Raw genomic sequence first — 193221 nt, 5'->3', positions numbered from 1 at the left:
TCATGGTTCCCTGCTCTCGCGGCAACCGTCCCTCCCTTGCGGAGTGGTGCAAAGATAGGGAGTTTACTAACAAACTTCCAAGCCTTTTGTTCTTATTTATTTCATTTTCCCCTTAACTGCCTGTAACGGTGCGAGATTCTTTTTGTAAAACAGGTGATCGGAAGGCTGGGAAGGCCGGTTCCGGGACAGAATGGGGACGGGAACCGGGACTCGATACAGGCTCCGCAGCGGAAACATGGATGAACATTGTATTGCTCGATCTGCTTAAGCTCGGGATCTCTTTGGTAGCCCGCTCGGCTCAACGCCCAATCGAAGACGATGCGCATAGGCGCAGCCTATAAACTGGTGAATATTGATAAGACCGGAAAATTGTGCCGTCGGAAAGAAACAGCAACGCAGGATATAACAGGGGACGGACGGATATCGGTAGGGCCAGAACAATGGCAGAACACAGGCTACCGGAATACCTTCTTCTGTAGCTATACTTTTCTACCTGTTTACTTAGGTTTAGTTTAGGGTTTGGTTAGGTTTAGTTTAGGTATAGTATAGGTTGTAGCTAAGCAAAAGCTAACTTTATACTAGGTAAAATCTAGAGTAAACAAAAGCGAAATAAACACGACAGCTATACAATGAGCAATATATTGCAGCTCGTCATGCAACCTAGCGTCAAAGTTGAATTACCCTTACAGATCGGTCACTAACAGCAACTTGCAGGATTAGCGCAACTATAGGCTGTTAAAAAGCTCTTTTAACCTAAACCAACAGCTCGACTAACATCCTATCAAAACAAATCTTGGTAACATAAGAGCACGAGAAATCGAAAGAAACAGAAAAAGAAATGGAACTGAAAACAGCTAAAGCTGATTCGTAAAAAATAAGGAAATTACGATTTCTCTTCAGCTTTAAAAACCCAAAAACGCTGAAGCGTATAGTTGAAACCCAAAGAAACAAGCAACTCAACAACTAGTTTCGAAAACAAAAAGTTTACATGATATACATCGACCAGAAAATGAATTCCTGTAGACTTCAATGTAATACTACCACAGACGACGATCACAAATTTCCATAACTGACTACCCACGGACTTTTGCGTACTACCGAAGGACCAGTATCGATTGATCAAAAAATTAACAACAGCACCAAGGCTACCACTAATTGCATTGGAAAAAGGAGCACTGATATGAAGTAGCTTATAGCAAGCAGAGTATACTCCAAAATCAAACAATCCGCCTAAAAAGGCGGAGAGTTGAGCTTTTAAAAAAGTAATAACTTTTGAAGACATCGCTAAATAGCCTCCTCCTGTTGTTTTTTCAGTTTATCCGCTTTATCTTTTTCATCGCCTAATTTAAGAAGTAGGCGTGTATCATTTGTATTAATTATAAAAAGTGCGATACAAATTAACAGTACACACCAATTAATAGACCCAGGCATTAAAACTTCAAATAACATAACCAATGAAATAATCACCCGAATTTCAGTAGGCCCCAAAATTCCGGCGTCTATCGTATACTTATCGGTAATTCTATACCTGAGCTGAGAAATAATCATTGCCCAGCCATACAATGCGACCAATGTAAATCCCAGATACTTAAAATCACCCACGGTATACAGCACATACCCCAATCCTATAAAAACCGTACTAATCCAATCCATTACAATATCCAACGCGAAACCGTACCAGCGACGGGATTTATTACGGTAGAATGCGATACGACCATCTAATGAATCACCAAACCACTGCACAAAGAAACCAGGGATCCCTAGAAGCAAATAGCGAATATCAACATATTCAGCCAAGATAAAACTCCCCAATATCATTAAGGAGCCTAAAAATCCAATTGCCGTAAGTCCATCCGAGGTAATCCAATTTGGAATTCGAGGTACGAGGTACGAAATAAGTTTTTGTTCGGGTTCACTTAAGATATTTGTTCTCTTTCTATCCTGAAAAAGTTTTTTATTTATTTTTAACTCACTCATTATCTGCGATTATAGCCATTTATTTTCTTTATACCAAGCCAATGCCTCCATTAAGCCTTTCTTCAAATCATATTTAGGTTGGTATTGTAGCTGACGTTGAGCCGCCGAGATATCACAGCCCCAGTTTTCAGCTGTAAGTTCATTCAGTCGCTCCGGATATAGCACAGGTATTGCTTTAGATTTTTTATACAATCGTTCAAAAATAACCGCGATAGTCTTCACGACACCAAAAGGAATATGCATACGAATCATTTTCTTTTGGCTAAACTCTTTGAAAAATCTAGCCAACTCATAACGGCCATACACCTGCCCATCACTGAGGTTATACACCTGCTTTCCTCCTTGATCAAAACGACAGGCATGAATGATCGCCTGCACCAGGTCAGCAACATAAATAAAGCTAAGCTTTTGAGGAGAGCGGCCAACATAGGCATCCAGGCCGCCATTCATTGTTTTAAAAACAATAAAAATATCTTTTTCACGAGGGCCGTATACTGCAGTGGGGCGCAAAATCGTTAGTGGCTGATCTCTAAAATCATCCAAGGCGAGCTCCGCTTTCCGTTTACTACGACCATAGGCCGTAACAGGGCGATAGGGATTGCTCTCATCGATAAGGTTAGCATCGTAGCTAACAGGACCGATTGCCGCAAGACTACTAACGAAAACAAATCTTTTGATGGGAGTTTTTAAATAAAAACAAGCAGATGCCAAGTTTTTTGTATAACCAACGTTGACCTTTTCGAGATCTTCTTCGTGCTTGGCACGAGTCATTGCCGCAGCATGAACAACATAGGTATAGTTTTCCGCTTCCAGTAATTCGCTGATAGACTCTTCATCAGAGAAATCCGGATAAACAAATTTATCTACAACGGAGCGAATTTCTGAAACATCACTTGACTTCCTCACCGCGGCATGAACTTCCATCCCCGCCTCTTTCGCTGCTCTTGTCAAATGATAGCCTACAAAACCACTCGCTCCGGTGATTAATACTTTTTCTATCATAATGATTTTTGATACAAACGATAACGTTTGTACAATTCTCCATTCATTTGTTCTATAGCGTGGTTCATCATGTAATTATGCTCCAACATCCACGAACATTCGGCCCCTTTGATATTAGAATCTTTTGATTCTTTTATAATTCGGCCATACAGACATGCTTCAATACCAAGTTTACGGTAGTCTTCCAATACCCCTAACATGAGTACACGAAGCAAGTTGATTTTTTTCTTTCCAAATAACAATTTAAAAATACCCGTAGGAAGTAGACGTCCTCGCTTCACTTTGATAAGGATTTGATTGATATCAGGTATCCCTAGACCAAAGCCAACAAGCTCACCATCTTTCTCCGCAACGATAGCAAAACGTGGATCGAGAATCATTTTTAGATCTTTGGCCGTATAATTAAATTCGTCCTCTGTCATCGGAACAAAACCCGAATTTTTATCCCATGCTCTATTATAAATGTCACGAACTTTTGCTGCTTCGTTTTTAAAATCCTTCACATTAAATTGACGCAATGTAATGCCAGATCTTTTCAAACGCTCTTCCAACCTATCTAAAAGCAATACAGAACGTTTATCCGCAGACTTTTCCATGACCAAATAAGCTCTCAAATCCACTTTATGTCCATAACCTGAATTGGTAATCAAGTCAATGTAATAAGGTGAATTGTAGGGCATCATGGCTACTGGGGGCTTATCAAAACCGTCAACCAACAAACCAACGGTATCATTGGTTGATAAATTGATCGGCCCAACGATCGTATCCCCTCCTTTAGCTTTAACCCATTTTTCTGCAGTCTCAAATAACGCGTTTGCGACTTCTTGATCATCTATACAATCGAAAAAACCCCACTGCCCTTCATTCACATGATTGAAAGCATTATGGTTATTGTTCCAGATGGCACATATACGACCGACAATCTTATCGTTACGATAAGCTAGAAAAGGTTGTGCTTGGGAATGTTTATAAAAGGGATGCTTGTCAGGGGAAAGCAAATCGTTTTGTTCAAGAAATAAGGCAGGTACATAATTAGGATTTCCCTCATAGAGACTATGAGGGAAATCTATAAACAGCCGTCTTTGTTTCTTTGTTTCAACGGGTATAATCTGAATCATACGATTAGATTTTATATTAATGTTTCAACTTCAGCTTGTTTGAATACTTTAACCATCTTCTCAATAGCCTCGTCGATTTGGTCATAAGTATGTGTCGCCATCAATGAAAAACGAATCAAAGACTCTTCCGCAGGAACTGCTGGAGAAACAACTGGATTAACAAATACCCCATCATCTTGGAGCATTTTAGTTACCCAGAACGTTTTTTCATTGCTACGAATAAAGATTGGCAAAATAGGACTTTCCGTAGCACCTAGATCAAACCCATGATCCAGTAATTGTGCTTTGGCATAATCTGTGTTTTTCCATAATTTTTCAATATGCTCAGGCTCATTTTGAATAATTTCCAAAGCTTTCAATGTTGAAGCAACCGAAGCTGGAGTCATTGAAGCACTGAACATCACAGAGCGGGCATTATGTTTTAAGAAATCGATCACATCTGCATCACCTGCGACAAATCCACCTAAAGATGCTAACGATTTACTAAATGTACCCATAATCAAGTCTACATCATCATTAAGCCCAAAATGAGAAGCTGTACCAGCTCCTTTGTGCCCAATAACACCTAAACTGTGTGCATCGTCGACCATTACTGCAGCATCAAACTCATTGGCAATCGACGTAAGTTCAGGCAAATTAACAATATCCCCCTCCATACTAAAGATACCATCCGTACAAATTAACTTCGCACTATCCTCAGGTAGGCGTGATAACTTAGCACGTAAGTCCTCCATATTATTGTGTCCGTATTTGATTACTTTGGAAAAAGACAAACGGCTACCATCAATAATTGATGCGTGGTCACGCTCATCCAACAAAATATAATCATTACGTCCCATTAGACATGACAAAGGCCCTAGATTTGATTGGAATCCTGTACTAAACAGAATAGCGGCTTCTTTACCTACATAAGCAGATAATTTTTCTTCCAGTTCCACGTGAATATCCAACGTACCGTTTAAGAAACGAGATCCAGCACATCCAGTACCATACTTTTCCAAAGCATCTTGCGCTGCTTTTATAATACGTGTATCAGTCGTTAACCCTAAATAAGAGTTAGAACCAAACATCAACACACGTCTACCATCGATTTTTACTTCGGTATCTTGTTTTGATTGAATAGGTCTAAAATAGGCATATAAGCCCTTAGCTTTCAACTCCTCAACAATCTTAAATTGCGATATTTTCTCGCCTAACTTTCCTTTACTCATGCGATAAAAAGGTATTTCTAAAACTATTTCTAACTTTTAGATGTTATTGTAACAAACAAAATTATCGAATTGGACTTTTATATAAAAAACTCGGTCTCCGACTAAAAATCTGCTATATCCACAATGTAAGTTGAAATGCTACGTTGTATATATTCACAATAATTCCAAAAAACGTTGCAAACATACGAAAACATAATCTGACTTTCACTTAAATTTAGTCATATTTTTAACACATCGCCCAAAACAGTTAATTTTATTTTAATACTCCGCTAACATCCGCCCCACACAATTCTACTTTAAAATAAGACAATTTTAATAATTATATTTGCGAACTTTAAATTATCCTATAATTAGTTACATTTAGGTTCATTGCAATAGCAATGGTATAGACTTACTAATATACAACAATATATGGCTTTATCTTCAGATATCAATATAAAAAATAAAAAAGCTTCTTTTGAATACCACTTACTGGACAAGTACATTGCAGGAATTCGATTATTGGGTACAGAAATAAAATCCATACGCGAAGGAAAGGCAAATATTAACGATAGTTTCTGTAGTTTTTTTGAGGACGGATTATACATCCGTAACATGCACATTGCCGAATATTCCATGGGATCTTTCTATAACCATGAAGCAAAACGCGACCGTCAACTGCTATTGACAAAAAGAGAATTAAAAAAACTGAAAGAGAAAGGGGAAGAACGTGGTTTTACCATAGTACCCCTACGCATCTTTATCAGTGCCCGGGGGTTTGCCAAAGTTGAAATTGCCTTGGCACAGGGTAAAAAAGATTTTGACAAACGAGAAAACATCAAAGAAAGAGATGTTAAACGTGAGCTTGATCGCGTGATGAAATTTTAGGTTAACGCGCCAGGACAAATGCGCCTGGCGTCATGCCTACCCTGCTTTTAAAAAGCCGAACAAAGTAGTTGACATCATTAAATCCTGCCCCATAGCACGACTCCTTTACATTACGGGTGAGTAAAAGCATCTTTTTTGCCTTCTCGATACGCTGTTGGATCACATACTCCATTGGACTAAGTCCAAGTTCACGGTTAAACATCCGCGTAAGGCTCGCTTTGCTCATGTGAGCAGTCCGCTCCAATAGACCAATTGAAATTTTCTCGGTAATATGTTTCTGAATAAATTCCTGCACGTGTAACAGTACTTTGTTGGGCGACTTCCCAATTTTTAATGCCATCATCGACTGTGACTGAAGTAGCCGAATCGTAAGCTCTTTAAAGGTCAGATCTGCAAGCACATCTTTCAACGGATTTTCACTAATAATGATCTGAAACAACTTGTTCACCAGATCGGCAAGCTCAGTCGAATTGTACAGGTGAAAAAACTCCGGATCAAGCCGCCATTGATTGACATGTTCTTTTGGATAAAACTCATTTAGATAATCTAAGACTGCTGCTATCTTCTCTCTATGAATTGTTAAAGCGGTACACTGCGTGGGCTGGTCGAGGGTCGCTTCTGGAAAATCAATATGCATAGCCACCGATGCAGGTAACACCATCATCTGACCGGGCAGATAGTCAAAAGCCTTTACATTCTCCAAATGCATGATTTTTTTACCCTGGATCATATTAATCATAACCAAATCATCAAAACATAAAGGTACATGCTGCGATATCCGATATGTTTCGTAGATATTAAGCTCCAAGCTATCTAACGTAAATGCGCGTCTGTTCTCCACTAATGTGCTGAGCTCCCCCTTCCGCGAAAATGGCAATGTATGAATCAGCGTCCTATTTTCCATAGTGCAACAATTAAATATAATTGGCAGTCAATCAAATATAATAAATAAATAAACTATGAGCGAAAGTTATGTGCCACAATTGTGCTATGTTTTGGATCAATTCTGCTACACCATTGAATAATTGCTGGCTAACTTTGATAAGAAGGGATTAAAAATAATTAATAAATAAACCATATGAGCGCAATCAAAAGACCATCGTTCAAAGAACGATATGACAACTACATTGGTGGTAAATTTGTCGCACCAATTCAAGGAAAATACTTCGATAATATTTCGCCGGTAGATGGAAAAGTGTTTACTCAAGTTGCCCATTCAACAAAAGAAGATCTGGATCTCGCTGTCGACACCGCCGCTAAAGCTTTTGAAACTTGGGGACAAACCTCGGCTACAGAACGAAGTATTATCCTCAATAAAATTGCTGACCGCATTGAAGCTAATTTAGAATATATCGCCGCCGTTGAAACGATAGACAACGGAAAAGCGGTACGTGAAACATTAAATGCCGATATCCCATTGGCAATCGACCATTTCAGGTATTTTGCTGGTGTAATCCGCGCTGAAGAGGGGTCCATAAGCGAATTGGACAGCAATACAGTGTCACTGATTGTACACGAACCAATCGGAGTTGTTGCACAGATTATTCCATGGAATTTCCCGATTCTAATGGCCGTATGGAAACTAGCTCCGGCCCTTGCCGCAGGGAACACCGTCGTATTAAAACCTGCTGAAAGTACACCCACATCCATTCTTGTCCTTATGGAGATTATCGGTGATCTGATTCCTGCCGGAGTAGTCAATATCGTTAACGGTTTCGGCGCAGAACTTGGTCGTTCTTTGGTCACAAACCCAAAGGTTTCCAAAGCAGCATTCACTGGTTCCACAGCAACTGGACGTTTGGTTATGCAATATGCGACTGAAAATATCATTCCGGTAACCCTAGAATTGGGTGGGAAATCGCCCAATATTTTCTTTAGTTCGGTTATGGATGCAGACGATGCATTTTTGGACAAAGCAGTGGAAGGAGCCGTATTATTCGCACTCAATCAGGGCGAAATTTGTACCTGTCCTTCTCGTTTACTGATCCAGGAGGACATTTATGAAAAATTTATCGCTAAAGTAGTCGATCGGGTTAATCAGATCAAAGTGGGCGATCCATTAGACCCAACAACAATGATGGGTGCTCAGGCATCGAAGATCCAAAAGGACAAAATTATGTCCTATATTAAACTTGGCAAAGAAGAAGGGGCCGAAGTATTGACCGGCGGTGATGAAAACAATGTCGGTGCTGGTTTTGAAGAAGGCTACTACATCAAACCTACCCTATTCAAAGGCGATAATAGCATGCGTATTTTCCAGGAAGAAATCTTCGGTCCCGTGCTTGCAGTCACCACGTTCAAGGATGAACAAGAAGCAATTGCTATCGCCAACGACACCATGTATGGTCTCGGAGCAGGTGTATGGACCCGAGATGCACATCAGCTTTATCAGATCCCACGTGCCATACAAGCAGGACGTGTTTGGGTAAATCAGTATCACTCCTACCCAGCGGGTGCCCCATTTGGCGGATACAAACAATCAGGAATTGGACGGGAAAACCATAAAATGATGCTTGCCCATTACAGACAGGCTAAAAATATGTTGATTTCCTACAGTAAAGAAAAACTTGGTTTCTTTTAACTGAAGCGTACCGGGTATTCTTTTCGAACAGCTAGATACCCGAGTTTAGGGGGAGCAAATGCTGCCCCTTCAGCTGAATTTCCTATTCGTCAATGCTAAAACACATAAACGAATTTCACCATGATCAATAGACTAGACATCACTGAAAAAGCCAGGGAGCTCATTCATGAACTTGAAGCGAAGCATGGTAAATTAATGTTTTATCAGGCCGGAGGTTGCTGCGAGGGTACACAGCCACAGTGTTTTGAGGAAGGAGGTTATTTTCCTAGGACAAATGACGCCATGATCGGATTAGCCGAAGGATATGAGTTTTGGATGGATCGGGATCTCTTTGAATATTGGAAACATGCGCATTTCACACTCGATGTGCTGGATGGATTTGGTCCGGGGGGATTCTCATTGGAAACCCCACTGGGTAAAACTTTCAAAGTTCATTATCGTTTATTTACAGCCGAAGAACTTAACGACCTCAGCCCAATCAAGAGAAACGAATGACAAAAAGGGTCGCATTGCAATCTGCGACCCTTTTCCATGTTATAATTTTAAAAAAATCTCTCTCGAGTTTCCGCATTCGGAAGCTAAAATTTTATTCAATATCCAAGCCTTCAAGGACTGGAATTGGCTGTCTGTTTTCATCAAGGGCAACAAATGTAAAAACACCCTCAATGGCCAATTCTCTTCCTTCCTTGTACATATGTTCCAAAAATATGTCGACCTTCACCTTCAAGCTGGTCCGGCCTACATTTTGAACCCGCGCGACCGCTTCAATAATACTTCCGGAAGGAATTGCCTTATTGAAGTCAATACGGTCTGTCGATACAGTCACCAACGTTTTGCGGCAAAATCGTGTCGCAGCCATAAACGATACTTCGTCCATAATGGACATTGCCTTGCCGCCGAATAAAGTATCGTGATGATTTGTCAAAAACGGAAACACGGTCGTGCAAACATGTGTTTCTGATAAATCAATACGTTCTTGTAAAGTCATTTATTGTTTTATTTAGTGGATTTAAGAGGAGACAAATGTAAACCAATCTAGCTCCAGTTCCGTCATTTTTATTCCATATTTTCGTCAATATCCACGCCTATACCTTTCAATAAGAGCGACGCATTGAATATCTTACATTCCCCTATCTTCAGCTTATAATCAAACAGCATCTGCCCCGCATCAACACGAATGTCAAAATGATAATTTTTGATATCTCCCGGGAATTCCTCTTGTAAACTGGACAGTTGTAAGTCGTGTGTAGCCACCATACCCTTACCGTCCAATCGAACCAGTTTCTTTATGATTGCACGGGAGCCAAGATATTTGTCGACCGAATTTGTTCCACGAAGCATCTCATCGATTAGAAAAAAGCTATCGCTATGTACTGAAACTGTATCCAATATAAATTTCATCCGATTCAGTTCTGCTTTAAATGTCGACGTACTTTCATTCAGGTTATCCTTGATGCGCATATAGGATATTAGTTTGTAAATCGGGAGCTGAAAAGAAGTCGCTGCAACCGCAGCTCCGGCATAAGCCAAAATTGCATTAATACCTACTGTCCGCAGAAATGTACTCTTTCCAGCCATGTTTGAACCTGTTACCAAAGCAACACGATGATCTATACTACTGTAATCATTGGCGACGACCTGACTGCTTGGGATCAGTGGATGATATAACCCTTGCGCGTCAATCTTATTTTCCAGCGGATTATCCAAAATTACTGGATAACTATAAGACGAATGGTTTCTCTTCCAAATAGCAAGACTAGTGACAGCCTCCACCTTAGCCAAGGTATCGAATGAATTCAGAATCTCGTTTTCGTATTTATTCTTCCAATCAACAATAGCCAATACTTGTCTAAAGTCCCAAAGGAGAAATAGGTTTAGAAATAGCCCAACAAAGACATTATTCCGTGCGTCCAAGTTGTTAATAAGACCAGCGAGTTTTTTAAAGGCAAAGGAAATGGATGCTGTTCCCCGGTTTTGTTTTAGCTCTCCGGCGATCTCCTGCATAGCAATAGACTTCCATGCGTGGTCTTCGACCGATTGAATCGCATCTGCATATGATCCCAGCACGCCACCAATTTTGTCTATTCGCGACGAGAACATACTCACACTTCCTGCTTTGGCCAATGCCCAAAGAATATGAAATAGTCCTATCAAGGTTGCCACTCCAGCCAATTTTGGCACGAAAAAGCTGCCCGCTAAAACGACCAAAAATAAAACAGGGCCTGCTTTGATATAAAATCGCATAAAAGCATTTCCGAATTGAAAATTTCGGTCTTGAAAGTAATTTGTCAAAAATGCCTTGATATCCAATTTATGGTTCAGATTGGCCAAGAGCTTTGCCTGAAAATCCCATATCCATTCGGATTCATTTTCGAGTTCCTGGGATGCTTCTTGATTGCGTTGAATTTGATTGCTTTGGAGAGGCGCATCAAGCCAAGAAGCCAAAAGATCAATCCCCTGTTTGGTCGTTGCCCGATTTATCTGCGCGAATAAGGAGTATGTGCCAAAGATATCCATATCGGAGCTATAAGGATGAGCTCCGTTTTCGAAATGCTCACCATGGTCATACATGTTTAGTTTCCCTTCTGCTAGGGCCTGTTCATTTGCCAAAACTTTCAAATAAGCTTCAAAATAGTTCTTCTGAAGCTCTAACTGGCTCTGCTTCCGCACCAGATAGGCAAATAGGAACAATAGTCCAAAAAAGCAGAAAAAAACCAGCGGAAGGCTTTCCAGTTGAAAGGTATAAAATAACAACGCTCCGCCACCGAGTATCACAAATAGCCGCGACAAGCTGAGCGTGTTGACTTGTTTATTTAATTTGACCACAGTTGAAGCGGTTTCGCGATGCTTTTGGTCATATTGTATTGCAGTTGGCGTCATAAGGTGAATATTTATTCTTTCACGTTCATTTCAATTTAATCATGGCTATTTTGCATCTGCTCAAGAAACAAGGGCTCGATTGTCACTCGCAGACCTTGGGGGAGGCCATCGGAACTGGTTGAATGGATCTCCTACCAAGCTTGATCACCCACCAAAGGCACAAAACGAAACGTATCCAATTCGATACGGTCAAAATCATTTTCACCTACCCGAATGATCGTCATCATCTTTTGCGATTTTTCGTCTCCTACAGGGATCACAAAAATTCCGCCCATTTTCAACTGCTTCAACATAACCTCTGGCACGAAAGGCGCACCTGCAGTGACAATAATCTTGTCATAAGGGGCGTGCTCTTCGATTCCCTTGGAGCCATCACCTAAAAAGAAATTTGGTTTATAGCCCATGTAGGGCAACACTTGAATGGTTCGTTGATATAGGTTTTCCTGACGTTCGATAGTATACACCTCTGCGCCAAGTTCCAACAAGATACAGGTTTGGTACCCCGATCCCGTACCAATTTCCAGTACTTTATCTCCTTTTTTCACGTGGAGCAGTTCAGATTGATAGGCGACGGTATACGGCTGCGAAATTGTTTGTCCGTCACCTATTGGAAAAGCAATATCCCGATAGGCCTGATTCCAGAATGTTTCATCAAAAAAATAGTGACGTGGTACCTTGCCAATGGCATCTAATACTTTCTGGTCCGCAATGCCCCGGCTTTTTAGATGTTCAACCAATTTCTTACGAGCACCTTTCTCCCGATAATTATCAATAAACTTGTACGCCATGATGTTTCAAATTTACCTTTTAAAAGGCACATTAAACAGAATTAATCACAAATAATTCAATACCAACACTGTACGTATTTTCAAGTTAATTTGCTTTATTTTCCGAATCATCTTTCCCTTAGGCTCAACCTCCGTTGACCTCTTGAATTTGGCCGCGAAGAAAACGATAAGCGCATGTGATTTAAGTTTACCAAGAACGCTCGTTTTTACAAGTTAATGCGGGCAATAGCTGTCACTAATAAGGATCTACATCGACCTGAACGCGCACACCAGCATTGGTTTTATCGATTTCAAAATCGAGGAGCACCGAACGGATCAATTCCTTGACCTTTGCAATACTAATATTTGTTCGCTCAATCTTCAAGGTAATGGTCTGGATAAAATTATTCCGCACACGAGAAACTAAAGGCGGCTCCGGTCCCAATACCCTTGCACCCAACTGTTGCCGCAGCGCCGAGGCAAAACGATTGGCCGAATCATAGCATTTCTGAAAATCCGTATGTTTAATATCAATCCGAATGAGACGGTAGAAAGGAGGATAAAGATAGTTTTTACGTTCTGTAATTTCAGTCATAAACATCCCTTCATAATCGTTATTGACCACCTGTTCCAAAACCCGATGATTCGTGGTGTAGCTCTGGATGATAACTTTTCCGCCGGCTTCACGTCGACCTGCGCGTCCTGCTACCTGGGAAAATAACGAAAATGATCGTTCATACGAACGGAAATCCGGAAAGTTAATGATCGTATCTGCATTGACAACACCAATAAGGCTTACTCTTCCGAAATCGAGCCCCTTAGCGACCATTTGTGTCCCTATAAGAACATCAAATTCATGCTCATCAAAAGCCGTGATAATTTTGTCGAAACCATATTTGCCTTTTGTGGAATCCAGATCCAAGCGACCGATGCGGATTTCGGGCATCAGGATTTCAAGTTCTTCCTCTACCCGTTCTGTACCGAAGCCTTTACTTTCGATATGGGGCATTCCACAGGCTGGACAAACACGAAGTGGAGGCTCCACATGACCACAGTAATGGCAATGCATCATATTAGAGCTCTTGTGATAGGTTAAGCTGACATCACAATTGACACATTTTGCAACAAATCCACAGGTATTACACTGGATCATTGTCGTGTGCCCACGTCTATTTTGAAATAATATAACCTGCTCTTTATTTTTTACAGCTTCTTCAATTGCCTTTAACAAGGTACCCGAAAAATAGGAAAACATATTTTCCTTTCTTCCTTCTTCGGGAATATTCACCAACTCAATACTTGGCAATTGGGCGTTGCCATAACGCTCAAGCAGCTGCACAAAGCCATACTTCTTAGCTTTGGCATTGTAATAACTTTCCAAAGAAGGCGTCGCGGATCCCAATAGTACTTTGGTCTGATGTAGAAATCCGAGGTAAATGGCCGTATCGCGGGCATGGTAACGTGGGGCTGGATCAAACTGCTTATAGGAGCTTTCGTGCTCTTCATCAACGATGATGATCCCTAAATCCTGAAATGGCAGAAAGACGGAAGAACGAGCTCCAATCACAACCTGAAATTCATTCTTCATGACTTTATGCCACACCTCGGCACGTTCATTATCATTAAACTTAGAGTGGTACACCCCCAGTTTATCGCCGAAATGCAACTTTAAGCGAGCTGTAATCTGCGCTGTCAGCGCAATCTCAGGCAGTAGATAGAGAGCTGATTTTCCCGCAGCGATTGCTTGTTCAATAAGCCGTATATAAATTTGTGTTTTTCCCGAAGCAGTCACACCATGCAACAGTGTAACGTCCTTCTCTTCAAACGACGCTTGTATTTCGGTATAAGCCCTTTGCTGATTTTCATTAAATTGAAAATTGGCATCCAATTCGATATCCTCCCCCTGAAATCGGGATACAACCTTTTCCTTTATTTCAAAAACACCTTTATCAATCAAAGCGGTAATTGCGCCGTTACCACAGCCCGAGGCCTCCGCCAGCATGGGCCGCGTAATCTCCTCCGTTTTTTTGACCAGCTGCATAAATGCCAATACCGCATCTTGTTGTTTTGGCGCACGGTTTAAGCTATCCAACAATTCTCTTTTTGCATCTTCATTTCGAAAGTCGGGCGCAAAACGCAAAAATGCTTTGGTCTTGGGTTTATATCGTTCTGTAATCTCTTCAGAAATCAAAACAATTCCTTTGTCAAATAATTGTTTTAATATAGGGAAGACTGTTTTTTGTCCCAGCAATTTCACAATATCATTGACTTTTAGTTCTCCCGCCACCTCCAAAGCTTCGATGATGAGATACTCCTTATCTGATAGTGTGGAACGGTCAAATTCTTCCCCAATCGATGAAACGACTTTGGTCTCACTGGCCAGCTTCAATGCCGAGGGCAGCGCTGCCTGCATGACTTCGCCCAAACTACACATATAATAATCGGCTAGCCAGTCCCACAGTTTAAACTGAGCTAAATTGACAATGGGTTTTTCATCAATGATGTCCAAAATATACTTTGCTTCATAGTGCTTTGGTGCTTCCTGGCTAATGGACTTGACAACCGCAGAATAGATCTTATTCCGTCCAAATTGCACGATGACACGTACACCGACCTGCACACGATCGTTCCAGTCAACCGGAATACGATATGTATATGTTCTTGCCAATGCTAGTGGTAGGACCACATCAACAAACAGCGTATCTCTTTCACTAAAAATCGTATATTGTGGATTGGACATAAATTCAAATTATGGTATAAAAGTACAAAAAAACCTTCAGGAATAGCGGTCAAACGACTCCGGCAATGCATAAAACCGTCTACAATCATACGGCGCCAAAGCGACATCGGAGTGTGAAAGCCAAGCGATCACTGGTCAATCCATTGTAACCTAAAAAAGCCTTCCTGAATTTATTCAAGAAGGCTCTGTTATGATTAAATACGAATATGATTTCGTATCGACATAGGCAATTAAATAGGATTACGATTTATTTTTTAGCGCTGCTATAAATAGCGCAACCCAGCCAACGATCAAAGACAATCCTCCCAAAGGCGTGATAGGTCCTAAAATAGACGGATTGCCAAAGCCGGTTATTTCTCGCACACTTAAGACATACAACGATCCTGAGAAAAAAAGTATACCAATGAGGAAAGCAATAAATGATACTTTAATCGAGTACGTCTTTGCTCGCGAAAAAGTAGATAAAAATAACAGGGCGAAGGTATGATAGAAATGATACTGGTTTGCAGTTTTCCAAGTTTCAATATGATATGTACTTACCTTTCCTTCTAGACCATGAGCGCCAAAGGCACCTAATATTACAGCTAATGCTCCCAACAACGAAGCGGCTAAAATGATTTTCTTATTCATTATGTTAAAGTGAATGCTGAAAATGAGTTTCTAGCGATAAATGTATTAAAAACAGAGCAAAATAAGGAATTTTTTGTTAAATTTCTATTACAAAGGCGCATTATAGCAACGATTTTCTATCTCTTCCCATATATTTTTATTAGGTTTGTTTTACGTATGAATCATCATGAGCATCGTGCAGCTCACCAAGATCTTGAACGAGGTTCAAGATTTGTATATCCTTGATAAACATCTGCCGCATGATAACTTCATCACCATTTAAAAAAACAAGTTTAGTGTACTTATCTGCTGAAAAGAAAATGAGTACCTCATAAATAGTTGTTCTGCTAAAAACTGCATTTTTAATCGTATCGACCAGCGGGTTAGTGACGATTTATTCGAGTTCTTATCAGGCATTGAAAAAAATAAAAAGGATGAAAAAAACAATCATCATCACTGTTATATTATTCATCGCGGTCATCGTTGCCACGATCTATCTTTTTGGAGACTTCAATAAAAACAATAAACAAGATTCTAAAGCTTTACAATATCTTCCTGAAAATACATTAGCCATTGCCTCCTTTGCCAATGATCAGACTGTAGATACGATCTTTAACGACTATGAGCTCTTTAAAGCCATTATTGGCCAACGCAATTTCAGTAATTTGGAACGTCTTAAAGACGAATTATTACGTAGCGAACAGGTAGCACCTCTTGTAGCGGGGCAGCAAATATTACTGTCCTTTCACCAGGAAAAAGATCAAATTACTCCGCTATATAGCGTCCAGGTTGGTCAAAGCATTGATAATAACGCGCTGGCAACATTGCTTGGAAACGTCGGTAAAAACTACAAGATACAACCCTTTGACACCTTAGGCCAACGATTTTATGGGCTTAATCAAGGTACTAAGGATAGTACACTTTATTGTGCCTATTCACACGAAATCATTTTCGCCAGCTACTCTAAGCAGGTGCTTTCCCAGATCTTTGATAAACAGGTTAAGAAAATAAGTACCAAACAAATAGAGTTCTTCGTAAACCATAATAATAAAAACACACCACTTAGTCTCTATTTTTTCAATGAGCAACTGTCGCAAATTGCTCGAATATTAATGAAATCCAAATTTGGTACCTATCTCAACCTGATCGATTCGCTGAAGGGCCAAACGTCCTGGAACATGAATTTCAAAAAGGATGCTTTTATCTTTAAGGGTGAAACAGATCTCACGGCGAGCAAAAATAGCTACTTACAGTTATTTGCCACGCAGACGGCTCAAGTGCAAGCTCTGGGGAACTATCTCCCTAAAAATGCAGCATCTTATATAGACTTTAGTATCTCTGATCCCCGTAGTTTCCGCAGCGGATTAAAAGCCTTGTTAGTACAACAAAAAGAAGACGCTCGATTGACGAAAAGTATAAAAAACTTTGAAGAGGACAGCAAAGTATCATTTGACAGTATTATTGCGCCAATTTTCAACGATGAATTTGCACTCGCGGAACTGGACAATCAGGATGCGATTGGTTTGATTAGCATTTCGGATTCCACACAATTTGCCGATAATCTTAAGAAATTCAGTACTGCTGTAGGGGATTCGATCTATCAATTTAAATATTCGAATCTTTTACATGCATTATTTGGAGAACCTTTCAAGAGCTTTACCCGACCCTATTTCACCATTGTAGACAATATCATGGTTGTTGCTAGCCGAACAGGTATCTTGCGAGATTATCGTGAATCTTTCCGGGAAAAGCAATTTCTTTCGGGTACTGCAATTTTCAAAAATCATGCAGCATTGCAGAATAGCCGCAGTAACGTAACGTTCTATTTAGAACCTAAGGCTGGTAAAAGCAATATTCTGGATAACTTAAAAGCTGATTTCGCAAAGAACTTTAAAGATGAGGATGAATATGGTTTTCAAAATTTCTATTCATGGTCCTATCAGCTAAGTGGCAACCAAGGCACATTTTCGTCCAGTTTATATGCACTCTTTAAGAGTGATACGAGACTGGGGGGAAAACCAGAATGGACAGCTCAACTGGAGAACCGAATTATCAATAAACCTTGGATTTTAGATCAAGATGGGAAGACCAAATTTATCCTGATTCAAGAACAAGATCACACGGTACATGCATTTTCGCCGGATGGAAAAGAGCTTTGGCAGAACCTCTTCCAAGGTGAAATTTTGGGCGAGCCAGTTCAGTTACAGGATCTCAGTATTGTCGCTGTTACAAAAAACCGCTTATATCGTTTTATGCCAGATGGTAAAAACCGAACCGGTTTTTCAGTTGAATTACCATACTCGGCAACTTATGGGGCTACAATTGCCACCTTCAATAAAGAGCAACGTATTTACATTCCCGCAACAGACCGCATTCTTGCCTATACACTCGACGGCAAAAAAGTGGAGGGCTTTGAAAATAATAGCGTGGACGGGCGAATTTTATTCGATTTAAAAACAACCAGTTTAGGGCAGACCAATTATATTATTGCCGGTACAAGCACTGCTTCCGTCTATTTCTTTGATCAAAATGGTAAGGTCATCCATAAAAAAACATTGGATACCGATGGGGAAAGTGTTAAAAATCCAATTGGTTTAGTTGCAGCGTCGGATGAAAAGAACTCCTTCATCTACTTGGCAAACAATAAAGGTAGTGTCTTCAAAATTCCTTTCGAGGGCGAAACCAAAAAAATAAAACTGGGTGACTGGGGCAAAGATGCGTTCTTTAATTTTGAAGATATTAGCGGTGGTGCTGACAGAGACTTTGTTATTCTAGCCAACAACAAACTGAATGCCTACAGTGCAAGAGACTCTTCTTCCTACTTTGAATATAAATTCATCGAAGAGGCCAGTAACAGACCGTTGTTTTTTAAACGAATAGGTAAATCTGATATCATTGGCGTAGGAACCGACAATCGCATGATCTATGTCTTCGGATCTGATGGCCTGGTTCAGGAAGGATTCCCTGTAGAAGGTTTTTCAAAATTCTATTATGGACCGATTAACTATGGCGACAATGCCAATTATCTAATCTGCATGAAGCGGGATTTCAAGATCTATGTATATAAGTTTTAAAAACCTGAAAATCAATTTTTTAAAATCAACACCAAATGCTATAAGATGCTAAAAGATCTTTATAAAAAATTTGTCTAATCTAATTTTTTTATAGTAGGTTTGCAGACTTAATATGACTATGCTGAAATCGGAAGAATTAAAAGAGTTATTGGCTGAACCAAAACGTATTGTAATTACAACGCACTACAAACCAGATGGGGACGCTTTGGGTTCATCTTTAGGATTGTATTTTTGGTTGACCTCGAAAGGACACCAGGTAAATCTCATTGTACCATCAGACTTTCCTGCTTTTTTGGATTGGCTACCTGGCTTGGAAAATGTACAAATTTATACACAGGATATTGACCTGCACAATCAACAGATTGACGCAGCTGAATTAATTTTCTGCTTGGATTTCAATGGTCTTGCCCGTATTCACGAAATGGGTGAACCTATTCGTCAAGCGAAGGGAATCAAATGTATGATTGATCACCATTTGGATCCGGAAGGATTTGAAGACTACGCTTTTTGGGATTCATCTGCAGCGGCGACCGCACAATTGATCTATCGCTTCTTGGTCCATGAGATGCAAGATCCAGACCATATCAGTGCAGACATGGCGACATGCCTATATACCGGTATTATGACCGATACGGGCTCTTTCCGCTTCCGTTCGACTACTGCTGAAATTCACCGCATCATTGCATCACTCATTGATTTCGGCGCACAAAACTGGGCTATTCACGAAGAGATTTATAATAGTTCGTCTGAAAGCCGCCTGAAATTCTTAGGATTCTGTCTACTGAATCGTCTAGAGGTTATCCACGAATATAACACCGCCATTATCCATGTAACCAAAGCGGATCTCACGCAGTTTGAAGTTATCACCGGCGATACCGAAGGACTGGTCAATTATGCACTTTCAATTAAAGGAATTCGATTGGCTGCTTTAATTATTGACAGAAATGAACAAATTAAACTATCTTTGCGTTCGATTGGAGAAGTTCCTTGCAATGAGATCTGTAAATTATATTTCAATGGGGGTGGGCATCTTAACGCTTCAGGCGGTAATTCGAAAGAAAGCCTCGAAGCAGTGATTGCTAAATTCAAATCGGTTTTACCAAATTATAAAGAAATATTAACAAAATAAGATATCGTAACATACATTAGAAAATGAAGAAAGCAATTCTATTTTTCGCGGCTGCCGGTCTTTTGATGACGTCATGCCAAAAATTCAAAAAGGCTGAAGGTGGTCTTGAGTATAAAATCGTAGATGATAATGCAAAAGAAAAAGCAGTATCAGGCGATTTATTAGCACTTGACATGGTTGTGAAAACGGACAGAGATTCTACAATGCAAAGTACATATGACATGGGAGTCCCTCAAATCGTTCAATTATACCCAGATAGTATCATCGCAAAAAATCCAGGTGACCCTACTGGTTTATTCAAATACGTAGGTGAAGGCGATAGCTTGGTATTCAAAATCAACTTGGATTCTATGGCTGCTAAAACACACCAACCAAAACCAGAGTTTGCAGATAAATTCATTGTTTATTCGATCAAAGTCAAAAAACACTTCAAAAAAGGAAAATTGACAGACCAACAATTGGGCGAACAAGTTCAGAAATATTTTGAAGAAGAATTAAACAAACACAAAGCTGCTGAACCAGCTAAACTTGAAAAATATATCAAGGATAAAAACTTGAAAACAACAAAAACAGCTTCAGGTCTTCAATACGTAATCACGAAACCTGGAACAGGAACAAATGCAAAAGTAGGTGATTCTATTCATGTGAACTATGTAGGTTCATTAACTACAGGAAAAGTATTTGATACAAATCTTCCAGATGTAGCTAAAAAAGAGAAAGTTTTCAACCCTCAACGTCCTTATGAGGCATTAAAGTTCCAATTAGGTGTTGATGGTGTGATCCCAGGATGGACTGAAGCTTTCCAATTGTTTAACAAAGGTACAAAAGCAACTTTAGTCATTCCTTCATCTTTGGCTTATGGCGATCGCCCTTCAGGTGTTATCCCTCCATATGCTCCTTTAGTATTTGAAGTAGAAGTATTGGATATTAAACCTGGAAAAGTTCCTGCTCCTACAGCAACAACTCCAGGCATGGTAGCGCCTACTGGAACTACTGCTCCAGCGGCAACAGCTCCTGCAACGAAAGCTCCAGCAGCAAAAAAATAATTTGACTGTAAATTTCAGTTAACAAAAAAGCGGTTTCACCAAAATGAAACCGCTTTTTTGTTATTCCTGTTTTTATTGGTTATGCGTTAACCTTCTTATCTTCTTTTTTGATCTTCCGTATTTTTAGCCACAGTATTACTACGGCCAATATAAAACTGATGATCATAATGATGGTTAACGCGATCAGGGCCTTATCGGTATGGTAATTTTCAGCATGCTGAATAAACATTAACCTAAAAATTCGTAGATAATGGGTTGATGGGATTACATTTGCTATTGCCTGTACCCATCCTGGCATTAGACTCGACGGCCAGGTAAAGCCACTCAAGATAAATGCTGGCGTTGCAATTACCATAAGGACTTCTGTCGATTTCAATTGCGAAGGTAGGACAATGCTGACGAGTACACCGATAAAACATACGGCGAGCAGAAAGACGAAAGTACACAGGACAAAGCGCCCAAACTCGGCCTGTAAAGGCATACGGTAATACTGACCAAAACCCCAATATAAAACCAGAATACCAATAGACATCAAAACATAAGGTAATATCTTAACAAGAATAAGCCCAATTGGATTACCGATTTTACGTACAAGCTCTGGAAATGTATTGCCTTCAAACTCCGAGGAAAAAGACAAAGCCAAGCCTAAGAGCAAGACCTGCTGCAGCACGGTAATAAGCACTCCCGGCAGCATAAAATACAGGTAATTTCCACTTCGGATATTTTGCTTAACAAAAGTTGTCTTAAAAGGTTCGTACTGCTGTGCAGCAATCATTGCGGGAACACCACGTTTCATTTGAGCCTGAATCTGTATGCCCGCTTTCAACGTCGAGGCACAAACATTAACAGCCATCATGGCTGTATTGGAGGTCAACGTATTGGCACCATCTACGAAAACAGTCATTTCGGGCAAACGTCCCTGTTGTACTCCAGATGCAAAACCCTTAGGAATATGCACAATCGTTGTTGCCTCATATTGCATGGCAATATCTTTTGAATCAAATAAGGACGGTAATACACGGGCAACGTCAATACTCTCATTATCGGAAAGCATATCAATAAATGAACTGCTTAAGGGGCTATTATCCTCATCAACCACAATGATCGGCATCTGCGTTACCTTACCTTGTTGATAGACGTGCCCCACCAAAACACCGTACAATACAGGTGCCCCCAGAAAAAGCATCAATAGCACTTTATTATTGAAGAAGAGCTTAAACTCTCGTTGGATCAATTCTAAAAATTTTTTCACAGTCAAGCTCTTTAATTCGCATGGAGAACCACAAGCGTTTTTGTTAACAAATCTTTGCTACCGGCAGCATCTTCAGGGATAACCTTCAATTCAAATACAGCCTGTTGCGGATCGAAATCAGGATAAGCTGAGGCGATGCTTGCATACGAATTTAAGGCTTTAATACTAATCACCTTCGCTTTAACCTTTTTGTGATTCAAATAAGGAATTTCTACCTCCACGACCTCTCCTTTTTGAAGTTTCCCCATTTTATTTTCGGGCAATGTGAATCTAAAATAGGTCGATCGATCGAGGAAACCATTTATAATGGGATAACCAGCCATCGCCAATTCACCGACTTTCAGATTAATCGTCTCCACACTCATGTCCTGTGGAGCAATGACATATTTCTCCTGCGCAGCAACATTGACTTCAGAGATCGCTCCAAGTGCACGTTCTTTTTGCCCCAAGGCCATAATCTGCTGTTCCTGTCTAGCCCCACCCCTTGCTTCAGCTAATTCAGCCTGTGCTGCAAGATATTGATTTTTGGCTCCCTGATATTTGGCGTAGGTCTCGTCGTACTTTTGTTGTGGAATAAGACTGTCCTGCAGAAGGGCATCCAACCGACCTATAGATTTTTTCGCAAATTCATATTGTTCCTTAAGTCCATCTACCTTCGCTTGCAATTGCACGAGTTGTCCTTTCGTAGCGCCCCGGACTGCCATGTTATATTGTGCATCAGCAGACTGTAGTGCCCCTTTTGCCTGTTCTTCTTTAGCATCCACTTCGGGAATACTCAAAATAGCCAAGGTATCACCCGCATGCACAAAGTCCCCTTCTTCAACCAGAAGCTTCGCAATTTTTCCCGGGACCTTTGTCACAACCGTCACCTGCTCACGCTCCACCTTACCTTCAATAGGCTTCTCCTTCACTTGATTTGTACAAGAAACAAAAATAAACAGCGATAATATCCCATATAAATTCTTCATGTTACTCATGTATAGTTTGTAATAATTTTCCTGATGTATGTAGTAATTCGACCGCAGCAGTACGTTGCTGCAATACATTGTTAAAATAACCCAAATTAACTTTGTACCAATCGTTTTCAGCAGCCAACAACTCCGTAACATCTATTAAGCCGGCTTGATACTGTTTAACAGCCATAGAAAGGTTATTTTCGGCAACTTTCAACTGCTGTTCTCCCACTTTCAACTTTTGGTTGCCAGTCGTATAGGTGACTGTATTCTTGCTCAATAATAGATTTAACTTTTCCTGCGTATCTTCCCGCTTGGTCGTATTGATATGTTGATCGAGTTTGACTTGCTTAATCTTATTGTGATGTTCCCCGCCGGTATAGAGATCCCATTTAACCCCTACGCCGACCATGACATTGGGACTTCCCTTGATGGAATTAAGTGGCAAATTGACTGTACCAAACAGGGGTTGGTCTTTCACCGTGAGTTTAGAATTGAAAACATTCAGATAGTTTGCAGATCCAAAGGCAAAGACAGCAGGAAGAGCTCCCCCCTTTTCTTTTTTATACAGATATTCATACGCTTTTGAAGAAGCATCTAGCGCTTTCAATTCGGATCTTTGTTCGACATCACGTGGTAGCTCTGACAAAAATATAGGTTTAAGTCCATAATGAATTCCACCAACCTCCTGAAAAGACACGCCAGTTTCTTGTTCGATCTTTTGGCACAACAAATCCCGATTGCCAGAAAGTTCTACCTTTTTCTCTTCCAATTCCAGTAATGCCAATTTCAATTTATCTCTATCATAAGGTATTGCAAGTCCATTTTGAATCGCTTTATTCACTTTTTCCTGTTCTTTTTTTAATCGCTTTTCAGAATCTACAATTAATTTATCCACCTCATCCAACAACATTAATTGATCAAATGATGCTATAATATCCTTAGAGAGTGTCTCTCGACTGGCCGATTCTAAATATTGTTGTGCCGCAGCTTTCTCCTGCAATGCTTTTATTCCATTCGGAATCTGTAATCCGGAAAAGATAATCTGCTTTACAGACACTCCCGCATAAGCAGCTTGCCCATGCATACTAAATCCTGTTGCTCCTTCAAACAGGCCTAGGTTCAACAAAGGAATATTAACTGTAGGAATATCAATACTCCCATTGCTATGTACATAACCGTATAGCCCGAGTGCGGAGACGTGCGGCAACCGATTTGCTTTAACACCATCAGCTTCCAGATGTGCTTTATCGACTTCGTAAGCCTTCAATTTCAATTCTTTATTTGTCTGAAAGGCTTTTTGAATAATGTCTTTTACCGATGGGTCAATCAATGATTGCGCATGTAGTTTGTTTATAAACATAACCGACGCCAAAGTCAACAAACCCAGGCATAACCTCTTATTCATCATATGATTCATTTATTCTTATAAAAATAGGACAACAACCGCCTCTTTTATCTGTTTAACAGTAAATCTTACGGTATGTTTGACTTCTGACTCTTTTTATTACGACCTATCTTTCCAAGGGGCAATAATAATCGTTACTACTGTCCTCATGGCATGAAGGGGCGGTCCTCCTCCTAATGGCGTTTTCCAAGATACGAAAAAGGAATTCATCTCAATCGAAGGAATCCTGTATTAATTTTCATTTTTGCTAATTAATAAGTTATCTTTGGAGATCGAATTGAAATTTTGGTAATTAAGTCTACCACTTTATTCGATAATAATAAAAACAAGTTTTTACCCTAACCCACTGCTTCCACGCAGAAAACTATGTTGCTTACAGATACACACACACACATTTATTACCATGCAGGAACCGAAAAACTGCAAGAACATCTACAACGTTGCTTTGATAATGGCATACAACGCCTTTTTTTGCCGAATGTGAATAGCGCTTCCATAAAACCTGTATTTGATACCGTAGCAGCTTATCCAGAACATTGTTTTCCCATGCTTGGATTACATCCCTGCGACGTAAAGGAAAACTATGTGGAAGAGTTAGAAACCATCCGAAAGAGCTTGGAAACAAACAAAGTCCATGCCATAGGTGAGATTGGGCTGGATCTTTATTGGGATAAAAGCACGCTTGAAATTCAAAAAGATGCCTTTCGAACTCAGGTTCAATGGGCTAAAGAATTAAATTTACCAATCGATATCCATTGTCGGGAAGCCTTTACTGAATTGTTCGAATTATTGGAAGAACTCCACGACGACAGACTGTTTGGCGTTCTGCACTGCTTTACGGGCAGCCTGGAGCAGGCCCATCATTCGATCGATTTAGGGTTCGCCCTTGGTATTGGCGGGGTCGTTACCTTTAAAAAAGCGGGCTTAGATCAAGTCGTTAAAGAAATCGACTTGAAGCATATCGTTCTTGAGACCGATGCACCCTATCTGGCACCTGTCCCTTTCCGCGGTAAAGAAAATGAGAGCAGCTATTTGGTTTACGTCGCTCAAAAAGTAGCTGATCTGCATCAGATTTCCGTCGAGAAGGTCGCCGAAATCACAACAGAAAATTCAAAACGTATATTTGGTATATAATTTCAAAACTCAATGCATAATATCTTTATTATCTACACAGGTGGGACCATTGGAATGGTTAAAGATGAAACAGGAACATTCGTTCCTTTCGACTTTGAATTGATCAAACGTAATCTCCCTGATTTAAGTCGCTTAGACTATAAGCTGACCGTGCACTCTTTCGAACCTATTATCGATTCATCCAACATGAAGCCTGAAATATGGATTGAAATGGCACAAATTATTAAGGATAACTATGCGAATTACGACGGTTTTGTTATTCTACACGGTTCCGATACAATGGCTTTTACGGCCTCCGTACTGAGCTTTATGTTGGAAGGACTCCAAAAACCGGTCATTTTATCCGGCTCTCAGCTACCTATCGGTGAGATCCGAACGGACGCCAGGGAGAATATGATGACAGCGTTGGAAATCGCTTCGGCGAAGCAGGATGGCATCTCCATTATCCAAGAGGTATGTATTCTTTTCGACAATAAATTATTCCGCGGCAATCGCTCATTTAAATATAATTCGGCCAAATTTGAGGCCTTTAGATCGCCAAATTATCCTGTATTGGTCGAAGCTGGTATTCACCTCAAATACAATACAGATGCTTTATTAAATAATATTGATAAAGAATTTATCCTACATACCAAACTGGACAACAGGGTAGCTGTATTAAAATTATTTCCGGGAATCTCTGCACAAACTATCAAAGCAGTCCTGGATTCCGATGTCCGCTCCATTGTTATGGAAACATTTGGATCGGGCAATACAACCACCGACACCTGGTTTCTGGATTTATTGAAGGAAGCCATTGAACAAGGTAAAAATATCCTCAACATTTCACAATGTAAAGTAGGGTCTGTTGAATTAGGTCGTTATGAGACTTCACAAGGACTTAAATCTATCGGCGTGCTCAATGGCTACGACCTTACATTTGAAGCGGCAGTAACTAAATTGATGTATCTTCAAGGTGAGTTAGAAGATCAAAAAGAAGTCGCCTATTGGATTGAAAAGGATATTCGTGGTGAATTGACAATCAATGACTAATGACCAACGGTACAAAAGTATAAAAAGGGAGCTGCACGTCATGCAGCTCCCTTTTTATGATCAATTTCTATGAATTCCTCCCGCAGATTTATTTGCGAGAAAAGGTGATATTCCTAGTCGTGCGTCAAACTAGCCAGCACTTCCGCAACAACAAAATTGCTTCCGCCAACAAAAATTAGGTTACCTTGCTGATACGCCTCTTTTGCTGCATCAAACGCGGCTTCCACGGATGGATAATCGAGTCCAACTAGACCAAATTCCAAAGCTTCTTTTCGCAACACATCCGCTGGCATTGCACGCGGCATATCCGGAGCGGAGAAATAATAGATTGCATCCTTCGGCAGATAAGGCAACATATGGGATAAATCCTTATCACGCATTGCCCCTATCACAAAGTGCAATTTATCATAAACCGTTGTCGCCAAATTTTTGAGCACTTCATGAATTCCGTCCTCGTTATGCCCTGTATCGCAGATGATAAATGGATCCTTAGACAATTGTTGCCACCGCCCTTGAATTCCTGTACTTGTTTGCACGTTTTTCAGCGCGCGATGAATATGTTGATCACTGATCTCAAAGCCCAGTTGACGTAACTCATCCACAGCTAATAACACGCCGGCAAGATTTTTCACCTGATAAGAGCCTTTAAGATCGAGCTGATATGTTGCTTGATGACCGTTAGGATCAATAGCCTGCACTGTTAAATAATCTTGGTCGACTGCCAGCATCTTGGTCTCATACTTGTCAGAAGCGAATTGTATCGGCGCATGCTCCATCGCTGCTTTATCCACAAACACAGCAGCCGTTTCTTCGGCATATTCCGAAATAACGACAGGTGTATCTCTTTTGATAATTCCCGCCTTCTCCGCAGCAATTTCTGCCAGTGTATTACCGAGAAGATTCATGTGATCAAAACCGATATTGGTAATTACGGACAGCAAAGGCTGAATAATATTGGTGCTATCCAAACGCCCGCCAAGGCCGACTTCAATGACAGCGATATCAACCTTTTTCTTCTCGAAATAATCAAAAGCCATGGCTACAGTAATTTCGAAAAAGGATGGACTGACTTCTTCTATAAGCTCGCGATGGGTATTGACAAAATCGACAACAAATTCTTGCTCACATAACTTTCCATTGACACGAATACGTTCTCTGAAATCCAGTAAATGTGGTGAAGTATAGAGACCGGTCTTATAGCCTGCTTCGGCCAAAATAGCGGCCAACATATGGGAGGTAGATCCCTTTCCGTTTGTGCCAGCAATATGTAAAGTTTTGAATTTTCGCTGTGGGTCGTCCAACGCAGCGCAAAGTTTGATGGTATTGTCAAGGTCTTTTTTGAAGGCAGAGGCGCCATCCCTTGTAAACATAGGCAATCGAGTATACAGATACTCAATTGCCTCATTATAAGCATTCATGTGAATGATTTTTATCTTAATCTAAAATTGAACACAATCCGTCCCGTCTGTGAGTCGGGAGCATTCGGCAATTGGTTTAGCCTAGCGCCACGTACAGCACGCTCACATTTCTCCAATAACGATGGATCGGTGATCGTCGTTCCTTTTACACCAGCACGCGCATAGGTGATAACCCCTTGCTTATTGACTCTAAACTCCACAGCAACCTTTCCTGCTTGCTGTCCATTGTCGTCGATACTTGGCCGTTGCGTAAAGCTTCGGTTTTCAATAGACAACATCATGTTACCGTTTCCAGATCCTCCTTCGCCATAATTACTTGCTAAAGGATCACCTAGTTTGGAACCTTGATTTCCAGGTGTTGTTCCTGTACCATCACCAGCTCCTTTACCATTATTTTTATTCCCTTTAAAAAGTGCTTTAGCGTTTGCCTGCGGAGCCACTTCCTTCACTTCTTTGGTGGTTTCAGGCGCCTTTGATACTACCTTTTTTTCGGTTTTTGTTACCGCAGGAGCATCTTCCAGATCTTGCGTAGCGACTGCCTTCTCCGCAACTTGTTGCGTTGGAGTTGGGGTAGGTGTTTCGACAGGATCGATACGGTCTGGGCGCTCATTATTCGCATTGGGATCTACAGAAGGTTCCTCAACGCTCATATAGTCATCCCCCATACCTTCGGGTGATGTCCCATAATTAACGATCATTCCCCCCATTCCATATTCATCCGGAGCCTGTGCCTTAAAAACAACAAAAAAACCAATCAAGAGCAACGATGCCATGACTAGAGTCGATATCCCCAGCGCTTTGGGGAAATTATTTTCTTCATGTTGAAGATGATATCTCATCGCATTAATCTCCTATATTAACATATGAACAATAAACTCTCAAAAAGTTTAATTATTCTTACTTATCTTTTTTGGGTTCTGTTGCCAATACCACTTTAATCTTCAATCGATTAGCTACATCCATAACAGAAATAACATTTTGAATAGGAACCGTATTATCGACATAGAGCATAATTGTCACTTCCTCGCCTGCAGCCATTTGGGATTGAATTGCAGCCTCCAATCCTTCAATTGGAACGGGTGTTTTATCAATAAAATAGCCCAAATCTTTTGTAATCGATACCGTGACGGTCTTTTTAGCAACAGATTGTTCTCCCGCACTTGACTTTGGCAACAATAGCTTCACCACTTGCGGATTAGAAACTGCAGAAGCCAACAGGAAGAATAACATCAGGAAAAACATGATATCATTCAGCGCTGAAGTATGTACTTCCGCAGATGGTTTATTTTTTCTACTTCGTAAGTTCATTATCTTCCGGGCTCATCCAATAAATCAATAAATTCTACTGCATCCGTTTCCATCCGTAAAATCAATCGTTCCACCATCATATTCAGGATATGGTAGCCTAAATAAGCTAAGATACCCACCGCAAGACCTGATGCAGACGATACCATTTTTACATATAGTCCCCCAGATACAGAAGCAATATCAATACCACCTGCTAATTCCACGTCGTGGAAAATCTTAATTACTCCAAAGATTGTACCTACGAAACCAAGCATAGGGGCAATACCAGCAATAATACCCAAAATATTGATGTTCTTTTCTAACTTGGCAACTTCCAATTTACCCACGTTTTCGATCGCTCCTTCAATATCTTTGATCGGTCTGCCGACACGCAATAAGCCTTTTTGCAACATGCGTCCCAAAGCTGAGTTACTTGAACGAACTACAGCTAACGCTGAATCCAAGTTCCCCGACAACACATTTGCCTTTACTTGCGACATTAAGCTGTTATCATATTTTGCAGCACGACGAATCGTCAAATAACGCTCAAAAAAGATAACCAATCCAATAAAGAACAACAGTAAGATTGGAACCATAATCCATCCCCCTTTGATCATCATATCGATCAAACTCATGTTTTCTGTAGGCGCAGCAGCAGGTAATGGTTGTTGTGCAGCTTGATTAAACGAATCCACAGCAACCCGTGCTGTATCTTGTACTAATGACATAATTATTAATAGTTTTATATAGTTTTAACTTTTATAAGATCTTTTCTACCCAAGCATCCTTAATTTTATTGAGTACCGACTTCTTCGCAAGCTGTGCTTCCTCATTTGTCATGTAGGTATTTAAGATAATTTTCTTTCTATCTTTTTTATTTTTCCCTTCAACTGCCCGTGCTGTTTTATAGCCCATCGCACGAAGACGTTGTGCCTCCTGCTCGGCGCTTGCCATAGTTTTTGCTGATCCAATGACCACCTGGTATCGCGGTTGAGCAACAGGAATGGACTCCTTAATCACAGGATTTGCTTCCAGAACCGGAGGTTTTGCTGCAGCATTGGTCGCTGGTACAGCAGCTGTCTTTTTAACAGAATCGGCTACATTACGCTTAACCAATGAATCGACTTGCTTTAAACTATCGGCTTGCGTATTGGACAAGGTATCAGCAGGTATGATCGGCTTTTGTTGAACAAGGGTATCTGCCGTCTTTACGACAGGTTTGGTCGACCCGAATAACGAATCCTTTAATGCAGGATTGGTGTAAACGACCGCAACAGCAACCATTGCCAGCACAATAATTCCAGTCATCCAATACCAGATCGCATTTGAATTACGCGGCTCTTCCTCATAGATATTTGGTGCATATGCCGAATTGGCGTTAGCCGACGCAATAGCACCGATTTCTTTTTTTGAAGTGATTTCTTCCTCTGGAGTAACCGATTGATTACTACCAGCTATCAAAGCTGCCTCCACAGGTTCAAGCTCCTCCGTTTCCTCTTTTGTTAATGGAGATTCTTCGGTTTCATCATCATTAAGATCATTTGCCAATTCAGTTTCCTGTACAGTCTCATTCAATACAGGATCCTTTACAACGGCCGGCTCGTGTGCTGTTTCAGTTTCCTCTTCAACCTCGATCGTTTCGTCTTGATCATCTGCCGTATCCGAAATAGACTCCCCGACAGGCTCTATGTTATGATCAGCTTCCACTACAGGATCTTCTTCAACAACAGGGTCATCTTCAACAGCTAAGTTCGTAAGTTCTTCTTCTTTCGCTTCTTCCAAAGAAGAAACGACTGTTTCAATCTCTGATGCAACAAGATTTGTAACGGGCTGGAAATCGAATCCAGATAGATCCAAGGGTTTGAAGACTAAACTTGCGCCATAACTAATCAATAAGCCAAGATCATCCAATTTGACCTGTCCAAATTGCCCCAAATCAGCCCGCAGGTTCTCAACAGTTTCCGACAAGATCTGTTGTGCCTGATTTAGGCCCAAGTTTTCCTGCTGTTGGATATAATGAACAATATTAAACCCATGTTGAGCAGAGTAGTCCAGCTCAACATAAGAAATTGGTGGCAAAAACACATTATTTTGTTTATCGAACTGAGCCGGAGAATGAATTCGTTTGAACACACCTATTCCGGGCACGTATACTTCCGCATAACGTTTTAATAAACTATTGATGTTTTTGCCTAGATTCATCGCGCACTATGTTTAAGATGCAAATTTATAATCTTAATTCGTTAAAACGAATAATTAAGACCACCAATTACATTAAAGCCCAATCTTGGGTAATACATATAACGTTCGTATTCTTTTCCAAAAATGTTATTTGCTTTGACGAAAATACCAAATTGTTTTTTGATTCGGTATTCTGCGCCCGCATTAAGATCAGCAAATGAACCTATTGTTGCCTTATGCCCACTGTTGGCAATACGACTGCCATCTGTGTTATAATCATAAATATATGCATAGGTATTGCCTTGTGTAGAAAGTTCAGCATCTACGAAAAATTTATCGGAAATATTGAAGCGTGCATTAGCTTGCATGCGGAATTTGGGCAAGCCCCATGCTTCTTCCTCATCACTCAATTTATAATCGTCTATATACACTTTTCCGCCTAGATTAACCAGCTGTGAAAGACGTACATTGATTTCTCCTTCCAATCCCATATGTTTAGCCTTATTGATCACGCCATCATAAACGACATCAAAAGCCCAAGGCACATAACCATTTTGACTATCGCCAAATGCACTATTTTTAAATAAAGGCAGTCCTTCAATCTGCTTGTAGAATACCTTTACTTTATAACCAAATGTTGCACCGGCATTTCCTTTTAAACCTGCATAAACATTCATTTTCTCAATCGAGTTGATCATTTTAGCGTTAGGAGCCAAATACGGATTTTCTTTAGCGAAACTACGGAAAGAAGCTTGTTTTACGCCACCATTAATCCCGGCAAACAAAGAGATGTATTCAGGTGCCAATGCAAAATCAGCCTCCACCGATGGGAAAATATTGAATCTTGAGCTATCGCCAAATTCAGAAGTTAAATTCGCACCCAAGGTTACGTTATAGTTGTCGCCCTTAAAACGAATATATGGATTGATAACCGCCAAATGATTTTTTACCTCAGCGCTATCTTTCACGTTATTCATTGTCACGCTTAAATTTGCCCCAACATTGAATGCACTTAAACGCTTATTCAAATAACCGGATAATGCGATCGAATTTTCTTTGGCTTTGTAGGCATCTTTAAACAAATAGCCATCAACTTTTGCGGAATAGCTTAATGCCTGCTCATTCTTCGGATCCACATTACTTGAGAGCTCTCCATTCAAATAGATATCTGTAAAGGTCTGTTTATCCGGAGTTGTATTCAACAAAGTTGTTCCCGATTGGTCAAAAGTCTGACCATAGAAATTCGTTCCATAACGATTGTATCCGATGGTACCTTTAACGGTTACGGCATCCAATACACGGCGACCAAAGATACCGATATCCTGTGTACTGAACTTCTGTCCATCAATATTACCCTTTTGGCTCAAATGCTTTGCAAATAAGCCAAATCGTGTGTTTTCAAACTGCTCAGAAGCTAAATAAGCCTCTCCCAATATACTGTTATAGTTACCGATACCAAATTTGACATAGTTGCTACTATGCTCAAAAGGTTGCGCAAAAGGAATCTCCTGTACATTCAATTGTTTCAACCCCGTATTGATATCCAATTTCTTGTCCAAAATATTGTTGTAGGACAATTTGGGTTGGTATTCCCGTTTGTTGGTCATATCCGGACTGCGGCGGATTTTTACAGCATCCGCAAGAATTGGTTTATAATCACGAACAACATCAAAAGAATCGATAGTGACCGGTTTTTCAGGATCATTCTTCTTGCCTGTTTCCTGTGCAAAAGAATTCAATCCCACGCCCATCAAAAGCGCTGCTAAAGTATATTTCTTCACGTTTCTATTTTGCAACTTCTTCATTGTATCCTATTTCTTTTTGTTGTTCAATTTATTTAGACGTTCTTTTGCTGCTGGCAAAATATCATCTTTCGCATCATAGTTATCCACAATCGATTCAAGTGTAGCTTTTGCTTGGAAAGTATCCCCCTTACCTGCATAAGCATCTGCCATAGTGATAAAACTTTTCGCTACCCAATATTCGTACGAAGAGAAATTATCAGATAGATCCATAGCTGTCTTAATACAAGCATCGTATTGTTTATTTTCCAATTGAAGCACTGCAACATTGTATTTTGCTTCTGCACCGAAGACGGTACGGCTCTTCAATGCTGCTAAACTGAATTCTTTCATGGCTTCAGTTTTCTTATTCTGCTTCACATAACATTTGCCGGCATACAAGAAGGCATTTGCGATCTCCTCTTCCGAAGACTTCTCGTAATTCTTGACAGCATTGGTATAATTTAAGGCTTCTTTATAATCCCCAATCTGAAAATAAGAGACCATTAAGTTATTGATTGCGAAACCATAGTTAGCCTTATACTCAGAAGTAAGCTCCAGTTTTTTCAACAACTGTGTCGCTTCGTTATATTTCTTTTGTTTCAAATATAAATTGGAAACCGAAATCAACGTGCGTTCTGTATAAGGAGACGTCCAGTCATTCAAGATAATATTGTAATCATGTAATGCATCTTCTGTATTACCCAGAGCTGCGTTACTTTCAGCACGAACAAAACGTGCATATTTCTCTTGATTTGGTTTCGGGAATTTGTCGAAATATGCATTTACAGCTTCCACCGCCCCTTGATAATTACCTCTGGAGAATAAAGTCGTCGCAGTCGAGAATGAGCGTGAATCTTGTTCAGATTTCGAAACGTCACCTAAATTTGTTCCCGTTGCATATTTGATATATCCTGTTGCATCGCCTTTGTCCAAATAGATGTTCTCAATGGAACGCATGGCCTGTCTTGCTTCATCTGTTGATGCATATTGGTCAACTACACGTTGGAAAGTTGCCAATGCAGCATCATTGTTATCTTGATTATATTGAACCAGACCAATCGTCACCAAAGCACGTGGCACATAACTACTGCGCGGATATTTTTCAACCATTGTTTGAAGGCCTGCAATTGCCTGATCACTTTCTCCCATCAAGAAACGTGTATAAGGAATCTCAAAAGCAATATCGTCGGCATAATTCGAACTCGGGAATTGCGCAATAACAGCATTCAATGTTGAAATTTTACCATTGTTATCCCCTTGTAATCCTTGAATAATACCACGTTGGAATAAAGCGTAATCCTGACTAGGAGCTTTAGAAGAGATTAACTTATTGTATTCTGTTAATGCTCTACCGTAGTTTTTCGAAGAGAAATAAGAATCACCTAAGCGTGCAATTGCATCATTACGTGTATTCATTTCAATTCCTTTCGAACCACCAGACGCTAAGAAACGCTCGAAGTAATTTGCCGCCGTGCTGTAGTTACCATTACGGAAAGCCGCATAGGCTAACGCATAATTGGCATAGCCATACACATCCGTTTTGCTAGCTCCCGGCAAGCGTAAGAATTTATTGAAATTTGTAACCGCTTCACCATATTTACGAACTTCGTACATGGCTTCCGCTTTCCAATAGGTGGCTAAAGCGTAAATTTCCTCGTCATAACGGAACTCTTCGGAGCGCATGAATAGGGAAATTGCATTTTCAAAAGCACGCTCGTTATAATATTCCAAACCTCTGTAGTAGGTTACCTTTTGATAAGCTGCGTTTGCTTCTTTTCCACGTTTAGGGATAGATTCCAAAATATCAACTGCTTCGCGGTAGTTTTTTGTACTCAACAATACTTCAGCAAGTAAAGTTTTCGCTTCCTCCAAACGTTTCGATTTTGGATACGTTTTCAAGTATTCTTGTGTAGAAGCCAAAGCCACTTGGTGGAATTCCAACTCATACGAAAGCTTAGCATAGTTGAATAAGCCCTCTTCTTGCATTGCCGGATCAAAATCCAATTTCGAAGCCCGGAAAAATGCATTACGCGCAGATTGCTTATTGCCTTTCTTCAAGAAAGCATCACCTAGGGTAATCATCGCAGACTGATAATAAGCGTCAGGCTCGGTCATTTTTTCCAATTCCGTGATCGCTTTATCGTAATCCTTCAATTTGTAAGCGATGTAACCGATTTGGTAGCTATCCTGATTATTCTGCGTCTTACCTTGATCTTGTGCCTGGAATTTATCGTAATACTCTTTTGATGTTTTTAAATCACCTTTGATAAAGTATGTTGCCGCTATAATACGGAACATCTCTGTTTCATTTTCTTGTTTTGTCCGCGACAAAATTGGCAATGCATAATCCAATACATCGTCGTAGCGTTTATCCAAGAAATACAAAGCAGTGATATAATAGGGGTAACTATTTTCGAATTGTTTGGATCCATTCAAACGCTCAAATTCATTCAAGGCCGTTTTATACTCGGCGTCTAAGTAAGAAAGATACGCGTAATAATAGATGGAAGCTTCCTGAAATTCAGTTTTTTGATCTTTCAATCCTTCAAATAATGGTTTCGCCGTTTTATAGTCTTTAGTCATAAAGGAAGCGTATCCATATTTAAAGCGATATTCTACATTTTCTTTACCTGCTAAATTTTTGCTATCGATCTTATTAAACCACTCTAAGGCCTTAACATAATCTTTTTTAGCATAATAGGATTTACCGATTTGAAAATAAGCTGCTTTAGCATTTGCACTGACAGGGAAATCCTTAATGTATTTCAGAAAACGGTTTTCGGCATCAGATTCGCCCAATTCCAGTGCGCAAACTGCTTGATAATACCGTACGTTCTCTTTCAACAAAGAAAGTTCCTCTGTTTCGTCCAATTGCAAGTTGGATTTTGTCCGCAAAGCTTCAACACGGTCAAATTGGGCTGAAGCAGAACTAAATTTTCCGCGTTCATACAATTCCATTCCTGTTTTGTACGCCTTGTTGATTTGTTGCCATTCTGTCTGTTGCGCTAATGCTGGCGTCGCCATAACGGTTAATGCAACTCCCACCTGGTAAATCTTCTTATACATAATATGTGAAACCTTAATATGTTATTTATCTGCAAATGTAAATGAATCTCCCTCCAACCCGCGATAAATTTGCTTTAACCGGCGAATTTATCAAAAGCTTCTCAGCCATGAAAGGCTTTAAGATAGCCCCAAATTTATTGAAAATCAATTCAAATCTCCACTTCTTAGGGAGATAGTTTTATTCATATTACTAAATTATACTTTAATTGAGCTATTTTACACAAAAGTTATTAACATCTGTGAATAATCCTGTATTATAACGGAAATTTTGCACAAAAAATATGCCCGACAAAAAATAAAGTCAGGCATACTATTGTAGCATTAGAAAACAGTGTTATTTAGTCTCCCACGTGCATTAACGCAGGGCGAAACCAATTTCAACTATCCGCGTTGCCCTGCTAGTAGATACAAGACAGCCATGCGCACAGCAACACCATTTTCAACCTGATCCAAAATAATTGAATGTTCGCTGTCCGCGACATCCGATGTGATTTCGACCCCTCGATTGATTGGTCCGGGGTGCATAATTGTAATTGGCTTCTCTAAAGAATCCAAAATCTCTTTATTCAATCCATATAGCATGGAATATTCTCTTAAGGAAGGGAAATAGGCAATATCCTGACGCTCCAATTGAATCCGTAACATATTTGCAACATCGCACCAGTTCAGCGCTTTTCTCAAATCATGCTCTACCTTTACACCCAATGAGGTAATATGTTTAGGAATTAATGTGGTCGGACCACAAACCATCACTTCAGCACCTTGCTTTTGAAGACATAAGATATTCGACAAGGCAACGCGTGAATGTGTGATATCCCCAACAATAGCTACTTTACGACCAGCTACATCGCCATAGCGTTCACGAATTGAAAATGAATCAAGCAAAGCTTGTGTAGGGTGTTCATGTGCTCCGTCACCTGCATTGACAATCTGTGCATCAACATGTTTACTTAGAAATACCCCAGCCCCAGCATAGGGATGTCGCATTACAATCATATCAACCTTCATGGCCAGAATATTGTTCACCGTATCGATGAGTGTCTCCCCCTTACTTACGGAAGAGGAGGATGCTGCAAAATTCACGATATCCGCAGAAAGCCTCTTTTCAGCTAGTTCAAAAGACAAGCGTGTACGTGTAGAATTTTCAAAAAACACGTTGGCAATCGTAATATCCCGTAATGACGGAACCTTTTTAATTGGCCTATTTAATACCTCTTTGAAATTACTTGCTGTATCCAGGATCAATTGGATATCGTTCTCATTTAGATCTTTGATCCCCAATAAATGGCGGGTACTTAATTGTTCTGCTACAGATGACATTTTATAGTATATTCAAATATTTACTAATCATTTTTTTTCTGAAAGTGTCTGATCTTATTGGCCAGAAAGAACCTTCAGTTTGCTTTCATTGCTGTTGGCGTCTGCGAAGTCATGAAGGTTTTATTGAAAGTGCCTGTTTCCAAAGGTCAACAATAACCTTCAGTATCGTCATGACACCGCTATTAATCCCTAGCTGACGCCTTCTTTTCTGTAATCAAGATAATACTATCCTGATCCTCTGATTCTTTCCAGTTAACAATTACTTTTTGTGAATCAATAGAATCTACCTGTATTCCGATATAATCGGGCTGAATAGGGATCTGTCTAGAAAACCGGCGATCGACCAAAACAAGCAATTCTATTCTTCTTGCACGGCCAAATGCCTGCACAGCATCCATTGCCGCACGAATAGTACGTCCTGTCCATAAGACATCATCTATAAAGATCACCTCTTTACCTTCTACAATAAAATTGATATTTGTGCTATTTGCTAAGATTGGACCAGTATTCCCTTTCGTACGGAAGTCATCGCGATAAAAGGTAATATCCAAATCGCCAACTAAAATCTCTTTTCCGATCATTTGTTCAAGCTCTTTGACGATGCGTCTCGCTAAGAAAGTTCCTCGGGGTTGAATACCTATGACGACAGCATTTGAAAAATCACCGTGATTCTCAATCAATTGACGACATAGTCTTTGAATTGTGATTTGAAATTTTGGTCCGTCTAATAAAATCGACTGTTTCATTATGGGAATGTTTGAGCAAAGCTACACTTTTTTTAACAAAAACGAAGCCATGAAGGGCAATTAATTTCAATATTTGCATCCAACTGGCACAATAACAAAAAGTGATTTAAACAAAGATTATCTTCCTTTCCGGGAAATTTACAAAGCCATTATTCCAGCACATTACCAGATTTTGAAGTTATATACAATACGCATTGCCAACCATTTACAGCAAATTCCATAACATCGAAATGCTATAGGTAGCGACTATTCATCTAGCTCGGCACGTTTATTATTCCGTGCAAAAAAATACACTGGTACACCGATTAATACAAGTATAAAGCCTGGCCAGGTATATTGTGGCTTATAGATAATTAATAATACACAAAATACGGTACCTATCAACAGGTACAAGATTGGTGTAATCGGAAAGAGGAAGGTTTTGTAGGAACGTTCCAAATCCGGTCTCCGGATACGTTGAATAATAACGCCCAGCACTGTAATCATATAGAATATAACAATAACAAAAGATATCATATCCAGTAAATTGCCATATTGTCCGCTCAGGCAAAGTAAGGAAGCCCAGATTCCCTGAAGCCATAACGATCGTGCGGGCACATCATATTTGTTATTGGGAATCGCCTGCTTCAGAAACAATCCATCTTTTGCCATGGTCTGAAAAACACGCGCTCCGGACAGCGCAAGTCCATTAACACAGCCAAAGGTCGAGATCATAACCAGAATCGCCATCGCTATCGTGCCCGTATGTCCTAATATTTTTTCAGCCGCCGCTATGGCAACACGATCATTTGCCGCAAAAGCAATTTCCTCTCTATTTAATGCCGCTAGGTAAATGTAATTACAGCTTATATAGAGCAACATCACCAAGCTCGTCCCGATAACCAATGCCCGAACAACATTACGCTGCGGATTGACAATCTCTCCGGAAACAAACGTTACATTTTCCCAGGCCACACTACTAAATACCGAACCTACCATTGCAGCAGCTAATGCCCCCATCAGTACGCCCCCCGAGATCTGCGACCAGCCAGCACCTTTCAAATTTTGAAAAGAATCCCAGCCATAAGCCATATTTTCTGAAAAATGATTTTCCTTAATCAAGAACAGACCGCCTAAAATCAGTAAAACCAGCGCAATGATTTTTGCTGAAGTAAAGAAAGATTGAACAGCTTTTCCACTCTTGATCCCTCTTGTATTGATAAAGGTCAGGAGAATAATAACACCCATAGCGACAATCTGTATCCAGGTAATCTTAAACTCTCCACGCTGAAATAGCGGCGCTGCATCATTTAACTTCGGAATAAGGTAGGCTGTAAACTTACCAAAGGCTACAGCTACAGCTGCTATCGTTCCCGTTTGAATAACTGTAAATAAACTCCAGCCATATAAAAAGCCAATTGGCTTCCCAAATATTTCTGTCAGATAGGTATATTGTCCCCCAGCCTTCGGATACATAGACGACAATTCGCCATAGCAGATTGCCGCCGCAACAGTTGCTAATGCGGTCAATAACCAAACTATCGCCAACCAATATCCGGATCCCAGCTGCCGCATCATATCACTCGATACAATAAAAATACCGCTTCCGATCATCGACCCCATGACCAGCATAACTGCATCCCACAATTTTAATTGACGTTTCATCATAACTTAAGGTTGGTTTTATATGGTGTTAAGCTAAGAAAAAATAATCAAAAAAAAGCCGCCCTTTCCTACATCGCATCAAAAAGTGTTTTTCCTTTCGAATACCTGTAGTAAAGGGCAGCTCCTTCGGTTAAAATGATGTCTCTAATTGTTACTCAACACCATACTGTTGTTTATACGATTTTTCTAAATCGGTCACTTGCTGTAGCAATTGTTTTTCCGAGGTAGAGGCCAAGATACTCTTATAGGCACCCAAAGCACGTAATGCTGTACCTATATTTGAATATTCCAGCTCAGGCTTCGTTTGTGCAATATCCTGATACCAACGCATGTTTTGGGTCATAAACTTCAGATTACGGTTTACGATTTCATTTGCACGCTTCGTTTCACCAGTTTCATACAACACATTGACAATTGGAATATAGCCTAAAATATCACGCATCAAATAAACACGTTTTGGCATTTTCTCAAAGGTTTCAACAGCGACTTTACGCGCCTCATCCTTATGACCTTCCATCATCAACTGTGTCGCTGTACCGCCCATTACCGTATTTGTAATCATGGTAATCATGCGGTAAGATTCAGGATCCAGGTAAGAAGCATGTGCCATATTACCCCATTGGTATTTCGTAGTAATGTCTTTATAAGCAGACTGTGTATCAACCAATGTACCTTCCGCCCCGGCAGGAGTTGCAATCGGCATTAAACGCAGTGCAAAGCCCTCTTGGACCAGATATTTATCTAAACCAAGGTAGTTATCATTTGGAACTGTTGCCGCAAAATAAATTGGACGTTTCCAATCGTTATTCAACAATACGTTTAAGATTGATAATTCTGCCCTAGAGATATAATTTCTATTGTAGGTCCAGCTCATGGTATCGACAATAGATTCTTGCCAAGCTTTAGGAACGACATTATTTTTCAGAACAGATTCTTTATTCACCGGAAGGCTAAAGTTTTTGGTTGGCAAGAAGTTTTCAAACTTACCACCTCTCAATTCCAATTTGTTCTTCTGGTCGTCAGACAATAAAATCTGCATGATCAAATCCAGATCCACATGTCCGGGAACCTTCATATCCTGATAATAAAGCACTTCTCGAACGCCTTTTTTGAATTTTTCGTCATCGATATTGATCGGTAAACCTTCGGCCTGATTCACTTTTTGCTTCATCTGGCGCATATACCAGTCCGAACTCAATAAACTTAAGTTCACCACGCGTACATCTGGACGATAATTTTCAACTTCCTGTACATACCACAAAGGATAGGTATCATTATCGCCGTAAGTAAATAAAATCGCATTCGGTGCACAAGATGCTAAATAGTTTTTCGCTAAATCACGTGCAGTTGTTTTCTCCGAACGATCGTGATCATCCCAGTTTTGGAAGCCCAGCAATACCGGAGCACCCAATAAACAAGCAACTGTAGCAGCACCGGCCGCTACTTTACCATCCACTTTTTTGCTTAAATAATCCGCGATAGCGAAAACCCCAAGCCCGATCCAGATGGCAAAGGCATAAAAAGAACCTGCATACGCATAGTCACGTTCCCGCGGTTGAAGCGGACTTTGATTTAAATATAAAACAATTGCTAATCCTGTAAAGAAAAACAACAACCCCACAATTCCCGCATCACGTTGTCTCTTTCCAAAATGCCAAAAGGCACCGATTAGACCGATGATCAAAGGCAAGAAATAATATTTGTTATTCGAAGGATCAGTCTTCAATGAATCTGGAATGGCATTTTGTCCACCGACATGCATTTGGTCTACAGGTTTAGCACCTGAAATCCAATTACCTTCTGTGAATGATCCTTGACCTTGTTGGTCATTCTGACGGCCTGCAAAATTCCATAAGAAATAACGTCCGTACATGTGTCCAATCTGATAACTGAAAAAGAATTTCAGGTTATCGCCAAAAGTCGGCGACTGTCCTTCCGGGATTTTTAAGTAATCACGATAATATTCAATATGTCCCTGATCTCGTGAACTGTAGACACGCGGAAAAAACATGGTTTTATCGTATTTATAATCCATGCCGTTCTCCACTTTTGTATACTTGTCCTTGTCTTTTCTGTACGTATACGTCGGCTCGGCATCAACTACCTGCGCATCAAATGTAGGTCCGTTTAAAAGAGGCTCACTTGCATATTGCTCACGACCAAGATAACTTACAAAAGAAAATGCATTATCTGGATCACTGTTATTTAACGTCGGATTTGCTTTTGCACGTACCATAATCATGGCAAAAGAGCTATAACCAAAAATGATAAATGCTGCACTGATCAAGATCAGATTTAGCATCGGTTTGACCTTTTTGATTGAATACCAGATACCATATACGAAAAGAGCCACCGCTAAAATCATGAATAAGTTAAATCCAGTACCGAAGCCCATTCCCAGACTATTCACAAAGAACAGGTCAAAATAGGCTGCCGCTTTAACGGTGTATTGAATGATACCCCATAAAATGAGCGCCAAAACAACGACACCGATCAAGAAAGCTTTGATGGCTCCTGATGACGTGACTGTTTTCGAACGTTTAAAATAGATCACCAAAGCTATTGCCGGGATCACCAAAAGGTTCAATAAGTGAACACCTATAGAAAGCCCCATCACGTAAGCGATAAAGATCAACCAACGATCTGAACCAGCTTCATCGGCGTGGTTTTCCCATTTTAGAATTCCCCAAAATACAACCGCCGTACATAAAGAAGACATGGCATATACTTCGGACTCTACCGCTGAGAACCAAAAGGTATCCGTAAATGCATAAGCCAATGCACCAACAGCGCCCGAGCCGAATATTTTGATTAAATCGGTTGATGTATATGATCCATCAACACCCTTTACAACGATTTTCTTTGCTAAAGCTGTAATTGTCCAAAATAAAAACAAAATGGTCAGACCACTACATACCGCCGATCCTACATTCATCCAGAACGCAATTCGTGTAACATCTCCACCGGCAAGGTTTGAGAATATATTTTGAATCATTAAGAATAAAGGTGCTCCTGGCTGGTGCACAATTTGAAGTTTAAAGGCTGAAGCGATAAACTCGCCACAGTCCCACCAGCTCGTCGATCGTTCGGCAGTCATGACATACGCTAATGTTGCTATTAGCGCACATATCCATCCTAAAAGATTGTTGATTTTAGTATAGTTCATAAAATGATAACTGTAAAAAGTATTATAATACGGCTCGAAAATAAGGATAAGTTAATAAGAAATGAACTTTATTCTGATTTTTTAACACATATTAATTGAAAAAATTTCATTACGCGATCTAATATTGGCGACAAAGAAAGCACGTCCAAGTATACTTGTACACTTTACAACGTGTTGATGGGATCTCCTTACCGAAAAAAAAGGTTAGCACACTGAATTTTCAGGAGCAAACAAAAATTATTTCTTTGAAAATCAGCCCTAATACACTTTTGAGTTCATTTTTATTTGCAGAAATAAGAATAGTCCGTATATTTGCATCATCAAATGTGAACGACATCATCACGATAGCAATCACTTTTGAATTGTTTGTCCGATAGTATAAGGGTAGTACAACAGTTTTTGGTTCTGTTTGTCTTGGTTCGAATCCAGGTCGGACAACAAACAATAGAAAAGGCTTGCAAATGCAAGCCTTTTCTGCGTTATATGCAAGGCTTATTATTTATAAAAGGGTTTAGATTTTTTTAAATTTACATTTTGATTTTTAAAACAAATCTCTATCTTTGCGTCGTCAAAAAGAGAAAAGCGGAAACGTTGACTTTTTAGAGACATTGTCCGATAGTATAAGGGTAGTACGACAGTTTTTGGTTCTGTTTGTCTTGGTTCGAATCCAGGTCGGACAACTTTTAAAGTTAAGGTATATGGATTGTGAAAACAATCCATTTTTTTTAATGTTTAACTTTAAAAAACAGTAAGGGAATAAAAATATTGAATAAACGACAATACAATAACCCAACATAAATATACAAAACCATGCCTTTGCAATTCAACACGGTTAAACTATTTGCAGGTTCTGGCACTACAGAACTAGCCGAAAAAATCGCACAATCTTACGGGAAACCACTAGGAGACAAAACATTATCGCGTTTTAGCGACGGTGAGATTCAACCATTCTACAATGAATCAGTTCGCGGAAGTGATGTATTCATCATCCAATCTACCAACCAACCTACCGACAATCTTTTTGAATTATTATTGATGACAGATGCAGCGAAGAGAGCTTCAGCGCATTATATCACAGCGGTAGTCCCTTACTTTGGTTTCGCAAGACAAGATCGAAAAGACAAACCAAGAGTTGCTATTGGCGCAAAAATGATCGCCAATCTGTTGACTGCAGCTGGTATCCACCGTATCATGACAATGGACCTACACGCAGCACAAATCCAAGGTTTTTTCGATATCCCTGTTGACCATTTGGATGGTTCTATCATTTTTGTCCCTTACATCAAATCGTTAAAACTTCCGAACCTAACGATTGCTTCCCCAGATATGGGTGGCTCATACAGAGCGCGTACCTTTGCTAAATTTTTCAATGCAGAAGTTATTATCTGTGACAAACGTCGTAAACGTGCAAACGAAATCGAATCGATGTCTATCATCGGTGACGTAACAGGTCAGGACGTTGTTTTGATCGATGACATCTGTGATACTGCTGGTACACTTTCAAAAGCAGCAGCACTTATCATGGAAAATGGTGCAAAATCCGTAAGAGCCGTTTGTACACATGCAGTGTTATCCGGAAAGGCATATGAAACAATTGAAAACTCGGTATTGTCAGAAATGATCGTAACAGATACCATTCAATTGGATCCAGAAAAAGCAAAACAATCGACTAAAATTAAAGTATTATCAACGGCTGATTTATTTGCAAAAGCAATCACCAGTGTAAATCAACACTCTTCAATCTCTGATTTATTTGAAGTAGAATAATCTTTGCGTTTTAGATCCTAGATATTGGACCTTGGTACAGAAAGCATTCAGCTCAGTGGCCAAGGTCTTTTTTTTTATAGCTTTTTTATCTCGTACACAAGTTAACAATTGATTTATCTCAATTCCTATATTAGCAGGGGATTTAAAGGGGGATTACAAGGGGATAACAGGGAAATAACAGGGGGTNNACCCCCTGTTATTTCCCTGTTAAACGAGCTCTATACCGGTTTTAATATAAGGGTTGATATTAATTTGATCATATATTAGGCTAAACCAAGTAGCGTTGAATAGGTCTGTTCATAGACATGGAAAGATTAAGGACCTTGAATAAGTGCCTGTTCTCGAACCAATAACAATCGTATTTTTTTGATAATATCAGAAATTAGATTATCTTTGCACCTCAAATTTATAAAAAATTAAAAGATGAAATCAATTGCTATTAGCGGTTCTGTAAGACAGAACGTAGGGAAAAGAGATGCAAAAGAATTGCGTTACCAAGGTTTAGTACCAGCAGTACTTTACGGTGGTACAGAGCAAACAGCTCTTTCTGTATCCGCAGCTGATTTGAAACCAGTTCTTTACACTGCAGACGTAATCATTGTTGAATTAAACATTGACGGTCAAACTAAAAGAGCTATCGTTCAAGACGCACAATTCCACCCATTAACTGATTTAGTTACACACGTTGACTTTTTAGAATTATTTGATGATAAAGAAGTATCATTGAATATCCCTATCAAATTAACAGGAACTTCTCCAGGTGTTAAAATGGGGGGTAAATTAGTTCAAAAATTACGTAATTTACGCGTAAAAGCATTACCAGCAAACTTGCCACAAGAAATTGCCGTACCAATGGAATCTTTAGAAGTTGGTAAATCAGTTCGTGTAGGTCAAATTCAATTGGAAAACGCAAAAGTATTGAACAATGCTGATGATACAATCGTATCAGTAATCATGTCTCGTGCATTGCGTCAAGCTGAACAAGAAGCTGCTAAAGCATCTAAAGGTGGTAAAAAATAATCTGAGCAAGATTTTAAAATACTACAGAAAGCACCGAAATTCGGTGCTTTTTTTGTTTATTAAATTTCTATTTTTGCAGCATGAATTATCTTATCGTTGGATTAGGCAACATTGGCAGTGAATATGCCGATACACGACATAATATTGGTTTTATGGTTGCCGACGAGCTGGTTAAACAGGCTGGCGCCAGTTTCTCCTTGCTCAAGTTGGCCTACTATAGCGAATTTAAGCAACGGGGGCACAATGTTACTGTGATTAAACCTACAACTTACATGAACCTAAGTGGCAAGGCCGTCAACTACTACATGCAACAATGCAAAGTTCCAATTCAGAATGTATTGGTGATTGTAGATGATCTGGCCATTCCATTTGGCTCGCTACGCATGAAACCCAAAGGAAGCAGCGCCGGTCATAACGGACTTAAATCCATAGAACAGCTTTGTGGCGGACAGGTTTATCCGCGCTTACGTTTCGGTATTGGCGATAATTACCCAAAAGGTAGACAAGTCGATTATGTACTAGGTCCTTTTGACAAAGAGGAACAAGCTGAACTACCGGCTTTAATTGACCATTCTGTTAAAATGATCCAGAGTTTTATCAATATCGGCATCGAGCTGACGATGACAAATCTGAATACAAAATAAGTCAGAAAAAGCCGAATATATCGGCTTTTTCCTGTGTAACTCTTGTGCTTTTATTGTATCGACCTTGTCTATTTCTTAATCGCTTCACCTTGTTCCTTCCCCAACTCAGTCTTAATTACTTTTCTCACTTTTCCCGATAGACGGTCCTTTACATCAGAAGATATTTCAGGGTGTTCCTTTACATAAGACTTGGTGTTCACAATGATGACGCCATTATCCGCCTGATCACCATATAGTGCAGTAGCATTTTGATCTTTTAAGATCGTAATGTTATCAATTGTATTCGGATCCAAATCTTTGATTTTTTTGTCTGCGGCAATTTCTCCGTCGACAACAAATAGTGGATTGCCCTTAGCTCCATGAACTCTGCGAAATTTAATATTACGGGCAGCGACTTTTCCAGATCCATCATCTGTCAATCGGATGATATTTCCAGGGATTCCCTGCGCTCGGCCCTTGAGCTCGGGTTCGTTCGCATCTTCTTTTTTATAACCCATTACAACAACTTCCGAGAGGTTTCCATTCACCTTCATCTTGTCAACGTTACCTGCATCTTCTTTTTTATCATAAGTAAAAGTAAGGGTCTGATTTGTGATCTTTGGTGAACCATTTTTCTTCAACTTAACAAGAATAACTCCGTTCTTCCCTTTTTCACCATATATTGATGCAGCATTATTTTTAATCACATCAATCGATTGGATTTCCGTCCCCGGAATGGCAGACATAATGGTTGAATTAACTTCCTTTCCTTCCACAATATAAAGCGGTTCACTTCTAGGGTCTGCATTGGCACGAACCTCTATCCCAATAGTATTTCCTTTCAATCTAGTCGCGTCTTTACCAATATGAGCTCCTTCTTTCAATTCCACTTCAAGGATGCCATCTTTCCCAACATCTTCACCATACTTATCAATAGCAGCCTTACCCTGTAATACCGAGACTGACGCTATAGCATTTGGATCGATATCATCTACAGTAAACGTTTTTTCCTGCACAATACCATTCATAACACAGCGCAATTTCTTTTGCGCTATATCCGAATGTTGTTGCATCTCGACAGTATTGGCCAAAACTGCTCCGCCAGCAATATCAATTGAAGACTTCGTCCGATACTTGATCAGATCACTATCATTCGAAAACCAGTACTTTGCCAGTTTTCCTTCAGGAATAGCCAAAAACTCTGCTTTAGAGACCAATTTATTATCCACAAAATACTTTTGATCTTTAGAGAAATCAATAGCGGATCTCTTGATTTCCGTAAAATCTTTTGTCTCCACTTGATGTGCTTTAGCCAAAGTATCCGTTAACGAAGTAGCCTTCATATTTGATTGATCTGTCTGAGATCTTAAATCAACTGTTGGCAACGGAATAGGTAATACAGTTTCATTTGCCTTCTCAACGACCCCCTCAATACTACCCTCCGCTTTACTTACTGTAAATGCTGCTCCCGTCAACAAAAATATGGGTAAAAGAAAGGCGTATTTACTAAGCTCTATTTTCGATGATCGCTTCTTGTTCATCATCATAATACGACGTTTTAAAAGTTTAAAATTAAATTGATTGCTCAATCCTACTGAAGTGCCCTTTTTGGACACATTCAATAGGCTGTATTGGTACGTCTGCTTGTCAATTCCTTTATCGAGAACCTGTTGATCAGTCAAGAACTCCAAATTTTGGCGAATGGCCCTGCGCATGAGCCAGACGAAAGGATTGTACCAACAACACACCAATATCATTTCAAACAATAAAATATCCAAACTGTGAAGGCCTTTCACATGAATATCCTCATGCTTAAAAATATCTTTTAGCTCAGCATCCAGATGCTGGTCTTTGTTGACATAGATTTTATTCAAAAACGAAAACGGAACAATAGGAATCAGTACATTCCGAAATAGATACGTCCGCCATTGATCGGACCTCGAATTCAGATGAATTCGCAATAAACTCAATAATTGAAATACAAATTTTAATAACAATAAAACAGCACCGGCCATAAATACGATTTCCACCAACCTCCCTAATGTCAGCTGCTGTTGAACCTCCGGTTCCATCATATAAAGCGAAATTTGCTCGCCTACGACCCCCATATTCAATCCGCGCTGTACAAACAAAGACTTTAAATCCAAAAATGGATACAGGAAAGCAAATAGCCCCCCTACTAAGAAGTAGGCTCTATTTAAAAAATAGAACGTCAAGCCTTTCAACAGTCCAATATATCCCAGATAGATAATACCCAACAACAGATTGACTTGTATAATATAGGTTAGTAGACTTTCCATGCGATTAAGATTTATTATGCTTAATCATGTCCATAATCTCCTTTAACTCATCGGCGGTCAGTTTTTCTTCCTGTACAAAAAAGGAAACCATTTCCTTATAGGAATTTTTGAAATAATCGCCCACAAAGGAATTCATAAACTTAGCCTTATAATCTTCCTCACTCACCATCGGCTCATAGCGTTTGGCATTGGCGTAGCGTACTGCCTTCACAAAAGCCTTGCGCTCCAGATTCTTTACTGTCGAAGCCAAAGTCGTATAAGGCATCTTCTCACCTTTTACATTATCCAAGATCTCTTTTATAAAACCTCCATTGAGGCTCCAAATCGATTGCATTGCCTGCTCTTCCTGTGCTGTTAATTTTTCCATATCTTTATCTTCCTTTTTCTAATCTACTACTAATCTACGAATAATTCGTAAATACAAAAAATATTTTTTATTGCCTTTGTGATCTTCACGCAAATAGGACTTTGTAACCCCTTAAAAAAAAGAAATAGCTCATTTCCTGCGCATTTAAACTCAAATCCGACGAATATAAGTTAGCTGGCAAAAAATTTGTTATACGTTTATTTTAATTCTAAATTCATTCATAAGTCGCTTCATCAATGGAAAGAACAGGATATTCACTGTGTAAAATTGATAGCAATCAGTCGCACCGTTCACTCCAAAAGGAGATGGTTTAACACAAATACAAGAAAGATAAATGGCTAAAAATATCAAAGCGATCAAATGTCCGCATTGTGGCAGTATAAAAATTACCACATTACGCCCCGATTATTACAAATGCGACAGCTGTGGAACTGAATTTTTTCTGGATAGTGATGATATCAATATCAATTACAACTATAACTACCCACGCAACAACCAAGATCAATATAAAGCCATACGGATTGTATTATTTGCTGTTGTGGGCTTTATTGCGCTGATGTTTGTCATTGGAGCCCTAAGTGCTCTATTTTCCAAAAAGCCAGCGCCTAATTATTCAACTTACAGCACTTCCAATACAGCAGAGAAAAAAGAAGAAGCCCAACCGCTGGAATGGAATTACGCAAGCAACACGCTATTTTTGGATAAAGATAATACGCCACATATCGTCGTCGTCGGTAATGTCGGAACCTTCAGGGGTCGAATGAACGAAGGCAAGGACAATAAGGTTTATATTGGGCTCTTCGACCCAAAAACTGGTAAGAAAGAATGGGTTAAGACTTTGATGGAAACTCCCGTCGAACTGTCGAGCAGCGACGTCAAACTTCAGGTATTTGAAGATCAGCATCTTTATATCATCGTCAAATCCAAATATATTTATCAGCTGGACAGAAATACACTCACTTATAAAAGTGTCCTAGAGAACTATGTAAAAGATGCTCCATCTTTAAGCACAGGCATCGCTAAAGTTGAATTTAAATACGAAGACTATGGCTCTGCCTATCAGATTGTCAACAATGAAGGACAAAACCTAGCTTATTACCCCTTAATTAACAAATCTATTCCCGATAAACAACTGTACGATGAAAGAAGGAAAAAGCTGCCCAACCCAACAACAAAAACGGAATTCACCTTTTCAAGTAAATCAAGTTATTACCCAGAAGAAAAAATTCAGTTAATCCAGTACAGCTACCAATATCAATATGGATTTCCCAAAGATAGCCCACGCTTTTCCTGGGATAAGGATTACGGCGGATCAGGTATTTTTACCGACCGCGATCCATACAAAAAGGTCTTGATAAATCCATGGCAATTTAAAGGAGCCCGTCTGATCAGTTTCAAAGACTTTACACCGGGCAGACTTTACTTCCAGCCCGTAGTGGTTGCTCAAAATGACAAAATACTTCTCATTGCGTATAAACCGACACCTGCTGAGGACGACCCCTTACAGATCCAGTTGCTGGATATAACAACGGAGGCCATACAAAAAACGATCAGCACAGACCTAAAGTCCATTTATGGAAATGGATGCCTGTTAAAGGATGGTTTTATTGTAAAAGACGGTAGCAACTATTATTATTTTGATAATAATGGCAAACAAATCAACAAGTTTGAAGGGTATAACCCCAAATTCGACACACTAAATTAAACACTATGGGACTATTTAATCTTTTTAACAACCAGCTTTCTGAGGTCATTGAGTGGAAAAACCAGGATCCCCGAATATTATGGTATAAATTTCCATCTGAAAGGAATGAGATCAAAAATTCCAGTAAGCTGATCCTTGCTCCAGGGCAGGGCTGCATCCTCGTCTACGAAGGAAAAGGTGAAAACTTGCTGACCGAGGCAGGCACATACAATCTGAAAACGGACAACCATCCATTCTTTACTACTTTAGCACGTTTGCGGCAAAACTTTGAATCAGAACATAAGCTCTACATTTACTTTTTCCGTACAGCCGCTATCGTCAATCAATCTTGGGGAACGGGAACACCTATTAAATATATCGACCCCCATTACAATTTACCGATAGAAATTGGCTTGAATGGTACATTCTCTTACCTCATCAAGGAACCGGTACATTTCTATAAAAACATTGTGGCGAATCAAAATACGGTTAGCACAGCTGATATTCAAGACATCATCAATAATCGGATCCCCCAACAAATTATTGCGCAGATTGCACAAAAGAAACTGGGTTACAATGAGATTGACAGTCAACTGGGATTACTTTCCAACGACATCAAGACCGCGGTTACACAAGACTTTAATGATCTTGGCCTCGACATTACGGATTTCAAAATCCTAGGAACTCAATTTGATGCCAATACACAACGAAGAATTGGAGAAATCGCCGATTTAAGCACACAAAATCAAGCAGCGCTACAGGCAGGTCTGAGCTATGTTGAATTAGAAAAATTACGGGCACTACGCGACGCAGCTAAAAATGAAGGCGGAATTGCAGGTGTAGGTGCACAACTGGGAGTCGGTATGGAACTCGGAAAGCAATTCGACCTTCAAAAAGAGGAGATCAAAGATCATATTCAGCAAGAGGGTGACTTTGTCGAGAAACTCCAAAAGCTGCAGCTGCTGCTTCGTGAGAATATCATTACCCAAGAAGAATTCGACACATTAAAAAAACAGATTCTCAATAAAATCTAGTGTATTACGGGAGATTCAACCTTAAAAGTGATAGCTATCCCATGAGACCTTTTAAAATGTAAATCGGTACGATTCAGCTCAATATACTGAGGTCAATCCATTCACAACCCATAAATTAATTCAGCTATGAAATATATATTCGGCATATTATTCACACTGGTGATCCTTTTCGTTGCCACCTATTTCCTTTTGGGACTTTGGGGCATTAAGCTATTGGAGGCGGAAAACTTCAGCAAAATATTGTGGACTACAGGAATTTTGACACTAACGTCCATTATTCTGGTTTGTTTTGTCATACTACCTTTTTTCGGATCGGGCAAACACGGCAACTACCAAGACAAAGGAAAGGTTGCGCAACGAAAAATAGATTGATATTTTTGCAGAATAAGATAATGTTAAATTTGAATAAATTATTTGCTTATTTAAGTAAATAATTCGTGAATATTATCCAAAATGACGCAGTCATGTCATTTTAATTCCAAAAGAACTTTCAATTTTAAATATCAAATAGTTAAATTTGTGAGATTAGCATAACAAATCAGATATAAGATATATATAAACATGTCAGATAAAGCATCTATAAATTTAGACGGCACTTCGTATGACCTTCCGGTCATTGTCGGTACTGAAAATGAAAAAGCAGTTGATATTTCGAAATTAAGAGAACTAAGCGGATTTATTACGTTAGACCCAGGATACAAAAATACAGGTGCAACGAAAAGTGCGATTACTTTCCTTGACGGTGAAAAAGGCATATTGAGATATAGAGGATATCCAATTGAACAATTGGCAGAGAAATCGACTTTCTTGGAAGTTGCTTATTTGTTGATTTATGGAGAACTTCCCAAAAAAGAGGTATTGGAAAAATTCAGAGCTGACATCAAAAAGCAAATGATGATTCACGAAGACATGAAAAACTTCTTCGCTGGATTCCCATCCAAATCTCACCCAATGGGCCAACTTTCGTGTTTAGTAGGCGCATTATCGGCATTTTACCCAGAATCTTTAAATCCTAACTTAACTGACGAAGAAGAGGATCAAACGATCATCAATCTTTTGGCAAAAATGCCAACGATCGTTTCCTGGATTCAAAAGAAATCATTGGGTCATCCTGTCGTTTATCCAAAAAACAACCTTGGTTACATTGACAACTTCCTAAACATGCTGTTTGGAGAAGTGAATGATGAAAAAACATTCGATCCTGTGGTGATTGACGCCATGCACAAATTGTTGATTTTACATGCTGATCATGAGCAAAACTGTTCAACATCTACTGTTCGCATCGTTGGTTCATCCAATGCAAACCTTTATGCATCTGTTGCATCGGGTATCAATGCATTATGGGGACCATTACATGGTGGTGCAAACCAAGCTGTAATCGAGATGTTGGAGGCCATTAAAAATGATGGTGGTGACGCTGAAAAATATCTTGCTAAAGCAAAAGACAAAAACGACCCTTTCCGTCTGATGGGATTCGGTCACCGTGTTTACAAAAACTTCGACCCTCGTGCTAAGATCATCAAAAAAGCATGTGATGACATCTTGGAAAAATTAGGCGTTCAAGATCCGGTATTGGATATCGCTAAAAGACTCGAAGAAGCAGCATTGAATGACCAATACTTCATCGACAGAAAACTTTATCCGAATGTTGACTTCTATTCAGGTATCATCTACCGCGCATTAGGTTTCAAAGCAGATATGTTTACCGTATTATTTGCTTTAGGCCGTCTACCAGGATGGATTGCACAATGGAAAGAAATGCGTGAAAACAAAGAGCCTATCGGTCGTCCTAGACAAGTATACGTTGGCCACACAGAACGCGACTACGTTGAATTTTCAAATCGCTAATCCGATTTCGATTTATATCCTTAAAAAGCATCCCTCGGGGATGCTTTTTTTATTTCTACCCCAACCAACATGGAGAACTTTACAGCTGTCCGAAACCACCCACTCGAACACTATAGGATGCACCGTCGTTACGTTATTGTCACGATAATCTACTTGTTAAGTATATTTTAATTTTTCCTTATCTAAATTCCCTGTTTTTCGTTAAGTTTGCGTATTCATTGGTCTCTTATTAAAAATCATTATAAATAAGACTTGTTAGAAACAATACTACATATCTTGGTTCCCATTGCTATTTTCACTTTTATAGCAGCCTTTACCTTATTTGCAGTATATGCCGAGCGTAAGATCGCGGGATTTGTACAAGATCGTCTAGGACCGATGGAAACAGGAAAGTATGGCAGTCTCCAAACGATTGCCGACATTCTCAAATTATTACAAAAAGAATTAATCACCCCCTCATCGGCCGATAAAATACTCTTTAGAGTTGCTCCTATCGTTATTTTCGTTGCTGTATTTACAGGTTTTGCCGTTATTCCCTGGGCCAAAGATTTTATCCCTGCGGATACACATACAGGCTTGTTCTTTATTATGGCCATCATCTCCATTGATGCTTTGGGCATTTTAATGGCAGGTTGGGGATCTAACAACAAATATTCTTTATTGGGTTCCATGCGTGCCATTGCACAGATGGTATCCTATGAAATACCGGTAGGCCTTTCGCTGATTGCTGTAGTGATGCTAACCCAGACCCTAAATTTGAATGAAATTGCTATTGGACAAGGAATTCTAACTCATGGAAGCATTAAATTCTTTGGTTTTTGGGAAGTCAATGAGATCGGAGGCCTTTTCGCCTGGAACATCTTTCAGGCCCCACATTTGATTATTACCTACATCATATTCTTTATTGCTACCCTTGCCGAGTGTAATCGTGCACCCTTTGATATCCCGGAAGCCGAATCTGAATTAGTTGGTGGTTTCCATACAGAATATGGGGGCATACAATTTGCCTTTATCTTTTTGGCAGAGTATGCCATGATGTTTTTGGTATCGATGTTGGGAGTTGTTCTCTTCTTAGGCGCTTGGAATACACCATTACCAAACATAGGTGCAATACGCTTGGCCGATTGGACCACAGGTTTAGTGTGGGGAATATTTTGGACATTAGCCAAATCATTATTTATTGTTGGTATCCAAATGTGGATTCGATGGACATTACCACGGTTACGTGCAGACCAGCTGATGAGTTTATGTTGGAAAGTATTGACACCGCTGGCTTTTCTTTCTATGGCCATCTCTGCAATTTGGCGAATTTTAGTTATAGCATAGGATATGATATTTAAAACAGCTTCGCATGCATTTCGTACGGCAATCAAGGGTTTATCTTTGACTGTTAAGCACTTGTTTGGTGCCCGACGTTCGCGAACAGAATTGAATATCAAGAAAGACAATTACTTTGATCAACAAGAAGGTATTGTCACCGTACAATACCCGTGTGAAAAAATGCCAATCCCCGAAGTTGCCCGCTATCAATTGCAAGTCGATATCGAGGACTGTATTGTATGTGATCTATGCGCAAAGGCTTGTCCTGTCGACTGCATCGAAATCGAAGCTATCAAATCACCGGAAGCGATTGGAAAAACTTCCGATGGCAGCGTTAAAAGACTATATCCGGCCAAATTCAATATTGATATGGCCAAATGTATGTACTGTGGCCTTTGTACTGTGGTATGTCCGACGGAATGTATTACCATGACCAATGAATATGACCGCAGTTCTCAAAAACTGACCGATCTTATCTATGGTTTTTCAGATATGACCGATAGTGAGGTCGCACAGCGCAAAGTAGAGTGGACCAAGTTTCAAGCTGAAAAGGAGGCAGCAAAGCAAAAATAAAAGATGGAAAGTATTTTATTCTACGCCTTTGCTACCCTAGCAATCGGTTCAGCACTTTTACTGGTCAATCTTAAAAATATCGCGCGTGCATTGTTCCTGTTTTTTATTGTGTTATTTGCTATGGCAGTTCTCTACTTATTTGCTTTAGCCGATTTTGTAGCTATCACGCAAATTATGGTGTATGTCGGAGGCGTGCTCATATTGATGTTATTTGCCTTTATGCTCTCCAACAAAGAACTCCTGAAAGACCTTCAGGATAGCAGCGGTTCATTCTTAACCATGCCTAAGTGGCAGACGGTTCCCATCGTACTTGGCTTTCTATTGCTTATGCTATACGGCATTGTTGAATGGCAACAAGCACCATCTGCGTGGATTTTACAAGCTAGGGAAAATAACACCGAGATTGTCGCAACAGATAATAACATTCATCAGATTGGTTTACGTTTTATGACCTTTTACGTTTTACAATTTGAAATTATATCCGTGTTTTTGATGATGGCCTTGATCGGAGCCTCACATCTATCGAGAAAGGAGCGTACAATATGATTACGCTGACGCATTTTTTAGTTGTCAGTGCCTGCATCTTTTGCATTGGCCTCTATACCGTTCTTTCCAAGAAAAATGCGATCATGATTCTGGTGGGTATTGAATTGATGATCAATGCCGCCATCCTGAACTTTGTTGCTTTTGGAAAATACGACAAGGTCAGTTATGGTGGGCAAATTTTCGCATTATTTGCCATTGTTCTCGCAGCGGCTGCAGTCGCTGTTGGATTGGCTATTGTATTAAATGTCTATCGGCATTACAAAACCATTAATCCGGATGAGATAAACCAATTAAAAGACAAATAAGCATTGGATCAATTTGTTCACATATCGCCCCTTCTGACCGCACTGTTTACCTTGGCAGCGCCATTTGTGGCATTCCTATATCAAGCAATAGCAGGCAAACGCGATCAGTCGGGCCTAGTTTCTCTCACGGCTATTATCCTCAGTTTTATCGCTGGTGGATTGACCTGGTTCTCTATATGGAATAATCCGGCAGTATCAATGCAAGTAAGCTGGTTCACTATTGGTGAAACAGCATTTAAAGTTGGTATCCTGCTGAACAATTTGAGCACGTTGATGCTTTTTTTGGTACCGACCATTGCCCTACCCGTACATATATACTCCAGAGCCTATATGCATGGCGATTCAGGTATTCACCGCTATTGGATGTATCTCAGCTTATTCTGTTTTGCGATGTTGGGATTGGTTATTATGGACAGCCTCCTATTGATGTATGTTTTTTGGGAATTAGTCGGTTTTGCATCGTATCTCCTCATCGGCTTCTGGTTCACACGTGAAACAGCTGTACAAGCCAATAAAAAAGCATTTTTGGTCAATCGCATCGGCGACCTCGGTTTTCTAATTGGGCTTGCGATCCTATTTACACAGTTCAAAACCCTCAATTTAATCGATCTCTTTGGAGACAATGGCTTAATTTATCAATCCACAATCGCCCAAGGATTATGGATATCTCCAGTCAATAGCTTACCTCAGATTTGGCTTACCATTGCAGGATTAGCCTTTTTCTTGGCAGCGATGGCTAAATCTGCACAATTTCCATTACATGTATGGCTTCCTGACGCCATGGAAGGTCCTACATCCGTATCCTCATTGATTCACGCCGCGACCATGGTTGCTGCAGGTGTATTCCTTTTGGCTACTGTATTTCCATTATTTAATGAATCTGCCTTATTATTTATTGCCATCATCGGTACAATAACCGCTGCTTTGGCCGCATACTTCGCGCTTGGCCAATACGACATCAAACGTATTCTTGCTTTTTCGACCATATCGCAGCTTGGTTTTATGATGGTTGGCATTGGCATTGGAACATGGGATGCTGCTTTATTTCATCTGACTACGCATGCCTTCTTTAAGTGCCTGTTGTTTCTTTCTGCAGGAGCTGTCATTCATGAAATGGCCCATCTCAAAGCACATAGCCAATTGGACTTTGATCCGCAGGATTTACGGAATATGGGCGGGCTACGTCAATATTTGCCAAAAACCTTCGTGCTGATGTGTATAGCTTCGCTAGCACTTGCAGGATTCCCTTTGACTTCAGGTTATCTATCCAAAGACAGTATCGTCATCTCTTCCTTTGAATGGGCTCTTTCAAAAGGTAACTTATACCTTATCATCCCCGCGATTTTAATTCTAGTAAGTATTTTAACGGCTTTCTACATCGGTCGTCTGCTCTTTAAAGCCTTTTTTGGAGAGTTCAGACTGTTGAAACAGCTTCAGGGCAAACTACTGGATCATCCACTACATGAAGCCCCAAAGACCATGTTGATCCCCATGTTTGTTTTGGGACTATTCTGCTTATTTCCACTGTTTTCTTTCAATCCGTTTTCGTATCACGATTCCTGGTTGATGGACGGCCTTTTATTGGATGAATATGCTTTTGCACCAAGCCATAGTGCACACCTTATTATCCCTGCAATACTGCTCCTTGGTTCGGTTATTGGCTGGATCATCGGCTGGAAATGGTATGTACAAAATAAATACCCTTTGAACTCAGCTAGCCAGGCATTAAAAGCCGCTTTCAACCAGGGGTATATCAATGAATTTTACCAAGCAGTCTTTGTGAATGGCACATTAAAATTAGCGCAGTTCTGTTATTGGTTTGATCGTCACATCGTTGACGCTTTCGTTTCTTTGATTCAGTTTATCGTCTTATCCCTCTCACAGCTAAGTGTGTGGATAGATAAATATATTGTAGATGGTTTTGTTAATACGGTTGCTACTGTAGCCTATTGGACAGGCAATCAAGTTCGCCTGGTCCAAAACGGAAAGATACAGACAGCATTGTATTCCGTCTTTTTATTAGTTTTACTTGGTTTAATTTATCTTATATTCTTTTAGGAAATGCCTATTCTATCCTTATTGATATTTTTACCGCTATTGGCTACGGCGCTCATTCTCGCCTTACCAACACGCTATAAATCGAGTTACAAATATATTGCTTTAGCATTCACAGCAATACAGTTTGTACTGGCCGGAATATGTTATGCACAATTTGATGCAAGCAAAACAGGAGTCCAAGATCTGGCGGGCTATCAATTTGTTGAACAGCTTTCCTGGATCCGATTAGATTTAGGATCAATAGGGAAATTAGAGATTGATTATCTTATTGGTATTGACGGAATCTCCATGCCCTTGTTATTGCTGAGTGCATTCGTTATGCTGATGGCTATAGGTGCCTCCTGGAATATTCAGAAAAGTCCAAAGGGATACTTTGCCTTGCTCATGGTGCTTAATATGGCTGTTATGGGGATTTTCTGCGCATTGGATTTCTTCCTATTCTATTTGTTTTATGAAGTCATGTTACTGCCACTCTACTTCTTGATCGGTATCTGGGGTGGCGCAAGACGCGAATATGCAGCTATAAAATTCTTTTTATATACCCTATTCGGGTCTGTATTTATGTTGTTGATTATCGTCGGATTGTATTTTTCAGTAATCAACCCCTTGACTGGAGCACATACCTTCAACATGATCTATATGATGAATCCACAGAATTATCTTGAGGGTTCTATTTTCGGCTGGGAAGGTTATCAGGAGATTTTGGGCATTTCCGCTCGTCTGGTCGGTTTCATTGTGCTCTTTTTTGCCTTTGCTATTAAAGTACCCATTGTTCCGCTACATACTTGGCTACCGGATGCGCACGTTGAAGCGCCAACACCAGTATCTATTATTCTTGCCGGTATTCTCCTGAAAATTGGTGGTTACGGTATCATCCGTATCTGTTACAGCATCTTTCCCGATATGGCAGCCTTATCCAATTGGTGGCTTGGGTTAATCGGTGTTGTTTCCATTATTTATGGTGCTTTGAATGCCCTATCGCAAAAAGACTTGAAACGAATGATTGCTTATTCATCGGTTTCACATATGGGTTTTGTGCTGCTTGGTGTTGCATCGCTGACTGCAGAAAGTATTTCTGGCGCCATGTTTCAGATGATTTCGCATGGATTTTTATCCGCGGCACTCTTTTTCCTTGTTGGTGTGGTCTATGACCGTGTACACGACAGAAATATCTATAGTTTCCGTGGCTTAGCTCAGATTATGCCCAAATACACAGGTTATGTCGCTGTCGCATTTTTTGCTTCCCTAGGCCTTCCCGGCTTTTCAGCCTTTATTGGCGAAGCCTTTGTCATTATCGGTTCCTTCAATGCCGCGAGTATAGGAACTGGATTACCGCGCTGGATGGCACTGGCGGGATCCATAGGTATCCTATTAAGTGCAGCCTATTTACTTTGGACACTGCAACGCATGTTCTTTGGACAAATTCGCTTAAAAGGCGGAGACTCCTGGAGTAATGCTCTGACAGACTTAAATATACGCGAACAAGTGATCTTATTTCCTACCCTAGCGCTCGCGCTATTACTTGGAATTATGCCGGCATTGGTATTTAACAACCTAAACGCCAGTGTTCTGAATCTCGTGAGTTTTATCCAACAATTTATCTAATTCAGCATGCTCGCATTCAGTCCATATATCAGTTCTTTCATCGATCAGATTATCGTAAGCGTTCCTTATTTTAAGCCCGAACTGACATTGATCGTCACTTTTATTGGTACTATCCTCGCTAGTCTTTTTATTGACAGACACTGGAAGAATACCTCTTTTGTCATCACCCTCGTTGGCTTATTGCTCAGTGGTTGTTACCTTGTGGGCCAGGGACTCAGTAAGGTCGAGGCAACAGGCTTCTTTGATATGATCCATATTGATGCATTTGCTGTAGCTGCACGTTTGATTATGCTGTTGTCGACAATGCTCATCTGTATCTTCATCCAACAACGCCAGCAAGACCGTCCCTTAGGCGACCTATACGCCGTGCTATTGACCGCAACCCTTGGCCTGAACCTGCTGACGATGACGAGTAACTGGCTGATGATCTTTATCGCTGTGGAGACTGTTTCGATCAGCTCCTATATTATGGTTGGCTATTTTTCTTCCACAAAGGTTCAATCGGAAGCTGCTTTAAAATATGTCCTGTTTGGATCCATTTGTGCCGCCGTTATGCTCTATGGCTTGTCTTTACTATACGGTTTCACGGGAAACCTGAATTTTGACGCACCAAGCCACATTGCCGGCTTGATGGAAGCACCTCAGATCATGATCAGCATTGCTTTATTATTTTTGCTGACAGGTATTGGTTTCAAATTAAGTTTTTTTCCCTTTCATGTCTGGAGCCCGGATGTTTATCAAGGTGCGCCAACAGTGATTACCACCTATCTTGCAACTGTACCCAAAATTGCGGTCGTTGTTCTTTTGTCCAAGATATTCTCCGCATGGCTCAATGTCTCCTTTTATTTCAGCGATTTTCTGACTTATGTGATTATTGCGATCGCCATCGCAACCATGCTGATTGGTAATTTAGCCGCTTTGCGTCAACAGGATGCCAAAAGGATGATGGCCTACTCTTCCATTGGGCATACGGGTATACTCCTTATGGCTGTATTGGTTTATCAAAATAAGGAATCAAATGTCCTATTATTTTACCTTTCCATATACGCCCTGATGAATATTGCTGTATTTATCTTTATTGATGCCTTGGAAGCTAGTTTAGGAAATACCACGATTGAATCTTATCGTGGCTTAGGAAAGCAATTTCCCTTATTGTTTACTTCCTTTTCGATTGTTTTAATCGCTTTGGTCGGTCTACCTCCTACTGCGGGTTTTGTTGGGAAACTTTTGGTCTTTTCCAAAGTATTCGAGCAATACCAAAACTTCCAATCCTTTAGTTTGCTGGCATTACTCCTAGTGGGTGCATTGACATCTGTCATCTCCCTATTTTATTATTTTAAGATACCACTGAATGCGTTTCTAAGGGAAAATACGGTATCTCCGGCGGTTAAATTCAATGTGCTACTCTTGTGTATTGGAATCTTATGTACCGTGGCCGTGTTGATCTTAGGTATCTTTCCCGATTTATTACTTTCGGCATTCTAGAAAACAGGAAACTTCTTTCATTTTAATAAGTTTATCGTCCAATTCATTCCCTTAATGTCTGCGTTGAATAGTAAGAATAACTCCATAATATATTTTATATTTGTAACATGATTAGTGCAATAGCAAATCCAATTTTTCAGCGTGCTATCCAGGATTACCACGTATACGATCAGATTGATCATCCAATCCAAAATCCGTATGACAAACAATCTCTGGAACATCTCCTCTATTTAAAATGCTGGATTGACACCGTGCAATGGCATATGGAAGATGTTGTGCGTAATCCCGCTATTGAACCTCAAGAAGGCTTATATTGGAAAAGACGTATCGATGAATCCAATCAGTACCGCACAGATACCGTCGAGTACATTGATAGTTATTTTCTGCAAAAATTTCAAGGTATACAGGCGAGTCCTACAGCAACGATCAATACTGAAAGTCCGGCATGGGCTATTGATAGACTTTCCATTCTGGCTTTAAAAATCTACCACATGGAACAGGAAACATTACGCAAAGATGCTTCCGAAACACACATCATTTCCTGCCAAGAAAAACTAAACGTTTTATTGGAACAACGAAAAGATTTATCCCAAAGTATTGATGAATTGATGACCGCCATCGCATCAGGTGATAAATACATGAAAGTCTATAAACAGATGAAAATGTATAACGATCCGGCATTGAACCCTGTCCTATATTCATCAGGAAAATAAAACATGTCCTTACCGCAACGGATCATAGTAACCCGATTTTCAGCTATGGGCGATGTTGCCATGGTCGCCTCAGTATTGAAAGAATTCTGCATTCAATACCCTGATGTAGAAATCATTATGGTCAGCCGGAAATTCTTTGCCCCATTTTTTGATGGAATAAAAGGTGTACGGTTTCACGCGATTGAACCCAAAACAATTCATAAAGGTTTTTTTGGATTAGTCAAGCTAAAAAAAGAACTGGCTCAATACGGCGCAGATGCTGTAGCGGACTTACATTTCAATTTACGCTCCCGCGTAGTCGATCTTTTATTTTCCTTATCGGGTGTAAAAGTAAAACAACTTGACAAAGGCAGGGCTGAAAAAAAAGCTTTAACCCGCGAAAACAACAAAATTAAAGTTCCTTTAAAGCTGACAGTGGAGCGCTATGCAGATGTATTTCGCGCATTGGGTTTCAAATTCGAACTCAGCAATAAATTGGTTCTTAATTTGCAGGATGTACCCAAAGCTGCATTTAGTATGTTTGCAAACTTCGATCGAAAGAAAATTGGCATTGTCCCATTTGCGCAACATCGTTATAAGATTTTTCCGCAAACCAAAATGGAAAATGTGATAGACATATTGACGCACAATGGCTATGATGTTTTGTTGTTTGGCGGTGGTGAACAGGAATTCCAGATTGCGCAAAACTGGACGGAGCGATTTCCCAACACCTATAATACCATAGGCAAGCTTTCGCTGCGGGAAGAACTGGATTTAATTTCAAATCTAGATCTCATGATCAGTATGGACTCTTCGGGACTTCATATGGCATCGTTGATGGGCGTAAGGTGTCTTTCTTTGTGGGGAGCAACGCATCCTTATGCTGGATTCACCGGTTACGGGCAGCAGCTAACAGATTGCATCCAAGTTGAACACCCCAACAGACCGAGTTCAGTGTACGGCAACAAGCCCTGTGATTGTGATGGGATAGAAGCAATTGATTTAATTACACCGGAAATGGTGATTGAAAAAATAAGAGCAATAGGATGAAGATAGGGTTAATAACCATTCGATACGGATTGGATATCACCGGTGGGGCCGAATTCCATTGTAGAATGCTAGCTGAACGATTATCAGCAAAGCATGACGTGACTGTATTAACCACCACTATCAAGTTTTTAAATAAACCAGCGGAAGATTTCACTCCGGGCCTAGAAATTATACAGGGAATACCTGTGACAAGGTTCGTGACCGATAAAAATTTGCGTTCCGAAAAGAAAAGTAAAATCGCCCGGAAGATACGCCGATTGATCTATCGCTGGAGGTTAGCAAAGCCTATTTTCTCCTTATTTCCTGTTTGGAAATTCAAAGTTGATGATGAATCAACCTATTTGGAAGGACATCCATTTTATTCGTCTTCATTACTTAACTATATTAGGGAATTCCAACACGATTTCGACAAATTCATTTTCTTTACTTACGAAAACCCACTAACCATATTGGGATCACTCCTTGTACCAGAGAAGTCTATTCTGATTCCCACTGCACATATGGAGAGCATGTTATTTAGAAGTATCAACACACTTTTATTTTCAAAAGTCAATCATATTGCCTTTAATACAGAAAGTGAAAAAGAAATGTGTTTAGAAATTTTCAGAAATTCGCTGGCAAAAAATACAATTGTTGGCATAGGCGTCAATCAAATAGATGACCTAGCAGCTGCAGCAGCCATCAGTTCCAAATATCAGATCAAATCACCATACTTACTTTATTGTGGTCGCATTACACCAGTGAAAATCAACAATTTTATGGCCTATTTTCTGAAATTAAAATCGGAAAAACAGATCGACTTGCAGCTTGTACTTACAGGAGAAAATACCATGGATGTTCAGCAAGATCCTGATATCATCTATACTGGTTTTGTAAGCGAGGAAGAAAAAAAAGCGCTAATGCTACAAAGCTTTGCCATTATTAATCCCTCACTCGCCGAGAGTTTATCACTATTGACATTAGAAGCGCTCCATTTAGGGAAACCAGTCATTGGTAACAAAAAGTGCGATGTCATGGTCGAACATGAACGCAAAAGTGGAGCTGTATTCTGTTATGATTCCTTCAACTCCCTAAGTTCCATTATCACATATTTGCAAGATACAAATACCGATAAGAACATCATTGCGGCAAAAGCTAAAGAATATGTTTCTAAATATTATAATTGGGATTTGGTATTAAGTAAATTCGAACACATTTTTAAAGAAAGCTAAACCGGGTCAAGCATGATAACAATTGGATTTGACGCTAAACGATATTTTCTCAATCGAACAGGCTTAGGCAATTATAGTCGGGACCTTGTCCGTATACTGGAACAATATTATCCGGATAATACTTATTTGAAATATACACCAAGATTGGACGATAATGATCTTTCGAAGAAGGCGCTTATCGAAGAAAAAATTCGTCTCCCCAAAAGCACATTTAACCGCGCTTTTCCCGCACTTTGGCGAAGCTTTGGAATAGCATCTGACCTGCTTAATGACGGTGTAGAACTCTTTCACGGGCTTACAGGAGAAATACCAAGGGGCTTAAAAGCCCGTGGAATTAAATCTGTTGTCACGATACATGATTTAATCTTCTTACGCTATCCCGAACTCTATAAACCCATCGATCGTTGGATATACAACAAGAAATTCCAATTAGCGGTTAATCACGCGGATAAAATTATTGCAATTAGTGAACAGACTAAATCAGATATCATCGATTACTATGCAATTCCCGAACATAAGATCGAGGTTATCTATCAGGGTTGCCATCCGGCTTTCAAGGTTCCAAAAAGTGACGACGAGCAGGACAAATTAAGGTTAAAATATAATTTACCCAAAGACTTTCTGTTAAATGTGGGTTCAATTGAAAAACGAAAAAATGTTTTACAAATTGTAAAAGCTATTCAGGATATCGATATCCCATTATTAATAATTGGTAAGAAAACGACCTATCTTGAGGAGATTAACAGATATATCGTAGCCAACAAATTGGAAAGCAAAGTCATTATAAAACAAGGGTTTACTATTGAAGAACTATCAACTATTTATGCGATGGCATCAATTTTTATATACCCTTCTATCTTTGAAGGCTTTGGTATCCCTATCATCGAAGCCTTATATGCTGGTACTCCTGTCATTACAACCAATTCGGGCGTATTTCCAGAAGCTGGTGGACCATCGTCTTGTTATGTCGACCCTTCAAATGTAGACGAAATAAATCTAGCGATCAAACGTATTCTGAGCGACTCCCAAACCAGTGCAAGGATGATTTCACAAGGACGTCACTATGTGCAAAAATTTAATGATGAAAAAATTGCATCAGAACTCATAAACTGTTATCAGTCCTTATTGTAATTTAGGCTGAACGGTATGCGTAAAATATTTATCCAAGACTTTTAATGCGATTATATCCTCTATTTTTTTATTTTTAAACTGAGCAATATATTCGTGTGCATATTTTACGATCCTCCTAGCCGCATGATCATCTGCCATAAAATACCGTAATTTTTCCTCCAAATCAGAATAATCATCTTTAATACAAATAAAATGAACATCTGGAATTAGGCGTCCTTCCATAAACCAAGTCTCATATTTCGGCATAGGCATGACCGCAATAGAATTAGAGGACATAATCCACTTCAAATTTGTCGCAACATCGTTTCCCTCAAGCGCCAAAATAAATTTATAATCAAGGTGCCCTGCGATGGATAAATAATCCTTATCGGAAGATCGATTAGCCTTTTTGATATTGCACAATGGATGATCATAATACAATTGGTAGAATCGACTTCGATGAATCTGTCCAAAACCGCTCCTTCCGACCAACATATCTATTTTTTTATCAAAAGACACGTCGTCCTGAAGAAAATTAAAATGTCTTGCTTTATCCAAATTTAAGACTATTGCATTGCTATTATTACCATGAATAGGTCGGCTCTTGAGTAAAGTCGGATGTGAGGGAATATGAATGATATCACCGGGCAAAATACTGAACCGCAATTTGGGGTTAAAAAACCTTAAATATTCCTTACTGTCGAAATAATAAACGCGTATGCGTTCTGGTACGCGATATTTGCCTATTTCCATGGCGTCCTGATCTAAAGGCTCAAGCCGTTCCAACTTATTGTAATAATTTACCCTATCATCAATATATTTGGCATTTTTGCGATAATAAGTGCTATCTAAACGCTTTGTCAGTTGGGCTTGAAAAAGACTATCAGGAACTAGCTCCCTAAGAATTGCTTTAATATAATAGTAAATCTTATTATTTTTATTTCGCAAAAAGATTCTTTTGAAATTCATCGATGTGCAATGCTTTTTCCTCAAAAATAAGTAAAAATAACTCTCCCTTAAAATAAATAAGCCTAAAAGTCTGTATCAGGTTTTACAACAGGAATACGCAGTTGTAGTTTCTTCCAATGGTTAGATTTGTCTTTATAAATCATGAGTTTACCTAATTTATACTTAAATTTCAGTAATCCTTTATAATCATCTTCAATGCAGCGATACGCTACATTCGGATTTTCTTTCAGAACTTCATTAATCGCTAATGTATAAACTGTTGGGCCTGTCATCGCATGTACATCATGTGGAAATCGATTCTGTTCAATATTATCCACAATCAGCTCCATCGTTCTTTTTAAAAAAGGATGTCCTTTATCAAAGATAAGTGCCCATTGTGCATACAGGCTCCTATTGTTCTCATGCGTTATTACCGCAACGTCATCGCTATTTAGATATTTATCGATGGAGACTAACAAATCACTATCTAAATCTATATAAATACCACCATATATATATAAAACAGCATAGCGAAAAAAATCTGCTTTGGCGGCCCCTATCTGAAGACGATGATAAGCTTTATTAATGCGCTCATCAAAATGTTCAGCAAAGAAGTCACTCACCCGTTGATCATCATAGAACTCATACGAATAATCCTTATTCTTTTTTAAAAATGAGCGAATATAGAGCTTCGTAAGCCAAGGAATCTTATTATCCTTAAATGTTTGAAATATATTTTTTGGAATTCCCATGATAATGAATAACTATAGGAAACTAGAAAGTCCGTCAGCACAGGATGTCAGCTTTTCTAATTTTGTCTTTTCTAATAAATGATCGTTTTGTGGTAGTGCTTTTCTAGACGCCTCCTTATGATATAAGTGATACCCAATTGCAGCAAACTTGATTAGTTGCCCTTTGAGTCCATAATTGAATAAACGTTCCACAAATTCACTGTCTTCCCGGCCCCAGCCTTCAAAAAGATTATTAAAACCATTCACTGCACGAACATCGCGCATGTAGAAGGACATATTACAAGAGCGTACTTTGCTTCTTTTATGTGCTAGGTTTTTCGCAGTCCATCGTGCTAAAAGAAGATTACGAAAACTACTTATTCTCTTTTCAAACCGACCAGATTCGAATCCCGCCTGAAACATATTCGGATACCTTAGTTGATTCGACTCAGTTAACAATTTAGCTGTTAATGCTTGATTCAGTAAAACCCTTCCACCTTGGATAAAATGTCCGACTTTGGCGAGTTTTAGATGGTCTTCAATAAAATTTGGTGCCATAAGGATATCACCGTCGACAAGTACAACATAGGGTGATTTTACTTGGGCTAGCGCTTGATTTCGAATACGTGCAACGCGAAAACCACAATCGTCCTGCCAAACATGGCTGATTGGAATTTCAGAAACCTGCTCATAACGATGGACAAGCTGTCTTGTTCGATCATCAGAACCGTCATCTGCAACAATAACTTGACTCGGCAAAACTGTTTGATTTAATGCAGACAATAGCACCAATTCCAATGCATCGGGCCTATTATACGTTGTAATAATTATTGAAGTTTCCAAAAAATAGCTATAAAACCGTAAGTGCTAATCAGATGATTTCAGGTATTTATCAATACCGTTATCACAATAGGTCAAATTTAGCTTTTTTGTTTTTGCAAACAAACAATTGTTGTTGCCTAAATTCTCTTTTGCATTTATCGCATGCCAGATGTGAAACACAATGCCGCCGAATTTTAAGAATCGTTTTTTGATGTTGATATTTAGAAGTCTAGCGACAAATTCTTTATCTTCCGGCCCCCAGCCCTTAAAGTCTTCATTATAGCCATTCACACGAATGGCATCTTCTCTCCAATAGGCCATATTGGCACCATGAATCTCCCAACGCTCGTTGCCTTTGTTTTTATAATTAAATTCAAAATATTTCCATAACAACTGAAAACGAAAAGCACTGAATAAGTTCGAAACTCCTTTATCGAATCTATTTACCTTTGTATCACGCTTCGTCAATTTTTTCTCGGAAAATTCCCGATCAAGGTAAATACGGCTGGCGCGTACCACCGATCCTTTTCGCGCAAACTTTCGATGATCTCGAATAAAATAGGGATGCAAAATTAAATCACCATCAATTTGGACAATATAATCGGATGAGGCTTTAGCAATGGCTTTATTTCTGATTTTCGCCAACTGAAACCCCTCATCTTCATGCCATACATGAATAAAAGGAATATTAAACTTACTTTTATATTCTGCCACAACTCGCTCTGTCTCCTTTCCAGACCCGTCATCAGCGATAAGGATTTCATCAGGAAGAACCTTCTGAAGCAATACACTTTCCAAGCATAATGCCAACGCCTCCGGCCAGTTATAAGTAGATATTATTAGAGAGATTTTCATTTATTCATCTATTGTTAAAAACAGCGTCCAAGACTTCATACTCTTTCTTTACGGTATGATTATTTCTCATATATTCAATGGCCTGATTCGATTTTATCTTATAAAATTCATCCTCCTGGAGCAATTCAATAATATGAGAAGCAAAAGCCTGTTCATCTAACGATATAAGACATCCATTATCTGATTTATTAAACAATCCATCGACACCACGTTGATTGGTTACAACCGGAATGCCAAAAGATAATGCTTCCAAAACCTTTATTTTGATTCCTGTCCCTGAAAGCATTGGACAGATCGCAACTTTAGCTTGCTCATAATATGCTGCAAGATCATCCACCAATCCATGTTTTATAACATTTTTCACGGTTGGAATATGTGCACAAATCTTTCCAATCACATGCAGTTCAACATGTGCAAGTAGCGGAAATACTTGTTCTAAAAACCACTTTATACTCGACACATTGTGTGGATTATCACTCGCCACATAAATTAAGTCTATCTTCTTTTCGCGTTCTAGAATAACAGGAGATGGCATTGAAACCGGAATTAATCGTACAAATTTATCTGCAAACTGTTCAAAAATATATTTTTCCTCAATTGAAAATGTCCATATCTCATTAAAAGAGGTCATCATAGACAACTCAGCTCCAAACATTTTACCCAATTGACGCATTGAAAAGTTTTCCTTTTCCTTTGTCTTATTTTGCAGCGTCAGAAAATCATGCGAATCTAAAATTGTATAAGATCCTATCAAATTCTTTACCAAACTACCAAATTCAACATAACTAATAATAACGTAATCATACTTATGATCGCTTAAAATCTTTTCAAATCTTCTTTGAAATGATGGCGAAACACGATCAATCAAATTGGAGTGGAAGATATTTTTAATCTCTTTTTGTAATTTATCACGAAAGAAATAACTAATCCTATTTTTTTTGGAAGATTTAAAAGGTAAAATAATCAGGTTAATATTTGGAAATTCGGATTGAAAAATAGCTTCATCACCTGTTCTCCAATTAATTGAGGATACAAAATCGATCTCAAAATTTGCACTTATCGTATTAAAATAAGTTAACAATTGCTTACACCTAGTCAAATTGCCTGCTTTCGAACTGTTAGGATTTTCAGGCATAAAGTATAATATTCTCTTTCTCTTTATTGTTTGCATTTATTCTTATTGAATAGGTAAAAAGCAGCATTTGCTTTTATAATAAATAATACGAATTATTCTCGGAAAATGCCACATTCTATTTGAATTTTTCTTTGCCGGACTAACTAAATCTCGCCTTCGCCCCGAAAATGCTTTGTGACGGTCTCCACTAAATTTAACCACCCTTTAGCCATATTTTCAAAACTGTACACCTCCATTGCCAAGTTGCCCTGAACGCCAAATCTCGAACGTAGCGAAGAGTCCATGATCAATTGTTCGAGGTACAGGGCCATCTCACGGTCGTCCAATGCTAAAAAACCATTCTGATTATGTTTGATCAATTCATTTACCCCGGAACAAGTGGAAAAGCCAATACTTGGCAGGCCTATTGACATGGCTTCTGCTAAGGCTAATCCAAACCCCTCATATTTGCTGGGGAAAATAAAAATATCCGCATCCCGCATCCTTATCAGAGGATCCTCGGTGAATCCACGCAGAAAAACCCGTTCAGCCAATCCAAGATCACAAATTTGTGTATTCAATCGATCAAAGTCTGGACCTGTCCCCCAAAACTCCAAATCCCAATTGGGATATTTGTTTGCCAGGCCAGCAAAAATTGCAATGGCAACATGCTGCTGCTTACATTCTGTATCCAAACGCCCAAGATGAATAATCTTATATCTTTCCTTGATACGGTCATGCCTAACTAAATCGCGGGAATCTACCTGCTGGATTGGATTGGCAATAACGTCGCATTGTCCCGAAAAATTAGACGGTAGAAAATCCCGATAGCTATCAAATAAGATCTGAACACCATTCAGATGATCGAAACTAGCCGTTAACAAATCAACCATATATGCTTTTCTCCCGCCTAGAACATTGGTATAATCGTAATCAGGTCTTCCATTCACCGAATCTATAATGGGGATTGACAGTGTATTTCCATAAGTAATCTCCAGAAGTGAGCCAATGGACATGGTAATAATCAAATCCGGCTTTAGTCCGTCGATATAATCTTTCCATAAAATCGCCCGCTTTCGCAAATTAAATTGAAATAATTTAGCTTCCCCTCCCATCCGTTGCTTCAATCGGCGGTTATACCACTTGCTGTATTTTTTGCGGGCCTTGTATTTCAACCATAAAAGTGGATTCGTCCCCTTATAGTTATAAATAGGAAGCTCGAGCTTTTGCTCCAAATTAGCGTCAAAGATATTCGTCACTTTCACCGACTTATGCAGCGGAAAAACTGGGGAGCCTTTTATGTTTTCATTGGTTGCAATCTCCACTACATATCCATTTGTACTCAGTATGTTCGCTAACGTAGAACATATCTTTTCCGTGCCTCCTATTCCATTTAAAAAATACAAATGTTGTATTAGTAAAATCTTCATACGTCGAGATACTTATTTCTGATCCTTTGACGGACTTTTCTTCTTAGGCCAGCAATTGGAATAAACCTCACCCAAAATAAGCCTCGCTTCAATTTTTCAGCTCTCCTTTTACAATAATCTACGTAAAACGTATCAAAATCCCTATGATCTCGAGCTTCTACAAAATAGCTAAAAGGCACCGTTAATATTTCTTTATCAGCTTTGGTAAGATGTGGGCTTACATATTCTTGCATAAAATTTTGCAATAACTTAAACAGCTCTTCCTTCTCAAGATCATTAAATGCCATTTTTAAATAGCGAAACTCAAAAGGTTCATGTTCGATAAATAGCGCTAGTTTTAAGGCTTTTGAAGCAAAAAGATCATGTTCCTTATAAAACTCCTTCAATAGTTCTAACCATATTGGGATCTGTTTCAATAAGCGATCCGTCTGCCGATTAATTTGCGTATGATTTTGATTCTCGTGCTGTCTATAAAAATATACTGCGCCCGGATTGAATCCGATCTTATCGGTCATCAAAAAGAGACGATGTGAAAACAAGCCATCCTCGCAGGGCTGAATTCCTTCAGGAAAACGGATATTGGGATAAGTGTCCAATAAGGTCTTTTTGGTCAGCAAACCGCATGTCGGTACAGCAGTCAAACGTGGCGCCCGGGAACAATAAGGCTCCCCCAAAATCAGCAAATCAAAATTTTGCTGTTTAGCAATCGCTAAAGAAGCTGACAAAAAGGTGCGTTCAATAGTATCATCAGAATCTAAAAAATAGACATATTCTCCGCTCGCATGAATGAGGCCGTTATTTCGAGCGACAGAAACGCCCGAATTTTCCTGGTCAAAAAAATAAATGCGAGCATCCAATGATGCATACTTCCGACAGATTTCAGCCGAAGAATCACTGCTACCATCATTAACGAGTATGATTTCGAAATCTTGTAATTCCTGATCAAGCACACTTTGGATCGTCTCGTCTAAATATTTTTCGACATTGTATACCGGTATAACTACCGAAACAGCAACCGGACGAGGACAATCCATACAACCATTTTTTACCATCATTAATCTTTAATATACAAAAATAGTAACAGAAATGATATATTAAATGCTGAAATCATTTTAATGATTTCTCGATCCTGTCTTTATTCAATGTAAATTCCCGGTATCTGAACTCACCAGATTTATTACCGATCATTGCTCCCATTTTAATTAAAGATTCGTTGCTGCCCATTGGAAAAATTGAACTTCTATAGGCATTATTTTTCAACAGCGGCTTCGGTAATACTTTGAAATTTAATCCATCTTTGGAATACCCAACGTACAATAGTTCCGCGGTATATCGTTTCACATCACCCACAGCAACACAGAGAAAATAATAACCATCGGCAAATGTGGCCTGAATATGCCATGGTGAATTCACTCGTCCCTCCTTTAACCAGGGTCTATTTAGAAAATTTATGATTTTGCTTTCTTTAAACCCTGTAAAATTAATGCCATCGGTAGATGTTCTACGAACAACATAAGAAGGGTCTTTACCTTTAAAATTTTTCGAATTAAAATTCAGCTCAATTTCATAACTCAAAAACTCCTTCCCGTCATGAATAAACGAAGGGGACAATAGATGATCATCTTTGGGCGTAAACGGAGGGTTGCTGGTAAAGGCGACATTCAAATTCGACCACTTTATACCATCTGTAGAGGTTTGTTGTACAATGGTGCGATGTGCATTTTGTTTCAATCGATCAAAATTGGTATTACTTAACACACATTTGCCTTTCAAAGCCTGCGCAGTGATAAAACTACCCCTATAGTAAAGATAAAACTGATTATTTAAGTAGATCCAATCCACATCTGACCAGAAACCCTGAATCGGATCAACCTTGTTTTCACCGAAACTTTCTGTCGGAAAGGGAGCATTGATAATTGGATTGCTCAATCCCGGAGGATTTACCCAATCAAGACCATCATTGGATACAACAACACTTGGATTTTCAAATTTCTTTGAGTTTTGATTCGTTCCAACTGCGCCAAAATAAGGCGTGAAAACCATCCAATACTTGTATCCATTCAGCTTATTTGGAAAATAGAGAACATCCGGATGACAATAGCTTGCATTTGCACCCGAGATATCTATAAAATCATTGGCATTTTTTAGGCCTTTAAAATTAGCGTCAGCAACAGTATGTATATTGACCAAACCTTCATCACTATCAAAAGTAACTGAATCAATGGGTTCAACAGTCCAAATAGGAGCTTCAACATCCTGCGCAAAAAAGTCCTCTGGACGGTGGCAAGCCACGAGAATAATACTTCCATAGAGAAGTATCAAAAAATTACGAATCATAAGTAAATATCAAACGGTAGAAACAAAAAAATGCGACTTGGCTAACGATGTTTTTCAATAAATAAAATAAGCTGACGGCAAATAGCTGGATAAAACAAATTATTGTTTTTCGCTGCGAAATTAGCATAATTTTATCAAAGTAAAACAACGATTTTGTTTTTTAAATCACCAAGACAACAAAGACCCAAAATCAATCTAAAAAATTCGTTATCAAGACTTTCATTTTGCCGTTATAGGCACTAAAAAAACCACAATGCTTTAGCTTTGACACGATATTAAACGTATCACTTGAGGTAAAAAAACTATTCATAATGTAATATACTTTTCAAAACTTACTGTATTATTATTTGTATTCATACGCAAGCCTGCTCATTGCGCAAACACAATGAACCGGAACAACAAGCGTTATTATCTATATTGGTATTAAGAATCAAAAATTTTAATCATGGACAACAGTAAAAAACTTTATATCATCCGACATGCAAAAGCCGAAACTATTCCGGGCATAAACGACTTTGATCGTGCGCTTACATCCGACGGTATACAACAGGCCAAACAAGTTGCGGCTAAGTTATCCGCAAAATTGACCCTAGATGAAAACAGTATGGTGATCAGTTCGCCAGCCAATCGCGCACTCCAAACAACGCGTATTTTTCTAGACGTCATGGGCTCCTCTTCTTTTGATATTCAAATTGAAGAAACAATTTATGAATGTACGTACAAGCATATGCTGTCCATCATCAATGCCATCCCCGATCATGTCAATCATGTCCTGCTCTTTGGGCACAATCCCACGTTGACTGATCTGGTGGAATACCTGACCCGAAAAGCAGCCTACTTACGCACCTCATCTTGTGCAGAGATAAGACTTGATGGCGGCTTCACCTTTCATATGCTCAGTGGCAATTGTGCCGATCTTGTGCAAATAATTGATTAAAATTCTATTCAAAGAACAAACTTATTTCCAGCTAATATCTGCTGATCACTTACCGGCATTTGATTTCATTGCCTTATCAATCACCAAAGGCACTGAAATCAAATCCAAATCATGTGAATACACCACAAATTTCTCGACCCAGCAGGGATCAAATTTTTCCTTAAATTCTTTTAAGCCCTTTGGTTGACGGAAGTAAGGATTATTTTCATATAAAAAACTGATCAAACGTTCAACGAGCCCTTTTTTCTTGTCAAATCCTGAAAAAGGAGCCAGTCCCATATTGAGAAAAGAATAACCTTCCTCTTTGCAATATTCTAAAAAACGGATAATCAATACATCCATATTTCCGCCTGGTGCATCTTGCAATTTCCGGATAAGATCATACGTCGCCTCGTCCGGAGCATAATTGGGAATGATATTCAAAAAGGCCAAAATGCGCCCTTCGTTATCCTCCAAAGTAATTACATGGCTATTTTTAATCTTACCAACGTCAAACATGCCCTGAGAAAAAACACGTTCTGAACGCTTCATGTCTCTTAACCAATGATCCGACACAACCTGTAATTTCTGAAGCAAACCATTGGATAACGGCGCGCGATATAAATTCGAAACAAAGCCTTTCTTTTCAATGCTATTCACCGCATTCCGGAGTGATTTGCGTTTCTTTCCTTCCAGCGAAAAATTATCGACATTGACAATGGCCTCTTCTCCAATCAGAAAAGATTTTTTGCCCAACTGCTTAAAAACCCCCAAATGTCTACCGTCAACGCGGTAATAAGCTGTTTTTAAACTCGATTTGCGACAATAGTGTTCAAATGCATTTATCAGTTCTTTCATGGCATCTTCAGTATCTTCACAAACGGGACCTTCGAGCACCATCGCAAAACCATAACATTTTTTATACGCAATAAAGCCTGTCAGCTCCTTGTTAAAGAAAAGATCTTTATCGCCATAGGTCTTAAAGTAATCGACAGGTGATTTACCATAACGCTCCAAAATGCGCTGCGCGATTTCCATCTGTCCATCCACCTCTTCCTCCGCTAACTGACATGGGTTGACCATCCAGTAGAATAATGCGGAAAGACTGATCACACTAAAAAAATTGATAGAATACAAAAAGTATTGTCCTATGGCTGTCTGCGGCTCTGCGAAATCACCATTGAGCAGTACAAAACCGTGTAATGTATTGCTCACTGCATTTACAATGGTGAAGTCCGTATTAAAATGCTTCGCATTCAAGAAATAAAAGCCCGTAATCCCATACAGAAGCACAACCCCAATAAGCCACAAAACCAAGCTGAGATTTAAAGAGCTTAGCCTTCTGTTACTTTGCACAAAGTAATGTTTCGATGAATAGAGTAACATCAGCAACACCAAAAAAGCAAACCAGGCTTCTTCAAAATCCAACCCTTTGGAAAGATTGGCAATAATAGAAAGTGAACATAACGCAACCGCAACATACCAAGCCATACGTAGTCCCTTCAACAAAAAGCCCGAACACATCACCAACAATATACCGAAGAAAAGTACCGCTGCATTTGAAAAATTTAATGCATCATAAGATATAAATTGCTTTAATGCCGTTATACGGCTATGGATAGCCGGCGTCAAGACCGAGATGATATTAATAAGGCCCATCACAAAAATAAAAACAGATGGAAGTATCCGAACAAAGATGTTGTTTTTATTCACGAAGAAACTAATTCCACCCAATGCCAACGGTCCCCAAAACTCAAATAAACGATATAAAAGGGATATAGAAATCGCCTGTTCTTCGCTGTAGCCAAACTTACACAGAATGACAACCATTGACACCTCGATAAGTCCAACCCCCTTCATCAACGGTGAAAAACAATAGACCAAGGTTCCGACTGCATAGGTTACCGTACAAGCCAATAACGATGTTTCAAAACCTAAAGCAAGCATAGCAATATAGATATGCAAAATCCCGACAAGCTCAATGGCTGTTGCCCAAAGTAGACTTTGCAATACAGCCCAAAAATCTACGCCTTTTTTATGGAGTTCATCCCAGGTACCTGCAACAAAAGGGAAATGACGTATTGTAAAATTGTATGCTCGGCCACCACGGTAAAATGAGCTGCAGTACCAGCCAAATCCCAGCAGTAGGGCGCTAAAAACAAGCATAATCCCGATGATTTGCATATCAAGACCTGCGATTCCAACAAACAGAAAAACAAAAAGACAGAGGATAAATAAGGACACTAAACTAATGACGGCATAGATAACAGAAGAAAGATTGGCGTTTGCATCATCAATTCCCTCCTGATTGACCTCTTTCTTAAAGAAAGCCAGTGAGGTAAATCCACCTACCGGAAGAAAGACACTGATAAAGTTTCTTTTTAGAAATAGGCGGGTAGCCCCACCCAGTGATAGTTTTTGTTGCAAAGACTTAAAACTATAGACATAGACCAAACCTTGCATGGCGATATAAGCCAAAGAAACCACAATCCCGATTGCCACCCAAAATAACGAGCTTGACTGGATAAGCCCTACCGACGATGCTAGCTCCTGTCTTTGATTTGCAAAAAAATATACAGCACCCAAAATGACCAATAGGCCCAACAAGGATTTCCAGATCAACATCTTGTTTTTCATCAGCATAATTACCTCTCGAATTGACAAACCCAATTATTTCGTTTTTCTAAACCACTTTTACTAATGACATCATTTCCTCAAAATAGTCCCAATCCAATTTGTCTTTTTTCAAGCATCAAAAATCAATACCGATCTTTGCCCGCACACCCCATGGAGATACCCCCGGATTATCCAGGTACGTAAAACGGCGAACCAGATCGACCCGTAAAATTTTAAAGATATTACTCAGCCCAACACTACCTTCTATATAGGCCCCATTATTAAGCGAGAACAGCTGCGGTTCGCGCGGATCCTTGGGCAATTCATCAAAATTTTTTGTGTATCTGTTGGAGGCATCAACAGCGCCATACAACATCTTTACAGAGGCAATCTCCCGGAGATCCAGTTTTTTTAAAAGCGGAACTTTATTCAGAAAAAAACCATTAAATGAATGTTGAAGCAATAGTGATGTATATTTATCGCTCATAAATTCCATCGAATTCATCAAATTGTAGGAGTTGAGCTGGTACGAATACGTTTGATTTGCCCGATGAATAATCATCAGCGGATAAGGAACCTTTCCAAATTGGATACCCGATTCAAATACGATATCGGCAAAACCAAATTGAGACGCAAAAAATCGCTTATTGGCATTTAATATGAAACGTTGGTAGTTATAATCTCCACCCAATAAACCTTTCACACCAACCTGTGCGGCTAAGGTAAAAATTGGTTGGCCCGTATTGATGATACGTCGATAACGTTTTCCCTGGTATAATTTCTCATGTGGAGCCCAGCGAATCTCTCCGGTGAAAGCAGAAGTCCACAGCTCATTGCCGTTACTTCTTCTAAAAGCGCGACGGTCATACGTTAAGATACCACCCGGGCTAAGGATTTGATTGAAGAACCCCACTTTAAAGGATAAATGGTTTTCAAACTCCTGCCAATATTCGATCTGCCTCCGCTGTAGATAAAACATTTTGTCATTTTCCCCTCTTCTGAATGAAAGCAAAAAATTGTCATTGTCAATAAAATTGAGATCCTGGCCCGGCACCTGCACCTCTTTACTAACCTTAGCGGAGACTAACTTTACCGGAAATTTGTATACCGATGCACCGTTAAGGGAGTAAGTAGCCCCCATATTATATTTCCATTGCCTATCATTCGTACCATAGGCACCATAACCATCCAGGACCAATGTCTTGCTAAAAATATCCGTCGTGTTGCCCCCAAATTTAAATCGGCTTCCTTCGACAGGGTTAAAACTATAGAATGAAGGTACTGGCCCTATTTCGATAACACCGCGGCCATAATACCCCGACATGATAAAGGAGCCCAATGCCATCAGGTTTTTGAAAGATTTTGATTGTTTTAAACTATCGATATTCGTAAAGGCCTGCGCCTCCAGCTTACTCAGTTTCTCAGGTCTCGCAAGATTCCAGTCAATTCCATTCGGATTCTGTGGTCCTGTTCGTGTCAAAGCTTTACCATTAACAGCAAGCTGTGTTTCACTGGAAGGTGACCTGCTGGTCACTTTCTCCCCAAACAAACCCATACCATCCTTAAAAATCCCCATGTCTATCGTCAGGACTCCCCTACTCAGAAAAAGACGATGTGCTTGATTTTCCGAATAATTCAAAACAATATTTAACCCCTTCACCCAATTGATATTGGTCGCTTCGTTGATGGTCAGCTCCGCTTGATCTAAGGCATAACTCCCATCTAAGCGGATATAGATGAAGCCTGAAAAAAGCGCATCCTCCCTATTGCGTGGCTCTACGCGTATTTTGGCATGCCAAGGTTTACTATCTTTCAAAGTGTCAACCAGGTAATATTTATAAAACGAAGGTGCCAACGTCGCTATAGGGCTCAAAAACCGTCTATTCCCAATAGAGACATCCGTATCATAGATATTTGTTTCGCCATAGATTTTATCCAGATACTCATCAATACCGTCTTCATCCAGGTACTGATCTACGCGCGACTGATTCTCCCCCAGTAAAATAAAGTTATTACCTTTAACGGCATCCAATTTTCGCTGACCGATTTTTTCATCCATGAATATGGGTACCAGCGATCTCCCGGGATACTTTAGCGTATCCATCCCCTTTTTCAAGAATCCGAAACGTTTGAGTAAGCGGGATTTATCCACCTTTTGATTTTGGATAGACAGGGACATCGATAGCTTCTCATATTCCTGATAGCTACCCGCTGCCCCATTTAGGGCATTATTTTCGTCTCTTTTTTCAATTACTTTACGGATTAAATCGACTGTTGGATTATGTTTATTCGTGTATTTCCTCTTTTTAGGCGCATTCACGACAACTTCATCAAGACTTTGTTGTTCATCTTCCAAACGGATAATAAGAATCTTCTTGCCCTGGGCGACACTCATCGGAAATACCTGTTTTTTATAGCCAACGGCACTAAATAATAATTCCCAGTTGTCAGGCACGGATGATAGTTGAAAATGCCCCTCTTTATTTGTTGCTACAGATCTGGCCGTGTGGGAAAGCGTTACAGTAACACCTTGAATGGGTTTTGCTGATGAGGCATCGAGGACAATTCCTGTTAATGAAGCTCCTTGTCCAAATAGTCGAGAAGTAAAGAACAGTAAAACCAATAAGAAACGATATTGCATAAAAAAACCTTGCATCTAAATTCAGTAGGATGACAAGGTTTTTATAAAAAAGTCCTAGTGCGATTGCTATCTTAATCGCACAGTATTATAAATCGTCTTAAAATCACGATTATAATTATGCGGTCCAGCCAATACATCGACCTTTAATCCCGCATTACGAAACATTTTCACGAGATCTTCTTCGCCCTCTTTACAAAAAACATAAGTCGAAGGGATTTGCTTTAGCTTCAACACTTCAGCAAGTACCTCATAGCCATTGGCTTTCTGTTTCCAGTTGAGCATTGTCGATACGGTCACCTCAAAGCTCGCATACTGATCGGGTGATAAATAGGTAACATGCCGGATAGCTTTTTTCAATGGATCCGAAAAATTATTCAGGACAAAGGGCAACACTCCGGCAGAAAATGAATGTCCTATCAAATAAATCTGGTCACAGTCCCATTCTTTTCTGAAATGGTCAATATATCGTTCGAATTCCCTGCCCGCTTCTTGTGGTGTTTTCTTTTTCCAGAAATATTTTTTTGCATCGATGACCAAACGAGGATATCCATCGAGCGAAAAGTAAGCTAACAGGCTTTTACTAAAATCATTATAACCGCCATCACCCGTAATAAATACAAGCATTGTTTTTTGTTTGTTATTGGCATCTTTAAGTGGAATAACGTAACTTGGTAGTACTTCTGCGTGTACTGGTTTTAGGGCAAGACTTAGCCAAAAAAATAGCAATAGCAATAATCTATCTGTTTTATAATGTGCAGTGTTCATGTGTATATAATATGTGTAAATATTTGCTTTGAATAATAACAATGCCTGTGACCACCTGGGATGATTCATTAATAAATACGCCGTGAAATCCTTTCCTCTGACACTATTTACCGGTTCTAATGTCCTTTATTGGAATAGATTTACGCACACCGTCCATCACATAAAAAAAACCAAGGGCATTATTCGAAATATTACCTTCGACATTAGCAGGTACTGCAGACAATAAACCTTTCCATTCCGTCTCCTGAAATAGATTATAAATAAAACGGGAGTAACGTGGCGATTCAGAAAACTTAGAGACGATTAAACTATCCTTCAACGATACTTCATAGTTGTAGGTCTTCCCAAGTAAGTTGTTCAGTACGTTGGGCGCGCCCAAACGATAACTATAACTAAAAGGAGATCGAAAAGAAGAGATATCGTCTTCGGAAAAATCCTTTTGCGGCATAATAAGCCATTTATTAGAAGTTCGCATCCCGAACAGATGTTTACTGACTTTTACCCCCCATTTGCCATTCAAGTTATTTTTTTCTACCGGCAGAAAGGCATTTTCAATCGGTATCACGGGTATCAATTGATCCTGTGCTTCATATGATTTCCCATTCAAAGTAATCGTAAGCTGAAATACATTTCCTACGGTGTCCTTGAGGTTGAACAGCTCCCCATAGTAAAGCCCTTCACCCAAATCATTGAATTCAATCGTATTGGGACCATTGGTTACCCGGACGGTGGCTCCGCTAATCCCAATAGTCCCTGAATTAGACTTTAGCCCATCCAATTTCTTTAATTGGATATACTGCTCTTTGTACATTGTATTAATCCCGCCTTCAACAATCATATCGTACGATTGCCCCTCGTCTACAGCTGACTTCTGACAGGAAACCACTAAAAAACAAGCAACTATAATCAATAAGAATCTCATATCAATCAAAATCTCATGGTGTAACTAATTGAGGGAACCCGCCCGGAAAAGGATGTTTTCTGAATTGCCAAATTCCCATTGCTATCTTCGGAGAAACTATAATAAAGTGGATTGCGCTGATCAAATATATTATATAATCCAAAATTCAAGGTGTGTCTTCTCCCTCGCTCTCGCTGCCTTATCGTTTCCAAATCTACCGAGCAATTTAGATCAAAACGACTAAACGTAGGCATGCGATGGGAATTACGGCTTGAATACACTGGAACATATATCCCCTCATATTCCATAAATCCTATTGGATAGGTTAAAGGTCTCCCTGTATGAATCGTATAAAAAGCACTGAGATGCACCGACCTCCCCAAATCGTAGGACAAGTTGCTCTTAAGCACATGTGGAATATCGAAATTGGCGGCATACTCTTTTCCTTTATTGATGCCGTTGATCTTCCGAAAAGATCTGGACCAGCTATAGAAAATACTGCCCGAAAACTCACCGATACGCTGATTGACGGATAATTCTAGTCCATAGGCACGCCCCTTTCCTTGGCGCAATTGTGTTTCGATAAATGGGTTGAGTATAAGCTGCGCATGATCGATCAATTCGACCTGATTGCCCATTCTCTTCCAATACCCTTCCAGTCCGATATTTCCACGATAAAATAATCTGTTGATACGAAAAGAAATCGCGTCAACATATTGTGGTTTAATATTTAATCCCGCCGGTACCCATGCTTCCAACGAGGAAAAAGCAAGTTCATCGTTCTGTAATAACTGCAAATACTGATAGCTCCGATTATAAGCCAGTCTGAAAGCGTAATCATTGCCCATTTTATATTGCAAAGACAGGCGTGGCTCTAAACCATAATACGACTTTTTCTTGTCGGCATCGTTCGACAGGGGCCTATACGAGCTGCCATCCAATAAATAATAGCGTCCAAAGGAGGCATTAAAAAAGGCATTCGCCCGCATTCCCGCAACAATCCGGAAGGCGGAATCAATCTTCCAGTTAAAAGAAACATAACCCGTATAATCATAGGCCTGGGCCCTAAAGATATTATCCTCCGTATTTGAATTTACCGGCGATATCTCCCCGGGATTAAAACGATGTAAGGTTCCCTGGAGACCAAAATCCAAGGTGCGATCCAATCCCATAAAATACGTAAAATCGGATTTCAAACTAAAGTCGCGTATCCGTGTCAACCAGATCTGATTGTCACTCGATTCAGGTTTGCTCACATCCAATTTATTATGATAATCACTGAATATAGCCGAAAGGTTCATAAATAGTCGGTCACTATGCACATGGTTCCACCGCAAAGTAGAAGTCCAATTACCCCAACGATTGGTATTCTTATTCGGTGAAATAACTTTATCTTGCCCGTAGTAACCCGAAAGGTAAACCCGATTTTTCTCGTCAAAAGTATAGTTGAACTTCACGTTATAGTCACTGTACTTACCTTTGACATTAAACAGCCGATAATCTGTATTAAAAGCATTTAATATACTTCCCCGTGCAGTGGCAATGAAAGCACCTTTTCCTTTTTGTATAAATGGCCCCTCAGCACCAACCCGGGCAATCAATAAACTTGATCCACCAAAAACATGAAAAGCATTGGCATCGCCGTCTCTGGTACTCATATCCATAATGGAAGAAAGACGTCCCCCTAAATTTGCAGGGATAGCATCCTTATAAAGCTGTGTATTCTTCAAGATATCCGAATTAAACACCGAGGTTAAACCGAATAGATGCGATGGATTATAAACAACGGCTTCATCAAGCAAAATAAGATTCTGGTCTTTACCGCTTCCCCTTACAAAAAGATTACTGCCACCTTCTGTTAATCCGTTAATCCCATTTTGCATCTGTAATACCTTCATGATATCAGCCTCGCCTTTATAAAATGCATTTCTTCGTGTTTGGGTCCAATTGATCTTATCTGTAAAACTTCCCATGTGCTGCGCTGTCAAAGAAGAATCAACATTAACCACCACCTCACTCAAGTTGAAATCTACCGGAGCAAGCTTAATGACCAGGTAATTATTTTCTAACGCAGCATTTAAAGAGACTGCCCTTGTTTTATAGCCCAGATAACTTACATAACAACTGTATTCGCCCCGTGGTAATGTCAGTGAGTAAAACCCATATTTATTACTTAAACTACTTTTGTTTTTCTCCGCGATCAACAAAGTGGCACCAATCAGGTTTTCACCGCTCAGACTGTCCACCACACGTCCTTTTATGGTAAAAGTTTTATCTTCCTCATAGAAGATCAGCGCTCTATTGATAATTGTAAATCCAACATTGGAATCTTTCAGCAAATAATTAAGGACTTCTTCCAAACTGGACTTGTCGAACGAACGACTATAGATGATGTCCTTGTTAAAAATCTGCTCATCATAGGACATGGATATATCGTATGTTTTATGAATTTCGGTAAGTATCTGAATGATCTGTTTGTTGTGCGTGTCAATTGAGATCCGTAATTCAGCAGGGGAGCTCTGTCCCATGGCTTTCGAACATACAACCATAACTAACCAGCAGAAAAAGAGCAGACGATACAGGATCCTATCTTTCATATCAGCAACGCGAAGAGTCTATTCGTAGATACTATATCCCTTTTTACCAGTTTTCCATTTCACGTTTAAGGTTTTGGAAAGAATCTGAACGATCTCATTGAGCGTCTGCCCATCAAAATACATGCTGAGCTTCCGTGCTTTTAAACTATCTCCAACGACAGTTATATTCGCCCGAAAGTGCTTTTCCAAATCTGAGCAGATACTATCCAACCGAACATTTGAGTAGCTCAGCTTTTGCGCTACGTCAGTATCATTGTCTACCGACAGATCAATTTTAGATAAAGACGCTGTTTGTCTTTTATAAAGGCCCTTTTGATTTTTCTGTAAAACAAGCTCTTCCGCATGGTCTCCTTTTCCACTGCTTAAAGCCACTATCCCCTCCTTAACAAGTACTTCGACATCATCTTTTAGTAGGTTGACTTCAAAGGTAGTGCCGATATCACGTACATAATTATGTTCAAGATCAACCACAAAGGAGCTTCCTGTTTGATGTTTGACATCGAATAGCGCTTTTCCCTTTTTGAGCTCGACAGTTCTTTGCTGTGGAAATGTCCTTTTGTTGAACATCGCTTCAGCTCCGGCCTGTAGTGTGATGATCGAACCATCGGGAAGTAGGGTAGGCTGCTGAGCTACTGATCCATATAATCGGATTTCATTGCCCATCCAACGGTCAAAGTTCAGGTAAGCGGCAAAACCGACCACGAACAATACGGCTGCAGCCACAAATTTCATCCAGGGTTTCCAGATTGTTCGTACCGCTGTCGCGATCTCCGGTTTTTGATGATCCCCTGTTTTATCCAACTGATTTTTAAATTTTTCCCATTGGCTACCAGTATCTACTTTTTTATAGCGTTCCAGTACTATAAGGTCGTCAGCTATACTTCTAACTTCCTGGTATAGCTCGTGGTTCTCCACATCCTCCGAAATCCAACGCCCAAGCAACACTCCTTCCCTTTCGGAAATAGTCCCATCCAGCTCTTTCTGAATCAAGTCATAAGGAATAAATCTTGAAGTATTGTTTTCTTCCATAACTATAAGATAATAAACTGGACAAAAAGTCCTAATGAAAAAAATAAAAAGCCAATGAGAAGCAACAGAAAAGTTTTTTGCTTGGCCAAAGCGACCCGAATTTTATCGTAGGCAATGGTCAGATGATTTTTAACCGTTTTTATGGAGATTCCCAATTGATCTGCGATTTCCTGTTGTTTCATCTTATCGTACTTACTCATAAGAACGATTTTTCGACACTGCGGCGGCAGTCCTTCCAGTATACTTTCGATCATCAACAACTTGGATTCGTAAAGTGCGGCACGATCAGTTTCATCTTCATCATCGGTCAGATCCAATTCCTTGCTATAATCGTTATTCCGTTCCAATAAACGTTGATTCTTTTTGAGGTAGGTAAGCGAAAGGTTGATAACGCTACGAGATAGGTAAGCTCCCAGTGATTGACTAATAGCCAACTTGCCTGCATTTTCCCATAACATCATAAATACGTCGTTGGTGAGCTCTTCAGCGATGGCCTCCTCACGCACGTACCGAAAAGATAAGCTATACAATTTACGGAAATGGCTCTTATAAATAGCTTCAAAAGCATCGCGATCTTTTTGGACTATCTTCTTAAGCAGGTCAACGTCATTTGACATAGGACTTCGGTAAAGCTAATAATAAATGCATGTAAAAATAATCAAATTCATCGGACATTTTATAACATCTAATTAATTTTCAAGCTAATGAGCTTACTTTAAACACGACGTAGAAATTAAAAAAAACGCTACACCGTAGTCTCCGTATATTATCTTTGAGTCGGACTCCTTAGTTATTACTTTTTCACTACCTTCGTCCTATGGCGAATCAATTGCAATTTGAAAATTCACCCTACCTTAAACAGCACGCACACAATCCAGTAGATTGGATGCCCTGGGGGCCGGAAGCTTTAAAAAAAGCAAAAGACGAAAATAAACTGATCATCGTAAGCATTGGCTACTCGGCTTGCCATTGGTGCCATGTGATGGAGCGTGAAAGTTTTGAAAACTCAGCCATCGCCCAAACCATGAATACGTTTTTCGTATCGATCAAAATTGACCGCGAAGAACGCCCCGATATTGATCAAGTGTATATGCTTGCGGTGCAACTGATGACCAATGCCGGGGGCTGGCCATTGAATTGTATCTGCCTGCCCGATGGGAGACCTATTTACGGTGGTACCTATTTCAAACCGCACGACTGGCAGAATATCTTATTGCAAATTGCACAAATGTGGGCGGAGAAACCCGAAGTCGCGTTTGACTATGCCGAAAAGCTAAACAATGGCATTCAACGGGCCGAGAAACTCCCCATCCATCCCATCCCCGATCAATACACGATTGAAAATTTAAATGAAATTGTTGCCCCTTGGACCGAGATGTTCGATAAAAAAGAAGGTGGTTATCAAAGAGCGCCCAAATTTCCGCTACCAAACAATTGGTTATTCTTCCTAAAATATGGCGTACTTGCCGACGATCGGGAGATCTTAGATCATGTCCATTTTACATTAAAAAAGATAGCATCTGGTGGTATATATGACCAGATCGGAGGTGGCTTTGCCCGCTATTCGGTGGACCATTATTGGCATATTCCCCACTTCGAAAAAATGCTTTATGACAATGGCCAGCTACTGTCCCTGTATGCCGAAGCTTATCAACAAAGTCGGGATCCATTCTATAAACGGATTATCGAAGAAACGATTACTTGGGCCGAGCGTGAAATGCTTGCTCCAAACCATGGTTTCTATAGCGCTTTAGATGCCGATAGCGAGGGCATTGAAGGGAAATACTATTCCTTCTCCAAAGCTGAATTTGACGAGGTATTGGGCGATGATGCCCCCCTACTCGGGCAATATTTTAACATAACCGAAGTCGGCAACTGGGAGGAGCAGAAAACCAACATTCCTATTTGCGCCATTAATGCAGACCAGTTAGCAACAAAGGTCAATATGTCAGCTGACGAATGGGCAGATTTTCTAAAAATTTCAAAGAAAAAATTATACAACTATCGTGAACAACGGATCCGTCCGGGACTCGACCATAAGCAGCTGACCACCTGGAATGCTTTATTTCTAAAAGGACTAATAGATGCTTATCACAGTCTTGGGAACAGCCATTTTCTCGAACTCGCTTTAAACAATGCCCAGTTTATCTGTACACACCTTATTCAAGACGACCTCCAGTTATTGCACCAACCAAAAGATAACAACAGAGCGATCGCAGGCTTCCTGGATGACTATGCATTCACTATTGAAGCCTTTATAGCCTTATATGAAGCGACATTTGACCTCAATTGGCTCACAAAAGCAAGACAGCTTGCCGATGAGGCCATTGCATTGTTTTACGATGGATCACAAAAAACATTCTACTATACGTCGACAGCGGCGGAGGAACTTATCGCACGGAAAAGCGAAATTTTGGATAACGTAATCCCGTCCTCTTCCTCGACAATGGTTCGCCAATTGAAACGATTAGGTTTACTTTTTGACAATGAAAATTACATCGCCATTACAGACCAATTGCTAGCGAATGTATTCCCGCAAATCAAGACTTATGGTTCGGCCTATTCAAATTGGGCAATATTATTGCTAGAAGAAATATATGGAATCAATGAAATTGCATTGACGGGGGATAAAGCGATGGCTTTCAAAAATGAACTCGGCAAATATTATATTCCTAACAAAATTGTTCTTGGCGGTACGGAAGAAAATCTTCCATTGCTAGAACATAGAGTCGGAAAGGAGACAAAAGCATATCTTTGTAAAAACAAGACCTGCAGTCTACCACAGGATTCAATACAAGCGTTAATAAATTATATTTAATAAACGGTAGCCTCGGCTTCCAAAAATCAAAATCAGATGGCTATAAAAGCAAACGACGTCGTAGCATTGACGTACAGACTTCACACAGTAGAAAACGGTGAAAAAGTTTTCGTTGAAGAAACAACTGCAGAACAACCTTTAGATTTCTTATATGGTGTAGGTATGATGTTACCTAAATTTGAAGAAAACATCGCAGACTTAAACGTTGGTGATAAGATTTCATTTGAATTGGCACCGGATGATGCTTACGGTCAAAAAGACGACAGAGCATTCGCACAATTGCCAGTAGATATGTTCAAAGAAACAGGTTTACCTCCAGTAGGAGAAGTATTGCCTTTACAAGACAATCAAGGAAACCAATTCCGCGCTGTCGTAGCTGAGGTTACTCCAGAAGTAGTTGTTGCTGACTTAAACCACCCAATGGCTGGTAAAACATTAAATTTCGATATTGAAATCTTAACTGTACGTCCTGCTACTGAAGAAGAGTTGTCTCACGGACACTCGCATGGTGTAGACGGTACGCAAGGTCACTAATCCTGACTCAAGATACTAAAAAACAAAGCCGGATGTCAGATGACACCCGGCTTTGTTTTTTGCTTATTTAAAAACCGTATCTTGTTTTTAAACACACGAACGATGCTAACATTTGCGGAAAAAGTAGTTTTATTCAATAAACATCTTCATTATCAGGGAAGTCTTCCCCCAGCATTCAATGTAATTAACCCCTACCTTGACAACCCCGAAACATTGGTCGTGATGGAACAGTTCTACCATAAATATTATAATGATAATCTAACAAGAAAATTCATTATCGGTATCAATCCAAGCAGACACGGTGCAGGAGTAACGGGAGTTCCTTTTACGGATACCAAAAGATTAGCCAGTGCATGTGGCATAGAGATGCTTTCTGCGCATACGCATGAAATATCTTCAGTGTTTATGTACGATATGATTGAAGCCTATGGTGGCCCCGATATTTTCTATAAACAATTTTATATCAATTCACCCTTTCCCCTGGCGATTATCCGAGAAACGAAACCCAACAATTGGATCAATGCAAACTACTATGATGATAAAACACTTTTCGACATGGTCAGCCCTTTTATGCTTGATTCATTGAAACAACACATCGCTATGGGCTTAGCGACGGAGGAGGTCTTTGTGCTCGGAAAGAAAAATGCAACCTTTCTCGCTAAGATCAACAAAGAAGAAAAGTTGTTTGGAAAAATGACCGTCCTAGACCACCCACGCTATATACAACAATATAAATCCAAAGACAAACTGCACTACATCGATAATTACATCAGCGTGCTGAGCACAGAATAGGTTATCGCACATGTAAACTCTAAACAAAAATTTAGAAAAGCATAAAATAATTTGTATCTATATTCCAAACAAATTGAATATTATAATATACATTTTGAAAATTAAAAGATATATATGCATATATTAACAGAACGAAGTCCGAGTTAACCAACCGATTTGACCATCCGTTTGAGTCACTTCGAAGCAATTTCCGCCCTTATTCGTACCAGGAAGCAGATAGATGCATGCCCCGACCATACTGTTACCTCCTCATTTCCGGGTTTCACTCGGACTCACCACGGACTCATGGTGCTTGCAGTATGCTAGCAATCCGACGCTATGACGAATGTTTTCCAAAGAAGATTGGAATGAATTCCAAATCAAACATATCATTCCGTAGCGAATGAAATACGTTTTCATTATGAGTTTAATAATTGGCCTTTGACAACGATTGCCATAATTAAAATCAGAGGCAAAGCCCAATTTTAAATCTATTAAAAACAAACAACTATTTGTTTTTCAGTTATTTAAATACATATATTTACAATATGGCAACGATAGAAAATGGAACTCTGAAAGGCTTAGTTGGGAACGTGGTCTTTCGACAATCGAATGAAAAAACAATTGTCCAGACGAAAGTAGGACGGAAACCAAAACAAACCAAAGGGACAAAAGCCGCCTCCGTAAGCTTTGGAGTGAGCAGTGCGATTGGCGCTTACATACGACGGACGATGGCAGAAGTACACATGGGTTTTTATGATAGCAATATGCACAATCGCTTAGTAACTCAGTTGCAGCGAGTGAACGGCCCTAGCGGACATATATCCAAAGAAAAATCTATACGCAGCAATAAGATAAACCGTTTGGTCAATTTTCAATTCAATGAAAAATGCCATATGCAGGACTTTATGCATTTCGATCCACAGATCCAATTATTGGACAATAAGCAACTTACAATCCAGTTTCCAAAATTTGATAAACAAAAGGACATACGGCAGCCAAAAAATTGCGACCTGCTCATCTTTAACCTCTTTATTGTCATGCTCAACTTTGAGCAGCAACAATATATTCATATCCATAGCCCCCAGATCCCCATCAACCTGCATACGGGACCCAAAATGGTTGAATTAGAACAGCTATCATTTGATGTAAACTATAAAGATGCAAAAACCGTACTTGTTGGTATGAACATCGAATATTATGGATTTCATCGCCATAAACATCTGTTATTAAATAACAAAAGCTTTCATCCAGCTGCAATAGTCGGTGCGTTTATTAATTAAGATGTGCAACTCTCAAAAGCTGATGTTATCACAATGCCTAATAAAATCGATTGGATTTAACAGCATTACTCATGGACGAAAATAGATCGTTTTTTTTCGCAACAGGCCTTTTCTTACCACTAGGTAACAAAATTTCCCTTAGATTCGTACTCTTCCAATTCCCTAAATGTAAGCTTTTTAACCTGTGTAAGCTTTGTATCACTCTGCTTAGCAATGAATCTGTGGCATCGTCATGTAGTTATTTCTTTCGTCATGTATGTTGATCCGTATGATTAACTCTTTCCGATGCTATTATAAAAGAATCATCCGCTACAACTTTGTGGCACGAAGCATTTCTCGCTTCCCTGGTGCTCCGGGAGCCTTTTCTATCGAAAATCCCAATGCTTTCATACTGCGTTTGAGGTTCCCGGTAATCGCATAAGTCACAAAAACACCACCCGGTTTAAGAAACTGTGCAATATGCCCCAAGGCAGCATCATTCCACATCTCAGGCTGATGCACAGCAGCAAAGGCATCAAAATAAACGACGTCAAATAAGCGGTCCGATTGAAAATTCATCAACAAGGTATGATCAATATGAAGTTTTAATTGTTCGTTAATCTGCACGTTTCCCGTCAAAGCCAGCTCGTATGCATTCAAATAACTTGTCCAAACAGTTGGGTGTACCGTCGCATCATAGCCCGTTGCAGCAATAGTAGACAAAGGCAGGGGAAATCCTTCAATTCCGACGTATTCCACCTGAAAAGATTTATCCCTAAGAAAGTCGGCTGTTTGTAGAAAATTCAAACCGGTACCAAAGCCAACCTCCAAGATACCAACGTCGGCGGCTCCTGTCGTTTGTACATAGTGGTCAAGCCCCGTTTTTATAAAAACATGCCTACTTTCCTGTACCGCACCGTGTTTCGAATGATAACATTCTCCTATTTCAGCATTAAACAAAGTTTTCGAACCATCTCCTGTCGTTACAAATTCCATTTTTATACAAATACGTTAAGTTCTAATTTTTACACATGGAGTCCAAACAAAGAAACGACGCCAAAACGAATGGCCTACTCCCTGCCCATGATGCATATCATTGCTACTGTCCAAAGATAAAAAAGCCAATGCCCGTATCAAAATCCTCACGGTTTTAGCAAGCCCGACCATCTTTCAGCGTAGACTAAAGGTGATGTCAACCAATTGACCAGTACATCGACTTCCAAATGAAAAAGCATATCAATACCGAGCGTATAGTAGGCATGGGTACCGCTATAAAAAAAATGCTTTCAATAAAAAAAGTCCAGTCGACAAAAGCGGATTTTTTCAGCAAGGTAAAACAAAAATGAACAAACACGCATAAATTCAGCTCGTTTTAATAGACCTATTCGAGAAAAACAGTATTTTAGCAATCTAAATAAGAAACATTCACAAAACCTAATGAAATATCCAAACCTAACAAGCGCAAGCAATACAACAGCATTGGATATTCTCCATGTGACCAAATACAAAGACAATTTAAGCAGTTCTTCCATGTGAATGAACTCCTTTTGAAATAACTAATCATACACCTATGAAATACGCTACAAAAACTTTTGTGCAGAATTACGGCAGTATCTTACTTCTACTCCTTGGGATCAGTATTGGAAGTTTGATCGGCATCTTCTTTCCGCATATCGTCAACAATCTTAAACCGATCGGTGACATTTTCCTAAACCTCCTCTTTGTCAGCGTCATACCATTGGTGTTTTTTGCCATATCCTCATCTGTTGCGAATATCAATGGCGACAGTGTACTGGGAAGGATCATCGGCATGATGTCGTTCGTATTTGTACTGGGTATTGTCGTCGCCGGACTGTCAAGCATCTGCTTCCTTTACCTCTTTCCAGTAGATGCTCCACTGCCTATTGAACAAACAAACAAGATCATGGAAACAGTTGTTCATGATTCTTGGGGTGAAAAAATGGTCCGCTTTTTAACCGTTAGCGAATTTTCAAGTTTATTATCACGACAAAATATGCTGGCCTTTGTCATCTTTTCGTTCCTCGTTGGCATTGCTACGCGCAAATCAGGCGCATCTGCAGAGACCTTCCGTAAATTTATAAACTCGGGCAATGTTGTGATGGGAAATCTGCTCGTGATGGTCATGAACCTCGCGCCCATTGGTTTGGGAGCATATTTTGCCTATCAGGTTGGAACATTAGGCCCTCAGCTTTTTGGTTTTTATGCCAAACCTATCGGTCTATATTACTTTTTTGGAATCTTCTATTTTTTCACGGTATTCAGTTTATTCGCTTTTTTTGCATTCGGACTAAAGGGAATTAAACGTTACTGGCAAAACAATATATTGCCTTCCTTGACCGCATTGAGCAGCTGCAGTAGTCTCGCCACCATGCCAGCCAACTTACTTGCAGCCAAGCAAATTGGAATCCCGGACAGCGTCGCTAGTGTCGTCATTCCCCTAGGCACAACATTGCACAAGCATGGATCCGCGATCGCCTGTATCTTTAAAATCTATATCGCACTTTTATTAAGCGGAAAGGAATTTTTTGATCCAGCCAATCTGATTATGGCGGTTGGCATTACGTTACTGGTGAGCATCGTAGCCGGAGGTATTCCTAATGGTGGCTACATCGGAGAAATGCTGATCATATCGGTTTATCAGATGCCAACGGAGGTGATCCCTTCCATTATGATCATAGCAACCCTCGTCGATCCCCTGGCAACAATGCTCAATGCTACTGGAGATACCGTGGCCGCTATGCTCACCACCAGATTGATCGGGCAAAAACTGGCTGACCCTATTCCCGAAAACCCAGGTTAAACAATCTCCAAACGACAAACATTTGAACGCTGGACCAACGAAGATCCTATCAAGCGGATCCATGTAGGTCCTACTTATGGCTGGCTGATCAAAAGCGGTACGCAAAAAACAGCTCGCCATATTGATGCCGGTGAAACACCGATTTGAGCTCTTTCGAATTGAAGATATAATTGATACCGTAATTGATCTTGTGGTTCGACCAATTGAAACCAATGCGATGACTAAGCATCCAAGGCTCAATAATGTATAGCTTACCCATGGGATCATTTTGATCTCTCCCGCCCTCTACGGTTGCGCTGTAAAAAATACGGGACATGCTTGGTTGATAGATAAAATACCATTCTTTATCATTGTCTGCTCTTCCTTGTGTCAAATGCCCATGTGTAAAGGTGGATGCCTGATAGGATTTCAGCTTGCCCAACCGGAGCGGGACCGCAATTCCCAGATTGGTATTATTCAGTCCAATGGTCCCTTCACCGATAATTCCCACATCAAATTGCTGGTTTTGACTGCGATATAGTCCTTTTTTATAGGTTGCACTTAAATCAATACCGAAGGAATTTCCAAGCTGCGTATCCCAACCTGTTGCCTCATACATACCAAATAGATGATGGATAAACTTCTGCGCTTCTTCACCGTAGGATTTAGGACCGATCTGCGCCAATTCGGTCTTGAATTCAACAACCTGATCCTGCGGTAAAAACCGCGTTACTCCTGCACTAAAATAAAGGTAACCTGCAAACGGTCTATCGTATTTTTTTTCCTGCCGTCTATAGTCAATGATACTGATACCGTTATAAATACGCTGGCCTATTTCAAAATCCAATACCGTATGTGAAGACTGTTTATCCAGTTTCCCCGGCAACGCAATCCTATAGTTTATATTGATACCATTTGTATAATAGCGGTCCTGACCGGTCAGGAGATAGACGTCATTGTCATTTTGAACAGCAATTTCCTGATTACGGAATTTCACCTGTCCAAAAACAAAAAAACAGGGAACTATAACAGCCCAAAAGAGGCCTAAAAATCGCAAAGCAACACTCATATTAACAGGAAATTGTAAAATTCATGCGATATCATTAGAACCAAAACAGCAAATTTCACTTCAAATTATTCAAAAGCATTCGAATCTAGCTTATTTTTCCAATTAATTCAAACTATTTAGAATAGATATAAATAATATGGAAAAGTTGCATTATTCCTTTCTTAGCGAATCTATTTGTAATTTTGCATTCGATTAGGTCTCAAATGTAATCAATTTGGGATTTTAGTGAGCACAACGTTGTCAGATTTGGGTAATAATCCTTCTGAAAAAACAGGAGGATATCTGGCAGATTGGAATAGCTATTCATCGTTAAGAAAAAACAAACCGGGTGAAACGAGCTCATTTATACGATGAGATCAAACACTTATAAAATAAGTAAATACAAATGAAAAAAAGTTCAATTATTCTAATCGCTATCATTGCTGTCGCAATTGCCATGATACTTGTTATCTATACCGATTCAAGTACCTATTCGACATTTACCGAAGCTAAAGAAAAGAAAACCGAACTATATGTGGTAGGTCAATTGAATAAAGACAAAGCACTTCATTATGATCCCAAAACTGACGCCAACAAATTTTCGTTTTTCATGCGCGACAACGAAGGTACAGAATGTGAAGTGATTTTTAGAGGTGCCAAACCTCAAGATATTGAACGTTCAGAGCAGATTGTATTGACAGGAAAAATGGACGGGAATGTGTTTAGGGCAAGTAAGATATTGATGAAATGTCCGTCAAAATATAACGATAAATCGGTCGTCACCGAGATTAATGCTACTGCTTTCAATAATTAATTCGTAAAATCAATTTTCAATGGACGTTAATTACGTTGGTGAACACCTGCTGCCAGGGCAGATCGGACAATTCTTTATTGTACTTTCTTTTGGTGCTGCACTTCTATCTTGTATCAGTTACTTTTTTGCAACAAAATACCCTGAAGAGCATTCATGGAAAAAAATTGCACGTATGGCCTTTTGGGCTAATGCGGTCTCCGTAGTGGCGATTGGTGCAACTTTATTTTATATTATATACAATCATCTTTTTGAATATAATTATGCCTGGGCGCACTCGTCCAAGACACTCCCTACCTACTATATCATTTCCAGTTTTTGGGAAGGTCAGGAGGGTAGTTTTTGGCTCTGGATGTTCTGGCAAACAGTATTAGGTTCTGTTTTGCTGTTTAAAGCAAAAAGCTGGGAATCGTCTGTCATGACTTTCGTCATGTTATGCCAAGCATTTTTAGCTTCCATGATTATTGGTGTGGAAATCTTCGGTCTGCGTATCGGTAGCTCTCCGTTTATCCTATTGCGTGAAGCAATGGATATTCCAATCTTTAGAGAAGCTAACTATCTTTCACTTATCACCGACGGTAATGGTTTGAACCCTTTGCTTCAAAATTACTGGATGGTGATTCACCCACCAACACTATTCCTTGGCTTTGCGTCGATGATTGTTCCCTTTGCGTATGCAACAGGTGCTCTTTGGACCAAACGTTACAAAGAATGGATCAATGCAGCACTTCCTTGGGCTTTATTTGCCGTGATGATTTTAGGTGCAGGTATTATCATGGGTTCATTCTGGGCTTATGAAGCACTTAACTTCGGTGGATTCTGGGCATGGGATCCGGTAGAAAATGCATCCATTATTCCTTGGTTTACCTTGATTGCTGCTGTCCACGTCATGATTGCTTATAAGAATTCAGGCCACTCCTACTTCACCGCTACATTTTTGGCGATGATCAGCTTTGTGCTTGTGATCTACGCATCTTACCTGACACGTAGTGGCGTCCTCGGAGAGACTTCGGTCCACTCCTTTACCGACCTGGGCATGAGCGGACAATTAATCTTATTCAATGTTGTCTTTTTGGTTATCATGGTGGTCTTTCTTACCGTCAAAAAGAAAGAGATGCCCATCACAGAAAAGGATGAGGATATCTATTCAAGAGAATTCTGGATGTTTATTGGCGCCTTGGTATTGACTGTTGCCTGTGCACAGATCATTGCTTCAACATCAATTCCAGTGTTCAACAAGATCTTTGGCACCAAGGTAGCTCCACCTTTGGATCCAATCCAACATTATAACAAATGGCAATCGGGTTTTGCCGTCATCGTGATGATCTTAACCGGATTTACGCAATTTTTAAAATACAAACGTACCGATAGCCGCAAATTTTTGGCTTCCACTGTAGCATCGTTGGTTGTGTCTTTAATCCTAACGGCTGCTGTAGTCTATTTTACGAAGACGTATACCAACTTGATCTACATTTTGATCACCTTCGCAAGTATTTTCTGTATTCTGGCAAATATCCGCGTATTGGGTGACGCTGTCAAAGGTAAATGGAAACTGGCTGGTTCTTCGGTAGCCCATATCGGTTTTGGTTTATTACTTATCGGTGCCATGGTGGCCGCGGCAACCAACGAAGTCATCTCTGTCAACAACACGGGTTACATCGCTGTATCGGGATTCGACAAAGTAGAAAAGCCTGGCGACAACTTATTCCTGACTGAGGGTGAACCTGTACAAATGGGTGAATACAAAATTACCTATATCGGCGATAGCATTGTTGCTCCAAATACGTTTTATAAAATCAAATACGAGCGGATCGACGAAGAAACAGGCAAAGTGAAGGAGCATTTTGTGCTGCAACCTTTTGCACAAAACAACGCGAAAATGGGGGGGTTGATTGGTACTCCAGCCACCAAACATTATGTTACGCATGACGTATATACACTGATTACAGCGGCCGCAGCTGAAAGTCAAGCAACACACGCCAAAGTTCCTGCTGAAGATAAAACTGGTTTTGAGGACTACGAGGAGCCGGCAACATATCAGGTAAATATTGGCGATACCTTACGCTACCGCAATGGATATTACGTCATTGAAGGCTTAAACAAAGAGGCCCACCTAGAGAAAATTCCAAAGGGACCCAGTGATGTCATGGTTGGATTGAAAATAAAAGTATTTTCGGCCGACAACAAACAGTATGAGGTACAACCAATCTACTTAATTAAAGACGGTGGTGTTTATGACTTCAATAAAGATGTCAACGAGCAAGGGCTTAAATTCAGATTTACGGGAATTAAACCTGACAAGGATAAACTGGAAATCATGGTTTATCAAAAGCCACTTCCAGAAAAGAAATGGGTCGTATTTAAAGCCATTAAATTTCCATACATCAACTTTTTCTGGTGTGGAACGATTGTCATGACCATTGGTTTTATCATGTCCATTGTGAGAAGAAATAATGAGGAGAAACGAAAAGCACTTAAATAATGAACATTGTGATCTTAGGAAGCGGTAATGCCGCTACGCATTTTGGACAACAGTTTCAAAAAACAGGACATCATATCGTTCAGATCTACAGTAAAACAAAGGCCAATGCAAATGCATTGGCCTTTGCTCTTCATTGCGCAGCAATTGACCAACTATCTGAACTAGACCTACATGCTGATCTTTACCTCATTGCCGTTACCGATCGGGCCATTGTGTCGCTGGTAGAAGCGCTACCAAAAGATATAAAAGGTGTTGTTATTCATTGTTCGGGAGCAACCGATCTTTCTGTACTGGCCGGATTTAAAAATGCGGGAGTCATCTATCCACCACAATCATTATCCAAAAATAAAGCAGTCGATTTTTCGACCGTCCCACTTTGTGTTGAAGGTAACACGGATGAAAATAGTGCCGCGCTGCTTCAGGTAGCACAGACATTTGCACCGCGGAGCATCTTTTGTAATTCCCAGCAGCGCTTAGCCATCCACCTTGCCTCGGTTATGGTCAACAATTTTACTAACATCCTTTATCAGATGGCCTACGAGCTCTTAGCAGAAAACGACTTGTCCTTTGATCTAATTAAACCAATCATCCTGGAGACGGCAGAAAAAGTGCAAAATCATATTCCAATAACAGTTCAGACAGGACCAGCGATCCGACAGGACAGCACAACAATGCAAAAACATTTGCAATTTATTAGCAATAAACCAGATTTACAGCAAATCTATCAACTTTTGTCGCAGGAGATTACTAAAAGAAAATAGTTTGTTAGAAACGGTTATAAACTTATCAAAACTTACCTCCAAGGGGTAAATATATCCATTTACTTCAGGAACTTTAGTACATTTGCTTCGTCCAAAAGCGCATTTTGGAATGCTAATTGAGTAATAAAATAATCAGTTGGGCTAAACATTAAAATAGCGAATTAAAACTAAACAATCGTATTTTCTATGGAAGTTAGAAAACTCATTCTTTCAATAATGATTGTGATTAATTTAATCATTGTATCATTTGGATTTATATTTACATCAAGCTGGTTTTGGCTGCTTATCATCCCATTTCCATTGCTATTGATCGCGTTATACCATAGTTTCCAGACCAAACATGCCATCCTACGCAATTATCCCTTAGTTGGATATTTCCGTTATATCTTCGAATCTATTCGTCCTGAATTGAGACAATATTTTTGGGAATCGGATATGGATGGACGTCCTTTCAACAGAAGACAGCGTTCGATCGTATACCAACGTGCAAAAAATCAACGTGAAACTGTCGCATTTGGTATGCAGACTGATCCACAGGCTGTCGGGAATGAATGGGCTGCGCACTCTGTTTTCCCTTGCCATATCGAAAATCACGACCTGCGCACCACTGTTGGAAATGCAGCCTGTAAAAAACCTTATAGCTTAAGTGTGTTCAACATCTCGGCAATGAGTTACGGTGCGTTGAGTAAAACAGCGATAACGGCATTAAATAAGGGTGCTGCACTTCAAAACTTTGCACACAATACCGGCGAAGGGGGAATCAGCGATTACCACAACAATGGGGGTGATTTAATCTGGCAGGTGGGTACAGGTTATTTTGGGTGCCGTAATAAGGAGGGAAAATTTGATCCGGAACTTTTCCGAGAAAAATCCAATCGTGAAAACGTGAAGATGGTCGAATTGAAACTTTCGCAAGGTGCTAAACCCGGTCATGGGGGTATCCTTCCAGCGGCAAAAAACACCCCTGAGGTCGCGGCTATTCGTCACGTCATTCCAGGAACAGATGTGATGTCGCCTCCAGCACATAGCGCTTTCTCCTCACCGACTGAAATGATGCACTTCATACAACAGCTGCGCGAGTTATCGGGTGGAAAGCCTATCGGCTTCAAAATTTGTATCGGCGATAAACATGAGTTTATCGACATCTGTCACGCCATGCAAAACACACAGATCTTCCCGGATTTTATCTCCGTAGATGGATCAGAAGGTGGTACGGGAGCTGCTCCACTGGAGTTTACAGATAACCTAGGGATGCCATTATACGATGCATTGGCATTTGTAACGAAAACTTTGATTGCTTTTGGTTTAAAAAAACATGTTAAAGTTATTGTATCAAGCCGTATTGTAACGGGTTTCGATATCTTGAAAGTCATTGCCTTAGGCGCAGATGCATGTTATAGTGCTCGTGGTATGATGTTCGCTTTAGGTTGTATTCAAGCACTTAAATGTAATGAAGACGTTTGTCCGGTTGGAGTTGCCACGCAACAGCCGCATTTATACAAAGGACTCGACGTAAATGATAAATATGTACGCGTAGCTCAGTTCCATCGTAATACATTACGTGCTACAGTCGAAATTATGGAAGCTTGTGGCTTCAAAACACTTGCGGATGTATCGGCAGATAAATTCTATCGTAAGGTAGATGCTATCCGGACATTAAGTTTTCAGGAAATCTATTTCGGAACTGAAGGTAAATTGGTCAATAGCCACACAGATTTCGAAAGCAAACTTTTCGAAGATTAACTGCTAGAAATTCATATAAAAAAGGTCCCCTATGTTGAATACATAGGGGACCTTTTTTATACGCTGATAGTTCCCTAATAAAATACCCCCTCACTAAGTATCTTTATTTCAGATTAAACAGTACGCGATGCAGAATGGTATTTGATAAGGCAATTTGATCGTCGGCCAAGCCCCCTAAGGCCTGTTCAATAGTATTTTTTGCCTGCTTCATTCCTTCATCCTTCATCTTTCGTCCTATTTTTGTTAAATAGATCAGATTGGACCGTCTGTCGTTTTTATCATTAACGCGGATAACCAAATTTACCCTTTCCAGGTTATTAATTAATCGAGTGACACTTGGTTTATCTCGAAATGTGCGAACAGCAAGCTCCTGCTGGGTGAGTCCCTCTTCTACCCACAGGTTATACATGATACTCCATTGTTCAGAAGTAATGTTTAACCCGGCCTCCTTGAGATTACGCTGTAATCTCCGCATAACTGCAATTGAGTATTTCCCTGTTAAGAAATTATAAAAATACTCTTGTGATACTAAATCTTGGTCTAACATATGAATAATGGTTATGGTTGTTTACGCAACTTATTTTAATAATAAAACGTCGTCTTTAATCCAATATGAGAAAAAGCTAAACGTATTTTGGCTAATAGTTAGCCTAAATTACGCTTTAATATAGCTGTCTCAAACAAAATTTTATCAACATGTCATAAGTAGATGTTGATAAATCATAACAATTTGATTTATACTAGACTGAATTTAATAAATAAAAAGGATACAAACAAAACCTTCACAACTTTGCAAACACCAACAGCAATTAAATCAAACTGAAGGTTCTTTCTGACCAATAAGATCAGGCACTCTCAGAAAAAATAAATGCTTGCAATTGTACCTAATTTAGAGGATGTTATCCGATTGAAAAAGAATCGGAATCTTTTAAGAAAGGAAATTTCTCGCGTGCTTCCAACAGGTCGTTCGGATTTAAGGTAAAGGTATACAAGTCCTCATCTTCCGGTTTATAATACACCACGTCACCAAGAGGGGATATACACATAGAGCCACCAGAATAGTAAATATCATTACCGTCGTGCCCAACACGGTTTACCCCAACAACATAAGCTTGGTTTTCTATTGCACGTGCCGGAATAAGAGCTCTCCAATGTGCTGAGCGCTTGTCTGGCCAGCTGGCGGTATACACTAAAATATCATATGCTCCGTTTTGATTTTTAGACCAGACTGGGAATCTCAGGTCATAACAGATCATCGGGCAGATTTTCCATCCTTTGATATCAACCAGGATACGTTCATTTCCTGGCTCAAAGTACTCGCTTTCTTTGGATAATCCGAAAAGATGACGTTTATCATATTTTACATATTTACCGTCTGGAAACATCCATACAAAGCGATTATAGTATTTCCCACCTTCTTCGATAATCAAAGAACCGGCAACAACACAGTTAAGTGAGCTTGCCATTTCAAATAGCCATCTTGTCGTAGGTCCATTTGCAGGTTCTGCACATTTCTCGACATTATTCGTGAAGCCTGTATTAAACATTTCGGGGAGAATAATAACATCCGTTTTCTCACGCAATGAGGAAAGTCTCAAGGCTAGATTATTTAGATTCTTCTCAATATTTTCCCAGAATAAATATGCTTGAAATACGGTGATTTTTAAAGGCTCCATGAACGTAATCTAAAAATTTATTTAATTATTTTCTTACAAAAAAAACATTTAATGGCAAGATACGAATTTTAATAGAATTTATACTTATTGCTGTCTTACCAAAAGGTTATTTGCTAACACTAATAACGCTTCTTTGCGATCATTTGGTACATTCAATGCTTCCATTTTTTCAAATGCCCGTTGCGTATAGCTATCTTTCAACTCGTCGGCCGCAGTTTTAATCGCATACTTCTCGTATAAGGCAAGCATATCCGCTACTTTTGATGGAGCAGTCTCTATAGTGGCATTTAATAGGGCTTGTAAAACCGTCTTATCATCATCCGAAATTACTGCCATCAACTTCACCAATAAAAAAGTTTTTTTATTGATCATGATATCACCACCAACAATCTTTCCAAAGGTATCTGGATCTCCATATGCATCCAAGATATCGTCCTGTAATTGAAATGCTAAGCCTACGTTCTCTCCAAAATCGTAGATCAGCTGCTGTTGCTGTTCATCTGCTCCCGACAGAATAGCCCCCAACTGTAATGCTCCGCCCAATAACACCGAAGTTTTAAGACGGATCATCTCAAGATACTCAGGCATTGTCAGCGAATCCCGGCTCTCATAATCCATATCTAATTGCTGGCCTTCACATACCTCCATAGCCACTTTACTCAAAATTTTCAAAGTTGCAGGCAAGTAAATAGGATTACACTTTGAAATTTCCTCATACGCTTTGACCAACAAGCCGTCTCCAGACAATATGGCAATATTAGCATCCCACTTTTCGTGAACTGTCGTTTTACCTCTTCTTAAAGGAGCCTTATCCATCAGATCATCGTGGATCAGTGAAAAGTTATGAAAAAACTCCACTGCTTTGGCAGCAGGGATAATTTCCTCCATCTCTTGCATGCCGAATAATTCGGCGGCCATCAATGTCAGCACAGGTCGAACCCTCTTTCCGCCCAAAGTCAATATATACCGTATCGGATCATATAAATTTGATGGTGTTTCAGGAAATTGACTTGTCTCTATCGCCTCTATCACGAGTTGTTGTAAATGTTGCATATATCTTTACGATCGAATCTTGCGAATATAGCAATAATCATATAGAAATGGCAATTTTGTCCCTTTAAAGGAAGTCACCTCAAAATTGTACATTTGTATAAGTCTTTTATTATGCGCATACTGATTATCCATACATTTTATCAAGATCCTGGTGGTGAAGACACTGTATTTCAGCAGGAATCTTCCCTCCTCGCGCAAGGACATGAGGTCCAAACGCTAACGTTTCAAAATAAAAAGGGGTTGCAGGGTGCACTACAGACAATAGGATCTTTTTGGAATATTTGCGCTGCTCAACGTGTCAAAAAAATAATTCGGGCGTTTAAACCAGACATCGTTCACGTTCACAACACGCATTATGCAGCAGGCCCGATTATCGTGCGTACCATTGCCAAACTCGGCGTCCCCCAGGTCATGACCCTGCACAATTTTCGTTTACTATGCCCTTCGGCGACACTGTACCATCACAACCGTCTCTTTCTGGACTCACTCCAAGAGGAGTTTCCGTGGACAGCCGTCCGACAAAAAGCATTTAACAACTCGATAGTAAAAACATTTCTTCTCGCACTGAATTACTGGTTTCACCGCAAAATTGGAACTTGGGCAAAAGTAAATCGCTACATCAATTTAAGCTCCTTTGCAAAGAACATATTCGTTGAATCGACCTTGCATCTTCCGCCTACTAAATTCGCGATCAAACCGAATTTTGTCTTTCCTACGACAATAGCACCAGAGGGTCCGCAGGCCCACTTTGTATATGTCGGTCGTCTTTCAGATGAAAAGGGGATATTACAGCTGATCGATGCTTTCATCGGCACAGATTTTCAACTAGCAATTATCGGCGGCGGTCCGCTCGAAAATGAGGTTTTGAGAAGCATTAAACACCAGGCGAATATTTCCTACCTCGGTTTTAAAAAGAGATCAGAAATACTTCCCTTGATAGCCAAAGCACAGGCTTTACTTGTACCATCGATTTGTTTTGAAGGGATGCCGATTACGATTCTTGAGGCTTATTCAGTCGGAACAGCTGTGCTTTGCTCCAATTTAGGCCCGCTCCCCGAACTGATTATCCCCGGCAAAACAGGACAAACGTTCGATCCCCACAACAAAAACGATATTATCCAATGCTTAACGGAGTGGAGCACAAAAACAACAAATGAAAAAGATGAGATAAGAAAGACCTGTATTGCTTACTATTTTAGTAATTTTACTCCTGAAATAAATGAAGCGAAATTATTAGCGATCTATCAGGACGCTATTCACGATAAAAAACGGAATAAATGAGTATCATTATATTAGATAAACTGGGTCTAGCGCCACAAATCCAAGCTGTACTGGAAACAATTTATGATCCTGAACTGAAACCCGCAAATATTGTGGATTTGGGGCTTGTATATGAAATCATTACGAAGGAAGAGGGTATTGCAAAGATTGTAATGACGCTGACTGCTCCTGGCTGCCCCGTGGCAGGCGAAATCATGAATGAAGTTCAGGAAAAAGTTGCTGCTGTAGCAGGTGTCAAAGAAGCATTGGTCGAATTGACATTTGATCCACCCTGGACAAAAGACATGATGTCTGAAGAAGCAAAACTGGAGCTGGGTTTTTTGTAAAATTCACCGACTAATCAAACAAAACAGGGCTATCCAAGAATATTGGAAAGCCCCGTTTTGTTTGTATATGCTATATGCCTCTCCTAAAACATCGTTTGAGCTGTACCCTATCCGCAGGTCTATCTGCCCTGATTGTTTTCCAAATCGCTCAACTTTTTCAAAGGCTTGGCACTATTGGCATCCGCACCGAAAAGTAATTTCCAAAGCTTACGTGACTCTTTGGTCAATAGTGGGGATACAATGGAAAGAATGAGCACATATACGACCACAAAGGATTGAATAACGGGTAATAAAGCCCCTGCTTTACCAATATTTGCCATGATAATGGAAAACTCCCCCCGTGCAGACAAGGTAAAACCAATATCAAAGGACGTTTTAGGTTTCATACCCGAAAATTTAGCTGCAAAATAGCCCGAAGCAAGATTCCCCATCACCGTCACCAGCGCTGCAATCGAAGCCCAAAAGACAGCTCCTCCAAGGGACATAATGTCAATAGACAATCCGAAACTAAAGAAAAACATGGCCCCAAAAAAGTCCTTATAGGGCAGCACCATCGATTCAATCTTTTTGATGTATTGCGAATCCGCCAACACTAAGCCGGCCATCAATGCCCCGATAGCCTCCGCAACATGGATGGTTTCGGAGAAACCTGCCACAATAAAAAGTAAGGCAAAGATGATCAATATAAATAATTCAGAAGTTTTTTCCTTCAATAAGCGATCGATCGCAGGCACCAGTTTTCTGCCCAAAATCAAAAAGGCCAATATAAATCCCAAAGCCAGTAAGGAAGTTCCAGCTACCGTCCAAAACGAACTGCTTCCTGTCAGTATCAGGCCCGAAAGGAAAGAAATATGCATCGCTATAAACAGGTCATCGAACATAATCATTCCCATGATCACCTCCGTCTCCGGGTTGGCTGTACGTTTGAGATCTGTCAGCACCTTTGCAACAATGGCCGTGGATGAACTCGTCATGATACCGCATAACACCATCATCTCCTTAAATGGCATATCCATTAGCCATCCGATCAACAAACCTGAAGTAAAGTTCAATAAGACGTAAATTGTCCCACCGGTGACAATTGCTTTACCGGACTTAATCAGCCGATTGACCGAAAACTCAAGTCCCAAGTAGAACAGCAGGAATAATACACCCAACCGTCCCATGAAATCTATAAAGGGTTTACTTTCTGTAAATGTTAAATCCACCAGACCAACCTGCGGAGCGTGCTGCCCCAAAACCATTCCTATAATAATGAAAAATGGAATAACAGAAAACTTAAGCTTATTAGCTATTAGGCCAACAATGGCAACAAGTCCTACAGCGATTCCAATTTCCAGAATTAAGGTATGTGATAGCATAAATTACAGTAAAATTTCCTTCAAAAGTTTAATATTATTCTTCTTTCCAGCGATGACAAGTGTGGTGCCTGGGCTAATCAAATAAGACGGTCCTGGATTTATAACCGTATCATCATCCCGTATCCCAGCAATAATCGATGCGCCTGTACGTTGACGAACTTCCAGCTCTCCAATTGTCTTACCAGCACCCTCATTTTTGCCTTCCACTTTGTACCATTCAATGCGTAAATCGTCCAAAGCAACTTCAATTGTCTCCAATGCTTTAGGCTTATAGGACAAGCCACCGATAATACCCGCAATCTGCCGAGATTCATCGTCATTGAGTGTCATGACGCAACGTGACTCATGCTCCTCGTCATCATAGCGATAAAGTTCCCGTCTACCATCGTCATGGATAACAACAACCATATTGTCTCCCGCATCGGTTTCAATTTGAAATTTTTTTCCAATTCCAATCAGATCGGACTCTCTTACAATAGACATAATTTTCTATTTAAATAAATACTAATAATATAAGCTTCATAACGTGGTATACCACAATTACAAAAGCAAGCTGAAGGTTCTTTCTCGCAAAAAAACAAAGACTTTGAGGAAAAACAGCATCAGCCCTTAGCTACTAAAACACAAATTTAGCCAAAAAATCAATCTTAAACGAATCCGCAGGTAGCTAACGGGATGGGCTACAAAGAGCAAATTACCCCAAAATACTAAAAAAAGAGCAGAAAAACGACTCTTTTAACCGATTTCATCCCTTTTTTCGACGTATGGCATCGTGATGACATAACTGAACAACACTAAAAACGCTCGAGGTACATAGGCTATTAACGATCCGAGTTCCTAACAGAACAAATCAGCTTTTATTAGCTCCAATTTTCATTACAAATACCCATTTCTATAACGTTTTCGTAGTTCATGCAATCGTTTGTTCCAAGAAGCAATAGAATTGCCAAAGGTTTATTTCTTTATAATTGCCGCATTAAACACTTACTGAATCTAAATTACACACCTATGGTCAAAAAGAGTCATCTCATCCTTCTGACACCATTATCAATCTTGTCATTAGCGGCACCTATTTACGGGGTAGCGAACCCACGTAATTTAGTTGCAATAACCAGTCTTTCACCCTTTCAGCAGGTCGTCTCCGGAAAGGTCATTGATGAAACCGGGAAACCAATAAGCGGGGTTACCGTTTCTGAAAAAGGTAAAGCGGCAGCAACGACAACCAATCAAGACGGAATCTTCTCACTGAACGTCAGTTCAAAAAGTGCCATCCTAACATTTAACTCGATCGGATTTACGGCGAAAGAAGTTCCCGTATCACAAGCAGCACAAATAACCTTGACAAAATCCGAGGATGTTTTGGATGAAGTTGTGGTCGTAGGTTATGGTAAACAGAAAAAGAGCGATTTGACATGAAGTATCGGTACAGTTGAAGCAAAATCCCTGGAACTAATAAATTCACCGAATGTTGTCGATAAACTTCAGGGTAAGATTTCTGGTTTAGCGATCAATTCCGGTTCGGCCAAACCTGGCGAAACAGCTTCTATCAATATCCGCGGTGAGAACTCGATCTCGGCGTCCAATGCACCCCTAATTATCCTGGATGGAATTCCTTTTAGTGGCTCCCTGGGCGATATCTCTTCCAATACAATTGCCAGTATCTCGGTACTGAAAGATGCTTCATCCACCGCAATCTATGGTTCAAGAGCTGCAAATGGCGTTATCCTCATCACCTGAAAAAAGGGTGCCGCAGGGAAAGCACGCATCAATTACAACGGCTATTTTGGGGTTCAAAGTGTAGAACGCCGCCTTAAATTGATGAACGGTCCACAGTACATCCAATTTATGCGTGATTACCAGGCTTCGAAAGGAAAAACCGGCGATCAGCTCAACCCAGAAAATTATCTTTTTGCCAACGTATTAGAACAATACAAAAAAGGGGAAGAAGTCAATTGGCAGGACGAAGTATTCAATAGTGGCGCTCCCATTCAGGAACATCAACTCAGTTTTTCGGGTGGAACGGATAAATCCGATTATTATGCATCTGTAAGCTACCTAAATCAAGATGGTGTGGTAAAAAACACGCCCTACGAAAGATATAATGTCAATCTAAACCTCAACCAAAGTTTAAGCTCTTGGTTAAAGCTAGGAATGACCATGCAGGCTTCTCAAGGGAACCGTGACGGCGTACAGCCTAACCTTGAAAGTGTTGTAAAACTTTCCCCTTACAGTAAAAACCGTGATGCCGATGGCACTGCTGTAACGTACCCGATGTACGCACAAACCTTGTGGGCACACCCTTTCGCAGACGAAAAAGGCCAATGGGATCAGACCAGAAGAACGGTCTATGCGAATACTTGGCTTGATGTGAAACTCCCTATTGAAGGATTAAGTTTCAAAACCACCTTCGGAACCAACTACCGAAATATTAACGAAAACTCCTACTATGGCTCAAATACGGTCACAGGACGCGGCGTGAATGGTACCGGATCAATTTACAATGAGCATTTCTGGGACTGGACCTGGGAAAATCTCTTGACCTATGACCCTACCTTTGGTGACCATAAGATCAATGTCGTGGGCCTCTATTCTTCCCAGAAAACAAATTTGAAAACTTCAAAAATGAATGGAGACGATTTTGTATCAGATGCCGGATATAACAACATGGCTTCTGCCTCTAAAAATCTTAAGATCGAATCCAACCTTCAAAATACAGCGATGATTTCCTATATGGGAAGAATCAACTATGCCTTTAAGGATCGTTACCTATTAACCTTAACAGGTCGTTCGGACGGTTATAGCGCATTTTCTGTTAACAACCGATATGCATTTTTCCCATCCGTTGCAGGAGCCTGGGTAATTTCTAAAGAAGGGAATGTGCAGGACTATTTCGACTTGTTAAAACTTCGTGTTTCTTATGGTAAAAATGGAAATCAGGCCGTATCACCTTATCAAACTTATGACCGTCTGACCAACGTCGATTATATTTATGGTCTTGATCCAGTCAAAGGACTTGTGATGAATTTCAATGGCCGTGGAAGCAATCTAACGTGGGAAACGACAGCTTCATTAAACCTTGGTTTGGATTTTGGGATTCTCAAAAATAGACTTTCAGGAACGATCGACTACTACTCCTCTAAGACATCGGATCTTTTATTAAGTGAACAGGTCCCTGTCATGAACGGCTATAACACCATTTTGACCAATATCGGTGAAACTTCCAACAAAGGGATAGAAGTTACCTTGAATGCCATACCTGTCAAAAATGACCATTTCCAATGGAATGTAAATACAACCTTTGCTTATAACAACAATAAAATCACCAAACTGCGCGCTGACGGAAAAGATGATTTGACCAATGCCTGGTTAATCGGAAAGCCTATCCGTATATTCTACGACTATAAAGTCATTGGTGTATGGCAAGAGGGCGACGACATCGCAAACTCCTATCAACCTAAAGCGAAACCTGGCGATGCCAAGTTAGCAGACCTCAACAACGACGGTATAATCGATGCCAATGACCGTACCATTATTGGGAACAAAATATCACCTTATACACTCGGTATAGGCAATGATTTCACGTACAAAAATTTCTCCCTGTCGTTCTTTATGAATGGGGCATTTGGTGGAACGAAAATAGATGATTTCAAAAACATCGAACGTTTCTTACCTAACAACGGCGCCAATTATCTTGCTGACATGCCTTACTAGACACCGGAGTGTACAAACACAGACATCCCATCCCCTGGATACACGCCAGTAAACAACCATACGTATTATATCAATTCATCCTATTGGCGAGTTAGGGACTTTGGGCTATACCTTTGATAGCGATTTTCTAAAAAGATTGAATCTCTCTTCCATTAAAGCATTTATTAACGCCCGTAACCTCTATACATTCTCCAAAATCAAAGGTTACAACGTAGAGGCATTGAGCGTAAGTTCGACCACAGGTAATCCAACAACGACAAATATTGCCAGTCCTTATCCTGTTGCGAGAACATTCTCATTGGGAATAAATGTCCAATTCTAAACACATCAAGATCATGAAGAAAAGAAATACAACTTTATATACAATGCTAGCTGGCCTAAGCTTACTTTTTACAGGCTGCAGCAAGAACTTCTTAAATGAAGACACCAGCAGCTTTCAGTCACCTGATAATACCTATATCAATACGAAAGGCTTCGAAGCTGGACTAAATGGTTTATACTCTTATGCCCGCATGGAATTCCTGACCTGGAACGGTAGTATCTTTTCCCAAGGAGCAACTCCACAGGAGGCGTTACAGGTCGGAACAGATATCGTTGCTATCAAAACCACAGGTACAGACGCTACATTGGCTCCATTCAGCAATTATACGCTAACTCCTGCTTCGAGCTGGACAGACAAGGACAACGATCCAAAACGTGTGGAAGCAACGGCTCGTTTCTTCCGTGCCTACAGTTATCGCTACTTAGTCAACCTGTACGGCGATGTGCCTTGGGTGGACAAAGTATCCGAAACACCCCGTCGTGATTTCACGCGTACACCGAAAGCTGAAATCTTGACGCACATGATTGAAGACCTTAAGTATGCAAGTGAAAACCTACCCGACAATCCAGGAACAATTCAGGAAGGGAAATTGACGAAATGGGCTGCTTTACACTACCTGGCAGAAGCATATATCGAAGCTGGACAGCCTGATTTAGCTGCAGAAGCTGCCAACAAAGTTATTCAAAGTGGTTACTTTAAATTGAACAATCAACGTTTTGGTGCCGAAAAAGATAAACCCGGGGATTATTTCCACGATATGTTTATCGAAAACAATCAAAATCGCGGTTCCGGCAATCAAGAAACCATCTGGGCCATCCAATTGGAATACAATACACAAGGAGGTGGCGACCGCTACACCGATTGGAGCAAACGCGCGTGGGTTCCTTTCTATTCACAACAAAAAGGATTTGCCTTGGCCGACTCACTTGGAGGAAGAGGTCTTGGGCACGTACGCCCTTACCAATGGTGGCTGGATAGTTATGAAAAACAGGATGTCAGAAATTCTTCTTTCAATATCAAACGCGATTGGTATTATAACGATCCTTCCGTACCTGAACTTTATGGCAAGAAGATCGTACTTACTGACGCGATCAAAGAATCAGGCAACGTGTTCCCGACAACAACCAAATTTTTCTACAGAAAGACAGCTGTTGACCCTGCATTTGAAGGAAATATGAAGGACCGTGTGAAAGTACGTTTGGCCGAAACTTACCTGCTATTGGCTGAAGCATACTGGCGTGCCAATAAACCGGCACAAGCTAAGGATGCCATCAATGCTGTCCGTGCCCGTGCAAAAGCGTCATTAATCGATGCCGCAGCGATCAATGCGGATCTGATTCTCGACGAACGCGCCCGCGAGCTTATTGGTGAGGAAATGCGTCGCATGACCCTTGCCCGTTTCGGTGAGGATGTCTTTTTACGCCGCGTGCAAACGTTAAACACACAATCGAAAAATGTGGTGAAAAAAGAATTTATTCTTTGGCCTATTCCACAAGAGGTTATCGACAGTAACACTGGTGCAGCCTTCCCACAAAATCCGGGATACTAAACCTTCCAAAAACCTCCATGTTCCCAAAAGGTCATGGAGGTTTTTCCTTTATGACTTTGCGTCAACTAGCTTATAGGTTCCATCTTCCCGGATCTGACTACGGCCAATGGTTATATTTTTAGAATGATAAAACAAAAAAATCCAGCCCGCTGGCGCGCCTTCTGCCCAATACTCCTGACGCAAGGCTTTGGAGCGCCGACCATCGACATCATATTTGGCGACATAATTATGGAAAATTTCTTCAGGCTCAGGTAATACATCTCCGCCAAAGAAATAGTGCTGATCATCCGTTTGAATATGAAATGCCTGATGATGCGCGGTATGTCCACCATTGAGCGCATAGCTGATTTCATCATTTATTTTTCCTTCACCTTCCACCAGTACCAAATTTCCACTGCGTTGAATCACATCAAAAATCTCGGTCCTGTATGAACTGGAGATGCCTGAATAGGCGTCTTCCCATTCGCCACGCTGAACAATATATTCGGCTTCAGGAAATGCGATACGTCCTGTTCCGTTTTCAAATGTGACCATCCCCCCGGCATGATCCTTATGAAGATGGGACATCAGTACATATTTTACATCTTCGGGTCTAAAGCCAGTCTTACGGATATTATGATGCAGCTGTAGCACAGCACTGTCATCCGTATAACCAAGACCGGTATCACAGAGCACAAGTCCCGCATCAGTTTCGATCAAAAAGGGGTGAACTTGAATAAATAGGGAGCCTGGCCGGTCCTGGGGCTTGTCTATTAACGGATCAAAGGGTATAAATTTTCTGCTTTTGTCGACTGAAAAAGAACCTTCATATAAAGAATAAGCCTGCACCATATTTAAAACATTGGGAATATGCACGTTAAGCAACAGCGGATCAATACCGGGTTTAGGAATTAGGTAAGTCCAGCCTTAAAACGTATATTTACACTTAAAATATTGTGCAAAGATATGCAAAAAAGGTGGGTACTAAAATCTAAAACTGATGTCAAAATAACCAACAAACTGCGCGAGGAATTAAACATCAACACTGTCTTGGCAGAGTTGCTCGTGAGCAGAGGAGTGGAGACTTTTGACGAATCAAAGCAGTTTTTTAGGCCTCAATTATCGGATTTGCACGATCCATTTTTGATGCGGGACATGGAAAAAGCCATCACCCGGATCATCCAAGCCATTGGCAACAAAGAAAAAATACTCATCTATGGAGACTATGACGTAGACGGTACAACAGCTGTTGCCGTTGTTTATAGTTTTTTCAGGGAATTTCATAGCCAGCTGGAGTTTTATATTCCAGACCGCTATGCCGAAGGCTATGGAATCTCCACACAGGGTATTGACTATGCCGCAGCAAATGGTTTCAGCTTAATTATTGCATTGGACTGCGGTATCAAGGCAATCGATAAAATAGATTACGCAAATAGCAAAGGAATTGATTTTATCATTGGCGACCACCACCTTCCCGGTGAGGAACTTCCCAAAGCCTACGCCGTGTTAGATCCCAAGCGTGCAGACTGTGAATACCCTTACAAAGAACTTTCAGGTTGTGGAATAGGCTTTAAGATTATTCAGGCTTTTATACTCACCAATGGCATGGATATCAATGCCTGTTATCAGTTTTTGGATCTTGTGGCCGTGAGTATTGCTTCGGACATTGTTCCTATTACCGGCGAAAATAGAATACTTAGCCACTTTGGCCTTATTAAACTTAATACGAATCCCTGCGTCGGACTAAAGGCACTGATTGATTTATCCAATAATCGAACGAAGATCTTTACAGTGAACGACATCGTGTTCCAGATCGGCCCCCGCATTAATGCAGCGGGCAGAATAGACCATGCTAAGGACGCCGTCAAACTTTTGATCTCCAAATCGCTACAAGAAGCCAAAGACTTCAGTTCTAGCATAGACGATCAAAACAATGTACGGAAAGACTTTGATCTCAAAATAACAGAAGAAGCGCTTGCACTGATTGAGGATAATGTTCTTCTTAAAAGCCGAAAATCCACGGTATTGTATAAAGCCGACTGGCACAAAGGTGTCATTGGTATTGTCGCTTCCCGTCTGACCGAAAAATATTACCGTCCGACGATTATATTGACCGAAACAAATGGTCATATTGCAGGTTCCTGCCGTTCGGTACTGGGTTTTGACTTGTATGAAGCCTTAAGCGAATGCGCTGACTTGTTGGAGCAATTTGGTGGTCATAAATATGCTGCCGGACTAACGATGTCCTTAGATAATGTCACGCTATTCCAGGATCGTTTTGAGGAAGTGGTATCGCGACGTATCAGTCCTGAAATGCTGACCCAAGAAATTTTGATCGATGCAAAGTTGGCATTGAAAGATATCGATGCTAAGTTCTTCCGTATTCTCCAGCAGTTTGAGCCTTTCGGGCCCCAAAATGAATCCCCTATTTTCCTCAGTAAAAAGGTAAATGCAGTAGGACAGGCTTTTATTGTGGGCACCAATCACCTCAAGATGACGGTTATTCAAGAAGACTCTCCTTCATTTGACTGTATCGGTTTTGGACTGGCAGAACATATCACACACATCAATTCTGGGCAAAGTTTCGACATCTGCTACAGCATTGAAGAGAATGTGTGGCGCAACAAAAGAAACTTACAGCTCAACATCAAAGGGATTAAGTATTAGTATTGCATTAGTAAGAAGATATTAAATATATTTACACAAGATTTGGTCGGGCATCCCCCCATACTGGATTAGATACCAGGCATGAAAGAATGGTGAGGGTTTTAATTAGTCCTATTGAACAGATACATACAACACAAGACATTCCACGAAGATGATTTTAAAGGCAGAACATCTCATAAAAAAATATAAGCAGCGTACCGTTGTCAACAATGTTTCCTTCCATGTGGAACAAGGCGAGATTGTCGGGTTATTGGGCCCTAATGGGGCAGGAAAAACGACCTCATTCTATATGATTGTTGGTCTTATCAAGCCCAATGAAGGGAAAGTATTTCTCGACGATCAGGAGATTACGCAGGATGCGATGTATCAACGCGCACAACGTGGAATAGGTTATCTCGCTCAGGAAGCATCGGTTTTTCGGAAGCTCTCCGTAGAAAACAACATCCTGGCAGTATTAGAAATCCATTATCCGAATAAAGAAGAACGTTTGGCAAAATTGGAAGAACTACTCACAGAATTCAGCTTACACCGTGTCCGTAAAAACAGAGGTGATTTGTTGTCCGGTGGTGAGCGTCGACGTACCGAAATTGCGCGAGCATTAGCTGCTAATCCATCCTTTATTCTTCTGGATGAACCTTTTGCAGGGGTTGACCCGATCGCCGTAGAAGAAATTCAGACGATTGTAGCCAAGCTCAAAACCCGTAACATCGGCATCTTAATTACCGACCACAACGTACAGGAAACACTATCTATTACGGACAGGGCCTACCTCCTAACCGAAGGAAAGATCATGCTGACGGGTACCCCTGAGGAAATTGCAGATAATGAGCTTGCCCGTAAATTTTATCTCGGTCGACATTTTGAATTAAGAAGGAAAAAATTTTAAAGATTAAAGAATCCCTCCCCCTATGGCCTTATTAAACTCCATTTTTACTTGGTTCATGAAAAAAAGAATTCACCAGATTGAACTGTTCATGAAATACCCACACGATGTACAAGAAGAATGGTTTCAGAGTTTAATTGCCACTGCTGAAGCGACGGAATGGGGAAAAAAATACGATTATACAAGTATATTAACCCCAGAGATCTTCAAAGAACGCGTCCCGATACAGGACTATGATGATATCAAGGGCTACGTTGATCGCATGATAAAAGGAGAACAGAATATCCTGTGGCCTTCTGATATCAAATGGTTTGCCAAGTCTTCTGGCACCACATCTGATCGCAGCAAATTTATTCCCGTTAGTGAGGAAGCACTCGAAGAGTGTCACTTCCAGGGCGGTAAAGATATGCTCACAATATACTGTCATAATAGACCTGAAAATCGCGTATTTACGGGAAAATCAGTTGTTATTGGTGGTTCTTCACAGATCAACAATTTCAGTCCGGATTCCTACTACGGTGATCTTTCATCAATCCTCATCCGTAACCTTCCTTTCTGGGCCGAATTTAAGCGAACGCCCAATATGGAAGTTACTTTAAACCCAAACTTTGAAGAGAAAATTGAGCAGATTGCCCAAATTACACTTAAAGAAAATGTAACGAGCTTAGCTGGCGTACCGACATGGAATATTGTTATGGCCAAGCGTATTCTTGAGATTACAGGCAAAGACAACTTGCTTGAGGTATGGCCAAATCTAGAATTTTATGGACATGGCGGAGTAAGCTTCAAACCTTACCGCGAGCAATTCCAAAAATTGATCCCTTCGGACAACATGTATTATCTCGAGAATTATAATGCCTCAGAAGGATATTTTGGCTTACAGGATCAATCTGATTCGGAAGATCTTCTGCTCATGCTAGATTATGGTATTTATTACGAATTCTTACCTACTGAACGAATGCACGAAGAAAATCCGTCAACCTTACGTTTGGATCAGGTGGAGCTCGGAAAAAACTATGCATTGATCATTTCAACCAATGCGGGTTTGTGGCGTTATAAAATTGGAGATACCATCAGGTTTACGTCATTGTCTCCCTATCGCTTTCAGATCTCAGGACGAACCAAACAATATATTAACACCTTTGGCGAAGAGGTTATTGTTGACAACGCCGAACAAGCCTTGGCCGAAGCGAGCAAATTGACACAGGCACGAATCAGAGATTATACCGCTGGACCGGTCTATTTTAAAGATGCCGAGGCCGGAGCACACGAATGGGTGATAGAATTTGAACAACAACCCAATGATTTTAGGCGTTTTTGTGAAATATTGGATGCTAAACTCCGTGAAATCAATTCGGATTATGACGCCAAACGTTTTAAGAATATGGCGCTTCGACCACCTATTGTACACAATGCGCCCGAAGATACATTCTATAAATGGATGAAATCAAGAGGTAAGCTAGGTGGACAAAATAAGGTTCCAAGATTGAGTAACAGCCGCGAATATCTCGAGCCGCTCCTGAAAATACTCGCCGAATAATACGGCATATCAACTTAAAAATACGGCACAGCGACCGAATAATAGCACGGTCTCCGGCTGGAGATTAGCCAAAATTTTTGGAAACCTTATTTTGGCTAATCTCGTATTGCTGAATTTTGTTGTTTTAAAGAACTGCTGTGAGTTCGTCTAATTGATAAGCTCAAGAAAGCTTAGACTATAATGGAGGTTTGTTAAGGTTTAATTGCCGTTTTATATAAAAAAACAAAAAAACCAAGAATAAAATTCATAGAAATACCTTTCTTCTGAACTTCAACATCACCCTGTAACAAGGAGCGATTATCGCCTGCTGCTACTTCGTTACTTTTGTTTAGACTGTGCGTCAATTCCATACTAAGTTTATTTTTATGATAAGTGATTTTATAGCGTTACTGCGGACCAGAATGCCCATCTAAAGGACCGCATTCTTTACAGCCAAACTTTATGCCATAATATGAAAAGAGTGTATTAATTAATAAAAAATTAACACATTTAATTATTAATACAGGATAACCGAGAGATATGAAGTGAAATTCTTCCATTTCAAAAAAAAGTGTAGTAAAATAGGGAACAACTGTCCGAAATAAAAGGCATAGCCAGGCTGGTAAATTATACAGGTACATGTGCAACTTATATTTCATTTTTTTCCTAACTTAGCCTAAGTAATTAAATAATAAGATGAACGCGACAGAGAACTATTCAATTCGCGTAGAGCCAACTCAAAATTCAAGACTCTCGCAAGTAGATTTCGACAATCTAAAATTCGGAAAGATTTTATCCGACCACATGCTGGTCGCAAACTATGATGACGGTGAATGGAAAGATGTCAGCATCGTCCCTTATGGAGATATCAGTATTAGTCCTTCGATGTCCGCTTTACATTATGGTCAAGCGATCTTTGAAGGAATCAAAGCTTATAAATTTGCAGATGGAACAGTGAGTATCTTCCGTCCGGACAGAAACTGGGAAAGATTCAATAAATCTGCCGCACGTCTTCAAATGCCGGAGGTGCCTGAGGAAATTTTTATGGATGGTCTAAGCAAACTATTGGACATCGACCGTAACTGGATCCCGGCAAAAGAAGGTTCATCATTGTACATCCGTCCTTTTATGTTCGCAACAGAAGCGGCATTAGGTGTACACCCTTCTAAGTCATACAAATTTATCATTATCACTGGCCCTGTAGGCGCATATTATAGCAAAGCAATCAGCTTAAAAGTGGAGACCTACTATACACGTGCAGCAGAGGGTGGTGTTGGTTTTTCTAAAAATGCAGGTAACTACGCCTTATCGCTTTACCCAACACAATTGGCCAATGACGAAGGTTATGACCAAATTATGTGGACAGATGCTTCTGAACATAAATACATTGAAGAAGCAGGTACGGCAAACCTTATTTTCCGCATTGGCGATACGATTATCACACCACATGGTGATACAATCTTACACGGTGTGACACGCCGTACAATTATGGAATTGGCGGAGAAATGGGGTTATAAAGCCGAGCAGAGAAAGGTATCTATTCAAGAACTAATCGACGGTATTAAAGCCGGTACAGTAACGGAAGCTTTCGCAGCTGGTACTGCAGCCACAATTACGGATATCAGCCGTATCGGTTTTGAAGGACAAGATTATCACTTGCCACCAGTAGAGGGCCGCGAGTTTTCAAATCGTGTTTTGAATTACCTCAACGACTTGCGTTATGGTAAAGTAGAAGATCCATTCGGATGGAACTATTTAGTGAAGTAATTTCTAAGAAGAAATAAAAAAAGCCTTTGTTATGAATAACAAAGGCTTTTTTTATGGCCTATATACGTTATGCATACCTTGAAACGCGGTCTATATACCTCGTCTGAACCTTCGGGATAACATCTAGTTCACTGCTGCTAGATCCTTAGGAATGCTCTCCTGTCAGCTCCTTTTGAATAAAATCAATTATAGCAGCTGTCTCCTGGGACTGAAACCAATGCGTATTGCCATATTTTTTAAACCATGTAATCTGTCGCTTGGCATAACGTCTCGAATTTTGTTTGATTTTCTCGGTCGCTTCCGTCAAAGACTGCTTGCCATCGAGATAATCAAACAACTCAGCGTAACCAACAGTGAGCAATGCAGGCTTCGTTCTGAAAGGAAGTAAAGCTTTCACTTCGTCCAGTAAGCCATTTTTCATCATCAAATCTACACGTAAATTGATCCTTTCATACAAGTTCGCCCGATCCATATTCAAGCCAATGGTAAGGATATCAAAAGGTCTTTTCTCGACATCTTTCTTATGGTAAAATGACATCGGTTTACCAGTCGCCTCAAAAACTTCAAGCGCCCGTACGACACGTTGCGGATTATCGATGTCTGCCGTTTCAAAATATGCAGGGTCAATACTTTTCAATCGATCTTTTAAGACCTCCAATCCCAATACTGCAAGTTCATGATTAAGTCGCTCGCGCACTTCATCTCCGGCCTTGGGTAGATCATCCAATCCTTCGCATAGGGCCCGTACAAACAAGCCTGATCCACCTACCATAATGACGACGTCATGCAATTGAAATAACTCTTCTAGTTTCAGTAAGGCCTCACGTTCAAAATCGCCTGCAGAATAATCCTGCGTGATGGAGTGTGAATCAATGAAATAATGAGGAGCAGCAGCAAGTTCCGCTGGATCTGGTTTAGCCGTACCAATAGACATTTCCCGATAGAACTGACGAGAGTCAGCAGAAATTATCGCTGTTTTAAAATATTGCGCCAATGAAATAGCCATTGTAGTCTTACCAACAGCAGTTGGCCCCACAATGGCTATCAATGTTTTTTTATTTGCCATAATATAGCACTTCACAGGCTGAAAAGAACCTGTAAAGTCTTCTTAATTAATATTCGTCTTCGTAGCCGTTGGATTCTTCACGCTCTTCACCTTCTTCGCCCTCTTCCTCATCGTCACCATCGCTGTCGAAGCCATCCAATTCGTCTTCATCATCGACGCCATATTGCGTATCGTCTTCCTCCACATAATCGTCCTCTTCAACCGAATCTGACACGGGGAAATTAGCCGCAGTCATAGTTTTGGGAACCTGACCCATAGACTTAAACAGCGCCGGATAGTCTTTTCCATCCTCTTCCTTCAAGATCTTGATCAATTCAACCTGGAAATCATAAGGACGATCAAAATTGTAAACGTAGTAAAATTTCTGATGTGGATCATCAATAAACTTACTTAAACGGATATTCTCCATCAACAATACCTCAGCATCTTTTTTACGTTGTGTAGGCTTGAATGCAATCTCCGTTCCCTTTTTCCACTGATCATTGCTCACATAGAACGAGGAAGATGCATCCGCAGCATAACCTGTTGATTTATGGATTTCCTCATGCAGGTCTATAAATGTACTTTTAGAAGGCATGTCGATCTCACGATATACATCTTCATAATCCTCAAAAGTAACTCTAAATCTATAAATTGCCATCTCTGCTATTTTCTTCTTTTAACCCTCTAAAATTAATACTATATTTTAAGAATTGGAAATTTCCAATGGGATTTCTTGTTTGATCGTCAGGTTCATTTCCCCTGCTTTTTTCACCAAGAATTGATAAGCTTCTACTCTGGAATTTGGAATATCGCCCTCTAGAATAGCCTCACGAATCAAATTTTTCAGCTGGCCTACAGTACGCCCTGGCGCTAAGCCAAATAGGACCATGATATCCTCTCCACTGATCGGCGGCTGCCAGTTTCGAACCTTGTCCCGCTCTTCGACGTCCTTCAATTTTTGTTTGACAAGTTCAAAATTCTGACGATATTTTTTCTTTTTAAACTCATTTTTTGTGGTCACATCCGCATGGCATAGCATCATAAGGGCTTCAATATCATCCCCCGCCTCAAACAAGAGACGACGGACAGCAGAATCCGTTACGATATCCTGCGCCAAGACAATAGGCCGAAGATGCAATTGTACCAGCTTCTGAACAAATTTCATTTTCTCATGGAGCGGCAGCTTCAATTCAGCAAAAAGCTTTGGTACCATACGTGCACCACGATCTTCGTGGCCATGAAACGTCCAGCCGAGCTTTTTATCGAAACGTTTTGTTGCCGGTTTGGCAATATCATGCATAATCGCTGCCCAACGTAACCAAAGGTCTTCAGACAATTCGCATACATTATCCAACACTTCCAACGTATGGTAGAAATTATCTTTATGGCCTTTGCCATCAATGACATCAACTCCGTGTAAATTATACATGGCCGGAAAGATCAATTCCAGGAGACCGGTATCAAAAAGATATTTAAAACCGACTGACGGCTTAGGTGAGAGAATAATCTTATTGATTTCATCGATAATACGTTCTTTCGAGATAATCTTTATTCGCTCTTTGGTATCGCTAATCGCTTTGATCGCATCAATCGTGATTTTAAAATTTAGCTGTGTCGCAAAACGGATAGCCCGCATCATACGCAGTGGATCATCGGAAAACGTTTCTATCGGATCCAGAGGCGTTCGAATAACGCGCTGTTCAAGATCTTGCACGCCGTCAAATGGATCCACTAAAGTACCATAATCCGCTTTATTCAAAGAAAACGCCATCGCGTTGATCGTAAAATCACGTCGATTTTGATCATCGGATAAGGTACCGTCTTCCACAATAGGCTTACGTGAATTGGCACGATAAGATTCCCTTCGGGCACCGACAAACTCCACATTGAGTCCTTCATAAACCAGCATTGCTGTACCAAAATTCTTGTAGACAGCAACTTTAGTATGTAGCCTATCACCCAATAAAGTCGCAAATTCAATGCCGCTGCCGACGACAACAATATCCACATCATTCTTAAAAGGCCGCTTCATAATATAGTCGCGAACATACCCCCCAATGACATAACATTCTGTATTTGTTGTCTCGGCGAGTTCCTTAATGATTGAAAAGATTGGATGTTGTAAATTATCGTACATAGTCAAAACAGCAGGTAAAAAACCAAACAGTTTGCAAAAGTAACAATTTTTTTCCCTAATCCCTATCTTTGGACAACTTACGGAAAGCAAGTGGATTTTTAAGTAATTCGGCTTGTTCACGACGGCGTTTTACAATATGTAAAGCCGAGAAAATTGCCTCTACAAAAGAGCTTTCAGAAGCTAAGTTTTTTCCAGCAATATCATAGCCTGTACCATGATCTGGCGAAGTGCGTACGATAGGTAAACCGGCTGTAAAGTTTACACCGGCACCTTTGGCAATATGCTTAAAAGGGATTAACCCCTGGTCATGGTACATCGCGAGTACCGCATCGAATTTCTCATAAGCACCTTTTGCGAAGAATCCATCGGCAGGATATGGACCAAAGCAGAAGATCCCCTGTTCGTTTGCTTTTTCTACGGTAGGTCTAATGATCTGATCATCTTCGGTGCCAATAATCCCATGATCGCCAGCATGTGGATTTAGTCCCAAAACTGCGATCTTAGGCTTTTCAATCCAAAAATCTTTCTTCAACGAGTCATTCATCAGGGCTAGCTTTTTAAGAATAGCTTCTTCGGTAATATTAGCCGCAACCTCATGCAGTGGAATATGACCTGTTACCACACCAATACGCAATTCATCACAAACCATAAACATCAATACATCATCAGCCTCTACTTTGGCCTGCAGGTATTCGGTATGGCCCGGAAATTGAAATCCCTCCTGTTGAATATTATGCTTATTAATTGGGGCAGTCACTAAAGCATCAATTTTGCCAGCTTTCAGGTCCTCAACAGCTTTCTCCAACGAAAGGAAGGCATATTTACCGCCAATTTCGTTTTCTTCACCCAACGAAATCTTGACGTCTTCCTGCCAGCAATTGATCATATTTGCTCTTTTGGAATGCGCCTGCTCAGCATCATTGATTACGTTAAAACTAAAATCATTTACACCGATCGCTTTACGGTGAAAAGAAGCAACCTTTGTATTTCCGTAAACCACTGGCGTAAAGAAATCGCACATACGCTGATCTACCAAAGATTTAATGATGACTTCAAGTCCAATGCCGTTAATATCGCCTACGGTAATTCCGATTTTTAATTTATCGCTCATTCTATTTAAATGCTTTGATTCAAAAATAGGGATTTTTTTCTTAGAATGACTTTTCACTTATTTATTTTTTACTTTTGCAACATGAGCACAGTAAGAGCAAAAAAACATTTAGGACAGCATTTCTTGAACGATAAAAATGCTGCACAAAAGATTGTGGAAGCATTGGATCCTAAATTGGGTTTTAGCCAAGTGCTTGAAGTAGGTCCAGGAATGGGTGTACTTTCTGATTTTCTCTTGCAAAAAGAGGAATATGAAACCTATTTGATCGATGTGGATGACGAATCCATTGCTTATTTGGACGATAAATATCCCCAATTGGGTAAGCGATTGATCCACGGTGATTTCCTAAACCTTGACTTTTCACAGTATTTTGGTGAGAAAATGGCTGTCATTGGCAATTTCCCTTACAACATCTCCTCCCAGATTCTCTTTAAAATTTTGGATGAACGCCAACGTGTCGTTCAAATGACGGGTATGTTCCAGAAAGAAGTAGCCGAACGTTGTACAGCTAAGGCGGGCAGCAAGGAATATGGTATCTTGAGTGTCTTTTTACAAGCCTATTATAAAGTAGAATACCTTTTTACTGTAAAAGCAGGAGCTTTTAATCCACCGCCAAAAGTATTGTCGGGCGTTATCCGCATGACGCGCAATGACCGTGAACAATTGAATTGTGATGAAAAACTATTTTGGCGTGTTGTTAAAGCGGGCTTCAATCAACGTCGTAAAACCCTCCGTAACTCACTTTCGGGCGTTGTTCCCAAAGATAAAATGTCCGACAATCCACTGTACGAGCTACGCGCAGAACGATTGACGGTAGATGATTTTGTCGGTTTAACAAACGAAATAGCAAACAGTCTTTAATATGCATTCGACGGACAGCACATTTATTATCGTAGGCGGAGGTATCGCTGGATTATGTGCTGCAATAGGGCTTGCAAAAGTAGGTATTGAAGCACATGTCTATGAAAGCGCCATTGAACTCAAAGGCATAGGTGCTGGATTCGGGCTCGCAGCCAACGCCATGCAAGCTTTGGAACATCTCGGATTGAAGGATGAAATCGTTCCGATAGGGCATTACCTTGCATCTTATAATGTCTTGGATCAAAAGGGAAATATTCTTGTTGAACCAGACACCAGGTCAATCAGTCAAAAATATCAACAGGACAATTTCGCTATCCATCGGGCAGATCTGCATCAGTTTCTCTTATCCAAAATCCCCAATGGACAAGTTCATCTCGGCAAACGTGCCGTTTCCTTTGAACGGGAGGGAGAAGATATTCAAGTTTATTTCGCAGACGGAAGCCATGTACGCGGCCAAGCCCTTTTGATTGCCGATGGTGTACACTCAGCACTACGACAACAACTCATACCGGGTTCGGCACCTCGCTATTCAGGCTATACCTGTTGGCGGGCCACCATCGATAATAGCAGTATACAGCTCAGTAAGGGGACAGAAACCTGGGGCAGCAAAGGCCGCTTTGGGATGACCCCACTTGTCAATAACCGCATCTATTGGTACGCATGCATCAATACTGAGGCACAAAATCCGGTCTTAAAAAACTGGAAGACAAAGGAGCTCCTCGAAAATTTTAAAGATTATCATGCCCCTATTCCAACGATTCTTTCGGAAACAAAGGATAGCGAGCTAATTGCAAATGACATCATTGACATCGAACCACTTCAGCAACTCGCTTTTGACAATATCCTATTATTGGGTGACGCTGGACATGCAACGACTCCCAACTTGGGCCAGGGAGCCTGTCAGGCTATTGAAGATGTTGCTGTTCTCGTGGATGAACTCCAGACCGCAGCTTCCGTTAGTTTGGCTTTTCAAGGATTCGAAAAAAGAAGATTGGATCGGGTAAATTACATCTGTAATACTTCCTGGAGGATAGGAAAAATCGCACAATGGGAGAATCCATTCCTGATAAGAATGCGAAATTTTGGCATGAAAATAATGCCTAACCGCATGAAACAACAACAATTAAACAAATTATTATCTGTAGATTTTATGCAGATCAACCATAATCATGACGCTGGGATCTAAATCATCGTACTACACCACAACAGTATTCACTGATCAGTCCCACATAAAAAAATAACTGAATGAAAACTACCATTTTGATCGTCGACGACATTCATGAAATCATGCTTGAGAAATTTGAAGAAGCGGGTATTGCCTACCATTATCAACCGGATATCAGCCGAGAAGAAGCTGAAAAAATCATCTCCAATTACTCCGGTATGGTTATCCGTTCCAAATTTCAGGTAGATAAGGCTTTTTTTGACCTAGCACCAAACCTCCGCTTTATCGCCCGTGCTGGTGCAGGTATGGACAATATCGACGATACAGTTGCTGCGCAAAGAGATGTGCTGTTAATTCCGGCCAATGAAGGCAATCGGGATGCTGTAGGTGAACATATGATCGGTATGTTGCTCAGTCTAATGAACAATCTGAATCGGGGTGACCAACAAATACGATCTGGCCAGTGGTTGCGTGAAGCCAATCGTGGATACGAACTTAAGGGACGTACTGTAGGCTTGATCGGCTATGGGCACAATGGTATGGCCATGGCAAAAAAACTATCCGGTTTTGATGTACAGGTGCTTGCCTATGATAAATATCGAATAGACTACGCCGATCAATATGCATCAGCAGCAGACATGGAAAAGATCTGCAAAGAAGCCGATGTGATCAGTTTCCATATCCCCTTAACGGATGAAACAAAGGGGATGATTGATGTGGATTATCTGGCTAAATTTGAAAAACCTATTTTCTTTTTACTGGGGGCACGAGGCGGTATTGTACAAGTACCCGCAGTGCTTAGCGGCCTTGATTCAGGTTCCATTATCGGAGCAGCATTCGATGTGTTGCCCGTAGAAAAATTCCCAAAACTCGCTGAACAGAACTGGTATGCAGATCTTATCCGTAGAGACAATGTGATCTTATCTCCACATGTTGCCGGATGGACATTCGAAAGTTATTATAAATTATCGGAAGTGGCTGCCGATAAGATCATCGCCTTTCTGACATCTTAATTTTTACAAAGAGCTATTTGCCAAAATCTCCAATCAATCAATCAATCAATCAATCAATCAATCAATCAATCAATCAATCAACCAATCAATCAATCTAGCAATCTAGCAATCTAGCAATCTAGCAATCAATCTAGCAATCTCCTCCTATCCATACACGCTTAGGAGGTTAAAGTAACCTATTGCTCTTGAAACGTATAAAAAATCAGGTTCCGGCACTAAAGATACCGATAACAACAACAATCAGAAACTGAAGCACCAAGCTACCGTCAAGTAGATAAGCATAGTGATAATGATCTTTTGTTTTGAAAACAGCCAATTTTAGCAATGCAAATATGAGCACGTTGGTCAGAATCAATCCAATTTTAATAGGTATCGTATAAGGTACCGTCAAGATCAAAACACAATGGAGGCCCAACAGCCCATAAGTTAGATTTTTAGCTTTTTGTTCGCCCAGCATATTGGGCAAAGTCCGCAGGTGATAATAGGAATCCTGTTGGATATCCCGAATATCAAAAGGCAGGGTACAGATAACCAAAAATATGAACTTCAATCCGCAGAGCGCAATAAAAACCCACTGATCTATTTTGACACCGACGTTGGCCAGTTCCACATAGGGAAGCACCACACTGCTGCAGACCCAAACTAGGGCAATATGAAAAATCTTGGCCCCGGGTATCTGTCGAAGGCCCACTTTGCGGTCACGGAAGGTAAACAGGGGCATTCCGTATAATAGACTCAGGATTCCAATAAAACCCAAAAACAAAAAAGAGTACACATGAATATACCACAAGCAATAACCGAGCACAAGCAAAGCGATACCATTGTTTAACCACATGACCCATTCATGATTAAAGATCCAGCGTGTCCGCGGGAATTTTGATTCTTTTGGGTTCTTCGGTTTGGACCACCACAGGCTAAAATTATAAAGCAACAAAGTCGCTGTTCCTTCCACTAAAACAATATACCAATTGATAGGTCGTTCAAATATGATATAAGTCAGCGCGCATTGTGCCATGGCCGCCATGGCGATCAGCAGATTTGTATAGATTGTAATATAGAATAGCTTTCTTAGAAAAGACATCTTGGTAAATCTTGATGCAAGATAACAATCTTATAGATAAAAGTAGTTTAACATTATATTAAACATCAATTTTTTGATAAAATGGGCAAAAACCGCTAAATTGTACACCGAAATCGAAATATCAAAAACGATTTCGCAACGATAACAATATAAATTAAAATAATTCATAATAATCCTAATAACGATGAGCCTACAAATAAAATCATTTGAAGAATATCAAAGTGAATATAAGCGAAGTGTAGAACAACCTGAGGAGTTTTGGGCGAGCATTGCAGATCATTTTTTCTGGAAGAGAAAATGGAATAAAGTGCTGAGCTGGAACTTTGAGGAACCCAATGTCAAATGGTTTGAGGGTGCTAAATTAAATATTACAGAAAACTGTCTTGATCGCCATATTTATGCGAATGGTGATAAACCAGCCATCATCTGGGAACCTAACGATCCAAATGAAGCGCACCGCATTCTTTCCTATAAACAATTACTACAAAAGGTAGAGCAATTTGCCAACGTACTTAAAAATAATAACATCAAAAAAGGAGACCGGGTATGTATTTACTTACCGATGGTTCCTGAATTGGTTATTGCAGTATTGGCCTGTGCACGTATCGGTGCCATCCACTCGGTGGTATTTGGAGGTTTTTCAGCACGTTCTATCGCGGATCGTATCGTCGATGCGGAATGCAAACTGATCGTTACTTCAGATGGTAGTTACCGTGGCAACAAAACCATTGGTTTAAAAAATATTGTGGACGATGCTTTAATGCAATGTGACACTGTTGAAAAAGTAATTGTCTTAACACGTACACGTACACCGGTATCGATGATCAAAGGCCGTGATGTATGGTGGGAAGATGAGATCAAAAAAGTAGAAACACAAGGAAATCCGTCATGTCCAGCAGAAGAGATGGATGCGGAAGACAATTTATTCATTCTTTATACATCGGGATCCACAGGTAAACCTAAGGGTGTAGTACACACTTGTGGTGGTTATATGGTGTATACAGGCTATACTTTTATGAATACCTTCCAATATAAGCCAAACGATGTATTTTTCTGTACAGCAGATATTGGCTGGATTACAGGACACAGTTACATCGTCTATGGGCCGTTATCACAAGGAGCTACTTCTTTAATGTTTGAGGGTATTCCAACCTTCCCGGACGCGAGCCGTTATTGGGACATTGTTGATAAGTTCAAGGTCAATATTATCTATACATCCCCTACTGCATTGCGCTCATTGATGGCCTTTGGTGACGAATTTGTCGACAAGAACGACCTTTCCTCTTTGCGCGTTTTGGGATCTGTAGGTGAGCCAATCAACGAAGAAGCCTGGAACTGGTTTAACGAAAAAGTTGGTAAAAAGAATTGTCCTGTCGTTGATACCTATTGGCAGACAGAGAATGGAGGCCACTTGATCACTTCGTTGGCGGGGGTGACACCGGAAAAAGCAAGTTATGCGATGTTCCCGATGCCGGGCATTCAACCCGCTTTGATGGATGAGAATGGGAAAGAAATTGAAGGCAATGACGTCACCGGAAACCTATGTATCAAGTTCCCTTGGCCAGGTATGCTACGCACGACATGGGGGGATCATGACAGATGTCGTCAAACCTATTTTTCGACGTATAAGGATATGTATTTTACAGGCGACGGGTGTTTCCGTAGTCCGGAGGGTTATTATAAAATCACAGGCCGTGTAGATGATGTATTGAACGTTTCGGGTCACCGTATTGGTACAGCAGAAGTGGAAAATGCCATCAATATGCACGCTGACGTTGTTGAATCGGCCATTGTCGGATATCCGCACCCAGTAAAAGGCCAGGGTATCTATGCTTATGTCATTGCGAATCACCATACCGATGCAGAAGCCACCAGAAAGGATATCATGGAAACTGTTTCACGTATTATCGGTCCAATTGCTAAACCAGACATTATCCAATTTGTTGATGATTTACCAAAAACACGTTCAGGAAAGATCATGCGTCGTATCTTACGTAAGATTGCCGAAGACGATATCGCCAATGTAGGAGATACTTCGACACTTCAAGATCCTGCCGTTGTAGAAGGAATCATCAAAGGCGCTGCGGCCTTGAGAAAATAACGTATAAAGTATCGTAAAAAAATAACAGCCTTCCAATAGGAAGGCTGTTATTATATTCCCCTCAAGTTTAACCTTATCGGCAATGTATAGCCAACCCGCACAGGCTCACCACGTAGCATACCAGGTTTCCATTTTCTAAGTTTTTTGACGACTTGTATACCAGCAGCCCCTGTACCGAAACCCAAATCGTTCTTTATTTTCAAATCTTCTAATCGCCCTTGTTGATTTATAATGAACGCTATTTCTACAGTACCGCTTATACCATTCATCATGGCTTGTTTTGGATATTCGTAATTTCTTGCCACAAAATACATCATTTCTTTGACACCTCCAGGGTATTCTGGCTGTGTTCTATAGGTAGTAGAATCATATGAAATGACAGTGCCGTTTTCTTTTGTTTTAGTGCCTGAGCGTAATTTGTCCTCCTTATAATGCTCGACAAAAGAATCAGGTCCCCTCTTTCCTCGCCACTCCCCCTCGCGCAAATTATTGACCAGCTGACCTTCTTCAGTTTCGTCCTGTTCATCTATACTAAAACGAATAAAACCATTTCCATTTTCTAACTTTTTATTGTTCAAAGAGTCATAATACACCACATAGATTGGCTTCTTCACCAACACCTTTTTCTTCTTAAGTTCGCTTGGATAGAATACAATCATCTTCAACTTATTATTCGGATAGAGATAAAAAGCCGAATCTATCAATTTACTCTCTTCGTTAAAGTTCTCAAGACTCTTCAACGTACCATTTTCATAGAATTCATATTTTTTACCCAAAAATCTGAATGGCGGGTGTCCACTCTCGCTGATCGCATTCAGCTTTAGCGAGTCATTCCGCAGATAATACTCCTCGATTTGATAAACTTTATCCTTTCCCAACGCATCAATATGAATTTCTCTTAAAAAATAAGCCGAGTCTTGCTTCTTAGTCTCCTCCCCATCTTTCCTATGGTAAGTGGTAAAAGTAACTTGTGCCGAAAGGCTCAATCCGCACAGGTTCAATAGAAAAAAACAAATAAGTTTCGTCGAAAAGTCTAAATAATACTTCATAATAATTGTTAATACAGGGGTAATAATAACAAATATCTAGGATAGTTAAAAAATTAATCGGTTAAATAATGTTTATTTCTGTTATGGCCGGCACGGCTGCATACCATTAAGTTTTCCACACGATGTTAATAACACTGTTGATAACTTAGAAAACCTACTCACCTTCATCCTCTCGAAGTCTGACAATTTCTTCCAATGCCTGAACATCGATCTGATCCTTTGGTCTATTGATTGCCTTTTTATTAGCGATGAGCTGGTTTATATATAACCCCATTATTCAAGTGAAAATCTGTCCAGCCAACTACGAAAGGAATAGTTTCCAGCTGTGGAATATCACCAAGGTCAGATAGCCTGAATGCTTCCCTTAACCGTTTTCTATTATCCAATGAGTCTTTTATCCAAATATCTAAATCACCAGTAAACCTTTGAAAACCGTGCAAATTAGTTGCATACCCCCCAATCATAATGTACGCTACATTTGATTCCTCTAAATTCTGCCAAAACTCTAAAATTTCCTGATCAAAAATATCCATACACTATTTCTGATAAAAGGGTTTATGAATAATTTTCACCTTTTTTAGCGTTTGTTGAATTTTATAGAGACGGGTAGTCATTTCAAATCGCTCCTTATAAGTACGATTAAGTCCGGCCCTCAATAAAGCAATTTCAGATTCGCTAAGAGATTGTGAAACAAAAAAAGCCACATCATCCCGACGTGGCTAAAATAAACATATGAATTTAATTAAACAGTTTCTATTTATACGAGTTTACGGAGCTTGCAACCTTCCAGGTTCCCGATTCATTGATCAATGTCACCAAATCTGTTTTCGTGAAATCCTCAAACTTCATGGTGACACGTGCTACCATATAGTTTTCAGACTCCTCGAGTACTTCGGTACTTGTACTGCAGTTCAATTTTTCACCTTTTTGCTTTTTTAGGAACGAAATGACTTCCGAACGGCTATTGGTGCGCGCAGCTTTTCCCTGAACTTTTTGATTGAATTCCGATGCGAACAATTTTTCTACGCCCTGAGATGCGCCTTCTGTCATTACCGACACATAGCTATCGATGGCCAAATCGGCTGTGGAAAGGTTCAATGCTTTACCAGGGTCAGCTGCTGCCATTGCGAAAGTTGATAGTGTAATCAATGCTGCAGCTGCGAATGTCTTTACTAAAGTTTTCATAATACTTTATTTATATTGTTAGTTTTTTTATCTCTTTTCTTATTGTCGCAAGGAAGTTGATTTTGTTGCATCATTTCCTTTAAGATTCTGATTCAAAAGTAAGACAACGCAGCATCCCATTTTATTACATTTAGATCAACGGAATAAAAAAGTCGGTAAATGGAGGTAAAGGAGCGGTAAATGGATATCCGCTCCGGTAGGAAAAAACAAAGGTATGGGTTAACGTTACCTTTATAACTGGAAAGCAGCTAGAATAGTTGCAGGCGTACAATCAACTTCATTCAGCACATTGCACCGTCGGCCATTTTTATGAAGATATATGATCGTAAATCCAACCAGGATGGGGGTACCAACAAATTCCTTGCATGGAATGCTGATCGTCTTGGCCGAAATTGGATCCTGTCCATAGACGATATCAATTTCCCATTCTTCATCTTTTATCTCAGTGAACTCCCTTTCTTTGAAATTGAAAGAAAAGGCATGGAATTTAAAGGCGATAGCATTACAATCTTTGGGCAGCAGCAATGCTCGGTTAATGTCAAATATTGGAAATGATATTTCGATCTTGCTCTCCTCGGTTAGGTTAACCATTGGATCGATATTCAGCGCATCCTGCATATGGAAATTTTCGTTGAATTGGAAATTCACCAATCTGTCGAGCTTACAGTTGTTTAGGCAAAGTGTTCCCCTATCGTCATTGATATTTGTCTTCATTGCCCTATAAATCTGTCTATTCAAGCGATTGCCCATTTGTCCATCATGCAGTTCCTGATGCACTAAGCCAAAAGCCTGCCTAATTGCGGCGCCCGCGCGACTTGCCTGTCCAAAATCTTTACCAGCATTCTTCGTGTCGACGTTTTGTTTTACACGGTGTGGTTTACTTTGAATGTAGTTCTTTGTTCCTACCTTTCTGCTTACCAGTGGGCCAACCAGTCCACGGATATAGCCATTATCATTTATTCCCATACAATAAATATACCACCAAAACGACCCTATGTCAAGTATCTTGTTCATTTTTAAGGATTTCGGAAGCTGCAGCAAATAGCAATTATAAATTTGAAAATTTAGTGATACCTTTTTGGGGATTAGTTATAACCAATTCCCAACCACCTTCTAATTGCAAGCAAGATGCAAACAGGATGTCTGTACAGTGAAAGCACCCTTAAAAGGTGGACTCAACGTGGACTCACTGTGCACACAAGGTGGTTACAGTACGGAGTTGATCGCAAGTTGGTATGGAGTTGGTGTCAGGAAAATATAATTATTTGCGCCGAGCGGCTGTATTGAACTTTGAGAATAATGTAATCACAATAGAGCTTGATATAGACGCCACGAACAAGGAATCGGGAATGGACGATTTCTCATCCAAGAAATAGTATACAGCAGCTGCTATTGAAAAGCAGACAATGAAGGACAATATTAAAACAAGTATAAATTTGATTTTCATTGGTCAAGGGTTAATATAGTACAACTTAATATACAAAAGAAATCTAATAAATAAATGTAAATTCATTTAATTTATACCATTAATCCATTTCAGAAACTAGGAACACTATTTAACTACTCTGGAGTGAGAACGTTTTCCACAATGTTATTAACAAACTGTGGAAAACTTCGAACACATCAAATTTTACTCGGAAAATAGGACGATATGCTATGTTCTATCGAAAGTTTTTTACGATGTAAATAAGAGATACATATTATTGTTTATTCAGCAGCCGAATAAAGCTACCATTTGCATAATCGAGTTTCTGCGCATAGTAGTTTGTTTCAGGGCCTGCTACCAACACACCTCCTATGGCACCTAGCAACACGGAAGCTACAACAACATTGGTTGCAGATGCAGTTTCCATAACGGGACCCACAAAAATAAAATCATCATCTTCCTTGATTAAAGCATAAAACTGATCCTGACTTGAAATAAAAGGATTACCAGCATGCACTACTGCATAATAATCTTTCGGGTTTACCTTTTTAAGTTTCCCTTTTTCATTCTCTTTAAAGAAGCCTAAGTTTAAATCCCCCTCTCTTAATTGGGCCTGCCCACCTGATGGTGTTTGAAGGGCAAATTCTTCGTAGCTCCGATAGAGTCCATCTTTATAGGTTGAAGTACTATATAATGCCAATTGTTTCTTTTGAATATCGTCGTAATGTTCGATTTCACTGAGACTATAGCTTTTTGTGGTATCGCCGTTTTTGGTTAATGCATCAAAGATCAGGTTATTGACAACCTCGCTGGCGCGTGCCAAAGTCGCTTTGGTTACATCCATCCCTTTAACGACGATAGCTGTATCAGCTCGGGCTAGCTGTAAATATTCTCCATCAGCCTCTTTTGAGAATAAGATTGCTCTAAAATCCAAAAATCCCTTTTCAGAAAAAGCTCCCGTCAATTCCGCTATGCAGAACTTTTCCAACCGCATCAGCAATTCACCATTGCCTTTACGACCGGTTATTTGTTCCAATTGGCTCTGCAACTGTTTTTCCAATGATGGCTCCGCCACCAACAACCGGTTTGCGTTCATTATACCGACCTGTATGACGCCCAGATTATCTTTTATCTCTCTTGCGTCGTATAGATTTATTTTGCCATACTTAGCGTTCTCGACGATCTTATGTGGTTTCGTAAATAGAAACGTTCTGGTCTTTTGTTGCGCTTGCACAACAACAGCCTTTATAAGAATAATGAATAGGAGGAAAATAATCCGTTTCATGGTAAGTAAATTTCAAAAAATAGGTTATGCTAAGTTATCGCATTATTTGCTTTTCTGCAATGCCCATACTTCTTTATGGATCATGGGCTTTCCACCCGAAGCGCTATCTATATCATTTACAACAAGTTCAAGTAGTCCATTCACAAAAGCATAACGATAAGTTAACTTCTGTGAGACTGGTAATGGTTCCAATTGAAGAGTGATGGTATTGCCATCGACCTTATAGCTCGTTCTTATCCTATCGGCCGTTTTGCTTTCGCTATCAGGTTTGTCCGGGTCCTCATATAGGTGCCCATCATCGTTAGGCAGCGTGAATATCTCCGATGTTATCAATGCGGCACTATCAATAGCATAAAACAGCAGTCCTTTATAGGTCGATGGGTAATAGCCATTCTTTGCCAAAAATGTTTTCACGTCCGTTGTTTCCTCTTTTAGTCCAGCGACCGGGTCGCTATACTTTATATAGATAGTCTTGATTTCCCATTCTCCTAAGAAAGGATTACCATCGTCTTTTTCTTTCTTACATCCTAGAAAGAAAACAACAAAGGGAATAATAAACAATAATCTTTTCATCATTTTTCGGTCAAATACGTCATTATCTAATATAGAAGTTAGAGTTTGCAATTACAATCACAGCACCGTTAGAAAGTCAGATAATATAGCTTCATTTCAAAAAAAATAACTATCTTTAAGTATGCCAAATTTAAACCTATAATACAATAATCAGAATGATGAAAACATACTTAAAAGCGAAATCCCCATTGTCATTAGTTTTGAACATTATTACTGCTCTATTCTTACTCAGCCAAATGCCTCAGCATATCCTAATACATCGAGATGCTGAAATACTGAAAATTATATCAGTAACATTAGTTGATATCTGTGCTATTGCAATTCTGATCTATTCTCTATATAGACTTATCTTTAATAGATTAAAATTCTAGCAATGAACACAATTTTATTAAAGATTTATCAATTTTTTACGACAACCACTATCGTCGAAATATCTATAGGTCGATGGCTTAAAATAATATTTGCTTTCCTTTTATTGGTTATAGGTATAAAGGATAAGCACCATTTAACCACTTGGATCGCACTCCTATTTATTGTGACAGAATTAAATGTCGGCATTTTCTCCAAAAGAAGCTCAAAAATTAGAAACGAGAAGTAAGTTAACTTTTATTCCAAACCGCGGGCTCTTACCTAGCTTTAAGTGTGAACCACTTAGATGTTAATAGGTCCTTTTTAGCAACGGATTTATATCTTCTTTTCACCTTTCTGACAGCCTATTAATAAAAAATAATCTTTTCATCATTTTTTTGGTTAAATAACATGCTTTCCTATGTTTTTCAGGATACCGCATCCTGTTATAACAACCTATATATTTAAAGATCTGAAATTATTTACCTTTCTTAGTTTTAATTTCCACAAATGTGAGTACCAGCGCACCGACTATTAAATACACACATGTTGCAACTAGTCTACCGACGGTAAATTCTGTCACTTCACCTCGAAAGTAAACGTCAATAAGTTGCTGACTGAGTATGATTACCAACATGATCTGGCAGTAGATAAAAAATAATTTGCGGTGTGTTTTCATAAAGATCTATAAGTGCTGACTATTACTCCTGTTTGCTAATAAAATAAATTATCCTTTTTTATCGTCCAATACCCCAAGCTAATTGCACATAGAAATTTCCAAGCCTATCCTTCGGCGCATTCGAAACAGCAGCATTCACTACTTTCCATTCATTTTTTGTAATAGAAGATTTATAACCTACTCTGCATTCAGGACGAAAGATATTACGTTCCGTATTGAAAGTTTTCAAGGTGACACTCAAGTCTACGATAGCAGCATCGTGCTCCATTTTCGTTTGGTTGGACTGTGTTATCAAAAAATCTTCAAATTCTCCATTCAGATTTTTCTTTTGAACGGTAAAAGTAGTAGACTGCGTACCTACTCCCAGCTGCGGGCTAAGGATCAATCTGCCTGTTCGTATCGCATTGGTAGATACATATAGCGTAAAATCTCCTGTGTTCATTGTATTGTCATTTTTGCCGCTTGTCGACAGGCTAAAATTCACGCCAATAAGGGTTTGTTTTATCCTGTATGCAAGTCCAGCACCAGCATTCCACCCAAATCCGGGTACCTTTCCGGAATCATAATCTTTCAAAACCCTATTCAGATTGCTTGCATTGTTAAATTGAATACCGGCAAAATAGATCGTCTCAAATGGCAGATGTTTAGTCCGAGTAACCAATTCGTATTGACGAAACTTTATTGAGGAAAAAGACTATTTCGCTTCGATAACATTGATATTGGGTGCAATTTGTTTTAATTTATCAATAAATTGGGTTGGATTTTCCGGATCAACGAATATATCATCAATTACATTATAATGCAGAATCATTCCCCTTCTATAGGGCCTTAAAACGGTGAACCTCATCGATCCAAACCAAAATACCTTATCAGCTTCAACTTTGCGAATGGAGTTGACATCAACAGAATCTGTTCCCCAGATACTTTTAATAAACAGTATATTGTCTTCAATCCAATAACGTTTATAGAAGAAAGTGAAATACCAGGTTAATGCAAATACCGCAAACAACAAAAGTGCCCCAGTGTAAAGTCCTTGCTCCAAGTCACCATATGATACCATGGCAATAAATATAATCATCCCAAAATATAATCATCCCAGCCCCCCATATATAACTACCGAAGGGTATGTGGGTATTAAATACTTCTTTCATAATCAATAGTTTGCTAGGTCAGTTACTTTTATTCCAAACGGTAAAATTTTGCTTAACTGAAAGCGGAAACAAATTATAGATTTCACGATATTGTTCGAAATCTTCTTTCGTATTAACCTGAATATGATAGATATGAGGAATGACCTCGCTGTCTATATTATCTTTCATAAAATTTATTTCCTCACGTAACAGTGCTGTTTTAACATTTGGCAACCAATCTTTTACTAAGAGCGCGTTTAATCGCTCTGAACCCTCGAATAATTTAAGATCATTGTAATGCACTGCTACTTGCTGAAGACTGTCTTTTAGATGTCGGTTTTCGGCCTTATATTGATCCAATAATGCTAAGTACTCATTGTAGACCTTATTGTTTTTTCCATCGGATACGACCGCCATTTTTATTGATTCGCCTCTATTCTTCGCTAACAATAGTTCTTCTAGTTCTGCTTGTTGATAGGTACTGTCCAGTAACAGTTTATAATTATCAGACTCGTTGGCATCCAGCCAAAATGTGGTTGACATATAATATTTTGGTGTACCGAGTTCAGGTTGACGGGCAAATCGTTCGATCTCCTGTGGCTTCACCACATCCCTCTCCCAGGAAAAAACGATTTGATAGATTCCTTTTGGAAGTTTATCAAGCTTTATCTTGAAGGTGTCGCTATATAGCGTGTCTGCGATAACTTTACTTCCACTTTCCATCTCATATAAATCAAAATAAAACGGCGACTTGACTTCCAGACTTCCGGTAAGATCCACCTTTTGATTCCTTTCACAAGCAAATAGACTTAGAAAGAAAAAATATATTATTCCGTGATATTTTAACATAATCCTATATTAGTAATCCTATACGCACTTCATGCGGATAATAGGATATTAGGTTCGACATACTGCATCGAACCTAATATTAAATCAAGATGTTATTAATTATTTTGTCCAGTAAAATAGAAATCAGGATGTTCAATGCTTTTAAATTGAGACATTACCTCAAATGTTTCAGGATTTACAAAATAATCTAATTCAAATGTATCGGTGTTGATTCTTTCTTGAAGTAAATAGCGTACATCATTATAAAGTGCACCTTCATTGCCGCCTGGCGTTCCACTAGGTGTAAATTTAAATTTGCCGTTTTCTACTGTATACGTATAATTGTACGTCAATGTCGTTCTGTTTTCGCCATATTTAATGTTAAATACAACAGCCATCTTGTTGTTCACAACTTGAAATTTAAAATCTGTCGTATTTAAAATAAGGGTCTGGCCACCAATATTCCATCGACCGATACCTGCCTTTGTTGACGCCTTCCTTGCGATAAAATCTGTACTCCACCCGTTAAAGGTTGTAACATCTGGAATAGTAATGATTGAAAAACTAGTCCCCAATGCTGTAATATAAGGAATAACAGAAGAAGAATTAATTTTCACAGGATATTCTTTACCTCCGCTGTCGATTCCAACAATCGAATTTTCATCCTTCCAAATAAAACGTTCTATTTTAGCATTACCTAATAGCGCTCCGCCAACAATCTCTAGTCCATCAATCGTACTACAAAAATCTGCAAACGAAGAAGAAAATGTACCATCTGAATTAGCAACAACCACAGACATCTTTTTCGTACTAAAACCAAATGCTATTTCTGCTTCTACCCCGTCAACGACAATGGAGGTCAATGGGTTCTTCTTAAAAAATGTCCTATTTTTTGTAATCGTATTCAGATAATCTTTCGCAATATATTTACTTGCTTCTGATTCGTTCGCCTTTACCAAAATTAAAGGCTTTTGAAACTTTCTTCCTTCAAAAAACAAAGTATCTCCGTGAGTTTTAACATAATCAAACTCAACATCACTTCCCATTCCTTTACCAGCCTGACCTCCATATGTTCCCGGATTTGGATCCTGTAGCATGGTGAGATAGTTATAGGTATCAAATGACAGGGTCGCCGCCATAATTTGACGGACCCTAAAAGTAGATTCTTTGAGTTCCGAAGAAGTTGCATCATTTAAATCGGCAACCATTTTTACGCGATCGTTATCGCCAAATTGCATGTAAAACCCATAGCCGCCAGAATACTCTGTCGTTAAACTTGCTTTCCATCCATATGGAGCACCAATTAATGTTTTCCTAACATACGAAAGGGTATCAGAGATGCGAGAGTCTGGATCAGACCCCAGCTCCAGTTCGACTTCTTTTGATTTTGTACAACTCATTGCGAGTAATACAAAACATATAAAATAAAATATCTTTTTCATCTATACATATTTTTTAATTTCCAATCCATAATACGGAATTTGTTATTCCAAATTCACCTTCTTTATTAAGTGGCATTTTAAAGAGGATTGGTAAATGATTAATATTTCTTAGTTGAGACCTTACCCGTGAGACTAAACTGAGGATTTGCTAAATCCTGAATACTTACAAATTTCAAATAATTAAGTGGCGTTTGTACACCGTTTATGCTCCAGGAGAATTTAAAACTTGTGCTCTCTAAATAATTTAATAAAGGTTTCACATCACTTATAATGTAAGAAAAATTACCGTATCCGTACCCGGCATCGGTCCCTTGTACAGTAGACAATTTTATCTTGTAACTCTCATTATCGATCTTAATAATATCCAAATCATATAAAGCATTCCAGGTATCAGTATTATTGCCAAATGGAATGGACAAGGTCATCTTGCTCGCACTAAGCATCTTTAACCGTACCCCTTTAACCTGATAACTTCCAAATCCATCTAGAATAGGCGTAAATAATTCAATCTGCTTAGGTGATAAGACATTTTCCTGTCCCCAGCTTGATCGAATATCCATATCGATGGTTTCAGTGATTGTTTTGTTCGTCACAGCCGTCAAAAAACTATAAGATTGACTCTTGTACTGCTCCTCCATTACCCTTTGAAATTCCATTTGTAATTGAGTAACATCAATATTAAAATACTTAATCATATAGTCCCGCACAATGGTCTCTTTTTGCTTTAACTTAACATAGGGAATTGAGTCAGATTGATAAGCAAATTGGTCATAATACAATTGCCCTCCAACAATTAGGTGCGACAACGTTTCGGCAAAATCCTCACCAATATTTTTACGGGCATATGGAGTGATAAATCCAAGTGCTCTCGCTGCTGCTGGTGTATTTTCTTGTGCAGTCCAATTGGAATAATAATCTCCAACACATACTTTTTCAAAATCGACTGGTATAAATCGTGTTTGATTTAATATATGGGTAAATTCATGATGGATCACTTGTAAATTTCCAACTACTGAATTAGGATTATTCTCATTCAGGCCATTTAATCCATAGAGTGTTATCCGGCGTCCACCATCAGCTGTTCCTCCTTTCACAGAACCATCTGGATCATAGTCTCCGGAGCCAAACAATGCGAATTGCTTGGGTGTATAGGTTTTAATAAAAGTTGCGCCACCAATTTTATTGTATACCTCCAAAAATCCCTTTTTCACAATATCCATTTGTGGAATCACTTTCGATTCATCTGCAGGAGATATATTTTTATTTATATCATGCATATTACGCTGATAGCGGTATACGACTTCGATATTATAGGGATCTGTCAGATTTTTAGTAATCCATTCATCAATCGCCCCCGGAACAAATGTATCGTAGTTCTGAAGTGTGTAATTTAGTTTATCTTCTTTATTACAGGCAAAGATTAATCCGATCAGACTAACTCCTGTAAATATTTTAACAATTGTTTTCATGATTTATCTTGGGTTTAGTTCGACACCTGCTAACTTCGCTTCTTGTGGAATTTGAAAGACTCTCCTCGGATCTTCAGGTTTAAGTTCTAGAATGGTTTCACGCTCATCATTGCCAATCATATTGTGCCTAACAGTTAATCCTTTACGTATAATATCAAACCAACGGAGACCCATCGACATAAAGCCAATTTGCTTAAACTGTAATGTTGTTTCAATCAAGGCTTCTTTATCATCAGCCACACCAAAAAAATCCTTGGATTTTGCAACTGTTACAGCATAGGTATTGGGATTATAATTATTAATCCTATTGCTGGCAAATAAATTAAGATCCGCCAAGGCACTATTGGTATTCCCCAATTCGGCATAAGCTTCTGCTCGATTCAATAATACCTCATCTGTAATCAATACGGGTACCATTAACATTGGATAGCCTGTATTTGCGGTTGGATTTGTCACGTACCAAAACTCTTTCCACAGATAGGTGGTGTAATGTGGAGATCCATAACTTACCCCAAAGTTATAAAGCTTAGCTCCAGCAGCCGTCATACCATTATAAATATTTTGAAACACATTTATCCCCATCGCATAACGATTGTTCCACCATCTTTGGTAACCGCTATAAGTTTCATTAATCAATAAGTTATAGGGCTGTTCGGCTTTGGCAAATTCTGTACGAACAGACTCAAACCCCAATGTCTTGAACGTGGAATTATAAGGAATTAATTTACCCGTAAAATTACCACCGAAAATCTTATTGGCATTATCCACTACCTTTTGCCATTCTCCTGTAAACAAGTAAAAACGTGTAGCAAAAGCATGAGCCGCTTCAGGTGTAAAGTGATATTTAGGGACATCCCAAAGTCCTTTTCCTTTGTCTAATAACGCTAATCCTTCTTCCAGATCCTGACGAATATTATCATAAGTCGATTTAACGGTTCCTCGATCATATTTTTTTATAAGTACCGTTTCAGGTTCTTTCACATAAGGTACACCTGGGGAATCATTACTAGCTCCCGATTTTGGGTCATATACTTTTGCAAAATAGTTGGCAAGCATAAAATGACAATAAGCACGAGCAACAAGTGCTTCGCCCTTATAAGGCAAAACATCAGCGCCAAAATCATTCTTCTCAATAGCATCCAGTGCATGATTAGCTGCTGCAATTGCCTCATAACATGAATTCCAATAAGCGGTTGGAGAATCCGTATCATCGCCGATAATATCTTTCCACTCATAAAGAGCAGGAACCGGTTGATACAAATCGCCAACACCTTTGTCTTCGACATTGTCCGAATACGTTTCAGCCATAGCCAAAGAATTTCGCCCAGGATAGGCTGACGCAACCAATCGTTTGACTTTATCTACAGTATTGATCTGAGCACGCATATCAGGCTCCTGATCAAGATATTTGCTACATCCGCTGAACAAAAAAGCAGAGGATAAAAGAATATATTTGATAGTATTTAATTTCATGATTTATATTTTTAGAATCCCAACTTCACAGATAACGTAATTTGTTTTGGCACAGGAAGAGCAACTCCACCATTACTATAAAACTCCGGATCGACTCCGTTTAACTTCTTATCTGAGTATAATAACCATAAATTATTCCCTACAAGATTAAACTGTGCTGTTCTGAATTTAATGCGTGAGACGAGTTCCTTAGGTACATTGTATCCAATAGAAATTTGTGACAAACGAATATAGTCGCCTTTCGCCACACGCTCGGATGAATAGTTGTAAGCATTGTACGTATAGTTTGCCGCATTTCTTTCTTCCAAAGCATTCTTAACATCGAATTCTGCCGACAACGGATCCAAAGTCGAGGGAATCACCGTTAGATACTCATCACCACGATATAAAAACCTATTGATCAAATCCTTCGAGACATTATACATATCCAAATAAGATGAGGAATAACTAGGTTGCAGACGAACCTTATTACCAAAAGCAAATTTCATTAAAAAGGACAAACTGAAATTTTTATACTCTAATCGGTTATAATATCCACCCGCTATTGTAGGGTCTACAGGGCCTTCATATTTTAAGAAATCAGTTTCATTGTCCTGCAGCCAAAAATACGTAGCACCTGGTGTCCCGTCAGTACCGATAAACATCGGGTACCCACCTCTTGCGTTAAGCTTATCGAAATCGATAGAATACAATCCACGATGTGGCTTTCCTAATTTGGCCCCACCTTCAGCAGAAACTAAATTCCAGATGTTACGTGTCACATCAAGTTTTGTAATTTCTGTTTTATTAAAGCCTAGGGTAAACTGGGTCCGCCAAGTAAAACCTTGCGGATCTTTAAAAGGATATCCGCCTAGTTGAATGTCAACACCATGCCCCTTCATATCCGCATAGTTACCCAGTTTTTCGAACTGACCTCCAATACCCGATGTTCGAATAGGCCCAATCAAATCGAAAATGTTTCTTCTATAGTAATCAAAGTTCAAATCAATTCGACGATTTAAAAAGCTTAGGTCAGTACCAATATTCAATTCGTACATCTTTTCCCAAGTCAATTCTGAATTTTCTAAACCGTCAATATTAATTTTACCTTCTTTCTCCGATTCGTAAGGTCGATATGCCACCGCATTATAAAATACAGCAGAGGAGTTTGACGCATTTCCCATATTTGCCACAAGACCATAAGTTGCTCTTAAGCGTGCTGAAGAGAGAATTTTATTTTCACGGTTGAAAAAATTTTCCTGGTCAATGTCCCATGCTCCCGATAAATTCCAGGTAGGCAGCCAGCGAGCTACATTAGAATGTCCCATTTTATTTGAGCCATCATACCGTGTCGTAAAGTTAAATGAATACTTATCCTTATAATTATAAGCACCTCGAAGTGCATAGGCCAATTTTCGATCATAATTATAGGCCATTGAAAAAGGAACGTTGCCACTTTCAATCGCATACTTGTAATAGCGATAGGTAGGCATTACTAAATTTCCATTGCCATATTCTATTCCTGGACCATTAAAATCATGATTTTGTTTGTCCGCATACTGAAGCTCGTAGGTTCCAAATAAATTTAATGTATGATCATTCCATTTTTGGTTGTATTCCAAATTGTGGCGCATATAATAACTGATCATATTATTATTGGCAACATTAAAGAATCCTCCATTGGGTAATATCACATATTTATCCGTATTGGGGAAATCTGGATCCGCGTACAAAAACCTATTTCCTGCATTTACTGTTTGATCCTGGTTTGCTCGATATGCTTTGGAAAGATTCGCATTTTCTGTGATCATATGCTGTCTTTCGGAATTGTAATAACGATACATCCCATTCGCAGAATAAGTCAGGGAAGGTAAAATTTTATACGTTATACCAGCTTGAACCTTAATATCCATCAATTTTAACTTGATATAATTATTATCGAGTTCATTAAGGATATTGAATGGTGCGTAGTCTCTATTAAAATACTCTAGTTTTCCATTTTCATCGTAAGCGGTTATAATACGACTCGTATTTAGCGAATAAGAGTATGGGTTAATATCAAAATCACGAGAATAGCTACCATACACAGCATCCGAAACTCTATTTAATGTTCCTGGAGTACGCTGATCCCTAATATTACTTTGGAAGATAAATTCGGTACTCAATTTATCATTGATTTTGTAATTATTACGGACATTCGCAGTAAAACGCTTCGCAGAGTTCCCCAACGTAAAACCAGAATCATTCATAAAACTAGTAGATGCATAGGTCTGGCTTTTAGCCGTCCCTGTAGACATACTTAGGGAGTGATCGTGAACAAGGGACTGCTTAAAAAGTAAGTCAAACCAATCTGTATTCGCATTGGTATAGCGCTGCAAAAATTGATACCGAGAGGGAGCATCATTGCGCAAAGCATACGAATCAGTAGAAGGATCATAATCGTACATCAGATTATACATCTTGTTAAAGACACCTCCAGTTGGGGAACGAGAAACCTGTGAATGATTTAAATAGCCTTTGTTTTCCATATCAATGATCAATTGCATCTGCTCCGCTGAGTTCATGATATCAAATTGGTTGTAATTAGGCTTGATATAGGTGGTGAAGTTTCCTGAATAATTAAAATTGACAACACCATCTGTATTGCGTCCCCTTTTCGTATTTACGACCACAACACCGTTCATTGCAGCAGCACCATACATGGCTGTGGCAGCAGCATCTTTCAATACAGTGATCGACTCAATATCATCTGGATTTAAACCTGCTACAGAAGAACCTAATAGCGTATTTGCATCCCCTGTTGACAATGCCTCATTGGAGATATTGACCGCCTCATCCAGGATGACACCGTCAATTACCCAAAGTGGTTTGTTATCTCCCGTAAGTGAGGTTGCACCACGAACCCGAATTTTGGGTGCCGCTCCAAATGTACCAGACACGTTCTGAACGGAAACCCCTGCTGCTTGTCCCTCCAACATACGAGAAATATCCGGAACCCCCGCACGTTCAGCCTCTTTCGCATCAATCTTCGAAGATGCGCCTGTGAATAATTTACGATCCAAATTTTGATAACCGGTGGCAACTACATTGACTTCATCCAATTTTTGATCATTAGCTGTAAGTACAACATTTATAGTTGACTTACCAGCCATGGAAATTTCCCTGGTTCCAAACCCGACATACCGAACGACCAAAACTGCAGAAGAAGAGGCATTAATCCTAAAGTGCCCTGAATCATCTGTTTGCGTCGAAATAGAAGTTCCCTTTACGGTTACAGTAGCGCCACTTAATCCCTTTCCATTTTTATCAGTGACGGTACCTGAAACGGATTGCTGTATAGCCAATGGGACTGTCATACTGATATTCTTTGCATTACTGTTGACCGAAATGGTGTTAGCAATAATTTTGTATTCAATATTATTGCTTTTTAAGACAGCATTCAATGCTTCCTCAACGGATGCATCCTTAACGTTCACAGAAATCCGTGCTTTAGTATTCAGATTTTCACTATATAAAACACGTAGATGGGACTGCTTGGAGATGGCAGACAATGCTTCTTCAATACGTGCATTTTTCATATTCAACGTGACTTTTTGTGCTGCGCTCTTAGCGTGCACACCCGTCACAAATGCGAATAGAAGACATGTACTAATTTTCATAATACGTAATGGTTTGCAAAATCGTGGGTCTTGAGGGATCAAGGACCACCTTTTGCTAAGTGGTAAGTTATTCATACATTTACACTTTGTGGTTAATTGGGATTTATTTGTTCATTTTTAGATTTTAGGACCTGATGATCGCATCTTTTTCTGAACAGGGATGCTGCAACATTCCTGTTCTCTTTTTTAGGTCATTGCTTTTGATGTATTATTTTATCATAGGCGCGCTATTTTCTTTTTATAAATTGTTAGTCCTTAACTTTTGGTAGCAATAATCAATTTATTACCTTCTACTTCAAATTTTAGGTTACTGACATAGGATAACATCTCCAATACTTGAGACAATTTTACATCACGCTCAATACTTCCGGTATACTCTTTGTCCAGCTGCACATCACCTCGGAAGGTAACATCTAGATCATACCAACGTGATAATTGATGTGCTATATTCGTTATCGTTTCCTTTTTGAAATAAAATTCATTGTTGTGCCAAGCAAGATCATGGGCCAGATCTGCTTTTCCCTTAACTAAGTTGTCTTTAAAAGAAGAAGCATATTCACCAGGAAATAATTCCACCCGTTGATCATTTTGACGTACCTCCACTCTCCCCTCTGCTAAAGTTGTTCGAACATGATCCGAATAAGAATTAATATTAAAATGCGTTCCGAGCACTTTAATTTCATTACCTTTCGATTCCACAATGAAAGGTTGATCTGACTTGGGGGTAACTTCGAAATAGGCTTCTCCATCCAAAAAGACTCTACGTTCTTTCGGTGAAAACTGCGCAGGAAATTTCAATTGAGATAGCGCATTCACCCAAACTTTTGTTCCATCAGCCAAAGTCATCTTATAGAAACTTGCTTTTGGAACAATCAATGAGTTGTATTGCAATGGGATCGTTTGATCTATTTCCTTAACGATCAGCTCATTGCTATTTCCGATTAGATTATTGTTTTTAGTCAAGGTTTTAGTGGAATCACTATTCAAAGAGAGCCTGGAGCCATCAGCCAAGACTAATACTGCACCACTTGTTGCCGGAGCAATATCTTGCTTTTTTGAAACTATTACACTTTTATCACCCGAAAAGAATGAGGTAAAATCACCTTTCCATAATAGAAAACCACCTAACAAGAATACAATAGATGCTGCAATGCTTAAGGACCATTTCCGGAAAGATCTCGCGCTGTTGGATTCTTTACTTTTCAACCGCTCCCATGCTTGATTTACATCCAACTGCCGAATAACGGCTAAATCTTCTGCTATATTTTCCGCTTTTCGGAAGGACTCTAAAAGCTGCTTATTTTGTGAACTGGCATTGAGCCATTCATCAAGCTGCACTTGTTCCTCTGCTGTCAATTGACCACAAAGGAATTTCTGTATTAAATCAGTGATATGTCTTGTGTTTTCTTTCATCAATTACCATAAAGAAACTTAAGACGAAGAAAAGGGTGACAAGAATTTAAATATTTTTTAACAAAAATATAATAAGGGGTATAAACTCGGGATTCAAACGTTTGAGCAACATTTTCATGCCGCGTTGCTTTTGTGTTTTTACAGTATTGATACTAATTTGCAGCTCCCGTGTAATTTCAAGATTGGATAAACCTTCAAGATAACCAAGCCGAAAAACTTGTTGACAGGCGAAAGGCATTTCCTCAATAATTTTATATATTTCCTGAATGACCTCACTGTGAATCATATTCAATTCAAGCGCAGTATTATCTTCTTCGGTAAAACCTACAACATTCCAATATTTTTGACGGACCTTTTCATGACGGATATGATTATAACAAGCGAAACGCACAGAGCTATAGAGATAGTTCTTTATTGCAATCTCATTATCACTGACATGATCAGTATTTTTGAAATAAGCAATAAAAGAGTCTTGTACCAGATCTTCTGCTAGAGAAAGGTCACCAACAATCTTCCAAGCAAAATGGCAAAGTCCATTATAGTGTGTCTTAAACAATACTTCTTCTTTCTGCATAGTTAGATCTCTTCCACACTCTGATTCTATTATTTTTATAGATGAGATTATTTAGGGTAAAAAACACATCCAATTGAGGATGTTTAATAATTGTATCGTAAAAATGCTCTTTTTTTTTGTCAATCCCAAATAATAATTCTAAACCCGAATTTATTCATCTCTAAATTGCTAAACTAGTTTTGTTTTTTTTCCGACAAACAAAACAAAATTCCTGCTTTTATCATTTATAGAGAGAGAAAACGGTCAAAAACTAGCATTTTTTCGCTTTTTTTTACTATATTGTAAACTTTCAAAAAACCTTCATCGCCATATAAGCATTGGCAACAATGAAATGTAGAAGGTTAAAAATTAAAACAAAGACTACATGCTATTTACTGTTCTGTCAGGACTAATAACATCGAGCCTTATTGTTCCATTTGGTCGATTCCTAAAAACCAAATGGGGTTTTATTCTCGCATTCTTACCGGTACTTCTATTTCTATACTTTACGCAATATATTGTACCTATTGGTCAAGGCTCCTATTTCGTACAATCAACATCGTGGGTGCCCTCCTTAGGCATCAATCTGGATTTTAAATTAGATGGACTGTCGCTACTTTTCGCCTTATTGATTACTGGGATCGGATCCTGTATATTCTTTTATGCGAATGCCTATCTCAAAGGTCATCCGTATATCGATCGATTCTTTGGCTACCTCTGCCTTTTTATGTCGGCTATGCTGGGGCTTGTCCTGTCGGACAACATGTTATTATTGTTTATCTTCTGGGAACTGACCTCGATCAGCTCATTTTTTCTCATTGGATTTAACAATGACAAAAATGATTCACGCAAAAGCGCACTGACTGCACTATCCATTACTGGGTTGGGTGGTTTTTTTCTACTGGCAGGTTTTATTTTGCTGGGTAATATTGCTGGCACTTACCATATTACAGCACTCATCGGCAAAGTATCAATCATTCAGCAACATCCACTCTTTCCCCTGGTCTTTGGCCTCGTAGCACTTGGAGCGATTACGAAATCAGCACAATTCCCTTTCCATTTTTGGTTACCCGGTGCCATGAAGGCGCCAACACCTGTGTCGGCCTACTTACATTCGGCAACCATGGTAAAGGCAGGAATCTACCTTTTGGCCCGTTTTTCACCGATACTTGGGGGCAACCCGATCTGGATGTATTCCCTCATGGCCATTGGTGGCCTTACGATGCTTTATGCCGCATTCCATTCGATTTTCAGAACAGACCTCAAGGGAGTACTCGCTTATTCAACCATATCCGCCCTCGGTATTTTGGTTTTCTTATTGGGACTCGGTACCAAGGATGCCATTATCGCTGCAAGTGTCTTTATACTCGTACATGCGCTATATAAAGCCGCATTATTCTTGATTACGGGGATTATAGACCATGAAACCGGAACGCGGGATCTTACAATCTTGCGGGGGCTACGCAAGGTATTAATGCCTGTCGCTATCGCAGGTCTCCTAGCGGCACTTTCCAGTGCCGGTATTCCACTTACATTTGGATTTATTGGAAAGGATCTGATTTACGAGGCAACACTACATGCCACACCCGATTTATTTCTCTATTTGACCGTCGCTGCAGTAGTAACAAATATACTCTTGGTCTCTGCTGGATTTATGGCCGGCATCAAACCTTTTGTGGGTAAGCTACCCGAGCAATTTAATACAATCCACCTGCCCTATAAAGCCATGTGGATCCCACCTCTACTTTTAGCTATATTAGGAGTTGTCTTTGGGTGCATCCCAGGACTTGTCGGCGAATGGATTGCTGGACCTACCGCAACAAGTATACTCGCAAAACCCGAAACATTTCACCTGAAAATCTGGCATGGCTTTAATTTAATCCTGCTACTAAGCGCTATTACAATTGCCGCTGGTACGTTGCTTTATTTCACAAACAGGCCCAGCGAGAAAAAATTGGCTTGGATTGCAAATTTCAATAAGATTTCTCCTGAATATATCATCCAATTATGTGCGCAGGAAATTGTTTTGTTCTCTACTTTCTTCACCAACAAAATGCACAACGGCTATTTGCGTTCGTATCTGTTGAAAATTATCTTATTTGCCGAATTATTGATCGCCTACCAGTTATACCTGGGCGGGCCACTCCATATCAAATGGGAAACCTTATCTCCAGTGAGTTTCTACGAAGTCACCACAGTCTGCATTTTGATCGGCGCCATTGTACTCACCATCCGCACCTCATCCCGTTTAACAGCCGTAGTAGCCACCAGTGTTGTAGGCTATGCCATATGTCTTATTTTCGTGTTTTACAGTGCCCCAGATCTAGCGATGACGCAATTCACCATTGATACACTCACGGTGGTACTCTTCGTATTGGTACTCTTTAAGCTCCCTTCTTTTCTGAATTTGGCCAACCGACGCACTATCATTCGCGACGCCGTGGTCGCTATCGTTTTTGGAATTTTGCTATCCATGGTCGCACTCCGTGTACTCCATGAACCAACAACAACTAATATCAGTGATTTCTATGGCGATTATGCTTATGTGCTTGCTAAAGGAAAAAATGTCGTCAATGTATTGCTTGTCGATTTCAGAGGTTTTGACACCATGTTTGAAATCGTCGTATTGAGTATTGCTGCATTAGGGGTATATAGCTTATTAAAATTACGTTTAAAATCCTCTGATAAAGAATAATGATAGATAAAGGTTATGCACAAATGAGCTAATAACTCCTTGCTAAATAGTAACAAATGAACAGTACAATATTACAGACCGCTACGCGGTATTTATTACCGATACTCTTACTTTTCTCGGTGTTCCTTCTACTCAGGGGGCATTATTACCCCGGCGGAGGTTTCGTTGGCGGCTTGGTTGCTTCGATTGCCTTTGTGCTGCATAGTTTTGCCTTTGGCCCTCAAAATACCATGAAACTGATTCAGTACAAACCTTTGTCACTTATCCCCATAGGATTGGGGATTTCGGCCATAAGCATGTTCTTACCGGCATTTTTTGGCTACCCCGTCATGACCGGGCTTTGGCTGGAAGAGAAAATCCCCGTTATCGGGATGATAGGAACCGCCTTATTTTTTGACCTTGGTGTATACTTTGTTGTCATAGGTGTCGTCCTGACGATTTTATTTACAATTGCTTTAACTACTGAAGAAGAATAATGGAACTGATACTCGTGTTATTGATCGGCATCCTTTATGCTGCCGGAATATACCTCATCTTGCGTCGAAGCATGGTGAAATTGTTGTTGGGGATTATGTTACTGGGCAATGGTACCAATATATTGATCTTCTTATTGGGAAACATTATTAAAGGTAAACCACCTATCATTGGACCCGATCTGAAGGTATTCACAGATATTTATGCGGACCCGATTCCGCAAGCACTTATTTTAACGGCCATCGTGATCAGCTTTGGCCTAACCTCCTTTGCCATCGTTTTACTCAAGCGTGTATATGCATTGCTGGGTACAGATGATCTGGATGATTTGAACACGCCTGAGGAAGAAGATATATGATAGACAACCACATTATTGCCACGATTATCGTGCATTTATTTATTGCTATTGTCCAACTGATGTTGTGGCGCAAATCCACTGCACAACGTTTTCTGAGCGTTGGCGGAAGCTTGCTCGCACTCATTCTTGCCTTTAAACTGTTCTTCAAAGTTTATGATGGCGGTATTTTGACCATGAATGCAGCCAATTGGAAAGCTCCTTTTGGGATCGTTTTTGTTGCCGATCTATTCAGCAGTACCCTTGTTCTCCTCACTTCTATCGCAGGTCTGGCGGTCTCTATCTTTTCCTGTGTCGGTGTGGGGCGCCAGCGCATACTCTATGGTTATTTCCCGATCTTTCACTTTTTGATGATGGGGCTCAATGGGGCTTTTCTAACCGGTGACATCTTCAATCTGTATGTATGGTTTGAAGTTATTATTATTTCCTCTTTTGTGCTGATGACTTTGGGGGGCAGAAAATCCCAATTGGAAGGTGCCGTAAAATATATGGCCATGAATATCCTGGCTTCCACATTTTTCTTAACAGGAATAGGTATACTTTATGGCATTTCAGGCTCGTTAAACATGGCCGACCTGGCCCTCCGTATTCCTAAAATACAAAATCAGGCTTTAGTAGAAATTACAGCAACATTTTTCCTGATCGGTTTTGGGATTAAATCCGCTGTATTTCCACTCTATTTCTGGTTACCGTCCTCTTACCATACGCCACCTTCGGCCGTAGCAGCGACATTTGGGGGCTTATTGACCAAGGTTGGGATTTACGCCTTGTTCCGGGTATTTTCCTTACTATTTATTCCCAATCATTTTACCAAGGAACTCCTTATCGTACTAGCCATATTGACAATTCTGACGGGCGCTTTTGGTGCATTGATCAAAACCAATATCCGGAGGTTGTTTTCCTATTTGATCGTTTGTCATATTGGTTTTATGATTGGCGGACTGGGCTTATATAGCAAATGGGCTTTATTGGGGGCAGTATTCTATCTGATCCATGATATCATGGTCAAAACGAATTTATTCCTCATAGCCGGTGTTATACGGCAACTCCGCGGCACCATGGATATGACTAAACTGGGCGGACTTTATGCCCAATACCCAAAGATTTCATTACTTTTTGCCATTGTTCTTTTTTCACTGGTGGGCATCCCGCCTCTCTCGGGATTCTGGCCTAAAATCTATCTATTCAAAGATGCCTTCCACTTAGAGAAGTATGCTTTCGCGGGAGCCCTGATTATTGGCAGCTTTATCACCTTGTTTGTCATCGCCAAAATGTGGGCGCAGGTATTCTGGAAAGATGCACCTGATCCGGAAATCATTGAGGACAAATTTGCGGGTATGATCGGCTATAAAAGAACAATGCTCATACTCCCTGTTGTTATTTTGGCATCTGCATCCCTGTATATCGGACTCAACGCCGAAGCGATTATCCATGTCGCGGATCAGATCGCTACACAATTATTGGACACATCACCTTACATAAACGCTGTATTAGGAGGGCAGAAATGATATGATCAAACAGTTTTTAATGAACCTCATGCTATCCTTTATCTGGGTCGCATTGACGGGATCGATGTATTACACCAACTTCCTTTTCGGCTTTATGTTGGGATTCGGTATCCTCTGGCTTATGAACAGGAATGAGGTGGACCAACGCTACTTTTATCGGGTCCCCAAAACATTGAGTTTTATTCTTTTTTTCCTGTGGGAAATGATTGTTGCCAATGTGCAGGTTGCCTACGACGTGATAACCCCCAAGTTTTTTATCAAACCTGCGATTGTCAAGTATCCCATGGATGCAAAAACCGATTTGGAAATTAACCTGCTTTCAACCTTTATCTCGTTGACACCCGGCACACTCATCCTCGACGTAAGTGAAGATAAAAAAACGCTCTTTATTCACGTCATGTACATGAAAAGCAAGGAACAGTTTGTTTCTACCCTTAAAAATAATGTTGAACGAAGACTTTTAGAACTCTTAAGATGACTTTAAATAGCTATTTTGATTATGTGATCCTTCCGATCTTGACTATCTCAGTCATACTGGCTTTTATTCGTCTGTATAAAGGACCCCAGATATTTGATCGTGTTATTGCCCTAGATCTCATTATCACCATCGGAATTGGCATTATTACCGTTTATAGTATACGAACTTCGCAGGAAGTGTTTTTAGACATTGCCATGATCTTGGCGCTTATCGCATTTCTTGGTACGATCGCATTTTCATTTTATTTAGAAAAACAAAGCAAAGATGATTGATATTACTTTAGCCATTCTCAGTACCATCGGGGCCTTGGCCATACTATTTGCGTCTATTGGCATCTTGCGGATGCCCGATTTTTATTTGCGTCTTTCGGTTACGGTAAAGGCGGCAACGCTGGGTGTGGGACTTTTACTTATCTGTGCGGCAATGACATTCCCGGATGTATCCGTAACGACCAAGGCTATAGCTATTGGATTTTTTCTGATCCTAACGGCTCCGGTTGCAGCACACATGATTGGAAGGGCTGCCTATATACAGCGGGTAAAAACATGGAAGGGAACCACCTTAAATGACCTTGAAAAGGAAGGTAAATTAGATTGTAGAAAAGAAGATTTTTAAGAAAAAAATATTAGAAGAAAGCAAAAATAAGCAAAATGGTTAAGACCATTCATATACAGTAGTTTATAAAACGTGAGGGAAAATTTGGAAGTAGGTGTCCGACAGGTTTTGAGCTTAAAATGACAAGGTTAGGTTACTAAATCGTTACTGACTATAATCTAATCGATAACGATATAATGCGTTATATTTCAGTCATTTGCACTTATTTTCATATCCCCTTGTAACTCAATAAAATTTAATTTTAAACGTTAAACAATTGAGTTATGGAACAAGAGAAAAGATCTACGTTCAAACTGCTTTTCTACCTGAAGAAGAATGAACCTAAGAAGAACGGAAACGTGCCTGTTATGGGACGTATCACTATTGACGGAATACCAAAATCCTTTAGCACCAAACTGGACATCAACCCCAATAATTGGGATTTAAAGCACGGAAGAGTTTTAGGTAAAAGTGCCCAGGCCCTGAGTACCAATCTCAAATTGGACAATATTCGGGTGCGTATCAACAAGATTTACGATGATATGCTCAAGGATGAAGGCTTTGCAACTGCACAAAAAGTAAAGCTGTCATTTTTAGGGGTTGGTGTAATGGATGATGCCATTCTTAAAGTATTCAAAGACCAGAATGAGGAATTTGAAAGAATGGTAAGCAAGGGCAAACGTTCTCAGAATACTTACAATAAATACAAGACTGTATACAACCATCTTAATGAATTTATCAAGGAACGCTATCACAGGGAAGATTTGGCATTTCGGGAACTTACCTCAGACTTTATCCGGGAGTTCGATTTCTTTCTACGAATAGATAAAGAATGTACACATAATACGGTTTGGGTTTATACCATGCCGGTTATTGCTTTGGCTGATCTTGCGATTAAAAAAGGCCTTATACGCCAAAACCCTTTTGAAGATTACGAAATCAGTATGGAAGAAACTGATCGCAGTTATCTTTTAAAGGAGAATGTAGAAAAGCTAATGCTTCTAAAACCGTCGAAGGACAAATATGAATTTGTAAAAGATATTTTCATTTTCAGTTGCTTTACAGGGCTTTCTTATATTGATATTCAAAAGCTGAAATGGAGCAATATACAGTCCTTTTTTGATGGGCACCAATGGATCATCAGCAGAAGAAAAAAATCAGATGTTGCTTCAAACGTCCGCCTTTTGGAAATTCCGAAACGTATAATTGAAAAATACAGGGGACTTACACGTAGCGATTATGTTTTTCCGGTTCCTTCCAATGCTACCTGCAATAGCCATGTAAAGAAAATGATAGAAGAAGCAGAAATTGTTACAGAACAGAAAGTAACCTTTCATACTGCACGCCACACCTTTGCTACTATGTTCCTGACCGAAGGTGTTCCACTTGAAAGCCTTAGCAAAATGATGGGACATAAAAATATTTCTACCACACAGATTTACGCCAAGATTACAAGTCAAAAAATCAGCAAGGATATGGATTTGGTGGCTCCTAAATTTAAGGAGATTGAAGACGCATTTTTGACAGTCTTATAATTAACTTCTATCAATAACGAGCAGAACTTATCGGTTCTGCTTTTTTTATGCCCATACTTTTTGTAGCCAAAGCACATTTACTTTCCTATTCCCCTACTGTAAAAGAGCTTTTCGGCTACTCCTGGAACAGAAGATTAAAAAATATTGCCAACATCTTCTCCCATACAAAATAATTTTTTAATCCTCCGTAAGTGTGGCTCTAATAGCCACACAGCTTTGAAAAAGTGTTTTAAAAATTCAGCGAATTGGAAGTGTTATTTCAATTCACTGTAAACCATTTCTCAATGCCATCTTCTTGGCTTCCACATTCATTTTATCCAAAGACCCGTATGCTTTTTTGTCCCATTTCAAGAGCAAAGGTATTTCCGTGTTCTTAACGCATCACAAAGGTCAGGCAAGTTTGGAAAATAATCTCCACCCTTTGGGTAGTATTTTTTTCCAAAACCTTGGAGCTGCTAAACACGAACCTTTTATGCTCGTGAAACGAAACATAGCATACTCCGGCTCTTTAAACGAATAAAAAAATGTCAGACAGAAAGATTAAAAACATTGGAAATGGTAATGAAACGAAACAGCACCTCCTCTCATTGCCGAATAAATCTAAAAAATAATAACTAAAAATTAAAGAATATGAACATCACAGGAAGACTGACAAGAGATGCGGAAGTACGCACAACGTCACAGGACAAACAAGTAGTAAACTTTTCGATAGCGACCAACGACAGCTACCGTAACAAACAGGGCGAACGCATAGAGCAAACAACCTACTTCGACTGCTCATACTGGATAAGCCCCAACGTAGCGAAGATACTCACCAAAGGCACATTGGTAGAGCTGACAGGCAGGGTAAGTGCAAGGGCGTGGACTGGCAATGATGGAGAAGCACACGCAGGTCTGAATTTCCATACGTCAAACATCAAACTGCACGGAGGGGGCAAGAAATCAGAAACCGCACAAACTACCACAGAAACGAGCAACAACAAGGCTGAGGAAGACCTCCCATTTTAACAACAAATATTTCAAACATTTAAAATCATTTATCATGGCACATAATATCAATTTCAACGAGAGAACAGGACGTTATTCATTCTTTAGCGTACAACAAAAAGCGTGGCACGGTTTAGGGCAAATCGTGGAGCAATACCCAACAAGCGAGGAAGCTATCAAACATGCAGGGTTAGATTATGAGGTAGTAAAATCCCCACTGCTTACAAAAGGTTCGGGGATTATCGAAACTACCAATGGAATAGAGATAGGCAGTACTGAATTAGAAGTACCTAACTATTTCGCCAACATACGCACCGATAATAATGCAGTATTGGGAGTAGTCGGCAAGGATTACCACATTGTACAAAACCGTGAAGCCTTTAATTTCTTTGATGCCATTGTAGGCGGTGGCGAGGGCATTCTGTACGAAACCGCAGGAGCATTAGGCAACGGAGAACGCATTTTCATCACAGCCAAACTGCCCGACTATATTCGTGTGGGTAATGGCGATGATGTTACGGAAAAGTACATTTTCTTAACCACTTCGCACGATGGTAGCGGAAGTATCACAGCCGCATTTACACCAATCCGTATTGTTTGCCAAAACACCTTAAACGCTTCATTACGCAATATGACCAATGTTGTTCGTATCAAGCACACTTCGGGAGCAAAACAACGTATCGAGAACGCTCACAAGATTATGGGACTTGCCAACACATTGAGCGACCAATTAGAGGGGATTTTCAACGAATGGGCAAAAGTAAAGGTAACAGACCGTGAAGTTAAAAAGCTAATCCAATTGGCACTTTGCCCGAATAAGGAAACGCTTGACCTAATCAAAAAAGGTGCAGAAGATGAAATTTCCACCGTGTTCAAAAACACCGTAGAGGATGCCTTTGCATACGCAATGATAAGCGACACCCAACAAATGGACACTACCAAAGGTACATTGTTCGGAGCGTATAATGCGGTTACTGGCTACTATCAGAACGTAAGAAAGTACAAAGATGATGAAGCCAAGTTACAGAGTATTGTACTGGGTGGAACTGCTCAACTCAAGTCACAGAAAGCATTTGAATTGTGTAATGGCTTTGCATTAGACGGAGCAGAAATCTTTAATCTTAATTGAATAACAACAGGCTACCGCTTTAGTCGGTGGTAGCCTACTAAAAATATTCATTATGGCAAATTGGTGCAGTAATACGGTTGTATTCGAGGGGAAACCCGAAACAATCACAGCAATACAGGAACTTTTTCAATTAATGAAGAAAAAGGAAGAAGAAACAGAAGAAGGACAATTACCCGAATTTATTTCTAAAGACAATGGCGGTTATTTCTTCAATATCTATTGGAACGAGGGCGATGAAGGACAATTTCAGTATGAAACAAAGTGGTCGCCTAATATAGAAATTATTCAAAAGATAGCGGAACATTACGATGTGAATTTCACACACGACTATGAAGAAATAGGCAATCTAGTATATGGCAGAGCAACATTTTATGACAAGATACTCACAGATATTTATTTGGAAGACGAGGATTTTGAGCAATACAATTTCAATGAAGAAACAGATACGTACCATTTCGAGGGGGAAACATTCGATAGCGATTGTGAGATACTAGAAACACTTTTAGAACGAAAACTATCATTGCTATGAAAATAACAGACTTGAACGGTTGTCTTATTGAGATAACGAACCTCAAAGAAGCTATTGAAATAGCAAGGCAATACAAAGAGTACCGCCACGAGGATAAAAGTTTCTCCGAGTTTGACAAACGACAAAAAGCCTATTGGGCAGATATGCACGAGAAACTAGAAAAAGCAAAGGAAAAAACAAGAACAATTAAAATTTCAGAACTATGAACGCAAATTTTTTCAATCAGATAGCACAGTTGGACTTTACAGGAGTTTTACAACTAAACATAGCCAAAGGAGCAGAAAGCAACCTAATTGTATCGGTAATGCTCAACAACGAGCAATGCGGAGATAACGCTAAAAATCTCATTCCACCATTGACATTTAATGCCACACCGCAGGAGTTTGACGAGGGATTTTTTGAGCAGATAAAAACACCTGTACAAAAGGTATCGGGTTTAATGGTAGATATGGAAAAGTTCCTTAAACAAATGGAAGAAGCTAAAAAACAATCAGCAATGGAGAAAGAAAAAACAGAGAAAGAGAAAAAAGATAAGGAAACCAAAGACAAGAAGTATAAAGACGGTATGGCAAAGGCTGACGAACTGGAGAAAGAAGGCAAATTCCGTGATGCGTGGATGAAAGTACCCGATATAACGGAGTTCCCCGAAAAAGCGGACGAAATCCGTAAACGCAAAACGGAATTATCGGAGAAGTTTTCAACACCGAGCCTTTTCGGAGCAGAGTAAACCAATTGTTTAACACTTAAAACGAACATTATGTTATTAGCAACTCAATTAGAAAGGGTATTTATACTCAACGATAAAGGACAGCAAATTAAACTGACCGACCCAGAACCCAAATGGAGCGTGGAAGCCGTGATGAATTTCTATGCAATTTCTTATCCGATACTGACCACCGCAAAAGTATCTGCCCCTGTTATCCGTGACGATACAGTACAGTACCGATTTGAGAGTGTAATGGGAACCAAAGGTTAAACCAAAAAGCAAAAACGATGAACCATGCAACGCAACATCATATCGGGTACTATCAAAACCCCACAGCAATCCAAACAGCGGACTTTGCACAAACAGTTGGGCGAGTTCGCAGACTGGATGCAAAGACCAAAGGACGCAAACGAGATACGGAAAGACAAATTGAAAGCCGTACCGATAGCCATGCTACCAATGGTTTTCTAAGATGTTCATTCTTTCCGAAACTGCAAGAAGCGGAAACGGCACAAGCTTGTAAGAAATCTGAAAAAACGGAGAGGGATTTTTACCAGTCCCTTTCCAAACTTGCAGGACATTACGGCATACAACCTATGCAGTCCAGGCAATACGGGTATCCCTACAATATCGCTTTGGCTTTGGATGATACAGAAGAACAGTTAAGGAAAAAGTTTCGTGATTGGGAAGAAATACGTTTGATACAGGATAGTAAGAAAACTTATTTCGTTAGCGAGGAACGGTACAGTACAGGTGCGACCCTGTATTACATTCCTGTAGTGCCGTTGTACCGACTATCCAAGAACCCCAACCGTAAGCAAGCAGTACAGTTATTGCAGTCGGTGTGTGCCTACCTGTACCACATTGCAGATGTTCCCTATTATCGGCAGGAAAACAGCTACCTGTATTGGATGTATGAAATGGTAACAGAGTGGATTGTAAGTGATGACGAAAATGAGGACACGACAACATATTTAAGCGAGATTAGGCAATCAGAACAGATAGGCGAACGTATGGAGCAGAAAATTTACAACAAGCACAATTTGAGCCGATTTGCAGTCCGTTTAAACCCCTTTAAAATCAAAGACAGCTTTGACCAAGATTGCTACAAACTGGCAAGTGAAGCCTTTGCCTTGTATGAACAATTTCCGAATGCCAACATAAACCGTAATGCCCTGCCAAGCGGAGAAGCAAGCGAAGAAGATATGGAAAATAGTATAGGGATGGAAAAGTATGTTTCCTTTTGTGCCGATGCTAAAGGCATTTTGTTTCAAACACTTTTTGAGAGCGTGAACACCGAGTTGCAGGAATACGGACAAATGGAAGAACCTACAATTGTGAAAAGGTTTGATGGTAGTGATATTACTGTCAATACCCTTGAATTTGAAAACCGTGTTTTTGCCTTAATTGAGGAATTGATATACCTACTGAATAACTTTTAGATACTCTAACATGAAAGATATAACACAAGACTTCGGAACGCTTTACCACCCTTTATCGGCTTTGGTTTTTTACCAAACCAAAGGGAATAATAAATACACCTATGTAGAACATTTTGATATGGACATGAACGGTAATCCTATCAACGCCCATCCTTTGACCGAAAGAGAAGCCAAAGTATTGGCAAAAGCACTCAATACCAAAAAGGAAAAGAGCAAGGCATTTTTAAAATCTAACGGCATTCTGCCTACCAACGTCCTGCACATTAATCCGAGTGAAAACGGTACGGTACTTTGGTACACCAAGCCACGAAAAGTAAAAATGTTCTTTACTGAAAGTCTTGAAATACCAAACGGTACGGCGAAAGTACCTGCGATGCTTTGGTATGCAAGTAAGCAGAGCCTTATTGTTTTTGCACTTGAAAAAGACAGCAGACCTACCGAGAATACCGTATTATTTCACGCACCATTTTTCAATGTTTACGAGGACGGACACGTATGTATGGGAACTGTAGGTGTCAATATCAAAAATTCCGCTTCGGTTGAAGAATTTATGCAAGCGTGGGAAAGCTACTTTTTTAACAGCTATTTCAGTCACTTGGTAAACGAACACAACCCCATAAAAGGAAATTGTGTAAGCCTTTGGAAAGACCTCATCGGCACAGACAAAGCCTTTCCTAAAGATGTATTGAAAAAGACGAACAAGACCATAAAAACAATATTGTAATGAGCAAAGAAATTTTAAAAGTCCATTTTACGGACAGCGATTTGATAAATCCTACCAACCCGATAATGGTAAACTTAATCGGTGCAGGTGGTACAGGCTCAAAAGTAATGACTGCCTTGCTTGAAATGAACCACAGCCTAAACGAGTTAGGACACGCAGGGTTGTTTATTCGTCTTTGGGATGATGATGTAATTACCCAAGCCAATTTAGGAAGACAGCGTTTTGCAGAAAGTGAGGTCGGTTTGTACAAATCTGTTGCTATCATTAACCGTATAAATCGCTTCTCAGGTACGAACTGGAAAGCGGAAGCAAGGAAATTTGAAAAAGACAATAGCGACAGTTTCCCCGAAAATGCAGGAGCAAGTATTTATATCTCCTGTGTGGATAGCGTAAAAGCAAGATTTGAAATTGCGGAAATATTAAGTGAATTGAGCAATGGAAGACCCTATTCCAACCGCCCACGTTATTGGTTGGACTTCGGCAACAGTCAACATACAGGACAAGTTTTACTATCTACCATAGGAAAAATTCGGCAACCCAATTCAGAGAAATATGAAACGGTGGCAAGCCTGCCAATGGTTACGGATGAATTTGGCGAACTGCTTAAACAATCCGAACTGGAAGACGATACACCGAGCTGTTCCCTTGCCGAAGCGTTGGAAAAGCAGGACTTGTATATCAATTCATCATTGGTTCAGATGGGTTGTTCACTGTTATGGGGTATGTTTAAAAATGGCTTGACACCATACAGGGGATTTTTTCACAACCTGAAAGATTTCCGCACCCACCCTATAAAAGTCGCCTGATTGGAAAATCGGGCGGCAAAAAGACACTACCTCCCGATGGTCGGGACAGTCTTTTTGCATAAATCGGTGCAATATCTTTGGCAAAATGGGCTACCTACCCACCATCCATTCCGGCACATTTTACCAAACAGGTTGCGACATTATTTCAGGGATATTCATTATCCCTTTCGTTGTTTTAGAGAACTTCTTTTCTTGCCATATTGGCGACCAAAGAAAAGATTCTGTGTTGTAAAACAATTTTTTTTAGTTTTATTTCGTGTTAAATTGTGTACAATAACTATAAATTGTACTTTTGCACCACTTAATGAAAAGAACAGTACAAATATCATCCCAAGTTACTCCGCCTTGATCTTAGGCTAACTGTTATATTTCCCAATCTTAATTTATTGGCTTCTCTGTCGTACCCGAAGGTTTTGCTTTCGTGTACATACTTTTCTATTTACATTTTTACATCTTTAAACATAAATCTTTATGCAGAAAATTATCAATTTGTTTGATTTCAAACAGAAAATTAATTACAAAAATGAAATTCTTGCGGGTCTTGCAGTGGCTATGACCATGATACCTGAGTCTTTATCCTTTGCTATTTTGGCAGGGCTTTCGCCTTTGACAGGGCTTTATGCAGCTTTTTTAATGGGTATTGTTACTGCAATCTTAGGAGGCAGACCCGGAATGGTTTCCGGAGGTGCTGGAGCAACGGTAGTCGTACTTATTGCACTGGCTGCATCACATGGTGTGGAATATCTTTTTGCTGCGGTTATATTAGCAGGGGTACTGCAATTTTCAGTAGGAATTTTTAAGCTGGGCAAATTTGTCCGCTTGATCCCACAACCGGTAATGTACGGTTTTTTAAACGGTCTTGCAGTAATCATTTTCATGGCACAGGTAGCTCAATTTAAAGTTGTAGAAAACGGGATAGAAGGTTGGATGCAGGGACCGGCGCTTTATCTAATGGCTGGATTGACATTACTAACTATAGCCATCGTATTTATATTGCCAAAATTTACAAAGGCGGTTCCTGCATCTTTAGTAGCAATAATAGTTGTCTTTGGTATTGTATATTTTTTCGGCATCGATACTAAAAAAGTAATTGATATCGCCTCTGTAGGAGGTTCTTTACCTTCATTTCATATCCCTGCTATTCCTTTTAGTCTGGAAACATTGAAAATTATTTTCCCTTATGCCTTGGTAATGGCAGGAGTTGGATTGATTGAAAGTCTGTTAACGCTTAATATGGTTGATGAAATAACCAGCACAAAAGGACAATCTAACCGTGAGGCTGCCGCACAAGGTATAGCCAATATCACCAACGGTTTCTTCGGAGGAATGGGTGGATGTGCAATGGTTGCCCAGACTTTAGTGAATGTCGGAGCTGGAGGAAGAGCTAGACTTTCTGCAATAGTTGCAGCTATAGCAATTTTATTGATTATTCTGGTTGCAGGTCCTGTAATCGAACAAATTCCAATGGCGGCATTAGTCGGGGTAATGATGATGGTAGCTATAGGCACATTTGAGTGGGTCAGCTTTCGAATTATTAATAAAATGCCTCGACACGACATTTTTATTGGTATGCTGGTAGCAGTTATAACTGTACTATTACACAACTTAGCTTTAGCAGTTTTGATAGGTGTAGTTATTTCAGCTCTTGTATTTGCCTGGGAAAGTGCCAAACGAATACGTGCAAGAAAGTATGTAGATGAAGATGGTGTAAAGCATTACGAAATTTTTGGCCCGCTGTTCTTTGGCTCTGCTATGGCATTTACAGAAAAATTTGATGTTGTAAACGATCCCGATGAGGTGATAATAGATTTCAAGGAAAGCAAAGTTGTAGATATGTCCGCAATTGAAGCCTTGAATAAAATTACGGAAAAGTATCACAAGGAAGGTAAAAAATTACATTTACGTCATTTAAGCCAAGATTGCAGACAGTTACTGAAAAATGCTGAAACAGTTATAGATGTGAATATTATAGAAGATCCTACCTACAAAGTAATGACTAATAAGTAACATTGGTATAATTAAGTCTACATCGAAAGCTATCAGATTTTTTTCTATAGTTTTCGATGTTTTTTTATGAATTTAAGCCTTTTACTTTTAAACTGAGTTAAATACTAGATTTGAATAAACGCAAAAATATTGTGGAGGTTATAAGCTAAAGCTACCCTCTTAAACAAATTATCGGTGGAGAATTAAGCTTCCCCTTTTTTATAATGATACTTCCTGAAACGGAATAACTTGATACTCGTGCTCTGAATTATAATAAGAATTATTTTTCCATAAGATAAAAGTCAATTCTAGCAGTTTTCTTTGGATGGCAACTATAGCTTTCATTTTAATACCATGCCTTGAAACTATTCTTAAGAAAATATCTCTAAACCTTTCATCGGTTCTTATTGCAGCCAGTGCAGGAAAGTGCATTACTTTCCTTAAATTCCGATTACCCCGCTTGGATATTCGGGGTTTGGATTTCACTGAAGTTCCAGATGTCTTTTCTCTTACATCTAATCCTGCATAACTAACCAACTGTCTTTTATTCTTTATTAACTCGAATCCGTTGGTTTCGGCGATAATTGTTACAGCAGTCAGATTTCCAATTCCCGGAATTGAAGATACTATTTTCATCTTTTCTACTAGAGTTTGATCTCCTTTGATAAGGATAGCAATTTCTTCTCTTATCTGCTTTTCCTGCAAATCAATAAGAGCTATTCTTTTTTTAGTTCGTTTAACTGAGCTTTCACTTGAAGTTGCAGAAGTACGTTCTGCGTGCAGTTGATTTTTCAACATTGTACGCTCATGTACGAGTTGCTCACGTTCCCGACAAAGTTGTCTCAAATCATTAAATATTTTTAAAGGAGGTTGCCACACCTCCAATTGCCTTTCCAAACCAAATCTAGTAATCGCTTGTGAAGCGCTCTTGTCAGTAATGGTTTTTATGTCAAGTGTTTTTGCATAATTACTGATCTTGTTTGGCAAAACGATGCTGACTTGTTTTTGAATACTGCAAAGATAGTAGGCTAAAGATTCATGGTAAACTCCTGTTGCTTCCATTACGTACCGTACTTCTGTTGTAGTTGATGTCTGTTTATTTACCCACGATACAAGACTTGAAAACCCTTTTTTAGTATTGGGAAATACTTTGTAGGCATAGACTTCTATGCTGATCTGTTCATCCATCCTACCAAGCGATACAACTAATTCATTTTGTGCAACATCAATTCCTACTGTCTGCTTTAATAATACCTTCATCTTATCTGGTTTAGGTAAGTGACAACCTTTCTTCATCTTTTCTCCTGACTGGATATACTGGCTATAAGACTCATAATAATGAGCAAATTCCTTACATTCTGTTCAGATTCTAAAAGGTTAAAGAAGAGGAGGCAGTCTCTTTTCTTGAATATACCATAAGGCTATTTAAAGCAAAATCTGCTCTCGCTCTTCCTCACTTAGATTATAATATACAAACATAGGAGAAGCAAAAGAACGCCGCAGGTTATATCTGGAGAGCAGTCTAAATTGATTAAATTTGGAACTCCTAAATAATACCAATATATCAATGATAGAAACCGAAATCAGCATAATAGTCAATCGAAAAACAGATATTGATTTAATACAACAAAAAATTATCGAGAATAATTTTAGATTTCCTGTTTATGTCTTGGAATTTGAAGAAGGTTTTCAAATAAAAACTACAAGTGATTATGAGGAATGGGAGTTGGATACTTTAATATTAAACAGTTTTCCAGAGTATGAATTTACCACTGACCTTGAGAAAGGCAGGAAGGAAATAAGGTTACAAATTTCAAGATATCAATCTGAACTATCTACTGATGGCTGGGGAAGAAGAATTGAAAATCCTTTAGATGAGACAAAATATCTGATAAAAAAATCGGTTCAGAAAACTCCGAATTTTAACCCCAAGGTAAAAGTTTTATTTGGAGACAAAGAACAGTTTTATCAAGTAAACATTATAGATGGTATTAATGAAGCAACGAATGAAAAAGGCTTCCTATTACTGAATGAGTTTAAAAATAATGTGAATGATGATACTGATTTTTTCAAAGATCGACTTTATAAATCTAAGATAGAGGCATTTCATTTTGGATGCGATAAGATGCGTAAGTTGGTAGATAATGATTTTGCTTTTTACCTTGAAAATGAAAAGAAAAAAATCAGAGAAATTCAAAAGATACCGCGAAAAATCATCACGGATTTTATAAAGGCTTGCAACAGTTCCGACGAAAGTAGTATCCTGAAAAATCTTGACGAGAATATCACTTTTGAAGAACGCAAAAACTGGAAAACTATATTTGAAACCGAAGGTCTTTCGAAATTCAGAGAATATTTGAAATCATCCGAACAACAATTGTGTGGCAAGGATTTTAAAATTCGATCATCCTGGAATTTCAACTTACCAAACGTAACTATTGGTGTTAAGTATTTCCCCAAATCATTAAACTCAGAAGATCGACCATTTCAAAAATATGAACAGATCCAATTTGTAATAGAAAATGATAAGATAATTAAGGTTTATTATCAAATTTAAAGAAATAATGTAACCCTATTTTTCAATAAGACGAGTTACCAAACTATCTCTACAGAGAGACCTTCTTGTCTTATCAATGCATTTCAACAATATTTTTTATAAAGCTATTGCAGTTTTTGATATATTATCGTAATATTGCGATATAAATAAAAAAACAAATGGGTGTCACGAAGACTGAAATATTTACAGAAGAGCAAAATCATTTAGCTATTACTTTGAAAGCACTGGCGCATCCTGCAAGAATTGCCATTTTACAATATATCATCAAGCAGAATGCCTGTATCTGTAATGATTTGGTTGAAGAATTGGGATTGGCACAGGCCACCATTTCACAGCATTTGAAAGAATTAAAGAACATTGGCATCATTAAAGGAAATATTGAAGGGACAAGTGTATGCTACTGCATCAATGAGACAGTTTGGCAACAAGTTAAAAATGAACTCAATACTTTCTTTGTGGATGATATAATCATTGAAAAATGCTGTTAAGGCATTTTTTTAAAGCCTTCATATATCGCTACATTGCAATATATCATTTACTAAAATAATATCAACAATATGAAACTATCAGAAATCAAAGAAATCCTTCCGACATTGGAAAATGTTGAATTCCAATTAGAAAATGGAACTTTTGTACCCGAACATTTCCACGTTACCGAAGTCGGGCAAATAACTAAAAATTTTATCGACTGCGGTGGCGTAATTCGTGCCGAAAAAGTGGTAAGCTTTCAACTATGGAATGCCAATGACTTTGAACATCGTTTAAAACCCACCAAACTTTTAAACATCATTAAGCTTTCGGAAAAAAAGTTAGGTATGGAAGATGCCGAAATTGAAGTAGAATACCAAAGCAATACCATTGGAAAATATGATTTAGAGTTCATCGGAAAAACATTTGTCCTGAAAAACAAAACTACAGCTTGTTTGGCAGAAGATGCTTGCGGTATTCCGTCAGAAAAGCAAAATTTAATAGAATTGAACGTAAATCAAACCAATACTTGCACACCAGGTGGCGGATGTTGTTAATCATAAAATAAATATGGAACATTTCAATCGAAAATCCCATTGGGAAAATATTTACGAGAGTAAACCTTTAGAAACAGTGAGTTGGTATCAGCCCAATCCAGAAACTTCATTAAATTTTTTTCATCAATTCAACTTACCGAAGAGTGCAAAAATTATTGATATTGGCGGAGGAGACAGCTTTTTGGTTGACTACCTACTTGATTTAGGTTATGTCGATATTACCGTATTGGATATTTCCAATGCCGCTATCCAAAGGGCAAAGGAAAGATTAGGCAGTAAAGCCAACAAGGTACACTGGATTATTTCAGATATTTCAGATTTTGTACCCACTCAGCAATACGACTTTTGGCACGACAGGGCAGCGTTTCATTTCCTGACGGAGAACCACGAAATAGAAAATTATATACAGACTACGACCAAAGCAATTGCCCCGGATGGCATTTTAGTAATGGGAACCTTTTCTGAACAAGGTCCCATAAAATGTAGTGGCATAGATATCAAGCAATATTCGGATAGTAGCTTGTCGAAATTATTTGAAAACTCTTTTGTGAAAATCAATTGTATAACCGTTGACCACAAGACACCATTTGATACCGATCAGAATTTCGTGTTCTGTAGTTTCCGTAAAAATTAAATCCTCCATTATGTATTCAGCATTATCAAAAACAATCGAACAAGTACAAAAGCAAAACATTAGCGAAGAACGTAAAACTATATTACAGCCACTGATCGATTTTGTACAGCAAAAAACAGCTCATAAGCAGGAAATAAATATCAACTTCATTTGTACCCATAATTCCCGCAGAAGCCATTTGTCTCAGGTTTGGGCACAAGTAGCCAGTGCGTACTTCAATATTGCAAATGTACATTGCTTTTCCGGCGGAACGGAAGAAACAGCACTATTTCCGAAAGTGGCAGAAACATTGACTAATCAGGGTTTTAATATCTTCAAAATTGCAGACACTCATAATCCTGTATATGCTATAAAGTACAGTGAAAATGCTTTACCAATAATCGGTTTTTCCAAAAAATACGATAGCCCTTTTAATCCAGTTTCAGCGTTCGCAGCTATTATGACCTGTTCGCAGGCAGATGGTGGTTGCCCTTTTATAGCAGGAGCAGAAAAAAGAATTCCCATCACTTTTGAAGATCCTAAAATTTCAGATAATACACCGGAGCAATTAATGGTATATGCAGAAAGGAGTTTACAGATAGCAGGCGAAATGTTTTATGTCTTTTCAAAAATCAGCCGATAACCTATGCAACCAAAACTAAAATTCCTTGACCGTTACCTGACCTTATGGATATTCCTTGCCATGGCATTAGGTGTAGGATTGGGTTATTTCTTTCCCACAATTTCCAATGTTACAAACAGCTTGTCAGTAGGTACTACCAATATTCCCTTAGCAATAGGATTAATACTAATGATGTACCCACCATTGGCAAAAGTGGATTATTCCTTACTACCTAAAGCGTTTAAGGATAAAAAAGTAATCGGCATATCCTTATTGTTGAATTGGGTAATCGGTACAGTATTAATGTTCGGATTAGCTGTTTTGTTTTTACGCAACGAGCCCGATTATATGACAGGCTTAATACTGATAGGCTTAGCAAGGTGTATCGCCATGGTTATTGTATGGAGTGATTTGGCAAAAGCCAACAGAGAATATACAGCTATGTTGGTTGCTTTAAATAGTATCTTTCAGATATTGAGTTACAGTTTTTTGGTTTGGCTGTTCATCAATGTATTACCAGCAAAATTAGGTTTAGCCAATTTCAACGTAAGTGTATCTATGAAAGACGTAACAGAAAGCGTATTGATATACTTAGGAATTCCGTTTTTGACAGGTTTTTTAAGTCGTTATTTTTTAGTCAAAACCCAAGGAATTGAATGGTATAACAGAACATTCATACCCAAAATATCGCCTATTACTTTGTATGCTTTACTCTTTACTATCGTATTGATGTTTAGCTTGAAAGGCGACAAAATAGTAGAGTTACCAATGGATGTGATAAAAGTAGCCATACCCTTAATTATCTATTTTGTATTGATGTTTTTCGTGAGCTTCTTTATCAATAAATTGTTGAAACTTCCTTACGACAAGAACGCATCAATCGCTTTTACTGCTACAGGTAATAATTTTGAATTGGCAATCGCCGTATCTATAGCGGTTTTCGGTATTCATTCGCCACAGGCATTTGTTGGCGTTATCGGCCCACTGGTTGAGGTTCCTGTTCTGATACTTTTGGTTAGGGCAAGTTTGTGGTTAAAAAAGAGGTATTATAGTTAATTTTATAAAGACAATATTGAAGTTCCAGCAAATTGAAAAATTCTATTTTCATAAAAACCAAAATTGAAGCGGCAGCATTATTAAAAGCTGCACCGTTCAGGAAAGAAATTCGCAAGACCGAACCGCACAAACACAACAGCTATTTTGAAATTATTTATTTAAGAGAAGGAAGCGGTTTCCACACCATCGACCATACTTCATTTTCAATTAAGCCACCCACCGTATTTTTTGTTCGTAAAGAACAGGTACATCATTGGGATATGACAGATACACCTGACGGCTTTGTTCTGCTTTTAAAGAAGGGATTTCTCGACCAATCGATGGACAGTGAGCTGAAAAGTCTTTTATCCAAACTCAGCGAATTAAGTTGCATCTATCTGAAAGAAACAGAAAGTATAGATACTATATTTCAACTGCTCACTACAGAGAAAGACTTTACCGTTACCGAAGGATTATTGAAGGCACTATTTGCTAAAATATTGATTTCAGCAAAACCTTTGACTAATAAAACGAGTAAAACCGATGATGTAATTACAGTTTTCAGCGAATTGCTCAACCAAACAAACGACCTTCGAAACAATGTTGCTCACTATGCAGAAAAACTCCATACGACACCACAAAATCTAAATGCTATTTGTCGTAAAACACTAAGCCAATCAGCAGCAGAAGTAATTGCTGAGCATATCATCAGCGAGGCAAAAAGACAATTGATTTATACAGAAGGTAGTGTTTCTGAAATTGCCTATAGTTTGAATTTTAATGACACTTCCCACTTTGTAAAGTATTTCAAACGGCACACAGGCCTTACGCCACAAACCTTACGGAATACCTAAAATACACCTTTTCATTTTCAAATATACCGTATATTATAATTTGTATTGTACGAAATTTGTATAGCGTAAAATACAGGTTATGAAATATTTGACATTTTTATTTATACTTTCTTTTTTTTCAGCTTGTAATCAAAAACACGAAGCTGTTCAAGGACAGTGGATAAAAGGAAACGAGCAGGAGAAACTTGAAACGATAGAAAATCAATTTCGTGGATTTGACATGGCAATGGTTGAAACCGGATATCGTTATCAGGAATTATATTGGGCAGGACAAGACGAAAACTGGGAGTATGCTGATTATCAATTGGAAAAAATCCAAAAGGCGATAGAAAATGGATTGGAAAGAAGACCAAAACGGACAGCTTCCGCACAACATTTTTTAACCGTTACACTCCCTCAAATGAATGAGGCTCTAAAAAAAAGAGATACAGTTGTTTTTAATAAGAACTTCCAAATGCTTACCAATAGTTGCGTTAGCTGTCATGCAATGGAAAAAGTACCTTTTTTTACTGTAAAAACTCCTGTAGAAAGACAATCACCCATCAGAAAATAATGCTTGAAGATATCAAACAGATAGATACAAATATTCTATTATGGCTAAATGGAAGCCATAATGAATTTTGGGACGAAGTAATGTGGTTTGCCAGCGGCAAATACACTTGGCTTCCTTTTTATGTTGCACTAATAATTTTGCTTGTCTGGAAGTATAAAAAGGATGCTATCCTGATGATCTTACTAATCGCCTTGCTCATCACAATGAGTGATCAGCTGGCTTCCGGCATATTTAAACCTCTATTTGAAAGGCTGCGTCCAAGTCATAATGCAGCATTGGAAGGAGAGCTGCATATAGTAAACAATTATCGAGGCGGCAAGTTCGGTTTTATTTCTTCTCATGCCTCCAATGTCTTTGCTTTGGCATTTTATTTAACCATATTAACTAAACAAAATCTAAAATGGCTCCCAATCATTCTTATCCCATGGGCAATTTTTGTCAGTTTGAGCAGGGTTTATTTAGGCGTACACTATCCAACTGATATTTTAGTTCCAGCTATTTTAAGTATGCTTATTGCGGGGATGGTAGCCCATCTATATAAAACATTCAATCCAAAATTCATAAAACTATTTAATCATCATGTTTCAAAAAATAACTAAGACAGACCAATCAAAAACTACCATACTTATTCGACTGATGGTAGGTGCCGTATTTCTTTCGGAAGGAATACAGAAGTTTTTATTTGCAGACACCTTAGGTGCTGGACGTTTTGCAAAAATAGGTCTGCCTAATCCTGATTTTTTGGGCAGTTTCGTTGGCAGCTTTGAAATTATTTGTGGTTTTTTAACTCTTATTGGACTTCTGACAAGATTGGCGAGCATTCCTCTTATCATTATTATGTTCGTTGCTATTGCAACAACCAAATCAGAAGTTTTAGCAGAAAAAGGATTTTGGGAAATGATGCATGGAAGTCGTACAGACTGGGCGATGCTTTTAGGGAGTATCTTTCTATTGATAAAAGGTGGAGGTCGTTGGTCGATAGATAGTTTGACGAATACTCCTAAATAAATAGGACAAATTCAATCACTTAAATATAACATATCATTTTAGACAATTTATATGAATAAGATACTATTTTCTGCTATTGCGTTGGTGTTTGCTACAACAGCAATGGCGCAACTTCCTAAAATTCCTGCGGCCTACAGTAACCTGGGCTATGATACTAATGGAAGGTTATATTTTAAAGATAAGGATGAAAAATACTTTGCAGAAGAATTTAAAAATCCGCTAACGACCGAACAACTTCTTGGTAAACTGAAAGGTACTGAAAATGGAGTTCAGATGGATTTTGGGACTTTAAAAGGAACGGTAACCTATGGCTTAATCCCTTACGGAAAAGTTCCGCATCCCCTTCCCGTATATCGAAAAACCGTCAAAATTGAAGACGGTAAAATAGAGCTCAATATAAAAGAGGATTTCAAGTATCCGTATGATTTTGTAGACTGGAAGAAAAATGGGTACCTGAACCTTGGCTACCGAATTGCTGATGAGCAGGGTATGCTTTTGTTTGATGGCATAATTGCTTTAAAAGGTGAAGGACCATTTGAAGTCATACCGGCAATTTATGAAGGACCTTTTGTAAATATGCTTACTGATAACTCTGCTGTAATCTGGTGCAAAACCACACATCTCGTAAAGGCCGAAATTGAAATCAATGGCAAAGTTTATAAAGATGAGCACGAAACAACGCTGCATCGCTGGAATATAGCAGGACTTACCCCAAATACAAAGCACAACTATAAGGTAAAATATGGGATACAATCGCAATCGTATCATCTTAAAACTGCACCATCTAAAGGCAGCAGAGAAGCGTTCGTATTTGGTTATGCAAGCGACAGCCGCCATGCTACAGGTGGAGGTGAACGGAAAATCCTTGGAGCCAACGCCTACATAATGAAAAAAATGGCTGCACTTGCTCACATGAAGGACGTGCGCTTTATGCAATTCACCGGTGATATGATTAACGGCTATTTGAGCAGTAAAGAACAGCAGAGACTGGAATATTCTAACTGGAAAAAATCCATTGAACCATTTTGGCACTACATGCCCTTTTATATAGGTATGGGTAATCATGAAGCATTAGGTCTTATTTTTAAAGATGAAAACGGCAAGCAACAGGCATTTATTGATGCTTTTCCTTATGAGACCCAATCAGCAGAAGCACTTTTTGCAGAGGAATTTGTAAATCCTGAAAATGGTCCAGATAGCGAGGATGATAACAAGTATGACCCTGACCCTAAAAATATAGACTTCCCTTCCTATAAGGAAAATGTGTTTTATTATACCTACGGAAACGTGGCGATGATTGTCCTTAATAGCAATTACTGGTATGCACCTTCCATTGCTAATCAAACGGCTTCCAGCGGAGGGTTGCATGGGTATTTAATGGATAACCAACTTCAATGGCTTCGTGAAACGATCTCAAAATTGGAAAGAGACAAGAATATTGACCATATTTTTCTTACACAACATACTCCTGCATTTCCTAATGGAGGACACAGTAAAGATGTGATGTGGTACAGCGGTAACAACGAAAAAAGACCCTACATTGGAGGAAAGCCCGTTGATAAAGGAATTATAGAACGCAGAGATGAATATTTAGATATTTTGATTAATCAAAGTAAGAAAGTGGTGGGGATGCTTACAGGCGATGAACATAACTATAACTGGTTAAAACTGACGGCTGATATGCCTATTTACCCCGAGAATTATCCGCATAAAAAACTTAATGTATCGAGACCAATCTATCAAATCAATAATGGTGCAGCAGGAGCTCCTTATTATGGTCAGGAAGTATTGCCATGGAGTAAGCATACCCAGTCCTTTAGCGTGGAAAATGCACTTTGCCTGTTTTATGTGGAGGGAAAAAAAATAACAATGAAAGTATTCAATCCGGACACTTTAAATCAAATAGATGAAGTCGAATTAAGATAATTAAAATGCAAGAGAATGTAAACGTAAAAGAAATCGCAAAAGTTTTCGGTAAGTTGGGGATTATAGGGTTTGGAGGTCCAGCAGCACATATTGCCATGATGCGGGATGAAGTGGTGGTTAAACGAAAATGGATGAGTGAACAGCACTTTTTGGATTTACTAGGTGCTACCAACCTTATTCCGGGACCTAACAGCACGGAAATGGCTATTCATATTGGCTATGATAAAGGTGGTTGGAAAGGCTTATTGACAGCCGGTTTATGCTTTATTCTGCCTGCCGTTTTAATAACAGGAATTTTAGCGTATTTGTATAGCCTTTACGGACAGCTACCCGAAGTACAACCTTTTATCTATGGTATCAAACCTGCTATAATAGCCATTATTCTGGCTGCAATTTATCCATTGGCAAAACAATCTGTCAAATCCATAAATTTAGGTCTTATTGGTATTACTGTTTTATTAGCGGCGGTGTTTGGAGTTAATGAAATTTATTTAATGTTTGGTGCAGGTCTGTTAGCGTTTGGATTGCACACGGTTCAGAACAGACAAAATAATACTTTGCAAAGTATTGTTCCGTTTACCTTTCTTCAGGTTACACAGACAACTTTTTGGACAGCGACAAATGCTAAACTGTTTTGGACATTTCTTAAAATTGGCTCCATACTTTATGGGAGCGGATATGTGCTGTTTGCTTTTTTAGATACAGAATTGGTAGCAACAGGTCTGCTCACAAGACGGCAATTGATGGATGCTATTGCAGTAGGTCAGTTCACGCCTGGTCCCGTTTTTTCATCGGTAACGTTTATTGGCTTTCAAATCAATGGGCTTTCAGGAGCCATTATCTCAACTATTGCCATTTTCCTGCCATCATTTGTTTTTGTGGCACTGCTTAATCCGTTAATGAAAAAGCTACGAAATTCTAAAGGATTATCTTCCTTTTTAGATGCCGTGAATGTAGCATCGGTAGCCATAATCATAGCGGTGTGTTACGAAATGGGTAAAGAAACTATTACTGATTGGCGGACGATGTTAATTGCAGTTTTGAGCATTGCAATAACTTTTGGATACAAAAAATTAAATAGTGCTGTTATAGTTTTGGGCGGTTCCTTATTAGGATATGTATTATTTCAAATTTGATAAAAATTTAGATTATTATCTTCATAAGGAGAAACTGTACAAATTCGTAACTTTCTCAGATTAACTGTCCATACCGATAACGGTTTCTATTACTCTTTCAAAATCATCAACATCGCTTCCAAGTAGTAGATAACTTGAAAACCCAATCTCTAAAAGAGATTTCCCAACTTTCTCATCATCAATATCGCTATGGGCAACCAGTTTGATTGCAGGGTACTCTTTCCTTAATTCTTGAAGCTGTTTAAGCACATTTTGGTCGTAAAAATCCAAGTCAATAATACAGACTTTGGGGATTTTGTTCAATGAAGACAACTGTGATAACCCGTTTTCTATGCTTTCTGACCTAGATAGGATTTCCATTCCAGATGCAGCGAGATCTTTGCAGATGTTATCGGTTACAGGGCTTTTGTCATTGATAAAAGACAGGGAGATTGTTTCTTGTACAGTACCAGTTTTCATACGTTACCTTTTTTTGAGTTAGATGAAGTTCCTGCACAAAAAGAAAGCGCAGGCAACTACACTTACCGCACATTGAGGTACTGGTATACCCGACAACGAATAAGCGAGCGCCCACGCCTATGGCATGAGCGTTCTTCCTTATCGTCCCGTTGTCTAAAAATTACCAGTTTTCAATGTGGGACTTAAAGCAAAAACACTTTAAGTATTTCTATATTTTACATAGCAAAGATACTAAACTCGTTTCGATATAGAAATATGATTGCCCAAAATCCATTATTTGCTCTTTTGTCCATTGCAGACATAGTTTTGTTCAAGTATCCGTAAAAGGTCAGTTTGCTTAAAAATGATTTTGCCTCCTATCTGGATATATGGAAGTATTTGGTCATCACGATATTGCTGTAAAGTCCGTCTGCTGATATGTAACAGCTTGCATACATCTTCGCCAGAAAGATATATTTCACCGTTCATTACAGGACGGTAGTTTTTTAATATCTGTTCGATACGATTTCGTAGCTGCGTTATCATTTCCTGATGTGCAACGATTTCGTCACTATCATTCGTGAATAAATCCATCTTCAGTAGTATTGTCCAGCTGTCCGGCTTCGAGCAAAGCCCTTACATCCGAGAGTTTGTAATAATTTTTGCGGTTCAGTTTTGAATACGGTAAAAGCCCTTTGCTTTTGTAGGTCTGTAAAGTCCGCTTGGTAATGTTCATCATCAGACATACTTCCTGGTTATCGAGCCATTGTTCCTCTTTAAAAATGGGCGTATATTTCTGTGTGGCTTTTTCGGTCAATTCCAAAAGTGCTTTTAGCTCATTTTTCATTCCATCCAATGCGGATTTTTGTATTGCGATAACTTCCATAGTTTGCTCAATTTTGCTGTGGAAGTCGAAGATATTAAGGGTTGTTACAGGGGTGGGAAATGTGGTATTGATTGGCGTTGAAAGGTAGTGTTTGGCGTTTTACGTTTGCTACAAACGAAAAATCGGATAACCTTTTGGGCTATCCGATTTATTCAAAATATTGTTAGAAAAAAGTCAGTGTTTATCGTGATTGTTCCGTTTTTACTTCCTGTTTTTCCTTATCCTTTTTCATTTGGCTGTAAGTCCAGATACAGACAACACCAAGAATAATCAAAGCGTAAGCAATCCATTTCCCGACACGTTCTAAAAAACGCACAAATACAGCAGTAGAATACCTCGAAAACATTTCTACACCTGCCACGCTACGTCTGTAAAACTTCCTGCGGTTGATAAAATAGATAAGCCCTATACCAACAACGATAACAATAATACCAAACACTAATTGAGCCGTAACCGTATCCATACCACTAAAATTATAATACAAACAAATTTAAAAAAAATAACCTTGACATCTATTCCGTATTAGTCTTATTCGTTTACAAATTCACTTGTTGTCAAGTGTTCCCCAAAATGATGAACAATCTCACTCAAAAAGTATTCTTGCTGAACTTTATTAAAAGCTGAAGTAGCATCGGAAATCACATAAGTATTGTAGCCTTTTTCGTGTCCGTCCCTAAAAGTGCTTTCCACGCAGACGTGTGTTGCATAGCCGACCAAATATAAGTTTTCGATTTTGTTGTTTCGTAAGTACACGTCCAAATTTGAGCCTGTAAAACCACTTGCTCCAACACGCCCTGTAACCACAAATTCGCCCTCAATCGGTTTTACGGTTTCATAGAATTGTGAACCAAATCCGTTAATCGGGAAAGTTCCTGCGTTTGGTATGGCTTTTCGCAAACCGCTTTTTCCATTGGCTAATTCGGGATAGCCTTTTTCAAAGCGTAAACCCACGTGAATAATCTCAATATTGTTTTTTCTTGCATAGTCCAATGCCTTTTCAATATTCTCAATGGAGGTCTGCATCATTTCTTTATCTTTTACCAAAGCCTTGTACAGCTTTCCGTCTGTGTGCATCCACTCGTTTTGGGTTTCAATAAGGATTAAGGCTGATTTGCCCTGCTCTTGTGCATTAATTTTACTTGTCATAGTTATAACTGTCAGAATTAAAAAAAGTAATCGTTTCATTTCATTTTGCTTTTAATTATCAATAATTGTAAATAATCTACAATTGCAAAATAAATGCTATTATTTTATATTTGCAACAACTATTGTAAATAATTTACAAAAAATGGCAAAAGCAGATAAGGAGATAGACCTGTCATTCGACTTCGATTTTTTAGATAAATTAGTTGTTGGTATTGGAGAGGTATCACAAATTACAGGCATTCCGACAAGGCAAATCCGCTATTGGGAAGACAAAGGCATTATCACAAGCCTGACCGAAGAAGAGGGCAAGAACAGGCGTTATAATTATGAGAATATCAAAAAGATACTTCTTATAAAAGAGTTGATGGATGAGGGCTATACTTTAGATGCTTCCGCTGAAAAGGTCAAAAAGCGTATGGAAATGATTGAGCAAACGCTGAATAAGCTAAAGAAGAAATAAAAAAACGGCTTATCATCTAAGCCGTTTTTTGTGCATTGAAATGATAATCAATCACTACTATTAAATTGAAAACTTATCTGCTTTTCATTTCCAAAACCATCCGAAATCCAAACATCAAAAGATTGTGATACGGTAGATGTTGAAGTGTAATACAACCGGAACTGCTCCGTTGGCAATTGATATAGGTCATTGGGCTGATACGGCGGTTCATTGTAGTATTGCAACGTTCCCTGCCCATCAAACTGGAAATAGCGAAGGAAATACTGCGTATTGCTGTAATTGCCTGTACGCTGTATGGTAATGCGTATTTCTACGGTCTGCCCGTTGGCAACATCTTTAGGCACTGGCATTACATTGACCTCAAAAGGAAAATTGTTCTGTATTTCGAGTTCATCATCTTTGTTGCAAGATACCAACGTAACTGAAGCTGTTAGGATTGTCAGGAATACATACAACGGCAGTAGCCCTGTTCTGAATTTATTGAATATTGCTATCATTGTTTTACGTTTTAAAAGTTAAACTTTAATCCCACACCTGCGGATGGACGGAACTGTTCCAGATCCGTCCCCCACAAAACTTTTGTACGCCCTTGCAGGACTAACACAAAGCGGTCGGACAGGTACGTTTCAAAAGTGAGGCGGCCGCCTGCTCCGTAGATGAAATTATCCTCACTCAATATCTTCGCTCCGTCATATAACATCGTTTCGCCACGGTTAATGGTTTCATAACCGACCACGCCGGTTATAGCAAAATTCAGCGTGATGTTTTTTCGGGCATCACCCAACAAGAAGAAACTGTAACCACCTTCTGCGAAATAGGTTTCCTGCGGTATGTGGAGGTCTTTGTAGTCGTGGTATTGGTGCGTGTATTCCAACGCCCAAAGCTGGTAATTGCCATTCCTTCCGTTTACGGTCATTGCTGCACTGATGTAATAATCATTGCCAATCTTATCATTGGATAGTACGCCTGTACTTATTTCCAATCCTTTCTGTTTAGGCAGCATTCGTTGCGCCTGTGCCGCTGTGATGCCTATGAGGACAAGCAGCACGGTATAGATATACTTTTTCATATTCTTGCTTTAAAGAGTTATTAAAATTTCAGGTGCATATCGTCAATCAAACGGGCTTTGATTAAATCGGAATTTTCTACCTGAAGCGTTTGATGCCTGCCGCCGTTCTTCTCGAAAATCTCAATCAGCAGCACCTTGTCATCGGCAATAGTAAACTGGTCTAACAGGAACACGTTTTGTTCGGTCGATTTTCCGGCAATGCCGTCCAATGGCTTGTACATTCTCAAAGGCGTTAAGGAACGTTCCTGGACTACGGTGCGTTTGGCTACCTTTTTATCCACTACTTTGAAATTGATAAAATCAATCTCGAAAGGCACATTGGTACGGTTTCTCAATTCGGTATGGAAATAGTATTTGCCGTTGTGTATGTAAATCCCTCTCAGGATAAACTGAATGCCGAAGCTCTTAGCCCCGATATGCTTTACAATGCGCTTGTCTTTCTTGTAAATGGTTTTCAGTAACAAGCCTGCCAGTGAGGGCGAATTGTTGCCCAGTTCCTCAAAAAGCACATCGTTTCCGTTGGCTTTATCCACCGCTTTTTGCATTGTGAGCAGGTCGTAGCTCAATGCCTCCGGGTAGGAACTGTAATACACGTTGAAGCTGTAAAAACGCCCGTCATTCGTGATAACTGAAAAATTAGTTTCCGGCTCAAAGTTCCTTACCGATGCTTTTACACGCAATACGTTTTCCGCATCTTCAGCCTTACCTGCAATCAGGTATTCGCTGCCCAAATCCACGTAACGAATGGCGGTCGGGAAAATCAGGTGCGACGTTTTATCGTAGGTAACTTCCATACGGTACGGTTCTATCTTGCCCAATGCAAGCGGTGCTTTTGCAGTGGCACTATCCTGTGCATAAGTTGTTACGGCAAAGCCGAGTATCAGGGCAATAGCCCAGAATATTTTTAAATGATTTTTCATTGTCTTTAATATTTAATTTTTAATGGTAATGAAGCGTGTTCCGTTGCCCGGAACAGGTTTCATTGTTTTATTTATTTGAGTTCAACATTATTTTTTAGATACAAGGAAGACCTGATAACCCGCTTTCAGCATAACCTTTGGCGTTCTCACTTTCTTGGCGAAATAGCCCGAAATACCCTGTACTACGCCACGGCTAAGGTCAGCCGCTACCTGCTGTCCGGCATTCTGCGTGAGCATTACGCTTGTTCCCCCGGTCTGGCTCATATTGCCCGCCATTTCGGTAAGGGCGTTCATTTCCGGCGAATACGGAACGTACAAGCCTTGCTGTCCGTCCAAATCGTAAATGGTAATATCTACCGGGATGATATTGCCCTCCAGTTCTACGGAGGTAACTTTTAATTGCAGCCTGCCATTCTGAAATTTAGCGTTAGCCGTTACAATCGTTCCTTTGGGGATGGTACGTTGCGGGGTTTTGGCAGGCTCTAACAAGCGTAAACGCACACCTGTTTCGCCAACTACCGTTTGGGCTTCGTGTACACAGGCTTTGATACTGTTTTTGGGCTGTATCACCTCTTCAGTAGAACCTGCGGTATAAAATCCCCTGTTTTTTGTTTGGCTCCAATCGGCTGCAAAGGCACTGTCCGACGGTTCACGGTACAAGGCTGATACAATGTTCTTTCTTGTTGGTGTGAACGATACAAATTGCTCTTTTTGGTTAGCACCCGCAGCCCCCGTAGCTGTACCGTTGGCAGGAGCAGCATTTCCGGTATTGGCATTTTGCGGAAGATACTTTGCTGCCATTTCATAGGATTTCTCCATTAATTTGAGTTGGTCGTCAACGGTGGCCACAGGTGGCACATCTTTTTCCGACAACTTTGCTTTCAGTTCGTCCACTTGCTTACGCAGTTCCATTGTTTCAGAATTGTTGTCCTGATAGAATGAACCCAGTGTGCTTTGCATATTGCGGTAGCTGTTCAATGCAGGATTGCTGTTTCGTCCCGAATTTCTGCCACCACCGCCTAAGCCGTCGCTTTCCTCTTCTTCAGGTAGCTGCTTATCGGTCGGCTCTTCTTTGTCTTCGGTATTCCAGTAATCAGAAAGCGTTGCTAAAGCATTGCGCTTTTCCTGCTCTTTGCGTTCGAGCATTTCCTGCTCATACGCCTTGCTTTTATCATCGGGCATTCCTGCCCCGGTAGCCTGCGGAACTGCATCATTCAGCCCGATATTTTCAACTGCCTTTTTATCTTTCGACGGTTTAAATATGAGGTACATACAGCCGAGAAATACTACGCCCATCAAAAGGAATATGATTGGCTTTTTGAGCTTTTCCTTATTATTCTGTGTGCCATTTTGCAGCACATCAGCGGTTTCTTTCGGGTTACCTTCGGTTACCCGAACAACCGATTTTTTGTTCTCATTTTCTTTCATAAATCTGATTTTTTAAAATTGTTGATACTGTGTCCTGCAATCTTGCAGGACTTTCATTCTTTTTAAGAATAGGGTTCTCGATATGCCTGATGTTGATGGCATCATTGGGCTTACCCGTATCGTACATTACTTTGCCGATAACCCCTGCGGTCAGCAAGAGATAACCCACAAAAAAGTACAAGGTATATTGGTGCTGTTTGCGCACTGGCAATGCCTGCCAACGTTCGTCGAGCTTATCAAAATACCTATCCATATTTGCTCTAAATTTTTTCATAGCCTTACTATTTCTGATGTTATAGCTTGAAACGCTTAGGGCTTTTAACCGCCTTTTGTTTCGGTGCATCTTTGACCAATGCCACCGCTTCCACCGCTTTGGGTGCGGATATTACAGACAGGTTTGCCAATTCCGACTTTTTGAGCAATTGCCCAAATTGGTCTTTTCTTGCAACCTCTATTCTGTTGAGAGAAAATTTGCCGTTCAGGTATTTTACCCACATACTGCATTGTACACGTGGTTTGTCATCACCCGACCATTGCAGGTAGCCTGTCAGCAACAAATCTTGTTTAGGCAAAGTATCTGCACCTTTTTGGCAGCTTTCGAGGTAATCGCTGATGCTGTCTTTCAACTTTCCGGCATACGCACCTTGCGTATGGAAATAGCCGTTATATCCTTTGTCGGTAAGGATTTTTGCGAACGTGTTTAAATCTGATAATGCTTCCATAAGATTGTTTTTTTAGCGTTCGATAACTTCTATGTCCCTGTTTTCAACCACTGCAAACTTTTCAATGTTGAAGCCCTGCGGATTGTTGTCGGAACGAACAGAGTTCACGAGATAGCAGGAAGTAATCAGGTTACGCCTGGTTACATTGCTCGAACGGATGATGAATTGTTTGGAGTAGGTGCGTACTGCATACGGATAGGTATCGAAATTGCAGACGACACTATCGACTTCAATGCGTTGCTGTACGTTTCCTGATATGATACGACTGTAATAACCCTTTTCCGACAAGTCCTTGTAATAGTCGAAAGCACTTTTGTCGGCAAGGTTGAACGCTCTGCTCATATTGCTTTCGATAGCATTTTTATCGGGAGCAAGCGTAAAGAAAAGCTCGTGAAAACGTCTGACGTGTTCCCTTGCTTCCACAGGTCGGTTGATACTTGCATCTTGCGATAAGGCGAGCATCAAAGATTTGCCGTTATCCAATACATAGATTTTTTGGCGTTGTTCTTCTGCAAAGCGGTAGGACTGCCATACGGCATATCCTACCACGCCAATGCAGAGAACCGCAAACACAATGGCATATAATCTTATTTGCCTAAAGCTGTTTTCGATATTTCTTAGCGTTTTAAATTCCATTTTTAGAATGATTAATTGTTTATTTATTCATCAGTTTACCGCCGATGTTTCCAACTGTTGAACCTGCACCTGCTCCAGCGATATTTCCTGTTTTCATTGCAGCTTGGTTTACGTTGCGGGTAAAGTTTCCTGCGCCTCCGGCTTGGATTACCCAACCTGTCACTGTCGGTATTGTGAAGTATCCGATGATGCCGATAATCATAAATATGATGTACACCGTATTGCTCGTATCAGGTATATAGGTCGGGTCGGCAAGCGTTGCTATATCTCTTTCCAGTATGAGGGATTGTATTCTTGCCAGCATCGAGCTGAACAAATCGGAAACAGGAAGCCAGAGATATACGCTGACATACCTCGTGATCCACTGGGTGAGCGTGGACTGAAATCCGTCCCACACGGAAATAGCAAAAGCTATTGGTCCGAGTATGGAAAGGACTATTAGGAAAAACGTCCGTATGGTATCAATGACCAATGCTGCCGCCTGAAAGAGTATTTCCAGTAGATTGCGAAACCAATCCTTTATGGCTTTCTCTATCTTGTAAGCCTGCCTGTCCATATACATACCCGCCATTGTGCCTACGTCTGATGGCGACCATCCCAATTCGTCCAGCTTCTTATCAAACTCTTCGTCTGATACCATATAGGCTGTTTCGGGATTTCTGACCATTGCTTCATATTCCAATTGGTCTTTCTGTTGTTGGAGCTGATTAAGATCAAGCACCTGGTCTTCGAGTATTTGGTGGGTTCCCGTAACTACCGGACTCAATACTGCATTGATGGTTCCCAATACGATGGTTGGAAAGAACATTATGCAAAGCCCCAAAGCGAACGGACGCAGCAAAGGGAACACATCAATAGGTTCGGCACGGCTTAAAGCCTGCCAAACCTTTAATGCCACATAGAACAATGCTCCCAATCCCGCCAAACCCTTAGCTACTGCAGCCATATCGCCTGCAAGCGGCATCATATCATCATAAAGCGACCGCAGGAGTTCGTGAAGATTATCCCATTCCATAGTTTACCAGTATTTTTGGTTAGCAGTTCCGTAGAGTTCAAGCACTCTTTTGGCATCGTTTTTCTTTTTCGCTCTCAGGTAGCTTACAGAAATGTTCTTGTTAGTATAGTAGCGCACCAGGCTGTGGTACTCCTTTACCTCTTTGTACACACGGTCAATAATGTCCATACGCTCTTTGTCGTTCAACGAAAGGCTTGTAGAGGTTACAATCTGCTTCAATTCTTTCAGCAGTTCGGTACTTTCATTGAGCAGTGCCGAATAACCGTTGCCGATAGCGACCAATTCCTGTGGGGTAAAATTTGGATCGTTCATCATCTTACCAAAATTCTGCACGTACATTTCGGACACATCGCCTACCAACAATACCGTTTGCTGCACTTTACGGGCATCTTTCACCAAATTGTTAATGGCTTTCAACTTGTCGTAATATTCCTTACCCTGGTCGTACACTTTCTTCACTTCGTTAAAGTTCTTTATCACATTGCTCACGGTCGAAGAAGTCTGTATGATTTCGTTCGCAGAGTTGATAATTCCTGAAGCCAAATTAGCAGGGTCGGTTACAACCCACTGGGCTTTTGCTGACGGTGCTACGGCGAGCATCAGTGCCGTACACACCAGATACAATACTTTTTTACTCACATTCATCTTTATTTGATTTTTGTGTTCGTGAATCTTCGATTTCATTGTTCTTGAAATTTTAAATTGTTAATGACTATTGATTTGAATTGTCCCGCCTTTGCATTGCGATATGCTTAATGGCGAGTTCTACGTTACCGTCGAGTTCCGCAGCAAGCTGCATCACTTCCATTTTTTCGGTTTCCTCTGTGGTGTAGGCGAGGTATTCCTCCAAACTAACTTCGGTGGCATAGACTGCCGAGTGCGTACCACCTAAGCCAATCCAAACCTCTTTATAAAGGCGGCTTGCATCGTTGTTCATATTGATGGAAAGTACCTGCCCTTTTTCTTTGTCGGTAAGCCCCAACATTGCCTGTATATCATCAAACTTGTTCATATACTTGCGTTGGTCTAAGAGGATTTTACAGTCGGAGTTATTGATGATACTTTCTTTTACAATGGGCGACTGGATAATATCATCGACCTCTTGCGTTACTACTATCGCTTCTCCGAAAAACTTACGCACGGTTTTAAACAAATACTTGATGTATTCTGCCATTCCCTCTTTTGCAATTGCTTTCCAAGCCTCTTCAATCAGGATGAGTTTGCGGATACCTTTCAATCGGCGCATCTTGTTGATGAACACCTCCATAATGATAATCGTGACTATGGGAAAGAGGATTTTGTGGTCTTTAATCGCATCAATTTCAAACACGATAAAGCGTTTGGAAAGCAGGTCTAACTGCTTATCGGAGTTCAGCAGGTAATCGTATTCGCCGCCTTTGTAATAGGGTTCGAGTACGTTCAGGAAATTGGCAATGTCAAAGTCTTTTTCCCTTACCTGTTTTTCTTCCAGTACCTTGCGGTAGTCGCCTTTTACATACTTATAGAAACCGTTGAATGACGGGTACACATTGTCCGTTTTTATACGTTCGATATAACCACTTACTGCATTGGAAAGGGCAACTTCTTCCGAACGGGTTGGAGGCTCATCGTCACGTTTCCATAAGGTCAGTATCAAAGTCTTGATATTTTCCCGCTTCTCAATGTCGAACACGCCATCATCGGTATAAAAAGGGTTAAAGGCGATCGGGTTATCTTCGGTGTAAGTGAAGTAAACACCGTCTTCGCCTTTGGTCTTTCCTTTGATGAGTTCGCATAAACCCTGATAAGAGTTGCCCGTATCTACCAACAGTACGTGTGCGCCCTGTTCGTAATACTGCCGTACCATATGGTTCGTGAAGAACGATTTACCACTTCCCGATGGACCAAGTATGAACTTGTTCCGGTTCGTGATGACACCCCTTTTCATAGGCAGGTCGGAAATATCCAAATGGATAGGTTTTCCTGTAAGCCTGTCAGCCATCTTGATACCGAACGGCGAGGACGAATTGTGGTAGTTGGTTTCTTCGGTAAAGAAACACAGCGCAGGATCGATGAACGTGTAAAAACTTTCCTCACTGGGGAAGTCGCCTGCATTGCCGGGCATTCCTGCCCAATATAATGTGGCTACGTCTGTCGTATTGTGGCGGGGTTTACATTCCATCAGTGCCAAGGCGCTACCGCAATCGTTCTTTAACTGTTTGAGTTCCGCAGGGTCTTCCGACCACGCCATAATGTTGAAGTGCGCACGGATGGAAGACAGCCCGAAGCTGTGGGCTTCGTTCAGGTACTTTTCTATCCACTCTTTGTTGATCTGGTTGGCACGGCTGTACCTTGCCAGTGAGTGCATATTCCTTGCAGACTTCTCAAACTTTTGCAGGTTGTCTTCGCTGTTATCCAAAAACAAATACTGGTTGTAGATGTGGTTGCAGCTTAACAACAAGCCCACAGGCGCAGCGAATGATAAACGGCAGTCGCTACGGTCAGTAGATAGCTTTTCAAAACGGGTATCTGCCGATACCGTTCCGGGCAGGTCGTCCGTATCGGAAAGGGTGTGCAGGCTTAACCTTTTGTTGCCGATGCGCACCTCTTCGTTTCCGAGTGCGATGTCCTGCATCGGCGTTCCGGCTCCCCTCGATAGCGTGAGGTATTGCTCCAGTAATCCCTGTGTGTCTTCGGTTCCGATAATTTCATCTTCGTTCAGACGTTTCAGGCTTACAAAACCGCTATCATTCACGATGCGCTCAAACTGGGCTACCGCTTCCATAAAGCGGTGTATCGTTTCCTTATTCCTGATTTCCTTTGGTATCAGCGAACCTTTGCAAAGCGAACTGAAGTTGCTTTGCATCCGCATTCTTTCCTTTGTTGTCTTTGTTAGAAACAGGTAGCAATAATGGTTCAGGAACGGTCGCTCGTTAAAATGGCATTGGTAAGACTTCGATAAAAAACTTTGGTCTTCTATTGACAGATCGGGCGCATAGCTTTCCTTGATGTACCAATCCTGTTTGTGAATGACCGTAAAATCAGGCAAGGTTTTGATAGCCTTGTGCCAGGCGGAGTGTATGGCTTCATATTCCACAGAAGCTACCGTGAACAGTTCCGGCAAACGCACTTCAAAACAGGCGGTAATGTCCGCATCTTTGGACAGAATGCAGTTGTTCTCTACTGCCAATAAAGGAAATTTGTTTTCCAGCGTTGTTGTTTTAGATACATTTCTCATACGGCATTCTGTTTAGGAGTGAATTTCAGATAGCGGTGTACAGGCTTTCGGCAGATGATGTAGCGGGGATGCCGTTTATTAGCTGCAATTTTCATCAGCCCGTGTTCGCCGTATTTCCTGTTCAGCGAAAAGGTCTGCCATATAATGAGCGAAGCACCGCCTGCTCCGAGGAACAGGCAGATGTAAGAGTTTACGCCTGCCATATACAGTATCATCACGAGGATAAGCGTACCGAGCAGCCCACCTGCGAAAATGAACAGGTATTGTGCTTTCAGCCCTTTAAATTCCACCGTCCTGCCGATGCCTTTGTTGATATTGTAATTCATAAGGCAAGGGATTAAAGGAAGAATGAGCGCAGGATAGTAGCGGCGACAATCAAGAAGATACACGCACCAAACCACGAAGCCGCAGTTTTCGATGTGTCAGGGTCGCCCGAACTGAATTTATTGTACACCTTAACGCCACCGATTAATCCCACGACTGCACCGATAGCGTAAATTAATTGGGTTGCGGGGTCGAAATAAGAGGTTACCATTTGGGTAGCCTCGTTGATGCCTGCCGAGCCGTTTCCCTGTGCGAATGCACCAATTCCTGACAGCATAACCACGGCTGTCAGCAAAACTTTTTTTCTTTGTTTTTCCATAATTGAAACACATTAATTTGTTACTGTTTATCCCGCACCTTGCGAGCTTCAGGGACAAATGTCTTATGGAAAAAGAGGCGTTACCGTAAAGTGGCAGTCAGAGGAATTGTTTGGCTGTTAGTGGCTGTTTCTGATAAAAACAAAAGCATCAAGCGATTAGGCTTGATGCTTTAGAATACAAAAATTACGACTATAACTATTTACTTTCTATTGCCAAAACATTAGTAACAAATCTTCGTCCTCTATTTTGTGCTCCTATAACTACAACAATATATTGAACGAGTAGGAAAGAAAAATAATATATATTAATTGGCCAAGTTACAATAACAAGAGCAGGAATTCCTATAAAGATTATAAATAGAAAGGACAATGAAGCAGAATCTCTAGCTAATAAGAAAGCCCTGTGACTTTCGGAAATCACAATATCTAAAGAGTTTTTCTGGTAAATTTTATACCATAATCTATTTTGATCTTGCGGATTTTTAGGTAAATTCCCGTGAATCTCTTTCAATTTTTTTTTATCTATTCTAGTATCTTCTTTAATTAGTTTTGAAAACGCTATTGAGCCCGGCAAGGGATTTTTCAGCTTCCAAAAAACCAGTATAGCTTTTTGATTACTTGATAATAAACCATTCAATAAAAACAGTAGCAATGGAGCGATAGATGCTCCAAGCCCCTTTACAATTAAGACGATATCAAATTCATTTGCTATTTCTCTAAAATACTGTGGGAAGATTATACCAAATATAATTAAAATATTTGCTGACAGTAGGATCCACAATTGTGGAGTATTCTTAGCCTTTAAGTTCACTGCTTTTTCCATATTATCTTCAATTTAAAATATATAAGGAAATATACCGGTTGGAGTAATAATGGCTAAAAATACAGGCAATGGCGGTTGAAGATTACTACATTCCTCTTTATGTTTCTTAACGCTTATCATATCCTGTCTACTGAGCAAATCAGGGCCTTCAGGATGAGTATGCCATTCACCTACATAACCAATTTGGCCACCTGAACTCTTTTCTATCGCTGAAATCTCTCCCGACAATCCATCATTTCCCCTTATAAACTGTGTTGAACTACCTTTACTATCTAAAGGAGATTTGATTGAACCTGTAATATGAACAGTTTTTGTTTTATAATTACAAACACCCACAAAAACACCTCCGGTTTCATTTTTTCCTGCGAGTGTAAGCTCTTCAATCAAGTGCTCCATAATACCAGGTTTAAATCGAATTTCCCAATTTGGATTGTTAACAGCATGAAATGTATCAAATGGCTTTATATTCAACACTTCTGTTTCAATCATGTAATCTTCTGTATCTATAATATTGTTTAAATATATTTTACCATCCTTGGTTGATTTAGTCATTTCTCTCTTAAGAATTCCTGAAAAGTATGATGCGTGAGATGATATTTTATCATCTGATAAAACTGTGGTTTCGGAATTACAGCCAACACCAACTTGAACAATTAAACTACTTGATTGAGCTGTTTTTTGTTCCCTTTCCAACCAGTCTTGAATGTTTTTATTACTCTCTGACAGACTGTATAAATATACCTGTAGGTCATCTAATCTTGGATTTCTTGACTCTCCCTCTTTATACATTATCCCTAAATTTCCAAAATCTGAAATACTTGCACTGGCAACCTTATTTGTATCTAAACTTTTTAGCGTAGCTAATTTATTAAAGAACGCTTCGGATGCTGTAAAGTCTAATATCCAACTATATTTTTCGAAAGTTTCTTTCTTGTTTATTAGTCCATCTTTAAAGGATGGACCATGTATAACATTTGTTTGTTCATAAGGATAGATTTTCTTTATTTTTTCTGCCAATGCTTCTGCTTTACTTTGCCCTTCATCTTCTCCAAACAAGGTATGTCTAACTAAATTGTGCGGAGAAATATAATCTGGATCAATCAAAGTCAAGTTTGTTTGTCCAGATCTTACCAAGTGCATAATTATCTTAGAACCGATAGCACCACATCCAAAAACAACGTGTCTTTCACTTTCTAAAGCTATATCCCAACCTGATATATGACAAGCTAATTTTTGTGTTAGAGGTTGATTGTGAGATAGAATATCTATAGATATGTTATTAACAATTCTTTCGCCTTTAATGTCGGCAGAAGTTACATTAAAACGTAGATTTATAAATTCAATATTCGATGAATAACCAATCAGTTGACTAGGTCTACGTATTCCAATTATTACAGGAAAATAGATGTACTCATTTATTTTATTATAGGTAGTAATGAACTTTTCAAATTCTTGATGCTTAATATTGTAATACTCACAAAACAATTTGAATTCTTCCCATGATCTTGGAATATTTATTTCATATTCTGGTTTTACTACATCTTCTCCACTCCATAGTATATATCCGAAATAATATCTCTTTCTTGTAACATCTTCTTTATCTTTTTTACGTTCCTCATCTACTTCCTTAATGGTGGTAAGTGCATTCTTATCAGTAATGAGCTTAACAAATTTATATGTATATCTCCCCTTACTACTTGGGCGTTCAAACAAGACAATTGAAAATTTATCACCAAATTCAACAGCCGCCTTATTTGTTATAACAGTCAGAATGGTATCATAATCATAAATTATACTTCCTGTGTACCCTTCCAATCTCAATGGTTCGTACTGTTCACCATTTTCAGTTAATTCACCTGTAGCAGCGTCTCTAAGCCAGTTGCTTATGCGTATTACAAGGTCTTCAATCCTTTTATTTGCATACCACTCATCTGCATTTCCTCTTACATAACAAAATGCTGGAGGGCGATTATTGACTGCTACATATAGATGGGCAAGGTTATTTTTAGGAAAATCCAATCTGTCAGTATAAACTCTGGGGGCAGAAACTGGATAATTAACTATATCAAACACTAAAATGACAGGTTCTTTTTCTCTAATGTCTAAATCTTCAAAATTGCCCAAACTGGGTAGGTCAATATTGATCTCAATTGGAATAGCGATTCTACCATTTCCCCAATCCAAAACCTTCACTCGATTGCCTTGAATTTGACACAATGATTTAAGAGAATCCTGAATTTCAGGATTCTCTATATCATTGATAAATGTTGGTAAGCTATCACTAAACTTTTCCATTTCCGTATTTTGAAGGGGTGTTTACAATACCTAAACCAGCCCCTCCTGCAACTTTAGCTGCACCTTCGGTCTGTTTAGGTTTTACAATTCCCTGTGAAGTAACCTCAAAGATGATTGGTTGAGGAATCTTATTAACCACATTGTAAGTAGTTGTATTAAGAAAATTCCCTTCCGTTACCTTCTTGACATATTCTCGTTTAGCCTCATAATGCGGTGGATTGTCTTCATCATTTAAGATTTTTTTACTTGACGCAATGACTTTCGCATTATTCCTCTTGTAATCCAACACTTCTAATGAAGTCTTTTTGGGATCAGGGTTTTCTTCCTGAGGCCTATCATTAAAAAATGACCATGAGCAATGATGCGGGGAAAGAAATAAATCCCATTTCAAAGCATGTTCATTTTTGTATTTCTTAGTTTTTTCCAAAATGATACACCATGAAGTATGATCAGAGTCACCACCAAACATTGCAAGAGTAGAGAAGTCTTGCTGATAAGGGGTGTTTTTGAATCTAGCTTGAAACACAATACTTGTTGAATTCTTTTTATCATCTCCCAATGCTTCAAGGTGTTCTTTGAATGGAGCGTGTATGAATATGGAAAACAATACTTGGTTTCGGTCATTAAAACGATTGACAGTATCTCCCGGCTTAGCTCTTAAATGATCTAAGTCTTTATAATCTTTACTTCCATCATAACCGATAATTTTAATTCTGTTACCAGGATTGTCTTTTTTCGGATCTTTGTTACGATGAAGTGCCAATCGACGTTCTGCTTCCTGTTGATACGCATCTTCATCATCATTTGTATGCTCCTCGGCAATCATTGGTGAGAACCACATTGTATCGACTCTGATAAGACCTTCTTTTTTATCAGCTTCCGAATATTTTTCTGGAGCCCCCTGATAAAAGTGCTTTTTAAATCCTCGACAATGATCTTGGTCACCATGAGTTAAGATAAATACATCAACGTATGGTATACCATTGCCATACTGCACGCTTTGCAATAAATCCTTTTTTACGTCGTAGGTCTCGTCATTGTCACAATTCCTGATGTTACAATCAACCAATATGGTTGTTTTGTCTTCCAGAGTAATTAGAGATGTATCTCCGTTACCAACTGGGTAATACTTAATAGTAGCGTTCGCCATTTAATTTTCTTTTTTTTAGTTAATAATTATAATTAATACGCCTATCCAATTACCTGAAAAAGACAGTCCCAGCAGAAATATTAGTAAAGCTGAATGATAATCGACCATTGTTAAGAAAAGAAAATGACAATTATATTTGCACAAATGACAAGTTTGTCTATTTTTGTGGTGTTCTAAATAACAGTATCATTTATTCATTTCCCTAAATGGATCTTTGAAAGAAACCATAGGCATAGTTTAAGTTGTCGCATTTCTTAAACTATCCTTGAATTTCTCTAATATTTTTGTTTGCGTTTTCGTTCTATTTTTTTCTCAAATATTCCACCTCCTTTTTTAAATCATTAATAGTATCTGTAAGTTCTTTACCTGCTTTAAGATATTCCATTGGATAATCTTCTTTAAGTTCATTCATCATTAGGTAATATATTGGCTTCAACATGGTCTTAAGATCCATATTGTTATCACTAAACATATCTAAAGCCACATCGTATTCTTTTTTGGCAATCAGTAACAGAAAAAACTCTACAAGTTCTGAAAAACTTCGGTGAGAATAACTGTCATCGTCATCGCTGCTATTATGTAAAATAATAGCTTGCTCTTTTACAATCTCTATTGCCTTCGTCAAGTTGCCATTCCATAAAAGTATTTTAGCGTAAAGTAATTCAAAGCGACTATTTGTATTGTCCGGTTTGTACTTTTCAAGTAAATCTTTTGAAAAGGTCTTCTTGTCTGTTCGTTTAGACCTATACATGCTCTGCACCCAGCAACCTATTACTGAAATATCGCCTAATTCTATTGCTTTCTCAAACATTTCATCTGACTTCTCAAACATTCCTTTTCTGTTAAAAAGATGAGCTAACTGATGAGCTGATTCTGCATCATTATTTGAAATGCCATGTTCTAAAACAGTGATTGCTTTATCGGTTTGTTTCTGATTGATATACAACCTTGCTAATTGACTATATCCATCAATTTCACCCTTGTCAATTGCTAACTTAAATTGTTCCTCCGCTTTTTTGAAACTTGGTCTGCTTTTCAGCATATAAAATCTTCCCAAATTTATGTTACTATCTTCCTCATTTTCTTCAACAGCCTTCACCAGAGCAGATTCTGCATCCTTTTTCTTTTTCATTTTAGAGAATAATTTGGCTAGGGCAGTATTAGATTTATCTAATTTGGCTTCTACCGCATCTCTCAAATATTTTTCTGCCATTTCAAAATCATTAAGATCTAAGTAGATGTTTCCTAAAGAAATCAATGACTGTTTAAAAT

The 193221-nt window shown here is 39.6% G+C and carries 177 protein-coding genes (1 of these 177 only partly in view); 84 read left to right on the top strand and 93 right to left on the bottom strand.

All coding sequences use genetic code 11. The features are described 5' to 3' along the window. Window positions 1-128: 128 nt before the first annotated feature. Window positions 129-341 (top strand): hypothetical protein, encoded by a 213-nt coding sequence (locus tag B2O97_RS18020; protein WP_112375125.1) that lies wholly within the window; start codon window positions 129-131, stop codon window positions 339-341. Then, a complete protein-coding gene (locus B2O97_RS18015; protein WP_139144877.1) occupies window positions 319-516 on the top strand; it encodes a hypothetical protein in 198 nt (65 codons plus the stop codon). The genes B2O97_RS18020 and B2O97_RS18015 overlap by 23 nt, the downstream gene beginning before the upstream one ends. 367 nt (window positions 517-883) lie before the next feature. Here the strand turns inward: B2O97_RS18015 and B2O97_RS18010 are convergent, their stop codons facing one another. From B2O97_RS18010 to spt, 5 genes are read right to left on the bottom strand one after another with little or no spacing between them, the layout of a single operon-like run. Next, on the bottom strand, window positions 884-1282 hold the full coding sequence (locus B2O97_RS18010) for a GtrA family protein (RefSeq protein ID WP_046672726.1): 399 nt from the start codon (window positions 1280-1282) through the stop codon (window positions 884-886). A 2-nt stretch (window positions 1283-1284) separates the two neighbouring features. Further along, the gene (locus B2O97_RS18005) at window positions 1285-1977 is read right to left on the bottom strand and encodes a CDP-alcohol phosphatidyltransferase family protein (protein WP_070561220.1); all 693 of its coding nucleotides are present in this window, start codon (window positions 1975-1977) and stop codon (window positions 1285-1287) included. Between the two features lie 9 nt (window positions 1978-1986). Beyond that, on the bottom strand, window positions 1987-2979 hold the full coding sequence (locus tag B2O97_RS18000; RefSeq protein WP_070561221.1) for an NAD-dependent epimerase/dehydratase family protein: 993 nt from the start codon (window positions 2977-2979) through the stop codon (window positions 1987-1989). Further along, a complete protein-coding gene (locus B2O97_RS17995; protein WP_070561222.1) occupies window positions 2976-4097 on the bottom strand; it encodes a hypothetical protein in 1122 nt (373 codons plus the stop codon). The genes B2O97_RS18000 and B2O97_RS17995 overlap by 4 nt, the downstream gene beginning before the upstream one ends. A gap of 11 nt (window positions 4098-4108) precedes the next feature. Next, a complete protein-coding gene (gene spt, locus B2O97_RS17990; RefSeq protein WP_046672730.1) occupies window positions 4109-5308 on the bottom strand; it encodes a serine palmitoyltransferase in 1200 nt (399 codons plus the stop codon). 411 nt (window positions 5309-5719) lie between these two features. On the opposite strand from spt, the gene smpB reads away from it, so the two are divergent. After that, window positions 5720-6175, top strand: a complete 456-nt coding sequence (gene smpB, locus B2O97_RS17985) for an SsrA-binding protein SmpB (RefSeq protein ID WP_046672731.1) — start codon at window positions 5720-5722, stop codon at window positions 6173-6175. A 1-nt stretch (window position 6176) separates the two neighbouring features. Here the strand turns inward: smpB and B2O97_RS17980 are convergent, their stop codons facing one another. Then, on the bottom strand, window positions 6177-7079 hold the full coding sequence (locus tag B2O97_RS17980) for an AraC family transcriptional regulator (RefSeq protein ID WP_046672732.1): 903 nt from the start codon (window positions 7077-7079) through the stop codon (window positions 6177-6179). Between the two features lie 174 nt (window positions 7080-7253). Between B2O97_RS17980 and B2O97_RS17975 the strand changes: the two genes are divergently transcribed. Continuing rightward, window positions 7254-8756 (top strand): aldehyde dehydrogenase family protein, encoded by a 1503-nt coding sequence (locus B2O97_RS17975; protein ID WP_070561223.1) that lies wholly within the window; start codon window positions 7254-7256, stop codon window positions 8754-8756. 120 nt (window positions 8757-8876) lie between these two features. Beyond that, on the top strand, window positions 8877-9251 hold the full coding sequence (locus tag B2O97_RS17970; RefSeq protein WP_286767801.1) for a DUF779 domain-containing protein: 375 nt from the start codon (window positions 8877-8879) through the stop codon (window positions 9249-9251). A 91-nt stretch (window positions 9252-9342) separates the two neighbouring features. Here the strand turns inward: B2O97_RS17970 and B2O97_RS17965 are convergent, their stop codons facing one another. The 5 genes from B2O97_RS17965 to B2O97_RS17945 form a co-directional block, all read right to left on the bottom strand. Then, on the bottom strand, window positions 9343-9744 hold the full coding sequence (locus B2O97_RS17965; protein ID WP_070561224.1) for an acyl-CoA thioesterase: 402 nt from the start codon (window positions 9742-9744) through the stop codon (window positions 9343-9345). 68 nt (window positions 9745-9812) lie between these two features. Continuing rightward, a complete protein-coding gene (locus B2O97_RS17960) occupies window positions 9813-11636 on the bottom strand; it encodes a MutS-related protein (RefSeq protein ID WP_286767800.1) in 1824 nt (607 codons plus the stop codon). Between the two features lie 131 nt (window positions 11637-11767). Then, window positions 11768-12424 (bottom strand): protein-L-isoaspartate(D-aspartate) O-methyltransferase, encoded by a 657-nt coding sequence (locus B2O97_RS17955; protein WP_046672736.1) that lies wholly within the window; start codon window positions 12422-12424, stop codon window positions 11768-11770. 235 nt (window positions 12425-12659) lie between these two features. Continuing rightward, the gene (gene priA, locus B2O97_RS17950; RefSeq protein ID WP_286767799.1) at window positions 12660-15143 is read right to left on the bottom strand and encodes a replication restart helicase PriA; all 2484 of its coding nucleotides are present in this window, start codon (window positions 15141-15143) and stop codon (window positions 12660-12662) included. 240 nt (window positions 15144-15383) lie between these two features. Then, window positions 15384-15773 carry a DUF423 domain-containing protein gene (locus tag B2O97_RS17945; RefSeq protein WP_046672738.1) on the bottom strand — a complete coding sequence of 130 codons (390 nt, stop codon included), beginning with the start codon at window positions 15771-15773 and terminating at the stop codon, window positions 15384-15386. Window positions 15774-16186: 413 nt separating this feature from the next. On the opposite strand from B2O97_RS17945, the gene B2O97_RS17940 reads away from it, so the two are divergent. The 3 genes from B2O97_RS17940 to B2O97_RS17930 all read left to right on the top strand — a co-directional run bounded on the left by B2O97_RS17940 (window position 16187) and on the right by B2O97_RS17930 (window position 21001). Beyond that, window positions 16187-18826 (top strand): hypothetical protein, encoded by a 2640-nt coding sequence (locus B2O97_RS17940; protein ID WP_286767798.1) that lies wholly within the window; start codon window positions 16187-16189, stop codon window positions 18824-18826. Between the two features lie 118 nt (window positions 18827-18944). After that, complete coding sequence (locus B2O97_RS17935; RefSeq protein ID WP_159333541.1) at window positions 18945-19955, top strand: DHH family phosphoesterase; 1011 nt, start codon at window positions 18945-18947, stop codon at window positions 19953-19955. A 23-nt stretch (window positions 19956-19978) separates the two neighbouring features. Next, the gene (locus B2O97_RS17930; protein ID WP_046672741.1) at window positions 19979-21001 is read left to right on the top strand and encodes an FKBP-type peptidyl-prolyl cis-trans isomerase; all 1023 of its coding nucleotides are present in this window, start codon (window positions 19979-19981) and stop codon (window positions 20999-21001) included. A 79-nt stretch (window positions 21002-21080) separates the two neighbouring features. Here B2O97_RS17930 and B2O97_RS17925 read toward each other — a convergent pair whose 3' ends face one another. Genes B2O97_RS17925 through B2O97_RS17915 form a run of 3 tightly spaced genes read right to left on the bottom strand, consistent with a single transcriptional unit; the run spans window position 21081 to window position 24617 of the window. Then, window positions 21081-22253, bottom strand: a complete 1173-nt coding sequence (locus tag B2O97_RS17925; protein WP_286767797.1) for an ABC transporter permease — start codon at window positions 22251-22253, stop codon at window positions 21081-21083. 11 nt (window positions 22254-22264) lie between these two features. Continuing rightward, on the bottom strand, window positions 22265-23221 hold the full coding sequence (locus B2O97_RS17920) for an HlyD family secretion protein (RefSeq protein ID WP_159333412.1): 957 nt from the start codon (window positions 23219-23221) through the stop codon (window positions 22265-22267). 1 nt (window position 23222) lies between these two features. After that, on the bottom strand, window positions 23223-24617 hold the full coding sequence (locus tag B2O97_RS17915) for a TolC family protein (RefSeq protein WP_236560286.1): 1395 nt from the start codon (window positions 24615-24617) through the stop codon (window positions 23223-23225). 363 nt (window positions 24618-24980) lie between these two features. Here B2O97_RS17915 and B2O97_RS17910 point away from each other — a divergent pair, with 363 nt between their 5' ends. Together B2O97_RS17910 and B2O97_RS17905 are read left to right on the top strand one after the other, a co-directional pair. Further along, a complete protein-coding gene (locus B2O97_RS17910) occupies window positions 24981-25748 on the top strand; it encodes a TatD family hydrolase (protein WP_112374856.1) in 768 nt (255 codons plus the stop codon). A 12-nt stretch (window positions 25749-25760) separates the two neighbouring features. Further along, window positions 25761-26780 carry an asparaginase gene (locus B2O97_RS17905; RefSeq protein WP_046672745.1) on the top strand — a complete coding sequence of 340 codons (1020 nt, stop codon included), beginning with the start codon at window positions 25761-25763 and terminating at the stop codon, window positions 26778-26780. Window positions 26781-26893: 113 nt separating this feature from the next. Here the strand turns inward: B2O97_RS17905 and B2O97_RS17900 are convergent, their stop codons facing one another. From B2O97_RS17900 to B2O97_RS17850, 11 genes are all read right to left on the bottom strand, one after another. Continuing rightward, the gene (locus tag B2O97_RS17900; protein WP_112374857.1) at window positions 26894-28198 is read right to left on the bottom strand and encodes a bifunctional folylpolyglutamate synthase/dihydrofolate synthase; all 1305 of its coding nucleotides are present in this window, start codon (window positions 28196-28198) and stop codon (window positions 26894-26896) included. Between the two features lie 11 nt (window positions 28199-28209). Next, window positions 28210-29037: an energy transducer TonB gene (locus tag B2O97_RS17895; protein WP_046672747.1), complete on the bottom strand. Its 828-nt coding sequence runs from the start codon at window positions 29035-29037 to the stop codon at window positions 28210-28212. A gap of 58 nt (window positions 29038-29095) precedes the next feature. Beyond that, entirely contained in the window at window positions 29096-29506 is a 411-nt protein-coding gene (locus B2O97_RS17890) for an ExbD/TolR family protein (RefSeq protein ID WP_046672748.1), read from the bottom strand. Then, complete coding sequence (locus B2O97_RS17885) at window positions 29506-30213, bottom strand: MotA/TolQ/ExbB proton channel family protein (protein WP_112374858.1); 708 nt, start codon at window positions 30211-30213, stop codon at window positions 29506-29508. Before B2O97_RS17885 ends, B2O97_RS17890 begins: the two co-directional genes overlap by 1 nt. 31 nt (window positions 30214-30244) lie before the next feature. After that, a complete protein-coding gene (locus B2O97_RS17880) occupies window positions 30245-31687 on the bottom strand; it encodes an SPOR domain-containing protein (protein ID WP_286767796.1) in 1443 nt (480 codons plus the stop codon). Window positions 31688-31728: 41 nt separating this feature from the next. Continuing rightward, on the bottom strand, window positions 31729-33471 hold the full coding sequence (locus B2O97_RS17875; RefSeq protein WP_046672750.1) for a TonB-dependent receptor: 1743 nt from the start codon (window positions 33469-33471) through the stop codon (window positions 31729-31731). A gap of 6 nt (window positions 33472-33477) precedes the next feature. Continuing rightward, window positions 33478-36516, bottom strand: a complete 3039-nt coding sequence (locus tag B2O97_RS17870) for a tetratricopeptide repeat protein (RefSeq protein ID WP_115046620.1) — start codon at window positions 36514-36516, stop codon at window positions 33478-33480. A 381-nt stretch (window positions 36517-36897) separates the two neighbouring features. After that, on the bottom strand, window positions 36898-37836 hold the full coding sequence (locus tag B2O97_RS17865) for an aspartate carbamoyltransferase catalytic subunit (RefSeq protein WP_046672752.1): 939 nt from the start codon (window positions 37834-37836) through the stop codon (window positions 36898-36900). Window positions 37837-38018: 182 nt separating this feature from the next. Further along, window positions 38019-38582, bottom strand: a complete 564-nt coding sequence (gene pyrR, locus B2O97_RS17860; protein WP_112374861.1) for a bifunctional pyr operon transcriptional regulator/uracil phosphoribosyltransferase PyrR — start codon at window positions 38580-38582, stop codon at window positions 38019-38021. A gap of 246 nt (window positions 38583-38828) precedes the next feature. After that, entirely contained in the window at window positions 38829-40229 is a 1401-nt protein-coding gene (locus B2O97_RS17855; RefSeq protein ID WP_286767795.1) for an APC family permease, read from the bottom strand. Window positions 40230-40377: 148 nt separating this feature from the next. After that, window positions 40378-43392, bottom strand: coding sequence for a DUF2723 domain-containing protein (locus tag B2O97_RS17850; protein ID WP_112374862.1), 3015 nt, complete (start codon window positions 43390-43392; stop codon window positions 40378-40380). An 810-nt stretch (window positions 43393-44202) separates the two neighbouring features. Between B2O97_RS17850 and B2O97_RS17845 the strand changes: the two genes are divergently transcribed. The 3 genes from B2O97_RS17845 (at window position 44203) to pth (ending at window position 46823) form a co-directional block, all read left to right on the top strand. Continuing rightward, on the top strand, window positions 44203-45159 hold the full coding sequence (locus tag B2O97_RS17845; RefSeq protein WP_046672755.1) for a ribose-phosphate pyrophosphokinase: 957 nt from the start codon (window positions 44203-44205) through the stop codon (window positions 45157-45159). Window positions 45160-45582: 423 nt separating this feature from the next. After that, entirely contained in the window at window positions 45583-46179 is a 597-nt protein-coding gene (locus B2O97_RS17840; RefSeq protein ID WP_046672756.1) for a 50S ribosomal protein L25/general stress protein Ctc, read from the top strand. Window positions 46180-46259: 80 nt separating this feature from the next. Next, complete coding sequence (gene pth, locus B2O97_RS17835; protein WP_070561240.1) at window positions 46260-46823, top strand: aminoacyl-tRNA hydrolase; 564 nt, start codon at window positions 46260-46262, stop codon at window positions 46821-46823. Between the two features lie 68 nt (window positions 46824-46891). Here pth and B2O97_RS17830 read toward each other — a convergent pair whose 3' ends face one another. Together B2O97_RS17830 and B2O97_RS17825 are read right to left on the bottom strand one after the other, a co-directional pair. Then, on the bottom strand, window positions 46892-49102 hold the full coding sequence (locus B2O97_RS17830) for a M56 family metallopeptidase (RefSeq protein ID WP_201640102.1): 2211 nt from the start codon (window positions 49100-49102) through the stop codon (window positions 46892-46894). A 4-nt stretch (window positions 49103-49106) separates the two neighbouring features. Then, entirely contained in the window at window positions 49107-49469 is a 363-nt protein-coding gene (locus tag B2O97_RS17825) for a BlaI/MecI/CopY family transcriptional regulator (RefSeq protein ID WP_046672759.1), read from the bottom strand. Between the two features lie 334 nt (window positions 49470-49803). On the opposite strand from B2O97_RS17825, the gene B2O97_RS17820 reads away from it, so the two are divergent. The 15 genes from B2O97_RS17820 to B2O97_RS17750 all read left to right on the top strand — a co-directional run bounded on the left by B2O97_RS17820 (window position 49804) and on the right by B2O97_RS17750 (window position 66011). Then, the gene (locus B2O97_RS17820) at window positions 49804-51174 is read left to right on the top strand and encodes a hypothetical protein (RefSeq protein WP_286767794.1); all 1371 of its coding nucleotides are present in this window, start codon (window positions 49804-49806) and stop codon (window positions 51172-51174) included. A gap of 5 nt (window positions 51175-51179) precedes the next feature. Continuing rightward, complete coding sequence (locus tag B2O97_RS17815; RefSeq protein ID WP_070561243.1) at window positions 51180-52187, top strand: SPFH domain-containing protein; 1008 nt, start codon at window positions 51180-51182, stop codon at window positions 52185-52187. A gap of 126 nt (window positions 52188-52313) precedes the next feature. Then, the gene (locus B2O97_RS17810; protein ID WP_070561244.1) at window positions 52314-52559 is read left to right on the top strand and encodes a hypothetical protein; all 246 of its coding nucleotides are present in this window, start codon (window positions 52314-52316) and stop codon (window positions 52557-52559) included. A 189-nt stretch (window positions 52560-52748) separates the two neighbouring features. Then, window positions 52749-54035, top strand: coding sequence for a citrate synthase (locus B2O97_RS17805; RefSeq protein ID WP_286767793.1), 1287 nt, complete (start codon window positions 52749-52751; stop codon window positions 54033-54035). 252 nt (window positions 54036-54287) lie between these two features. Continuing rightward, a complete protein-coding gene (nuoH, locus tag B2O97_RS17800; protein WP_159333415.1) occupies window positions 54288-55361 on the top strand; it encodes an NADH-quinone oxidoreductase subunit NuoH in 1074 nt (357 codons plus the stop codon). 3 nt (window positions 55362-55364) lie between these two features. Then, on the top strand, window positions 55365-55928 hold the full coding sequence (locus tag B2O97_RS17795; protein WP_286767792.1) for a 4Fe-4S binding protein: 564 nt from the start codon (window positions 55365-55367) through the stop codon (window positions 55926-55928). A 3-nt stretch (window positions 55929-55931) separates the two neighbouring features. After that, on the top strand, window positions 55932-56474 hold the full coding sequence (locus tag B2O97_RS17790) for an NADH-quinone oxidoreductase subunit J (RefSeq protein ID WP_159333417.1): 543 nt from the start codon (window positions 55932-55934) through the stop codon (window positions 56472-56474). Further along, window positions 56471-56779: an NADH-quinone oxidoreductase subunit NuoK gene (nuoK, locus tag B2O97_RS17785; RefSeq protein ID WP_046672767.1), complete on the top strand. Its 309-nt coding sequence runs from the start codon at window positions 56471-56473 to the stop codon at window positions 56777-56779. Before B2O97_RS17790 ends, nuoK begins: the two co-directional genes overlap by 4 nt. 3 nt (window positions 56780-56782) lie before the next feature. Continuing rightward, the gene (locus B2O97_RS17780) at window positions 56783-58837 is read left to right on the top strand and encodes an NADH-quinone oxidoreductase subunit L (RefSeq protein WP_159333418.1); all 2055 of its coding nucleotides are present in this window, start codon (window positions 56783-56785) and stop codon (window positions 58835-58837) included. Between the two features lie 3 nt (window positions 58838-58840). Further along, complete coding sequence (locus B2O97_RS17775; RefSeq protein WP_159333419.1) at window positions 58841-60442, top strand: complex I subunit 4 family protein; 1602 nt, start codon at window positions 58841-58843, stop codon at window positions 60440-60442. A gap of 6 nt (window positions 60443-60448) precedes the next feature. After that, the gene (locus tag B2O97_RS17770; protein ID WP_286767791.1) at window positions 60449-61927 is read left to right on the top strand and encodes an NADH-quinone oxidoreductase subunit N; all 1479 of its coding nucleotides are present in this window, start codon (window positions 60449-60451) and stop codon (window positions 61925-61927) included. 107 nt (window positions 61928-62034) lie between these two features. Then, window positions 62035-62640 (top strand): DUF4254 domain-containing protein, encoded by a 606-nt coding sequence (locus B2O97_RS17765; protein ID WP_159333421.1) that lies wholly within the window; start codon window positions 62035-62037, stop codon window positions 62638-62640. Between the two features lie 3 nt (window positions 62641-62643). Further along, the gene (locus B2O97_RS17760; protein ID WP_286767790.1) at window positions 62644-63669 is read left to right on the top strand and encodes a glycosyltransferase family 9 protein; all 1026 of its coding nucleotides are present in this window, start codon (window positions 62644-62646) and stop codon (window positions 63667-63669) included. After that, window positions 63666-64880 (top strand): glycosyltransferase family 4 protein, encoded by a 1215-nt coding sequence (locus B2O97_RS17755; RefSeq protein ID WP_159333423.1) that lies wholly within the window; start codon window positions 63666-63668, stop codon window positions 64878-64880. The genes B2O97_RS17760 and B2O97_RS17755 overlap by 4 nt, the downstream gene beginning before the upstream one ends. A 12-nt stretch (window positions 64881-64892) precedes the next feature. Further along, entirely contained in the window at window positions 64893-66011 is a 1119-nt protein-coding gene (locus tag B2O97_RS17750; RefSeq protein ID WP_236560289.1) for a glycosyltransferase family 4 protein, read from the top strand. Here B2O97_RS17750 and B2O97_RS17745 read toward each other — a convergent pair. The 8 genes from B2O97_RS17745 to B2O97_RS17710 all read right to left on the bottom strand — a co-directional run bounded on the left by B2O97_RS17745 (window position 66003) and on the right by B2O97_RS17710 (window position 74227). Continuing rightward, window positions 66003-66959: a glycosyl transferase family 90 gene (locus B2O97_RS17745; protein WP_286767789.1), complete on the bottom strand. Its 957-nt coding sequence runs from the start codon at window positions 66957-66959 to the stop codon at window positions 66003-66005. The two genes, B2O97_RS17750 and B2O97_RS17745, sit on opposite strands and share 9 nt — an antisense overlap. A gap of 62 nt (window positions 66960-67021) precedes the next feature. After that, the gene (locus tag B2O97_RS17740) at window positions 67022-67690 is read right to left on the bottom strand and encodes a glycosyltransferase family 32 protein (protein ID WP_070561253.1); all 669 of its coding nucleotides are present in this window, start codon (window positions 67688-67690) and stop codon (window positions 67022-67024) included. A 12-nt stretch (window positions 67691-67702) separates the two neighbouring features. Continuing rightward, entirely contained in the window at window positions 67703-68512 is an 810-nt protein-coding gene (locus B2O97_RS17735; protein ID WP_070561254.1) for a glycosyltransferase family 2 protein, read from the bottom strand. A gap of 24 nt (window positions 68513-68536) precedes the next feature. Continuing rightward, window positions 68537-69346, bottom strand: coding sequence for a glycosyltransferase family 2 protein (locus B2O97_RS17730; RefSeq protein ID WP_083295763.1), 810 nt, complete (start codon window positions 69344-69346; stop codon window positions 68537-68539). 4 nt (window positions 69347-69350) lie between these two features. Then, the gene (locus tag B2O97_RS17725; protein ID WP_159333425.1) at window positions 69351-70517 is read right to left on the bottom strand and encodes a glycosyltransferase; all 1167 of its coding nucleotides are present in this window, start codon (window positions 70515-70517) and stop codon (window positions 69351-69353) included. Window positions 70518-70624: 107 nt separating this feature from the next. After that, window positions 70625-71890 carry a glycosyltransferase gene (locus B2O97_RS17720; protein WP_159333426.1) on the bottom strand — a complete coding sequence of 422 codons (1266 nt, stop codon included), beginning with the start codon at window positions 71888-71890 and terminating at the stop codon, window positions 70625-70627. Beyond that, a complete protein-coding gene (locus B2O97_RS17715; protein ID WP_159333427.1) occupies window positions 71887-72924 on the bottom strand; it encodes a glycosyltransferase family 2 protein in 1038 nt (345 codons plus the stop codon). Before B2O97_RS17715 ends, B2O97_RS17720 begins: the two co-directional genes overlap by 4 nt. A 73-nt stretch (window positions 72925-72997) precedes the next feature. Beyond that, entirely contained in the window at window positions 72998-74227 is a 1230-nt protein-coding gene (locus B2O97_RS17710) for a hypothetical protein (RefSeq protein ID WP_112374878.1), read from the bottom strand. A gap of 445 nt (window positions 74228-74672) precedes the next feature. On the opposite strand from B2O97_RS17710, the gene B2O97_RS17705 reads away from it, so the two are divergent. Next, window positions 74673-75164, top strand: coding sequence for a SixA phosphatase family protein (locus tag B2O97_RS17705; protein ID WP_070561258.1), 492 nt, complete (start codon window positions 74673-74675; stop codon window positions 75162-75164). Window positions 75165-75209: 45 nt separating this feature from the next. On the opposite strand, the gene B2O97_RS17700 is transcribed toward B2O97_RS17705, so the two are convergent. The 7 genes from B2O97_RS17700 to B2O97_RS17670 form a co-directional block, all read right to left on the bottom strand. Next, the gene (locus B2O97_RS17700) at window positions 75210-77780 is read right to left on the bottom strand and encodes a flippase-like domain-containing protein (RefSeq protein ID WP_286767788.1); all 2571 of its coding nucleotides are present in this window, start codon (window positions 77778-77780) and stop codon (window positions 75210-75212) included. Window positions 77781-77895: 115 nt separating this feature from the next. After that, window positions 77896-80415, bottom strand: coding sequence for a DUF5686 and carboxypeptidase-like regulatory domain-containing protein (locus B2O97_RS17695; RefSeq protein WP_159333429.1), 2520 nt, complete (start codon window positions 80413-80415; stop codon window positions 77896-77898). A gap of 51 nt (window positions 80416-80466) precedes the next feature. After that, window positions 80467-81165, bottom strand: coding sequence for an AcvB/VirJ family lysyl-phosphatidylglycerol hydrolase (locus B2O97_RS17690; protein ID WP_159333430.1), 699 nt, complete (start codon window positions 81163-81165; stop codon window positions 80467-80469). Window positions 81166-81268: 103 nt separating this feature from the next. Beyond that, the gene (locus B2O97_RS17685) at window positions 81269-82087 is read right to left on the bottom strand and encodes a DUF4249 family protein (protein WP_046672782.1); all 819 of its coding nucleotides are present in this window, start codon (window positions 82085-82087) and stop codon (window positions 81269-81271) included. A 5-nt stretch (window positions 82088-82092) separates the two neighbouring features. Next, window positions 82093-84663: a TonB-dependent receptor gene (locus B2O97_RS17680; protein WP_159333431.1), complete on the bottom strand. Its 2571-nt coding sequence runs from the start codon at window positions 84661-84663 to the stop codon at window positions 82093-82095. An 18-nt stretch (window positions 84664-84681) separates the two neighbouring features. Beyond that, window positions 84682-85692: a FecR family protein gene (locus B2O97_RS17675; protein ID WP_070561264.1), complete on the bottom strand. Its 1011-nt coding sequence runs from the start codon at window positions 85690-85692 to the stop codon at window positions 84682-84684. Between the two features lie 2 nt (window positions 85693-85694). After that, on the bottom strand, window positions 85695-86309 hold the full coding sequence (locus B2O97_RS17670; RefSeq protein WP_112374885.1) for an RNA polymerase sigma factor: 615 nt from the start codon (window positions 86307-86309) through the stop codon (window positions 85695-85697). Window positions 86310-86509: 200 nt separating this feature from the next. On the opposite strand from B2O97_RS17670, the gene B2O97_RS17665 reads away from it, so the two are divergent. The 4 genes from B2O97_RS17665 to B2O97_RS17650 all read left to right on the top strand — a co-directional run bounded on the left by B2O97_RS17665 (window position 86510) and on the right by B2O97_RS17650 (window position 91098). Further along, a complete protein-coding gene (locus B2O97_RS17665; RefSeq protein WP_159333432.1) occupies window positions 86510-88510 on the top strand; it encodes a thioredoxin domain-containing protein in 2001 nt (666 codons plus the stop codon). 36 nt (window positions 88511-88546) lie between these two features. Next, the gene (locus B2O97_RS17660) at window positions 88547-89044 is read left to right on the top strand and encodes an FKBP-type peptidyl-prolyl cis-trans isomerase (RefSeq protein WP_046672788.1); all 498 of its coding nucleotides are present in this window, start codon (window positions 88547-88549) and stop codon (window positions 89042-89044) included. A gap of 102 nt (window positions 89045-89146) precedes the next feature. Further along, window positions 89147-89836 carry an SMUG2 DNA glycosylase family protein gene (locus B2O97_RS17655; protein WP_286767787.1) on the top strand — a complete coding sequence of 230 codons (690 nt, stop codon included), beginning with the start codon at window positions 89147-89149 and terminating at the stop codon, window positions 89834-89836. A gap of 527 nt (window positions 89837-90363) precedes the next feature. Then, window positions 90364-91098 (top strand): hypothetical protein, encoded by a 735-nt coding sequence (locus B2O97_RS17650; protein WP_070560720.1) that lies wholly within the window; start codon window positions 90364-90366, stop codon window positions 91096-91098. Window positions 91099-91407: 309 nt separating this feature from the next. Here the strand turns inward: B2O97_RS17650 and mnmD are convergent, their stop codons facing one another. Further along, entirely contained in the window at window positions 91408-92073 is a 666-nt protein-coding gene (gene mnmD / locus B2O97_RS17645) for a tRNA (5-methylaminomethyl-2-thiouridine)(34)-methyltransferase MnmD (protein ID WP_070560722.1), read from the bottom strand. A 574-nt stretch (window positions 92074-92647) separates the two neighbouring features. Here mnmD and B2O97_RS17640 point away from each other — a divergent pair. Continuing rightward, on the top strand, window positions 92648-93898 hold the full coding sequence (locus tag B2O97_RS17640; protein WP_070560724.1) for a dicarboxylate/amino acid:cation symporter: 1251 nt from the start codon (window positions 92648-92650) through the stop codon (window positions 93896-93898). Between the two features lie 88 nt (window positions 93899-93986). Here the strand turns inward: B2O97_RS17640 and B2O97_RS17635 are convergent, their stop codons facing one another. Next, window positions 93987-94946: a lipid A deacylase LpxR family protein gene (locus B2O97_RS17635; protein WP_070560726.1), complete on the bottom strand. Its 960-nt coding sequence runs from the start codon at window positions 94944-94946 to the stop codon at window positions 93987-93989. A gap of 385 nt (window positions 94947-95331) precedes the next feature. Between B2O97_RS17635 and B2O97_RS17630 the strand changes: the two genes are divergently transcribed. The 4 genes from B2O97_RS17630 (at window position 95332) to B2O97_RS17615 (ending at window position 100722) form a co-directional block, all read left to right on the top strand. Next, window positions 95332-95739: a cytochrome c maturation protein CcmE gene (locus B2O97_RS17630; protein WP_070560728.1), complete on the top strand. Its 408-nt coding sequence runs from the start codon at window positions 95332-95334 to the stop codon at window positions 95737-95739. Window positions 95740-95758: 19 nt separating this feature from the next. Then, window positions 95759-98218, top strand: coding sequence for a heme lyase CcmF/NrfE family subunit (locus tag B2O97_RS17625; RefSeq protein WP_115046579.1), 2460 nt, complete (start codon window positions 95759-95761; stop codon window positions 98216-98218). After that, window positions 98218-98979 carry a Rossmann-like and DUF2520 domain-containing protein gene (locus B2O97_RS17620; RefSeq protein WP_115046578.1) on the top strand — a complete coding sequence of 254 codons (762 nt, stop codon included), beginning with the start codon at window positions 98218-98220 and terminating at the stop codon, window positions 98977-98979. Before B2O97_RS17625 ends, B2O97_RS17620 begins: the two co-directional genes overlap by 1 nt. Before the next feature lie 186 nt (window positions 98980-99165). Further along, entirely contained in the window at window positions 99166-100722 is a 1557-nt protein-coding gene (locus tag B2O97_RS17615; protein ID WP_070560733.1) for an FMN-binding glutamate synthase family protein, read from the top strand. 103 nt (window positions 100723-100825) lie between these two features. Here the strand turns inward: B2O97_RS17615 and B2O97_RS17610 are convergent, their stop codons facing one another. From B2O97_RS17610 to B2O97_RS17600, 3 genes are all read right to left on the bottom strand, one after another. Then, window positions 100826-101269, bottom strand: coding sequence for a MarR family winged helix-turn-helix transcriptional regulator (locus B2O97_RS17610; protein ID WP_070560735.1), 444 nt, complete (start codon window positions 101267-101269; stop codon window positions 100826-100828). Between the two features lie 352 nt (window positions 101270-101621). Beyond that, window positions 101622-102398 carry an amidohydrolase gene (locus B2O97_RS17605; RefSeq protein ID WP_070560737.1) on the bottom strand — a complete coding sequence of 259 codons (777 nt, stop codon included), beginning with the start codon at window positions 102396-102398 and terminating at the stop codon, window positions 101622-101624. A gap of 84 nt (window positions 102399-102482) precedes the next feature. Further along, a complete protein-coding gene (locus B2O97_RS17600) occupies window positions 102483-103451 on the bottom strand; it encodes a polyprenyl synthetase family protein (protein ID WP_286767786.1) in 969 nt (322 codons plus the stop codon). A gap of 111 nt (window positions 103452-103562) precedes the next feature. On the opposite strand from B2O97_RS17600, the gene B2O97_RS17595 reads away from it, so the two are divergent. Continuing rightward, the gene (locus tag B2O97_RS17595) at window positions 103563-104732 is read left to right on the top strand and encodes a glycosyltransferase family 4 protein (protein ID WP_070560742.1); all 1170 of its coding nucleotides are present in this window, start codon (window positions 103563-103565) and stop codon (window positions 104730-104732) included. After that, entirely contained in the window at window positions 104729-105058 is a 330-nt protein-coding gene (locus B2O97_RS17590) for a metal-sulfur cluster assembly factor (protein WP_070560743.1), read from the top strand. Before B2O97_RS17595 ends, B2O97_RS17590 begins: the two co-directional genes overlap by 4 nt. Before the next feature lie 119 nt (window positions 105059-105177). On the opposite strand, the gene B2O97_RS17585 is transcribed toward B2O97_RS17590, so the two are convergent. Continuing rightward, a complete protein-coding gene (locus B2O97_RS17585; protein ID WP_046672803.1) occupies window positions 105178-106419 on the bottom strand; it encodes a cation:proton antiporter in 1242 nt (413 codons plus the stop codon). 3 nt (window positions 106420-106422) lie between these two features. After that, window positions 106423-106902, bottom strand: coding sequence for a cation:proton antiporter regulatory subunit (locus B2O97_RS17580; RefSeq protein ID WP_046672804.1), 480 nt, complete (start codon window positions 106900-106902; stop codon window positions 106423-106425). A 525-nt stretch (window positions 106903-107427) separates the two neighbouring features. Between B2O97_RS17580 and B2O97_RS17575 the strand changes: the two genes are divergently transcribed. The 5 genes from B2O97_RS17575 to B2O97_RS17555 all read left to right on the top strand — a co-directional run bounded on the left by B2O97_RS17575 (window position 107428) and on the right by B2O97_RS17555 (window position 112001). Beyond that, on the top strand, window positions 107428-107835 hold the full coding sequence (locus B2O97_RS17575) for a carboxypeptidase-like regulatory domain-containing protein (protein ID WP_236560292.1): 408 nt from the start codon (window positions 107428-107430) through the stop codon (window positions 107833-107835). A 3-nt stretch (window positions 107836-107838) separates the two neighbouring features. Then, a complete protein-coding gene (locus tag B2O97_RS17570) occupies window positions 107839-108156 on the top strand; it encodes a TonB-dependent receptor plug domain-containing protein (RefSeq protein WP_312440242.1) in 318 nt (105 codons plus the stop codon). 27 nt (window positions 108157-108183) lie between these two features. Beyond that, entirely contained in the window at window positions 108184-110130 is a 1947-nt protein-coding gene (locus tag B2O97_RS17565; RefSeq protein ID WP_286767805.1) for a SusC/RagA family TonB-linked outer membrane protein, read from the top strand. 136 nt (window positions 110131-110266) lie between these two features. After that, entirely contained in the window at window positions 110267-110452 is a 186-nt protein-coding gene (locus tag B2O97_RS17560) for a hypothetical protein (RefSeq protein WP_244294549.1), read from the top strand. A gap of 13 nt (window positions 110453-110465) precedes the next feature. Beyond that, window positions 110466-112001: a RagB/SusD family nutrient uptake outer membrane protein gene (locus tag B2O97_RS17555; RefSeq protein WP_145329936.1), complete on the top strand. Its 1536-nt coding sequence runs from the start codon at window positions 110466-110468 to the stop codon at window positions 111999-112001. Between the two features lie 48 nt (window positions 112002-112049). Here the strand turns inward: B2O97_RS17555 and B2O97_RS17550 are convergent, their stop codons facing one another. Then, the gene (locus tag B2O97_RS17550; RefSeq protein ID WP_201640098.1) at window positions 112050-112832 is read right to left on the bottom strand and encodes an MBL fold metallo-hydrolase; all 783 of its coding nucleotides are present in this window, start codon (window positions 112830-112832) and stop codon (window positions 112050-112052) included. Window positions 112833-112946: 114 nt separating this feature from the next. Here B2O97_RS17550 and recJ point away from each other — a divergent pair, with 114 nt between their 5' ends. The 3 genes from recJ (at window position 112947) to B2O97_RS17535 (ending at window position 117070) form a co-directional block, all read left to right on the top strand. Then, entirely contained in the window at window positions 112947-114647 is a 1701-nt protein-coding gene (gene recJ, locus B2O97_RS17545; RefSeq protein WP_046672806.1) for a single-stranded-DNA-specific exonuclease RecJ, read from the top strand. A gap of 151 nt (window positions 114648-114798) precedes the next feature. After that, window positions 114799-115533: an LPS export ABC transporter ATP-binding protein gene (gene lptB / locus B2O97_RS17540; protein ID WP_028072074.1), complete on the top strand. Its 735-nt coding sequence runs from the start codon at window positions 114799-114801 to the stop codon at window positions 115531-115533. Window positions 115534-115555: 22 nt separating this feature from the next. After that, window positions 115556-117070: a GH3 auxin-responsive promoter family protein gene (locus B2O97_RS17535; protein WP_115046576.1), complete on the top strand. Its 1515-nt coding sequence runs from the start codon at window positions 115556-115558 to the stop codon at window positions 117068-117070. Window positions 117071-117261: 191 nt separating this feature from the next. Here the strand turns inward: B2O97_RS17535 and B2O97_RS17530 are convergent, their stop codons facing one another. After that, a complete protein-coding gene (locus tag B2O97_RS17530; RefSeq protein WP_156167568.1) occupies window positions 117262-117420 on the bottom strand; it encodes a hypothetical protein in 159 nt (52 codons plus the stop codon). A gap of 325 nt (window positions 117421-117745) precedes the next feature. On the opposite strand from B2O97_RS17530, the gene B2O97_RS17525 reads away from it, so the two are divergent. After that, a complete protein-coding gene (locus B2O97_RS17525) occupies window positions 117746-118816 on the top strand; it encodes a branched-chain amino acid aminotransferase (RefSeq protein WP_046672808.1) in 1071 nt (356 codons plus the stop codon). A gap of 145 nt (window positions 118817-118961) precedes the next feature. Here the strand turns inward: B2O97_RS17525 and miaA are convergent, their stop codons facing one another. From miaA to pdxA, 4 genes are read right to left on the bottom strand one after another with little or no spacing between them, the layout of a single operon-like run. Further along, window positions 118962-119882 carry a tRNA (adenosine(37)-N6)-dimethylallyltransferase MiaA gene (gene miaA / locus B2O97_RS17520; protein ID WP_248932569.1) on the bottom strand — a complete coding sequence of 307 codons (921 nt, stop codon included), beginning with the start codon at window positions 119880-119882 and terminating at the stop codon, window positions 118962-118964. A 46-nt stretch (window positions 119883-119928) separates the two neighbouring features. Further along, window positions 119929-120522 carry an IS1096 element passenger TnpR family protein gene (locus tag B2O97_RS17515; RefSeq protein ID WP_070560757.1) on the bottom strand — a complete coding sequence of 198 codons (594 nt, stop codon included), beginning with the start codon at window positions 120520-120522 and terminating at the stop codon, window positions 119929-119931. Between the two features lie 45 nt (window positions 120523-120567). Next, entirely contained in the window at window positions 120568-122001 is a 1434-nt protein-coding gene (locus B2O97_RS17510) for a CCA tRNA nucleotidyltransferase (RefSeq protein WP_070560759.1), read from the bottom strand. Between the two features lie 55 nt (window positions 122002-122056). Next, window positions 122057-123112, bottom strand: a complete 1056-nt coding sequence (gene pdxA / locus B2O97_RS17505) for a 4-hydroxythreonine-4-phosphate dehydrogenase PdxA (RefSeq protein WP_070560760.1) — start codon at window positions 123110-123112, stop codon at window positions 122057-122059. Between the two features lie 81 nt (window positions 123113-123193). On the opposite strand from pdxA, the gene rsmA reads away from it, so the two are divergent. Genes rsmA through B2O97_RS17490 form a run of 3 tightly spaced genes read left to right on the top strand, consistent with a single transcriptional unit; the run spans window position 123194 to window position 126151 of the window. Next, window positions 123194-123973 (top strand): 16S rRNA (adenine(1518)-N(6)/adenine(1519)-N(6))-dimethyltransferase RsmA, encoded by a 780-nt coding sequence (gene rsmA / locus B2O97_RS17500; RefSeq protein WP_070560762.1) that lies wholly within the window; start codon window positions 123194-123196, stop codon window positions 123971-123973. 1 nt (window position 123974) lies between these two features. Beyond that, complete coding sequence (locus tag B2O97_RS17495; RefSeq protein ID WP_070560763.1) at window positions 123975-125159, top strand: FAD-dependent monooxygenase; 1185 nt, start codon at window positions 123975-123977, stop codon at window positions 125157-125159. 59 nt (window positions 125160-125218) lie between these two features. Continuing rightward, window positions 125219-126151 (top strand): NAD(P)-dependent oxidoreductase, encoded by a 933-nt coding sequence (locus tag B2O97_RS17490; RefSeq protein ID WP_070560765.1) that lies wholly within the window; start codon window positions 125219-125221, stop codon window positions 126149-126151. Between the two features lie 202 nt (window positions 126152-126353). Here B2O97_RS17490 and B2O97_RS17485 read toward each other — a convergent pair whose 3' ends face one another. Further along, complete coding sequence (locus B2O97_RS17485; protein ID WP_120333644.1) at window positions 126354-127232, bottom strand: hypothetical protein; 879 nt, start codon at window positions 127230-127232, stop codon at window positions 126354-126356. Between the two features lie 184 nt (window positions 127233-127416). On the opposite strand from B2O97_RS17485, the gene acs reads away from it, so the two are divergent. Beyond that, complete coding sequence (acs, locus tag B2O97_RS17480) at window positions 127417-129333, top strand: acetate--CoA ligase (RefSeq protein WP_286767785.1); 1917 nt, start codon at window positions 127417-127419, stop codon at window positions 129331-129333. Between the two features lie 50 nt (window positions 129334-129383). Here acs and B2O97_RS17475 read toward each other — a convergent pair whose 3' ends face one another. The 15 genes from B2O97_RS17475 to B2O97_RS17405 all read right to left on the bottom strand — a co-directional run bounded on the left by B2O97_RS17475 (window position 129384) and on the right by B2O97_RS17405 (window position 147845). Continuing rightward, entirely contained in the window at window positions 129384-130382 is a 999-nt protein-coding gene (locus tag B2O97_RS17475; RefSeq protein WP_286767784.1) for an energy transducer TonB, read from the bottom strand. A 242-nt stretch (window positions 130383-130624) separates the two neighbouring features. After that, a complete protein-coding gene (locus tag B2O97_RS17470; RefSeq protein WP_286767783.1) occupies window positions 130625-130915 on the bottom strand; it encodes a hypothetical protein in 291 nt (96 codons plus the stop codon). A gap of 220 nt (window positions 130916-131135) precedes the next feature. Next, window positions 131136-131567 (bottom strand): nuclear transport factor 2 family protein, encoded by a 432-nt coding sequence (locus tag B2O97_RS17465; protein ID WP_286767782.1) that lies wholly within the window; start codon window positions 131565-131567, stop codon window positions 131136-131138. Window positions 131568-131798: 231 nt separating this feature from the next. Then, window positions 131799-132581 carry a hypothetical protein gene (locus B2O97_RS17460; RefSeq protein WP_286767781.1) on the bottom strand — a complete coding sequence of 261 codons (783 nt, stop codon included), beginning with the start codon at window positions 132579-132581 and terminating at the stop codon, window positions 131799-131801. A 686-nt stretch (window positions 132582-133267) separates the two neighbouring features. Then, window positions 133268-134278: a hypothetical protein gene (locus B2O97_RS17455; protein WP_286767780.1), complete on the bottom strand. Its 1011-nt coding sequence runs from the start codon at window positions 134276-134278 to the stop codon at window positions 133268-133270. A 42-nt stretch (window positions 134279-134320) separates the two neighbouring features. Continuing rightward, entirely contained in the window at window positions 134321-134854 is a 534-nt protein-coding gene (locus B2O97_RS17450) for a hypothetical protein (RefSeq protein WP_286767779.1), read from the bottom strand. A 1082-nt stretch (window positions 134855-135936) separates the two neighbouring features. Next, the gene (locus tag B2O97_RS17445) at window positions 135937-136539 is read right to left on the bottom strand and encodes a hypothetical protein (RefSeq protein ID WP_070569162.1); all 603 of its coding nucleotides are present in this window, start codon (window positions 136537-136539) and stop codon (window positions 135937-135939) included. Between the two features lie 33 nt (window positions 136540-136572). Beyond that, window positions 136573-136956, bottom strand: coding sequence for a PH domain-containing protein (locus tag B2O97_RS17440; RefSeq protein WP_286767778.1), 384 nt, complete (start codon window positions 136954-136956; stop codon window positions 136573-136575). Between the two features lie 91 nt (window positions 136957-137047). Beyond that, the gene (locus B2O97_RS17435) at window positions 137048-137857 is read right to left on the bottom strand and encodes a hypothetical protein (protein ID WP_139145078.1); all 810 of its coding nucleotides are present in this window, start codon (window positions 137855-137857) and stop codon (window positions 137048-137050) included. A gap of 95 nt (window positions 137858-137952) precedes the next feature. After that, on the bottom strand, window positions 137953-139278 hold the full coding sequence (locus B2O97_RS17430) for a DUF4302 domain-containing protein (protein ID WP_083296084.1): 1326 nt from the start codon (window positions 139276-139278) through the stop codon (window positions 137953-137955). 98 nt (window positions 139279-139376) lie between these two features. Further along, the gene (locus tag B2O97_RS17425; RefSeq protein ID WP_088163043.1) at window positions 139377-140747 is read right to left on the bottom strand and encodes a substrate import-associated zinc metallohydrolase lipoprotein; all 1371 of its coding nucleotides are present in this window, start codon (window positions 140745-140747) and stop codon (window positions 139377-139379) included. A 3-nt stretch (window positions 140748-140750) separates the two neighbouring features. Then, window positions 140751-142220, bottom strand: coding sequence for a RagB/SusD family nutrient uptake outer membrane protein (locus tag B2O97_RS17420; protein ID WP_088163044.1), 1470 nt, complete (start codon window positions 142218-142220; stop codon window positions 140751-140753). Between the two features lie 11 nt (window positions 142221-142231). Then, a complete protein-coding gene (locus B2O97_RS17415; protein ID WP_070569145.1) occupies window positions 142232-145858 on the bottom strand; it encodes a SusC/RagA family TonB-linked outer membrane protein in 3627 nt (1208 codons plus the stop codon). A gap of 255 nt (window positions 145859-146113) precedes the next feature. Further along, window positions 146114-147271 carry a FecR family protein gene (locus B2O97_RS17410; protein ID WP_070569142.1) on the bottom strand — a complete coding sequence of 386 codons (1158 nt, stop codon included), beginning with the start codon at window positions 147269-147271 and terminating at the stop codon, window positions 146114-146116. A 46-nt stretch (window positions 147272-147317) separates the two neighbouring features. Then, window positions 147318-147845 (bottom strand): RNA polymerase sigma factor, encoded by a 528-nt coding sequence (locus B2O97_RS17405; protein ID WP_070569139.1) that lies wholly within the window; start codon window positions 147843-147845, stop codon window positions 147318-147320. 364 nt (window positions 147846-148209) lie between these two features. Here B2O97_RS17405 and B2O97_RS17400 point away from each other — a divergent pair, with 364 nt between their 5' ends. The 18 genes from B2O97_RS17400 (at window position 148210) to B2O97_RS17315 (ending at window position 163793) form a co-directional block, all read left to right on the top strand. Beyond that, complete coding sequence (locus B2O97_RS17400) at window positions 148210-150519, top strand: putative monovalent cation/H+ antiporter subunit A (RefSeq protein ID WP_286767777.1); 2310 nt, start codon at window positions 148210-148212, stop codon at window positions 150517-150519. A gap of 56 nt (window positions 150520-150575) precedes the next feature. After that, window positions 150576-150995: a Na+/H+ antiporter subunit B gene (locus B2O97_RS17395; RefSeq protein ID WP_075994294.1), complete on the top strand. Its 420-nt coding sequence runs from the start codon at window positions 150576-150578 to the stop codon at window positions 150993-150995. Next, complete coding sequence (locus tag B2O97_RS17390; protein WP_046671609.1) at window positions 150995-151351, top strand: Na+/H+ antiporter subunit C; 357 nt, start codon at window positions 150995-150997, stop codon at window positions 151349-151351. The genes B2O97_RS17395 and B2O97_RS17390 overlap by 1 nt, the downstream gene beginning before the upstream one ends. Next, window positions 151348-152856 (top strand): proton-conducting transporter membrane subunit, encoded by a 1509-nt coding sequence (locus B2O97_RS17385; RefSeq protein ID WP_088163048.1) that lies wholly within the window; start codon window positions 151348-151350, stop codon window positions 152854-152856. The genes B2O97_RS17390 and B2O97_RS17385 overlap by 4 nt, the downstream gene beginning before the upstream one ends. A 1-nt stretch (window position 152857) precedes the next feature. After that, a complete protein-coding gene (locus tag B2O97_RS17380; RefSeq protein ID WP_046671611.1) occupies window positions 152858-153334 on the top strand; it encodes a Na+/H+ antiporter subunit E in 477 nt (158 codons plus the stop codon). Further along, complete coding sequence (locus B2O97_RS17375) at window positions 153331-153606, top strand: monovalent cation/H+ antiporter complex subunit F (protein WP_046671612.1); 276 nt, start codon at window positions 153331-153333, stop codon at window positions 153604-153606. Before B2O97_RS17380 ends, B2O97_RS17375 begins: the two co-directional genes overlap by 4 nt. Continuing rightward, window positions 153599-153949: a monovalent cation/H(+) antiporter subunit G gene (gene mnhG / locus B2O97_RS17370; RefSeq protein ID WP_046671613.1), complete on the top strand. Its 351-nt coding sequence runs from the start codon at window positions 153599-153601 to the stop codon at window positions 153947-153949. Before B2O97_RS17375 ends, mnhG begins: the two co-directional genes overlap by 8 nt. A 263-nt stretch (window positions 153950-154212) precedes the next feature. Beyond that, a complete protein-coding gene (locus B2O97_RS17365; protein WP_286767776.1) occupies window positions 154213-155463 on the top strand; it encodes a site-specific integrase in 1251 nt (416 codons plus the stop codon). A 630-nt stretch (window positions 155464-156093) separates the two neighbouring features. Further along, window positions 156094-156471 (top strand): single-stranded DNA-binding protein, encoded by a 378-nt coding sequence (locus tag B2O97_RS17360; RefSeq protein WP_125202221.1) that lies wholly within the window; start codon window positions 156094-156096, stop codon window positions 156469-156471. A 34-nt stretch (window positions 156472-156505) separates the two neighbouring features. After that, window positions 156506-157579, top strand: coding sequence for a DUF932 domain-containing protein (locus B2O97_RS17355; protein ID WP_286767775.1), 1074 nt, complete (start codon window positions 156506-156508; stop codon window positions 157577-157579). A 52-nt stretch (window positions 157580-157631) separates the two neighbouring features. Next, window positions 157632-158108, top strand: coding sequence for a hypothetical protein (locus B2O97_RS17350; protein ID WP_286767774.1), 477 nt, complete (start codon window positions 157632-157634; stop codon window positions 158106-158108). Next, window positions 158105-158314: a hypothetical protein gene (locus B2O97_RS17345; protein ID WP_286767773.1), complete on the top strand. Its 210-nt coding sequence runs from the start codon at window positions 158105-158107 to the stop codon at window positions 158312-158314. Before B2O97_RS17350 ends, B2O97_RS17345 begins: the two co-directional genes overlap by 4 nt. Beyond that, the gene (locus B2O97_RS17340) at window positions 158311-158835 is read left to right on the top strand and encodes a PRTRC system protein E (protein ID WP_286767772.1); all 525 of its coding nucleotides are present in this window, start codon (window positions 158311-158313) and stop codon (window positions 158833-158835) included. Before B2O97_RS17345 ends, B2O97_RS17340 begins: the two co-directional genes overlap by 4 nt. Before the next feature lie 30 nt (window positions 158836-158865). Further along, window positions 158866-159084 carry a PRTRC system protein C gene (locus tag B2O97_RS17335; protein ID WP_286767771.1) on the top strand — a complete coding sequence of 73 codons (219 nt, stop codon included), beginning with the start codon at window positions 158866-158868 and terminating at the stop codon, window positions 159082-159084. Window positions 159085-159101: 17 nt separating this feature from the next. Continuing rightward, entirely contained in the window at window positions 159102-160256 is a 1155-nt protein-coding gene (locus B2O97_RS17330; RefSeq protein ID WP_286767770.1) for a hypothetical protein, read from the top strand. Between the two features lie 10 nt (window positions 160257-160266). Further along, entirely contained in the window at window positions 160267-160980 is a 714-nt protein-coding gene (locus tag B2O97_RS17325; RefSeq protein WP_286767769.1) for a PRTRC system protein B, read from the top strand. Then, window positions 160980-161786: a PRTRC system ThiF family protein gene (locus B2O97_RS17320; protein WP_286767768.1), complete on the top strand. Its 807-nt coding sequence runs from the start codon at window positions 160980-160982 to the stop codon at window positions 161784-161786. Before B2O97_RS17325 ends, B2O97_RS17320 begins: the two co-directional genes overlap by 1 nt. 471 nt (window positions 161787-162257) lie before the next feature. Further along, the gene (locus B2O97_RS17315; RefSeq protein ID WP_286767767.1) at window positions 162258-163793 is read left to right on the top strand and encodes a SulP family inorganic anion transporter; all 1536 of its coding nucleotides are present in this window, start codon (window positions 162258-162260) and stop codon (window positions 163791-163793) included. A 198-nt stretch (window positions 163794-163991) separates the two neighbouring features. Here the strand turns inward: B2O97_RS17315 and B2O97_RS17310 are convergent, their stop codons facing one another. Continuing rightward, window positions 163992-165032 carry an IS110 family transposase gene (locus tag B2O97_RS17310; protein ID WP_286767766.1) on the bottom strand — a complete coding sequence of 347 codons (1041 nt, stop codon included), beginning with the start codon at window positions 165030-165032 and terminating at the stop codon, window positions 163992-163994. Window positions 165033-165339: 307 nt separating this feature from the next. On the opposite strand from B2O97_RS17310, the gene B2O97_RS17305 reads away from it, so the two are divergent. The 12 genes from B2O97_RS17305 (at window position 165340) to chrA (ending at window position 175101) form a co-directional block, all read left to right on the top strand. Beyond that, window positions 165340-166329, top strand: coding sequence for a hypothetical protein (locus B2O97_RS17305; protein ID WP_286767765.1), 990 nt, complete (start codon window positions 165340-165342; stop codon window positions 166327-166329). Between the two features lie 158 nt (window positions 166330-166487). Beyond that, window positions 166488-166817 carry an ArsR/SmtB family transcription factor gene (locus tag B2O97_RS17300; RefSeq protein ID WP_088162412.1) on the top strand — a complete coding sequence of 110 codons (330 nt, stop codon included), beginning with the start codon at window positions 166488-166490 and terminating at the stop codon, window positions 166815-166817. A 69-nt stretch (window positions 166818-166886) separates the two neighbouring features. Continuing rightward, complete coding sequence (locus B2O97_RS17295) at window positions 166887-167354, top strand: DUF6428 family protein (protein ID WP_286767764.1); 468 nt, start codon at window positions 166887-166889, stop codon at window positions 167352-167354. Between the two features lie 13 nt (window positions 167355-167367). Continuing rightward, the gene (locus B2O97_RS17290) at window positions 167368-167988 is read left to right on the top strand and encodes a class I SAM-dependent methyltransferase (protein WP_286767763.1); all 621 of its coding nucleotides are present in this window, start codon (window positions 167368-167370) and stop codon (window positions 167986-167988) included. A gap of 10 nt (window positions 167989-167998) precedes the next feature. Further along, a complete protein-coding gene (locus tag B2O97_RS17285; RefSeq protein ID WP_286767762.1) occupies window positions 167999-168610 on the top strand; it encodes a low molecular weight phosphatase family protein in 612 nt (203 codons plus the stop codon). Between the two features lie 3 nt (window positions 168611-168613). After that, window positions 168614-169645: an ACR3 family arsenite efflux transporter gene (gene arsB / locus B2O97_RS17280; protein ID WP_286767761.1), complete on the top strand. Its 1032-nt coding sequence runs from the start codon at window positions 168614-168616 to the stop codon at window positions 169643-169645. A gap of 32 nt (window positions 169646-169677) precedes the next feature. Beyond that, window positions 169678-170478 (top strand): helix-turn-helix domain-containing protein, encoded by an 801-nt coding sequence (locus tag B2O97_RS17275; protein ID WP_286767760.1) that lies wholly within the window; start codon window positions 169678-169680, stop codon window positions 170476-170478. Window positions 170479-170557: 79 nt separating this feature from the next. Then, window positions 170558-171031 (top strand): hypothetical protein, encoded by a 474-nt coding sequence (locus B2O97_RS17270; RefSeq protein WP_276285160.1) that lies wholly within the window; start codon window positions 170558-170560, stop codon window positions 171029-171031. Beyond that, a complete protein-coding gene (locus B2O97_RS17265; RefSeq protein ID WP_045754287.1) occupies window positions 171031-171630 on the top strand; it encodes a phosphatase PAP2 family protein in 600 nt (199 codons plus the stop codon). The genes B2O97_RS17270 and B2O97_RS17265 overlap by 1 nt, the downstream gene beginning before the upstream one ends. Then, a complete protein-coding gene (locus B2O97_RS17260; RefSeq protein ID WP_276346566.1) occupies window positions 171611-172039 on the top strand; it encodes a DoxX family protein in 429 nt (142 codons plus the stop codon). The genes B2O97_RS17265 and B2O97_RS17260 overlap by 20 nt, the downstream gene beginning before the upstream one ends. Window positions 172040-172090: 51 nt before the next feature. Further along, window positions 172091-173965 (top strand): metallophosphoesterase family protein, encoded by a 1875-nt coding sequence (locus B2O97_RS17255; RefSeq protein ID WP_286767759.1) that lies wholly within the window; start codon window positions 172091-172093, stop codon window positions 173963-173965. A 5-nt stretch (window positions 173966-173970) separates the two neighbouring features. Beyond that, on the top strand, window positions 173971-175101 hold the full coding sequence (gene chrA / locus B2O97_RS17250; protein ID WP_286767758.1) for a chromate efflux transporter: 1131 nt from the start codon (window positions 173971-173973) through the stop codon (window positions 175099-175101). A gap of 60 nt (window positions 175102-175161) precedes the next feature. On the opposite strand, the gene B2O97_RS17245 is transcribed toward chrA, so the two are convergent. From B2O97_RS17245 to B2O97_RS17225, 5 genes are all read right to left on the bottom strand, one after another. Further along, window positions 175162-175560 (bottom strand): response regulator transcription factor, encoded by a 399-nt coding sequence (locus tag B2O97_RS17245; RefSeq protein WP_049038343.1) that lies wholly within the window; start codon window positions 175558-175560, stop codon window positions 175162-175164. A 273-nt stretch (window positions 175561-175833) separates the two neighbouring features. After that, window positions 175834-176133, bottom strand: coding sequence for a helix-turn-helix domain-containing protein (locus B2O97_RS17240; protein ID WP_124803723.1), 300 nt, complete (start codon window positions 176131-176133; stop codon window positions 175834-175836). Then, on the bottom strand, window positions 176114-176425 hold the full coding sequence (locus B2O97_RS17235) for a helix-turn-helix domain-containing protein (protein ID WP_124803725.1): 312 nt from the start codon (window positions 176423-176425) through the stop codon (window positions 176114-176116). The genes B2O97_RS17240 and B2O97_RS17235 overlap by 20 nt, the downstream gene beginning before the upstream one ends. A 181-nt stretch (window positions 176426-176606) precedes the next feature. Continuing rightward, the gene (locus tag B2O97_RS17230; protein WP_076390089.1) at window positions 176607-176888 is read right to left on the bottom strand and encodes a molybdenum ABC transporter permease; all 282 of its coding nucleotides are present in this window, start codon (window positions 176886-176888) and stop codon (window positions 176607-176609) included. Window positions 176889-176953: 65 nt separating this feature from the next. Then, entirely contained in the window at window positions 176954-177571 is a 618-nt protein-coding gene (locus B2O97_RS17225) for a cysteine hydrolase (RefSeq protein ID WP_228427456.1), read from the bottom strand. 142 nt (window positions 177572-177713) lie between these two features. On the opposite strand from B2O97_RS17225, the gene B2O97_RS17220 reads away from it, so the two are divergent. Next, on the top strand, window positions 177714-178031 hold the full coding sequence (locus B2O97_RS17220; RefSeq protein WP_076390091.1) for a MerR family transcriptional regulator: 318 nt from the start codon (window positions 177714-177716) through the stop codon (window positions 178029-178031). A 47-nt stretch (window positions 178032-178078) separates the two neighbouring features. On the opposite strand, the gene B2O97_RS17215 is transcribed toward B2O97_RS17220, so the two are convergent. From B2O97_RS17215 to B2O97_RS17140, 16 genes are all read right to left on the bottom strand, one after another. After that, entirely contained in the window at window positions 178079-178528 is a 450-nt protein-coding gene (locus B2O97_RS17215) for a DUF3872 domain-containing protein (RefSeq protein ID WP_286767757.1), read from the bottom strand. 11 nt (window positions 178529-178539) lie between these two features. Next, a complete protein-coding gene (locus tag B2O97_RS17210) occupies window positions 178540-179100 on the bottom strand; it encodes a conjugal transfer protein TraO (protein WP_286767756.1) in 561 nt (186 codons plus the stop codon). A gap of 20 nt (window positions 179101-179120) precedes the next feature. Further along, entirely contained in the window at window positions 179121-180020 is a 900-nt protein-coding gene (gene traN / locus B2O97_RS17205) for a conjugative transposon protein TraN (protein WP_275154657.1), read from the bottom strand. A gap of 87 nt (window positions 180021-180107) precedes the next feature. Further along, complete coding sequence (traM, locus tag B2O97_RS17200; RefSeq protein WP_286767755.1) at window positions 180108-181448, bottom strand: conjugative transposon protein TraM; 1341 nt, start codon at window positions 181446-181448, stop codon at window positions 180108-180110. Further along, complete coding sequence (locus B2O97_RS17195; RefSeq protein WP_286767754.1) at window positions 181435-181722, bottom strand: nitrogen regulatory IIA protein; 288 nt, start codon at window positions 181720-181722, stop codon at window positions 181435-181437. The genes traM and B2O97_RS17195 overlap by 14 nt, the downstream gene beginning before the upstream one ends. A gap of 19 nt (window positions 181723-181741) precedes the next feature. After that, window positions 181742-182170: a hypothetical protein gene (locus B2O97_RS17190; protein ID WP_132776728.1), complete on the bottom strand. Its 429-nt coding sequence runs from the start codon at window positions 182168-182170 to the stop codon at window positions 181742-181744. Between the two features lie 12 nt (window positions 182171-182182). Next, window positions 182183-182806 (bottom strand): conjugative transposon protein TraK, encoded by a 624-nt coding sequence (gene traK, locus B2O97_RS17185; protein WP_132776729.1) that lies wholly within the window; start codon window positions 182804-182806, stop codon window positions 182183-182185. Window positions 182807-182825: 19 nt separating this feature from the next. Continuing rightward, on the bottom strand, window positions 182826-183821 hold the full coding sequence (gene traJ, locus B2O97_RS17180; protein WP_286767753.1) for a conjugative transposon protein TraJ: 996 nt from the start codon (window positions 183819-183821) through the stop codon (window positions 182826-182828). A 3-nt stretch (window positions 183822-183824) separates the two neighbouring features. Then, a complete protein-coding gene (locus B2O97_RS17175; RefSeq protein WP_286767804.1) occupies window positions 183825-184466 on the bottom strand; it encodes a DUF4141 domain-containing protein in 642 nt (213 codons plus the stop codon). A 67-nt stretch (window positions 184467-184533) separates the two neighbouring features. Then, the gene (locus B2O97_RS17170; protein WP_286767752.1) at window positions 184534-187038 is read right to left on the bottom strand and encodes a TraG family conjugative transposon ATPase; all 2505 of its coding nucleotides are present in this window, start codon (window positions 187036-187038) and stop codon (window positions 184534-184536) included. Continuing rightward, on the bottom strand, window positions 187035-187364 hold the full coding sequence (locus B2O97_RS17165) for a DUF4133 domain-containing protein (protein ID WP_084019010.1): 330 nt from the start codon (window positions 187362-187364) through the stop codon (window positions 187035-187037). Before B2O97_RS17165 ends, B2O97_RS17170 begins: the two co-directional genes overlap by 4 nt. An 11-nt stretch (window positions 187365-187375) precedes the next feature. Beyond that, on the bottom strand, window positions 187376-187681 hold the full coding sequence (locus tag B2O97_RS17160; protein WP_286767751.1) for a DUF4134 domain-containing protein: 306 nt from the start codon (window positions 187679-187681) through the stop codon (window positions 187376-187378). 196 nt (window positions 187682-187877) lie between these two features. Continuing rightward, on the bottom strand, window positions 187878-188504 hold the full coding sequence (locus B2O97_RS17155) for a hypothetical protein (RefSeq protein ID WP_286767750.1): 627 nt from the start codon (window positions 188502-188504) through the stop codon (window positions 187878-187880). Window positions 188505-188516: 12 nt separating this feature from the next. Continuing rightward, window positions 188517-190799, bottom strand: a complete 2283-nt coding sequence (locus tag B2O97_RS17150) for a ThiF family adenylyltransferase (RefSeq protein WP_286767749.1) — start codon at window positions 190797-190799, stop codon at window positions 188517-188519. Continuing rightward, a complete protein-coding gene (locus B2O97_RS17145) occupies window positions 190786-191949 on the bottom strand; it encodes a cobyric acid synthase CobQ (RefSeq protein ID WP_115000124.1) in 1164 nt (387 codons plus the stop codon). Before B2O97_RS17145 ends, B2O97_RS17150 begins: the two co-directional genes overlap by 14 nt. A 301-nt stretch (window positions 191950-192250) precedes the next feature. Then, a protein-coding gene (locus tag B2O97_RS17140) for a tetratricopeptide repeat protein (protein ID WP_286767748.1) crosses the window boundary here: on the bottom strand, window positions 192251-193221 show its 3' end. 1762 nt of this gene lie beyond the right edge of the window; 971 of the gene's 2733 nt are visible here — the last part of the coding sequence; its start codon lies off the right edge, out of view; its stop codon occupies window positions 192251-192253.

This window comes from Sphingobacterium sp. UBA865 (genome assembly GCF_002295765.1).
Lineage (GTDB): Bacteria > Bacteroidota > Bacteroidia > Sphingobacteriales > Sphingobacteriaceae > Sphingobacterium > Sphingobacterium multivorum.
This window is presented reverse-complemented; position numbering and strand designations above follow the sequence as displayed.

What these genes read in the sequence shown, in the direction of transcription:
- B2O97_RS17355 (WP_286767775.1), top strand. Translation starts at nt 156,506, where the DNA reads ATGGCACATAATATCAATTTCAACGAGAGAACAGGACGTTATTCATTC.
- B2O97_RS17165 (WP_084019010.1), bottom strand. Translation starts at nt 187,364, where the DNA reads ATGAATTACAATATCAACAAAGGCATCGGCAGGACGGTGGAATTTAAA.
- B2O97_RS17615 (WP_070560733.1), top strand. Translation starts at nt 99,166, where the DNA reads ATGGAAGTTAGAAAACTCATTCTTTCAATAATGATTGTGATTAATTTA.
- chrA (WP_286767758.1), top strand. Translation starts at nt 173,971, where the DNA reads ATGCAAGAGAATGTAAACGTAAAAGAAATCGCAAAAGTTTTCGGTAAG.
- B2O97_RS17580 (WP_046672804.1), bottom strand. Translation starts at nt 106,902, where the DNA reads ATGTCTATTGTAAGAGAGTCCGATCTGATTGGAATTGGAAAAAAATTT.
- B2O97_RS17325 (WP_286767769.1), top strand. Translation starts at nt 160,267, where the DNA reads ATGAAAGATATAACACAAGACTTCGGAACGCTTTACCACCCTTTATCG.
- B2O97_RS17390 (WP_046671609.1), top strand. Translation starts at nt 150,995, where the DNA reads ATGGAACTGATACTCGTGTTATTGATCGGCATCCTTTATGCTGCCGGA.
- B2O97_RS17755 (WP_159333423.1), top strand. Translation starts at nt 63,666, where the DNA reads ATGAAGATAGGGTTAATAACCATTCGATACGGATTGGATATCACCGGT.
- B2O97_RS17865 (WP_046672752.1), bottom strand. Translation starts at nt 37,836, where the DNA reads ATGTCATCTGTAGCAGAACAATTAAGTACCCGCCATTTATTGGGGATC.
- B2O97_RS18000 (WP_070561221.1), bottom strand. Translation starts at nt 2,979, where the DNA reads ATGATAGAAAAAGTATTAATCACCGGAGCGAGTGGTTTTGTAGGCTAT.
- B2O97_RS17450 (WP_286767779.1), bottom strand. Translation starts at nt 134,854, where the DNA reads ATGATGAAAAGATTATTGTTTATTATTCCCTTTGTTGTTTTCTTTCTA.
- B2O97_RS17905 (WP_046672745.1), top strand. Translation starts at nt 25,761, where the DNA reads ATGCATAATATCTTTATTATCTACACAGGTGGGACCATTGGAATGGTT.
- B2O97_RS17685 (WP_046672782.1), bottom strand. Translation starts at nt 82,087, where the DNA reads ATGAGATTCTTATTGATTATAGTTGCTTGTTTTTTAGTGGTTTCCTGT.
- B2O97_RS17375 (WP_046671612.1), top strand. Translation starts at nt 153,331, where the DNA reads ATGACTTTAAATAGCTATTTTGATTATGTGATCCTTCCGATCTTGACT.
- B2O97_RS17955 (WP_046672736.1), bottom strand. Translation starts at nt 12,424, where the DNA reads ATGGCGTACAAGTTTATTGATAATTATCGGGAGAAAGGTGCTCGTAAG.
- smpB (WP_046672731.1), top strand. Translation starts at nt 5,720, where the DNA reads ATGGCTTTATCTTCAGATATCAATATAAAAAATAAAAAAGCTTCTTTT.
- B2O97_RS17655 (WP_286767787.1), top strand. Translation starts at nt 89,147, where the DNA reads ATGCTAACATTTGCGGAAAAAGTAGTTTTATTCAATAAACATCTTCAT.
- B2O97_RS18015 (WP_139144877.1), top strand. Translation starts at nt 319, where the DNA reads ATGCGCATAGGCGCAGCCTATAAACTGGTGAATATTGATAAGACCGGA.
- pth (WP_070561240.1), top strand. Translation starts at nt 46,260, where the DNA reads ATGAATTATCTTATCGTTGGATTAGGCAACATTGGCAGTGAATATGCC.
- B2O97_RS17230 (WP_076390089.1), bottom strand. Translation starts at nt 176,888, where the DNA reads ATGGATACGGTTACGGCTCAATTAGTGTTTGGTATTATTGTTATCGTT.
- B2O97_RS17310 (WP_286767766.1), bottom strand. Translation starts at nt 165,032, where the DNA reads ATGAAGGTATTATTAAAGCAGACAGTAGGAATTGATGTTGCACAAAAT.
- B2O97_RS17690 (WP_159333430.1), bottom strand. Translation starts at nt 81,165, where the DNA reads ATGAACACTGCACATTATAAAACAGATAGATTATTGCTATTGCTATTT.
- B2O97_RS17625 (WP_115046579.1), top strand. Translation starts at nt 95,759, where the DNA reads ATGGACGTTAATTACGTTGGTGAACACCTGCTGCCAGGGCAGATCGGA.
- B2O97_RS17330 (WP_286767770.1), top strand. Translation starts at nt 159,102, where the DNA reads ATGAACCATGCAACGCAACATCATATCGGGTACTATCAAAACCCCACA.
- B2O97_RS17845 (WP_046672755.1), top strand. Translation starts at nt 44,203, where the DNA reads ATGCCTTTGCAATTCAACACGGTTAAACTATTTGCAGGTTCTGGCACT.
- B2O97_RS17590 (WP_070560743.1), top strand. Translation starts at nt 104,729, where the DNA reads ATGAGTATCATTATATTAGATAAACTGGGTCTAGCGCCACAAATCCAA.
- B2O97_RS17805 (WP_286767793.1), top strand. Translation starts at nt 52,749, where the DNA reads ATGTCAGATAAAGCATCTATAAATTTAGACGGCACTTCGTATGACCTT.
- B2O97_RS17530 (WP_156167568.1), bottom strand. Translation starts at nt 117,420, where the DNA reads ATGGAATTGACGCACAGTCTAAACAAAAGTAACGAAGTAGCAGCAGGC.
- mnmD (WP_070560722.1), bottom strand. Translation starts at nt 92,073, where the DNA reads ATGGAATTTGTAACGACAGGAGATGGTTCGAAAACTTTGTTTAATGCT.
- B2O97_RS17680 (WP_159333431.1), bottom strand. Translation starts at nt 84,663, where the DNA reads ATGAAAGATAGGATCCTGTATCGTCTGCTCTTTTTCTGCTGGTTAGTT.
- B2O97_RS17650 (WP_070560720.1), top strand. Translation starts at nt 90,364, where the DNA reads ATGGCAACGATAGAAAATGGAACTCTGAAAGGCTTAGTTGGGAACGTG.
- B2O97_RS17395 (WP_075994294.1), top strand. Translation starts at nt 150,576, where the DNA reads ATGAACAGTACAATATTACAGACCGCTACGCGGTATTTATTACCGATA.
- B2O97_RS17855 (WP_286767795.1), bottom strand. Translation starts at nt 40,229, where the DNA reads ATGATGAAACGTCAATTAAAATTGTGGGATGCAGTTATGCTGGTCATG.
- B2O97_RS17420 (WP_088163044.1), bottom strand. Translation starts at nt 142,220, where the DNA reads ATGAAATTAAATACTATCAAATATATTCTTTTATCCTCTGCTTTTTTG.
- B2O97_RS17145 (WP_115000124.1), bottom strand. Translation starts at nt 191,949, where the DNA reads ATGGCGAACGCTACTATTAAGTATTACCCAGTTGGTAACGGAGATACA.
- B2O97_RS17705 (WP_070561258.1), top strand. Translation starts at nt 74,673, where the DNA reads ATGGACAACAGTAAAAAACTTTATATCATCCGACATGCAAAAGCCGAA.
- B2O97_RS17600 (WP_286767786.1), bottom strand. Translation starts at nt 103,451, where the DNA reads ATGCAACATTTACAACAACTCGTGATAGAGGCGATAGAGACAAGTCAA.
- B2O97_RS17190 (WP_132776728.1), bottom strand. Translation starts at nt 182,170, where the DNA reads ATGGAAGCATTATCAGATTTAAACACGTTCGCAAAAATCCTTACCGAC.
- B2O97_RS17585 (WP_046672803.1), bottom strand. Translation starts at nt 106,419, where the DNA reads ATGCTATCACATACCTTAATTCTGGAAATTGGAATCGCTGTAGGACTT.
- B2O97_RS17760 (WP_286767790.1), top strand. Translation starts at nt 62,644, where the DNA reads ATGTCCTTACCGCAACGGATCATAGTAACCCGATTTTCAGCTATGGGC.
- B2O97_RS17320 (WP_286767768.1), top strand. Translation starts at nt 160,980, where the DNA reads ATGAGCAAAGAAATTTTAAAAGTCCATTTTACGGACAGCGATTTGATA.
- B2O97_RS17335 (WP_286767771.1), top strand. Translation starts at nt 158,866, where the DNA reads ATGTTATTAGCAACTCAATTAGAAAGGGTATTTATACTCAACGATAAA.
- B2O97_RS17170 (WP_286767752.1), bottom strand. Translation starts at nt 187,038, where the DNA reads ATGAGAAATGTATCTAAAACAACAACGCTGGAAAACAAATTTCCTTTA.
- traK (WP_132776729.1), bottom strand. Translation starts at nt 182,806, where the DNA reads ATGGAATTTAAAACGCTAAGAAATATCGAAAACAGCTTTAGGCAAATA.
- B2O97_RS17575 (WP_236560292.1), top strand. Translation starts at nt 107,428, where the DNA reads ATGGTCAAAAAGAGTCATCTCATCCTTCTGACACCATTATCAATCTTG.
- B2O97_RS17915 (WP_236560286.1), bottom strand. Translation starts at nt 24,617, where the DNA reads ATGATGAATAAGAGGTTATGCCTGGGTTTGTTGACTTTGGCGTCGGTT.
- B2O97_RS17750 (WP_236560289.1), top strand. Translation starts at nt 64,893, where the DNA reads ATGATAACAATTGGATTTGACGCTAAACGATATTTTCTCAATCGAACA.
- B2O97_RS17935 (WP_159333541.1), top strand. Translation starts at nt 18,945, where the DNA reads ATGCTGAAATCGGAAGAATTAAAAGAGTTATTGGCTGAACCAAAACGT.
- pyrR (WP_112374861.1), bottom strand. Translation starts at nt 38,582, where the DNA reads ATGAAACAGTCGATTTTATTAGACGGACCAAAATTTCAAATCACAATT.
- B2O97_RS17515 (WP_070560757.1), bottom strand. Translation starts at nt 120,522, where the DNA reads ATGGCAATTTATAGATTTAGAGTTACTTTTGAGGATTATGAAGATGTA.
- B2O97_RS17465 (WP_286767782.1), bottom strand. Translation starts at nt 131,567, where the DNA reads ATGAAAACTTTAGTAAAGACATTCGCAGCTGCAGCATTGATTACACTA.
- B2O97_RS17440 (WP_286767778.1), bottom strand. Translation starts at nt 136,956, where the DNA reads ATGATTATATTTATTGCCATGGTATCATATGGTGACTTGGAGCAAGGA.
- B2O97_RS17470 (WP_286767783.1), bottom strand. Translation starts at nt 130,915, where the DNA reads ATGGATATTTTTGATCAGGAAATTTTAGAGTTTTGGCAGAATTTAGAG.
- B2O97_RS17765 (WP_159333421.1), top strand. Translation starts at nt 62,035, where the DNA reads ATGATTAGTGCAATAGCAAATCCAATTTTTCAGCGTGCTATCCAGGAT.
- B2O97_RS17380 (WP_046671611.1), top strand. Translation starts at nt 152,858, where the DNA reads ATGATCAAACAGTTTTTAATGAACCTCATGCTATCCTTTATCTGGGTC.
- B2O97_RS17775 (WP_159333419.1), top strand. Translation starts at nt 58,841, where the DNA reads ATGCCTATTCTATCCTTATTGATATTTTTACCGCTATTGGCTACGGCG.
- B2O97_RS17605 (WP_070560737.1), bottom strand. Translation starts at nt 102,398, where the DNA reads ATGGAGCCTTTAAAAATCACCGTATTTCAAGCATATTTATTCTGGGAA.
- B2O97_RS17260 (WP_276346566.1), top strand. Translation starts at nt 171,611, where the DNA reads ATGTTTCAAAAAATAACTAAGACAGACCAATCAAAAACTACCATACTT.
- B2O97_RS17975 (WP_070561223.1), top strand. Translation starts at nt 7,254, where the DNA reads ATGAGCGCAATCAAAAGACCATCGTTCAAAGAACGATATGACAACTAC.
- B2O97_RS17385 (WP_088163048.1), top strand. Translation starts at nt 151,348, where the DNA reads ATGATAGACAACCACATTATTGCCACGATTATCGTGCATTTATTTATT.
- B2O97_RS17715 (WP_159333427.1), bottom strand. Translation starts at nt 72,924, where the DNA reads ATGGATTGTCCTCGTCCGGTTGCTGTTTCGGTAGTTATACCGGTATAC.
- acs (WP_286767785.1), top strand. Translation starts at nt 127,417, where the DNA reads ATGAGCCTACAAATAAAATCATTTGAAGAATATCAAAGTGAATATAAG.
- B2O97_RS17640 (WP_070560724.1), top strand. Translation starts at nt 92,648, where the DNA reads ATGAAATACGCTACAAAAACTTTTGTGCAGAATTACGGCAGTATCTTA.
- B2O97_RS17295 (WP_286767764.1), top strand. Translation starts at nt 166,887, where the DNA reads ATGAAACTATCAGAAATCAAAGAAATCCTTCCGACATTGGAAAATGTT.
- B2O97_RS17960 (WP_286767800.1), bottom strand. Translation starts at nt 11,636, where the DNA reads ATGACGCCAACTGCAATACAATATGACCAAAAGCATCGCGAAACCGCT.
- B2O97_RS17815 (WP_070561243.1), top strand. Translation starts at nt 51,180, where the DNA reads ATGGGACTATTTAATCTTTTTAACAACCAGCTTTCTGAGGTCATTGAG.
- B2O97_RS17410 (WP_070569142.1), bottom strand. Translation starts at nt 147,271, where the DNA reads ATGAAAGAAAACACAAGACATATCACTGATTTAATACAGAAATTCCTT.
- B2O97_RS17745 (WP_286767789.1), bottom strand. Translation starts at nt 66,959, where the DNA reads ATGAATTTCAAAAGAATCTTTTTGCGAAATAAAAATAATAAGATTTAC.
- B2O97_RS17610 (WP_070560735.1), bottom strand. Translation starts at nt 101,269, where the DNA reads ATGTTAGACCAAGATTTAGTATCACAAGAGTATTTTTATAATTTCTTA.
- B2O97_RS17210 (WP_286767756.1), bottom strand. Translation starts at nt 179,100, where the DNA reads ATGAAAAAGTATATCTATACCGTGCTGCTTGTCCTCATAGGCATCACA.
- B2O97_RS17810 (WP_070561244.1), top strand. Translation starts at nt 52,314, where the DNA reads ATGAAATATATATTCGGCATATTATTCACACTGGTGATCCTTTTCGTT.
- B2O97_RS17225 (WP_228427456.1), bottom strand. Translation starts at nt 177,571, where the DNA reads ATGACAAGTAAAATTAATGCACAAGAGCAGGGCAAATCAGCCTTAATC.
- traN (WP_275154657.1), bottom strand. Translation starts at nt 180,020, where the DNA reads ATGAAAAATCATTTAAAAATATTCTGGGCTATTGCCCTGATACTCGGC.
- B2O97_RS17840 (WP_046672756.1), top strand. Translation starts at nt 45,583, where the DNA reads ATGAAATCAATTGCTATTAGCGGTTCTGTAAGACAGAACGTAGGGAAA.
- B2O97_RS17825 (WP_046672759.1), bottom strand. Translation starts at nt 49,469, where the DNA reads ATGGAAAAATTAACAGCACAGGAAGAGCAGGCAATGCAATCGATTTGG.
- B2O97_RS17595 (WP_070560742.1), top strand. Translation starts at nt 103,563, where the DNA reads ATGCGCATACTGATTATCCATACATTTTATCAAGATCCTGGTGGTGAA.
- B2O97_RS17290 (WP_286767763.1), top strand. Translation starts at nt 167,368, where the DNA reads ATGGAACATTTCAATCGAAAATCCCATTGGGAAAATATTTACGAGAGT.
- B2O97_RS17300 (WP_088162412.1), top strand. Translation starts at nt 166,488, where the DNA reads ATGGGTGTCACGAAGACTGAAATATTTACAGAAGAGCAAAATCATTTA.
- B2O97_RS17235 (WP_124803725.1), bottom strand. Translation starts at nt 176,425, where the DNA reads ATGGAAGTTATCGCAATACAAAAATCCGCATTGGATGGAATGAAAAAT.
- B2O97_RS17455 (WP_286767780.1), bottom strand. Translation starts at nt 134,278, where the DNA reads ATGAAACGGATTATTTTCCTCCTATTCATTATTCTTATAAAGGCTGTT.
- B2O97_RS17215 (WP_286767757.1), bottom strand. Translation starts at nt 178,528, where the DNA reads ATGATAGCAATATTCAATAAATTCAGAACAGGGCTACTGCCGTTGTAT.
- B2O97_RS17425 (WP_088163043.1), bottom strand. Translation starts at nt 140,747, where the DNA reads ATGAAAACAATTGTTAAAATATTTACAGGAGTTAGTCTGATCGGATTA.
- B2O97_RS17795 (WP_286767792.1), top strand. Translation starts at nt 55,365, where the DNA reads ATGATATTTAAAACAGCTTCGCATGCATTTCGTACGGCAATCAAGGGT.
- B2O97_RS17870 (WP_115046620.1), bottom strand. Translation starts at nt 36,516, where the DNA reads ATGTATAAGAAGATTTACCAGGTGGGAGTTGCATTAACCGTTATGGCG.
- B2O97_RS17245 (WP_049038343.1), bottom strand. Translation starts at nt 175,560, where the DNA reads ATGAAAACTGGTACTGTACAAGAAACAATCTCCCTGTCTTTTATCAAT.
- B2O97_RS17895 (WP_046672747.1), bottom strand. Translation starts at nt 29,037, where the DNA reads ATGAGATATCATCTTCAACATGAAGAAAATAATTTCCCCAAAGCGCTG.
- B2O97_RS17890 (WP_046672748.1), bottom strand. Translation starts at nt 29,506, where the DNA reads ATGAACTTACGAAGTAGAAAAAATAAACCATCTGCGGAAGTACATACT.
- B2O97_RS17675 (WP_070561264.1), bottom strand. Translation starts at nt 85,692, where the DNA reads ATGGAAGAAAACAATACTTCAAGATTTATTCCTTATGACTTGATTCAG.
- B2O97_RS17365 (WP_286767776.1), top strand. Translation starts at nt 154,213, where the DNA reads ATGGAACAAGAGAAAAGATCTACGTTCAAACTGCTTTTCTACCTGAAG.
- B2O97_RS17665 (WP_159333432.1), top strand. Translation starts at nt 86,510, where the DNA reads ATGGCGAATCAATTGCAATTTGAAAATTCACCCTACCTTAAACAGCAC.
- B2O97_RS17340 (WP_286767772.1), top strand. Translation starts at nt 158,311, where the DNA reads ATGAACGCAAATTTTTTCAATCAGATAGCACAGTTGGACTTTACAGGA.
- B2O97_RS17910 (WP_112374856.1), top strand. Translation starts at nt 24,981, where the DNA reads ATGTTGCTTACAGATACACACACACACATTTATTACCATGCAGGAACC.
- B2O97_RS17875 (WP_046672750.1), bottom strand. Translation starts at nt 33,471, where the DNA reads ATGAAGAAGTTGCAAAATAGAAACGTGAAGAAATATACTTTAGCAGCG.
- lptB (WP_028072074.1), top strand. Translation starts at nt 114,799, where the DNA reads ATGATTTTAAAGGCAGAACATCTCATAAAAAAATATAAGCAGCGTACC.
- B2O97_RS17435 (WP_139145078.1), bottom strand. Translation starts at nt 137,857, where the DNA reads ATGTTAAAATATCACGGAATAATATATTTTTTCTTTCTAAGTCTATTT.
- B2O97_RS17265 (WP_045754287.1), top strand. Translation starts at nt 171,031, where the DNA reads ATGCTTGAAGATATCAAACAGATAGATACAAATATTCTATTATGGCTA.
- B2O97_RS18010 (WP_046672726.1), bottom strand. Translation starts at nt 1,282, where the DNA reads ATGTCTTCAAAAGTTATTACTTTTTTAAAAGCTCAACTCTCCGCCTTT.
- B2O97_RS17900 (WP_112374857.1), bottom strand. Translation starts at nt 28,198, where the DNA reads ATGAATGCTTATAATGAGGCAATTGAGTATCTGTATACTCGATTGCCT.
- B2O97_RS18005 (WP_070561220.1), bottom strand. Translation starts at nt 1,977, where the DNA reads ATGAGTGAGTTAAAAATAAATAAAAAACTTTTTCAGGATAGAAAGAGA.
- B2O97_RS17880 (WP_286767796.1), bottom strand. Translation starts at nt 31,687, where the DNA reads ATGAATCTAGGCAAAAACATCAATAGTTTATTAAAACGTTATGCGGAA.
- B2O97_RS17700 (WP_286767788.1), bottom strand. Translation starts at nt 77,780, where the DNA reads ATGAAAAACAAGATGTTGATCTGGAAATCCTTGTTGGGCCTATTGGTC.
- B2O97_RS17695 (WP_159333429.1), bottom strand. Translation starts at nt 80,415, where the DNA reads ATGCAAGGTTTTTTTATGCAATATCGTTTCTTATTGGTTTTACTGTTC.
- B2O97_RS17195 (WP_286767754.1), bottom strand. Translation starts at nt 181,722, where the DNA reads ATGAAAAAATTTAGAGCAAATATGGATAGGTATTTTGATAAGCTCGAC.
- B2O97_RS17720 (WP_159333426.1), bottom strand. Translation starts at nt 71,890, where the DNA reads ATGAAGATTTTACTAATACAACATTTGTATTTTTTAAATGGAATAGGA.
- B2O97_RS17820 (WP_286767794.1), top strand. Translation starts at nt 49,804, where the DNA reads ATGGCTAAAAATATCAAAGCGATCAAATGTCCGCATTGTGGCAGTATA.
- B2O97_RS17350 (WP_286767774.1), top strand. Translation starts at nt 157,632, where the DNA reads ATGGCAAATTGGTGCAGTAATACGGTTGTATTCGAGGGGAAACCCGAA.
- B2O97_RS17510 (WP_070560759.1), bottom strand. Translation starts at nt 122,001, where the DNA reads ATGTACGATAATTTACAACATCCAATCTTTTCAATCATTAAGGAACTC.
- B2O97_RS17710 (WP_112374878.1), bottom strand. Translation starts at nt 74,227, where the DNA reads ATGATTCGTAATTTTTTGATACTTCTCTATGGAAGTATTATTCTCGTG.
- B2O97_RS17920 (WP_159333412.1), bottom strand. Translation starts at nt 23,221, where the DNA reads ATGAAGAATTTATATGGGATATTATCGCTGTTTATTTTTGTTTCTTGT.
- B2O97_RS17550 (WP_201640098.1), bottom strand. Translation starts at nt 112,832, where the DNA reads ATGGTGCAGGCTTATTCTTTATATGAAGGTTCTTTTTCAGTCGACAAA.
- B2O97_RS17160 (WP_286767751.1), bottom strand. Translation starts at nt 187,681, where the DNA reads ATGGAAAAACAAAGAAAAAAAGTTTTGCTGACAGCCGTGGTTATGCTG.
- B2O97_RS17485 (WP_120333644.1), bottom strand. Translation starts at nt 127,232, where the DNA reads ATGTCTTTTCTAAGAAAGCTATTCTATATTACAATCTATACAAATCTG.
- B2O97_RS17725 (WP_159333425.1), bottom strand. Translation starts at nt 70,517, where the DNA reads ATGCAAACAATAAAGAGAAAGAGAATATTATACTTTATGCCTGAAAAT.
- B2O97_RS17555 (WP_145329936.1), top strand. Translation starts at nt 110,466, where the DNA reads ATGAAGAAAAGAAATACAACTTTATATACAATGCTAGCTGGCCTAAGC.
- B2O97_RS17885 (WP_112374858.1), bottom strand. Translation starts at nt 30,213, where the DNA reads ATGTCATTAGTACAAGATACAGCACGGGTTGCTGTGGATTCGTTTAAT.
- B2O97_RS17345 (WP_286767773.1), top strand. Translation starts at nt 158,105, where the DNA reads ATGAAAATAACAGACTTGAACGGTTGTCTTATTGAGATAACGAACCTC.
- nuoK (WP_046672767.1), top strand. Translation starts at nt 56,471, where the DNA reads ATGATTACGCTGACGCATTTTTTAGTTGTCAGTGCCTGCATCTTTTGC.
- B2O97_RS17970 (WP_286767801.1), top strand. Translation starts at nt 8,877, where the DNA reads ATGATCAATAGACTAGACATCACTGAAAAAGCCAGGGAGCTCATTCAT.
- B2O97_RS17535 (WP_115046576.1), top strand. Translation starts at nt 115,556, where the DNA reads ATGGCCTTATTAAACTCCATTTTTACTTGGTTCATGAAAAAAAGAATT.
- B2O97_RS17830 (WP_201640102.1), bottom strand. Translation starts at nt 49,102, where the DNA reads ATGGAAAGTCTACTAACCTATATTATACAAGTCAATCTGTTGTTGGGT.
- B2O97_RS17850 (WP_112374862.1), bottom strand. Translation starts at nt 43,392, where the DNA reads ATGAACTATACTAAAATCAACAATCTTTTAGGATGGATATGTGCGCTA.
- rsmA (WP_070560762.1), top strand. Translation starts at nt 123,194, where the DNA reads ATGAGCACAGTAAGAGCAAAAAAACATTTAGGACAGCATTTCTTGAAC.
- B2O97_RS17305 (WP_286767765.1), top strand. Translation starts at nt 165,340, where the DNA reads ATGATAGAAACCGAAATCAGCATAATAGTCAATCGAAAAACAGATATT.
- B2O97_RS17660 (WP_046672788.1), top strand. Translation starts at nt 88,547, where the DNA reads ATGGCTATAAAAGCAAACGACGTCGTAGCATTGACGTACAGACTTCAC.
- pdxA (WP_070560760.1), bottom strand. Translation starts at nt 123,112, where the DNA reads ATGAGCGATAAATTAAAAATCGGAATTACCGTAGGCGATATTAACGGC.
- B2O97_RS17475 (WP_286767784.1), bottom strand. Translation starts at nt 130,382, where the DNA reads ATGAAGTATTATTTAGACTTTTCGACGAAACTTATTTGTTTTTTTCTA.
- priA (WP_286767799.1), bottom strand. Translation starts at nt 15,143, where the DNA reads ATGTCCAATCCACAATATACGATTTTTAGTGAAAGAGATACGCTGTTT.
- B2O97_RS17620 (WP_115046578.1), top strand. Translation starts at nt 98,218, where the DNA reads ATGAACATTGTGATCTTAGGAAGCGGTAATGCCGCTACGCATTTTGGA.
- B2O97_RS17965 (WP_070561224.1), bottom strand. Translation starts at nt 9,744, where the DNA reads ATGACTTTACAAGAACGTATTGATTTATCAGAAACACATGTTTGCACG.
- B2O97_RS17240 (WP_124803723.1), bottom strand. Translation starts at nt 176,133, where the DNA reads ATGGATTTATTCACGAATGATAGTGACGAAATCGTTGCACATCAGGAA.
- recJ (WP_046672806.1), top strand. Translation starts at nt 112,947, where the DNA reads ATGCAAAAAAGGTGGGTACTAAAATCTAAAACTGATGTCAAAATAACC.
- B2O97_RS17740 (WP_070561253.1), bottom strand. Translation starts at nt 67,690, where the DNA reads ATGGGAATTCCAAAAAATATATTTCAAACATTTAAGGATAATAAGATT.
- spt (WP_046672730.1), bottom strand. Translation starts at nt 5,308, where the DNA reads ATGAGTAAAGGAAAGTTAGGCGAGAAAATATCGCAATTTAAGATTGTT.
- B2O97_RS17405 (WP_070569139.1), bottom strand. Translation starts at nt 147,845, where the DNA reads ATGCAGAAAGAAGAAGTATTGTTTAAGACACACTATAATGGACTTTGC.
- B2O97_RS17400 (WP_286767777.1), top strand. Translation starts at nt 148,210, where the DNA reads ATGCTATTTACTGTTCTGTCAGGACTAATAACATCGAGCCTTATTGTT.
- B2O97_RS17930 (WP_046672741.1), top strand. Translation starts at nt 19,979, where the DNA reads ATGAAGAAAGCAATTCTATTTTTCGCGGCTGCCGGTCTTTTGATGACG.
- B2O97_RS17270 (WP_276285160.1), top strand. Translation starts at nt 170,558, where the DNA reads ATGAAATATTTGACATTTTTATTTATACTTTCTTTTTTTTCAGCTTGT.
- B2O97_RS17150 (WP_286767749.1), bottom strand. Translation starts at nt 190,799, where the DNA reads ATGGAAAAGTTTAGTGATAGCTTACCAACATTTATCAATGATATAGAG.
- B2O97_RS17770 (WP_286767791.1), top strand. Translation starts at nt 60,449, where the DNA reads ATGCTCGCATTCAGTCCATATATCAGTTCTTTCATCGATCAGATTATC.
- traM (WP_286767755.1), bottom strand. Translation starts at nt 181,448, where the DNA reads ATGAAAGAAAATGAGAACAAAAAATCGGTTGTTCGGGTAACCGAAGGT.
- miaA (WP_248932569.1), bottom strand. Translation starts at nt 119,882, where the DNA reads ATGGCAAATAAAAAAACATTGATAGCCATTGTGGGGCCAACTGCTGTT.
- B2O97_RS17175 (WP_286767804.1), bottom strand. Translation starts at nt 184,466, where the DNA reads ATGAATGTGAGTAAAAAAGTATTGTATCTGGTGTGTACGGCACTGATG.
- B2O97_RS17630 (WP_070560728.1), top strand. Translation starts at nt 95,332, where the DNA reads ATGAAAAAAAGTTCAATTATTCTAATCGCTATCATTGCTGTCGCAATT.
- B2O97_RS17980 (WP_046672732.1), bottom strand. Translation starts at nt 7,079, where the DNA reads ATGGAAAATAGGACGCTGATTCATACATTGCCATTTTCGCGGAAGGGG.
- B2O97_RS17945 (WP_046672738.1), bottom strand. Translation starts at nt 15,773, where the DNA reads ATGAATAAGAAAATCATTTTAGCCGCTTCGTTGTTGGGAGCATTAGCT.
- B2O97_RS17220 (WP_076390091.1), top strand. Translation starts at nt 177,714, where the DNA reads ATGGCAAAAGCAGATAAGGAGATAGACCTGTCATTCGACTTCGATTTT.
- B2O97_RS17315 (WP_286767767.1), top strand. Translation starts at nt 162,258, where the DNA reads ATGCAGAAAATTATCAATTTGTTTGATTTCAAACAGAAAATTAATTAC.
- B2O97_RS17360 (WP_125202221.1), top strand. Translation starts at nt 156,094, where the DNA reads ATGAACATCACAGGAAGACTGACAAGAGATGCGGAAGTACGCACAACG.
- B2O97_RS17460 (WP_286767781.1), bottom strand. Translation starts at nt 132,581, where the DNA reads ATGAACAAGATACTTGACATAGGGTCGTTTTGGTGGTATATTTATTGT.
- B2O97_RS17995 (WP_070561222.1), bottom strand. Translation starts at nt 4,097, where the DNA reads ATGATTCAGATTATACCCGTTGAAACAAAGAAACAAAGACGGCTGTTT.
- mnhG (WP_046671613.1), top strand. Translation starts at nt 153,599, where the DNA reads ATGATTGATATTACTTTAGCCATTCTCAGTACCATCGGGGCCTTGGCC.
- traJ (WP_286767753.1), bottom strand. Translation starts at nt 183,821, where the DNA reads ATGGAATGGGATAATCTTCACGAACTCCTGCGGTCGCTTTATGATGAT.
- B2O97_RS17730 (WP_083295763.1), bottom strand. Translation starts at nt 69,346, where the DNA reads ATGAAAATCTCTCTAATAATATCTACTTATAACTGGCCGGAGGCGTTG.
- B2O97_RS17670 (WP_112374885.1), bottom strand. Translation starts at nt 86,309, where the DNA reads ATGTCAAATGACGTTGACCTGCTTAAGAAGATAGTCCAAAAAGATCGC.
- B2O97_RS17525 (WP_046672808.1), top strand. Translation starts at nt 117,746, where the DNA reads ATGAACGCGACAGAGAACTATTCAATTCGCGTAGAGCCAACTCAAAAT.
- B2O97_RS17495 (WP_070560763.1), top strand. Translation starts at nt 123,975, where the DNA reads ATGCATTCGACGGACAGCACATTTATTATCGTAGGCGGAGGTATCGCT.
- B2O97_RS17490 (WP_070560765.1), top strand. Translation starts at nt 125,219, where the DNA reads ATGAAAACTACCATTTTGATCGTCGACGACATTCATGAAATCATGCTT.
- B2O97_RS17155 (WP_286767750.1), bottom strand. Translation starts at nt 188,504, where the DNA reads ATGGAAAAAGCAGTGAACTTAAAGGCTAAGAATACTCCACAATTGTGG.
- B2O97_RS17635 (WP_070560726.1), bottom strand. Translation starts at nt 94,946, where the DNA reads ATGAGTGTTGCTTTGCGATTTTTAGGCCTCTTTTGGGCTGTTATAGTT.
- B2O97_RS17415 (WP_070569145.1), bottom strand. Translation starts at nt 145,858, where the DNA reads ATGAAAATTAGTACATGTCTTCTATTCGCATTTGTGACGGGTGTGCAC.
- B2O97_RS17285 (WP_286767762.1), top strand. Translation starts at nt 167,999, where the DNA reads ATGTATTCAGCATTATCAAAAACAATCGAACAAGTACAAAAGCAAAAC.
- B2O97_RS17430 (WP_083296084.1), bottom strand. Translation starts at nt 139,278, where the DNA reads ATGAAAAAGATATTTTATTTTATATGTTTTGTATTACTCGCAATGAGT.
- arsB (WP_286767761.1), top strand. Translation starts at nt 168,614, where the DNA reads ATGCAACCAAAACTAAAATTCCTTGACCGTTACCTGACCTTATGGATA.
- B2O97_RS17790 (WP_159333417.1), top strand. Translation starts at nt 55,932, where the DNA reads ATGGAAAGTATTTTATTCTACGCCTTTGCTACCCTAGCAATCGGTTCA.
- B2O97_RS17255 (WP_286767759.1), top strand. Translation starts at nt 172,091, where the DNA reads ATGAATAAGATACTATTTTCTGCTATTGCGTTGGTGTTTGCTACAACA.
- B2O97_RS17940 (WP_286767798.1), top strand. Translation starts at nt 16,187, where the DNA reads ATGAAAAAAACAATCATCATCACTGTTATATTATTCATCGCGGTCATC.